Raw genomic sequence first — 222042 nt, forward strand, 5'->3', positions numbered from 1 at the left:
CGGGAAGTTCTTCCGGAATGTCAGCGCGATAGGCAGAAACCAGCGATCAGGCGATCGGTCTTTGCCGATCGGTTGATCGGGGCACTGCTTTGACTGTTGCGTGCGAATGGGGCTCATGAGGCCACCCGCTCGGGACGCGAAAGGCCCTCCGGCCAAACCGCACCCTCGGGCCAGTTGTCGGAGAACCAGCCCATGACCTGGTCATACTTCCGCGCCGTGAAGGTCTTCGAGCCATCCTGCAGATGATCGAAGAAGCGCCAATCCCCGGCCGCCCTACGGCCGAGCGTCGGAAGAGCGAGCGGCCTAGAAAGCCTAAAGGCACTCGCAACGGCGACCAGGTTTCGAATCAGCTGCTGCTCCATGGCTCGACGGTTAGTCGGGAATTTCCGATTCGTCCAATTGAAATGTCGGGATCATCCGATTGGAATTCAGCAGATCGGCGTCGGATAATTCCGCGCATGGAAAATGATGAGCTACGTCAACGAATTAAGAGCAGGCTCGCAGAGCTGCGGCTGGGCCCGATTGAGGCTGCCCAGGCCGTCCCTGGCCTGGAGCGCAATTACCTCAGCGACTATCTAGCTGGACGAAAGAAGTCTTTTTCATCCGCGAAGCAACCCCTTGTCGCGCGCGCGCTCAAATGGTCAATCGAAGACTTGCTCGATGCGCGACCACGCGTCTCAAACGCACCCGCCCCCAAAATTGCGATGGTGCCCCTTCTTGACAATGTGACTGCCGGTCGGCTTTCTAGCCCGGCATCGCAGGTACCTGTTGATCGTGTGCCACTATTGGCATTTGCTGATCTCGGCCGCGGTGAGTTTTTCGCATTGAGGGTTGAGGGCGATTCCATGGATCGCTTTTCTCCAGAGGGGTCGATCATCGTCATAAACAAATCGGACCGCACTCTCCTCAACGGGAAATGCTATGTATTCGCCGTTGGTGGCCAGACAACCTACAAGATGTGGCAGGGTGGAGACACCCCGTTCCTGGCGCCGCATTCGACCAATCCCATTAACAAGCCAATCTTTTTCAAGCGAAAGCGTGATCTCGAAGTAATCGGCCGGGTGAAACGGACCATCCTCGACCTTTAAGCCAGCCTAACAGACGGTCGGATATTCCCGATTTTGTTGTTGACCGTCGGGTTTTTCCGACCATATTGTTTCCCGTGAAACACCTTCGGGAGACAGCTGTGTCGCGCCGCATTTTGCCCGCTACCGACCTAACCGCCTCTGATTTCGCCGCGCAGCTGCGGCTCCATGGCTTCTGTCGATTGCCGGCCGAGGGGCACTTCGCAGACGTTCGCGCCAAAGGCTGCCCTCGCACAGCGCCCGTGATGCGCGGGAAGCGGATCAACCGCCAAGGCACTTTGGACGCCCTGCTCGCGGCCCGTAAGGCCCGCCAGGACGCCGCAGCGGCTCAGGAGGCCGCTCAAGCCGAACGCGAGCGCGTGGCCGGCCTCATCGCCCCCCAGGCCATGCCTGGAGCTAGGGCCGGACTTGAGGGGCCGGCAGCGATAGCCCAGCTCGCGGACGACTTCATCACCATCACTACCCGCAACGAAGGCGCGGCTTTGCCGGACCTCGTGCGGATGGGATGGCGCAAGTCGCAGATCTTCGAGCATGCCGACGCGGCACGAACACTGGCCTATTCCAAGCAGAACGGAGTGGCCGCATGAGCGAATTGGGGCGGCCGCCACAACCTGTTCTGTCAAGTCAGAACGTCGGGCAAAGTCTTTCCAAAAATGGGCAGAACGTTTCCAGGAATCGAGAACGAAGCGCGATCAAGAGCGAGGCAGCTGGACTACGCCAGCCGCTTCCTGCCCATCTGTACGCACATCTAAGCCTGCTCAAACTCAGCCCCTTTGAGCAGGCGACGCGCGGCGGCTGGCGGTTCGGCACGCGGCGGATACGCGATAGCGTTGTCACCCGCTTGATCGCCAGCGGCCGCGCGGAAATCGTAGGGGGACGGCTGCAGCTGAAGCAGAAGCCGCCCTTATGACAGAAAAGCGTTGCCTCACGAAGCAGGAAGCCGCCGAATATTGCGGCTGCAACACCCTCGCCGCTTTCGACCGTTGGCGAGCTAAGGGCATCGTTCCGGGCCCTATCCCAGGTACCAACCGCTGGGATCGGAAAGCTCTTGATCGTTCGCTGGACTGTTCTTCCGGTCTTGTGACAGACTTGGAGGCCGAGCTTACCCCTTATCAGCGCTGGAAGGCCCAGCATGCGCGGAAGACCGAGGCTGCCTAACAAGCCCCTCAAGCTGAAGGGCGTTCATCGGGTCAAGAAGCGCCAGGCGGACGGCTCTATCAAGGTCTATCTCTACCATCGCGCGACCGGCCTCCCACTCGACGAAACGAGGCTTGCCGAGACCTACGCTGATGCCGAAAGGAAAATGCGCACGAAGGGCGAAGGCACCTTCATGCAGCTCATTCGGCACTTCGATCAATCTGCTTATTTCGACGGGCTCAGCGAGGAAAGCCGCAAGCAGTACGTATGGAAATTGAAGCGGCTAGAGGTGCGCTGGGGCACCTGCCCGATCGCTGCTTTCAACGATGCTGACGACGCGCTTGAGTTTCGGAAGGATGCCCTCGCCTGGCACAACGAGCTCGGCAAGGCTTCGCCGCGATCGGCTGACAACCTGGTCGCGGCGCTCGCTCGTGTGCTTTCATTCGCGAAAGAAAAGGCTGTCATCAAGTTCAACCCGCTCGACACCTTCGCGCGGCTCTACAAGAGCCACCGATCGGAGCTCACCTGGCCGGAAGAATTGCAGCAGCAGTTCATGCGGACCGCGCGGCCGGCGATGGTGACCGCGATGGTGCTGGTTCGAAATACTGCGATGCGCGCGAGTGACGTCCGCAAGTTTGCTTGGAATCGGTACGACGGAGAGCGCGTGGAGATCCGGTCAACTAAGACCGGCAAGCTGCTCTGGATCCCGGCAACACGCGAGCTCAAGGCCCACTTGGATGCACTCAAAGAGGCGAAGGTCGGCGCCTTGGTGATGTTGACGCAAACCGGCAAGGCCTACAGCAAGCGGTACTTCAATGAGCACTGGCGCGAGGACTGTGACAAGGTCGACACGCTCAATGCCGAGCCGATTGCCGCAGATCCAGACCTCGTCAAAACCGCCGATCTCAACTTTCACGACAACCGCGGCACAGCCGCGACGCTGCTTGCCGAGGCTGGCGCGACGGCGCCGGAGATCGCGGAGGCGCTGTGCTGGAGTGTCGACAAGGCGCAGAAGGTGATCGACCTGTACCTTGCCCGACGCGGTGTGCTGGCCGCGAATGCGATTAAAAAGCTTGAGAATTACAGGGACAAAGTGACAAAGGTGCCTTTAGGTCGCCGCTAAACCTGAGACAACTTGCCGGATACCTCCTGTCCTTTATCCCGCTTATTCAAAATTATCTGAATGCACAAGACCATGCAGGCCAGCTGCACCCCTCGGAGAAACTGCGTCCGTGGGTTGGTGCTGCTGCGAAACATCGAGAGCCGTATTTGCGGCTGCTCTGGCGTTGTGATTGCGTCGAATACCTTGTTCATCTCTCGATACGTGCGGCTACTGACTAACTTCGAACAATCTGCACTCTGAGATTTGAATGAGATGGGATGCATGCTGTGCGCAAAATTATTTCTGATGCGTCGAATCAGGTGCATCCTTTTGTGGTGTCCGACTGAATAAAGTCCGAGCAAAAGTCCCATGTCTATGCGCGACGAAAACGTCGCCAGAGGGCCATAACCGCTGAAAACCTTCTTCTCTACTGGATCATGTCGATCCAGCTTCGATTGGATGGCTTCGAGAAGATGTTCTTCAAGAACCGAGGTCGCCACAATTGCCGCCCCCCGGTCCCGTTGCTTGGGTATTTCGATTAACGCGTGCCGGTACTTCATGGGGTCGGAAACAAACCAGGACATAGCCACTACCCAGTCGCCCGCGATTGACTTTCCATCGCCTTGCGCGCGGGCTTTGTGCGAGTCACACAGTATAGGGGGCGGTTAACCGGCTGGTTGATCGCCCCATCTAAGTAAGCCCCTATGAAGCTGGAGCGCTGGGGTGAGGCTGCCCGGAAGACTGGTCAGAGGGGCCGGGAGTTGTCCTCTCCACTATATTCAGAAGCCCACATTCTTCCTTCTCATCTCCGCATTTTAAGACGACGGTCAACTTCGCCGGTTGCGGAAATTCCAGTGGCTCATTCATTTCAACTCGGCCAATCAAAGTGCCGTATGGCAAGCCCCTGTTTCTCGCCCGCTCGACGGTTCTGCGGACGAGTTCCATGGGAGCTGGCTCACGCTTAACTGCTTCAATATCAGCATTTTCACTTTCAACATCGATCATGACGGCTCTATCGCAATCGAAATCGGCTTGAATCCTAATACGGAAGTGAATTGTAATCCTGCGCACGACCCAGGGAAACCTCGGGACCTGAACGGTGTCCGGCAATATCCCGATTAGCGTTTCCCTTCCGCCGTTCTCGCGACGGACATCTTCGCAGAAGAAAGCGAACGCCCTTAGTCCACGCATCAGGCTGCTTCAAGATCGAATTCAGATGCAGGATCGGCCAATAATCCCTCTTCATTTAGGGAATAATCAATCTTGGCCTCAATGTTCTGACCTTCCGAACGTATGCGCTCCGGGAATTCAATAACCGCGATCCGCCCCATGCTCGAAGCTAACTCGGCGACGCGGCCAAGCGTGATATCCTTCTGCCCGCGCAACTCTCTGTTGATTACAGAGCGATGCACGCCAATTTCGCGCGCGATGTCGGTTTGAGTTAGACCTCTTTTTTGCGACTCTTCCGATAGAGCCGACAAGAGCTTGCGCCGAACGTTATTAACGAACCGGCCCGCCGCGCGCTTGCTTGGACTGAGAGTAATTTGAAACGACGGCATTGGGGTCTTCTCCGGGGATAAATTTCGGCTCGTTCAGATCTAGTCGGTCTCGGAAATTAGCCGTCTCTCCGGCCAATCCGTAATACAGGTTATGTTCTTTGACGTAGTCAGCATGTTCGGCGCGCCAACCAATGAAGCAGTCTTTGGCGTGGAACCAGCCAAAGATGCGAAGATCAGGCGTTTTGAGAACCCAAATTCCATCTTTGACATGCGCAATTGGATGCAGGTGCTCTGGCAGGTTAAGCCTTTCGCCGGAACAATATACCTCAACGAAGGCGTCCAGTTGCTGAACGCAATCGATCTCGGATTCCCACCTCGCCTCAAGGGTGGGCAGTGCGTCCACGATCCAGGTGCAAAGGCGCGGGGATAGGTAAATGCATCGCCACTCCTGTTCCTGCGGCTCCAGCTGCGGGTCAAGCTTGAAAAGAAGCTGCGCATGATCCAACTCTAAGACTGTTGCCATTTAAGTCAACAACTCTAATCCGCAATGGTTAGCACCGAGTCGAAATGTCACATTATTGCTACTTGAGATGAGGGAACAACCCCTGAAAGGGCAACGTGCCCACTAAGGCCCAATCCGGGTGACACGCGCGCGAATCCCCCGGCGCTTACTCACGATGCACCTGAATAGAGGAACGCCCACAGAACGGAAATGTAAACCAAATGTAAACGGGCGGTCCGATGTAAACCGGCCGCCCGAGATTGGCTTTGAAATTATTGCTGAATTTGGTCGGAGCGAGAGGATTTGAACCTCCGACCCCTAGTCTCCCAGACTAGTGCGCTAACCGGGCTGCGCCACGCTCCGAACGTCGTTCCATTAGCTAGGATCGGCGCGATGCGCAAGACGAGGCCGCACCATTATGGTGTCCCCGTCCAAAGCCCCGGAACCGCCCGCAAAGCTCGCGAAAAGCGCCCTACCCGTCGTTCAGCGCCTGATCCAGCATTTCCCGGCAGGCAACGAGGTCGGCGAGCGCCCGCCCGAGCCGCTCCCGGTCCAGCGCGCTGGGGCCGGCGGGCGCGGAGGTGCCGCCCTTGCGGAAGGTGGTGAGGATGTCCTCGTCGTCGACCTCGGTGAAGCGGAAGTCGATGCCTTCCGCCTCGTCGCCCTGGTAATCGTCATCGTCGGCATCGGTGATGCCCTTGATGGGCGCCTCGTCGTCGGGCTCCATCAGGCTCGCGCCGATAGCGTCCTCGATGGCACCGAACGAGACCGCGGCCGCGCCGTCAGCGAGGCCCTGCACCGATTTGACGCCGTGCTCCTTCAGGATCCGCTGCACCCCGCGGATGGTGTAGCCCTCCCCGTAGAGGAGACGGCGGATGCCCTTGAGCAGGTCGACGTCGTCGGGACGGTAATAGCGGCGGCCGCCGCTGCGCTTCATCGGCTTGATCTGGGAGAATCGGGTCTCCCAGAACCGCAGCACGTGCTGCGGAATGTCGAGTTCCTGCGCTACTTCGCTGATGGTTCGGAACGCATCCGGCGCCTTGTCCAAATGCCAAATCCTTTGCGGAAGGCGTTATGCCTCTTGTGGAGCCTTGCTGGCGTCACCGTTGGTGCGATGCTGGGCGTTGATCCGCTGCTTCAGGATCGCCGACGGCTTGAACACCATGACCCGGCGCGGCGAGATCGGCACCTCGGTGCCGGTCTTCGGGTTACGGCCGATGCGCTGACCCTTCTTGCGGACCATGAAGGAGCCGAACGAGGACAATTTCACCGTCTCGCCCTTTTCGAGGCAGTCGGTGATCTCCTTCAGCACGAGTTCCACGAACGCAGAGGATTCCGTGCGCGACAAGCCCACCTTCTGGTAGACGGCTTCGCAGAGATCGACACGCGTTACGGTTTTACTTTGATCGGTCATCGCCCTGCCCCACATCACGGCGAACAATTGTTGTCTGAAATTAGGAGCTTACGATACTGCGGTCAACAGCGCTCATCAATGCAGACGCATCGATAATCAGCGCTGATTCGCAAAATTTTATCGACTGTGGCTCTACCAGCGCACGAGCGCGGAGCCCCAGGTGAAGCCGCCGCCCATGGCTTCCAGCAGGACCAAGTCGCCGCGCTTGATGCGGCCGTCCTTGCGCGCCACCGAGAGCGCCAGCGGGATCGAGGCCGCCGAGGTGTTGCCATGACGGTCCACCGTCAGCACCACCTTCTCCGCCGCGATGTGGAGCTTGTGCGCGGAAGCATCGATGATTCGCTTGTTGGCCTGGTGCGGCACGAACCAGTCGATGCTGTCGGCATTGAGCCCGGTCGCCGCGAAGGCATCGACGATGACGTCGGTGATCATGCCGACCGCGTGCTTGAAGACCTCGCGGCCCTCCATGCGCAGATGGCCGACGGTCTGGGTCGAGGACGGCCCGCCGTCGACGAACAGCTTTGCCTTGTGGCGGCCGTCGGAGCGCAGATGCGTGGTGACGATGCCGCGGTCGGTCGCAGCCTTGCCCGGCTGTTCCTGCGCCTCCAGCACGACCGCGCCGGCGCCGTCGCCGAACAGCACGCAGGTGCCGCGGTCGTTCCAGTCGAGGATGCGCGAGAAGGTCTCGGCGCCGATCACCAGCGCGCGCTTGTAGGCGCCGGTGCGCAGGAAATTGTCGGCGGTGGCGAGCGCGAACACGAAGCCCGAGCACACCGCCTGAAGGTCGAAGGCCGCGCCGTGGTTGATGCCGAGCGCGTTCTGCACGGCGACCGCGGTCGCGGGAAAGGTGTTGTCGGGCGTCGAGGTTGCCAGCACGATCAGCTCGATCGACTGCGCGTCCACGCCGGCATCGGTGAGCGCAGCCTGCGCCGCCTTGATCGCCAGATGCGAGGTGAACTCGCCTTCGGCGGCAATGTGCCGCTCGCGAATGCCGGTGCGCTGCACGATCCACTCGTCGGACGTGTCGATGCGCGCCGCCAATTGGGCGTTGGTCACCACCTGCTCCGGCAGATAAGAGCCGCAGCCGAGCACGACCGAACGAATTTGAGTCACGAAACATCCTCCGGCGCGGGCTGCACGGAATTGAGTGCACCACCCTCGCGGTTGAGCATCTGATTGATCTTGTTCAGGAGATCGTAGTGAGCCATCTCATAGCCAACATCGATCGCATAGGCAAAGCCTTCGGCGCTGGTTCCGCCGTGGCTCTTGACCACCAGTCCCTTCAGGCCCAGGAACACGCCGCCATTGGACTTGTTCGGGTCCATCTTGGCGCGCAGGGCCTGGAACGCGCTACGCGCGAAGAGATAGCCGAGCTTGGACAGCCAGCTCCGCTGCATCTCGTCACGGAGTAAATCCGCCATCTGACGCGCGGTTCCCTCGGCGGCCTTGAGCGCGATGTTGCCGCTGAACCCTTCGGTGACGATGACGTCGGCCAGCCCCTTGCCGATGCCGTCGCCCTCGACGAAGCCGATATAGTCGAGCTCGGGCAGGTTCCTCGCGCGCAGGATCTCGCTGGCCTCGCGGATTTCCTCGTGCCCCTTGATCTCCTCGGCCCCGATATTGAGCAGGCCGACCGTGGGGCGCTTCTTGTCGAACAGCACGCTTGCCATCGCGGCACCCATGAGCGCGAGCGACACCAGATGGTGCGCGTCACCGCCGATGGTGGCGCCGAGGTCGAGCACGACGGATTCGCCGCGCTTGTTCGGCCATATCCCCGTGATCGCCGGACGGTCGATGCCCGGCAGCGTGCGCAGGTGGAAACGCGACATCGCCATCAGCGCACCGGTATTGCCGGCGGAGACCGCAACATCCGCCTCGCCCTGCTTCACGGCGTCGATGGCCAGCCACATCGAGGAGGTCTTGCGGCCGCGCCGCAGCGCCTGGCTCGGCTTGTCCGAGCCGCTGACGGCGACGTCGGTATGGATGATCTTCGAGGCGGCCTTGAGGGCGGGATGCTTGTCGAGCTCGGGCTCGATCCTGGCGCGGTCCCCGACCAGCAGAAACTCGATCTCGCGATGCCTTTGAAGCGAGATGGCGGCGCCTGGAATGACCACGGCAGCGCCGACATCGCCCCCCATGGCGTCAAGCGCGATACGAACCTTGCTTGGCATAAAAGTCCTGGAAACCTGGTCTGGTGCGGTCTTGAGTGAGCGGGGCCGCAAAATGGGTTCGCCATGGACATGGCGACCGGCCAGGCGCCACGCTGCACCCCGACCGGGGCGCGACAATAGCGTTTTGTTATCCCGAAACAACCTCTTGCCCCCAGCCTTTTGCATGCGGGGCGATCCGGGGGCGGACCTGAAAATTCAAATGAAATAGATTGAAATCAAATAGATAAGAACGAATCCCAAACCACATCGGCAGGCACCTCGCCCCGCCCGGCAAGGCGTTCTTACGGGGATTGCCGGGCTATTTGCCTTTCTTCTTGTCCTGCTTCTTGCCCTGAAGCACCTTCAGCGCCGCAAACGGATGGTCCTCCGGATCGAGGGCGGTGACTTCGGCCTCGAACACGGCCCCCTCCTTACGGGGATAGGGATCGATCGCCAGGAACAGCGCATCGGTCGCGAGACGGCCGAGGTCGATGATGCCACCAACGATCGCCTCGGGCGGATCGACGACCTCCGGCGGCTCCGCCTCGTCCTGCCCCTCCTCGATCAGGTCGGCCAGCCGACGCGCCTCGGCCTCCGGCGCGAACATCAGGTCCACCTCCTCCTCGATCTCGTTCTCGATCGGATCGAGCGTGACGACGCAGATCTGACCAATCCGGGCGCGGACGCGGCCCGTGACCTGGATCCGGCCGCCGCTTTTCGGCACGACGTCAAGGTCGGCGTGGGCAGAGAGCACCTCCCGCACGCCCGCGAGCTCGGCCATGGCCTGCCGCTCGGCCGCCGAGGCCTCGAGCTTGCGATGCAGGCCGGTGTCGGGAATCTGCGCGACGATGACTGGGGATCGCCAGGGATCGGGCCTGGATTCGGCGTTCGGTCGGCTCATGGCGTGATGTCCTGCGTGAGCGCTGGGGGAAACCTGAAGGACGCAGCCAGCAGCGCAGCCTCGTCGGTCCGGCCGAGATCGGCCTCGGTGGCCCGGGCGTAGGCCGCAAGCTGCCGCGCCTGGTCCAGGCCGGTCCCATTCAAGATATTCTTGCAGATGGCCTCTGCCAGAGCTTCGCCGCCGCCTTCAATGGCTTGGTCATAGGCCTGATCATAGGCTTGGACGCGGCCGTAAAAGGCCTCGCCAAAGGCCCGCATCCGCTTCGGCACGGTCTGGTCGCCGATCCCCATCTCGCGCAGATTGTCGTCCATGTCCTCGCAAAAGCGGTCGAACAGCGCCTGCGACAGCTCCGTGGCGCCCTGAACCGTGCGCAGGCGGCGCAGCAGCAGCCAGAGATGGAGCAGCAACAGGTCGAAACGCCCGTTAACCGTATCGGGGACGCCCAAGTGGCGGTAAAACATGGGTTCTCGCGCCTGCGTCACGATCATGCCATAGATGGCTTCAATGGTGCCGCGCGGGGCTTGCCGGGGTTTCCTGAAGTGATTGAACGGCCAAACCATTGTGGGTTCCGCAAGCGGGCATGCGCGTGTTGCAATTGCAGCCTCCGCCCGGTACTTCAGCGCCTCGCGCGACGCAAGGGGACGGAATCAGTTCCGCTATGACGATAACGATTAGGACCAGCCAGCGCGCAGGCAAGCAGCGCGGCCTTTCTGCACGCTGGCGCGGCCTGCGCATGCTCGCGGCCGTGGCCCTGGTCGGCGGCGCCCTTGCGGGCTGCACCGGCGAGCAATTCCAGAAGGGTTACATCCTGCCGCCCGGCGCGCTCGAGCAGATTCCGATCGGCGCGAGCCAGGACCAGGTGCTGATCGTGATGGGCACGCCCTCCACGGTCGCGACCCTCGACGGTGAGGTGTTTTACTACATCTCGCAGCGCTCGGAACGCGTCGTCGCCTTCATGAACCAGAAGGTGGTCGATCAGCGCGTCATCGCCGTCTATTTCGACAAGAACCGGCGCGTGCGCAGGCTTGCGAATTACGGCCTCCAGGACGGCAAGATCTTCGACTTCATCAGCCGGACGACGCCGACGTCGGGCCAGGAGATGAGCTACCTCACGCCGATCTTCAAGCTGCTCAGCTTTAACTGAGCCTTCAGCCTGCGGCGTCGTGCCGTCTCGTACGGCTTGCCGTTGCGCATCGGGTTCCCTACGCTCCCCTGCAAAACAAGACGCAGGGAGTGGATTCGTGTCCAATAAATTGTTGTCCCGCCGCCGCGTGCTCACGGGCGTTGCCGGTCTCTCGGCCGCAGCGATCCTGCCGCGATCGAGCCTGGCGGACTGGAAGCCCACCGAGAACGTCCGCCTTGTCGTGCCGGCTGCGGCCGGCGGCTCGACCGATGTGATGGGCCGGCTGCTGGCCGCGCATCTGCAAACCGCCTGGGGCCAGTCGGCCGTCGTGGAAAACCGCTCCGGTGGCGGCGGCACCATCGGCACCGCCGAAGTGGTCCGCTCAAAACCCGATGGCCATACCATCCTGATCGGCAATCCCGGTCCGAATGCGATCGCCTACAGCATCTTCAAGAACCTCACCTACAAGCCGGACCAGCTTCAGCCGGTTACCAACATGATCCGGATCCCGAACATCGTCTCGGCGCATCCGAAGACCGGCATCAAATCGGTCGCCGAGCTGATCGCGTATCTGAAGGCCAATCCGGACAAGCTCAGCTACGCCTCCTCCGGCGTCGGCCAGAGCCCGCATCTCACCGGCGCCTGGTTCCTCCAGCTGACCGGGCTGAAGATGACGCACATCCCGTTCCGCGGTGCAGGTCCTGCGCTCCAGGCCGCGCTCGCCGGCGACATCCAGATCCTGTTCGACAATCTCTATCCGAGCCTGCCGCAGGTGCAGAACGGCACGCTCAACGGTCTCTGCGTCACCACGCCCGAGCGCAGCGAGCTTGCGCCGAACCTGCCGACCATGCGCGAGAGCGCGCCGGAGCTGGCGGGTTTCGACGTCTCGTCCTGGTTCTCGGTGTTCCTGCCGAAGGGGGTCTCACCCGAAGTGCTCAACGCGCTCAATCTCCAGGTCAAGGCGATGCTGGAGCGCGACGACATCAAGAAACAGATCACCGCCATGGGCGCCCGCGCCGACTACGGCACCCCGCAGCAGTTCGCCGCCTTCGTGGATGCCGAGACGAAGAAGTTCGCCGGCATCATCCAGAAGGAAGGGCTCCAGATGGACGTGCAGTAGCTCGCCCGGTCGTGGCGCGCCGAACGGCTTGACCGCACGTATCGACCGAACATGCGTACAACGTCGCTCCCAATCGCCCCGACGGGGGCCTGCTTGCTTATTGTCCCGATCAGCCAGCTCGCCGGCACGGCTGCGTAGCCGACGGCCAAAGTTCGCATCGGCAGGCCCAAATGTCTCTTGACTTAGAGTGCGCTCGAACTCGTAGTTTCCGCGCGTCGTGATGAGAAACAGGCATGAAGATCGGCGAACTCGCGAAGCGTTCCGGACTGACTGCCCATACGATCCGCTACTACGAGCGGATCGGACTGTTGCCTTACGCCGACCGAGATCGATCCAGCCGACGTGACTACGATGCCTCGATCCTGGTGTGGATCGAGTTTCTCGGCCGACTGAAGACGACTGGCATGCCGATCCGGGACATGCTGCTTTACGCGGAACTCCGGGACCGAGGCAGCGGCACCGAAGCCGAGCGGCGCGCGCTGCTGGAGCGGCACCGTGAAAGCGTGCGTGCCCACGTCGACGAACTGAATGCCTGTCTTCTCGTCCTCGACACCAAGATCGGCGGTTATGCCGAAACGGAACAGAGGATGAAAGATTATGATGCAACACTTCCCGAACGCCGGCGAAAGCCGGTTGGAGCGCGGTCGCCGCGCACTCGCTGAGATCGACGGAGAGGCCGGCCATAAGGTCGTGGCGGCGCTGGGTGACATCGCCCCAGACTTCGCCACCTACATACTCGAATTTCCATTTGGTGACATCTAGTCACGGCCCGGGCTCGACCTCCGTTCGCGCGAAATCGCAACGATCGCAGCGCTCACGGCCATGGGGAACGCCACACCTCAGCTCAAGGTGCATATCGAGGCAGGTCTGAATGTCGGGCTCGGCCGAGAGGAGATTATCGAGATCCTCATGCAGATGGCCGTCTATGCCGGCTTCCCGGCTGCCCTCAACGGCCTGTTCGCAGCGAAGGAGGTATTTGCGCAAAGAGCCGAGGACGGATCGGCGCCGAAAGCCTGAAGCTCGACCGTCGAATCCTGTTTTGTCGTGCAGCCGGACTGCGCTGCCCTGACAAGAAGCCCCGCGGCTCGCGCCGCGGGGTTTTGTTTTGTCTTGTCTCGTCTGCGCCGCTCAGTGCGCCAGGATCGCCAGCAGCAACAGCGCCACGATGTTGGTGATCTTGATCATCGGGTTGACCGCGGGGCCGGCCGTGTCCTTGTAGGGATCGCCGACTGTGTCGCCGGTCACGGCAGACTTGTGGGCATCAGAGCCCTTGCCGCCGAAATGACCGTCCTCGATGTACTTCTTGGCGTTGTCCCAGGCACCGCCGCCCGAGGTCATCGAGATCGCGACGAACAGGCCCGTCACGATCACGCCGAGCAGCATGGCGCCGACCGCGGAGAACGCCGCCGACTTGCCAGCCACGCCGCCGCCCGCGATGGCGTAGATCAGGAAGTAGACCACGATCGGCGACAGCACCGGGAGCAGCGAGGGGATGATCATCTCCTTGATCGCCGCACGGGTCAGCAGGTCGACCGCCTTGCCGTAATCAGGCTTGTCGGTGCCCTGCATGATGCCCGGCTTCTCGCGGAACTGCCGGCGCACCTCCTCGACGATCGCGCCGGCCGCACGGCCGACCGCCGTCATGCCCATCGCGCCGAACAGATACGGCAGCAGGCCGCCGAACAGCAGGCCGACAACCACGTAGGGATTGTTGAGCGAGAAGTCCGGATTGACGCCGGCGAAGTAGGGATGGTGCGCGCTGTCCGCAACGAAGAACTTGAGGTCCTGGTTGTAGGCTGCGAACAGCACGAGGGCGCCGAGACCGGCGGAGCCGATCGCGTAGCCCTTCGTCACCGCCTTGGTGGTGTTGCCGACCGCGTCGAGCGCGTCGGTCGATTTGCGCACCTCCTTCGGCAGGCCCGCCATTTCGGCGATGCCACCGGCGTTGTCGGTCACCGGGCCGAAGGCGTCGAGCGCAACGACCATGCCGGCCAGCGCCAGCATGGTGGCCGTCGCGATCGCGATGCCGAACAGGCCGGCGAGGCTGTAGGTGACCAGGATGCCGGCGATGATGACGATCGCGGGCAGCGCGGTCGCTTCCATCGAGACGGCAAGACCCTGGATCACGTTGGTGCCGTGACCGGTGACCGAGGCCTGAGCGATCGACTTCACCGGACGATAGTCGGTGCCGGTGTAGTATTCGGTGATCCAGATGATCAGCGCGGTGACGACGAGGCCAACCACGCCGCATTCGAACAGCGCCATGCCGGTGTAGTCGACGCCGGCGAGCTTGCCGAAGCCGATCAGATAGTAGATCACGCCGGCGATGCCGATCAGCGACAGGATGCCGGTTGCGATCAGGCCCTTGTAGAGCGCGCCCATGATCGACTGGCTCGGCCCGAGCTTCACGAAGAAGGTGCCGATGATCGAGGTGATGATGCAGACGCCGCCGATCGCGAGTGGCAGCGTCATCATGTCGGAGAGGATCGGCGTCTTGGCGAAGAAGATCGCCGCCAGCACCATGGTGGCGACCGCGGTCACGGCATAGGTCTCGAACAGGTCGGCGGCCATGCCGGCGCAATCGCCCACGTTGTCACCGACGTTGTCGGCGATGGTCGCGGGGTTGCGCGGATCGTCCTCTGGAATACCGGCCTCGACCTTGCCGACGAGGTCGCCGCCGACGTCCGCACCCTTGGTGAAGATGCCGCCGCCGAGACGGGCGAAGATCGAGATCAGCGAAGCGCCGAAGCCGAGCGCCACCAGGGCGTCGACCACAAGGCGGCTGTCGGGCGCGAGCTTCAGCGAATGAACCAGGAAGCCGAAATAGAGCGTCACGCCGAGCAGCGCGAGACCCGCCACCAGCATGCCGGTGATGGCGCCCGCCTTGAAGGCGAGCTCGAGGCCGCCGGCCAGCGACGTCGTCGCCGCCTGCGCGGTGCGCACATTGGCGCGGACCGAGACGTTCATGCCGATGAAGCCGGCCGCCCCCGACAGGACGGCGCCGATCAAGAAGCCGATGGCGACGTAGATACCAAGGAAATAGACCAGCAGCACGAAGATGACGATGCCGACGATACCGATCGTGGTGTACTGGCGCCGCAGATACGCCTGTGCGCCTTCAGCGACCGCGCCTGCAATTTCCTGCATGCGCGGTGACCCCGCATCTGCACTCAACACCGAAGACGTCGCCCAAATCGCGTAGACGACGGAAAGCACTCCGCAGAGCACTATCAACCATAATGCTGTCATGTGATTTTTGCCTCAGATCCTTGATGTACGTACCCCCGGCGCCTTTTGTTTTTCCGTCATGCGGTGGGCGCCCTTATGTTGAACAGGGCCGCCCCTCGCGCGAAGGTGTGGCCCTGGTCGGCCACAAGCTTGCCAAAATCAAATTGAGGGTGCAACGCCGGATAAGGCCGAAAAGCCGATCTCGGCAGGTATTTAGGCCAATCAGTCGCGCTCGGCCGCCGGTTTGGAGCAATTCCTAGAAGTGGCTGTAGGACAGCCGCTCCAAAACCAGTTCCCGGCCCTGCCCGTCCAGGAAGCGCGGCCGCTCCTGCCCCGCGACGATCGTGCCGATCGCCGTGACGGCAAGACCCGCCGTCCGCCCGGCGGCAATCAGCGCGTCGCTTTGCGCCGGCGGCACCGTGCACAGCACCTCGTAATCGTCGCCCCCGGCAAGCAGCGTCTCAACACAAACGGCGTTGCGCACGATCAAACCGGCCGCCGCAGCCGAGAGCGGTACATTCGGCACCTCGACGATGGCCGAGACGCCGGACGCGGCACAGAGTTTCGTCAGGTCACCGGCGAGCCCGTCGGAGACGTCCATCGCGGCCGACGCATGATCGCGCACCGCCTGCGCCAGCAAATTGCGCGGCTGCGGGATACGATAGCGTGACACCAGAGCTTCCCTTGCAGCGGGATCGGAGGCGAGCGCCGCTGCGGCCGGCCCGCCGGTGAGCATGTCGAGGCCGAGCGCGGCATCGCCAATCGTCCCCGTCACCATGATCAGGTCGCCCGGCCGCGCGCCGGTACGGCCGACCATTTGCCCCTTCGGCACGCGGCCGAAGGCGGTGATCGAGATCATCTGCGGCCCCGGCGTCGAGACCGTGTCGCCGCCGAGCAACGGGCATGCGAACGTCTTGGCGTCCTCGCCGAGCGCATCGGCGAACGGCCGGAGCCAGGAATCTTCCTTGCTGTGCAGCGCCAGCGTCAGCACGAAGCCGACCGGCACAGCTCCCTTGGCGGCGAGGTCGGACAGGTTCACCCGCAGCGCTTTTCGCGCGATCGTGTCAGGCGGGTCTGTGGCAAGATAATGCACGCCCTCGACGACGGCGTCGGTGGTGACGACGATGTCGTCGCCGGACGAGGACAGCACCGCGGCATCATCGACCAGCCCGAACGCGCCGGGATCGGTCGCGAGCGGCTTGAAATAGCGCGCGATGAGGGAGTCTTCGGCGGAGAGATTTTGCGGGTTTGCCATCGCGTCAGCCAAACACACCGCTGTCATCGCCCGGCCAGTGCGCAATTGCGCACTAGGACCGGGCGATCCAGTATTCCAGAGACAGTCGTGTCAAATCGATAGGCCGCGGCGTACTGGATGCCCCGCCTTCGCGGGGCATGACAGCGGAGTATGGGGCAGCCGTATCGCATCACTTCACCGCCCTCGCGGATAACTATCCCCGCCCGAACTCGTCGCCGCGAAACTGGCGGCCGATCTGGTCGAGCACGGCGTTGACCATGCCGGTTTCCTCGCGGTCGACGAAGGCGTTGGCGACGTCGACATATTCGGACACAACGACGCGCGCCGGCACGTCCTTGCGGTGCTCCAATTCATAGGCCCCGGCCCGCAGCACCGCGCGCAGGATCGCCTCGATCCGCTTCAGGGGCCAGCCCTTCGACAGCGCCTCGTCGATCAGGGGATCGAGCTTCTTCTGGTCGCGCACGACGCCCGAGACGACGTCGCGAAAGAACGCGGCTTCCGCCGGCAGGTAGGTGTCGCCCTCGACCTCGTTGCCGAGCCAATGGCTCTCGAACTCCGCAAAGATGTCGTTGATGCCGGCACCGGCGATGTCCATCTGGTAGAGCGCCTGTACCGCCGCGAGCCGCGCCGCACCGCGCCGGTTCGCCTTCTTTTCCGGAGTGCCTGCCGCCGGCTTTTTGCTGTTATCGACCATGATCAAGCCCGCGCCAGGCGGCGCTTGATGCGCAGCATCGCAAGCGCGGCGCGCGCGGCATCGCCGCCCTTGTTGAGCTCGCTGGCGCGCGCCCGCGCCCAGGCCTGGTCTTCGGTGTTGACGGTGAGGATGCCGTTGCCGAGCGGCAGCTTTCGCGCAACCGCAAGGTCCATCAGCGCACGCGAGGATTCCTGCGAGACGATCTCGAAATGGATGGTGTCGCCGCGGATGACGCAGCCGAGCGCGATCACCGCGTCATAGGGCTTGCCGTTCGCCGCGGCCGCGTCGATCGCGATGGCGACCGCCGCTGGGATTTCCAGCGCACCGGGAACCGTAATCACGTCATGCGTGAGACCCGCCGCCTTCAGCTCTGCCACCGCCCCATCGAGCAGCGCGTCCTGGAGATCATCGTAGAACCGTGCCTCGACAATCAGCGCCCGCGCGCCGGAAATGTCGGTCTGGTCCTTCAGGGGTGCGCGCCGCGCGTCTGCCATCGTTAAATCCGTTCTACTGGGGTCGGCGCGTATGTAGTCGCCGCACGCGGATAAGCCAAGTTTTAAACCGTCATTTCCGTCAGCCGCGCCGCATAGCGGGCCATCAGATCGACCTCGATATTAACCTCGGCGCCCGCCTTCCAGCCGCCGATCGTCGTGACCGTCAACGTGTGCGGGATGATCAGCACCGAAAAGGTCACGTCCTTCACCGTATTGACCGTCAGCGAGACGCCGTCGAGCGTGATCGAGCCCTTGGTGGCGATGAAGCGCGCCAGCTCCCGCGTGGTCGAGAGCTCGAACCGCGCCATATCAGGCAGGTCCTCGCGGCTGACGATAGTGGCAATGCCATCGGCATGACCGGCGACGATATGGCCGCCGAGCTCGTCGCCGATCTTCAGCGCACGCTCGAGGTTGAGCTTCGTACCCTGCTTCCAGTGTTTTGCCGTCGTCAGCGCCAGCGTCTCCGCCGCCGCATCGACGTCATACCAAGTCTTTCCGCCGGCAACGCCGGACGCAACCACAGTCAGGCACACGCCGTTGCTGGCGATCGAGGCGCCGTCGGCGATGGTGGTCTGATCGTAGCTGCAGGCGATACGCAGGCGATGCAGCTGGCCCTGCGCCACTGGCGTAAATCCGACGATCTCGCCGATATCGGTGACAATACCAGTGAACATTACGTGCGCTCGTAGATGGTGAGAGTATCCTTGAGAGTATCCTTGCCGAATGTCTCGCTAGCATGAACCTTGTAGGCCTGCGACTGCGTGATTTTCGACAGGGGCAATGCATCGAGCGCATCGACGCCGTCAGAGCCCACCTCTTCCGCGCCGCGGAACAGCCAGATCTCGTCGACGAGGTCCGCGGCGACGAACGAGGACGCAACGCGGCTGCCGCCCTCGACCATCAGCCGTGAGATGCCCTTCTCGGCCAGCGCCTGCAGCACGGCGGGCAGATCGAGCCCGGATGCGCTGCCCGGCGGCACACGCATGATCTGCGCCCCGGCAGCGCCAAGGCGGGTGGCGGCGGCAGCTTCCGCAAGCTCGGACGCGATCACCCAGACGGGCGTCTCGCGCGCGGAGCGCACCAACTGGCTCGAGGCCGGAATGCGCAAACTCTTGTCGAGCACGACGCGCACGGGAGAACGGGCTTCCATGCCCGGCAGGCGGCAATTGAGCTGCGGATCGTCTGCCAGCACCGTGCCGATGCCGACCAGGATCGCGTCGCACTGCGCGCGCAGGAGATGCACGCGATTGCGCACGGCCTCGCCGGTGATCGCAAGCGGCTTGCCGCCGGCAGCGCCGATCTTGCCGTCGGGCGAAACCGCGAGCTTGAGGATCACACGCGGGCGCTTGTCCCGGATACGGCGAAAATGCCCGGCGTGGTCGAAGGCGGCTTCTGCCGCGCACAGGCCGACATCCACCGTGATGCCGGCGGCGCGCAAGCGCGCATGGCCCTGGCCGGCGACCTCAGGATTGGGATCCTCGATCGCCGCCACCACGCGGGTGATGCCGGCGGCGATCACCGCATCGGCGCAAGGCGGCGACCTGCCGAAATGCGAGCACGGCTCCAGCGTGACGTAGAGCGTGGCGCCGCGCGCAGCCTCACCGGCCCGCCGCAGCGCCTCAGGCTCGCCATGCGGCCGACCTCCGGGCTGCGTCCAGCCGCGGCCGACAATGACACCGTCCTTGACGATGACGGCGCCGACGGCGGGATTGGGCCAGGTACGCCCCTGCCCGCGCTTACCCAACGCCAGCGCCAACTGCATGAAGCGGCGATCGGCATCCTTGGTCTCGCGGATCCTCGCGGCGAACTGATCTTCCAGGATGCGGAAGATCATTTGCGGATCGCGGCGAGCCGCGCTTCCTCCTCACCGGAGAGCTCGCCGAGCACGTCGGCGAAATCCTTCGCCTCGCGGAAATTGCGATAGACGGAAGCAAAGCGCACATAGGCGACGTCGTCGAGCGTGCGCAGATGCTCCATCACGGTCTCGCCGATCACCTCCGAGGAGATCTCGGCCTCACCGCCGGTCTCGAGCTCGCGCACGATGGTGGAGACCATCTTCTCCACCCGCTCCGGCTCGACCTGCCGCTTGCGCAACGAGATCGACACCGAGCGCATCAGCTTGTCGCGGTCGAACGGCACGCGGCGGCCGTTGCGCTTGATCACCGTGAGCTCGCGCAGCTGCACGCGCTCGAAGGTGGTGAAGCGGAAATTGCAGGCGACGCACACGCGCCGCCTGCGGATCACGGAAGAATCTTCGGTCGGACGCGAGTCCTTTACCTGCGTATCGAGACTGTTGCAGTTCGGGCAGCGCATCCGTGTACCCTAAGCCTTACTGATAGATCGGGAACCGATCGGTGAGCGCCTTGACCCGTTCCTTGATCGCGGCCTCGACCAGCGGCGCCTTGCCGTCGGAGGACTGCGCGATCGCGTTCAGGACCTCGGCGATCATGCCGCCGACCTGCTGGAATTCGGCGACGCCGAAGCCGCGGGTCGTCGCCGCCGGCGTGCCGAGACGAATACCGGAGGTGACAAACGGCGACTCGGGGTCGAAGGGAATGCCGTTCTTGTTGCAGGTGATGGCGGCGCGAACCAGCGCCTTCTCCGAGGCGTTGCCCTTCAGGCCCTTCGGCCGGAGGTCGACCAGCATCAGATGGTTATCGGTGCCGCCGGAGACAATGTCGAAGCCATGGCCCTTCATCGCCTCGGCCAGCGCCCTGGCGTTCTCGACGACGTTCTTCGCATAGACCTTGAAATCCGGACGCAGCGCCTCGCCGAAGGCGACCGCCTTCGCCGCGATCACGTGCATCAGGGGGCCGCCCTGCAGGCCCGGGAAGATCGCAGAATTGAACTTCTTGGTCAGCGCCTCGTCATTCCACAGCATCAGGCCGCCGCGCGGACCGCGCAGCGATTTGTGCGTCGTGGTCGTGGTGATATGGGCATACGGCACCGGCGAAGCGTGCACGCCGCCGGCGACCAAGCCGGCAAAGTGCGCCATGTCGACCAGCAGGTACGCGCCGACGCTGTCCGCGATCTCGCGGAAGCGCTTGAAGTCCCAGGCCCGCGAATAGGCCGAGCCGCCGGCGACGATCAGCTTCGGCTTGACCTCCTCGGCCTGCTTGGCGACGGCGTCCATGTCGATGATCTGGTCCTCGCGGCGCACGGTGTAGTGCGCGGCCTTGAACCACTTGCCGCTCATGTTGACGGGCGAGCCGTGGGTGAGATGGCCGCCTGCCGCCAGATCGAGGCCCATGAAGGTGTCGCCGGGCTGGAGCAACGCCAGGAACACCGCCTGGTTCATCTGGCTACCGGAGTTCGGCTGCACGTTGGCGAAATTGGCGCCGAACAGCTTCTTGGCGCGATCGATCGCGAGGTTCTCGGCGACGTCGACCCACTCACAACCGCCATAGTAGCGCGCGCCCGGATAACCCTCTGCGTATTTGTTGGTCATCACCGAACCCTGCGCTTCCAGAACGGCCCGGCTGACGATGTTCTCGGAGGCGATCAGCTCAACCTCGTGGCGCTGCCGGCCGAGCTCGCCCTTGATGGCGGCGGCGATTTCCGGGTCGGCCTGCTCGAGCGAGGCGGTGAAAAACGAATCGGGCGCGGAGGCGGTTTGGGCTGAGGTCATCTTGCGAATATCTCCACCGCCGCAGGCCTTTTAGGGGCTACGGGCGGTCTGGTGTGGCGATCGGAAGCGGCGAGCGCGATCTACCACATCGCCCGCCCCCGGCCAAGTAGTTGCGGGTCGGGCCAGATATTTATGCAAGATATGGTGGGGATCGAAGGTTTTCGACTGGGCGATTCTATCGAACCACCCCGTCTGCCAACATCCGGAATGGGGCCGCTTTGAGTCTTAAACTTCGCGCCGGGCCCGCCGCCCGAGGGCTGCGCCCCTCACAGCCCGGTATACCCCGCCTTCACCGGGTCCACGCTGCCGTCGAGCTGGCGCAGATAGGTCAGGCCGCATACCGTCAACCTGTGAGGGTCCTTCTCGCCGGCTTCCATCAACGTATTGAGGTAGTTCGTGACCTTGGCACGCGCCTCCTCGCTCGCTGCCGCGGTGCGGTTGGCGAGCAGGTCATAGGTCTGCATGATGCGGTCGATGGCGGCTTCCATGGCACCCTCTGGTTCTCTTGAATTTCGGGACTCTTGATCAGGCAACCGCTTTGGCCTCGGACTGCGCCTCGAACCTGGCGATGGCCTTGTTGGCCAGCCTGATCTTGTTGAATTCGCCTTGCTGGAGCAGTTTGATGACGATCTCGAGCAGGCGCTCGTCGGTGACGAGGGTGTCGGGGATCGCACCGGAGCGGCGAAGATAGTTCGCGGCGATGGCATAGGCCTCGCTCACGAGTTCCACGTTCATCGCGCCCAAGCCACGCTCCACCAGCATCGTCAGCCTCCGATCCGAAGGGGATAAGCGCCGAACCGGGAACTCGTTCCCTGCGGTGAGCGGTTTTTTTCGCAACCGCGAAATGACAAAACGCACCGGTCCGGAGGGAATCCGGGCCGATGCGCTTGGGGAAGGCACGTTCGGAAAGGCTTGCCGGTCTTGTTGCGGGCCGGCTTGGCCTTGATCCGTCCAAAAACTCAGAGGCGATACAGGATCTGGTCGGTCCAGAACCGCTCGAGGCGGTGCAGCGACTTGTTGAGCGTGGAGAACTCCTCGCCCGAAATGCCACCGACCTGCTCCACCGTCTTGACGTGCTTCTGGTAGAGCGAGTCGACGATGCGGCGGACTTCCTGGCCCTGCGGCGTCAGGCGGATGCGCACCGAGCGGCGGTCAACGCGCGAGCGCTGATGATCGAGAAAACCGAGCTCGACGAGCTTCTTCAGATTGTAGGAGACGTTGGAGCCGAGATAGTAACCGCGCGTGCGCAGCTCGCCCGCAGTCAGCTCCTTGTCGCCGATGTTGTAGAGCAGAAGCGCCTGCACCGAATTGATGTCCGCGCGGCCGCGGCGATCGAACTCGTCCTTGATGACGTCGAGGAGCCGGCGATGCAGCCGCTCCACCAGAGTCAAAGCTTCCAGATAGAGCGACTGCACCGAACCCTGCTGGCCGGAGACGCGCTCTGCGGTATCTGCCGCAGTTGCGACGGCTTTCATCATGACACTTCCCCTGTTGTCGTTTTTATCGACACTTATTCGACGAAACTTGTGCTCCGTCTGATAGGTGCAACTTAAGGGGAGGCGTTTGAAGATCGGCTTAAATAAGAGAATAAAGAGATCATGAATTTAAGACAGTGAATTGCGGATTAAGCCTGTGCCACAAGGGCTTTTCGCAACACTCTGTTGACCCTCGCAAGGTCCTGTTCACCCTCCGTCCGCACCGGTTGTCGCATTCCAGAACAGCCCCGCCCCGTTTCGAAACGCACGCGTAAGAGCTGTGGCGGAACGCGCTGGTCAACGAAAACTTACCGCAAATTTTAGGCAACTAACGGTCAACCAAGCGCGCACAACTCCGCAAACTCCGCTCTCCGTGTCCCGGACAAGCGAAGCGCAGATCCGGGACCCAGAAGGCGGCAAATGAGGTCGTGGAGGGATGGGCCCCGGTTCTGCAGCGCATCACTGCGTGCTGCGCAGCGTCCGGGGCACGAGAGCGTGAGCGTCAAGATCGCCTGCGCTACGGCGGCCGTTCCCGCGCGGCCATCCAGGCGAGCGCGAGATAGGCGGCGAGCATGAAGGCTTCGACACCGACCACGACCAGGCTGCCGCCGTAGATGCCGGGGAACATCAGCTCGATCACCGCCATCGACACCACGGTGGTCAGCCAGACCACCGCGCCCCAGGGCGTTGCCAGCCAGAGCCCGACCGCGGCGACGAGCTCGATCACGGCGAAGTAGACGGTCGCGGCCTGCCAGGCCATCGACTGGTTCTCGAACGCCTCGTCCTCGCCGCCGACGAAGCCCGTGACCTGCGCCCAGTGATAGAGACCCTTCAGGATCGAGAGCAGCGCCATCACCCGCAGGAACAGCACGAGCCGCCGTGTCCAGACATTGTCGTCGGACTCCTGGCGCTCCGACGAGATCGCCGCCACCGACATGGCATTGTCTCTGGCATTGTCTCGGACGGCGTCCCTGGCACTGGCGCCGTCGCGGGCCGCATCGCGGGTGGAGATCTCGGACATGGCCCCCTTCTGGCTGCTTCGCCCGGCAAAATCAATCGGCCGCCCAAGTGACTTCAACTTTGCCTTGCGGCAGGTCAAGCCGCGGTGACGGGAACCATGCGAGCTGGTATAAGAATAATCCCAGCCGGAGGAAGAGTGATGGCGATCAAATACGGACGTCCGATCGAATTGCGCGAGGTTTCGCGCGGGACCGGCACGGCCGTGCCCCATGCCCTCGATCTGACCGTCCGCCCGCGCCGCAACCGCAAGGCCGAATGGGCCCGGCGGATGGTGCGCGAGAACGTCCTCACCACCGACGATTTGATCTGGCCGCTGTTTTTGATCGACGGCCACAACAAGCGCGAGCAGGTCGCCTCGATGCCGGGCGTCGAGCGCCTCAGCGTCGACCAGGCCGTGCGCGAGGCCGAGCGCGCGATGAAGCTGACCATCCCCTGCCTCGCGCTGTTTCCCTACACCGACCCGTCCCTGCGCGACGAGGAAGGCTCGGAAGCGACCAACCCGGACAATCTGGTCTGCCAGGCGGTGCGCGCGATCAAGCAGGAATTTCCGGAGATCGGCATCCTCTGCGACGTCGCGCTCGATCCCTTCACCAGCCACGGCCATGACGGCCTGATTTCCGACGGCAAGATCCTGAATGATGAAACAGTCGCCGTGCTGGTGCGCCAGGCCCTGGTGCAGGCCGAAGCCGGTTGCGACATCATCGCGCCCTCGGACATGATGGACGGCCGCGTCGCCGCGATCCGCGAGGGGCTGGATCGCTCCGGCCTGCTCGACGTGCAGATCATGGCCTATGCGGCCAAATACGCCTCCGCCTTCTACGGCCCGTTCCGCGACGCCATCGGCTCGGCCAAGACGCTCACCGGCGACAAGCGCACCTACCAGATGGACAGCGCCAACACCGACGAAGCGCTGCGCGAGGTCGAGCTCGACATCGCCGAGGGCGCCGACATGGTGATGGTGAAGCCGGGCATGCCCTATCTCGACGTGGTCCGCCGCGTGAAGGACACGTTCGCGATGCCGACCTTCGCCTACCAGGTCTCCGGCGAATACGCGATGATCGCTGCGGCCGCGAACAACGGCTGGCTTGACGGCGAACGCGCGATGATGGAGAGCCTGCTCGCCTTCAAGCGCGCCGGCGCCGATGGCGTGCTGAGCTATTTTGCGCCGAAGGTCGCGGAGAGGCTGCGCACCCAAGGATAAGGTGCCGTAGGGTGGGCAAAGCGGAGCGTGCCCACCAATTTTGAATGATGGTGTGATGGTTGGTGGCACGGCGCTTCGCGCCTTTGCCCACCCTACGAAGCCCGCACCCGCGCTTGCCCCCGAATCGCCGGAATATTTCGGCTTGTTAATGCCAGCGCGCCCTTGGCACACGGACGGCCTGTTCCCATGTCCTGTCACGGGAGTTTTCCCTTGGGAGGACGGTCATGTCTTATTCGGATTCGGGCAACGCCTGGCGCAATGACGGCGGAGCGCAGCCGCACGCCTATGACCCCGATCTGCATCCGGAGCTGTTCCGCGGCGTCGCGACGCGGCGGGCGTTCGCCTTCCTGATCGACCTGGTCATCATCTCGGTGCCGGTGATCCTCGGCTATGTCTTCATTTTCGTGTTCGGCGTGGTTACGCTCGGCGTCGGCTTTCTGCTGTTCGGGATCGCCTGGCCGGCCTCCGTGGTATGGGCCATCGTCTATTGCGGCGCCTGCATCGGCGGCTCGTCGTCGGCCACGATCGGCATGCGCCTGATGGATCTGGAGCTGCGCACCTGGTACGGCGCGCCCGGCTACTTCGTGCTCGGTGCCACCCATGCCGTGCTGTTCTGGGTGACGGTCTCGTTCCTGACGCCCTTTGTGGTGCTGGTCGGCCCGTTCAACGGCCGCCGGCGCCTGCTGCACGATTTCGTGCTGGGGACGGTCGTGATCAACAATTCCGTCCGCGCGCCCGTGCCGCAGGCCGCAAGGACCTACTAACCAGGATCGACTAGACTGGCTGCTGATCTGACCTGCCGAGCAGACCAATTGACCGGGGGCCTTCGTAGCGCGATGCTCATATTCAGTTTGGAGGCCCACGACGTCCCTTGACCCAGCACTCGCGCGACACCCCCCAGTTTTACCTCACGGCGCCCTCCCCGTGCCCGTACCTGCCGGGCCGGCATGAGCGCAAGGTGTTTACGCACCTCGTAGGCGAGCGCGCCGGCGACCTCAACGACCTCCTGACCCATGGCGGATTCCGCCGCAGCCAGTCGATCGCCTACCGGCCGGCCTGCGACCAGTGCCGCGCCTGCGTCTCGGTCCGGGTCGTCGCCAACGAGTTCCGCCCCTCCCGCAACTTCCGCAAGGTGATGGCGCGCAACGCCGACATCATCGGCGAGCAGCGCAGCGCGGTGCCGACCTCCGAGCAATATTCGGTGTTCCGCGCCTATCTCGACGCCCGCCATCGCCATGGCGGCATGGCCGACATGACCGTGCTCGACTACGCCATGATGGTCGAGGACAGCCACGTCGAGACCCGCATCATCGAGTATCGCAAGCGCGGCCCCGACAGCGGCATCACCGGCCGCGGCGAGGAGTTGATCGCGGTGGCGCTGACCGACGTGCTCAGCGACGGCCTGTCGATGGTCTATTCGTTCTTCGAGCCGAGCCAGGTCAGCCGCTCGATGGGCACCTTCATGATCCTCGACCACATCGCCCGCGCACGGCGCCAGGGCCTGCCTTACGTCTATCTCGGCTACTGGATCGATGGCTCCAAGAAGATGGACTACAAGGCCCGCTTCCTGCCGCAGCAGCGCCTCGCGCCCTCCGGCTGGCTGCGCATCGACGCACAAGGCGACACGGCGTCCGAGCCGCAGGATTAGTTCTCTGTCATGCCCCGGCTTGACCGGGGCATCCAGGGCGCCGCGGCTTCCCCATTCATCACAACTGTCTCTGGAATACTGGGTCGCCCGGTCGAGCGGGCGACGACCGCGGTGTGTAATCACCCGAACAGCGTATCCGCCAGCAGCTTCACGTTCAAAACCACGATGATGCCCGCGACGATCCACGCGATCGCGGCGACGTAGGGCGGGATCGCGAATTTGCCCATCTTGCGGCGGTCGGAGACGAAGCGGACCAGCGGGATGACCGCGAACGGAAGCTGCATCGACAGCACGACCTGGCTGAACACCAGGAGATCGGCGGTGCCGCGCTCGCCATAGATCGCGGTCACGACGATCACCGGGATGATCGCGATGCCGCGCGTGAGCAGGCGGCGCGCCCAGCTCGGCAGGCGCAGGTCGAGAAAGCCTTCCATCACGATCTGGCCGGCGAGTGTCGCCGTCACCGTCGAGTTGAGACCAGAGGCGAGCAGCGCCACCGCGAACAGCGTCGAGGCGATGCCGAGGCCCAGCAAGGGCGAGAGCAGCTCGAAGGCCTGGCCAATCTCGGCGACATCGGAATGGCCGCTCTTGTGGAACGTTGCGGCGGCGACGACGAGGATCGCGGCGTTGATGAACAGCGCCAGCATCAGGGCGATGGTCGAGTCCGTCGTCGCCCATTTGATCGCCTCGCGCCGGCCCTCATCGTTGCGCTGATAGGCGCGCGTCTGCACGATCGACGAATGCAGATAGAGATTATGCGGCATCACGGTCGCACCGATGATGCCGATCGCGATGTAGAGCATCTCCGGATTGGTGAAGATCTCGGTCTTCGGCATGAAGCCGTGCAGGACCTCCGCCACCGGCGGGGCTGCAGCCGCGATCTGGACCACGAAGCAGACCGCGATCACCGCCAGCAGCGCGATGACGAAGGCTTCGAGGAAACGGAAGCCGCGGTTCATCAGGATCAGCAGCAGGAAGGCATCGAGCGCGGCAATCAGCGCGCCGCCGATCAGGGGAATGCCGAACAGCAGCTTGAGCGCGATCGCGGTGCCGATCACCTCGGCGAGATCGCAGGCGATGATGGCAGCTTCGCAGGCGAGCCAGAGCAGGAAGTTCACCGCCGGCGAATAGGTCGCGCGGCAGGCCTGCGCGAGGTCGCGGTCCGTGACGATGCCGAGCCGTGCCGCCATCGACTGGAGCAGGATCGCCATCAAGTTCGAGAGCAGGATGACCGAGAGCAGCGTGTAGCCGAACTTGGACCCGCCGGCGAGGTCGGTCGCCCAATTGCCGGGGTCCATGTAGCCGACGGAGACCAGATAGCCCGGGCCGACAAAGGCGAGCAGCCTCCGCCACCAGACCCCCGCGGCGGGGACGGCAACGGTGGAATTCACCTCGGCAAGGCTCTTGGTGACGGGCGCATCAGCGCGCCAGCCGGCGGCATCGGGGGTCAAATCAGGCGATCGGGCATCCATGAGATTGAGAATACCGAAGTTGAGGCTTATTGCAACTCATTTGCAACTGCATCTAGCCACATGGGTTCCCGGACGGCTCTTATTCATTGCCCTGTCGGGAAGCGGGTGGGTTTGGCTGTCCCCGGACGCGGATACTGGCGCCAACCAGACTTTGCAGGAAATGAGCCATGTCAAATTCCCCGCGCCTCCCCGACACCTTCAACCGCCTCGCCTGGTCCAACCTCGCGGCGCAGTCGGCCGAGCAGATCGCGCTCGCCGCAGCCCCCATCGTCGCAGTGCTGACGCTGGGCGTGGCGGAAGGCCAGACCGGCCTGCTCCAGACTGCCCTCACCTTGCCCTTCATCCTGTTCGCGATTCCGGCCGGCCTGCTCGCCGACCGCATCTCGCGCCGCGCGCTGATGGCGAGCGCCGAGGCGCTGCGGACCGTTGCTCTCGCAGCCATCGTGCTCCTGCTCGCGCTCGGCGCGCTCAATCTGCCGCTGCTGGCGCTGCTCGGCTTTGCCGCCGTGTGCGGCACCGTCGTCTATAGCGTGGCTGCGCCGGCGCTGGTGCCTTCGCTGGTGAGCGCGGAGCTGCTGCCGGCAGCCAATGCCCGCATCGAGCTCGCGCGCACCATCGCCTTCGCAAGCGGCCCCGCGCTTGGCGGCGCGCTGGTGGGATGGTGGGGTGCGAGCCCGGCCTTCGGCTTTGCCGCCGCGCTCTCGGCCGTCGCGGTCGTGCTGCTCTCCGGCATCTACGAGCCTTCGCGTGCGCCCTCGCCGCGCCGGCATCCGTTCCAGGACATCCGCGAGGGCGCAGCCTTCGTGTTTCACCATCCGCTGCTGCGGCCGGTGTTCATCACCCAGTTCATCTTCAACACCGGATGGTTTTTGCAAATCGCTGTGTTCGTGCCCTACGCCGTGCGCCATCTCGGCCTGACGGCCGTCGGCGTCGGCACCGTGCTGACGATGTACGGCGTCGGCATGGTGATCGGCGCGCTGTTCGCCACGCGGGTGATGCAGCGCATCGCCTTCGGCACGGTGGTCGGCCTCGGCCCGGTCACCGGCTTCGTCGCCGCTGTCGTGATGGCGCTGACGGTGCTGGTCCCCTCGCCCTGGCTCGCGGGCTTGAGCTTCTTCCTGCTCGGCGTCGGGCCGATCCTGTGGGTGATCTCCACCACGACCTTGCGCCAGTCGGTGACGCCGCCGCGCCTCCTGGGGCGCGTCTCCGCCATCAACATCGTGAGCTACGGCGCCCGCCCGGTCGGTTCGGCGCTGGGGGCGATCGTCGGCGGCTTCTGGAGCGCGGAAGCGTGCCTGTATCTCGCCGCTGCGGTGTTCGGCGTGCAGGCCCTGGTGATCTGGTTGTCACCGGCGGTGGCGCTGGACCGGCAGCCGGCGATGGTGGAGGATGGCGTGGCGGCGCGGTGTTAGCCACACCGTCATTGCAAACTCAATTCGCCAGATACCGCTCGTAGCTGCCCGTCACCGGCTCGCTGGCATCGACCTCGGGATCGAGCGTGTAGAGGTCCTGTGCGCGGCCGATGCCGCGCAGCGCGTAGCGGCCGGTCGAGACGAGGTAGCGGCGGCCGGCGGCGTCGAGGCCCTTGTAGAATTCCGCCGACGCCAGCAGCTCGCGGTCGACCGAGCGGCTCATCGAGGCGATCCGGCTGACCTCGTTGACGGTCGGGCCGACCACCGTGAAGTCGAGTCGGTCCTGGCTGCCGATATTGCCGTAAAAGACCTCGCCGACATGCAGACCGATATAGGCCGATGTGGTGGGACGGCCATCGGCCTCCCGCCGCACATTCAGCGCCGTAACGTTCTTGCGGAACAAATGCTCGGCACGCAGCGCGGCGCGGCGCGCATCGGCCATGTCCTCTCCGGTGAACATCGCGAGCACGCCGTCGCCGATCAGCTTCAGCACGTCGCCGCCGGCCTCGTGGATCGCGTCGATCACGGCCTGCGCATAATCGTTGAGGAACGGGATGATCTCGTCGGGCCCGATGCTCTCGCTGATCCCGGTCGAGCCGCGCAGATCCGAATACCACAGCACGGCGTTGATGCGCTCGGTGACGCCGCGCGAGATGCGCCCGCGCAGCACCTGCTCGGAGGCATCGCGGCCGAGATAGACCCGGCCGAGCGTGCGCGCGATGTCGACCTGCTGCGCCGATTTGATCGCGAGCCCCAGCACCGGCACGAGATCGCGCAGCGCCTCCAGCCCGTCTTCGCCAAAGCCTTCATCGCGCCGCGTGGTCCAGCAGGAATATAGGCAGTCCATCAGGCCGAGCGCGCCGTTCTCGCCGAAGCGATGCACGAAGGCGAGGTAGTGCCTGTGCCCCTTCTCGGCGAGCTCGCCGATCTGCGAGAAATCCATCGACGGCGCGTCGGCGAGATCGATCACCATCTCGTCGTGGCCGTGCTCGAGCATGTGGAAGAAGGTCGAGCGGCGCCAGCTCTTGGCGGCATCGCCCTCGGCGGTCGAGCCGTATTCGAACGCGTCGCTCTCGTTGCTGGGCCGGTCGCTCCAACGAAAGCCGCGGCCCTCATAGATCGGATGCAGCGTGTCGATCACGACGAGGCCGCGCGAGAGTTCCAGCCCTTCGGCGCGGCAGCGCTCGCAGAACCCGCGGAGCAGTTCGTTTTCGGGCAGGCCCGTGAGCCCCTGGCCGGTCAGCCAGTTCATCAGCGCAAGGCGCGAGGTCAATTGCATGCGCCATTATGGCGTGCATTCGTGACGAACGAAAGGCCGCGCGCGGACGCTGCGGCGGAGACGTCCGCCTACGGCAGGTCGCATATGCCGCAGGCGCTGTTGACGCGCTCTCGCCCCAAGCTGCAAATGCAGGAAATGACGCAGCCGACCAGAACCACAGGGATATGAGTCAGCGCCAGCTTCCGATCATCCTGGCGCTCGGCACCACTCAGACCCTGGCCTGGGCGTCCAGCTACTATCTGCCGGCGCTGCTCGCCGATCCCATGGCGCACGACCTCGGCATCTCCTCCAACTGGATCTTCGGCGCCTTCTCGGCCTCGCTGGTGATCTCGGCGATGCTCGGCCCGCGCATCGGGCGGCAGATCGATCTGGTCGGCGGCCGGCAGGTGCTGTCGGCGTCGAACCTGACGATGGCCGCCGGCCTCGTCCTGCTCGGCTTCTCCCACTCCGTCCCGGTGATGGCGGTTGCCTGGCTCGTCCTCGGCATCGGCATGGCGATGGGGCTCTATGACGCCGCCTTCGCCGCACTGGGCCGCATCTACGGCACCGAGGCGCGCAGGCCCATCACCGGCATCACGCTGATGGCGGGCTTTGCCTCGACCATCGGCTGGCCGCTCACGGCCTGGGGCCTGTCGCATATCGGCTGGCGAGAGACCTGCTTTGCCTGGGCGGCCGCCAATCTCCTGATCGGCCTGCCCCTCAACTTCTTCATGTTGCCAGCGATCAAGGGCGCGAAGCAGGCCGCGGCGACAGCCGAAAAGCCGCATGTGCCGCTCGACCGCACGATGGTGCTGCTCGCCTTTGTCTTCGCGGCGGTCTGGACCGTCACCGGCGCCATGGCGGTGCATTTTCCGCGCCTGCTGGAGACAATGGGCGCGACGCATGTCGAGGCGATCGCGGCCGGCGCGCTGATCGGGCCGGCGCAGGTGGCCGCGCGCATGGTCGAAGCGGGCTTTCTGAGTCGCTTCCATCCTCTGTGGTCGACGCGCCTTGCCTGCGTCACCCATCCGCTCGGCGCCGCCGTCGTCGCCGTCTTCGGTGCTCCCGCCGCAAGCGCATTCGCGCTGCTCTACGGTTCGGGCAACGGCATTTTGACGATCGCGCGCGGCACGCTGCCGTTGTCGATCTTCGGCCCGAAGGACTTTGGCTATCGCCTTGGCATCATCGGTGCACCGGCGCGGATGGCGCAGGCGGTGGCGCCCTTGACCTTCGGCCTGCTGATCGACGTCATGGGCGCCAAGGTGTTGATCGTCTCGTCCGCGCTCAGCCTTGCGGCGCTGGCCGCGCTGTTCCTGATCCGCGCCGGGCGGCGGCCGGATTGACCGTGCCGGAGCTTTCGCGCACAAGCGGGCCATGACCAACGACAACAGCCCGCCCCGCACGTTCAAAGGCCTCTTGCGTTGGGCGACCACGCCGCCGCAGGCCTGGGGTGTCTATCTCCTCGCCATCATCCTGGTCTGGCTGGTCTCGTTCTACGCCGGCACACTGAAGTCGAAGAAGACGCCCGAAGGCGGCGCACCGACGGTCACCGCGCCGCGCAGCTAACCCTTCTGCGCCTCGCTGGTCGCGATCCAGATGCCGGCGAACACGGCAATCAGCCCGACCAGAAGATTTGGCGTGATCGGCTCGCCGATCAGCAGCGCCGCCAGCAACGTCGCCGCGACCGGATTGACCGTCATCGTATTGGCGACGCGGGTCGGCGTCGCGCGCGCCAGCGCCATGACCCAGAGGATGAAGGCGAGCGCGCCGCCACCAACGCCTAAATAGACGCCCGCAACCCACTGTCCCGCCGTGAAGTGATCGAGCGCCGCAAAGCTGCCCTTCACCAGACCCGCCAGCACCAGCACGACGGCACCTGCGCCCATGCCGACCGTGAGAAAGCCGAGCGCACTGGAGCGCTGCATCAGCGGGCGCGACAGCACGTTGTAAAATGCCATGCAGAACACGGCACCGGTCATGATCAACTCGCCGCGCCAGGCGCCCGGCGGGCTCTGCGCGAGCCCTGCGGCCAGCGCCGCCGCCACGCCGAGCACTGCGATGCCGACGCCGGCGATCTTGCGTGCGGTCAGTCGCTCGACGCCAAGGATCGCGCCGACCACCATCGTGTGGAGCGGCAACGTCGCCAGCGCAAGGCTGGCGCGAGCGGCGGTCGTATAGGACACCGCGATGTTGTAGAGGATGAAGAACAGGCCGAAGAAGCAGACGCCGAGCAGCACAACGGCCGGCCAGTCGGACCGCTGCGGCCAGCGCACGCCGAGCATCAGCGCGCACGGCAGCAGGCAGAGAAACCCGATCCCCCAGCGCAGGATCGCGAGCAAAATCGGATCGGCGCCGCCGACGAGATAGCGGGTGATCGCCGCAGCGGTGCCGCCGAGGCTGCTCGACACCAGCGCGATCGCGACCCCGGCCCACTCCCCCACGATCGTCTCCTGTTGCGGAGCCTTTCGCGGGCCCTAGCACGCGGCTGCTGCCACCATCATGGCAGCAGCATCGACGCGACGCCCTAGTCGTAAAACTCCGGCGCCATCTTCTGGCCGTCGCGCTGGGCCTTGTCGTGATTGATCCAGAGCTGCGCCTTCTCCTTGCCGAGCGTGTCGGCGATCTTCTGCATCGAGGCCGCGCTCATTTCCTTGTTGGCGTTCATGCTGGGGACACGGCGATTGTCCCAATTGTCCTTGAAGTGCACGGCGTCGCCGGACAGCACCACCGCGCCGGTCTTCGGCAGCTTCACCAGCAGCGACTGGTGCCCCGGCGTATGGCCGGGCGTCGACAGGATGGTCACGCTGCCGTCGCCGAACACGTCCTTGTCGCCCGTGAGCAGCTCGACCGGGTGCGAGGGCTTGAAGCGCGGCTCGTTGTTGGCGCCGGGCCAGTCATATTCGGCCTTCTGCACGTAAAGCATGGCCTGCGGGAACAGCTCGACATTGCCGGTGTGATCGGGGTGCGTGTGCGACACCGCCATCGCCGTGACGTCGTCGGGCTTGAGGCCGAGCTGCTCGAGCTGGCCGGCAAGCGTCTTCGGCCGCCGCCAGGTCACGGCCTTGGGGTCGGCCGGCGCAAGGCCATTCGGCATCGCGGCAACGGAATCGGCGATGCCGGTGTCCCACAGGAACCAGCCCTTGCTGTGCTTGATGAGATAGCAGCTGTCGACGAAGTCCATCGTCTTGCCTTCGTTCAGGCCGGGGGTCCAGCGCGAGATGTCGCCGGCGGTGCCCTCCCCGCAATTGAGGACGTAGAGTTTTTCGACGCCTGATTTTTCGGACTGCGCAACGGCCACCGGACCGGACAGAGCGAGCGTGACGATGGCGAGCGCGAGCTTGATCCTCGGCATTGGTTCCTCCTTGGCAGCGCGTTGCGCGGGCTGCGACCGAGGATCAACCCCGGCCGCGCCGCTGAATTCCACGTCCGTCGATCACGTCAATGCGGGCAGGTCTCGACCTCGACCGTGACGTGGCTCAGCCCCTTCAGCCCCGCAAGCCGCCGCTTGTAGGCGGCCGGCTGCTGGGGCGTATCGGAGACCACCGAGAGCAGTACGGCGCAATGGCCGGGGCCAACCTGCCACAGATGCAGATCGGTGACGCGGTCGTCGTCGACCTCCATGCGCGCGCGGATCACCCGCTCGAGCTTCTCGTCGGCGCGCACATCGAGCAGCACCGCGCCTGACGTCTTGACCAGGCCGAACGCCCAGCTCGCGATCACGGCGCTGCCGATCAGGCCGACCGCCGGATCGGCCCAGACCCAGCCCGAATTCATCGCCACCAGCAGTGCGCCGATCGCCAGCACGGAGGTTGCAGCATCGGCCATCACATGCACATAGGCCGCGCGAAGGTTGTTGTCGTGATGATGGTGGTGATGATGATCGTGGTCGTGGTCATGATCGTCGTGCGCATGGCTGTGGCCGTGATCGTGCCCGTGAAGATGGTGATCGTGGCTGTCGCGCAGCAGCCACGCGCTGGCGAGGTTGACGCAGAGGCCAAGGGCTGCGACCGCAATCGCCTCGCCATAGACGATCGGCACCGGCGTGATCAGCCGCAGCACGCTCTCATAGGCGATCTCGACCGCGATCAGGCCCAGAATGATCGCGCTGGAGAAAGCGGCGAGATCGCCGAACTTGCCGGTGCCGAAGGTGAAATGCGCATTCCCGAGGTGCCGGCGCGCAAAACGGTAGGCGAAGGCGGCAATGCCGAGCGCCGCCGCATGCGTGCCCATGTGCCAGCCGTCGGCCAGCAGCGCCATCGAGCCGAACAGCGAACCGGCGACGATTTCGCCGACCATCATGACCAGCGTCAGGACGACCACGAACCAGGTGCGCCGCTCGTTCTCGTCGTGCTTGTCGCCGAGGAAGGCGTGATCGTGGGTCCACTGGTCAAGGGAGTGGGAATGCATCGAATTTCTCCGGAATCTCACGTCGGTCAGCAATATAGACCGGGCGGCGAAAACTTTCTAAGCCCCAATCGCCCGACGGATTGACAGTTCCGCCTGGTTTCGCTGTAATCAGCGCCATGGGGATTTGAGCGATCTCCCCACGAGGCGACATGCCCAAGTATCGCGTCCCGTTCGGTTATTGCGAGGACGCAATCATGTCTACTTTCACGACGATATCCAATGACAAGCTGGCACGGCTGATCGGCACGGCGAACGGCCCTGCCCTGATCGATGTGCGCACCGAGGAGGATTTTGCCGCCGACCGGCGGTTGATCCCCGGCTCGATCAAGCTCAGCCACGACAACGTGACGGACTGGGGCGGCGATTTCGCCGGCCGCCGGGCCGTCGTCTTGTGCTTCCGCGGCGAGAAGCTCGCGCAGGGCACGGCGGCCTGGCTCCGCCAGCTCGGCGTCGAGGCCGAGACGCTGGAGGGCGGCTTCGAGGGCTGGAAGGCGGCCAAGCTGCCGCTGGTCGACGCCCGCAAGCTGCCGCCGCGCGACGCCAAGGGACGCACCGTCTGGGTCACGCGGGCGCGGCCGAAGGTCGACCGCATCGCCTGCCCCTGGCTGATCCGCCGCTTCGTCGATCCCAACGCGGTGTTCCTGTATGTGGCGCCATCCGAGGTGGTCGCGGTCGGCGAGCGGTTCAATGCCGCACCGTTCGACATCGAGAACGTGTTCTGGAGCCACCGCGGCGAGCTCTGCACCTTCGACGTGATGATCGAGGAGTTCGGCATTGCCACGCCGCCGCTGCTCCGGCTCGCGACGCTGGTGCGCGGCGCCGACACCGCGCGGCCCGACCTCGCGCCGGAGGCCCCCGGCCTGCTCGCAGCGTCGCTCGGGCTGTCGCGCATGTATGACGACGACCTCGCGCAGCTCGAGGCCGGCATGACGCTCTACGACGCCTTCTACCGCTGGTGCCGCGACGCCACCGGCGAAACCCACAACTGGCCGACCAACAAGGTGAAGGCGTAATGGACACCCGGAATGTTCAAGCAGGAGCTGATGCCGGTCACGGCATCAGCTTCGGCGAAGCCTTTCGCGTCTGGCTCCGCGTCGCCTGCTTGAGCTTTGGCGGGCCCGCGGGCCAGATCGCGGTGATGCACCGCATCCTGGTCGAGGAGAAGAGGTGGATCTCCGAAGGCCGTTTCCTGCATGCGCTGAACTATTGCATGCTGCTGCCGGGGCCGGAGGCGCAGCAGCTCGCGACCTATGTGGGCTGGCTGATGCATCGCACCGCCGGCGGGCTGATGGCGGGCGGGCTGTTCGTCCTGCCCGGCATCATCGCCATCATGGGCCTGAGCTACATCTACGCGGCTTTCGGCAATGTCAGCTTCGTCGAGGCGCTGTTCTTCGGCCTCAAGGCCGCCGTGCTCGCCATCGTGGTCGAGGCCGTGGTCCGCGTCGGCAAGCGCGCGCTGAAGAATCGCATCATGATCGCGCTCGCCGCCATCGCCTTCGTCGCGATCTTCTTCTTCGCGGTTCCCTTCCCAATCATCATCATCGCCGCCGGCATCATCGGTTATGCTGGCGCGCGCAGCGGCCGTCCGGAATTCGCGCCAGCCGGCCACGGCGATGGCGGCAGCACCGCCGCGATCGACAGCATGCTGGGCGAAGCCGTGCCCGAGCATGTCCGCCCGAACACCGCCCGCGCGATCCGCGTCGGCGCGCTGTGGCTCGCGCTCTGGCTGGTGCCCGTGAGCGCGCTGCTCCTGATCCTCGGCCAGGCCAGCGTGTTCAGCCAGATCGCGCTGTTCTTCTCGAAGATGGCGCTGGTCACCTTCGGCGGCGCCTATGCCGTGCTGGCTTATGTCGCCCAGCAGGCGGTCGAGCATTATCACTGGCTGAAGCCGCACGAGATGCTCGACGGCCTCGGCATGGCCGAGACCACCCCGGGCCCGCTGATCATGGTGCTGCAGTTCGTGGGCTTCATGGCTGCCTACCGCGACCCGAGCGGCCTGTCGCCCATGCTGGCGGCCACGCTGGGCGGACTGCTCGCGACCTGGGTCACCTTCACGCCATGCTTCCTCTGGATCTTCGTCGGCGCCCCCTATATCGAGCGCCTGCGCGGCAACACGGGCCTCGCCGGCGCGCTCAGCGCGATCACTGCCGCCGTCGTCGGCGTGATCCTCAACCTCTCGATCTGGTTCGCGCTGCACACGCTGTTCCGCGAGACCGTGCCGGTGCATGCGTTTCCGCTGAACTTCGACATGCCGGTGCTGACCAGCGTCGATATCCCCGCGCTGCTGCTGTCGATCGCCGCCGCCACCGCGATCTTCCGCTTCAAGCTGGGGATGCTGACAGTGCTGGCGGGAAGCTGCGCGGCGGGCGTGGCGCTGCGGATGGCGGGAGTGATTTAGGGCGTGCACTCACGGTTCGTCGCATTCCGTTTGCCATCGGGATGGCGACGTTGATGCCGACGGCCGCTGCATGGCGACCTTGGCCTGGAGCGGAAGCGGTAGATAGGTCCTTTAGATGGTGAGAACTTGCCTTGGGGCCATGAGGCTGCCGGGGCCACGACGTCGATTTGAAGTGCGTAGGATTGGTTGAGCCCTTGCGAAACCCATCTGCCCTGTTAGCGGAGCTGCGGGCTTGATATTTATGACGGGAGGATCGGCATGGCATGCCGCGGGGTATTTTTTGCAATCACCCCGGGGCAGGCGAATGCGCTGCTCGCTGCAGATGACGACGACAGCATCATGGCGCTTATCGAGGCTATCGAGGAAACGTGGGACGAGGACAATCTGGCCGAATGCGACAAGGCTTGGGATGCGATGCATCGCTGCCTCACAGATGGTCGGCTAGAATATGGGAAGGGCGCCGATCCGCTCAATCATTGCATTCTCGGGCCGCGACAACTCCATCAGGGCGAGGCCTACATCGTTTCGCTGACATCAGACGAAAAGGTCCGGGAGGTGGCTGCCGCGCTTAAGGACGTCACTGAGGAGTGGTTTCGGCAGCAGTACCGTACGATTGTTCCAAAGGACTATGCGCCCGAGTATGGCGAACAAGACCTGGCTTATACCTGGGATTGGTTCAAGGGCGTGCGGGAGCTCTACGCGAAGGCTGCGGATCGCGGCCGTGCGGTTGTTTTCACCGTGGATCAGTAAAAGGAAGATCCAGCGAATTTTCCATCGATCGATTTCGCGCGCCTCTACTCCGAGACGGCGTGATTGAGAAGAGAGGCCGCGGCGTACTGGATGCCCCGGTCGAGCCGGGGCATGACACCGTCCTTGTCGCGCTATCGCATCATCATCCGCGCGATCGCTTCCCCGATCACCACCGTCGTGAAATGCGTGTTGGCGCGGCAATCGGACGGCATGATCGAGGCGTCGGCGACGCGCAAGCCGGAGATACCCTTCACGGTGCCATCGGGATTGACCACGCCATCGGCGTCATTGACGCCACTCATGCGGCAGCTCCCGGCGGCATGCTGGATGTCGCCGGTCTCACGCCGCAGCACCGCGTCGAGCTCGTGATCCGGCAATGCTGCCGCCTTCGGCAACGTCAGGTCGGTGTCGGCAAGCCTGATCCAATCGGCAATGCCTGAAAGCGCCGGCTGGGAGGTGATTACGGCGAGCCACTTCACCGCATCCATCATGCGCAGCATGTCGCGGGGATCGGCCAGCATGTTCTCCTCGACGACGGGATCGATCGCGGGATCGGCCGAGGCCAATTTGAGCGTTCCACGCGAATACGCGTTGAACAGCCCGGCACCGATGGCCCCGGGCGCGCCGATGCCGCGGTGATTGAAGGCGATCAGAATCATGTCGCGCTTGCCGCCGTCGGCGAGGCCGGACGAATAGGTCACGCAGCAATTGGTGTGACGGGTGTCGGGATCGGTCGGCCGCAGATCTTCGTGAAGCTGGATCGTGGCGCGAAACAGCGGATGGTCGAAGAAGTGGCGCCCCACAGGTAGATCGCGCTGGACCGCGATCCCCATCGCCTTCAACTCATCCGCAGGTCCAATGCCCGAGCGCAGCAGGATCGCCGGGCTGTGGATGGCGCCGGCGCACAGCACGATCTGACGCGCGCTGATCTCGTGGGTGCCCTGCCCTTCGATGTGAACACGAAGGCCGGTCGCCCTTCCGTCGCTGATCAGCACGCGATCGACCAGCGCACGCCCGCGAATTTCCAGATTGGCGCGGCCGCGCGCGGGCTCCAGATAGCCCTCATTGGTGGTGATGCGGCGGCTGTCGCGGCTGTTGATGGGATAGCAGGCGACGCCCTCGCCGTCCGCGCCGTTGACGTCGGCACACCAGGGATAGCCGCTCGCCAGCGCGGCATCGCGCAAGCCCCGATCGATCGGGCCCCATTTCTCCGGCGGTGCGCGATAGACCGGCAACGGCCCGCCGCGGCCGTGGCCGTCAGCGTCGCCGAATTCCAGATCGTCCTCGATTATCGAGAACAGCGGCATCACCTCCCTGGCCGACCAGCCGGTGCAGCCGGTGGCGGCCCACTCGTCGAAGGCATCCGCAACGCCGCGGATCGCGATCTGGCCGTTCATCATCGACGATCCGCCGAGCCCCTTGCCGCGCCAGTAAAAGCGCGGCTCCTGCCCCGCCACCCGGCGCGTCAGAAGATCAGGCCATTGCCATTTCTCCTGATACTCGCGCTTGTGGATGATCGGGATCGGGTTCGGCGTCCTCACTTCCCAGGGCGCCTCATCGGCGCGCCAGTCGAGACCGGCTTCGAGCAGCAGCACGCGGCGTGCGGGATCCTCGGAGAGCCTTGCGGCCACAGCGGCGCCGGCGGAGCCGCCGCCGACAACAATGACATCGTACATCGCGTTATTTCTCGACCTTCAAGAAACCCGGGATGTCGGATGATATCAGTAGGAAGTCATTTGGACAGTGGCGCTTTCGCCGCGCGTCATGACGAGGGGGACATAGGTGCGCGCTCAATCGCGCTGTCATCGCCCGGCTCGACCGGGCGATCCAGTACTCCGAGACAGCTGTGGTTGAATCGATAGGTCGCGGCGTACTGGATGCCCCGCCCCCGTGCGCAATTGCGCACTAGGCGGGGCATGACACCAATGTTGCGGCAGTCGCGCCCCTACCCGATCACCCGGCCGAACTTGTTCGACTTCGGGAAACCCTTCGGCGGCAGGCGGCCGGCGTCGGCGCGGGTGCCTTGCCACTCCGCGAGCTCCTTCATGGTCGCGGAGAATTCGCGGCCCGCGGAGTCCCGCCAGGTCAGGCCCGCCTTGGCCTCGAACACGGCAATGTCCGAGAGGCCGCCGTCCTTGTACTTCTGGAGGCGGACGCCGCGGCCGCGGGCCATCTCCGGCACCTGGTCGAGCGGGAAGACCAGCATCTTGCGGTTCTCGCCGATGACTGCGACGGTGTCGCCTGTAACCTCGGTGATCGCGCGCGCCTCGTTGGGCATGTCGACGTTGAGGACCTGCTTGCCCTTCTTGGTGGTGCCGACGCAATCGTCCTCGTTGACGACAAAGCCCTGGCCCTCGTGGCTCGCGACCAGGAATTTGCGTCCGCCCTTGTTGACGAACAGCGCGACGGGCGCGGCCTCCTGCTCGAGATCGATGAACAGGCGGATCGGCTCGCCGTGGCCGCGGCCGCCCGGCAGTTTTGCGACATCGAGCGAGTAGAATTTGCCGTTGGTGGCAAACAGCAGCAGCTTCGACGTCGTTTCCGCGAAGAACGCAAAACCGAGCTTGTCGTCCTGCTTGAAGGCGAGGCCCGAGAGATCCTCGACATGGCCCTTCATGGTGCGGATCCAGCCCTTGTCGGAGACCACGACCGTCACCGGCTCGCGCTCGACGAGAGCTTCCTCCATCGCGGCGAGATCGTGCTCGGGCGCGTCGGCAAAGGTGGTGCGGCGCTTGCCGAGCGGCGTCTTCGGTCCGAACATGTCGCGGACCTTGCCGACCTGCTCGCCGACCTTCTTCCACTGCTCGGGCTCCGAGGCGAGCACCGCGTTGATGCCCTTGAGCTCGGCACGGAGGTTCTTGTCCTCGGTGCGGATCTCCATTTCCTCGAGCTTGCGCAAGCTCCGGAGACGCATGTTGAGGATGGCTTCAGCCTGCACCTCGGTGAGCTTGAACTCCTTCATCAACGCCGGCTTCGGCTCGTCCTCGTTGCGAATGATCCTGATCACCTCGTCGATGTTCAGATAGGCGATCAGGAAGCCGCCGAGGACTTCCAGCCGGTGCTCGATCTGCGCCTTGCGGTAGTTGCTCCGGCGGATCAGGACGTCGCGCAGATGGTCGAGCCATTCGCGCAGGCACTCCGCCAGCCCCACCACCTTGGGGATGCGGCCCTTGATCAGCACGTTGAGGTTCAGCGGAATCTTGTTCTCGAGCTCGGTCAGCCGGAACAGCGATTCCATCATCAGCGCGGGATCGACGTTCTTCGATTTCGGCTCGATCACGATGCGGACGTCTTCGGCCGACTCGTCCCTGATGTCGCCGACCAGCGGCAGCTTCTTCTGGTCCAGCAGCTCGGCGACCTTCTCGATCAGACGCGACTTCTGCACCAGGAAGGGGATCTCGGTGACGACCACGACCCAGGCGCCTCGCGCGCCCTCCTCCTGCTCCCACCTGGCGCGGACGCGGAATGAGCCGCGACCGGTGGTGTAGGCTTCGGCGATCGCCTGCTTGGAATCGACGCAGATGCCCCCGGTCGGGAAATCCGGACCCTTCACCCACTTCAGCAGCGCCCTGGATTTGGCGTCGGGCTTCTCGATCAGATGCAGCGCGGCGTCGCAGAGCTCGGCGGCGTTGTGCGGCGGGATCGAGGTCGCCATGCCGACCGCGATGCCCTGCGCACCGTTGGCGAGCAGGTTCGGAAAGCCGCCGGGCAGCACGACCGGCTCCTTCGACTGGCCGTCGTAGTTCGGACGGAATTCGACCCCGTCCTCGTCGATGCCCTCCAGCAGAAGCCGCGCGACGTCGGTCATGCGCGCTTCGGTGTAGCGGTAGGCGGCGGGGTTATCGCCGTCGATATTGCCGAAATTGCCCTGGCCGTCGACCAGCGGATAGCGCGAGGAGAAATCCTGCGCGAGGCGGACCATGGCGTCGTAGATGGCCTGGTCGCCGTGCGGATGGAACGAGCCCATCACGTCGCCGACGATCTTGGCGGATTTCTTGAAGGCCGTGCCGGGATCGAGCCGGAGCAGGCGCATGCCGTACAGGATGCGCCGGTGCACCGGCTTCAGGCCGTCGCGCGCGTCGGGCAGCGCGCGGTGCATGATGGTGGAGAGCGCATAGGCAAGATAGCGCTCTTCCAGCGCCTCACGCAGCGGCACATCGTGAATTTCGGCCGGTTCTTCCGGCGGAACGATTCGTTTTCCCATGCCGCCCGGTTAAACCGTGGAAGCGAATCGGGCAAGGATGGATTGGTTCCCTGTGGGCGGCCTACTGGCCTGCCCAACCGGCCGTCACGGTCTGCGGGGTCTTGGTCTGTGCGGTGACCGGCGCAGTGGTCAGGCAACGCCGGGCCGCCTCGATCTCGGCCTCCGTCGCACCCTTTGACCTCGCCCATGTCTCTGCGGCCGCAGCAGAATATTTCGCCACATAGTATCGGACGACGGTGCACGATGCCCGGCGAAACACGCCCGGCTGCGGCTCACCGGCCATGGCATCAGGCGCGAACGCGAGCAGCGCCGCGGATAAGGCGAATCCCCTGATCAACATTTAGGCTGTCCCCGTTGTGGAACCAGCAGGGCCAATTCGCCCAATCCCGATTTCGTTCCGGGGAACTCCATGTCCCTGGGCAAGGCAGAGGCGCGATCAGCTCATGGCGCGGGAATCGCGGCGCGCGCCTGCTGCCGCGTCAGCGCGTTGATGAAGCCGGCGCGCGCGTCGGAATGGCCCTGCCCGCGCGGCTCCAGCACGTGTCGCAGCAGGAACAGGCCGGTCAGCCGAAAGCCGTCCTGGAGATCCTGCTCGGTGACCTCGCGCGCGGCTTCGCCGTGGCGCAGGAACGGCGGCAGCCGCAACAGGCGATCGCACCACGGCTCGCCCGCGCCGCGCGAGACCGCGCCGCCGGATTTCGGCGAGACATAGATCAGCTCCGTGGTCTCCCCGGTCACCGCGCAGTTTTCCAGCGCGAGCCCAAATCCGAGCTCGGCAAGCATCGCCAGCTCGAAATGGATGACGTGCACGGCGGCGCTGCCGATGTCGTCGAAATCATCGAGCGAATGCTCGAGCCGCGCAAAAATGTCCCCGTGCGGATCGCGCTCGGGAAGCAGCCGCGCGATCGAGGCCAGATGGGTGACGCCGTAGACGCCATGGGAGGATCCCAGCAGGGTCGCCGCGCGCAGCTTCAAGCCCTCGATGGCATAGGTACCGAGGTGCTCGTCGAGCCGCGCCCGCCACACCGCGCTGACGCTGTTGCCGGGTTGCAGCAGCGGCCGCATCCGCGAACCGGCGCCACCGCGCACGAGGCCGAGATGCCGGCCATGCGCACGCGTCAAGAGCTCGACGATGGCGCTGCTCTCGCCATGCCGCCGCACGCCCAGCACGATGCCTTCGTCGGTCCATTCCATCTGCTAGATATAGCGCTATATGTCCCGACGCAGAAGATCAGACACGCCGGGGATCACGATGGACATCATTGCCGGTTTTATCGTCTCAGTTCTCGAACTGGTGGTCTGGCTGCTCTGGTGGGTCGTCTTCGACGCCTTGCCGACCATTTTCTATTTCACGGCGCTGGCTTTGCTGTTCGCCGTCACCTTCGGCAAGGTCACCGTCGAAGTCCCCAAAGGCATGACCGGGATCGGCTGGACCGGCTTCCTGCAGATCACGCGTTGCGGCGAAGGCCGGGTGATCCTGTCCCCGGCGCTCGGCGTCATCGTCGGGTTTGTCGTTTGGACCATCATCGTGAGCGGGGTGATCATTGCTCACGCCTATCAGACGTAGGGCGGATTAGCCGAAGGCGTAATCCGCCGCATTGTCCACCGCGCAAGACCTCACGCGTTGAACCAGCCCTGGGCATCGCCGCTGAAGGAGAAATACAGGCCCAGCGTCGTCAGCACGCAGGAGACGATCTCGATGGCGCTGTCGAGCTCCATGCCCTTCTCGCCGATGATCTGGCCGAGCGAAATCACCGACAGCACGAGGGCTGCCGCCAGCACCCAGCGCGGCCAGTTCTTGCGCCAGTGCGCGGCCAGCCAGACGAAATAGACCAGCAGCAGGATCATGCCGCCGGCGAGCAAGGTCGCCGTCATGATCATTTGCTCGGTCATCTCGGCAGTGGGCGTGCGGTCCTGCACCGCGACCGACAGGGCATCCAGCATCAGTGACGCATAGAGCAGCGCTTCGAAGCGCCGGACGTTGCTGGGTACGCTCATCGGTGACCGATCTTTTCTTGCTTATTCTTTGGGAAATTCCAGGCCCATCTCGCGGTAGCGATCGGGATCGTCGCCCCAGTTCTCGCGTACCTTGACGAACAGGAACAGGTGCACCGGCACGCCCAGGATCTCGGCGAGCTCCTTGCGCGAGTCCGCGCCGATCGACTTGATGGTGGCGCCGCCCGCGCCGAGCACGATCTTGCGCTGGCTCTCGCGCTCCACGAAGATCGTCTGCTCGATGCGCACCGACTTGTCCTTGCGCTCCTCCCACTTGTCGGTCTCGACCGTGGATTGGTAGGGCAATTCCTGGTGCAACTTGCGATAGATCTTCTCGCGCGTGATCTCGGCCGCAAGCTGCCGCATCGGCGCGTCCGACATCTGGTCCTCGGGATAGAGGAACGGCCCCGGCGGCACGATCTCGGCCAGCGTATGCCTGAGGTCGTCGACGCCGTCGCCCGAGATCGCCGCGATCATGAAGGTCTTCGCGAACGGCATGCGCTCGTTGGCGGCCTGCGCCAGCGCCAGCAGCTTCTCGCGCTGAACCAGATCGACCTTGTTGATCACCAGGATCTTCTCGTGTTTCACGCTGGCGACCTTGGTGAGGATCGCCTCGGCCTCCTCGTCGATCCCGGCCTTGGCATCGAGCAGCACGCAGACGAGATCGGCGTCATGTGCCCCGCTCCAGGCGGTCGACACCATCGCGCGGTCGAGCCGGCGCTTGGGCAGGAAGATGCCGGGCGTGTCGACCAGAATCACTTGCGCGTTGTTCTCGATGACGATGCCGCGGATCAGCGCGCGCGTGGTCTGCACCTTGCGCGAGACGATGGTGACCTTGGCGCCGACCAGCGCGTTGACCAGCGTGGATTTTCCGACATTCGGCGCGCCGATCAGCGCAACGAAGCCGCAGCGCGTCGCGGCGGGCGCCTCGCCGCTTGTTTCAGCCGTCATTGCCGCCGCCAACGCCTTCACGTTCGATCATCACCGAGGCCGCCACCTTTTCTGCTGCGCGCTTGCTGCCGCCGATGCCTTCGGCCGGCGCCAGTCCCGGCAGGTCCACCGCGACGCGGAACTGCGGATCGTGATGCGGGCCGGTGCGCTCGACCTCGCGGTAGACAGGCGTCGGCAGCCCCTTCCCCTGCGCCCATTCCTGCAGCACGGTCTTGGGATCGCGCAAGGGACGCCGCGGCTTGTGCATGCGTTCGGTCCAGTTGCGCTTGACGAAGTCGGATGCCGCCGCATGGCCGCCGTCGAGGAAGATGGCGCCGATCACGGCCTCGCAGATGTCGCCGAGCACGCTCTTGCGCAGGCGGGCGTCGGCGCTGGGCCCGACCGAGCCGAGCTTGATGTCGTCGAGCAGACCGAGCGACTTGGCGACGTCGGCGCAGCTCTCCTTGCGCACCAGTTCTGCAAGACGCTTGGACAGCTCGCCCTCGTCGGCATTCGGGAAGGCGTGATAGAGCATGTCGGAGACGACGAGCCCGAGCACGTGGTCGCCGAGGAATTCCAGCCGCTGATAGCTGTCGCCGCGCTTGCGCCCGGATTTCAGCGCCGAGACATGCGTGATCGCTTGGATCAGCTGGTTCGGATCCGCAAAGCTGTAACCAATGCGCGCCTCGAGTGCCGCATTCGCATCCGTGGCTTTGGCCTTGCGTACCCGCTTCTTCTTCGCAGGCGTCTTCGGTGCAGCTTCGCCCTCAGGGACGGCTTGCGCCTCGATCGGTTGGGTCGCGATGTCCTTGGCTTCGTCTTTCATCGGACGATATTGAAGAACCGGTTCCAGCGCACCGCCCACGGCCAGCGCCAGAACATCCAGGCATGCTCGCCTTCGGCGATGGAGAAGAAGATCATCTGGGCGCGGCCGATCAAATTCTCCTGCGGAACGTAGCCGACCTGGCCGAGGAAGCGGCTGTCGGTGGAGTTGTCGCGGTTGTCGCCCATCATGAAGAAGTGGCCGGGCGGCACATTGTAGACGTTGGTGTTGTCCATGTAGCCGTTGTCGGCGCAGTCGAGCGTCTCGTAGGAGACGCCGTTCGGCAGCGTCTCCTTCCAGCGCTTCACCCGCGAGATGCCGCCGCCTTCGGAGCCGCACGGATCCTCGCCGACGAACTCGCTCATGCGCTGCCGCTCGACCGGGGTGTCGTTGATGTAGAGCAGCCCGTCCCTCATCTGGACGCGGTCGCCGGGAAGGCCGATCACGCGCTTGATGTAGTCGGTGGAGTCGTCCTTCGGCAGGCGAAACACGACGATGTCGCCGCGGTTCGGATCCGAGCCCCAGATCCTTCCGGAGAACAGGTTCGGCGAGAACGGAATCGAGTAGTGGCTATAGCCGTAGGAATATTTCGAGACGAACAGATAGTCGCCGACCAGCAGCGTCGCCTTCATCGAACCGGACGGGATGTTGAAGGGCTGGAACAGGAACGTGCGGATCACCAGCGCGATCAGGAGAGCGTGGATCACGACCCGGATCGTTTCGCCGACGCCGCTTTCAGTTTTCGTTCCCGAAGTCACGCTCATTGCTCTCTCAATTCCGGCCGGCGGTCACAGAGCGCCCTCCTCCCGCGAACAGCCCATCGTTCGCGGCCCAAGGAGATTGTCCTGATTCTGATAGTGAGGGCCAATTCCGGCGTAAAGCCGAATTCGCCCAGCCTGATTTGCGTCGGCGGACTTTTAGACGGTTGTCGGGGTCCACGCAATCAAGGATCGCGTCAAAACTTCATAAGATGTTGATTTTAAATACGAATTATAAAACGAGCAGTTGTGCTTCAAGGCTTGGCCAGCGGCACGGCGGAAATGATGACGAAGGCCTGTGCCAGCGGCCAGTCGTCGGTGATCGACAGGTCGATCCTGGCCTCGAACCCCTCCGGCGTCAGGGCCTGGAGCCGGGCGAGCGCCCCGCCCGTCAACTGCATGGTCGGGCGCCCCCCGGGCAGGTTGACCACGCCCATGTCACGCCACCAGACACCGAGCCGGATCCCGGTGCCAAGCGCCTTGGAGCAGGCTTCCTTGGCGGCGAAGCGCTTGGCGTAGGTCGCGACCACCATCCTCTCGTTCTTGGCGCGCCGCTCCGCCTTGGCGCGCTCGGCCGCGGTGAAAATGCGGTCGAGGAAGCGCTCGCCATGGCGCTCGATCACCTTGGCCACCCGGGTGATGTCGATCAGGTCGGAGCCGATGCCGATGATCATGCCCGGCCCCGGCCGCGGTCCATCGCCGCGCGCATGCTCCGCACCGTCTCGGCGAGGCCGACGAACAGCGCCTCGCCGATCATGTAGTAGCCGATATTGAGCTCCATGATGTCAGGCAGCGCCGCGATCGTCTCCGCCCTCGCATAATCGAGCCCGTGCCCGGCATGGACTTCGAGCCCGGCGGCCTTCGCCAGCTTCACCCCAGCAACGATCCGCTGCCATTCGGCCTCGGCCTTGTCGGTGTGACCATCGACGACGGCGTCGCACCAGGCGCCGGTGTGGATCTCGATCACGGGCGCCCGCAGCCGCGCCGCCATCTCGATCTGGGCGGGATCGGCCGCGATGAACAGCGAAACCCGGATGCCGGCATCGTTCAGCCGCGCGATGTAGGGCGCGAGCGCATTGTGCTGGCCGACCACGTCGAGGCCGCCTTCGGTCGTCACCTCCTGCCGGCGCTCCGGCACCAGGCACACCGCATGCGGCTTGGTGGCGAGCGAGATCCGCATCATGTCGTCGGTCGCCGCCATCTCGAAATTGAGCGGCTTGGAGATCTCGGCCTTCAGCCGCGCCATGTCCTCGTCGCGGATGTGGCGGCGATCCTCGCGCAAGTGCGCGGTGATGCCGTCGGCGCCGGCCTCGATCGCCAGCAGCGCGGCGCGCACCGGATCGGGATGGCGGCCGCCGCGCGCGTTACGGACGGTTGCGACATGGTCGATATTGACGCCGAGGCGGAGCGGAGAAGCGGGCATTTCAGGACTCACGAAATCAGGGAGACAGACGCATGCGAGCGGCGTCTATCCATTAACACGTTCGACGCGGGCGACGACCGCCTTTGCCCGCAGCTGGGCCAGGATCGCGCTCAGGTGCTTCAGATCGTAGACTTCGAGGTCGATCGTCGTCTCGGTGAAATCAGGCGAACGGCGCTGCATGCTGATGTTGTCGATGTTGCCGTCGTGCTCGGCGATCACGGTCGCGATCTGCGCCAGCGCGCCCGGCTCGTTGACGTTCTCGACCCTGATACGCGCCGGGAAGCGCTGCGGCGCGGAGTCCTCGATGTCCCAGCGCACGTCGAGCCAGCGCTCCGGCTCCTCCTCGAAATCCTTCAGGGCCGGCGCCTGGATCGGATAGATCGTGATGCCCTCGCCCGGCGTGACGATGCCGACGATGCGGTCGCCGGGCACGGCGCCGCCGTTCGGCGCGAACTTCACCGGCAGGTCGGAATTGATGCCGCGGATCGGGATCGCGACCGGGCTGCGCGGCTCCGACGATTTCTCCTTGAGCTTGGCGGCAAGCCCCTTCTTGACGCCGTAGCGCGCGATGCGCTCTTCCTTGTAGTCGGGATACATCGCGCGCGCGACGTGGGAGGCCTTGATCTCGCCGCGTCCCACGGCCGCCATGACGTCCTCGATCGAGGTGCGCGCGAGCCGCGGCAGCGCGCCCTTGAGCTTGTCGTCGGCGTATTCGATCTTGGCGCGCTCGAACAGGCGCTCGACGATACGCCGGCCGAGGCCGACATATTGATCGCGCACGGCGGTGCGGGTGGCGCGGCGGATCGCGGCGCGCGCCTTGCCGGTGACCGCGAGCGTTTCCCAGGCGGACGGCGGCGCCGATTGCGCTTCCGAGGTCAGCACCTCGACCTCGTCGCCGTTCTGGAGCTCCGAGGACAGTGGCGCGAACTGGCCGTTGATCTTGCAGCCGACGGCGCTGTTGCCGACGTCGGTATGCACCGCATAGGCGAAGTCGATCACGTTGGCATGGCGCGGCAGCGCGATCAGCTTGCCCTTCGGGGTGAAGCAGAACACCTGGTCGTGGAACAGCTCGAGCTTGGTGTGCTCGAGGAATTCCTCGGGATTGGCGCTCTCCGAGAGGATGCCGATGGTGTGGCGCAGCCAGGCGAACGCATTGGACTCGCGCTTGAGGAATTCGGTCGGCGAGCCCACGCCTTCCTTGTAGAACACATGCGCGGCGATGCCGCGCTCGGCGATCTGGTCCATCGCCTCGGTACGGATCTGCAGCTCGACGCGCTGGTTGCCCGGGCCGATCACGGTGGTGTGGATCGAGCGGTAGTCGTTCTGCTTCGGCGTCGAGATGTAGTCCTTGAAGCGCCCGGGCACGACCGGCCAGGCGGTGTGGACGATGCCGAGCGCGCGATAGCAGGACTCGATGTCGTTGACGACGACGCGGAAGCCGAAGATGTCGGACAATTGCTCGAAGCCGACCGACTTGCGCTCCATCTTGGTCCAGATCGAGAATGGCTTCTTGCGGCGGCCGTAGACCCGCGCCCCGAGGCCGCGGTGGCGCAGGTTGTTGGAGAGCTGCGCCTCGATCTCGCCGATCAGGTTGCGGTTGCGCTCGGCGAGCGCATCGAGCCGCTGCATCACCACCGAATAGGCTTCGGGATCGAGGGTGCGGAAGGACAGGTCTTCCAGCTCCTCGCGCATCTCCTGCATGCCCATGCGCCCCGCCAGCGGCGCATAGATGTCGAGCGTCTCCTCGGCGATGCGCCGTCGCGACTCGGTCGGCACGAAGTCCAGCGTGCGCATGTTGTGGAGGCGGTCGGCGAGCTTCACCAGAAGCACGCGGACATCGTCGGCAATCGCCAGCAACAATTTGCGCAGGTTCTCGGCCTGCTTGGCCTCGCGCGACACCAGCTCGAGCCGCTTCAGCTTGGTGAGGCCCTCGACCAGCGCGCCGATCTCGGGCCCGAAGATCTGGTCGATCTCGCCGCGCGTCGCCTCGGTGTCCTCGATCGTGTCGTGCAGCAGCGCCGCCACGATGGTGGCGTCGTCGAGCTTCAGGTCGGTGAGAATCGCTGCCACTTCGAGCGGATGCGAGAAATACGGATCGCCCGAGGCACGGGTCTGCGAGCCGTGCGCCTTCATGGCGTACACATAGGCGCGGTTCAGCAGGTCTTCGTTGGTGTTGGCATTGTAGGACCTGACGCGCTCGACGAGGTCATATTGACGCATCATGCGCGCGCGGGGCTTGGCCGGGCGGGCCACCGGCGCAGTCGGAGCCGCGGCAACCGATTCGGTTGCTGCCAGCATCTGCGTTGGTCTCCGGCGCCGATACACCATGCCATCCTGCCTTCAAACGGACCTTGAGGCGGCCCGTTGCATACACCTTAGCTCCGATCGCGCGCGCGTCCGATCAATTCAGTGACAGCACGCAGCGCGAACGGCAACACTATGGTAACCACGAAAACACCAACAAAAGCAAAGGCCCGAACGCAGGTTCGGGCCTTTGATAAGATCACAAGAAGTCGACGACTGCGATGGGACGATTTACTCGTCCTCCTCGGGCTGCTCTTCCGGCGGCGCGAGGCCTTCGAGGCCCTTCAGAAGCTCCTCTTCGGTCATGCGCTCAACGGCAACTTCGGTATCGTCCGCATCGACGCTGGCGCCGGCGGAACCGATCAGCGGCACCGTATCGGGCTCGGGCTCGTCGACCTCGACGAACTTCTGGAGCGAGTGCACCAGCTCTTCGCGGAGGTCCTCCGGAGAGATGGTCTCGTCCGCAATTTCACGCAAAGACACAACAGGGTTCTTGTCGTTATCGCGGTCAACCGTTAGTTGTGAACCGGACGAAATCATGCGGGCACGGTGGGCGGCCAGCAGGACCAGGTCAAACCGGTTGTCGACCTTGTCGATACAATCTTCTACGGTGACGCGAGCCATGGACTGTCGCTCCGTTGTGGGTGGGACGAAATATGTGGATGATCGGGGCTAGTTATAGGGGAAGGGGCGGTTTCGCAAGGCCAATTTGTGATTTGGCCTCGCCAAACGGCTCTGCTACCCCCACATTGGGGCTAGGATGGGTGGTTTCTCGGGCTGCCATTGAGGGCGGCACCGGATGTATGCAGATCGGCCATAACTATACCTTGATTGCCCCGACTTCTCCGGATTTGCGGTTTCGACGGGTTTCGGCGTCACCTTAGGACTGCGCGGCTTGCTGCCGCCGCGCCAACAATAAACGATCAATCACGAACTCTACGCGAGCAAACTGAATGTCACCTTCTCCGACCAACAAGATCGCGCTCTTCATCGATGGGGCCAATCTCTACGCGACAGCGAAAACTCTGGGCTTCGACATCGATTACAAGCGCCTGCTGAAGGAGTTTCAGAGCCGCGGGACGCTGCTCAGGGCGTTCTACTACACTGCCATCATCGAGGATCAGGAATACTCCTCGATCCGCCCGCTGATCGACTGGCTGGACTACAACGGCTACACCGTCGTCACCAAGGCGACCAAGGAATTCATCGACGCCTCCGGCCGCCGCAAGGTCAAGGGCAACATGGACATCGAGCTTGCGGTGGATGCCATGGAGCTCGCCGAGCACGTCGACCAGATGGTGCTGTTCTCGGGTGACGGCGATTTCCGCTCCCTGGTCGAGGCCGTCCAGCGTCGCGGCGTGCGGGTCACGGTGATCTCCACCATCGCGAGCCAGCCGCCGATGATCGCCGACGAGCTGCGCCGCCAGGCCGACGTCTTCACCGACCTCGTCGAGCTGCAATCCAAGCTTGGCCGCGACCCGTCCGAACGCCCGGCTCCGCGTGACCGCAGCGAGCGCGAGCCGCGCCATCATGCCCCGCAATTCCTCCAGCGCGCGACGACGATGGCGCCGAGGGGCGATGACGACCTCGAGGAGTGAGGCGGTAAGGTCAGGCCGCCCGCCCCTCACCCTCGTCCCCAACCGTGACTGTCCGCTCTGTCCGCGCCTGGTCGCCTTTCGCGAGGCGAACCGCGCGCGCGAGCCGCTATGGCACAATGCGCCGGTCGCGCCCTTCGGCGACATCAAGGCGCGGCTTTTGATCGTCGGCCTTGCGCCGGGGATGCAAGGCGCCAACCGCACCGGCCGTCCCTTCACCGGCGACTATGCCGGCGACCTGCTCTACGCCACGCTGCTTGAATACGGCTTCGCCAGGGGCACCTATCAGGCGCGGCCCGACGACGGGTTGAGGCTGGTCGACTGCCGGATCGCCAACGCCGTGCATTGCGTACCGCCGCAGAACAAGCCGCTGCCGGTCGAGATCAACACCTGCCGCCAGTTTCTCGCCGCGAACCTTGCGACCATGCCGAACCTGCGCGCGATCGTCGCGCTCGGACGCATTGCGCACGACACCGTGCTCAAGCCGCTGAATCTGAAGGCTTCTCAGGCCCCGTTCGGCCACGGCGCGGTGCATCAAGCCGGCGCGTTCAAGCTCTACGACAGCTATCACTGCTCGCGCTACAACACGAACACCGGCGTGCTGACGCCGGATATGTTCAGGTCCGTATTCGCGAAGGTGAAGGCGGGCCTCGACTAGGCCTTGGTGGAATTCTCGGCGGGATTGGCCTTCAGCCAGTCCAGGACGTCGCCGGCGTTCCGGTCGGGCGGAAACACCGGATAGAACACGTGCGTGATCCTGGCGTCGTCGATGATCAGCGCAAGGCGCTTGATCAGCGTTAGACCTGCGACCTCCATGGTCGGCAGATCGAGGGCGCGCGTCAGCGCCAGCTTTTCGTCCGACAGCACTGGAAACGGCAGATGCAGTCGTGAGGCCATCTCGGTCTGATATTCGTTGCTTTGGGTCGAAAGGCCATACACCTGCGCGGCGCCGGCAGCCTTCAGCTCGGCGAACAGATCACGAAACGCGCAAGTCTGCGGCGTACAGCCGCGCGCCCCCGGAATCATGTCCCAATCGTCGACCAGCGAAATCTTGCCGGGCTCACCGGTCCGCGGATAGGCGAACACCACGGTCCGCCCCGAAAGCGCCGACAGCGCCACCGAGGTGTCGTCGGTGGCGAGCAGGCTGATCGGAGGCAAGGTCTTGCCCTTCAGGTGCGCGGCACCGCCGTCGTCGGCGGGTGCGGGAATCTGGCTCCAATCGACCTCGAGCAGGTTTCTCTGGTTCATCCCGTCCTCTTGCCGCTATCCCCTCGCCCGCATCAGCCGGCCCTTCTCTCGGCTCCAGTCGCGCTTCTTCTCGGTCTCGCGCTTGTCGTGCAGCTTCTTGCCTTTCGCAACCGCGAGCTGCAATTTGGCGCGGCCCCGCTCGTTGAAATAGAGCTTGAGCGGGATCAGCGTCATGCCCTCGCGGTCGACCGCGCCCATCAGCTTGTTGATCTGCCGGCGATGCAGCAGCAGCTTGCGCGGCCGCTTGGGCTCGTGATTGAAGCGGTTGCCCTGGAGATATTCGGGAATGGTGGCGTTGATCAGCCAGATCTCGCCGTCCTTGGAATCGGCGTAGGATTCCGCGATCGTGCTCTTGCCGTTGCGGATCGACTTCACCTCGGTGCCGGTCAGCGCAATGCCCGCCTCGACCGTGTCCTCGATGGCGTAGTTGAAGCGGGCCTTGCGATTTTCCGCCATGACCTTGATCGGACGTTCGTTCTTGTCGGCCATGGAGGTCAAACCTGATCGAGATGCGCGCGTAAGCTAACAGTTCGGATGAAGCGCGCGCGTCACTTCTTGAGGAGATCGCGGATCTCGGTCAGCAGCTCGACCTCCGCGGACGGTTTTGGCGGAGCCGCAGGCGCCGCCTCGTCCTTGCGCTTCAACTTGTTCATGGCACGGATCACCAGGAACAACACGAAGGCAATGATGATGAAGTTGATCGTCAGCGTCAGGAAGCTACCGTAAGCAAGTACGGCGCCTTGCTTTTTCGCGTCAGCTAAGTTGGTGGCGGTCACCGACTTCGACAAGGGGACGAAGTAGTTCGAGAAGTCGAGGCCGCCGGTGGCGGCGCCGATGATCGGCATGATGATGTCGCCGACCAGCGACGTGACGATGGCGCCGAAGGCCGCGCCGATGATGACGCCGACCGCGAGGTCGACGACATTGCCCTTCATGGCGAACTCGCGGAACTCCCTGAGCATTCGCGTGCCTCTTTCCTCGACGCTCATGAAAGGTCTCCGGGAGGCGAGCGCCTCAGTTGATCAAGCCGGCATGAACCATGGCGCTGCGCACGGCAACGCGCGTCGGCTCCGAGACCGGGACCATGGGCAGCCGCAGCGTCTCGTCCAGCTTGCCGAGCAGCGACATCGCGTACTTGATCGGCGCCGGATTGCTCTCGATGAAGAGATTGTTGTGCAGCGGCATCAGCTTGTCGTGCAGCCTCAAGGCGGTGGCGTGGTCGCCCTTCGCCCAGGCCGCCTGGAACTCCGAGCACAGGCGCGGCGCGACGTTCGAGGTCACCGAGATGCAGCCGTGGCCGCCATGCGCCATATAGCCGAGGATGGTCGCGTCCTCGCCGGAGAGCTGGTTGAAGTCCTCGCCCATCGCCGCGCGCTGCTGCGAGACGCGGACCATGCTGGCGGTGGCGTCCTTGACGCCGGCGATGTTCTTCAGCTCCCACAGCCGCTTCATGGTGTCGACCGACATGTCGATCACCGAGCGCGGCGGGATGTTGTAGATGATGATCGGAATCCCGATCGCGTCGTTGATCGCCTTGAAGTGCTGGTACATGCCTTCCTGGGTCGGCTTGTTGTAGTAGGGTGTCACCACCAGCACCGCATCCGCGCCCGCCTTCTCGGCATGCTGGGAGAGCTCGACCGCCTCCTTGGTCGAATTGGAGCCGGCGCCGGCAACGACAGGCACGCGGCCCTTGGCTTCAGCGATGCACCATTCGACGACCTTCTTGTGCTCGTCATGGCTGAGCGTCGGGCTCTCGCCGGTGGTGCCGACCGGGACCAGGCCGTTGGTGCCCTCGGAGATCTGCCAGTTGACCAGCGAGCGGAACGCCGCCTCGTCCAGCGCGCCGTTCTTGAACGGCGTGACCAAGGCGGTGAACGACCCCCGGAATTTTGTCTTGGCTGCCATGGACTTCCTCCGTACGCGGCGATCTCTCGAGCAAGCCCCCTTCATACCGGGTCTGTCCCGGCGGTAAAAGGGCCGCTTCCGTGTGACACACCGTTTAGGCCGCGATTTTGCCGCGGTGGTGGTGCAAACCCGGCGACGGTAAGCGGCTGTTGGTATTTTGTCCGCATATTCAATCAAATACAGCCAGATCTTGTACAGATAGGTCTTGAGCCAATTGACTGATTCGGGGCGACGTAACGCCGTGACCTCCTTTCCGCGCGCCGCATGGCGATCCCTTGGTCTGGTCGTGTGCCTGACGGCAGGGCTGTCGGTGGGCTGCGCCGCCCTCGCCAAGTCCAATGAGACGGCTGCGGACCCCGCCAAAGACGCTGCGAAGAACACGGCGAAGCCAGCCGCCAAGGATGCGGCCAAGGGGCCAGCCAAAGGGTCGGCCAAGGAAACAGCCAAGGATACAGTCAAGGGAACCGGCAAGGACGCAGCGAAGGGCGCGAGCAAGGGTGCGACGAGTGCCCCGGCCAAGGATGCAGCGAAGAAGCCTGGCAAAGATGCCGGTAAGGATGCTGGCAAGAACGCCGGCAAGGATCCCACTAAGGACAAGCCAGCGGCGGCAGCGCCGGCGCCGAAATCGCATCCAGCCGCCAGCGGTTCGTCTCCGAAAACCGCACCTGCGCCGGCCGCGACGGCCACCATCAAACCAGCGGCCCCGGCCGCCGCCAAGCCGGTCGCAGCCCCCGTGCTGGCGCCTGCGACCCGCCAGCATGCGACGCCGCGCAAGCCGGTCACGCCGGCCGCGGTCGCTGCGACCTCCTCGACGCCGCAAGCCGACAAGGACACGCTGGAGACCGTCATCGAGCTCGTGCGCAAGCGCAAATCGGGCGATGCCAGCAACTACGCCGCCTCCATCTCCGACCCCGTCGCGCGAAAGCTCGCCGAATGGATCATCCTGCGCAGCGAAGACAATGGCGCCACCGTCGAGCGCTACCGCGCCTTCCTGTCCGCCAATCCGAGCTGGCCGTCGCAAACCTTCCTGCGCCGGCGCCTCGAGGCCGCGATGTGGGACGACAGGCGCGACGATTCCGTCGCGTGGTCGTGGTTCGAGAATGAATCCCCCGTGTCCGCCAAGGGCCGCTTCACGCTCGCCAAGGCGATGCTGGCGCGCGGCGACCGCGCCAATGCAGAACGCCTGGTGCGCGAGGCCTGGCGCAGCGATCCGATGTCGGAGGACACCGAGAACAACGCGCTCGACCAGTTCGGCGCCCTGCTGACGCCGGGCGACCAGAAGGCGCGGATGGACACGCTGCTCTACGGCAGCGAGAACGAAGCGGCGCTACGCGCTGCAAAGCGCCTCGGCGCCGGCTATGTCGCGCTCGCCAAGGCCCGCATCGCCGCCGTCAAGAAAGCGCCGAACGCGCATGCGCTGCTCGACGCCGTGCCGCGCGAGCTGCACAACGATCCCGGCTTCATCTTCAGCAAGATCCAGCTGCTGCGCCGCGAGGAGAAGTTCACTGAGGCCGCCCAGCTCATGCTGTCGGCGCCGAAGGATCCGGGCCGGCTCTACAATCTCGACGAATGGTGGATCGAGCGGCGTCTCCTGGCGCGCAAGATGATCGACACCGAGGAATTCCGCAGCGCCTATCTGATCGCGCGCGATGCGGCCCTGCCCTCGCGCGACATCTACAAGACCGAGCAGGAATTCACCGCCGGCTGGATCGCGCTGCGCTTCCTCAACGATCCGGCAGCGGCCACCCAGCATTTTGCCCGCATCGGCGTCGGCAGCGTCAATCCGACCACGCTGGCGCGCGCCGGCTATTGGCAAGGCCGTGCCGCGGAAGCCGCCGGCCGCCAGCAGGAGGCGCGCAACGCCTATGCCCGCGCAGCCGAACAATCCACGAGCTATTACGGCCAGCTCGCACGCGCGAAGCTCGGCCTGCCGCAGATCGAGCTCAACAGCCAGCCGCGCGGCCGCGGCGCCGAGCGGCTGGAGATCGTGCGCGCCGCGCACCTGCTCTACGAGCTCGACGAGCGCGAGATGGCCGTGCCCATGCTCGCCGACATGGGCGAGAACGGCGATCCCGAGGCGCTTGCCGGCCTCGGCGAACTCAGCCAGCGTTACAGCGACGCGCGCGGCATGCTGCTGCTCGGCAAGGCCGCGCTCAACCGCGGCCTGCCGTTCGACTACTACGCCTACCCCGTCAACGGCATACCACAGTTCACGCCGATCGGCCCCGAGGTCGAGCGCAGCATCGTCTATGCGATCGCGCGGCAGGAGAGCGCGTTCAATCCCTCCGTGGTCTCGCCGGCGCAGGCCTACGGGCTGATGCAGGTGACGCCGGACGCCGCACGCTATGTCTGCAAGCGGCACGGCGCGACTTACGATCTGGGGCGGCTGAAGAACGATTCGGTCTACAACGCCACGCTCGGCTCAGCCGAGCTCGGCGGACTGCTGGAGGATTATCGCGGCTCCTACATCATGACGTTTGCCGCCTACAATGCCGGCCGCGGCAGCGTGAAGAAGTGGGTCGACCGCTACGGCGACCCGCGCGACCCCAAGGTCGACGCGGTCGACTGGGTCGAGCTGATTCCGTTCTCCGAGACGCGCAACTACGTGCAGCGGATCATGGAAAACCTTCAGGTCTATCGCGCCCGCTTCGGCGGCGGCTCGCGGTTGCAGATCGAGGCCGATTTGCGCCGCGGCGCCGGCAGCGTGGAATAGGCGTGCGTGTCGATGAAGCCGATCCTGCCCTGGGCCGTGGCCGCGGGATTCGGCAAAATCCCATTACCCTGCCGACCGCATGGCGATAGGATTGGAACGAGCATTGCCACTCACCGGTTGGTGGGCTCTACAAATCCGGAGACGTGTCATGTTGCGCGCAGTTGGTGCATTCGTGGTTGCAGCCGTGATCTTGTCCAGTCTTCCAAGCGGTGGCTCGCCCGCCTACGGCAAGACTCGCCATCACTCCCAGCCGCAGCCAACCGGCATTCAGGATCGTTACTGCCTGCAGGGAATGCGTTGGGGGTACCCTGGCAACTGCCAGTTTTCCACTTACAGCCAGTGCATGGCGACCGCGTCGGGGACCATCGATGCCTGTGGCCTGAACCCAACCTATGCCTTCCAGGAGTGGAAGGGTCCAAGATAGTCGTCTGAGATGGTAGTTTGATCGCGATCGTCGAGAGGGCGTAGCTCCCACGCAGGCGCGAGACCCCGCCCTTCACAGGATTCGATCCTCACCACCCCCTGTCGGGGGCGGGTCGGCGGTGAAGTGGGCGGGCTGAAGTCGGCTCGGACCAATATGGGTTCGTGAGGCACGTCGCCGACAGTCCCATCGCAGAAGTCTTGCAATCCTCCCATGACCGGTAGCTACAGGAAATCCTGCTGCTGCCGCCCCACTCCCATTTCTGAAGGCACACCGGATAGTTGGGGTCCAAGGGTTCGGCGGCCGCCGGCGCGAATACCGGAGCAACCAAGACGACCATCGATATCGCACCGAGCACGCTCAGCATCCGCCCGCGGATCGTCGAAAAGTTCATGGCCTGAAGCTCCCTTGCCGCGCTCTCGAACGATCCACCACTTAGGTGCTCTGTACACGGCCCGCAAATAAAAACCCCGGCAGTTTCCTGCCGGGGTTCGCTTCTCGATCAGATGATCGAGATCAGAAGTTGCGCTGAGCGCGGAGGAGCAACTGGAGGTTGCCCTGATCCTTCAGCTCGTAGGTGGCCGCCGGCTTCGCAACGGCGGCGTTCGCCGTGGCAGCACCCGCGATCGTGCCCGAGTACTTCTGGTCGAGCCAGACGTAGCTCAGGTCGGCCGTGAAGGCGAGGTTCTTGACCGGGGTCCAGACCACGTTGCCGCCGAGAACCGCGAGGTTGAAGTCGGGGTTACAGGTGGCAGTCGCGGCGCCGTAGGCGGCGACGAAGTTCGCGCAGATCAGAGCCTTGCCCGTGTCGCCGTAGCGAAGCGAAGCGTAGGCACCATAGATCGACGAAGCCCAGTTCGGGGACCAGTTGTGGGTGTAACCACCACGGAAGCCCCAGGTCTTGACCGTGTCGATACCGGTGCCGGTGCCGAAGACACCGTCAGCCATACCGGCGAAGCCGAGGCTCTGGTACGCGATGTTGCTGCCGCCGTAGATGTAGATGTTCTGCGGGAACAAGCTCTGGAAGTTGTAGCGGGTCGCACCGTCGGTGTAGACGGCCTGCAAGTTGATCGAGTCACCCGCACCAGTCGGGATGTTCTTGATCGACAAGGCACCCTGCACCGCAAAGCCCCACTTGTCGTCGGGATGGCCGCTCGGTTCCGTCGTGCCGTAGTAGGCCGAGTGGAGTTCGTGCGCGGCAACCGACACCTGGGCGAGACCCCAAGCCTGGTCGACGCGAACCTGACCGACGATGTCGGGCGTACGCGTGCCACCCCAATCGTTCGTGCCGTAGATGCCCTGGATGAGGGCAGCGCCAGCAGCCGAAGCCGAAGTGAAGCCGCTGAGACCACCAGCAGTGATGCTGGCGTTATAGAGGTTCGTCTGGCCACCTGCAGCCGTCGTCATGTCCTGCAACGCCACCGAAGCGGTGATGCCCTGGCCGAAATCAGCTGTGTAGGCAACCTGGTTCACACCGGTCACGTTGTTGCTGCCGCCCGGAAGGAAGTCGGGACCGCCAGCCGGATAGCTCTGCCACGGCGTGTCGAAGATCGAGACCGTGCGGCCGAAGGTGAAACCAGCGAACTGGATGAACGCATGGTAGAGGCCGAGCGAAGCGGAACCGGTCGAGAACGCCGACGGGTTGCTGGCAGTGGTCGCCTGGCTATCCCAGGAGAAGATCATATCGGCGTAGGTACGCACCACGCCATACTCGGTCGCCGTCCGCGTATCGACGTTGAAGTCCATACGAGCGCGGCTCTGGTAGTAGTTGTCCAGACGGTTGTTACCACCGCCGGGAGCGCCCTGGCCAATGCCGTAGTCGCTGTTCGTGTTCCCCAGCATGTCAGCACGGACGTAGCCGCCGAGCTTGATGCAGGTGTCAGTGCCCGGCATGTAGTAGAAACCGGCACCGTACAGGGAGCAGATCTTCACGTATTCGACCGCCTTGGCCTTCACGGGAAGATCGGCTGCCTGAGCTCCGCCAACGGCGATCAGACCCGCCGCCGTACCGAGCAAAAGGCTCTTAAAGTTCATGTTAAACCTCCAAGTTTGCTCTCTAGGGAAGGTTCCGGATCCGCTGGGTGATGACACCCTAAGGTTGGTTCCCTTGTCCCTTGTAACCACCGCTTAGTCGCTTCGCGCCTTCGGACACACCCGCTGAAACGCGAGGGACTTAAGCGAACCACCTAGAACGGGACGACCTCGGGATGCCCCCCTCCGTCGCTCGATCACAATTACTGAACGTCTTTGCACACACAACAAAAGAACGCTTCGGATCGGGCCTCCAACACGTGTTTTCCGATGGGTGTTGCACAAATAACACGCAGATGTGATCAAACCACTCGTGTAACCGACTGATAAATATAGAGAAATTTCTTCGGTTCCAATCGCCTTGAAAAATCCCCGGTTTGGGCACCGGCCTCCGTAGCGCAGCTGCGCCGCTGTCTCACTCGAATCGAGCGCGCGAATCCCCGCCGAATCTGTGCGCAAAACCGGATCGTCGCATGGAGTACGGCTGGGACCGTCGAGGACGCGGCATCGGCTGCTCGCGGCCCCGATCGAATCCGGATCAACCGATCGGCCGGCGTTCCACGCGTCAGACGGATCGTACCGAGGACATCTCGATGTGGTCGGGCGGCAGTCCGGCACGATACCGCCGAACCATGGCCTCAAACGCTTGTTCCAGGTTTCGGGCAAGCAGAGGCGTATCGAAGAGCGGCATCGTATGACGACGCTTTTCCAGAGTTTCCCTGATGCCGTGGAGCTTCTCACGATTGAGAGCCAGTTCAATCGCGCGTTCTTCATATTCATCGCGAGAATGCGTGATGAGTTCGGCCAATCCGAGAGCATGCAGCAGGCTGGCTGCGACCCGGCCCGCATAGGCTTCTCCTGTCAGCGTCAGCACGGGCAGGCCAGCCCAGAGAGAGTCGCCTGCGGTGGTGTGAGCATTGTACGGCAGAGCGTCCAGGAACAGGTCTGCCAGGCCGTGACGCGCCAGGTGATCCGCCGTCGAGGCAATGCGCGCCGCAAAGACCAGGCGCTGCGGATCGATGCCGCTCGCCTCGGCCGCTCTCCGCAAATTGGATTTTGCGACATCCGGGAGATCGGAAAGCCAGACGACAGAGCCGTCGACATCCCTCAGGATGCGCATCCAGCTCCCAAACGTCGCAGGATTGAGTTTGTAGGCGTTGTTGAAGCCGCAGAAGACGACGCCGTCGGCGGGCAATCCCTGCGCCCGCCTGTCGAGCCCGGCATGCGAGATCGCGCGTCCCTCGGCATCGTGAGGCATGAAGCAATGCGGCAGCCAGACGACCTTCTCCGAAAAGTGCTTGCGGTCCTCGGCAGGAATGACCCGCTCATCGGCGATCACATAATCCAGCAATCCTCCGCCGACGGTGCCGGCAAAGCCGAGATAACCTGCGAGAACTGGAGCCGGCCGCCGCGCGAGAAGAGCGAGCCGTGCTCCGAGCGTATGCCCCATCAGGTCCACGAGGATGTCGATCTTGGCCGCCTCGATGCAGCCCATGATTTCATCATCGCTCCGCCCGAAGAGATCGGTAAAATGGTCGAAGCTCCTCTCCAATCGGGCGCGCAGATCGCTGTGGTCGGTCGGGCCGATCGAGAAACCATGCGTTTCAAATCGGGTGCGATCGTGGGCCTCGAAAAGCCCTGCGGCCAGATAGCTGACTGGATGAGTGCGAAAATCCCCCGACAAGTAGCCGATGCGGATCTTGTCGGCCTGAACGGGGGCAGCCTCGACGGTCTTGCGCGCGGCAAGACCAAGCATCCTTTCGATCCAGAAATCGGCGCTTCGTCGCTGGTCCTCGGCCGAGGCCGCAATCGAGAGCAGCGCAAACGGCTGACAGCCCCCCTCGCCCGCACGAATGGATGCGATCAAGCGCGTTCTTTCAGCCTCTATCTCCGTCCAGTCGCAGCAATTCAGCTTCGAATAGAGCCTTGCGCCTTCCACCCCGGGCAGGCCGCGATTGAGCGAGAACGCCCTGTCGAAGGCCGCGAACGCGTCGTCGTGGCGACGAAGGTCGGCGAAGATGTTCCCTCGCCCGAACCAGGCCTCCGCCAGGTCGGACCTGATGGACAGCGCCTTGTCGTAGCCGTCGAGCGCCTCCCCGTAGTTCTTAACGTCGGCGAAAACGTTGCCGCGGCCCAGCCAGGCTTCCGCCAGGTCCGGCGCGATGGAGACCGCCTTGTCGTAGGCGGCGAGTGCATCGTCGTGACGCCGCAAATCCAGAAGGACATTGCCGCGGCCGAGCCAGGCCTCGGCCGAATTCGCTTTGCCCGAGAGCACCACGTCGTAGAGCGCGAGGGCATCGTCGTGAAGCTTGAGGGCCGTGAAGACGTTGCCGCGGCCAATCAGGGCCTGGGTCGAATCCGGCTTGATCGAGAGTGCTTTTCCGTAGGCCGTGAGCGCTTCGTCATAGCGCTTGATATCCGCGTTGACGTTGCCCCGGCCAAGCCAGGCGGCCGCCGATTCAGGGGCGATGCCGAGTGCGCGGTCGTAGGACGCGGCGGCATCCGCGTAGCGCCTGAGCTCGTACAGGACATTGCCCCTGCCGATCCAGCCCTCCGCCAGATCGCCCCTGATGGAAAGTGCCCTGTCAAAGGCGGCAAGAGCCTCGTCGCGGTGCCCGCGCCGAGCCAGCGCCGTGCCGCGGCCGAGCCAGGCTTCCGCCAGTTCGGGCCTGACGGAGAGCGCCCGGTCATAGGCGGCCAACGCCTCGGCATGGCGCCCGAGTTCGAGCAGCGACTTGCCCTTGTTCGCATGAGCGTCGGCGTAGTTCGGATCGAGAGCAATCGATCTGTCGAAGTCGGATATAGCCGCTTCGTATTGACCGAGATCGTTACAGGCCGCGCCGCGGTTGTTCCAGCTCTCGCGCACATTTGGATTGAGCCGCAAGGCCGAGGTGAATTGCTCGTGCGCGAGTGCGGGCTTGCCAAGCTGCTTGGCGATCAGCCCGTAATTGTAGAAGGAAACATCCGATCCTTGATTGAGCTTGACCGCGCGCGCGATGAATGGCTCGGCCTCGGCGAACCGGTTCGTGTTCATGAGAACGATTGTCAGCAGGTTGAGCGCAGGCACATGCGACGGCTCGGACTTGATGACCCGCCTGAAGCCCTCCTCGGCCTTCTTGAGATCGCGCGCATTGAGGGCCGAGAGCGCCTCATTGAAGATCGCTGCAATGTTCTTCATCGACGGGAACACACCTCTTGCACGGCGTCCCACTACGTCCACGGACCGACGTCGCGCTCAGCCCCCAAACCATGCCCATATTCGCCAAGTATTCGCCGTGTCGAGCGAAAGACCGGTGAAGTACCTCACGCTGGCTCGGTTGAACATACGCCGCGCGCCATGTTTCTCAGGCAAGGCGCAGAGGACAAGGCGCAGAGGATATGGTCCATTAGGCTGGGAGGACGTCAGCAGAGCCGGATTTGACGGTTCCGGGAGTTCCTTACGGCGATTCGCCGAGCTGCAAACCAGCGGCCGCGGACCATGTAGGATGGTAAGGCCGGGGGCGCTCCGCCTTCAGCCCATCCCGGCCGCCGAGCGCGCGCCCAATCCGCAAAAAATGGAAGACATTTCAATTGGATACATCTGGCGGAGACGGAGGGATTCGAACCCTCGATAGGCCTTTACAAGCCTATAACGGTTTAGCAAACCGCCGCCTTCAGCCACTCGGCCACGTCTCCAATGCGCCGGGTATGCCCGACACGGCGGCGGGCTGCAAGCGGCAGAATTGGGACGAGCGGGTTTCTTTGCACATGAAAGCTCTGGCAGTGATGGAATAGGACGGGCGGGACCGGCTGACGTCCCGGCCGGCTGGCCGTCGTCACGCCCGCACAGCGGCCAGCCCTCGCGTCGGTTGGCCCGCATCGAGTTCGTCATGCGCGAAATCTCGGCCCAGGCGCGATGGTTTCGTGCCGCGACGCGCGAGCGGCGCGGCCGTTGTTCTCTCCGGCAAAGGCGGCTAGTGTTTTTGCGCCAATCCGCCGAAGCACAGCCCCGTCACCGGGGTCCAGAAATCCAATCACATGTCGCAGCAAAGCCGCAACAAGGGAGCTTCGGCCCCCTCCTCACTTCATCCGTCGATTATTCTGGACAAGGCAATTGCGGCGCACCGTGCGGGCAATGTGTCGGATGCGGAGCGGGCCTACACGGCGATCCTGAAGGGAAGCAGAACGCACCCCGTCGCGCTCCACATGCTTGGGCTGTTGCACGCACAGCGCGGCAATTTCGCGGATGCCGAGCCATTGCTCAAGAAGGCTGTCCGCGTCGATCCCGGTAATCCCGACGTCCTCTTCAACTATGCCAACGTGCTGCGTGCCTTGGACAAGACAGACGATGCGCTCGGCTGGCTTGCGAAAGCGATTGCCCTGGCGCCGAACTTCGCCGGCGCGCATCTCAATCGCGGAGCGATCCTGATGGCACGGAAGGAGCTTCACGATGCCATCGTGGAATTTGACCGCGCCATTGCGATGGCGCCGTCGAGCGCAGCGTTCGCAAACCGAGGTAGTGCGTTTCACCAGCTCGGTCGGCTCGACGAAGCGCATGACAGCTACCAAAGGGCCGTCGAGCTCGGACCGTCGGATCCACAGAACCATTTCCTCTTGTCTGAAGTCCTTACCCAGATGGGTCGGCACGACGAAGCGATCGGGGCGCTCGAAAGAACGGTCGCGCTGGACAAGGCTTTCCCGTTCGCATTGAGCAAGCTCGTTGGTTCCAGGCGGCACCGTGCCGACTGGCGCAGTTTCGAAGTTGAACAGGCCGCTCTGGACGAGGCCGTCGAATCCGGCGTGGCGGTCGACCCTCTTACCTACTTTCATGCCTCGTCGTCTCCCGCACATCAATTGACCTGTGCAAAGACATTTGTCGCCAAGGTCGCTTCGGAACGAGCTGCCGCGATCCCCGGAGCGCCGTCACCGGTTTCCCGGCTGCGGGTCGCGTATCTGTCCGCCGATTATCGCAATCACGCCACCGCGCATTTGATGGCCGGAGTTTTCGAGGAGCACGACCGCGAGCGCTTCGAGCTCAGCGCCATCTCCTACGGACCGGATGACCGCAGCGACATGCGCGATCGCCTGAAGGCGGCATTCGAACGCTTTGAAGATGTCAGCGAGCTTGCCGACGAGGACGTGGTCAAGCTGATACGCCGGCTCGACATTGATGTTCTTGTCGATCTGGGAGGCTTCACCACCGGTGCGCGGCCGAATATCCTTGCGTGCCGGGCGGCGCCCCTCCAGGTCAGCTATCTCGGCTTTCCCGGCACGATGGGCGCGTCATATATCGACTACGTCATTGCCGACAGGATCGTCATCCCCGAAGCCGAGCAGAAGTATTACGCCGAGAAGGTGATTTATCTTCCCGGCAGCTATCAGGCGACCGACGCGAGGCGACCGCTCCTGCGAAATGGTCCGGCCCGGAGCGAGGTCGGACTGCCGGAAGACGCATTCGTCTACTGCGCGTTCAACAGAGCGTCCAAGATCACGCCCGTGCTGTTCGATGTCTGGATGAGGCTGCTGACCAAGACAGCAGGCAGCGTCCTCTGGCTGCTCGACGGGGATCCCATCGCCAGGGAGAACCTGAGGCGTGAAGCCGTTGCGCGCGGCGTCGCTGCCGAGAGGATCGTGTTCGCCCCACAGGTCCCTGCTTACGAACATTTGGCGCGCCACCAGCACGCCGATCTCTTCCTCGACACGTTGCCCTACAACGCCCATACCACGGCCAGCGATGCCCTCTGGGCCGGCTTGCCGGTCCTGACCTGCCTCGGCACCGCCTTTGCGGGACGTGTTGCAGCCAGTCTCCTGAATGCCGTCGGCCTTCCCGAGCTGGTGACGCGGTCGCTGGACGAATATGAGGCTTTGGCGCTTCGCATCGCGCACGATTCTGAACTTCGAGCCGCCCTCAAGAGCAAGCTGGCGACGCATCGGACCTCCTGGCCTCTCTTCGATACCGTCGGCATGACGCGACACATCGAAAGGGCCTTCAATGAAATGTGGCGCCGGCATTGCGCCGGCGAAGCGCCGGCCTCGTTTGCCGTCCAAATCTCATCGTGAGGGCGCCTTGGCGCAATCGCGCCAATCGGCCAGTTCGGTTCCCTGCGGCGGGGTAGGTCAGTGGGTGGAAACCCACGCCCTCGCCTCGCGCTGCGCGGCCGAGATCTCGGCATCCGACATCTGTCCGGCGATTTCCTGGCGCAGCGTCACGGCGTCCTTGCGGCCCTTCAGGGCGGCGAGGTTGAACCATTTGTGCGCGGCGACGAGATCGACCAGGCCGGAGCGGCCGCTCGCCCAATAGATCCCGCGCTCGAACAGCACGTCCGACAGCGCGCTCGTATCGATCGGCGTGGCCGTCTCGAGATCAAAAGTACCCTGAAACATAACGCATCCCCTTTTTTCTTATGCCGCCTCGTTCCCCCGAGCGCGGCTCCCGTCCAACTCCGATGTGCATGACCCTTCCCGGGATCGTGCACTGTTCAACTCTCCCCATGCCGTTTGCCGGCTTGTTGGAGGCGATGATGGCGGGCAAATTTGAATGGCAGTTTAAGTATCGCGATGAAGCAGACGTAAACGCGGGCGCACGGCAGTCGCGCGCTGAATTCAAGAAGTCCCTGATTTGCCGGCACTTCTGCGATTCGTCAGATTTGGTTTACCCTGGGATTTTGGGACATCGATAACCATCGCGCGCGGTCGGATGCGCGCTGCGCGGCCACCTCGCCCTGTCATTCCCCGCCACCGGCTCTCGCCTTCGGCGAGCCCGATGACGGGCTCCGGCGGGGAATCCAGGACGCCGCGGCTCACCGATCAACGACTGGCGACCCGGAGTACTGGGCACCGGGTCAAGGCCGGGCGATCACGCCCGGAATAGGGAAGCCGCGCGCAAACGCCGGGGCAAGCGCACCGCAGCCCTCGCCTGCCCCAAGGCAGAGCGACGACGTCAGCGCGGCGACGTCGCGGTCAGATCAGCAATGTGGGGAAAGGGATGCCGGCAATACCCCGGCCTCAAGAGAACGAGGGCGTCGGCGAACACGTCAGGACCAGATCTCACATTGGCCCGAAGGCCGCTTGTGAAATTGCGGAGCTCCTTGCGGAGAACCGCACCGAACGAAGAAAACTTGTTTCTTCTGCCGGACCGGGCTTTAGCGAGCGAACCCGCGAAGAGAACGATCCGACCGTTGACCTGATGTCTCGCCGACACCCTCTATCGTCGATCAGAACCTTTTGGAGGCGCTGATGACGTGCCGGCTCTCTAGGAGCCGGCAACTTCAGAAGCGAAGTTACTTCTTCTTGGCGACCTTGCGGGTCTTCTTCGCAGTCTTCTTCACTGCGCTCTTCGCCTTCTTCGCCTTCTTTGCCTTCTTAGCTTTCTTGGCCATGTTGCCCTCCGATGTGTGAGATGGCTTAATCGCTGCGTGCACTCGGGTATCGATATGCACTCATCCCGAATACACCAACACGACGAAAAAAACAGCGTCTCGCTTAAAGAAGTGTTGACGGCGCAACGCGCCTGCGCTTGGCGAACGCGATGCAAGTGCTCCGCACGAGGCGTTGGTGCGATCCCGCAGAGCTGGCGCATCGTGCATGTCCGCGAGAGATGCGATTGCAGAAAAACACTATGCAGAAAGTATTTTCCCGCACTCACGCATTGCGCATGATCGGCACGACGACGCGTGTCGCGACGGGCGCGACGACCTCGCGAAGGCGCTTCGCGGACTCTGAGTCGCGAGTTTTGGCAACGAAAATATTTTCATGCTTAACGGCGCAAACGCTCGTCGGAGCGTGTGCAAGCCGCCGTTTTGCGCGAATCGCGTCACGGCGATTCGGTGGCGCTGCGCGCCTCTGAGCGGATGAAGTTGGCCGTTGATGATGCGCGCGCGCGTCGCATCGCGAACCCATGGCGAGGTGACGACGCGTATCCGTCACCTCGTTCGAACGCGTGAGGCTAGACGCCGAGCTTCGACTTGAGCAGGTCGTTGACGCTCTGCGGGTTGGCCTTGCCGCCGGACGCCTTCATCACCTGGCCGACGAACCAGCCGAGCGACTGCGGCTTGTCTTTGACCTGCGCCGCCTTGTCGGGATTGGCCGCGATGATGTCGTCGACCACCTTCTCGATCGCCGAAAGGTCTGTGACCTGCTTCATGCCGCGGCTTTCGACCAGCGCGCGGGGATCGCCGCCCTCCTGCCAGACGATCTCGAACAGATCCTTGGCGATCTTGCCCGAGATCGTGCCCTCACCGATCAGGTCGATGATCGCAGCTAACTGCTCGGCGTTGACCGGAGAGCCCGTAATATCCCGGCCTTCCTTGTTGAGACGGCCGAACAGCTCGTTGATCACCCAGTTCGCCGCCATCTTGCCGTCGCGCGCGCGGTTGCCGAGCTTGCCGAGCACCGTCTCGTAGAACACCGCGCTCTCGCGCTCGGCCACGAGCACGCTCGCGTCATAAGCCGAGAGGCCGAAATCGGCGACGAAGCGCGTCTTCTTCTGGTCCGGCAGCTCGGGCAGCTTCGCCTTCAGCTCGTCGACGAACGCCTGGCTGAATTCCAGCGGCAGCAGGTCGGGATCGGGGAAGTAGCGATAGTCATGCGCCTCCTCCTTGGACCGCATCGAGCGCGTCTCGCCCTTGTTGGGGTCGTAGAGCCGCGTCTCCTGGTCGATCCGACCGCCATCTTCGAGGATCTCGATCTGGCGGCGTGCCTCGTACTCGATCGCGTGGCCGATGAAGGTGATCGAGTTCATGTTCTTGATCTCGCAGCGGGTGCCGAGCGGCGCGCCCGGCTTGCGCACGGAGACGTTGACATCGGCGCGCAAGGATCCCTTCTCCATGTCGCCGTCGCAGGTGCCGAGATAGCGCAGGATCGAGCGCAGCTTGGTCACATAGGCCTTGGCCTGCTCGGCATCGCGGATGTCGGGCTTGGAGACGATCTCCATCAGCGCGACGCCGCAGCGGTTGAGATCGATCAAGGACTGCGACGGCAACTTGTCGTGCAGCATTTTTGCCGGGTCCTGCTCCAGATGCAGCCGCTCGATGCCGATAGTAGCGGTCCTGCCGCCCTCGAGCTCGACGATCACCTCGCCCTCGCCGACGACGGGCGATTTGTATTGGCTGATCTGGTAGCCCTGCGGCAGGTCCGGATAGAAGTAGTTCTTCCGGTCGAACACCGAACGCAGATTGATCTTTGCGTTGAGACCGAGCCCGGTCCTGACAGCCTGCCTGACGCACTCCTCGTTGATGACGGGCAGCATGCCCGGCATCGCGGCGTCGACCAGCGACACCTGGGTGTTCGGCTCGCCGCCGAACGCGGTCGAGGCGCCCGAGAACAGCTTTGAGTTCGAGGTCACCTGGGCATGGATCTCCATGCCGATGACCACCTCCCAATCGCCGGTTGAGCCCTTGAGAAGCTTGTGGGGTGTCGCGTCAGCAGTCATGGCGGAAGTGTCGTTCCGAGCTGGAGAAAAAGAGGCCGTTGCCACGGGTGAGGCCCGGCAGGCGACAGATAAGCCGATGCTGGTGGCGATGCAACCTGCGCAACCGCGGCACGATTTGGCGTGAACCCACACGCCATCCGTGCCAGACTCCGCAGTCGGCAGACGGGGGGAAGGCAATGGCGCAATTGTCGCTTCGCATGGCGGACGGGACACATATCATCGTGCCGCCGTCGCTCGACGCAATCACGACCTATGTCATTCTCGAGCAGGAGAAGTGGTTCGAAAAGGAGCCGGCATTTCTTTCGCGCTGGCTGAAGCCGGGGATGACCGCGCTCGACATCGGAGCCAATCTGGGTGTCTACAGCCTCCCGATGGCGCGGATGGTCGGCCCAGAAGGCCAGGTCTTCGCCTATGAGCCCGCGAGCGAGCCGCGCCGCCTGCTCGCGCTCAGCAAGGCGAAGAACGGGGCCGCCAACCTCAATCTCGTCGATGCAGCCCTCTCCGACGGCGTCCGCGAGGGCCGATTGGTGCTCGGCGCATCGAGCGAACTCAATTCGCTCGATGGCGACGGCCCCAGCGAGACCATTCGGATCACATCGCTGGATCATGAACTGAGATCGAGACATTGGGGCTCGATCGACTTCGTCAAGATCGATGCCGAAGGCGAGGAAGAGCGCATTCTGGCCGGCGCGACCGCCTTCTTCTTCGAGCATTCGCCCCTTGTCATGTTCGAGGTGAAGGCCGGCCTCAAGCAGAACGACAGCTTGCCGGCCGCCTTCGCGCAGCTGGGGTTCGGCATTTACCGCCTGCTCGACGGCGATCCGCTGCTGGTTCCGGTGCAGACGGGCGAGCCGCTCGACGGTTACGAGCTGAACCTCTTCGCCGCCAAACCCGACCGCGCCGCTGCGCTGGCCCAGGACGGCCTGCTGATCGAAACCAATCCGCAATGGGAGCTCGACGATACCGCGCGCAGCAAGGCACTGGCCCTGTTCGAGGCACAAGCTTTTGCTGGGATCTTCGCGGCCTTGTCGGGCGGGGCTGTCGCGGAGGATCCGATCTATCGCGATGCGCTCGCATGCTACGCCCTATGGCGCTCGCAGGATCTCGCCTGGCCCGTCCGCTACGCCGCGCTGAAGCACGCCTATGGCACACTCGAACCGTTGTGTCGGAAACAGGATTCACTGCCCCGGCTTTCGACCCTCGCGCGCATCGCGTCGGACCTGGGATACCGCAGCGTAGCCGTCAACGTGCTCCAACTCGTGGCCGATGTCCTCAAGGGTGGAAAGGGCCGGATCGCGGAGCCATTCTGGCCGGCGCGTCCACGGTTCGACAAAATTGCCCCCGGTACCGATCCTGTCGGTTGGTTCGTCGCCGCCGCGCTCGAGCAGCTCGAGCTGATAGCGTCCTACTCCTCCTGTTTCGCGGCCTCCCGCATCGATCTCGACTGGCTGGCAAAGCACCCACTCGCTTGCATCGAAATCGAACGCCGGCGCGTCCTTCAGCGCGCCCGCGCCGGGCAAAAAGTCGAGGTGCCCTCGCGGCTGCTGTCGGCCGCACCCGACAATGCCAACGCCGAGACCTGGCGCTCCGGCGCCGTGCCGAACACCATCGTGCGATGAGCCTGTCCGATCGCGGGGGGCGCCGCTCAGATCAGCGCCTTTACGATCCGCTCCCACTCCGCTTCCAATGAATCCTTTGCCGCCGGCTGGCCGGCCTGACGGTACCAGTAGCCGGCATTGCCGAGATCGCCTTCGACCCGGTGCAAATAAGCGTGCACCCAGGCGGCCTCGCGGCTGCTCTCGTCCTGGACGATCTTGTGGGCCTGATCCCAGTCGCCCTTGGCGGCCCACCAGAGACCTCCAAGCGGCGCGTTCAGCTCCGGCGCGGGCGCCGCGCCGTCGAGGCTTGCGATGAAGGCCGCGACATTCACCACCACCTCGCGGGCGTGAAGCGGCCGGCGGCCTGCTCGATCACCTCACCGAGCGAGAACAGCGTCTCTTCGTCGAAGGGACGGCCGATCAGCTGCAGGCCGAGCGGCAGGCCCTGCGCGTCCTTGCCGGCGGGCACGGCGATGCCGGGCAGGCCCGCCATGTTCACGGTCACCGTGAAGATGTCGTTGAGGTACATCTCGACGGGGTCCGCACCGCCCTTCTCGCCGATGCCGAAGGCGGCCGACGGCGTCGCCGGCGTCAGGATCGCGTTGACGCCCTTGGCGAAGCAATCCTCGAAATCCTTCTTGATCAGCGTGCGCACCTTCTGGGCGCGCAGATAGTAAGCGTCGTAATAGCCGGCCGAGAGCACATAGGTGCCGATCATGACGCGGCGGCGCACCTCGGCGCCAAAGCCTTCGGCGCGGGTGTTCTCGTACAGCTCGTTGATGTTCCGACCCTGCTCGCGCAGGCCGTAGCGCACGCCGTCATAGCGCGCGAGGTTGGAGGACGCCTCCGCCGGCGCAACGATGTAATAGGCCGGCAGCGCGTACTTCGTATGCGGCAGCGACACCTCGACGAGCTCGGCGCCGGCCGCCTTCAGCCAGGCCGCGCCCTCGCTCCACAGCTTCTCGATCTCGGCCGGCATGCCGTCGAGACGGTATTCCTTGGGAATGCCGATCCTGAGGCCCTTCACGGACTTGCCGATCGCGGCCTCGTAATCCGGCACGGGCATGTCGACCGAGGTCGTGTCCTTCGGATCGTGACCGGCCATCGAGCGCAGCAGCATCGCGCTGTCGCGCACGCTGCGCGCGATCGGACCGGCCTGGTCGAGCGAGGACGCAAAGGCGACGATGCCCCAGCGCGAGCAGCGGCCATAGGTCGGCTTGATGCCGACGGTCGCGGTGAACGCCGCCGGCTGGCGGATCGAGCCGCCGGTGTCGGTCGCGGTCGCGCCCATGCACAGCAGCGCCGCCACGGCCGAGGCCGAGCCGCCCGACGAGCCGCCCGGCACCAGCGTGGTGTTGGAGCCTTCGCGCCGCCAAGGGTTGCCGACGGGACCGAAGCACGAGGTCTCGTTCGCCGAGCCCATTGCGAACTCGTCATTGTTGAGCTTGCCCAGCATCACCGCGCCGTCGCGCCAGAGCTGCGAGGTCACGGTCGACTCATAGGTCGGCACGAAATTGCCGAGGATCTTCGAGCACGCCGTGGTGCGTACGCCCTTGGTCGCGAACAGGTCCTTGATGCCGAGCGGAATGCCCGCGAGCGGGCCGGCGTCGCCCCTGGCGATCTTCTCGTCCACGGCCTTCGCCATGTCGCGCGCGCGATCCGGCGTCTCCATCACGAAGGCGTTGAGCACGCGCGCTTTCTCGATCGCGGAAAGATGCGCGTCGGTCAGCTCGAGTGACGTGAAAGTCTTGTCGGCGAGACCCTTGCGGGCCTCGGCGAGCGTCAGCGATGTCAAATCGGTCATTTATTGATCGGGCTGCAGAAGAATGGAGACAGGGTCTTGTCGTTGGCCGGGTCGTCTTTTTTGGCGGCAGCTTTCGCGGCAGCCTCGATCTCGTCGAGCACGGCATTGACGGCGACGTTGGGGTCGGCGGCCTTGCCCTGCCGCTCCATCCTGTCGAGATAGTTCATGTAGGCCTGATAGGCCTTCTCATCGTCGCAAAGCATGCACATCGGGCGGCGTCCTAAGAATTACTCGACCACCTTGGGCACAAGAAAGAAGTGACCTTCGGTCGCAGGCGCATTGGCAACGATATCGTCGGCGATCTCGCCGTCATCGACCACGTCCTGCCGCTTCTTCATCTGCATTGGCGTGACCGAAGTCATGGGCTCCACGCCCTCGACATTGACCTCCGAGAGCTGCTCGACAAAGGCGAGCATGGCATTGAGCTCGCCCTGTAGATGCGGAACCTCGCCCTCGGAAACCGCAATGCGCGCCAGATGCGCGATGCGGCGGACGGTAGCGGCGTCGACGGACATTATATATGGCCTCTCACGGCAAAACCCATGTGCCGTATAGCAGAGGCCGCTTTTGCGCCGCAACCGGCGCTTCCCACCTATCCGGCGAGCGTTTTCATGCGGGCCAGCGCCGATTTGGCGAGATCCCGGGTCAATTCGGCCGCCGGCACCTCGCGGCCGAGGGCAACGGCCTGGCCGGCCCAGAGATTCGTGAAATCGACCCTGCCCTGCTTTTCGGCAGCCGCCTTCAACGGCCCCAGCGCGGTCGCGGCATGGGGAAACGGCGGCGCGTCGGGCGAGATCGGGCCGGCCTCGCGCATCAGGCGGTTCTGGACCCCGCGCGCGGGCCGCCCGGTCATCACGTTGGTGATGACGGTGGAATCGTCACCCGCTTCGGCGAGCGCCTTGCGGCCGCCGGGCGTGACCTTGGATTCGGGGCAACGCAGATAGGCGCTGCCGATCTGCACGCCGGAGGCGCCGAGCGCGAAGGCTGCGGCGATGCCGCGCCCGTCGGCGATGCCGCCGGCCGCGATGACGGGCACCTTCACGGCATCGGCGACCTGCGGCACCAGCGCGAACGTGCCGGGCTGCTCGGAGATCTTGTCGGTCAGGAACATGCCGCGATGACCGCCGGCTTCGGCGCCTTGCGCGATCACGGCATCGACGCCGCGCTGTTCCAGCCAGACCGCTTCCTTCACGGTGGTGGCCGACGAGATCACGAGGCAACCGGCCGCCTTGACGCGCTTGAGCAGCCCCTGCTCCGGCAGACCGAAATGGAAGCTGACGACCTCCGGCTTCAACTTCTCGACGACCTCGCAGAACGCGGCATCGAACGGCGCACGGTTCGCCGCATTGATCGGCGCCGTGGGATCAAGACCATGCTCGGTGTAATAACCCGCGAGCCGCTGCTTCCAGCGCGCCTCGGCCTCGGTCGTGAGCTCGACCGGCGTGTGGCAGAAGAAGTTCATGTTGACCGGCGCCTTCACGCGCTGGCGGATAATGTTGACCTGCTCCCGCGCCTTCTCCGGCGACAGCATCGCACTCGGCAGCGAGCCGAGCCCGCCGCCTTGCGCAACCGCAATCACCAACTCCGCATCCATCACGCCGGCCATGGGCGCCAGCACGACCGGGAATTCAGTCTTGAAGAGGTCGATCAGTCGACGGTCAGGCCACATGGTTGTTCTCTCTCGTTGGTTCGTTCTTACCCTCCCCTTGAGGGGGAGGGTCGATCGCGCGAAGCGCGAGCGGGGTGGGGTGACGGTCTCTCCATTGAGACGCTGCCCGCGGGGAGAGATCACCCCACCCGCTTCGCATTTCGCTTCGCTACATGCGTAGCGACCCTCCCCCTCTAGGGGAGGGTTAAGAATTCTGCCCAGCAACTATCGAGTTACGCCGCCCCGCCAGCAACTGCTCCGCCTCAATCGCAATCCGCTCCACGATCTCGGCCGCCGGGGAAATATCATGGATCAGGCCGACCGCCTCGCCGGCAAAGACGGCCGCGACCTCGAAATTACCCGCGGCTTTCGCCGCAGCGTACTCCGCAGCCATCTCGCCTGCGCGCTGCATCAGCTCGATCTCTCGGCCGGTCCAGCTCTTGATGTGATCGTTGACCAGCGTGCGCGCGGTGAACGGCGCCGGCCAGAACAGGTTCCGCGACCAGTCGGCGATCACGCCCCGCACCGTGTCGTTGCTGTTTGCCGCGCGAATGCGCAGCTTCGCCTCTTCGGCGCCGTTGGCCTCCACGCTCGCATAGAAGCGTGTGCCGATCAGCACGCCGGATGCGCCCAGCATCATCATCGCGGCGAGACCCCGGCCATCGGCGATGCCGCCGGCCGCGACGACAGGCGCGCGCCCTGCCGCGAGATCGACGATGGCAGGCACGATATCGACGGTGGTGCGCGATGCGCCGTGACCGCCCGCCTCCGTCCCCTGCGCGATCAGGATCTCCGCACCGGCATCGAGCGCCTGCTTCGCCATGTCCTCGCTCTGCACCTGGCAGATCAAGCGTGCGCCACTCGCCTTGATGCGCGGCGCGAACGGCGCAGGGTCGCCGAACGAGAGCATGACGGCCTGCGGACGAGCGTCGAGCGCGATGTCGAGAAGCTCGGGCTGTTTTGCCAGGCTCCAGGTAATGAAGCCGATCCCGAACGGGGCAAAGCCCCTCAGCTCCCTGGTCTCAGTTTCCAGCCGGGCCCGGTCGCCGTAGCCACCGCCGAGGATGCCGAATCCGCCGGCATTGCTGACGGCGCGGGTCAGCCGGCTGCCGGCGATCGTGTCCATGGGCGCCGACAGGATCGGATGCCTGATCCCGAGAAGCTCCGTCAGCGGCGTCGTGATCGGCATCGGTCCTCACACTCTGGACAGGAACATTAAGCGCGAATAGCATTCTCCAAAATTGAATTCTTGCGAACGCTGCCATCTCAAAATCGAAACGATCATGGAACTCAGCGATATCAAGACCTTCGCCGCAGTGGCCCGCGCCGGCGGCATCACCCGTGCGGCGGAAGAGCTCAACACGGTGCAGTCGAACGTCACGCAGCGGATCAAGGCGCTGGAAGCGGTGATCGGCACGCCGCTGTTCGAGCGCCACAGCCGCGGCATGACACTCACGGCCGCCGGCAAGCGTCTGCTGCCCTACGCAGACAGGATGACGGCATTGTTGCACGAGGCTGTGCTTGCGGCGCGCGACGATGGCGAGCCGAAGGGGCCGCTCGCGATCGGCTCGATGGAGACGACGGCCGCGGTGCGATTGCCGCCGCTGCTCGCCGATTTCCACCGCCGCTTCCCCGCCGTGCGGCTCAGCCTGCGCACCGCGCCGACCGCCGACCTCGTTGCTAGCGTGCTCGAAGGCGCGCTCGATGGCGCCTTCGTCGCGGGGCCCATCGCGCATGCCGACCTCACTGCGACGAGCGCCTTCCGCGAAGAGCTGGTGCTGGTCAGCGCGCGGCGCTGGACCTCGCTGGCCGAGCTGCGCGCCGGCACGCCGGAGTCGGGCCCGACCGCGCTGGTGTTCCGCACCGGCTGCACCTACCGCCAGCGTCTCGAACAGATCTTTGTCGAGTTCGGCTGGCCCTCGGCGGCGCGCTTCGAGCTCGGCACGCTTGACGGCATGATCGGCTGCGTCGCCGCCGGCATGGGCGTGACGCTGCTGCCGCGCGCAGTCGTCGAACGCAGTGCGATGAATGGCAGCGTATCGATCCACGCGCTGGGTCCATCACACGCCCGCGTCGAGACGCTCTTCATTCAGCGCCGCGCCGGGCATCACTACAGCGCGCTCACCGGCTTCATCTCCTGCCTGAAGAACGACGACGAAATCATCGCAGCGTGAGGCGACGCAGCGTTCCACGGCACGAAATTCGTCACAAATCCATCGTGTTTGAATCAAGCTGCGCTGCGTTCAGCCGTCGCAGCGCAGCACTCGAAAAGCTTTGAAGCGCGCGCTCCTTCTACGTTAGGATGAGCGACTGGCCAGCGCGAAACCATAACGAAGCCAAACATCGGCAAAACATCGGGAGGACTATCGATGCGCAATACGCTCGTGTTGTGCTGTGTCGCCGCGTTGTCGGCGACGATCCAAACAGCAAGCGCTCAGGACTGGACCAAATCGAAATGGGGGCCGAACGACGAGATCGGTGCCGCCAATTACATGACGCCCGAGCTGGTGCTGAAGGCGGCCTCGCTGGTGAAGACCGGCAAGACCTATGCTCTCGGCATTCCCGTCACGCCGCAGACGCCGGCCTATCCGCCGCGCGCGTTCAAGCTCACGATTGTGCAGCCCGGACAGGCCGGCAGCCCGGGTCTTGGTCCCAACAAGGCGACCTATAACGACGACATCCTCGACACCTGGGTCGGCATCGGCAGCCAGCTCGACGGTCTCGGCCATCTCGGCGTCGAGCACGTCTATTATAACGGCAACAAGCTCGCCGACTTCGCCGATCCCAACGGGCTGAAGAAGCTCGGCATCGAGAAGGTGCCGCCGATGGTGACGCGCGGCGTGCTGCTGGACATGGCCGCCTATTACAAAACCGACGTGGTGAAGGAAGGCACAGCCTTCAACGTCAAGGAGATCGAGGACGTCGCCAAGGCGCAGGGCGTCGAGATCCGCCAGGGCGACGTCGTCATCTTCCATACTGGCTGGCTCAGCCTGATCGGCAAGGATGACAAGCGCTATTCGGCCGGCGAGCCCGGTCTCGGCGTCGAAGGCGCGAAGTACTTGACCAGCAAGGGCGTCGTCGCCATCGGCGCCGACACCTGGGCGCTCGAGGTGCTGCCGTTCGAGTCCAAGAACGTGTTCGAGGTGCATCAGATCCTGCTCGCGATGAACGGGACCTACATCCTCGAGAACATGGACACCGCCGCGCTCGCGCGGGACAAGGGCTACGAATTCCTGTTCGTGCTGGGACAGCCGCGCTGGACCGGCGGCGTGCAGGCCATGATCAACCCGATCGCGATCCGCTGATCCCGGATCTTCCGGGCGAGCGTTTGCCTGCAATATCGCAGGCGCCCTCGCCCGGACTTTTCTATCGCGGCCTGAGATGCCAGCGCCGCAACGCAACGACGGCCCAGATCGCCTCGACGAGGCCGAACGGCCAGGCGCCTTGCAGGAAGCCGTAGCCCGAGCCGAGCGCACAGGACATCGCGAACAGCAGCACGAACCAATGGCTGCGATCTTCCAGGGCATAGCAGACTAGCATCGCGGAGACGGCGAACAGGCCGAATAATGTCAACGCATCCATGTTCCGGGTTCACTCCGCGGCACGGCGCGTGATATGCGCTAAATCCATGCCGGCTCTTATCCTGCCTCTCGTCGATGCTGCAACCCACTGGCCCGAACGCGGCGGGTTGGTCGGGCTCGACCTCGGCACCAAGACCATCGGCGTTGCCGTGTCTAATCCGGACCGGCGGCTCGCGACAGGCGTCGAGACCATCCAGCGCAAGGCGTTCAAGCAGGACGCCGCCCGGCTGCTCACGATTGCGGCCGAGCGCAAGGCGGTCGGCTTCGTGCTCGGCCTGCCCATCAACATGGACGGCAGCGAGGGCCCGCGCGCGCAATCGACCCGTGCCTTTGCGCGAAACCTTGCCAATCTCACCGCGCTCCCGATCGGCCTCTGGGACGAGCGCCTGTCGACCGCGGCGGTCGAGCGCGAGCTGATCGGCATGGATGTCAGCCGCGCCAAGCGCGCCGAGGTGATCGACGAGCACGCTGCGATCTTCATCCTGCAAGGCGCGCTCGACCGCCTTGCCAATCTTCGCGCCAGCCCGGGGGCCGGCTGATCCATGACTGTGGTGATCGCGGCGCTGCTGCCGGTCTTCCTGCTCATCGTGCTCGGCGTGGTGCTCCGGCACAGCCTGATGCGGCTCGACACGCAATGGCACGGGCTCGAGCGGCTGACCTATTTCGTGCTGTTCCCGATGCTGCTGATCCAGACACTGGTGAAGGCGGACCTCACAAAAGTGCCGGTCGCCGGCGTCGGCGGCGCGCTGCTGCTGTCGGCGCTCGCGATGTCGCTGCTCTGCCTCGCGCTGCGCCCGGCGCTGGCGCGGTTCGACATCGACGGCCCCGCCTTCACCTCGATCTTCCAGGGCGCGACGCGCTGGCAGACCTATGTGGCGCTCTCCGTCTCCGCCAACCTGTATGGCGATGTCGGGCTGGCGCTGGCCTCCGTGGCCATGGTCGCGATCATTCCCCTGGTCAACGTGTTCAGCGTCGCCGTGCTCGCGCATTATGCGTCGCCCGAGAAGCAATCGGGACGTGCCATCGTCATGACGGTGATCCGCAATCCGCTGATCTGGGCTTGCGTGATCGGGCTCGCCGTCAACCTGCTGCATCTGCCGCTGCCGAAAATCTGGCATGAGGTGGCGGACGCGCTGAGCCGCTCCTCGCTCGCGATCGGCCTGCTCGTCACCGGCGCCGGCCTCCAGCTCAAGGGCTTGCTCCGCCCGAGCGTGCCGGCGACCATCGGCGTGGCGTTCAAGCTGGTGCTGATGCCCGTGATAGCCCTGATGCTCGCCGCCGGGTTCGGGCTCTCGGGCGACAGCCTCGCCATCGTCGCAATCTGCGCGGCGGTGCCGACCTCGCCCAGCGCCTATGTGCTGGCGCGGCAAATGGGCGGCGATGCGCCGCTGCTGGCGCAGATCATCACGCTGCAGACGATCTTGGCGGCCATCACGATGCCGATCGCGATCGCGCTGGTGGCCTAGCTCCCCAGCCACATCGTCAGCACCACCGCGGTCAGATTGTTCAGCGCGTGCAGCACGATCGTGAGCCAGAGCGAGTTGGCGCGGTAGCGCATGTAGCCGAACCACACGCCGATGGTGAAGACCTCGGCGAGGAAATACAAATCGTACTGGAGATGCACGACCGTCCAGACCAGCGACGACAGAAGGATCGCACCGGGCACGCGCAGAAAACTCGACGACCAGCCGCGATAGAGGAAGCCGCGCGCGAGCACCTCCTCGGACATCGGCGCCGCCACGCTGAACGCGAACAGCAGCATCACGGCGCCGCCCTTGTCGCGACCGGATTTCAACAGGTCGGTCATGAAGCCCGGCGTCGCCTCGCGGCCGAGACTCCGCGACATCGTCTCCCAGGCGACCACGACCAGGATAAGCCCGACCGCGCCGAGCAGAAGTTGCTTCCAGGACGGCCAGTACAGCGCGAGATAGTCGACGAAGGAGGCCTTCTTGATGCGGATGGCGAGCCACACCGCGGCCAGCGTCGCCGGCAGGCCCATTGTGACCGACAGTGCGAGCGATGCCGGCTCGCGACCGACGTGCTGCATCGATGCGAGGTCGACAGGGTCGCCACCGACCCAGACCAGATAAACGATGGCACCGATCTGTCCGACGAACATTGCCGCGAAAATGACGACGCCCCACACCGCTGTGCCCCAGAACTTCCAGACGCGCGGCGGCGCAGGGCTCACGGTCAGCGGCGGATGGTCGGGATTGAGGGAGTCCATCAGGAGGCTTTCGTTAGGTTCGGCAAACCATCGGGCCTTCAGGGCCGCGGCAGGATCGGGAAATCATAGGCCGCCCCGCCCGCCCCCGGCAGGGAAAAGTGCCACCACTCCTTCGAATAGTTCACAAAGCCTTGCCTCGCCATGGCAGCGACCAGCCGCCTGCGCCAGGCGCGCTGCTCCGGCGTGATCGATGGTGCAGCGGTGTGTCCCTTCGTGTCCGTGCAGTCATAGCCCGTGCCCATGTCGACGCTGCCTTCCGGCAATCGCGCCTCGACCGGCGCCGTGCAATCGGCATACGATTTCGCGGGATCGATCCTGGCGGAATGATCGGCCTTGAGATCGACCAAAGTGAGATCGAGCGCAGCACCGGTCGAGTGCTGCGAACGGCTCGCGATGTAGCCGAGACGGAACAACTCGGTCTTCGGGATCTTCGGATTGTAGCGCCGCTCCGCGGCGGTCTCGCGGCCGTTCTGCGACCATCTCACCATGTCGAGCGAGGCCCGCGCCGGCCGGTAGCAGTCGAACATCTTGAGCGAGAGATTTTGCGCCGCCAGCTCCTGCTGCACGGCCTTCAGCCGCAGCCCCACCTCCCGCTTCACCACGCATTCGCTGGCGCCGTACCCGGCGAGCGGACGGCCGACGAAATTGTTCGATGTGGCGTAGCGAATGTCCTGGATGATGGTCGGATCGATGTCGCGCAGATAGACGAAGCCGCCGGGGAGCGATTGGGCGTGGGCTGCGCTGATGAGCATTGCAGCGAAGAGTGTCGTCAGCATTGTTTTCACGTGATGTCTCCCCGTCGTCATGGCCGGGCTTGTCCCGGCCATCCACGCCCTTTTTGCGTCAAATGCGATAGAAGATCGTGGATGCCCGGGACATAGGCTAGCGGAAGCGACGCCGTCCTTCAGACGGCTATGCCCGGGCATGACGGAGACCTTGGAGACAGGTCGCGCCACGACAGCAAGTCCGACAGATCAGGGGATAACTCCCCGCCCCGGCATTGGCCCTTGCCCCCCCAGCCATCCGCGCCTATAGCTCTCGCTTTAATGACATCGAAATCGACCTTTGTCCTCGGTCACCGGCATTTGCTGGGCATCGAGGGCCTTTCCGCGGCCGACATCAGCGGCCTGCTCGACCTGTCCGAAGAATATGTCGAGCTCAACCGCCAGGTTGACAAGAAGCGCACCGTCCTGCGGGGACGGACGCAGGTGAACCTCTTCTTCGAGGCCTCCACCCGGACCCAATCCTCGTTCGAGCTCGCGGGCAAGCGGCTCGGCGCGGACGTCATGAACATGTCGGTGGCGTCCTCGTCCATCAAGAAGGGCGAGACGCTGATCGACACCGCGATGACGCTCAACGCCATGCACCCGGACATCCTGGTGATGCGCCATCACGCCTCCGGCGCGGTGGAACTGCTGGCCCGCAAGGTCGACGGTTCCGTGATCAATGCCGGCGACGGCGCGCACGAGCATCCGACCCAGGCGCTGCTCGACGCGCTGACCATCCGCCGCAACAAGGGGCGGATCGAGGGACTCGTGGTGGCGATCTGCGGCGATGTGCTGCATTCGCGCGTCGCCCGCTCCAACATCATCCTGCTCAACACGATGGGCGCCCGTGTCCGCGTCGTCGGCCCCTCCACGCTGCTGCCGCCCGGCATCGAGCGGATGGGCGTCGAGGTCGCGCGCGACATGCGCGAGGGCCTCAACGGCGCCGACATCGTCATGATGCTGCGGCTCCAGCGCGAGCGCATGAACGGCTCCTTCGTGCCCTCGACCTCCGAATATTTCCACTATTTCGGGCTCGACCAGAAGAAGCTTGCCTACGCCAAGCCGGACGCGCTCGTGATGCATCCCGGTCCCATGAACCGCGGCGTCGAGATCGACTCGATCGTGGCCGACGGCGCGCAGTCCCTGATCCGCGAACAGGTGGAGATGGGCGTGGCCGTACGCATGGCCGTGCTGGAAGCGCTCGCCCGCAACCTGCCGAACGCGTGATGCCGATGTTGACAGACCGCCGACCGATCCTGCTCGCCAATGCCCGCGTCGTCGATCCCTCTAGGGATTTCGACGGTATCGGCGACGTCCTCATCGCCGACGGCACCATCCGCGAGACCCGCCGCGGCATTGGGGCTGCCGGCGTCCCCGAAGGCACCGACATCATCAACTGCTCCGGCAAGGTCGTCGCGCCCGGCCTGGTCGACATGCGCGCCTTCGTCGGCGAGCCCGGCTTCAGCCATCGCGAGACCTTTGCCTCGGCGAGCCAGGCGGCTGCGACCGGCGGCATCACCACCATCATCTGCCAGCCCGATACGTCGCCCGTCATCGACAATTCGGCGACCGTCGACTTCGTGATGCGCCGCGCCCGCGACACCGCGATCGTCAACATCCAGCCGATGGCCGCGCTCACCAAGGGCATGCGCGGCGAGGAGATGACCGAGTTCGGGCTGCTCAAGGCCGCCGGCGCGGTTGCCTTCAGCGACAGCGACAGGAGCGTGACCAATGCGCAGGTGATGCGCCGCGCCCTGACCTACGCCCGCGACTTCGATGCGCTGATCGTGCATTTCACCGAGGATCCCGATCTGGTCGGCGAAGGCGTCATGAACGAGGGCGAGTTCGCCTCGCGGCTCGGCCTGATGGGCATCCCGAAAGCCGCCGAGGCCGTGATGCTCGAACGCGACATGCGTCTCGTCGCCCTGACCGGCGGCCGCTATCACGCGGCCTCGCTGTCCTGCATCGAGTCGCTCGACATTATGAAGCGTGCCCGCGATGCCGGCCTCGCCGTCAGCGCCTCGGTCTCGATCAACCACCTTGCGCTGAACGAGAACGACATCGGCCCCTACCGCTCCTTCCTGAAACTGTCGCCGCCGCTGCGCACCGAGGACGACCGCCGCGCGCTGGTGGAGGCGGTGGCCTCCGGCCTCGTCGACGTCATCATGTCCGATCACAATCCGCAGGACGTCGAGGTCAAGCGCCTGCCGTTCGCGGAGGCCGCCCCCGGCGCCGTCGGGCTCGAGACCATGCTGCCGGCGGGCCTGCGCCTCGTGCACAATGGCGAGATGGAACTGAAGACCCTGATCCGGGCGATGTCGACCCGGCCGGCCGAGCTGCTCGGCTTGCCTGGCGGAACCCTGCGCGCGGGTGCACCTGCCGACGTCATCGTGATCGATCCCGATGTGCCCTGGGTGGTCGATCCCGCCGATCTCAAATCGCCCTGCAAGAACACGCCGTTCGACGAGGCCCGCTTTACAGGCCGCGTGGTGCGCACCATTGTCGGCGGACGGACGGTTTACGAGCATGTCTGACGTGCGGGATCATGCGTGGCGTCTCGGTTCGGGATGGAGATGCGGCCACAGGATTTGCAGACACAGGACTTGCAGACATGGGCTTTGAAGCATTTTTGCCGGTGGCCCTCGTCATCGGCTACCTCCTCGGCTCGATTCCATTCGGGCTGATCCTGACGAGGCTCGCCGGCACGCAGGATATCCGCTCGATCGGCTCCGGCAGCATCGGCGCCACCAACGTGCTGCGCACGGGACGCAAGAGCCTTGCCGCAGGCACCCTGTTGTTCGACGCCCTCAAGGGCACCGTGGCCGTGGTGATCGCGGGTTATATCGCCGGGCCAAACGCCGCCATGGTGGCCGGGCTCGGCGCCTTCCTCGGCCATCTCTTCCCGGTCTGGCTCAAGTTCAAGGGCGGCAAGGGTGTCGCCGTCTATATCGGCATCCTGCTCGGCCTGTTTTGGCCGGGCGCGGTGGTGTTCTGCCTGCTCTGGCTGGCGACCGCCTTCACCACCCGCTACTCCTCGCTGTCGGCGCTGGTGGCAGCGTTCATCACGCCGATGTTCCTGTGGTGGTTCGGGCACCTCGCGCTCGCCTCACTGTTCGCGATGCTGACGCTGCTGCTGTTCTACGCGCATCGCGAGAACATCAAGCGATTGCAAGCCGGCAAGGAAAGCCGGATCGGCGAAAAGGCTTAAGTAGCGTTTTCGAGCGAAGTGGATACCGGTTCGCGTCAAGAAAACGCGTCAAAACAAAATCTGAACTCCTAAAAAGTACGGATATCGCCGTACCGCTTCCGCATTATATGCCAAATCCTGTTCGCAACTTGCAGCCGACTCAGCGCTAGAGTGGCGAACGGGTTCCATGCCTGTCATCCTGACGGAGCAAATGGCGTTACGCGGTTGCTCAGAATGAGCGAGAAGATTGTCGGCACGCATGTCGAAGGCGGCTCGCAGGGCACTGCGGCAAGCCGGCTGCTGTCGACGACCAACATCTGGTCCGATGCGCCCTCGCCGCTTCCCGCGCCGGAGCCTGTCCCCGTTGCGCCGCCCGCTCACGTCGCTTCGGCCCCGATCGAGGTCGTAACGACGGCCAGGCCAGTTGTGCAGTCACGCCCCAAGCAATGGCCGCCGCGAAAACTCTCGCTGGCGCTTCAGGGCGGCGGCACCTTTGCGGCCTTCACCTGGGGCGTGCTGGAACGGCTGCTGGAAGAGCCTGATATCAGGATCGACACCATCAGCGGCGCCAGCGCCGGTGCGATCAATGCCCTCCTGCTCGCCTCCGGCCTCGCCGAGGGCGGCCGCGAAGCGGCCCGCGCCCGCCTCAACCGGTTCTGGCTCCGCCTGATGCACGAGGCCTCGTTCCGCTCGCTGATGCTGCTCGGCGGCTTCTCGCCGGCGGGAAGCTCGGTCGCGTTCGGTCCGACGCTGCGCTCCGGCCAGTTCGATCCGTTCGATCTCGATCCGCTGCGGCAGGCGCTGTCGCGCGACATCAACTTCGCCGCCTTGCACGATGCGGTCTGCCCGAAGCTCCTGATCGCGGCGACGCGCATTCGCGACGGCCAGCAGCAGATCTTCCGCAACGATGCCATCACCGCCGACGTCGCGCTGGCCTCGACCTGTCCGCCGCTGGTCCACTGCGCCGTCGAGATCGAGGGCGAGGCCTATTGGGACGGCGGCTTCGGCGGCAATCCGCCGCTGATCAAGCTGGCGGAGGAATCCACGACCTCCGACGTGCTGCTCGTCCAGGTCACGCCCGCGCGCGACAGCTATGTGCCGATCACGCTCGCCGCGATCGACCGAAGGCTCGACCAGATCGCGGCCAATGCCACGCTCAATGCCGAGATCGCGGCGATCGAATGGGCGACTGCACATGGCGCGCCGTCGCTGCGGCTTTCCAGGATCGCGGCAGAAGACTCCGTCGACGGTCTGGCGCAGCGCTCGTCCACCGACCTTGGTCGCGGCTTCCTGCGCTCGCTGCACCGGAACGGCCGCGAGGCCGCCGGGCGCTGGCTCGGACAAGGCGCTGCTGGCACCGAGGCCGAACGCCCCATGCTCGCTTCCGAGCCTGCGCTAGCCTGATTTCGCCAGCGCGTTCTCCAGGAACCACGCCGCCGCCAACGCCATCGGATCGTTGCCGAAGCGCGCGATCACCTGCACGCCGATCGGCAAGCCGCCGACCTTCAGCACCGGCACGTTGACGCAAGGATTGCCCATCAGCGTCCATAGCCGGTTGTAGCGGGGGTCACCGGTGGAGGCGAGCTCCTTGGCCGGCGGCGTGCCCGGCGCCGAATAGGTCAGGAGCACATCGAAGCTCTCGAACAATTCGCTCATCTCGCGGCGGCCGCGCCGGGCGATCCGGCGCGCCTCGTCATAATCCTTCGGCGTCAGGCCGACCGTCGCGTCGAGGCTGGCGCGCAGCAGCGGCGCGATCTCGTCGTGTCGCTCGTCAAACTCCCAGGCGAGCGCGCGATGCGCCTCGAAATCCTGGATGATCGGGTGGATGCGCCAGGCCTCCTGCACCGACGCGGGAAGATCGATCGTCTTCACGCTGGCGCCGGCCTTCTCGGCTGCCTTGATCGCGGCTTGCAGCCCCTCCTCGGCCGCCGGCTCGACGGCGCCGGCAAACTCCTGCCTGACCACGGCGATGCGCGGCGACTTCGCGGGCGCGATGCCGGAGAATTCGCTGCGCCCTGTCATTCCTAAAAGTCCGCGCGCGAGATCCTCGGCGCGCGATCCGAACAGGCCGACGGTGTCGAGCGCCCACGAATAGCATTTGACGCCGACCGTTGGCAGCATTCGGAACGACGGCTTGATCGCAGCAGTCCCGCAATAGGCCGCCGGCCGGATCACCGAGCCGCCGGTCTGGGTGCCCAGCGCCAGCGGGATCATACCGGCGCCGACGGCAGCCGCCGAGCCCGAGGACGAGCCGCCCGGCGTATGGCCGAGATTGTGCGGATTGAGCGTCGCCGTCGGATCGCGCGAGGCGAACGCCGTGGTCGTGGTCTTGCCGATGATGGTCGCGCCTGCGCGCTTCAGCATCATCACCACGGGCGCATCGCTGCGCGGCTGCCAGCCGCGATAGATCTCCGAGCCCATCTCGGTCGGCATGTTGGCGGTGTCGATGATGTCCTTGATGCCGACCGCGATGCCGCGCAGCGGGCCGGAGGCTTGCGCTCTTGCGGATTTGTCATGACGGACGAAGGCGCGAACGTCCTTCTCTTTGGCCTCGATCGCCGCGTGCGACTGGGCGATGGCGTCATCGGGCGAAAGCTCGCCCGCTTCGATGCGGCGCTGGAGGTCGGCGAGTGAGATCATGGCAATACCCTTCTTATTGGCATCGCTTTTAGCATCGCGATGAGACCGCGCAAGCGCACGACCCTGTTGCGCAACGCCCTCAGGTTGTTCCATGCTGCTCCCACAAGGAGACGCCGTGGACGCCATCAATCCCAGCGTGGAGCTGACCGAGGCCGAGCGGATCGACCGCCTCCGGCTGATCCGGTCCGACAATGTCGGGCCGCGCACCTTCCGCTCGCTGGTCGATCATTTCGGCAGCCCGCGGGCGGCACTGGAGCGGCTGCCGGATCTCGCCCGCCGGGGCGGTGCGCAGCGGTCGGGCCGCATCTGCAGTGCGGATGAGGCCAAGGCCGAGCTCGCCGCGAGCCGCAAGTTCGGCATCATCTGGCGCGCGCCCGGCGAGGACGGCTATCCGGCGCGGCTGGCGATGATCGACGATGCGCCGCCGCTGCTCGCTGTCCGCGGCGACACCAAAACCCTGATGCGGCCGACGATCGCGATCGTCGGCTCGCGCAACGCCTCCGGTGCCGGGCTGAAATTTGCCGGTCAGCTCGCGCGCGAGCTTGGCGATGCCGGCTTCATCGTCATCTCCGGGCTCGCCCGCGGCGTCGATCAGGCCGCGCATCGTGCCAGCGTCGCAAGCGGCACGGTCGCCGTGCTCGCCGGCGGACACGATTGCATCTATCCGCCCGAGCACGGCGATCTGCTCACCGCGATCCTCGACCACGCGGGCGCTGCGATCTCGGAGATGCCGCTCGGCCACGAGCCGCGCGCCCGCGACTTTCCCCGCCGCAACCGGCTGATCTCGGGCGCCGCGCTCGGCGTGGTCGTGGTGGAGGCGGCGCACCGCTCTGGCTCGCTGATCACCGCGCGCATGGCCGCCGAACAGGGCCGCGAGGTCTTTGCAGTGCCCGGCTCACCGCTCGATCCGCGCGCTGCCGGCACCAACGACCTGATCAAGCAGGGCGCGACGCTCGTCACCGAAGCTGCCGACATCGTCAACGCGGTTCAGCCGATCATGGAGCGGCCGCTGATGCATCCGGCGGGCGAGCCCGACAGCGAGCCGTTCGAGAGCGATCCGCAAGGCCACGACCGCGACCAGATCACCGGCCTGCTCGGCCCCGCCCCCATCTCAATCGACGATCTCGTGCGCATGTCCGGCGCCTCGCCTGCGATCGTGCGCACCGTGTTGCTGGAGCTGGAGTTGGCCGGCCGGCTCGAACGCCACGGCGGCGGATTGGTATCCTTACTCTAGCTGCTATTGCGCTCGTCGAAGCGCGTCCGCGCCGACGCGATCTGTTCCTGATGCATGATCGCCCACTCGCCGAGCGCCTTCACCGGCTGCTGGAGACCGCGGCCGAGATCGGTCAGCTCATAGTCCACACGCGGCGGAATGGTGGGAAAGATGGTGCGCGTGACGAGGCCGTCGCGCTCCAGCCCGCGCAGCGTCAGGGTCAGCATCCGCTGCGAGATGCCGTTGATCATGCGCTTCAGCTCGTTGAAGCGCTTTGGCCCGTCACTCAGCTTCATGATCACGAACACACTCCATTTGTCCCCGACCCGGGCGAGGATCGAGGCGACGCCGCGGCAATCGGCATGGTCAGGGTGCGGCGCCTGCAAGGCAGGCAATTCGCTGTGTGTCGGTTCCAAAGATGTGCCCATGGCTCAAAAAAGTGCGTTCTTGCGGGGATTTCTATAGTCACTCATGTAGCTCTGGTTACAAACATATACCAGGGTGATCCCAAATGAAACTCCTCCATATCGACTCCAGCGTGCTCGGCCCCCACTCCGTCTCCAGGCAGGTTTCCGCCGCCATCGTCGACCGGCTGCGGCAGGCAACGCCGTCGCTCGACGTGACCTATCGCGACCTGACCCAGACCCCGCTTGCCCATCTCTCCGGATCGCATCTGGCGGCCGCACAGGGCGCGCCCGCCCCGGCGGAGCTCGGACCTGACCTTGCCGCGAGCGCGGCCGCGCTGGACGAGTTCCTGGCCGCCGACGTCGTCGTGATCGGCGCCCCCATGTACAATTTCACCATTCCGAGCCAGCTCAAGGCGTGGATCGACCGCATCCTGGTGGCGGGAAAGACATTTAAATACGGCGCGGCCGGCCCTGAAGGGCTTGCCGGCGGCAAGCGTGTGATCGTGGCGATCTCACGCGGGGGCTATTACGGCGCGGAGACGCCATACGCAGCCGGCGAACATCTCGAAAGCTATTTGCGTTGGGTGTTCGGCTTCATGGGCATCACTGGCCTCGAATTCATCCCAGCCGACGGCATCCAGGTCGGACCGGATCACCGCGAGAAAGCGCTGGCCGGCGCGCTTCAGGCGGCAACCGACCTGCGGGCGGCGTAAGGCTCACTGCGACGACAGCCGCTGCCGGACTCCGGCGGCGGCTGATCGATCGAGCGCGTTAAAACCAGGCGCCCTGCATTCCCAGAATGACGGCAATGAGCGAAACAAACAGGCCGATGCCGGCGAAAATGGCCACCCCGATGAATTCGGAGATGTCCGAGCGTTTGGCGGGAATGGCGGAACGTTCGACGTAAATACGCGGTGCTGAAATCGACGAAAAAATGCGAGCTGCTTTTGGCATCACGGGCTCCCTGAAAAATGAGTCTTATGACCCCCTGCCCGTAAAAATGTCTGTGCAGCAGATGCGAAGGTTCAACGCCTCACGGAAGGTTCAGAGAAATACAGCTCGCGAGGTGTAGGAACCGGCCGGCGCAACCGCTTGCCGCGGCGCCGACCGATTCAATTTTCGACAGAGTTGATCAGCCGCGATAGATCGGCGCGCCGCTCGGCGAGGCCACCGCGCCGCCGTCGACGAAGATCTCCTGTCCCTGCACATGCGCGGAATCATCCGAGGCAAGAAACAATACCGTCTTCGCAATGTGATCGGGTTCACCGATGCGGCCGAGCGGCGTCGACAACGCGATGCGCGTCTCGAACGCCTTCTCGGCTTCCGGCGTTGCGACCGCCGCGCCCCAGATCGGGGTACGGATCGCACCGGGCGCGACCACGTTGACGCGGATACCGCGCGGCGACAGCTCAGATGCCATGATCCGCGCCATCGCGCGCACGCCGGCCTTCGCGGCACCGTAAGCCGAGTAACCGGGAATGCCGAGCACGGAGATCACCGAGCCGTTGAGGATGATCGAGGAATTGTCGTTGAGATAGGGCAGCGCGGACTGAACGGTGAAGAACACGCCCGTGAGGTTGGTGCTGATGACCTTCTCGAAAACATCCAGCGTTGCCGAGCCGAGCGGCGTGCCGCCGGGAATGCCGGCATTGGCGAACACGATGTCGAACTTGCCGAATTTTTCAGCGCCCTGCTTGATCGCGGCTTCCGTCGCGGCGATGTCGGTGGCATCGGCGGCGAGCGCGAGTGCATTCGGGCCGAGCTCCTTGCCGGCCGCCGCCAGCGTCTCCTTGTTGCGCCCGGTGATCACCACCTTCGCGCCCTCGGCCACGAACAATTTTGCCGTCGCCAGGCCAATGCCGCTGTTGCCGCCCGTAATCAGGGCCGTCTTGCCTTGAAGTCTCATGCTCGCCTCCAGTGGTTGCATAATGAAACTAAGTTGCCATCTAGGGCATACGGTTTTATGATGCAACCACACAAGCGCGTGATGGATGTCAAAACGCACGACGTGACGGGACGAAGGACGATGGTGAAACGAACGAGCTTTGAGGGCGATGCCTGCCCGATCGCGCGCGCGCTGGAGGCGATCGGCGATTGGTGGTCGCTGCTGATCATCCGCGAGGCGCTGTTCGGCCTGCGCCGCTTCGGCGAGTTTCAGAGCAAGCTCGGCATGGCCAAGAACATTTTATCCGTGCGCCTGCGTGCTCTGGTCGATCACGGCATTCTGACAACCGCTCCCGCCTCCGACGGCAGCGCTTACCAGGAATATGTGCTGACGCCGAAAGGCCGCGGCACCTTCCCGATCCTGGTGGCGCTCCGGCAATGGAGCGAGGCGTTCGACGATCACCCCGAAGAGATCGCGACCATTCTGGTCGATCGCGAGAAAGGTCGTCCCGTAAAGAAGCTCGAAATGCACGCCGAGGACGGCCGCCTGCTCACCCCCGCGGACACCACGCTGAAGCCGCGACCGGCACCGCGACGGCGGTCGGCTTGAACGCGACGCGCTGCCACCCCGTCGTCGTTGCAAGGAGCCCTTGCGACGAAGCAATGACGGTGTGGTGGGACTTGTGCAAAATCTCGACGACGTCAAAGATGGCCAGGCATCCGAAAGTGGCGCCACCATGCCCCTGCTCGCCGTCGTCTACTTCTCCATCTCCGGCACCACCGAGAAGCTGGCGCATGCGTTGGCGCGCGGCGCGGCTGGGATGACAGAGATCGTACTTTGTCGGATCATGGGCGACGATATCGTGTCGGGCCGTTTCCAGAATGAGGGCTTGCTGGAGACGCTGGACGGCGCCGACGCCGTCGCGTTTGGCAGCCCGACCTACATGGGCGGACCAGCGGCCCAGTTCAAAGCTTTTGCGGACGCTTCGAGCGACAGATGGAGCAAGCAAGCCTGGGCCAACAAGATCGCAGCCGGGTTCACCACGGGTGCCTGTGCAAGCGGCGATCAACTGCACACATTGAGCTATTTTTCCATTCTGGCCGCGCAGCACGGCATGCTCTGGTGCGGGCTGGATATTCCGGGCGGGGAGGATCCGAGCGGCCGGAATCGTTTAGGCAGCCAGCTTGGCCTGGCGACACACTTGGTCGACGCCTCGTTACCGCAGAGCGACCTCAGCACGGCCGAATATCTCGGCCAGCGATTGGCCAAAATGGCGAGCCGTAACGGCTAACCGCACCGTCACCCCTGAGGCGCCGGAGCGAAGCGGGTGCCTCGACGAGCGACGGCAAAGCCGGCGCATCGGTCGATAGGACCATGCATCTCAGGTAAACACGAAGGTCTCGAGAACGATGCGTTCGACGGGATCGTAGTAAAGCAGGATGCTGTCTGCACCGGAGGCGCGGTAGTGCCAGCCGGGCACATCCGCAATGAACCGATAGGATCGTCCATCGCGCGTCATCGGGGCTGCATCCCCGTCGACGTAGGTGAACGCGGACCCCTCGACATCTTCCCAAATCAAGTTGCCGACCTCTGGGATGCCGCCGAGTTGCGACAGCGCTGCTACCGGCGTTGGTTCTTGCCCGCCGTCGACCCGACACACCTGGCCCGACCTGGCAAAAGCGGCCTTGCTCGCCGAAAAACTCGAATGCTGCTCATCGTAATGGTCCCGGAGATATCCCTTGACCCCTTCCCCACCGGCCGCCTCGGCTTCAAAGAACCGAAAATCGCCCAGCAGCTCGTAGCGATCGTCTGTGCCGACGCGGAAGGCGATCCAGTTCGGTTGCAGGTAAGGGCCCCAATACGCCTTGCTGCGGTCGCCGATGCATCCATCATACGGCTCGATCGGGCTGACAAGATGGACCCACCCCGAGAGGCCGGGATCGATCGCTGGGAGCTGGATGGACACGAGCGGATGGAGAACGCGTTGATATCTGGCGACCGGTTCCACGAAAACCGCGTCCGACTTAGGAAACGCCTTCAGAAATGGCTGGGGCAGGAAGATGTCTTGCACGAAGCCCTCCTCGCTTTTGGTCCCGGGGACCATGGCGCGACGCTCGCGAGAGCAAATGGCTGGCCCTCAGCGATATTCTCCAGTTGCACCATAAAGACGTTGTGACAGTGGCGGCATTCGCTGCGCTCGCAACGATAGGAGTTAGAGCAGCGCCCACGGAACTCCCCGTCACCCCCGCGAAACGGCGAAGCCGTTGTCGCTGGAGGTGCTCGCCTCTTCGGCGAGCCTCGGAGGGCGACGGAACTGATCTCAGGATGACGGGGCTGATAAAGGCGCAAGCCTCACGACAGCTTGCGCCTGCTCCGCAGCCTCAAATGCTCGTCGGCCTCAAGCTTGGTCATGCCCAACAGGTAGTGCAACACATCGAGCTTGTGGCGCTCGGCGAGCTTGCGCAACGCCCCAACCTGCTCGGCGATGAAGGCGACGGCCTCATCGACCCCGCCCTCCCCGGGTTCCTCGTTGCGCGAACTCCCTCGCGCACCTGATGCGGCGCGCGCTTGTTTCTTTCCCGGCCTCGTCACCAGACCCCACCCGAATCCATGCCCGAGGGAACTTTACGCCGACACCGGCCACAACTCAAAGGTGGTATTTCGCAACTTTCGCGATATGAAACTTTTCCCATCCGGGGGGCTTTCAACAGCCCCCGATTTGACAGCGGGGGCCTCACCACCCATGTTCGGGTCGAAAGGGCCGACCCGAATCTCATCGAATTCGGCCCGGATTTTCCCCGTAAGTTACTGGAACTACATGAATATCGTCATTGTGGAGTCGCCGGCGAAAGCCAAGACGATCAACAAGTATTTGGGCTCGTCCTACGAGGTTCTGGCCTCGTTCGGCCATGTCCGCGACCTGCCGGCGAAGAACGGCTCCGTCGATCCCGACGCCAATTTCAAGATGATCTGGGAGGTCGACCCCAAGGCGGCCAGCCGGCTCAACGATATCGCCAAGTCGCTGAAGGGCGCCGACCGCCTGATTCTGGCGACCGACCCTGATCGCGAGGGCGAGGCCATCTCCTGGCACGTGCTGGAGGTGATGAAGGAGAAGCGCGCGCTGAAGGATCAGAAGATCGAGCGCGTGGTGTTCAACGCCATCACCAAGCAGGCGGTCACGGACGCGATGAAGCATCCGCGCCAGATCGATGGTGCGCTGGTCGACGCCTATATGGCGCGCCGCGCGCTCGACTATCTGGTCGGCTTCACCCTCTCCCCCGTGCTGTGGCGCAAGCTGCCGGGCGCCCGCTCGGCCGGCCGCGTGCAGTCGGTGGCGCTGCGCCTCGTCTGCGACCGCGAGCTGGAGATCGAGAAGTTCGTTGCGCGCGAATACTGGTCGCTGATCGCGACCCTGCTGACGCCACGCGGTGACGCCTTCGAGGCGCGTCTGGTCGGCGCCGACGGCAAGAAGATCCAGCGCCTCGACATCGGCAGCGGCGCGGAAGCCGAGGACTTCAAGAAGGCGCTGGAGCTTGCGACCTACGCGGTCACCGCGGTCGACGCAAAGCCCGCCCGGCGCAATCCGCAGGCGCCCTTCACCACCTCGACGCTGCAGCAGGAAGCCAGCCGCAAATACGGCTTTGCCCCCGCGCACACCATGCGGATCGCCCAGCGCCTCTATGAAGGCATCGACATCGGCGGCGAGACCACCGGACTCATTACTTATATGCGGACCGACGGCGTGCAGATCGCCCCCGAGGCGATCACCCAGGCGCGCAAGGTGATCGGCGAGGATTACGGCAACGCCTACGTGCCGGACGCCCCGCGCCAGTACCAGGCCAAGGCCAAGAACGCCCAGGAAGCGCACGAAGCGATCCGCCCGACCGACCTCTCCCGCCGCCCCGACAGCATGAGCCGCAAGCTCGATGCCGACCAGGCCCGACTCTATGAGCTGATCTGGAAGCGCACCATTGCCAGCCAGATGGAATCGGCCGAGCTGGAGCGCACCACCGTCGACATCGTGGCGAAGGCCGGCGGCCGCACGCTGGAGCTGCGCGCGACCGGCCAGGTCGTCAAGTTCGACGGCTTCCTCGCACTTTATCAGGAAGGCCGCGACGACGAGGAGGACGAGGACTCCCGCCGCCTGCCCGCGATGAGCCCGAACGACGCCTTGAAGCGGCAGTCGCTCGCCGTCACCCAGCACTTCACCGAGCCGCCGCCGCGCTTCTCGGAGGCTTCGCTGGTCAAGCGCATGGAAGAGCTCGGCATCGGCCGTCCCTCGACCTATGCCTCGATCCTCCAGGTCCTGAAGGACCGCGGCTACGTCAAGCTGGAGAAGAAGCGCCTGCACGGCGAGGACAAGGGCCGCGTCGTGGTCGCGTTCCTCGAAAGCTTCTTTGCCCGCTACGTCGAATACGATTTCACCGCGAGCCTCGAAGAGCAGCTCGACCGCATCTCCAACAACGAGATCTCCTGGCAGCAGGTTCTGAAGGACTTCTGGACCGGCTTTATCGGCGCCGTCGACGACATCAAGGATCTGCGCGTCGCGCAAGTCCTCGACGTGCTCGACGACATGCTGGGCCAGCACATCTATCCGCCGCGCACCGATGGCGGCGACATCAGGCAGTGCCCGAGCTGCGGCAACGGCCGGCTGAACCTGAAGGCCGGCAAGTTCGGCGCCTTCGTCGGCTGCTCGAACTATCCGGAGTGCCGCTACACCCGTCAGCTCGCCGCCGACAGCGAGCAGACAGCCGACCGTTCGCTCGGTCAGGATCCCGACACTGGTCGCGATGTCTGGGTCAAGGCCGGCCGCTTCGGCCCCTACATCCAGCTCGGCGAGCAAAAGGATTATGAGGAAGGCGAGAAGCCGAAGCGCGCAGGCATTCCGAAGGGCACCTCGCCCGGCGATGTCGAGCTTGAGCTTGCGCTGAAGTTGCTGTCGCTGCCGCGCGAAATTGGCAAGCATCCGGAAACCGGCCAGCCGATCACGGCCGGCCTCGGCCGCTTCGGGCCGTTCGTGAAGCACGAGAAGACCTATGCCAGCCTGGAGGCCGGCGACGAGGTCTTCGACATCGGCCTCAATCGCGCGGTCACGCTGATCGCGGAAAAGGTCGCCAAGGGTCCGAGCCGCCGTTTTGGTGCCGATCCCGGCAAGGCGATCGGCGATCATCCGAGCCTCGGCACCGTCACCGTGAAGAGCGGCCGTTACGGCGCCTATGTCACCGCGGGCGGCGTCAACGCGACGATCCCGGCCGAGTTCGAAAAGGACACCGTGACGCTGGCGCAGGCGATCGCGCTGATCGACGAGCGCGCGGCCAAGGGCGGCGGCAAGAAGCCGAAGAAGGCGGCGAAGCCGGCCAAGGCCAAGAAGACTGCGGAGAAGGCTGCCGACGGCGAGGACGCCGCCCCCAAGAAGAAACCGGCCGCGAAGAAGGCGGCCAAAACCAAATCCGAATCCACCAGCAAGGCGCGCGCAGCCGTGTCGTCGTCCGCCAAGACGTCGCCAACCAAGCCATCTGGCGCCAAAGCTCCGGCCAAGAAGAGCGCCGGCACCAATTAGAGGTTAAGTGAAACGCAAGAATGACCATGGCTTTCCCGACAGGGCAGCCATCGTCGCCTTCATCAAGGCAAATCAAGGCAACGTCGGCACCCGCGAAATTGCGCGCGAGTTCGGCCTGAAGAACGCCGATCGCATCGAGCTCAAGCGCATGCTGCGCGAGCTTGCCGACGACGGCACCATCAAGAAAAAACGCCACAAGGTGTCCGAACCGGACACGCTCCCGCCGACGCTGGTCGCCGACATTACCGGCCGCGACCAGGACGGCGAATTGATCGCCTCCCCCACCGAATGGGACGAGGTCGAAAGCGGCGAGCCGCCAAAGATCCGCATCCAGATGCCGCGCCGGCCAAAGCCGGGCACCGTTGCCGGCGTCCGCGACCGCGTGCTGCTGCGCGTCGAGCGCACGGACGAGACCGAGGGACCTGCCTATCGCGGCCACATCATCAAGGTCTTCGACAAGACCAAGACCCGCATCCTCGGCGTATTCCGCGCGCTGCCCGAAGGCGGCGGACGGCTCGTCCCCGTCGACAAGAAGGCCGCCGACCGCGAGCTGAACATCGCCGCGGCCGATACGCACGGCGCGCAGGACGGCGACCTCGTCAGCGTCGACATCGTCCGCACCCGCAGCTTTGGGCTGGCGTCAGGCCGCGTCAAGGAGAAGCTCGGCTCGGTCAAGTCAGAGAAGGCGATCAGCCTGATCGCGATCTACGCGCACGACATCCCACTGCAATTCCGTCCCGCGGCCGAGCGCGAAGCCGAAGCGGCGGAGCCGGCCAACCTGAAAGGACGCGAGGATTGGCGCGACGTGCCGCTCGTCACGATCGATCCGCCCGATGCGAAAGATCACGACGACGCGGTGCATGCGCAGCCCGACGACGATCCCAACAACAAGGGAGGCTTCATCGTCAACGTCGCCATCGCGGATGTGAGCTTCTACGTGCGGTCGGGCAGCGCGCTCGACCGCGACGCGCTCGATCGCGGCAACTCGGTCTATTTCCCCGACCGCGTCGTGCCGATGCTGCCCGAGCGCATCTCCAACAATCTCTGCTCGCTGGTGCCGGGCGAGCCCCGCGGCGCGCTCGCGGTGCGGATGGTGCTCGGCCCCGACGGCCGCAAGCGCTCGCACAGTTTTCACCGCATCCTGATGCGCTCGGCGGCGAAGCTCAGCTACGCGCAGGCGCAGGCCGCGATCGACGGACGGTCTGACGACACCACCGGCCCGCTGCTCGATCCGATCCTGAAGCCGCTCTACGCGGCTTACGCCTGCGCCAAGCGCGCCCGCGACGAGCGCGATCCGCTCAATCTCGATCTGCCCGAGCGCAAGATCTTGCTCAAGAGCGACGGCACGGTCGACCGCGTCGTCGTCCCTGAAAGGCTCGACGCGCACAAGCTGATCGAGGAGTTCATGATCCTCGCCAACGTCGCTGCGGCCGAGATGCTGGAGAAGAAATCGCTCCCGCTGATCTACCGCGTGCATGACGAGCCGACGCTGGAAAAGGTCCACGCGCTCGCGGAATTCCTGGAGACGCTCGACGTTCCCTTCGCCAAATCAGGCGCGCTCCGCCCGACGACGTTCAACCGCGTGCTGGCCCAGCTCGAAGGCCACGACTACTATCCGCTGGTCAGCGAGGTGGTGCTGCGTGCGCAGGCGCAGGCCGAATATTCCTCGGAGAATTATGGTCATTTCGGCCTGAATTTGCGCCGCTATGCGCATTTCACCTCGCCGATCCGCCGCTATGCCGACCTCGTCGTGCACCGCGCGCTGGTCCGCGCGCTTGGCCTCGGCGAAGGCGCCCTGCCCGACAGCGAGACGCCGGAAACCCTCAGCGAGGTCGCAGCCCATATCTCGGTCACCGAACGGCGCGCGATGAAAGCCGAGCGCGAGACCGTCGACCGGCTGATCGCCCATCACCTCGCCGACCGCATCGGCGCGAGCTTTCAGGGCCGCGTCTCCGGCGTCACGCGCGCCGGGCTCTTTGTCAAACTCGCCGAAACTGGCGCCGACGGCCTGATCCCGATCCGATCCCTCGGCACGGAATATTTCAACTATGACGAGGGCCGCCACGCCCTCATCGGCACACGCAGCCGCACCATGTATCAGCTCGGCGACGTGGTTGACGTTCGTCTAGTCGAGGCAGCACCTGTCGCAGGTGCGCTACGCTTCGAGTTGCTGTCGTCGTCCAGCGAGACCGCACCGCGCGACAGCAGACGCCCCGGCCAGCAACGCCGCCCCTCCTTCAAAGCGCATCCTGGACGCAGTCCGGCGAAAAAACACAAGCCCGCGAAGCCAAAGTCCGGCAAAGCGAAGAAGGCCAAAGGTAAGAACAAGGGCAAAGGCAAGGGGAATAAGGGCAAGGCATGGTGAGCATGAGCACGGCCCCAAAGATCTGGACGCGCGAGACCGGCCTGGTCGAGAAGCGCGACGTCTGGACGGCGATGAAACGCGGCTTTCGCAGCCGCTGCCCGCGCTGCGGCGAGGGAAAACTGTTCCGCGCCTTCCTGAAGACCGCGGACAATTGCTCGGTCTGCGGCCTCGACTTCACGCCGCACCGCGCCGATGATCTGCCCGCCTACCTCGTCATCGTCATCGTCGGCCACATCGTGGTGCCCGCGGTCCTCTGGATCGAGACCAATTACACCACGCCGGTCTGGATCAGCTTTGCGGCCTACCTTCCTTTCACCTTCGTCGCTTCGCTCGCGCTCTTGCAGCCGGTCAAGGGAGCCGTGGTCGGCATGCAATGGGCTCTGCGCATGCACGGCTTTGACGACAACCCTACGGATGGTATTCCGCCGGTCTAGGCCAAATAAGCAAAAGTCAGTTGGGTGAGGACATGACGGATACGTCGCAAGGAGCCGAAAAGGCAAAAATCCACGAGGGCAAGGAAGCCGACCACCATCCCTATTTCCGCCCGAAGGATGCCGCGACGCTGATCCTGGTCGATCGCGGCGGCAGTATTCCAAAAGTCCTGGTCGGCAAGCGCCACGACAAGGTGGTGTTCATGCCGGGAAAATTCGTCTTCCCCGGCGGCCGCGTCGACAAGAACGACTATCGGGTGCCGTGCGCGGCGCCGATCACCGCAGAGCTGGAAGCCAACCTCGCCAAGGGCAGCCCGAAGACCCCGGCTTCGCGCGCGAAGTCTTTGGCCATCGCCGCGATCCGCGAGGCCTGCGAGGAGACCGGTCTCTGTCTCGGCCGCAGGTCCGAGGGAAAAGCAAAACTCGAAGGCGCCTGGAAGCCGTTCGCGGATGCGGGCCTCCTCCCCGATCCCTCCAGCCTGTTCCTGATTGCGCGCGCGATCACCCCGCCCGGCCGCGTCAAGCGGTTCGACACGCGCTTCTTCACCGCGGATGCCTCCACGATCACCCACCGCGTCGATGGCGTGATCCATGCGGACGCTGAACTCGTCGAGCTGGTCTGGGTCGAGCTCGGCTCAAAACCGCTCGCCGACCTGCATCCGATGACGCGCAACGTGCTCAACGAGCTCGACACCCGCCTTGCCACCGGACCGCTCCGCCACGATGCGCCGGTGCCGTTCTTCCATTTCTATGGCGGCAAGATGCAGAAGGATATTTTGGCCTAGGACGCGGACTCATTCAGGCGCAGCCACATCAACCCATCCGCGACGCGACCGATCATACGTCCGGCGGCCGTGGATAGCATTGTTGCCTGATCAGTCATTCACGCCGATATCCGTAAAAAGGAACCCCGCCGGCGTCTTGGTAAAGACGAAGATGTGCTGGCCGCAGAAGACGGAGTAATAATCATTGTTCTCTTGATCGCGATCGTAGAAGGCCTTGCCGCGCTGGATACACGCGCGATTTTTCGCCGTGAAAAAAGTCCCATAGGTCTTAGCGCGAAATTGCGCGGCGTCGCGAATTGCGCTGTCGTTCATGAACGGCAATCGTGTCATGCCGGCGACGGCGGCGGAATCGTTTGTCTTCAGCGCCGTGCGAAACTTCTCAATGAAGCCATCGAATTCCTTCTGCAAGGCAGAAGAAGCGACGGCGTTCTTCGGCGTCTGGGCGACGGCTGGAGCAAGGTTCACGAGAGCGGTTGCAAGCATAACTCTCAGCAAAAATCGCACAGGCGGCTCCTTCCATCGAACAATCAAGGTCTTCCGACCGATCCAAATCCATGGCGTACGTCAGGGATTTTCTGGCTCGCCGGGTTTATGGGTAGACGACCTAATCGGCGTCCGGCTCGGTGCCGACATAGTCGCGCGCCGGCAGCTTGAGGACACAGCCGATCTCGCCTGCGAACCTGTCCGCCTCCTCACGCTTCGTAAAACTCATCAGCGTGATCGGCTCGGTGCCCCTGTTGCCGCAGAGATTGACGTCATAGGCCGTCAGCTCCGAATCATTGTCCTCGGTGATGCTGATGAAGTGATAGTCGGCGAGATCGCGGTGCTTGCGGATATTCAGCGGGCCGAACTGCCTGGTGATGACGATCTGGCGAAGCGTCTCGTTGAGCACGACAAAAGTGCGGTAGGTCAGCAGGATCAGGCCGGGGATGCCGACCAGCAGCCCGATCCCGGTGAACACCAGCACCGGCACGAGGTCATCGGCGAGCCGGCCGAAGCCCGAAAAATCCTGGCGCAGGCCGAGCGCGACAATCCACAAGAGATAACCGCTCGCCGCCAGCAGCGGCAACGACAGCAGCCGGCCGACCCAGGGCATGGGCCGGTCGATGCGGACCATGCCGCCATCCACTGTCATTGCGCCTGCCATTAAAAGTCTCCTTACGAGGTCATGGCTTGGTCGGGGCGAGGGGTAGATAGGTTCGAAGAGACGCCCCGGCGCCGTTCGCCCATTTTTACGGCGGAAGGTGCGACCAGATGTGCTAGGTGAAGGAAAGGGCGCTGAAGGATTGGAGGATCGGATGACGCGGTTTGTAAGGCCTCTGCTCGCTTCCGTGGCGTTGTGCGGCCTGCTCTCGCCGACTGCTCATGCGGAGCTCGACGTCGCCAGACTGAAGCAAACGATCGAGACCTCCTTCGAGAGCGAATATCCGAAGCTCGACGCGCTCTACAAGGACATCCACGCCCATCCCGAGATTGCCTTCCAGGAAGAGAAGACCGCGGCGAAACTCGCCGCCGAGATGCGTGCGATTGGCTTTGAGGTCACCGAGCACGTCGGCAAGACCGGCCTTGTTGCCATCTACAGGAACGGCGACGGTCCCACCATCATGGTTCGCACCGAGCTCGATGCGCTGCCGATGGAGGAGAAGACCGGCCTTGTTGCCATCTACAGGAACGGCGACGGTCCCACCATCATGGTTCGCACCGAGCTCGATGCGCTGCCGATGGAGGAGAAGACCGGCCTGCCCTATGCCAGCCGCGACAAGCAGATCTGGCAGGGCCGCGAAACGTTCGTTGCTCATAGCTGCGGCCATGACATCCACATGGCGAGCTGGGTCGGCACGGCGAAGGCCCTGGTCGGCATCAAGGACCAGTGGCACGGGACGTTGATGTTCATCGCGCAGCCCGCCGAGGAAGAGGTCGCGGGCGCAAGGGCGATGATCAACGATGGCCTGTTCACCCGCTTTCCCAAGCCCGATGCGGGATTTGCCCTGCACGACAGCAGTGGGGCCTACGGCTCCGTGACCTATCGGGTCGGGGTCGGATCGTCGAATGTCGACGGTCTCTTCATCAGATTTGTTGGCCGCGGCGGCCATGGCGCGATACCGCAGGCGACCATCGATCCCGTGATGATGGCATCCCGCTTCGTCGTCGACGTGCAGAGCGTGATCAGCCGCGAGAAGGACCCGACCGAATTCGGCCTTGTCACCATCGGCGCGATCCACGCCGGCACCGCCGGCAACATCATTCCCGACGAGGCCAGGGTGATCGGCACGATCCGCAGCTTCAAGCCGCAGGTGCGCGCCAGGATGCTGGCCGGGATCGAGCGGACGGCGAAGGCGGTGGCAGCGATGGCGGATGCGCCGGCGCCCGAAATCCATCTCGACGAGGGGACCAAGGCGGTGGTGAACGATGCCGCTGTCGTCGGCCAGGCCGAGCGGGTGCTGAAAGCGGCCTTCGGCGACAAGTTCAACGTCAGCCCCGCAAACACGACCAGCGAGGACTATTCGGAATATGTCAACGCCGGCGTGCCTTCGATGTTCTTCAACATCGGCGTCTATGAGCCCGACCGCGTCGCCGCCGCACGTAACGGCAGCGGCCCGCCGCTTCCCGGCAACCACTCGCCGCAATTCGCCCCGGTGCCGAAACCGACCATCCAGACCGGTGTCACCGCGATGACGCTCGCCGTGCTGAGCGCCTTCGATCAGAGGGCGCGGGGACAGTAGCCCCTCTCGCGTCAGTGTCTGTGGCTTGATGGCTTCCAGGCTCATCGCCACGCGGCGCGCCGGAATGACGCAATTGTGCTGAGGTGCCGGCAAAAAACAAAAGATTCTTCCCGCCTCCCCCAATGGCGGAGTTCCGACTCGTCCCTATGTCTTCTCGAACGACACCGAGAACGGACAGCGGGCGATGGCACAACGGCAACTCAAGCTTGGCGCATTCATGCGCCCGATCAGCATTCACACCGGCGCCTGGCGCTATCCCGGGGCCTGGCCGGACGCCAATTTCAACTTCAGTCACATCAAGACGCTGATCCGAAAGCTCGAGGCCGGCAAGTTCGACGCCTTCTTCATGGCCGATCACCTCGCCGTCTTGAACATGCCGGTCAATGCGCTCAAGCGCAGCCACACGGTGACGTCGTTCGAGCCGTTCACGCTGCTGTCGGCGCTCTCGGCCGTCACCGAACGGATCGGCCTGATCGCGACCGGTTCGACCACTTTCGACGAGCCCTATCACGTCGCGCGCCGCTTCGCCTCGCTCGACCATCTCAGCGGCGGACGGGCGGGGTGGAACATCGTCACCACCTCGAATCCGGACGCGGCGCTGAACTTCGGCCTCGACGATCACATGGAGCACGCCGAGCGCTACAAGCGCGCCCGCGAGTTCTACGACGTCGTCACGGGCTTGTGGGATTCCTTCGCCGACGACGCCTTCGTGCGCGACGTCGAGAGCGGGCTGTTCTTCGATCCTTCGAAAATGCACACGCTCGACCACAACGGCAAATATCTGAAGGTGCGCGGGCCCCTCAACATCGCCCGCCCGGTGCAGGGCTGGCCGGTAATCGTGCAGGCCGGCGCCTCCGAGGACGGCAGGCAGCTCGCGGCCGAGACCGCCGAGGCCGTGTTCACCGGCGGCGGCAGCCTCGCCGACGCGCAAAAGCTCTACGCCGACATCAAGGGCCGCATGGAGAAGGTCGGCCGCGACCCCGAGCACCTCAAGATCCTTCCCGGTGCTTTCGTCGTGGTTGGCGACAGCGTCGACGAGGCCAAGGAGAAGCGCGCTTTGCTCGACAGCCGCGTGCATTACGACAGCGCCATTGCGTCGCTCTCGGTCATCCTCGGCACCGATGCCTCCGGCTTCGATCCCGACGGGCCCCTGCCCGACATCCCCGAGACCAACGCCAGCAAGAGCGGCCGCCAGCGCATGGTCGATCTCGCCGCGCGCGAAAAACTCAACGTGCGCCAGCTCGCCCAGCGCGTCGGCGGCTATGGCGGGCTGTCCTTCGTCGGGACGGCGAAAACCATCGCCGACCAGATGGAGGAATGGCTGGTCGGACGCGGCTCCGACGGCTTCAACATCATGTTCCCGTTCCTGCCCGCTGGCCTGGACGATTTCGTCGACAAGGTCGTCCCGGAGCTGCAGCGGCGCGGGATTTTCCGCAAAGAGTATGAAGGGGCCACTTTGAGGGAGAATCTCGGCCTGCCGCGGCCGAAAAACCGGTTCTTTGCGGGATAATGGGGCCGATCCGAGCGCTTTTTCGGCCCTGAAACCTTGACATCAGGCGGTTTCTGGCTAGGTTGCCGGCCAACGCGGGCCGTTTGGCCGGCTCCAGATTCCCCAATATTCTGAGGTTCAGAACATGGCCAAAGCGGTCACCATCAAGGTTAAGCTCGTGTCCTCGGCCGACACCGGCTTCTACTACGTCGCCAAGAAGAATTCGCGCACCATGACCGACAAGCTGGTCAAGAAGAAGTACGATCCGGTCGCGCGCAAGCACGTCGAATTCCGCGAAGCCAAGATCAAGTAAGATCGCGGCATACGCTGGAGAGTTTTGCGGGGCCCTTTCGGGCCCCGTTTCATTTTCTGCCCTCTCGTGTCCCGGACGCGCTGCAGTGCCCTTGCGCTGCGTCCGGGGCACGAGAGCTGCGCGCTAAATGACCCCATCCTGTGATCTGCCCATTTGGACGGCGACTGAGCAAGTGTGACCAACATCAAAGAGCCCGGTGAAAGGATTCAATATCTCCAGCGGGATCGTTGCATGAATTTGGTCCATTCCCGTGAAGAGCCATTTGCCGCTGCTGGATCCGCTGCGCTTCGCCGCCGCTCTCGGAGTCGCCATTTTTCACCAGATGTTCTGGTCATGGGCCTGGGCTTCGATTGGCGTCCCGGGTTTCGAGCGCACCGTCGCCGCCGATGTTCTCTTCCCGTCCGCCGCGCCCTTCACATGGTTCGGCTGGGTCGGCGTCGAGATCTTCTTTGTCATCTCCGGTTTCGTCATCGCGAATTCCGCGAGCACGACCTCGCCGGGCGAGTTTCTTCTCGGCCGCGCACTCCGACTTTATCCGGCGGTCTGGGTTTGCGCCACCGCGACCTTCCTCGTTCTGCTGCTCTTCGGGAGTGGACCGGCGTCCGAATTGATCCTGCCCTACATCCACGCCATGCTGATGGTTCCCAAGGGAGTCACAGGTCAGTGGCTCGACGAGGTCTATTGGACGCTGGCCGCCGAGACGGCGTTTTATGGTCTCGTATTCTGCGCGATGCTCACGAAGAAGATCACGCTCCGGCACCTGGCCTTCGGTCTCACCATCTACAGCGCAATGTTCAACGCTATCGCGCTGCTGGTCGCATCCTGCACGACGCCATCCGACCTGCCCTATCTCGTCATTCTGATGTTTCGGGTGCCGTGCGCAGCGTTCCTGTTGAGCCATGGCTGCTTCTTCGCGCTGGGGATCTGGCTGTTCATTTCTGCAAACAGACAATTGACCGCGCTCGAGCAGGCCGCAATTGCCGTCACGTGTCTGTCGGGTGCCGCTGAAATCTATTTCTTCGCCTCTTTCTTTTTGACGTCGATACCCGCCATCGCGGATCAATCAGCCCTTGTGCCGGTCATGGTCTGGGCCGCCGCGGTGCTGCTCATTGCCCGTGCCGCGAACAGGAACAGACGCTCTGCGGGCACCGCCGCTGCCGAAGCTCCGGCTTATTTGCGAACGCTCGGATTGATCACCTATCCGCTCTACCTCACTCACAACGTCGTCGGCTCCGCGATCATTCGTGCCCTGGTCGAGGCGGGCCTCGATGCCACCTCGGCCGTATGGCTCGCGCTTGGCATGCTGGTCCTGGCCTGCTGGTTCATCTGCGCGAAGATCGAGCCCGCCGTCAGGGTCGCGCTGATGCAAGCCCTCGCGCATTTCGGCAAGCTGCCGGCGAGACGGCCGCTGTCGCGCCGCCCTGCGCTGGCGCGGGGGCTGCGCCTTCCGCGGCCGGTCGCTGTCAAGCTGACCGTCGCGGCGTCTTAGCTCTCGAAAGCTTGCCCAAGAAGCGCACGCCCACGACGACTCGCGCGTCGCGCACGTTCACTGCCGGCCGGCTCCCTATCTGACAGCGAACGGCGCCTGATAGGGCCGACCAAAAGGCACGCCGTTGATGACGGTCTGGATCGGCTTGAGATAGGCCTTCCCGTCCCTCTTGTTGTTGCGGGTGTCGACGAAGCTGACCGGCCCCTCCACCAGCTCCATGATGGCGACGTCGCCGGGCGCACCGACTTGCAGCGTGCCGATCTTGGGCGCGCGATCGATGATTTTCGCCGGCGCTGTGGTGGCCATCGCGACCACCTGCTCCAGCGTGAAGCCCAGCGTCATGAACTTGCTCATCACGTTGGGCAGGAACGGAATGCCTGGCGAATTGCCGGAGAAGACGTGGATGTCGGACGAGATCGTGTCCGGCGTGCAGCCGCCGGGGATCGCCACCTCCGCCACGGTGAAATCGAAGCTGCCGCCGCCGTGACCGACGTCGAACATGACGCCACGTTGCTTGGCCGCCAGCGCCGCAGGCAGCAGCTTGCCTTCCTGGACGATATTGGTGAAGACGTTGGACATGTTCGGGGCGCCTGAATAGGCATGCGTCAGCACGTCTCCCGGACGGAGCAAGTCGAGAATCTGCGACATCAGCTCCTTGGATTCGACGCCGCCGATATGCACCATCATTTTGGCCGGCCAGCCGCACATCTCGCAAGCCTGGATGCCGCGCTTCAGCGGCTCGAGTCCATGCTTATAGATCACGTTCTCCGACATCCGCACTTTGACGCCGAGCAGGAAATCGGCGTTCTCGGCAAGCGCCATCGCGCAGGCTTCGGTCTGTGCGACGTCGATATTGTACAGTTCGGCGGCCGGGAACGCCGACAGGCCGTTATTGGCGATATGGACGAAGGCGTACATCCGCGCCCGCGTCTGGGCCACGATGAACCGGCGCAGCGCCGCCAGATTGTTGACCCCGGCATCGCCTGCCGAGACGACGGTGGTCGTGGCCTGGAATTGGACGAGCTCGTCGGCGGGAATACCGATGGCCGAGCCGTAAGGGTAGACGTGACAATGCAGATCGATCAGTCCGGGCATCACGAGCTTGCCTGACGCGTCGATGCTTTTCAGCGCGCGCTCGGGGGGAATCGTCTCTTGCACCGTTTCGATGATGCCCCAGCGGATGCCGATATCGCGTCGGGCGCGCAGCGACTGGCTGGGGTCGAGCACCTCGCCGCCGCGGATCACCAGATCGTATTTATCGTTCGGCCCCATCGCAGCCCGCACCGGCGCGGCGAGGCCGACGGCTGCAGCGGATGTCGAAAGTGCCAGGAAATCGCGGCGTGACAACGCGGACATGATGGTCCCCCCCTGTGCTTTTTTATGAGCGGCTTCGACGAGCAGCTCCGCTTCCGGCGTCAACGCAGGAATTCAGAATGAATCGATTGGAGCTGGAGTCACGTCGCCCTGAGAGACCGATCCTATGTCTGCATGCGCGCGCTGGCGAGGCGGGAAATTTGCCAGAACGCGTGAACCTTCCCGGATAAGCGACGACTAAGCGCCCGCTTCCGCAGGTTCGCCTGGGTCGTTCGCGTCGAAAGCCTGCTACCGTCCGGTAACGGGGGACTAACTGTTCGCTCCCTTCAGGGGATTCGAACCGTTGGTCGGCAATGTGGAAGTCTCCCAAGAGCGTTTTGGGTTCACAATCGCATGCAATCACTTCGCGAGCACCAGAAGCGAATATCCACCCAAAAGCCGGACGGTAAGATCCTGGTGCACAGAGAAGGCTGCCTTTCGAGGCAATTTCAAGCAACGGTCGAGGACCGACAGGTTGGGCAGCTCGATACCGCATGGCGTATAAAAGTAATCGACGATCTCGTAGCCGCTGTCTCGCAGCGTCGCAAGGGCGGTATCTTTCATGAAGTAATGGAGATGTCCGACGCGATTGCGGCCATTCACGATCGGCCACTTCAGAAGAGTCCAAAGTACGGACATGTCGAGAGGAATGTGGAAAACCTTGTAGGTTGCTCTCGGCTTCAACTTTCTTAGGAAGCTGAAATAGTCTTCCACGTGTTCGAATACGTCGATCGCTAGGACGACATCGAAATGTTCGGCGTCTTCGGCCAGAAGATCGGTTAGAGAGAACTGGACGTTGGATGCGCGCTTGGATGCGCATAACGCGAATGCATCGGGTGAAATCTCATAACCCTTGAATCTCGTTGTTGGCGACATCTCGCGCGCCATGGACGTCAATATACCTCCCGCGCCGCATCCAATTTCACAGATTGTCGAAGGTTTGAGCCTGTTTGCCTCGAGCAATCTGACGATCTGCCGCGCCTTCCAAGGGGAGTCCTCTTCGTGCCAGCTAGGGTTATTAGCTAGGTAAGAGCCATCCCTATAGATTACTTCGCTCATGCAGCATGTTTCCGGTCAAATGGTTCGATGAAATTCCGATTGATAGAAAGGCGAAAGGTTGCAGCCACGCCAGCTCATTGGTCAAGTGCAACTAAATAATAGGGTTGACGTCTCGCGATTGCTCCGCTGAAGCCGTTGAACGGCCGTCGCCCAAATCCACCGAGCAAGTTGATGACCGGCCGCGCAACGTCCCCAGCGCCCGGGCTCCCAGGGCACCGAAGAGCGACCTATTGCGTTCCGATAAGACCAACCGGTCCGATTTTGCAGCGCCAACATCGAATAAAGGTAATCCGATAGTCAGCGACGCCAGCCAAGACCGCGCTCCTTCGGAGGCAGTCCGCTGCCTTCAAGGAAGTGCAACGTGGGAGTCTCAAAATCAGCTAAGGGTCCAAAAGCGGACTTGCCCGACACAACATCCGTTCACCAATATTATGACTTCGCTTTAAGTAGCCAACCAAAGACAGTCGTAAGTCGTGATCAACATTGATATCCTTGGTGAATGGCGAATTCGAGAATGCTCGGTATTCTCCGAGTTGTGAGTCTACTTTGCGTATGCATCGTGGGTGCTGCTCTCGTTGTAGCCCCGTTCGAGCTTGCCGCCTATCCCGCGCTGAAAGCCGTAGGATGCAGCTGGACTACCGCACAGCAAAGCTTCACCTGCCCAGATGATCGGGTCGGTCATGTCATTTCGACCGTACTCAACTTGCCAATGCGGTTCTCTGAAGCGAGAGAGTTTGCGTTTGTGATCAATGCGCCGGCTGGTCGAGGATTCGCGGTTTACCTATTTGGCGCGATCTTCGTTCTCGCACTGATTTATCCTTTGCTGGCACTTTTTGCACGGAAAGGCAGTCGGCAGAGCAGCTAACGTCTGCTTCGGGCCAAATTCAGACACGCACTCTCATTCAGAGCCCGAACTGTACGAGGTGGCCAGGGAGGTGAAATGGCTCCATTTCTGAATTTGATAGCCTTCTTTGCGACCAGCCCCCTCGATTGTGATCTGAGCAGTTCAAACGGCAGTCAGCTTGAGGTCGCACGCTGTCGTTCACAACGAAGCAGCGCGTCGTTCGCCACGAACTCCCAAGCGGACGTTCATGAGCCGCCTCTCCTCTTACGCCGCCTTCAACACCGGCGCTGGCGGCTGCGACGGCCTGATCAGCGCGAACGCCACTTGCACGATGCCGCCAGCCAAGCCCAACGCCACGCCGATGCGCCAGGCCGTCCTGCAGGAACCAGACGCGTCGTAACCCGCACGTCGATCTCGTCAGAACTGATTAACCAACAAACCTTTACGGCGGTATCGATCTTTGAGCTTCGATTATAGGTTGTACAACGGCAGATAAAGAGCCGGCGATCATTGGCGCAAGTGTTCGACAATCTCACGCAGGAGATCCGGCCCGGCAACGATCTGCACGAAAACGACAGACTTTGAGGCGCGCATGATCTCGCACTGGATAGCCGTGATTGCGTTGTTCCTGATCGTCGCCGGCGGAATGGCGCTGGCATGGCCGCGTCGGAAAAAGGCGTCCGGCCTTGGGGCAGATATTGATGGCCCAGGCCCTTCGATAGATGCCGGAAGCGACCATCATTCCGGCGGCGATGGACTTTCGGCAGGTGACTAGCTCAGCGCGGGCGCGAACTGTCCAAGCGGACGTTCTTTCCCTCCCCGCCCTACGCCGCCTTCAGCACCGGCGCCGGCGGCTGCGACGGCCTGATCAGCGCGAACGCCACTTGCACGATGCCGCCGGCAAGTCCGAGCGCCACGCCGATGCGCCAGGCCATGGTGTAGGAGCCGAGCGCGTCATAGAGCACCCCGCCTCCATAGGCGCCGAGGAAGCTGCCGATCTGGTGGCTCATGAAGGCGAGGCCCTGGATCATCGCCTGCCAGCGCAGGCCGAACATCTCGGCGACCGCGCCCGCGACCAGCGGGCCGACGCCCATCCAGAGGAAGCCCATGATGGCGCCGAACAGCAGCGTCGAGAACGGCGTCGCCGGCAGCATGAAGTACCAGGCGAGTGCGAGCGAGCGCAGGATGTAGATGGCGCCCAGCAGCGCCAGCTTGTTCCAGCGCTGGCCGGCCCAGCCGAAGAACAGCGAGCCCAGCACGTTGAAGCCGCCGATCATGCCGAGCGTCTGCGCGCTCAGCATCGGATCGAGGCCGCAGATCGCAAGATAGGACGGCAGATGCGTGGTCAGGAACACGAGCTGCATGCCGCAGACGAGATAGGCGCAGGTCATCACCACGAAGGACGCGTTGCCGAACGCGGTCCTCGCCGCGATCGCGGCGGTGGCATCGCCGATGTCGTCGGCGGCGGGCTTGGGCAGCGGGATTCTGTCGACGCGGCCCGCATACCAGGCCGCGGGGATCATCAGCACCGACATGATGACGAAGCCGGCCAAGCCGACGCGCCAGCCAAAACCCTCGTTGAGCATCTGCCCGATCGGCGCCGACAGCAGCGCGCCGAGCGAGCCTGCGCCGGAGACGATGCCGAGCACGGTGGAGCGCACGGTTTCGGGCACCGCGCGCGCCGCCACCGACATCGCGATCGCCGCCGCCGTGCAGGCCAGCGAGGTCCCGATCAGCACGCCGGCGCCGATCATGATGCTGACGAGCCCGTTCGCCGTCGCCATCAGCACAAGGCCCGCGATGTACATCAGCGAGCCCACGATCATGATGGGCCGGAAGCCGTAGCGCACCGTCATCGCGCCCGCGAGCGGCTGGAGAAAGCCCCAGGCGAGGTTCTGCACGGCAAGGGCCAGCGTGAAATCCGAGATCGAGATGTGGATGTCGTGGGTCAGCGGCTGCATGAAGATGCCGAGGCTCTGCCGCAGCCCCATGCTCAGCGTCAGCATGATCGAGGCGCCGATCAGGATGGGCAATGTCGGACGCAGGACCTGCAACAGGGGCATTTTTTGTCTCCCTCGGGGGCGCGGCGCAACAGCCGTCGTCTGCGATTGCCATTGATTTTAGTTACACAGACCTGTGTACTTAGGCTATGAATGGGCGGTGCTGTCAAGCGAACAGGATGCACGCTACCGCATGGCTCCCCCGCCCGCCCCACAGACGATGAAAGAGCGGATCCTTCAGACCGCCGACAAGCTGTTCTATCTGCAAGGCATTCGCGCCATCGGCGTCGACACCATCGCGGCCGAGATCGGCATCTCCAAGCGCACGCTCTACAACCACTTCCCGTCCAAGGACGCGCTGATCGCGGCCTATCTGGAGCGCCGCTTCGTCCATGCACGCCCCTCCGACAGGCCGCCGGCCGAGCAGATTCTCGCCACCTTCGATTCGCTCGAGCGGCGGTTTGCGGCAAAAGATTTTCGCGGCTGCCCGTTCGTGAATGCGGTCGCCGAGCTTGGCCCGACTGACCGTGCCGTGAAGAAGATCGCAATCGCCTTCAAGGAAAGCCGCCGCATCTGGTTTCGCGACCGGCTGAGCGAACTCGGCGTTGCGGAGGCGGATGCGCTCGCGACGCAGCTCGTGCTGCTGGTCGACGGCTCCATCGCCCAGGATCTCGTCCGCGACGATCCCGCGATGGCGCGGGCCGCGAAGGAGGCTGCGATCGTGCTGCTGCGGAATGCGGGGGTGGATGTGGGGGATGGCGCGCCGAAGCCGGTGAAGGGCCGCAAACGCGCGCCGCAATAACCGGGGCCGCCGTACCACGTTGTTCGCGGGCGCTGTCGAATTTCGCTACGGCGCAGCCTTTGCGGAGGTCTCTGCGCTGTGACTGCGGAGCAACAGATCGGCCAGACGTTTCGCTCCAGCGCATCAAAATTTGGCTACGACGCATTCGGCAGCCCGCGCCTGGAATTTCTTGTCCTCAAACCGCAGTTCCCGCGTTAAACAGACAAGGTCATTTCGTTGTGCATGCGGCCCCGCAATCGAGAGGGCCGAACGAGCGAGGTCAGGATGAACCGAATTAGTTTCACCTCGGACCAGCTTCCTGCGCACCTCGGCGACGCGGCGCGGTTCGCGCACTGGCATGAGCAATTCGAGGCGCTCACTTGCTGCGTCGACTATTCGCGCTTCGAGGACTGCGCCTTTCGCGCTCGATTTCAATTTGCGCAATTTTCCGATCTGCGCGTTGCGTTGTTCGACGGAACGCTGAAACGGTTTTCCCGCTCCGCAAGCGCCATTGCACGCGGCCCTGATGATGATTTTTGTCTGTTGCTCAATCGCGGGACGGCCCCGCTACAACTGTCACAGTTTGGCCGGGAGGCGACGGCCGGAGCCGGTGGCGCGTTCGTCGGGACCAACGGCGCGGCCGCCGAGATGATGGTCGCGGCACCAGGCGAATGGGCGACGGTGACGATCGCCCGCGACCGTCTGCTGCAGCTCGTTCCCCGTGCCGACGACCTGATGGCAAGGCCGCTCGATCCCGGCCAACCGGCACTGCGTCATCTCAAGCGCTATTTGGAGAGCGTGCTCGATCCAGACGAGATCGGGACCGATCCGGATCTGGACCGGCACATCGGCACCACCGTGCTGGATATTGTCGCGCTGGCGTTGGGCGCCGGCCGCGATGCCGCCGAAATTGCCACCCTGCGGGGCCTGCGCGCGGCGCGGCTGCACGAGATTCTTGCCGAGATCCGCGCGAGTTTCACGAATCCGGCATTCTCGCCGCGTTGCCTTGCGCAAAAGATCGGACTGTCGCCCCGCTACATTCAGGCTCTCCTGCATGAGACCGGAACGAGCTTCACCGAGCGCGTGCTGGAATTGCGGCTCCAAAAGGCAAGAACGGCGCTCATGTCGCGCCACCACGGCCGGCTCAAGGTGAGCGAGATCGCCTACGCCTGCGGTTTCAACGACATCTCATATTTCAACCAGGCCTTTCGGCGCCGCTTTGGCGCCTCACCAAGCCAGTTCCGCGGATCAGCATGATGTCGTGGCGGCGGCTCGGCGCGGCGTCCGGTGATGCAAATTGTGGGATGATCGCAAGATCCGCCTGTTTTGCCCGACGAGTCAAACGCCTGTCCGCGCAAGCCGTTTTGCCACCCGCGTAAGCCATTGATTTAGCTGGCGTCGGCTACTGTGCATGGGGTTGTTTTCGCAGTTTTGTGCGAACGGCCTCACGCCGCCTGCGACACCACGCGATTGCGGCCGTCGTGCTTGGCACGATACAGCGCCGTGTCGGCGCGCTTGAGCACGTCGGCGACCGCCTCGCCCTTCTGCTCGAGCGTGGTCAGGCCGATCGAGATCGTGACCTCGATGCGCTTGCTTCCCTTGTGAACGGCAAACGGCTCGCCCGCGATCGAGCGGCGCAGGCGCTCGGCGACCATGCCGGCGACGTGCAGATCGGTCTCCGGCATCACGATGACGAACTCCTCGCCGCCGTAGCGGCAGGCAAGGTCGATGCCGCGGATCGACTTGCGCACGCGCACGGCGAACTCGCGCAAGACGTCGTCGCCGGCGTCGTGGCCGTAATTGTCGTTGATCGACTTGAAGTAGTCGATGTCCAAAATCATCAGCGCGAGCGGCTTGCCGCGGGTCGAGGCCTGCTCGGCCAGCGTCGCCAGATGACTCTCCATGTAGCGGCGATTGTGCAGGCCGGTGAGCGCATCGGTGATCGCCATCTCGATCGAGTTCTGCACGTTGTCGCGCAGATGATCGGTGTAGCGGCGGCGGCGGATCTGGGTGCGGGCGCGTGCCAGCAGCTCGGTCTTGTCGATGGGGCGCAGCAGATAGTCGTTGACGCCGATCTCGAGCCCACGAAGAAGCCGGGTCGAATTCTCGGGGTCCGCGATCGCCAGGATCGGCACATGGCGCGTGCGCTCCAGCGAGCGCGCCTGGCTGCAGAGCCGCAGGCCGTCGAAATTGTTGAGGTCGAGCGAGACGATCAGCAAATCGTAATTGCCCTCGGCAGCGTGGAACAGCGCTTCCGTCGGGTTCGGCTCGACGTCGATGGTGTGCTCGGCGGCGAGGATCGTCGCGAGCCGCTCATAGGAGGACTGGCGGTCGTCGACCAGCAGGATGCGGCCGCCCTTGCCGGTGTCGGCGACAGCGCTGCGCTCGGGCGCCTGCATGCCGATCTCGAGCGAGGTGATGGCGCGCATGCGCAGCTCATCGGTCATCATCTTCAGCCGCGTCAGCGAGCGCACCCGCGCGATCAGCACGACGTCGGAGACGGGCTTTGTGAGGAAATCGTCGGCGCCGGCTTCCAGCCCGCGGTTGCGGTCGGAGGGGCTGTCGAGCGCGGTGACCATCACGACGGGAATGTGGTGCGTGGCCGGGTCGGTCTTGAGGCGGCGGCAGACCTCGAAGCCGTCCATGTCGGGCATCATCACGTCGAGCAGGATGATGTCGCATTCGGCGCGGGCGCAGATCGCCAGCGCCTCGGTGCCGTTCGAGGCGGTCATCACGTCGAAATATTCGGCGGACAGGCGGGCTTCGAGCAGCTTGACGTTGGCAGGAACGTCATCGACGACCAGGATACGCGCGGACACTGTGAACTCACTTCCTATCCGATAAAACGCCGGACCGTCTCGATGAATTTGCCGACCGAGATCGGCTTGGACAAATAGGCTTCGCAGCCGCCCTCGCGGATGCGCTCTTCGTCGCCCTTCATCGCGAACGCCGTGACTGCGACGACGGGAATGGCGCGCAGCTCCGGATCGTCCTTGATCCAGCGCGTCACCTCGAGGCCGGAGACCTGCGGCAATTGGATATCCATCAGCACGAGGTCGGGCCGCATCTTGCGAACGAGGTCGAGCGCCTCATATCCGTTGCTGGTGCCCGAGGTCTGGTAGCCGTGCGCCTCCAACAGGTCGCGGAAGAGCTTCATGTTGAGCTCGTTGTCTTCCACGATCAGGACGGTCTTAGCCATCCCGCCCTCCTGATGGTCCGATGGACCGATGCATGTGACGCCTCAGGCGCCGCTCGGCGGCGCTTCGAAAACTGGATTCAAACTAGCCTCAGATTCGCTTGAGTTTCGTTAAACCCGAGGGCCGACTTTCTGCGATGTGGTTTCCAGTTGCTTGTCCAGGGTCGCAAATCTCTGGGTCACAAGACTCAAGCCGAAGACTCGGGCATGATGACTCCAAAGTAGACACCGAAAGTTAACGGAAAGGCAAACCGGCCGCGTGAAAAAGCCTGTTCACAACCCCCGCGAAGTCGCTGAAATCGTTGCGATTCAGGCACTGTCCTTCGTCGCGAGCGAGCCGGAGCGGCTGGGCCTGTTCCTGGCCGAGACAGGCGTCGGCCCCGAGACCCTGCGCAACGCCGCCTCGGACCCGAATTTCCTCCTCAGCGTGCTCGATTTCGTGATGCGCGATGACGCGACCGTGAAGGCCTTTGCCGCGACCGCCGAGCTGCACCCGACCAACGTTGCTGCGGCGCGGCAGGTCCTGGGCGACGCGCTCGGCGACCCCAATTGGGAGCGCGACGTGCCGTGACCACCCCCGACCCGGCCGGGCCCCGCTGCTTCTGCCGGGATTGTTCGGCCGACCTGGATGTTGACGTGCAGAAGCCGGGCGTGCGGCGCTGTTCCGCGTGCGGTTCCCCCCGCCTCATCCGCCACCGCGCGCTTGCGGGCCTGACCATCGCCCATATCGACTGCGACGCCTTCTATGCGACGGTCGAGAAGCGCGACAATCCTGACATCGCCGACAAGCCGGTCATCATCGGCGGGGGCAAGCGCGGCGTCGTGTCGGCCGCCTGCTACATCGCGCGCACCTATGGCGTCCGCTCGGCGATGCCGATGTTCAAGGCGCTGGAAGCCTGCCCGCATGCGATGGTGATTCCGCCCGACATGGCGAAGTACGTCCGGGTCGGCCGCGAGGTACGGCAAGCCATGCAGGCGCTGACGCCGCTGGTCGAGCCGCTCTCGATCGACGAGGCCTTCCTCGATCTCTCCGGCACCGAGCGCGTCCACGGCATGATCCCGGCCAAGGTACTGGCGCGCTTTGCCCGCGAGGTCGAGCGCGACATCGGCATCTCCGTCTCGGTCGGCCTGTCCTGCAACAAGTTCCTGGCCAAGATCGCCTCCGACCTCGACAAGCCGCGCGGCTTTGCCGCGCTCGACCAGGAGGAAGCACGCACGATGCTGGCCGAGAAGCCGGTCGGCTTCATTTTCGGCGTCGGGCCGGCCACACAGGAGCGCCTCGTGCAGCGCGGCTTCCGCATCATCGCCGACCTGCAAAAGGCCGACGAGATCGAGATGATGCGGCAGTTTCCGAGCGACGGCCGCAGGCTGTGGCGGCTCGCCCGCGGCATCGACGATCGCCGCGTCGAGCCTGATCGGGGCGCCAAGACGATTTCCAGCGAAACCACCTTCGAGACCGACATCCGCGATTTCGCGACGCTGGAGAAGATACTCTGGCGGCTGTGCGAGAAGACGTCGTCGCGCCTCAAGAGCAGCGAGCTCGCCGGCTGCACCGTCACACTGAAGCTGAAGACCGCCGATTTCCGCCAGCGCACCCGCTCGCAATCGATCGCCGCCCCGACGCAGCTCGCCGCAAAAATCTTCTCGATCTGCCGCGAGATGCTGGCGAAAGAGATCGACGGCACCGCCTTCCGCCTGATGGGCGCCGGCGTCAGCGCGCTGCGTGAAGGCTCGCCCGCCGACGACACCGACATGCTCGACCGCCGCGCGGCGCATGCCGAACGCGCGGTGGACAGCCTGCGCAAGAAGTTCGGCAATGCCGCGGTGATCCGCGGCATTGCGTATGAGGGACCGGAGAAGGCGCAGGAGTGATGGCCGCCGAACGCGACCTCGACGCGTTGCTGAGAGACATGAAGCCGGAGCTGCAGGCCGGCATCTTCGTGTTTTGCACGATGCCGCCAAACGCCCCCATTCCCGCAGCACTCAATCCGCTGCTTGCGTTTCGCGAGCAGGAAGGCACGACGCTGGTGATGCTGCGCGAAGAAGCCGAAGCGGCGGGACTGCGCTACGCATTCCCCTCGCGCCTGATCACCCTGACGGCTCACTCCGCACTCGATGCGGTGGGTTTTCTTGCGGCCGTCACCACGCATCTGGCTGAATGCGGCATCAGCGTGAACGCCGTTTCAGCCTTCCACCACGACCATCTCTTCGTACCCTCCGACCGGGTCGAAGATGCGATGGCCGCTCTCCAGGATATGGCAGAGACCAGCTTGGACTAATCCGTCGCTCCCGCAGCGCGCGAGCACATTGGAAGCAGCTTGTCGCGCGTCAGGGGTGCGAGCTTCACGGATCCAGGGGCATTCGGGTCCAGCCAGAGAATTTCTTCGATCTCCGCGCCGGGACGGACAGAACGCGCGACGGCGACACGAAAGATGTCCGCATCGACCAGCCGGCCCGGCTCGTGCGCAGCAGGCGCGGTGTATCGTCCGACATAGCTCATCTCGTCCGGATCGACCTCGATCCCAAGCTCTTCGGACAATTCCCGCCTCAGCGCGGCCTGCGGATGCTCGCCGGGCTCGATCTTGCCGCCCGGCTGCATAAAGCTCTCGGTGGCCCGTTTCCTGACGAGCAGAACGCGTCCATCGCTCCTGCTCATCAGCGCTGCCGCAATCCGAATTGAATCCTGCGACGTCATTCCCACCCCTCAATCCGCAACCGCGATCGCCTCAATCTCGATCAGCCACTCCGGCGCGGCGAGCGCGGAAACGCCGACGAGCGTCGAGGCCGGCGGCTCCATGCCTTCGAAGAAGGCCGAGCGGGCCTTGCCGATGATCGGGCGCAGCTCCGGCTTGTAGCCGACCACGAAGGTCGTGATCTTCACGATGTTGGCGTAGGTGGCGCCGGCCGCCTTCAGCGCATGGCCGAGATTCTGCATCACCTGCGTCGTCTGCGCGGCGAGATCACCCTCGCCGACGATCCGCCCCTCCTCGTCGGTCGAGACCTGCCCCGAGATGTAGATGGTGCGCGCGCCCGTGGCGGTGACGACATGCGAATAAGCGGGATTGTGATGCAGGCCGCTGGGGCGGAGATGGTCGAGCTTGGTCATGGGCTGGCTCCCGGAGTTTGTGATTGGGGGCAGCGTAGCGGGAGAGCGCGCTAAGAGCTAGATGCGACGAGCACCCCTCATGCTCCGTCATCTTGAGGTGCTCGCGCAGCGAGCCTCGAAGGATGCGCGGCCGAGGTGCTGCGGCCGGGCCGTCGCCCTACGGCGACTCAGGGTGACGGTGAGAGATTAGTCGCCCTCAATTACAGGGCTTGCTGTCCTTGACGTCGAATTTGCCCATCGCGCCCGAGATCACAAAATCGTTGTAATCGAGCACGAGCTGGCGCGAGACGCCGTTCTCGTAGAGCTCGAAGGCCATCGCGTAGACCGGCGTCTGCTCGCCTTCCTTCTGCTGGGCGTCGCGGTCGAAATAGCTGACGGTGACGGGCCAGCGCTTGAGCGATTTCATGTGCTCGTCAGAGGTCGTCGGGTCGGACGCGGTGGTGCGCTCGGCGGAGACCGGCTGGCCGATCACGGTCAGCGTGTTGTAGACCTTCTGGCCGTCGTCGGAGCCGTCATAGACCGAGAGCTCCAGCAACGACTTGCCGTCCCTGGCGGCCGCGATGATGCGCTGGATCTGCTCGGTCGGAAACACGATCTTGCCGTCGAGCGTAAAACTCTTCGGCGCCGGCAGCTTCAGCTTGACGTTGATGTGGTCGCCGTCGCGTTCGGCCGAACCATCGACCCGGCCGGCGTCGGCCTCGTTCATCCGCGTCTCGATCTTGAAGCGGTAGCTTTTGCCCGCAGCATCTTCCCAGGAATTGGAGCGGAGGTCGCTCAGCGTGACCTTGCCCTCGCCGCTGTCGAGCTCCGAGACCTGGCGGAATTCGGAGGTGTAACCCTCGCACGAGCTTCCGGTGAAATTGTAGAGGATGCGGCCCCGCGCGTTGTTGACCGAGTTGGAGCGCGATTTGACGAGGCTCAGATCATAGAGCGCCTGATGCGCGAGGAACGGGCCGCTGGCGGCCTCTGCCCTTGCGCCCGGACCGAAAGCAGCCGCTGCGAGCGCCATCACACCGAGCGAAGTCCGGAAAAGGTGCACCATGTCTCATCCTTGGGAGCGCACTTTGGAAGCGCAGATTCGACAGTTTAGTGACCGTTCCATTGCGTCGCAACTGAGGCCGTTTCACGTAAATTTGCGGCCTCCGCGTTGAACCTGCTGCTCTGCCACAAGAAAATGCAGCCCTCGCCGGTTGCTTGCATGTGGCGGCACGATGGGCGAAACAGGGCCCGCCCGGGTCCCCAACGGAAACACCCCGGGCGGATGATTTTTTGGACAACGAGGTCGAACATGGCGGGCACGGTCGAGCAGAAACTGGCGGAACAGGGCATCAAGCTGCACGAGGCCCCCACTCCGGTGGCCAATTACGTGCCGTTCGTGCGCACCGGTAATCTGCTGTTCGTCTCCGGCCAGGTCTGCTTCGACCCCGCGGGCAAGCTGATCGCCAAGGGCAAGCTCGGCGCCGGCGTCTCGATCGAGGACGGCGCGGCCGCCGCGCGTGGCTGCGCCGTGAACCTGCTGGCCCAGGTCAAGGCGGCGCTCGGCGACCTCGACAAGGTCGTGCGCGTGGTGCGCCTCGGCGGCTTCATCAACTCGGCGCCCGACTTCCTGGACGGGCCGAAGGTGCTCAACGGCGCCTCCGATCTGATGGTTGCCGCCTTCGGCGACAAGGGCCGCCATGCCCGCACCACGGTCGGCGTCGCCTCGCTGCCCGCAGATGCCGCGGTCGAGGTCGACGGCGTGTTCGAGGTCGCCTGACGCGCATGCGCGCTCCAGATTGGCTGACAGCCCGGCCGGTCGCCCATCGCGGCCTGCATGACATTTCCCGTGGTATCGTCGAGAACATGCCGGGCGCGGTGCAGGCTGCGATCGCAGGCAATTTCGCAATCGAGGTCGACATCCAGCTCTCCGCCGACGGCGAGGCGATGGTGCATCACGACCACGCGCTCGGCCGCCTCACCGAGGCCACCGGCGAGGTGGTCTCGAAGACCGCAGCCGAGCTGAAAGCGGTCACGTTCAAGGACACGGCCGAGCGGATGATGTCGCTGTCCGACCTCTGCACCATGGTCGCCGGCCGCGTCCCGCTGGTGATCGAAGTGAAGAGCCATTTTGGCGACGACCGCAAGCTGGTGAAGCGGATGGCCGAGGTGCTGGCGTCCTATGACGGCCCCGCCGTCGGCATGTCCTTCGATCCCGACCAGGTGCTGGCGCTACGCGAGCTGCTGCCAAACCGCCCGCGCGGCATCGTCGCGCAGCGGACCTATGAGGACGAATACTGGGCCAAGCTCACCCAGGAGCAGCGCGACAGCATGCTGTATCTGCGCCACGGCTTTCAGACCCAGCCGCACTTCGTCGCCTTCAAGGTCGACCACCTCCCGGCCCCCGCCCCCTGGATCGCCCGCAACGTCTTCGGCTGCGCCCTGCTCGGCTGGACGGTGCGCACGCCCGAGCAGCGAACGCGGGTCGGGCAATATGCTGACCAGATGATTTTCGAGGGGTTCGTGCCGTAGGGCTTGATGGTTCCCCGCCTCTTGAAGTCGCTGCTGCAATGCACGATCTTGGGCACGATGGCATCATCTGAAATCACGCTCGAGGCGGTCCCCTCCATTGGCGAGGTGTCCGCCGAGGATTGGGACGCCTGCGCCAATCCCGGCAACGCCTTTAACGACAAGGCTTGCAGCGGGCATGGCGCGGGAACCTCATCCGCCCTCCAAGGCGATTCCCTCGGTCTCTTAAAACCCGCTTATAACCCGTTCGTTTCCCATGCATTTCTCTCCGCCGTTGAGAAATCGGGTTCGGCAACGATCCGCACGGGCTGGGGGCCGCGGCATCTCGTGGCGAAGCTCGACGGCCGCGTCGCCGGCGTCGTGCCCTGCTATCTGAAATCGCACTCCCAGGGCGAATACGTCTTCGACCGCGGCTGGGCGGATGCCTATGAGCGCGCCGGCGGACGGTACTATCCGAAGCTGCAGGTCTCGGTTCCCTTCACGCCGGCGACGGGGCCGCGGCTGTTGGTCCGCGACGGCGTCGACCGCGAGCGCATCACGGACGCCCTGGCGAGCGGACTGGTGGCGCTGTGCGGCGTCAGCAAGGCTTCATCGGTCCACGTCACCTTCGCGCGCGAGGCGGAATGGAAGCTGCTTGCCCAGCACGGCTTCCTCCAGCGCACCGACCAGCAGTTCCACTGGCGCAACGAGGGCTTTGCCAGCTTCGACGATTTCCTGGCCACGCTGAATTCGCGCCACCGCAAGTCGATCAAGCGCGAGCGGCGCGACGCGCTCGCCAATGGCATCACCATCCACTGGCTCACGGGCAAAGACCTCACCGAGGATGCCTGGGACGCGTTCTTCATGTTCTACATGGAGACCGGCTCACGCAAATGGGGCCGGCCCTATCTGACGCGAGAATTCTTCTCGCTGATCGGCGAGACCATGAGCGAGGATGTGCTGCTGGTGATGGCCCGCCGCAATGACCGCTGGATCGCAGGCGCAATCAACTTCATCGGCTCTGACACGCTGTTCGGCCGCAACTGGGGCGCAGTCGAGCATCACCCGTTCCTGCATTTCGAGGTCTGCTACTATCAGGCGATCGATTTCGCCATCAAGCGCGGCCTCACCCATGTCGAGGCCGGTGCGCAGGGCGAGCACAAGATCGCGCGCGGCTACCTGCCGCGCACAACGCACTCCGCCCACTTCATCGCCGACCCCGGCCTGCGCCGTGGCATCGACGATTACCTCAAGCGCGAGCGCGCCTATGTCGCGGAGGCCGGACGCGAGCTCGCCGAGCTCGGCCCGTTCCGCAAAGGCATCGACGAGGCGCCTTGACGGTTTACCGTCGCTTGGTGAGAGTAAGCGCGAAATTCTAAGCGCAAAGTCCTTGCAAGTTCTTGGGAGCTGCCGCCATGACCGTCTACGACACCAACAACATCTTCGCAAAGATCCTGCGCGGCGAGTTTTCCTGCCACAAGGTCTATGAAGATGAACACGTCTTCGCCTTCCTCGACATCATGCCGCGCGTGCCCGGGCACACGCTGGTGATCCCGAAGGCCCCTGCCCGCAACATTCTCGACATCAAACCCGACGACTATGCCCATGTCGCCCGCGGCGCGCACAAGATCGCGGCGGCCGCGATGAAGGCGTTCGAGGCCGACGGCATCACCGTGCAGCAGTTCAACGAGCCCGCCGGCGGACAAGTGGTGTTTCATCTCCACATGCACGTGATGCCGCGCCACGACGGCGTCGCCATGCTGCCACCCGCCAGCCGCAAGGAAGATGTCAAGGTGCTCGAAGAGAACGCGGCCAAGCTGATCGCGGCGCTGAAGGCGGGCTAGATCTCTCGTCTCGTCATTGCGAGCCACTTGTCCGCCGAAGCTCAGAGCGTGAAGGCGGAAGCGAAGCAATCCATACTGCATCCGCACTGGAAGTCTGGATTGCTTCCTCGCAAGAGCTCCTCGCAATGACGGAGTGGGAGCGGAGCGCTCCTCACTCGGTCTGGAAATCCCCTGCTTGCGGCGCGGCCAGCGGGGTGAACTCGCAGCGGTCGGGCTTGATGTCGATCAGCGGCGTGTGGTCGATACAATCGAGGCCGCGCACCAGAATCGCATTGCCCTCGATGCCGACCAGCTTGACGATCGAGGTGCCGATCGGATTGGGCCGGACCGGCGAGCGCAGCGAAAACGTGCCGCGGGTTTTCTCGTTGTTCTTCGGGCTTTGCAGGATGATGTCGCGGCGCGACTTGTCGAGCCAGTAGAGCACTTCGAGATTGCTGTAGAAATCGACACCCTTGATGGCCGGGACGAACGGCTCGAATATCTCGAGCCGGCATATCGGGCCGTCTTGACGGCCCTGCCGCGGGGTCTCCAGCCGCGACGACCAGGGGGTGCGGATGCGGCCGATGAAAACGAGGCCTGCGTCCTCTGCGGGCGGCAGCTCGATGGCGACCTCGCCCTCGCGGAGCTCCTGTTCGCGAACCATATTTCCTGTTCCTTGCTGTTCGCGAGCCTTTTAGCCCAACCACCACGTGCCGGCCAGCATGAAGACCTCACCGATCACCACGCCCGCAAAAATCGAGCGGCGGGTCAGCAGGAAGACGACGAGGCCGGCGCCGACCGCGCCGTAGCGCAAGACATCGGGCACGCTTGCCAACGCCCCCGGCGGCTCGACCACGATCTGGGCGATGACGCCGGCCAGGATCGCGGTGGCGACCGCCCGCACCCAGACCAACAGCTCCGAGCCCTCGTCGATACCGCCGCCGAACCACAGGCCCAGCATGCGCCATATCTGGTTCGGAACGACGCCGGCGACGAACAGCACCGCCAGCGCGTGCCAGTCGCCGATCGCTTGTGCAAAGCTCATGCGCGCACCTCCCGCCACCAATGCACGCCATAGGCGATCGTACCCGCCAGGACGCCGCTGACGAGGATGTCGAGGCCCGAGTTCATCTTCGCCGCCAGCGGGTAGAGCAAAATCCCGAGCACGAGCGCGATGACATCGGCGACCTCGCGGCTGTTGCGCGCGGTCGAGAACAGGAACGATAGCGGGGTCAACAGCAGGATCGCGGCTCCAAGCGTCTGCGTAAGATTAGCGGCGAGGAAATAGCCCACCGTGTTGGCGGTGAGGCACACCGAGACGAGGCCAACGCCGAGGCCGTGGACGAAGGCGATGCGACGCTCGCGCGGCACCTGCGGCAGGAAACGATGGCATTCGACCCAGAGCGTCACCGCGGTGAGATGCGCGGCAAAAACCAGCTCGCGCCGCCTGGTCGTCGGCGTACGCATCAACGGCAGCACAGACACCACCATCGGAAACAGGCGGATGGCGCTGACGGTCACCGCGATCGCCGACTGGATGACGGTGGCACCTGAGCCGAGCGTCGTGATCAGGATGATCTGCGCCGGCCCTGCCCAGACGAACAGTGTCGAGCAAAGCGCCCAGAGCAGGCTGAAATGGGTGTCGTGGGCGAGCGCGCCGATGCCGAGATAGGTCACGAACAACACGATGGTGAGGATCGTCTGCGTGATCGAGCGCAGCCCCCACGCAAAGGCGCGCCAGGGACTTTGCCATTCAGGTGAATCGAGCGGAGGAAGCGCCACGGGAGTCTTGGCCGGTGAGGAATCGTGCCTGCATAACGGGCAATGCCACGCCTGACGTCAAGGAAGCGCGCGGCGGGGCTGGCATGCGCGGGGGGACACAAGCTCCTACCCCCTCACACCCCGGTTCTTCAGCACGAAGCAGGCACCACCGGCCTTGCGGATGCGATTGCAGAGATCATCGGCTTCGCTGCGCGTGTCGGCGCCGATGCGCACCTGGTAGAACGCATGCGTGCCACGGCTGCGCAGTACCGAGCTCAGCAGGCTCGGATCGCGCTCGCCGATCACGGTGCTCAGCCGCGTGACCGCGCGCGAATACATCGCCAGCGCCCGGTTGCGGTCGAAGCCGGCGGCGAGCTGCACGCCCCAAATCTTTGCAGCCGCAAGCTCCACATGCTGCTCGAGCTCGGCGACGAAGGCATTTGGCGCGCGCTTCAGAAGCGCCATCAGATCGCGGCAGCTCGTCGGCGGCGCGCTCGGCGGCCCCTTGCCGGTCGCTCCGGTCTTGGCCCATGCGTCGACGCTCGTGCCGGTGATCGCGAGAACGTAGTTGCGGGTCTGCTCCGGCATGCCCCCGGTGCCGGCAAGCCATTCCTGCACCCGGCGCGGCCCGGCATTGTAGGCCGCGGCAGCCAAGCCGAGATTGCCGAACTGGTTGCGCAGCTCGTTCAGAAACTCCGCCGACTTCGGCAGCGCCTGGACCGGGTTGAAGGGATTGAGCAGCCCGCGCTCGCTCGCGGTGCCCGGCATGAACTGCGCGATCCCCTGCGCGTGCTCGCCGCTGCGCGTCATGGGTCCCACCGCGTCAGCCTGGAAGCGGCTCTCCTGCCAGATCACGCGGGCGAAGAATTCGAGCGGCAGATTGGCATCGCGCGCGGCCGCCTCCACGATCAGGCAGATCGATTCCCGCGTGTCGCTCTCGCGCCCCGGCTCGGGGGATGGCGACGGCTTTGCGGGCGCTTCGGGGCCGAGCTGCGTGGGAGGAACCGGTGCATCCTCGGCCAGCGCCGACGTGCAGACGACCGCTGCCGCGAGCAACTGCCAGATCAGCTTCTGAGCCCCACCAAACCGCATTTTGCTCCAAGCCCTTGAACTCGGACCTTAAGGCAACTAGCAACGGCCGAAATAATCAACGCGGAGCCCGGCCAGAATGCGGACAATCTATTTTGATCTCGACGGCACACTCACCGATCCAAAGCCCGGGATCACCGGTTCGATCCAGTATGCCCTGAAAAAACTCGGCCAGCCGGTCCCGAGCCAGGACGAGCTGACCTGGTGCATCGGACCGCCGCTGCATGCCAGCCTGAAGAGGCTCGTGGGAACCGACGAACTCGCCGACCAGGCGCTGCTGCTCTACCGCGAGCGGTTTTCCGAGGTCGGCCTGTTCGAGAACACGGCCTATCAGGGCATCCACGACACGCTGGCCGCGTTGGCCGCGACCGGCGCGCGCATGTTCGTCGCGACCAGCAAGCCCGCGATCTATGCCACCCGCATCGTCGATCATTTCGGCCTGAAGCCGTATTTCGAGCGCGTGTTCGGCTCCGAGCTCGACGGCACGCGCGTCGACAAGCGCGACCTGCTGCGTTACGCGCTCGATGAAGCCAAGGTCGATCCTGCCAGCGCGATCATGATCGGCGACCGCAGCCATGACGTGGTCGGCGCCCGCACCAATGGCATGACCGCGATCGGCGTGCTCTACGGCTATGGCAGCGAGGCCGAGCTGAGGGATGCCGGCGCGCATCACATCTGCGTCGCGCATCCCGAGCTGCTCGGCCATTGCGTGGTGTAGAGCATGATCCGGAAAAGTGTGCAGCGGTTTTCCGACAAGATCATGCTCAAGTAACAAGCATCAGCCGCTGACTGTCTCGACCGCGGCCAGCATGCCGGTTTTGGGATGGCAGTTCAGGTATTCGAAGAACTGCTCGTCCGCGGCGGCCACCGTGACCTCGTGATAGAGCCGCAGCTTGGCTGACGGCCCGAGCGTCGAGAGATACTTCATCGCCGCGCCGAAGATCTTGACATGGGTCGGATGCGATTCCGCCCAGCGTTCCAGCGCGGCGAGACTCTTCCACCAGCTCTGGCCGTACGACTTTTCGCTGACGCTGCCGTCGGCCTGGAGCACCTGCATGTATCGGTTGGCGTAGCAGCCGATTGCAAGGCCGTCGTCGCGCAGAAACTCCATGCCCTCGCGCAGCACCGGCTCGACGTCGTCGAGATACAGCTTTCGTTCCGACGCCTCGGTATCGCTCCAGTCCTGACCGGAGCGGATCAGGCAGAGATTGTCGTGCGCCTTCACCCGCAGTCGTGCGCCGTCGCGGATCAGCTCGGGATTGCCGCCCGGCGACATCGGATCGGTCTGCGACAGCGGAATGCGATCGCGCATGCCGCCCCAATAAGCGTGCTCCTGCACCTCGCCGCTGATGCCGTCGGCGATTGCGGCGACGCCCTCCGGCCGGTCGGGCGAGGAAAACAGCGTCTCGTGCCGCGCGACGGCGGGACGCAGCACCTCGATGAAGGTGCCGATGCCTTCGCGCTGCCGCCCGGTCCACACCTCGCGCACCGATGCAAACCAGGCATCGAAGCGAGCGATGTCGTTCCAATAGGCCACCGAGACGATGTTCTCATAGCCGGCCTGGTCGACATATCGCGCGCGATCCCAATGCGAGGGCCCGCCTTCCCCAGCAAATCGCCCCGCGATTTCGGCGAGCGCTTCCGTCGCCGCCGCCGGCGCCGCGCCGCGATACTGCACGCCGAAATAGGCCATCACGATACGGCCCACCGCCGGCTTGTAGCGCGCCACGAAGGACGGATACGGCGGCTGGTAATCATCAGGCACGCGTTTGTGGCGCGTGCGCGCCGTTTCGAGATGAAGAGGAATTGCGGATTCCATGATCAGGCCCTCCCCTTGCTGTCAGCGATCAGCTTGCTGCGGCGTTGATATCCGTGGGCTCGACGGTATCGACCGGCAGTGCGAACTGCTCGACGCGCTGGTATCGCTTCTTGTTGAGCAGGAGCCGCGTCACATCGGGCCGCGAATAGTGCCCGGCTGGATCGGCCGCGTTCTTGGCAACGCCGATGGCGCCGAGATCGATCTCGGCGATCAGGAGGCCCTCCTGATCCGGCGCGAGCCTGTCGCCGATCTGACTGCCGTCGGGGCCGTAGATCGCGGCAAAACCGCCGCCGACATGCAGCAGCGCGTTCTTGTCGGGCCGGTCGCAGAGCTCGTCGATCATCGCCTGCGAGACCGTCGCGCACGGCGCGAGCACGAAGCAGGAGCCCTCCACCGCGTAGACGCGCGAGGCGGCGTTGTTGACCTCGGCGCCGAGCGCCGGCGCGAAGGGATCGTAGAGCGAGAAGCTCGGCCAGGCCGCGACATGCACCTGCTCGTTCTGGGCGTACATGGCGTATTTCGACAGCGGCTGGAGATGCTCCCAGCAGCACAGCGCACCGATACGGCCGATGTCGGCCGTCGCATGCACGGCGAGATCGCTGCCGTCGCCCTCGCCATAGACCGTGCGCTCGGCATGGGTCGGCCGCAGCTTGCGCCGCTTTGCGATGGTCTCGCCATCGGGCCCGATCAGCCATTGCGCCAGATACAGGCTGCCACCGTCGCGCTCGGACAGGCCGAGCACGGCGGTCAGCCTGGCCTTGCGTACGGCGTCGCGCAGGCGCTCGGCCTGCGGGCTGTCATAGGACAGTGAATTGTCGAAATAGCGCTGCACGAAGCCGCGGCCGATCGCCCAGGCCGGCGAGTCCATCCAGATGTGCCAGGGGTAACCGGGGATGAAGGCTTCCGGAAAGGCGATCAACCTGGCGCCCTTCTCGGCCGCTTCTCGGATCAGCGCGATCGACTTGTCGATCGAGGCGTCGAGGTCGAGCCAGGCGGGCGCCGCCTGCACCACCGCGACCTTGTATTTCGGATGTTCGATGCCCATTCCCGCCTCCATTGCCGGTTGATCGGAAGCCACGTCCGATGCAGTCTATTTGGCCAAGCCGGGCGGCCGGGCGCTCGACCACGGCGGAACAAAAACTCGACTGGGAAGGATCGCCGAACGGGTACGGAACTTGCCTGCGGTCAGGCTGGCTCTGTGCCAGATGCGGCTTTGCGGGATGCGACAGGGAGGCTTGCTGATGACAATCCAGTTCACGACGGACGGCAGCCCCGGCTACCGGCGGCTGGCGCTCTGGCAGGACATCGTCTGCGACGTCTTCGTCGGGCTCGACTGCAAGTCCGACCTCGGCAGCGCCTTTCGCGGATCGGTCACGCAGGCCCCGCTCGGCAAGGCGGTGTGCTCCGAGGTCTGCTCGGACCGCCAGCACGTGTTCCGCACGCCGTCCCGCATCGCGCGTTCGGATCAGGATTTTGTCCTGGTCGCGCTCGGCCATCGCGGCGATGGCGGGGTAGTGCAGGACGGCCGCGAGACCGTGGTCCATCCCGGCGAGTTCGCGCTCTACGACACGACGCGTCCCTATGAGCTGAAGTTCAACGACGCCTTCACACAAACCATCTTCAAGGTGCCGCGCCAGATGTTGCAGCGCCGGCTCGGCGCGACCGAGACGCTCACCGCGATGGCATTCGGCACTGACGTGCCGCTCGAACGGCTCGCCTACGATTTCATCTTCCGCCTTTGCCAGAGCGCGGACCGGCTTGCTCCGGACCATGCCGCCGCGTTGTCGGAGCAGGCCGTCGACCTGCTCGCGATGGCGCTGAGCGAACGGCTGGGCACGACGTCGTTGCCATCCTCGACCCATCGCTCCGCCCTGCTCTACCGGTTGAAGGCACACATTCGGACGCACCTCGCCGATCCCGACCTCTCGCTATCAGAGACCGCAGCTGCGCTCGGCATCTCGCCGCGCTATGTCAACGATCTCCTTGCCGACGACGACACCTCGTTCCAGCGCCACGTGCTGGCTGAGCGCCTCGCCCAATGCCGGCGAGACCTCGCCTCGCCCGTGCTCGCCCATCGCCATGTCAGCGAGATCGCCTTCGCCTGGGGTTTTAACGATCTCTCGCATTTCGGCCGCGTCTTCCGCGAGCATTTCGGGATGTCGCCGCGCGACTTCAGGCAGAGCCAGTTGCGGCACTGATCCAATCGACTGCCACCTCGAGCCTTCGCTTCCGGCGAAGGTGATGCTCGTCAATTCCAGATTGCCTGGTCCGGCCGCACGCATCAGGCTGGCGCGCATGAGGACTCACGCCACGATAAGCGGATCGGAGCTGCTGCTGGGTGTGATCGCGATCCGGCTCGCGGTGCTGGTCGTGGTAGGCTGGAGCCTGACGCTGCTGCCGCGGCCGTCACGTGAGAGCGAGGCCGCCTGCTTTCCCTCTCCTGCAACCAGGATCGACGCGCCGCCTGCGCTGCAGATGGCCGGTTCGCGCAGCGGCGATCCCGCGTTCGACGACATGCTTCGACACGACTAGGCCTCCCCGAGCAAGGCCGGTATGTACCTGCGTGATAGGATCAGGCGCGCGGTTACGTTATCGTGCGGCAACGGTGCCGCGCGCATCAACCAGCGGCCAGCCAAGGAGCAGATCGATGGAATACCGACGCTTGGGCCGCTCAGGCCTCATGGTGCCCGCTTTGAGTCTTGGGACCGGCACCTTCGGCGGCGTCGGCCGCCTCGCCGCGTGGGGCACGACGGACGCGACCGAAGCACGGCGCCTCCTGGATATCTGCCTCGAGGCCGGCGTGTCGATGTTCGACACGGCGGACGTCTATTCGCTCGGCGAATCCGAGCGCGTGCTCGGCGAAGCCATCAAGGGCCGCCGCGACAAGGTCTTGATCTCGACCAAGGCAACCTTCCGCTTCGGCGACGGCCCCAACGACATCGGCTCGTCGCGGCAGCATCTGCTCGCAGCCATCGATGCCTCGCTGAGCCGGCTCGGCACCGACTACGTCGATCTGTTCCAGCTCCATGGCTTCGACGCCTTCACACCGCCTGAAGAGGTGCTGTCGACCCTCGACGTGCTCGTGCGCGCCGGCAAGATCCGCTATGTCGGCGTCTCGAATTTCTCCGGCTGGCACCTGATGAAGTCGCTTGGCGTTGCCGACAAGCACGGCTTCCCGCGCTATGTCGCCAACCAGACCTACTATTCGCTGATCGGGCGCGACTACGAATGGGAGCTGATGCCGCTCGGCGTCGACCAGGGACTCGGCGCGGTGGTCTGGTCGCCGCTCGGATGGGGACGCCTCACCGGCAAGATCCGCCGCGGCCAGCCGAAGCCCGAGGTGAGCCGCCTGCCCAAGACCGCCGATTTCGGCCCGCCGGTGCCGGACGAGCACGTCTATCGTGTCGTTGATGCGATCGACGAGGTCGCGAAGGAAACCGGCAAGAGCGTCTCGCAGATCGCGCTGAACTGGCTGCTCCAGCGTCCGACGGTCTCGACGCTGATCATCGGCGCGCGCAACGAGACGCAGCTGCGCGAAAATCTCGGCTCGGTCGGCTGGTCGCTGACCAAGGACCAGATCGCAAAGCTCGACGCCGCAAGCACGGTGACGCTGCCCTATCCCTACTGGCACCAGCGCACCACCTTCACCGACCGCAATCCGCCGGCGGTGTAGGCAGCTTCGGAAACACGAAAACGCCGGCAGGCAGCGAAAGGCTGTCCTGCCCATGCTCTCGGCGCCCGGCAAGCCGCCCCGGGCGCGGGAACTGTCCGGCTCCTGCCGGGTTGCGGTGCATCTCGCCATTTCCTAATCCGGAGATGAAACACGGCTCGAATCAAGCGCGCCTCCATGATGTCGTCCGCCCCCATCGAGCATGCCGACGGCCTGCCGCAGCCGCAGCGCAACCAGGCGGTCCTGACCATTGCGCTCGGCATCACCATGGCCGTCGTCGACAGCGCCATCGCCAATGTGGCACTGCCGACGATCGCGGCGGACCTCGACGCGAGCCCGGCCTTCTCGATCTGGATCGTCAACGGCTATCAGCTCGCGATCACGATCTCGCTCTTGCCGCTCGCTTCGCTCGGCGAGATCGTCGGCTATCGCCGCGTCTATCTGGCCGGGCTGGTGCTGTTCACGCTCGCATCCGCCTTCTGCGCGCTGGCGCATACGCTGCCGCTGCTGACGATCGCGCGCATCATCCAGGGCTTTGGCGCGGCCGGCATCATGAGCGTCAACGCGGCGCTGGTGCGCTTCACCTATCCGCGCAGCCAGCTCGGTCGCGGCATCGGGATCAACGCGCTCGTCGTCGCCTTCTCGGCCGCGGTCGGGCCGACGCTCGCCGCGGGCATCCTCGCGGTCGGAAGCTGGCCCTTTCTGTTCGCCATCAATGTCCCGCTCGGTGCAGTGACGCTGGTGCTCGGCCTGCGCAGCCTGCCGCACACAAAACCCGCCAGCCGTTCCTTCGACTGGCAGAGCGCGGGGCTGTCCGCGATCACCTTCGGGGTCGGCATCGCGGCCGTCGACAGCGTCGGTCACGGCGAGGCCGCGATCACCTGCCTCGTGCAGTTCGCCATCGCCATCGTCGCCGGTGCGCTGCTGATCTGGCGCGAAACCCACATGACCTCGCCGCTCCTGCCGGTCGACCTGTTGCGCATCCCGGTGTTCGCGCTCTCGATCGCGACCTCGATCGCCTCGTTCTGCGCGCAGATGCTGGCCTTCGTCGCGATCCCCTTCTACCTCCAGAGCCGCTTCGGCTATTCGGCGGTGCATATGGGCCTGTTGATCACGCCATGGCCGATCGCGGTGGCGTTCGCGGCCCCGCTCGCCGGCCGCCTGGTCGAGCATTATCCGGCCGGCTTGCTGGGCGGCATCGGGCTGACGCTGTTTGCCTGCGGCCTCGCTGCGCTCGCCTTCCTGCCCGCCAGCCCGACGCCGTTCGACGTGATCTGGCGCATGGCGCTGGCCGGTGCCGGCTTCGGCCTGTTCCAGACCCCCAACAACCGCACCATGATCGCAGCCGCCCCGCGCGAGCGCGCCGGCGGCGCCAGCGGCATGCTGGGAACGGCGCGGCTGCTCGGCCAGACCACCGGCGCGGCGCTAGTGGCGCTCCTGCTCGGCCGCTATCCAATCGAAGGAACCCGGTTGGCGCTTCTGACCGGTGTTGGATTTGCCCTCTGCGGTGCCGTGCTGAGCATGCTGCGGCTGTCGCCCGCCGGCGCGCGCGGCGCCGAGCATGTCCGCGTGCAGGACGACCAGCGTTTGCGCGGCGAATAGCGGGAGCGGCGTCAGGTTACCGCTGCTCCCGTGCTCAACCCGTGCGAGGCTTAACGATCTGGACCAATGACGTATTGCCCTCCCGCTCTGGTTGCGCTTCACTGGCGCGGGGAATAAGGGGCATTTATGCGTTCATTTGGAATTGTGGCGCTCAGCGTCATGCTGGGCGGCTGCGCGTCTGTCACGCGCGGCACAACCGAAAACATCAGCATCTCATCGACACCATCAGGCGTGGAAGCCGTCGTCAGCGGATTGGAGGTTCCGACCACCTGCACGACGCCGTGCTCCGTGGTCGTCAAGCGGAACGCCGACATCTCGATCACCTTCCAGAAAGAAGGCTATGAGCCGCAGATCGTGCCGCTTAGCCGGGACATACCGACCTCCGGAGCCGCCGGCTTTGCCGGCAATCTTCTGCTGGGCGGTGTCGTCGGCATGGGCGTCGATGCCGCGACCGGGGCGGCAACCGATCACAAGCCGAATCCGGTCATCGTGACCATGCAGCCATCCGTCCCCCACGCAGCACCGCGCGCTGCGAAGAAGCCGCGGCCGCCGGCGGCGCCAGCGCCCGACACTGGGACTTAGAACACCGCACTGAGGCGCAAACGAAAAGGCCGGCTTCTCAGCCGGCCTTTTCAATTCATTGCGCGCAGATCAAGCTTTGACCAGCGGCCCCTTGGTCGGCCCCTTCGAGCCTCCCGGACCGCCCGGCTTGGACTTGCCCGGCGGACGCTTGCGGGTGCCGGGCAGCTTCTCCTGCTTCGGCGTGACCGGACCGTCGAGGTACTCGAAGCCGATCTTCTCCTTGGTCTCGTCGGCCTCGTCCTTGACCAGAACGACGCGGACATGGCCGCCGCCCTTGAGCTTGCCGAACAGCACCTCGTCCGCCAGCGGCTTCTTGATGTGCTCCTGGATCACGCGGGCCATGGGACGTGCGCCCATCTGCTCGTCGTAGCCATGCTGGACCAGCCAGGTCTTGGCGGGCTCGGACAGCTCGATGGTGACGTCGCGGTCGCCGAGCTGCGCCTCGAGCTGAAGCACGAACTTCTCGACCACCGTGCCGATCACCTCGACGCTGAGATGGCCGAACGAGACGATGGCATCGAGACGGTTGCGGAATTCCGGTGCGAACTGCCGGTTGATCGCCTCGTGATCGTCGCCTTCCCGCTTCGAGCGGGTGAAGCCGAACGCCTGCTTGGCGAGATCGGAAGCACCCGCGTTCGTGGTCATGATCAGGATCACGTTGCGGAAGTTGACCTGCTTGCCGTTGTGGTCGGTCAGCCGGCCGTGGTCCATGATCTGGAGCAGCACGTTGTAGAGGTCGGGATGCGCCTTCTCGATTTCGTCGAGCAGCACCACGCAATGCGGATGCTGATCGACGCCGTCGGTGAGCAGGCCGCCCTGGTCGAAGCCGACATAGCCGGGAGGCGCGCCGATCAGGCGCGACACGGTGTGCCGCTCCATGTATTCGGACATGTCGAAGCGCAACAACTCGACGCCGAGCGACGCCGCGAGCTGCTTGGCCACCTCCGTCTTGCCGACGCCCGTGGGACCAGAGAACAAATAGCAGCCGATCGGCTTCTCCGGCTCGCGCAGGCCGGCACGGGCCAGCTTGATCGAGGCGGCGAGCGACTCGATCGCCTTGTCCTGGCCGAACACGGTGCGCTTCAGGGTCTGCTCGAGATGCTTGAGCACCTCGGCATCGTCTTTCGACACGCTCTTCGGCGGTATCCGCGCCATCGAGGCGATCGTGGTCTCGATCTCCTTGATGCCGATGGTCTTCTTGCGCTTGTTCTCGGCGACCAGCATCTGCGCCGCACCGGATTCGTCGATCACGTCGATCGCCTTGTCCGGCAGCTTGCGATCATGGATGTAGCGCGAGGAGAGCTGCACGGCAGCCTCGATCGCCTCATTGGTGTACTTCAGCCGGTGGTAGTCCTCGAAATACGGCTTGAGGCCCTTGAGGATCGCGATGGCATCTTCGACCGTCGGCTCGTTGATGTCGATCTTCTGGAAGCGCCGCACCAGCGCGCGGTCCTTCTCGAAGTGCTGGCGGTATTCCTTGTAGGTCGTCGAGCCCATGCAGCGGATCGTGCCCGAGGCGAGCGCCGGCTTGAGCAGGTTCGAGGCATCCATCGCACCGCCCGAGGTTGCGCCCGCACCGATCACGGTGTGGATCTCGTCGATGAACAGGATGGCGTTGGGATGCGCTTCGAGCTCCTTCAGCACCTGCTTGAGGCGCTCTTCGAAGTCGCCGCGATAGCGCGTGCCGGCGAGCAGCGTGCCCATGTCGAGCGAGAACACGGTGGCAGCCGCCAGAACCTCCGGCACTTCGCTGTCGACGATGCGCTTGGCGAGGCCTTCTGCGATCGCGGTCTTGCCGACGCCGGCCTCGCCCACGAACAGCGGGTTGTTCTTCTGCCGACGGCACAGCACCTGGATCGCTCGGTTGATCTCGGAATTGCGTCCGATCACCGGATCGATCTTGCCGTCGCGCGCCTTCTTGTTGAGGTTGACGCAATAGGTCTCGAGCGCCTCGCCCTTCTTCTTGGCGTCCTCGCTGCCCTTGGCCTCGGTCTCCTCGTCGACGCCGCGAACGGGGCGCGCCTCGGAGACGCCCGGCCGCTTGGCGATGCCATGGCTGATGTAGTTGACGGCGTCGTAGCGCGTCATGTCCTGCTCTTGCAGGAAATAGGCGGCATGGCTCTCGCGCTCGGCGAAGATGGCGATCAGCACGTTGGCGCCGGTCACCTCTTCGCGGCCGGACGACTGCACATGGATCACCGCGCGCTGGATCACGCGCTGGAAACCGGCGGTCGGCTTGGCGTCATCGGCGCCGTCCGTCACCAGATTCTCGAATTCGGTCTCAAGATAATTGACGAGGCTCGTACGGAGCTTGTCGAGGTCGACGCTACAGGCGCGCATGACGGCGGCTGCATCGGAGTCGTCGATCAGGGAGAGCAAGAGATGCTCGAGCGTCGCGTATTGGTGATGACGCTCGTTTGCGATCGCCAGCGCACGATGCAGGGATTGTTCAAGGCTTTGGGAAAAAGTCGGCATTCGCGTCCTCTATGGCCCCCACCATCATGATCGCCATCGCCCGGTCAGGCAACAACAACCTTTGTCACATATAGTTATACAAGATCACGGCGAAAGACCGGTTCCGCGACTCGATGGGCAATACACGCCCACCGCGTTCTCGATGCAAAACCCGTTCCGGTTTGGGCAAAACTACCCATTTGGGCAGGATTGACGCCGGCGCTGATTTTCGCCGGATCACGCGGCAGCATGCGCTGGAGTCACACACCGCGTGGACAGAACCAATCTAAAAACTCAGGCTTCGAACGCGCGGTTACTTCTTTTCCATCACGCATTGCAGCGGATGCTGGTGCTTGCGGGCGAAATCCATCACCTGCGTCACCTTGGTCTCGGCGATCTCGTAGGTGAACACGCCGCACTCGCCGATGCCGTGATGATGGACGTGCAGCATGATCTTGGTCGCGGCCTCGACGTCCTTCTGGAAGAACTTCTCAAGCACATGGACGACGAATTCCATCGGCGTGTAGTCGTCGTTCAGGATCAGCACACGATACAGGTTCGGCCGCTTGGTCTTCGGTTTGACCTTGGTGATGACAGACGTATTCGGCCCCGTCGGTCCGCCCGAACGGTTCTCGTCATTGCCCATACGAGGAGCGCGGACAGCGGCTGGCGCGAAGAGGTCTGGTCTGGAAGTCAGGTGCGGCATGGCTCAGGCGTTCAAATTCCCCACGGAAGCGAATGACGGCCGGCCGCGCAGCCCCGCCCTTCGGAGCCTCGCACGGGCGCGCCGCCTTGTTGGATCGCCGCTTCCAACCGGTCCGGTCCGGATCGATTATGGAGAATATGGGCCTGCCCCCGGCTCGCCGCAAGCGTCAACGGTTTGGCCGACACGGCCGAGGCAATCCCGATTCCCGGTCCGGGCGATCTTGACCAAGGTTAATCAATCCAGACCGATTTGACAAAAATTTCCGCTGTACCGTTTAGAACGTCTTGACCAGGAACCCGCCGTCGCGGCGGCTGCGGCAGTTTCGCGCGGACACCTCCGGTTTTCTACGGTCCAATTATCTGCCGTTCAATCGCGTGGCGCCAAATCGGGCAAAATCGCCGATCCCGGGAATCGCCATGTTTCGCATGCCCGCCGTCGGCAGCCCTATCGGTCGACAGCTCGCCCGCTTCGCCGGTGCCGCGGTCGACGATAGCCGCGCAGCCCAGGCCTGCTCTTCGATGCGTCACTGACGACGGCAAGATGCCCGCGATGCAGACGGCCGCCAAGAACCTCGTAGATCAACTCAGCGCGCTCGCCAGGAACGATGGCGACGTCTACATCTCGATCGTCCCCTTCTGCCGCGAATGACGCGTGCAGCGACCAAAGCTATGCCAAGCAATCGACTTGCGTGAATGCCGGCAACCTGGACGTCCGGGAATCACAACACCTGGAACGGCTGCCTCTCCGACGATCTCAACACGCAGAACCGCTGGTACAGCAACGCCTCGCAGATCGACTCACGGCAGAAGAAGAAGCTGTGCGACAACGCCAAGAGCCAGACCGTGTCGGTGTTCAAGGACATCGGAACATCACTGGCGAAGCAGCGCGTGGCGCGCTGAAGCGGATCTTGATCGCGACAAACGAAGAGGCCCGAAACGAAAAAGGCCCGGCTGAACCAGCCGGGCCTTTTCATTCCAGGACGTCCAGAAGACGTTAGTTGGCGGCCGGGGTGAACTTCGACACGATGGTCTCGACCGGCTTGAACGCCTGCTTGGCGAGGTCGCTGTAGAGGCCGGCGATCTTCTGCGATTCCGCAACGAAGGTCTCGTAGGCGGAACGGGCGAAATCGGTCTGCGCTTCCATGGCCTTGTCCAGCGACTTCACGCCGGAAAGCTTCTCGACGAAGGACTTGGTGTCTTCAAACGACTTCTTAGTGTAGTCGCCATACGCGCTGGCGATCGCCTGGAGGCCGTGCTGCACCGAGGTCGCGGAAGCAACGCACTGCTCGAACTGCTCTTTGCCGTAGCTCTGAAAGTCTTCAACCTTGAACATGTCGGAATCCTTTTCCCTGGCTCTCGTCGGGAAGCCCCGGCTCCCTGACTCTGCCCACAATTAGTGCAACGCACAAAAAAGTCAAGAATCTTGTGCGACGCACAAAACTTAATGCAAATCGCGGAGATTCCCGGGGTTTCCCGCAAGGGTTCCTTAAGCTTTTGGAAACCGCGGACCCCTACTTTGATTCCCTGGACGTGTTCATCTTCCGCGAGCGGTCAAAAGCCGTTTGAGAACATCACCTTAGCCAGAACAGCGGCTCAGGCCCAACGTCCCCCGTGGCGAACACCAGCGGAGGGACAGCCAGAGCAGGTAATGATCCCGGGTCCAGTGGGCACAATTTCGCCTCACGAGCCGGTGATCAAGTCAGAAACGGGGACGGGGTTTCATGCTTCGTAAAAACTTGTCTTCCTCGCGCTTGGCGCGGGTTGGCGTTTTCGGGCTTCTTACGGTCACCACCGCGGTCATCTTCACCACCGATGCAGCCGAGGCACGGCGTCACCGGCGCCATTACGCGCACCACCGGGTGCAGCGCGACGTGTCCGAGAGTTCCAGCCCGAAATTCGCATCGATCATCATCGACGGCAATTCCGGCTCCGTACTCCAGGCAACGAGCCCCGACGGGATCCGCCACCCCGCCTCGCTGACCAAGATCATGACGCTCTATCTGCTGTTTGAGCGCCTCGAGTCCGGCAAGATGAAGCTCGACACCGAGATGCCGGTATCGCAGCACGCTGCCGATCAGGATCCGACCAAGCTGAACCTGCGTGCCGGCCAGACCATCCGTGTCGAGGATGCGATCAAGGGTCTCGTCACCCGTTCGGCCAACGATGCGGCCGTGGTGATCGCGGAAGCGATCGCCGGCGATGAGGACGACTTCGCTCAGATGATGACGCGCAAGGCGCGCTCGCTCGGCATGTCCAGGACGGTCTATCGCAACGCCAACGGCCTTCCCAACGACGAGCAGGTCACGACCGCCCGCGACCAGGCCACGCTCGGCCGCGCCATCCAGGAGCGCTTCCCGCGCTACTATCGCTATTTCGCGACCTCCACGTTCAACTGGCGCGGACAGTCGATCCGCAACCACAATCACCTGCTCGGCAGCGTCGAGGGCGTGGACGGCATCAAGACCGGCTACACCCGCGCCTCCGGCTTCAACCTCGTGACCTCGATGCGTCGTGGCAACCGCCACCTGATTGGCGTGGTGCTGGGCGGCCGCAGCGGCGGCTCGCGCGACGCCATCATGCGCAACCTGCTCGCGGAGAACCTCGATAAGGGTGCGACCACCCACACTGTCGCTGCGGTTACCGAGCGCAACGGCGCTGACGCCGCCACCGAGGTCGCCGATGCGTCGGATACCCCGGCCCGCTCCGCTCCGCAGGCCGCTGCCGCCCCTGAAGCCGCCCCGTCGCGTCTCGCCGCGCGCCTGTCGACGCTTGCGGCTGCGACGGCCGCGGTACCGCCGGCTCCGGCCAAGCCTGAAGCCAGCAAGCCCGAGGTTCGCCCAACTGAATCCAAGATCGAGCCCGCGCCACTCACCAATGGCGTGATCTCAAGCCAGCCGCTCTCCATCATCCCCGGCTCATCGGAACCGATGAAGCCGGTCCGGGTGAAGACGGTTCAGGTCAAGGCCGGCACGGTGAAGGTCGCCTCCGCCGCCCCGGCGCAGGTCGCACCGCAGGTCACGAGCACGATTGCGTCCCGCTCCGACATGGCAGAGACCTCCGGCGCCGTCGTCGCCCGCGCCGACCTGATCAACAAACCTGAGATCGTCAGCCAGCCGGAAACGCCGAAGGCCGAGATCGCCCGCACCGAGATGCCCCGCCAGCCCGCGGGCTTCGGCACCGGCAACGGCATCCTCGGCGTGCTGCCGGCAGCACCCGCCGCGGCCCCCGCCCCGGCTGCTGCGAAGCTCGCGTCCGCCGATCCGGCGCCGCAGCCGATCCAGATGAGCGCCACCACCAGACCGGTCGTCACCCACAGCGGCTGGATCGTCCAGGTCGGCGCACTCGAGAGCGAGAACGAAGCCCAGCAGCGCATCGATGCCGCGCGCAGCTCGGCCCGCGGCCTGCTCAGCAAGGCCGACCCGTTCACCGAGGTCGTCGCCAAGGACAATCGCAAGCTCTACCGCGCCCGTTTCGCCGGCCTCGAGCGCGACCAGGCCGAAGCCGTCTGCCGCACCCTGAAGCGCGCCGACATCTCCTGCATCACCGTCCGCAACTGATCTTTGCCAATCCCCTAATCAAAATGCCCGCGCCTTGCGCGGGCATTTTTGTTTTGGGGATGCGGTGCACGCAAAGTCAGTTCCGCGACAACCTCTCGTCAACGATTTACGGTTAAATTTTTACTCAAGGGATCGACCACGCCGACAATGGCGGGCATCGAGGCGACGGCAAACAGAGCAAGCGGAGCTCACGCGGTACTGGCGTTTGTAGCGTAGTGCTGGAGTTAGCCGTTATGCGTGCGAAGCAGAGTATCCTTGGCCTCGTTCACACGGGCAGCGAGATACGTCGAGCCCCCCTGGTCGGGATGGAGTTTCTTCATCAGGGACTTGTGAGCCCTGCTGATGTCGTCGCGCCCCGCACCCGGCTGCAGGCCAAGGATCTGATAGGCCTCCTCCGTCGTCATTTTGCCGCTCGCCGCCGTGCGGCGCTGCCGCCCTGCCGCGTCGCCCTGCGCGTTCTGACGCCAGGCGGGAAACCGGCGGTCCAGATAGCTTTCAAGTAAGGCCACGCTCTCGGCGTCGAACGCCGGGGCCATCGCCAGCAGGCCCGCGAGATCGAACTCGTCGAGGTCGCGACCGGCATGGGGCCCGGCGACGATCTGGCCCGCGAGCTGGCCGGAATCGTGATCGAGCCGCATGTCCAGAAATTGCGAGCGCACGCGCGAGGCCTGGCCGGTCGGGCGCGTCGCGCCGCCGCCGAACAGCCCGCCGATGTTGCCGAAGCCGGCGTTTGCCAAGGGCGTCCAGCCCAGCAGCCCTGCGCCGAATATTCCGAGCGGGATCGCGACCACCAGCTCGCCCCGCAAGCCTGTAAACGCTGCGACCGCCAACGCCAACACGCCGCCACCGAACTTGACGGCCCGGGCCAGCACCGCCGGATTGGCGGAGCGGAACATCTGGAGCAGCAGATAAAGCGTGATAATTGCGACGGCGCCGGCGATCAGGGTCATGGCCGGAATATAGTCGCCCTCTTGTCAAAAAGCATGGTGTCCCTGTCCCGCCGGGGATCGCGCCAGCGCTACTTCATCTGGCTGATCAGCTTTGCCGCGCCGCTCGCGCTTCCAGCCAATTTCTGCAGTGCCTCGCGGCCGCCGACGGCATAGGCCGCGGCAGCGCGCAGCAGCTCGCGGAGCTGCGCCGCCGCACCGGGATCGAACCGGCACCAGGCCCCGCCGGTCAGGCGCGCGATCTCGCGAAAGGCCCGCTCGGCCACGGCGTCGTCGCCTTCCTGAAACACGAAGACGGGTACCTTGAGCATGCCGAGTTCGCCCGCCTTGGCGCAGAGCTCGTCGACCCTCTCCTCCATGGCATCGCCGACGAACACCACGGCACGCACGCCCGAAGCGACAGCCTCGCGCCGCACGTCGCTCAGCACCTTGCCGATCTGGGTGTCGCCGCCGCGACAGTCGATCTTGCTCATCAGCGTCGCGAGCCTGGCGCTGTCCGAGATCCAGCTCGTGGCGCGGCACTCGTTGAGGCCGCGATAGTAGACCAGCCGGATGTCGAGGCTGCCAATGGCTGCCGCCTCGCGGAACATGTCCGCCTGGAGCGCGCAGGCCATGTCCCAGGTCGGCTGCCGGCTCATCGTCGCGTCGAGCGCGAAGATCAGCCGCCCCTTCGCACCGGGCGCATGCGGTGAGAGCGCACGCGCCCTGGCGACGAACGCGGCGATGTCCTCGGACGTCGACGTCCCGGCTTGCGGCACCGAGCCCTCTCGCTGCGCCGAGACGGCATCACGGCCGCGCGGTTTGATGGGTTCGCCCGGCATCCCTGCTTGCACCTTGCCTGAGCGGCTAATGTGGATAGCGCATGTTGCCGGGTCAATGTGCAAAGCCTCCGCGGGCGGAGCCCGCGGAGGCTTTGAAATCGGTGCCGTCTATGTCGGGGACGTCAGCTGTCTTGGACGTCAGCTGTCTTGGACGTCAGCTGTCTTGGACCTCAGCTCTTGGCGGGCGCCATCAAAGCGACTGGGCCGGGTTCGAGAATCTTGGGCGGGGACGACTGCGTATCGACCGGGCCGACGTTGCTGTCAGTCGCACTCAGGAACTTGTCGAGCATGCCCTGGATGGAGTTCTTGGCCGCATCCGGACCGGTGTCGCGCATGTCGTTGTGCTGGAATTCGGTCTTCACGACTTCGATGCCGGCCTTCTCGCATTCCTCGTCGGTCGGGATCACGCCCGCATCGGTCTTGAACTGCGGATCCTGGGAGCGGAACGACAGGATCTTGAACTTGCCGGCGGTGACGAAGGGCACGCGCAGATTGTCGAGCGTGACGACCTTCTTGACCTCGTCCGGATATTGCTTGGCAAAATACATCGTGATGTCGCCGCCCATGGAGTGGCCGACCATCGTCACCCGCTCATAATCGGCGTTGGGCTGAACCTTCTTCATCTCCTGCATGGCGAGATGGATGTTGGCGACGCCGCGCAGGATCTGCGGCAGCCGGCCGACATAGAGCTCGCCGGGCTTGGTCACCATCGGAGGATCGGTCGGCAGATCATGCTGCGGGCTCACGACCATGTAGCCGCGCGCCGCGAAGATGTTGGCGAGGAAGCCATATTCGGTGTTCTTGACGGTGTTGCCGTGATTGATCACGGCAACCGGCAGCGTGATCATGCCGGCGTTGGCCTGCATTTCCTTGTCGCGGCGCACCGCGATATCGACAGGCACGGGACGATTGTCGCGCGAGGCGTCGTAGAAAGTGACGGTCTCGTGCTTGATCGCCCACTTGCTCGCCGTGAAATAGGCGATACCGCAGAGGGCACTGACCGAAACCAGAACGGCAATTCCACGCTTCATTTTCGTCCTCAGCCTCAGGCTCTTGCGGCCTGAATCCCTGTTGAAAATCGTGTTGTTCCGGGGCTCTTCGGCCCCTGGTCGCCTATTCCCTAATATATGTCACAGCCGCGTGACAGGAAGGCCAAATATTGTGAACTGGCAGCCCTTTCATTGTGCGTCGCACACGTTTCTTGGGCACCCCGTTCTCGTCCGGCTACGTGAGGTGCAGGTCACCATCCGACGCAACCGGTCTCGATTGGGTTCAATTTTGCAGTAAACGCAGGATGAAAACGGCCGAGCGCGGGCTCGGTTCCAGCGGGAACCGGCGACTTCAATCGACTGGAAGTAGCAGCATACCGCCGCCTCAGGCGCCGAGGATGTCGTGGACCTCGAGCGGCTTGTCGACCTGGCTGAACCACTCGGCGCGATTTGCCGCACGGCGGCGGCCGCGCTCGTCGAGCGGCAGCTTGAGCTGGCGGAGCAGGCTCGTCACCTCTTCCCGGGCGGTGAGATGGCCGAGATTGGGCCGCATGCCGAGCGTGGCCTCGTCGATCTCGTCCAGCGCAGTCAGGCCGCGCGGGAAGAATTCGCGATAGACGACGCGCTCGGCGAAACCGTCGACGTAGCGGAAGCCGAGTCGCAACGACAGATCCTTCAGGCCCTCGGCGACGAGCTGCTTGTTGCGGGAGCCGAGCATCGACAGGCGGTTGCGCACCACGATCCAGTCGGTGGACGAGCCGTCGAGTTGGCGGCGCTTGCGCCTGACATCCCGCACCATCTCGGCATAGTGGCTCTCCCCCGTCACCGCGTAATTGGCGGGATCGACCGTGCCGAGCACGTCGAAATCGAGGAAGCTGTCGTTGATCGGCGTGACCAGCGTGTCGGCCATCGAGTGCGCGAGCCGCATCAGATAGCTGTCGGTGCCGGGCGTATCGATGACGATGAAGTCGAAGCTGCGCTCGACCGCCGAGACCGCCTCCATGAATTGCTGGAACTCGGAATTCTCGTTCTCGGCGATCTGCATGGTCTCGCCGAGCTTGATGCAGCGATGCACCGGCAGTTCGAGGTCGAGCTTGGTGCGGCGGGCCCAGGCGGAGCGGTTGTTGATGTAATGGGTGAAGCTCTGCTGGCGGCAGTCGAGGTCGATGGTGGCGACGCGCTGGCCGGCCTTCAGCAGCGCGACCGCGATGTGCAGGGCGGTGGTGGACTTGCCGGAGCCGCCCTTCTCGTTGCCGAGCACGACCACATGCGCCGAGCCGGATTGGCCTTGGCTAGCCTGCACGAGCATAGTGATCCTCAAAACCCCTGACGAATATCTTCGAGTTGGCCGCGCCTGCGGTCAAGTGAAATGCGTGACATGAAATGCAATTCGCACTGCGCCGTTCGTCATCATCAATCGCGGCATCGACGCGCGTCTGTGATCCAGCCCACACTGTTGCGACGACGTGCACGGCCCGACGCGGGATGCTGTGCCGCATCCGGATGCATGGCGTCCACGATCGCCGCTTGTTAAGGTTAGCCGCCGGGCGCCGGGACGCGCCCGCCTCCCATCGCCAACCGTCGAGTTCTGATGTCACCGAGCCCCTTGATCGCCCGCACGGTCCCCGCCTTGCGGCGCGCCGTCGACAATCTTCGCAAACGAAAGGCCACGGTCGCGCTGGTCCCGACCATGGGGGCACTCCATGACGGGCATGTGTCGCTGGTGCGCCTCGCCAGGCGACGCGCCAGCCGCGTCGTGGTGTCGATCTTCGTCAACCCGACTCAGTTCGCCCCGACCGAGGATTTTGGCGCCTATCCGCGCACCTGGAAGTCCGACATCGCCAAGCTCGCGGCCGAAGACGTCGACATCGTCTGGCACCCCGGCGTCGAGGCCATGTATCCGGAGGACTTTGCGACTCGCATCGTGCCGGAGGGCCCGGCGCTCGCAGACCTCGAGGACCGCTTCCGTCCGCACTTCTTCGGCGGCGTCGCCACCGTCGTCGGCAAGCTGTTCACGCAGTGCCGGCCGGATTTTGCGATCTTCGGCGAGAAGGACTTTCAGCAGCTGCGGGTGGTCTCGCAGATGGCGCGCGACCTCGATCTCGGCGTCAAGGTGATCGGCTCCCGCACGGTGCGCGAGCGCGACGGGCTCGCGATGTCCTCGCGCAACGTCTACCTCTCGCCGGAGGAGCGGCAGACCGCGACCGTCCTCTACCGCGCCATGAAGGACAGTGCCGGCCGCATCCGGGCCGGCGAAGCGATCAAGCCGGCGATGGCGCGCGGCGCCGGGATGATCAAGGCGACCGGTTTTGCGCTCGACTATTTCGAGGCCCGCCATGCCGAGACGCTGGCACCGGTCACCTCGCGCAAGGACGGGCCGTTGCGGATCCTGGTCGCGGCCAAGCTCGGCACGACCCGGCTGATCGACAATATCGCGGTTTAGAGCAATCCGAGATCGCGCAGCTCGCGCCGCATCGGCTCCGGCATGGCCGCGATCGAGCCGGCGGCGGACTTGCCGAGATCGGGCGGGACGGAATCGTCGGTGAGATAGCGCCAGCCCTGGAACGGACGCATCGGCCGCGGCGACACCGAGATCACCTTCGGCTGCATCACGATCCGGCAGCGGCCGATGCCGTCCTTGTCGCGGAACGGCTCGATGCCGATGATCTTTTCGCGCGCGGCGATCTCGCCCTTGATGACCCAATAGAGCGATCCACCCGACAGGATCTCGGCGTCGCGTTTGGGCACCATGCGGGTGATGTGGATGTGATGTTGCGGCAGACCCTTCTTCTTGGCGGTCTGCATCCGTTCGGCGATCCACCCCTTCAATTCCTTGACGGAGTCGCAGCCGACGGCGAGTTTGATCAGATGTAGCGGCATGCCCAAGCATTAGCCGGGCAGCCGCGCATTTGGAATGCCGAACTACTCGTTATCCGCAGCCGCAGGAGCCGGCGCCGAGGCCGGCGGTGCGAGCGGAACTGGCGCTGTGGCCGGCGCACGCTTCGCGGCCGGCTGTTTCTTTGCGGCCGCGGCCGGCGCCGCGGGAGCAGCGGCCTGCGCGGAGGTCGCAGCGGGAGCACGCGGAGCCGGCGCTGCGCCTGCGGCGGGCGAGGCCTGGCGCGTTGCGGCCGTGGGCGGCTCCGGATTCATGATGCTCACCGGCGGCGTCGACGAGGCGCTCGGGAACTCCGCATTGGTCGGCTTGCCCGTCGGCATCGAGGGCGGCAGCCCGGCGAGCGCCGCTGTGGCCGGCATCGCCGGTGCGGTGCCCGGCGCATTCCAGGTCGGCGCATAGCGCGCGACCAGCGTGTCGTAGAGATGCGAATCCATGTTGGCGGCGACCTGCTGCTGATCGGTCAGCGAGCGGAAGGCGGCGCAATCGAACTGCGTGCAGCCGTCGCGCGCGACCAGCACCTGCGCGACGAGACCGTAGCGATCATGCTCCAGCGATCTGCGCAGCACCTTCATGTCGAGCGTCAGGCTCTTCTCGGCGGTCGCGGCATCGCCGAGCGCGGTCAGGCGGTCGATCCTGGCGGCGGTATAGGCGACGGCCGCAGCCACCGCATCAGGCGCGCCGAACAGCGCCTTCTCGCAGCCAGTCGCCACGGCATTGCCGGCGAGATCGTCGAGACAGGACAGCGCCGGCAGGCTGGCGACGACCGCCGCCTGAGCGCGCGCCTCGGCCGGGGCGGCCTGCTCGACCGGTCCATAGACACGCACGGTCGCAGCCCCCGCGATGGCAATGGCCAGCAGCGTGATGACAGCCAGTGCGCCGTTGGCAACCGATCTCTCGGCGCGCAGCAGCGTGAGCAGGAGGATCAGTCCGAAGAAGCCGGCCGCCGCCAGCGTCATCCACATCGGGAAGGCCGGCGAGCGCCAGATTTGGTCGAGCGAAGAGGCCCAGGCCCAATTCATGCGCGACGTCCCCTCACGCGAGCTGAGAGCGAATGGTCAGAGCGAGCACCGCGAACCGGCGACTGCCCCCGGGCCCACCTTGTGAAGGTGAAGGGGGCCTTTTGACGGCGGCAGGACACATTTCCTCGGGAGGCGCCGATGCGGCGCGGTCAGCCTTCAGGACAGCGCGAGCTGGCTTTCCTTGGCGACGCGTTCGAAGGCTTCGGTGGAGCTCTTGATGCGGTATTGGCAGTCGTCGCCATCCGTCGGCAGCAGGCGGATGACCTCGTATGAGCCACTCGCAGCCGGGCGCGCGACGTTGCTGGCCGTGAACAATACGCGCGTTCCAATCGGGAATTTGTGCTTCAACACCCTCTCCATCACTCAAACAGCGCCTGCCTCGCCCATGGTCCCACTACGACGGCCGGCCGGAAACCCACGCGCTCTATAGCACGCGGCCCGCCGTTTTGGCCAGTGCTATGCCAGCATGGCAAATGCGCAAATTTTGAAGTCTTTTCAGAACGATAGGGAGGAAACCGGTGGGCCGATGGTACCGCCGCGGGCCGCGCATATGGGCAGCGTGTCGCAGCCTGGTGTCGCAGGTCGCGCGCCCCGATTCCCCTGGCCGTTCCGCCGCCCGGCCGGACCAGTGATCAGACGTCCTCGAACCTGTCGATGACGAGCGTCTCGGCGAGCCCGTCGCGGGTCCATTCCTGGAACGCCGGCAGCGCCATCATCGTATCCATGTAGGCCTTGGTCTCCGGCGTGACGTCGATTGCGTAGGTGCGGAAGCGGTGCACGACTGGGGCATACATCGCGTCCGCCGCGCCGAAGCGGCCGAACAGGAACGGCCCCTTGGCGCCATAGCGCGCGCGACATTCGCGCCAGATCTCCTGAATGCGTGCGATGTTCGCCTTGGCATCCGCCGACAGCGTCACGGGGCGCACGGGGCGGTGCAGGTTCATGCCGCATTCGTTGCGCAGGGCCATGAAGCCGGAATGCATCTCGGCGCATACCGAACGGGCATGGGCGCGGTCCGCGACGTCGTCGGGCCACAGCTTCACTTCCGGATAGCGCTCGGCGATGTATTCGATGATGCTGAGCGAATCCCACACCGTGGTGTCGCCGTCGACCAGCACCGGCACCTTGCCGGCGCGGCTGAAGGACAGGATATGTTCCTTGTCGGCGGGGTTGTCGGTGTAGAGCGGGATCACGGTCTCCACGAACGGGATGTCGTTGGCGCGCAGCGCAAGCCAGGGCCGCATCGACCATGACGAGTAGTTCTTGTTGCCGATCGCGAGCTTGAGCGCTGCCATGTCACTGGTCCTTCCTTCAGTCCTTCAGGATGCGGCTGCTTTTAGCGCCATCGCCTGCCGCCAATCAATCGTTGCCGCACCCCTGCATGCGTGGCAATCGTTGCGACTTGCAAGGAGAGGGGCATGAGCAGGCATTGGGTCGACATCACGGCGGTCGGCTTCTTCATCATCGAATGGCTGGTCTACGCCCTGACGCTGGAGCACTCGGCCTATGGCCGCGACAGCCTGTCGGCGCGCATGAACCGCTATCGCGAGGTCTGGGTCCGCCGCCTGCTCGACCGCGACGCGCGCATGGTCGACATGCAGATCATGGCCTCGCTCCAGAACGGCACCGCCTTCTTCGCCTCCACCAGCCTGATCGCGCTTGGCGGCGCGCTGGCGCTGCTGCACGCCACCAACGACGCGATCGCGATCCTGGGCAAGCTGCCGATCGACCTCAGCACTTCGCCGGCGCTGTGGGAGCTCAAATGCGTCGGCCTGGTGCTGATCTGCGTCTATGCCTTCTTCAAGTTCGCCTGGTCCTATCGCCTGTTCAACTATGTCGCGATCCTGTTCGGCGGCATGCCGCCGGCTGACCGGCGCGACACGCCCGAAGCCGAAGCCCATGTCATCCGCACCTCGCGCCTGTTCGAATCCGCCGGCCGCCATTTCAATCGTGGCCAGCGCGCATTCTTCTTCGCGCTCGGCTATCTCGGCTGGTTCGTCAGCCCCTGGGTGCTGTTCGTGACCACGGCCGCGGTGGTGGTCGTGACATGGCGGCGGCAGTTTGCGTCGAGTGCATGGGCGGCGATGGCACCGGAGGTGGTGGCCGCGGATGGCGAGGATGCGTTGAAGCGCGGTCATTGATGTTAGCTCTCGCCACATCGTCATTGCGAGCGCAGCGAAGCAATCCAGAATCCCTCCGCGGAAAGACTCTGGATTGCTTCGCTGCGCTCGCAATGACGGAGCGAGGGGCAGCGTCGTCACCCTCCAATGCATATTCCAACTTGCAGACACACCTTCGCCTCCTCGCGGCGCAATTCGCCCGAGCTTTGCTTGATCTCTCCACCCTCTTATCCAAGAGGGCGCAGGGAAGGCCGGGTGCCGGCTGGCACCCGCGGTCCGCTGCGCGAAAAGCACACGCAGGAAGAACCGCACAGCAGCATACAGGTGTAGCCAATCACTCGGCCTTCCCTGCGCGATGGTTGGACGGCTTATGCCGTGCTCTCCCGGGAGCCGAACTTTCCCTCTGGCCTCCCTCGCCCCGCGAATTGGATGATGCAGTCTGCCCGGTTGGGCTCGCTCGCACCTTCGCGAAGACTTGACCGTAGCAACGACGGCCAGGACCACACGGTTTTGCCGTACGCGCATTCGCCATTTCGCCGCAGGGTTCGACGGCATCGTGCACGTAGCCATCGAAATACGGACGAGACGAACTTGACAGCGCCGCTCATCCGCACGCGGTTTCGGGCTCACAGGGACTACCCGCCCTGCCCGCACCATCTCGTGCCGACGCTGCCGCGTCCACCGCAACCCGGCTCGCGCATCGTGACGACAACATGATCGCCCCTCAAGGATGAGCCGGGATGGCCGACACATACGACAAATCCGAATTTCGGTAAAGCGGAATATTTTTACGAAAGTGGATTGACAGCATCCGGGGTGTTTTGCCCGTCGGTAACCACACGCACCTTATTCGACAATGGCTATTACGCGCTCTATCGCGAGCCTGTTGGTGGAGACGACAGGCGCCAAGTGAAATAGGAGAGTGCTCAATAGACCGCGGCGCGGCGTGAAGCCCGTGCGGCCGAGACAGGAGCTCGCGGCCCGGCGAGGGCACGACGCTCGCGCCGCCATTGCCCAGGCGACATTCCCGTCGTCGCCTTGAAGGCCCGGCTGAGCGCGACGTCTGTGCCATAGCCGGTTTGCTCGGCTGCCGCCGCGATCGAGTGGCCGGCTGCGAGCAAAAGCTTGGCCCGGTAGATGCGCCACGTGGCGATATAGGTCAGCGGCGGCACGCCGACGACTGATTTGAACAGCGCCGCGAACGACGAGCGCGACATCGCGGCCTGGCGGGCAAGCTGCTCCAGCGTCCATGGGCGGGCAAGATCGGCATGGATCAGGCTTAAGGTTCGGGCAAGCTGGCGATGGGTCAGGCCCGCGAGCCAGCCATCGGACACGTTACCCTCGGACGAGGCCCAAGTCCGGATCGCCTGAATGAAGAGCACGTCGAGCAGGCGGCCGACAACGTAAGAACCGCCCAGCGACCCCTGTGCTTCCTCCGCTCCAATCTGTTCGAGGATCGAGACCATCTGCCCTGCGTCGCGGTCGGGCATCGTGACATGGACGACGTCGGGCAGCAGCGCCGACAACGGCTCGCCCGCGGAATGATCGAAGGTGAACAGCGTCGAGAAGAACTCGCACGGCTCGCCGTCGCCGCCGAAGGCGACCAGTTCCCCCGTCACGTGATCGGCCACCTGCCAACAGGGGATCGCGGCGCGATCGGGCGTGTCGCCCAATATGCCCTGAACCCCCTGCTTGAGGATGAGGCAGTGTCCAGCCTGGACGACGACGGGCGGGTGCCCGACCTGGGTGAACCAGCCCTTCCCCTTTGCCACGACCACCAGCCGCGCCTGTCCCCCGCTGTCGAACGAAATCGCCCAAGGTACATGCCCGCGCAGGCGGACGAAGAGCGAGCTCTCAAGCTGCATCGCGCTCAGGACGGAATCGAAGGGGTGCATGGGAACTTTGGACGATGGGTTAGGAAACCTACACTCCAGGTAATGGATCATCCGGTCAAGTCCGACCTACATGCCTTCCAGAACCGGAGGTGACTTTCATGAAGATCTATCGTCTGCAGAAGATCGGCTCGATCGACGGCCTGGAATTGTGCGAGGAGCCCAAGCCGCAGCCCGGTCAGGGCGAAGTCCTGGTCAACATCAAAGCGATCTCACTCAATTTTCGCGACCTCACGATCGTCAATGGCTGGTCGCCGTTTCCCCTCGAGGAAGGCCGCGTGCAGGTGTCCGACGCCGCCGGGGTGGTCGAGGCGGTCGGCTCGGGGGTCACCCGCTTCGCGGTCGGCGACCGGGTGGCGAACAACTTCATGCCGGGCTGGTATGCGGGGCCCTTCCGTGAGTTCGCGCCGCAATACGGCAGCCAGATTGATGGCTGGATGGCCGAGTATCGCATTGTCGATCAGCACGAACTGGTCGCCATTCCCGCTTCGATCAGCTTCGCCGACGCCGCGACTCTGCCGTGCGCCGCGGTCACTGGTTGGAACGCGGTCGCCGGCGTTGGTCCGCAGCACCGCGTGCTGACGCAGGGGACCGGGGGTGTGTCGCTGTTCGCGCTTCAGTTCGCCAAGGCGCGCGGCGCCGAGGTCATCGCGACGACCTCGTCGAACGAGAAGGCGGAGCGGCTGCGTGCCTTGGGCGCCGATCATGTCATCAACTATGCCGATAATCCCAACTGGGGCGAGCAGGCCAAAGCGCTCACCGGCGGGCGCGGCGTCGACCGCGTGGTCGAGGTGGGCGGACCCGGCACCTTCGCCCAGTCGCTGAAAGCGGTCGCGCTGAGCGGCCAGGTGTCGATGGTCGGCGTGCTCGCACAGGGTGAGATGCCCGGCTACCTCGACATGTTTCTCACCTTCGCTCGGTTCCAGACGATCGCGACTGGTAACCGCCAGGACCTCGAGGACGTGATTGCGGCCGTCGCGCAGAATGGCACCCGTCCAGTGATCGACAGCCGCTTCACGTTCGCCGACGGCAAGGCTGCGTTCGAGCACTTCGGCAAGCGCAATGTGTTCGGCAAGGTCGTCATCACCAACGGCGCGTGATCGGTACGAAGCAGTCGCTTCCGGCCGACTGCACCAACACTCTGAGAGCAAGCAACCCTACGGAGCTTCTTACCCATGAGCGCCTATGCCATCTTCATTCGCGAACGTACCCGCAATCCGGGTGAACTGCGGACCTATGCAGACATGGTCTCCCCCCTTCTCAACATCACGGAAGCGACCGTTCTCTCCGCCTACGGCCCTCAGGACGTTCTTGAAGGCCCTTCTCCCGAGGGCGTGGTGATCGTCAGATTCCCGACTATCGAAGCCGGGCGCGCATTCTATGATAGCGCCGAATACCGCGCCGCGGTCCAACACCGCTTTCTGGGCGCAGACTATCGATCCATCCTCGTTCAGGGGATCGACGACTAACCTGTTCGGCAAGGTCGTCATCACGATGGATGCGTGAGTGGAAGAGAGCGGGTCGTTCTTGAACTCGCCCCGATCAGGATCCGCCGAAATCCCGCGGCGAGAACGGCAGGTCCAGCACTTTCCATTCCTCGTATTTGTCGGCCGGCAGCATCTTGTAGGGCTGACAGGCCTGGAGCGCGTCCAACGCGGATTTCACGAGGGCCACGCCCTTCGCGGATGGCGGAGCTTCGATCAGGATCGGCTCGCGCGCCAGCGTGCCGTCGGTGGCGAACACCGTGCGCAGCTTGATGTTGACATTGTCGGTCGGCGCGAGCCCAGCCGGCAACTTGGCACAGCTCTTCAGGTGGCGGCGAAGCTCGGCGACGACTTCGGGCGGCAGCTTGGCGGCCATCGAATCCTTGGCGTCGCCGCCGTCGTCCTTGGGTGCGCCTTTCGGCAACTCCACCGGCAATTCAGGCGGCAGGCCCAGCATGACGCCGTACTTGACGGTGACGTCGGGCTCGGGCGCCCGATAGGCCGGCGGTGGTGCGGCCTCCTGCTGCGGCATCGCTTGTGGCGACGGCTGCATCGGTGGCGGCATCGCCTGAAGCGACGGTTGGGGCTGAGGTTGTGGCGGCTGTTGCGATGGCGGCGGTTGCTGAGGCTGCGGCTGCACATTCGCCTCGTGCTGCGTCGGGGCCTGTGAGGGCGACGGCTGCTTCTGTTCCGGTTCGGACGCCTTCTGCTTGGCGGCCGGCTTCGGCGCCGTTTCCGCCTTGTCCTTGTCGGTGGAATCCAGCTTCGGCAGTTTCAAGTCGGGCTTGGGTGCAGGCGGCTTCTCCTTCGCCTTTTCCTCCGCCTTCTCTTGGCCCTTCTCTTGGCCCTTCTCCTCCGCCTTGGCCTCCTCCTGCTTCACCTGCTCCGGCGTGACGATGTCGACCGCCACCGTCTCGGGCGCTGCGGCGTGGAATGGATGGACTTCGCTGATCACGATGATCAGCGCCACCAGCATCAGGTGCGCGATGGCCGACGCTGCAATGTCCGTCCGTATGATCTTCCGCAGTTCCATCGCCCGGTCTTGGGTTGCCGCCCTGCTGTTAGCATACCGCGCTCTCCCCTCAATCCCATTTCGGCGCGAAGCCGAAATCGGTCAGGCGCCCCTTGGGGCTGGCCAGTGCGGCGATTTGGACCATCTCGTCATCCGAGAGCTCGAAATCGAAGATATCGATGTTTTCCGACAGGCGTTCGACGCGCGAGGTGCGCGGGATCGCAGACACATTCTGTTGCACCAGCCAGCGCAGGCAGATCTGTGCCGGAGTCTTGCGATGCGCGCGGCCGATTGTCGCCAGCGTCTGGTCGGACTTGATGCGGCCCTTGGCGATCGGGCTGTAGGCGACCAGCGCGAGACCGTGCTGATCGCAGGCCGCCCTCACCTTCGCCTGGTCGAGATAAGGATGATATTCGACCTGGTTGCAGACGAGAGGCTCCGGCGACAGCGCCACCGCCTGCTCGACCAGCGCCACCGTGAAGTTGGAGACGCCGATGTGGCGGGTCAGGCCCATGCGCTTGGCATGCGACAGCGCACCCAGCGTCTCCTCCAGCGGCACGTGCGAATTGGGCCAGTGCAGCAGCAGGAGATCGACGGAGGGAAGCCGCATGCGCGCCAGGCTCTCCTTGACCGAGCGCTCGAGGTCGTGGGGCGCGAAATGGTTGGTCCAGACCTTCGTGGTGAGGAAGATGTCGTCGCGGCGCACGCCGGAGGCGCGCAAGCCGTCGCCGACCTCGCGCTCATTGTCGTAGACCTGCGCGGTGTCGATGTGGCGATAGCCGAGCCGCAGCGCCTGCTCGACCACGCGCGCGGCCAGCCGCCCGCTCAGCTCCCAGGTCCCGAGCCCGATCGCCGGTATCTTTGCGCCATTGGCCTCGACGAACAGCATGAGGAATCCTCTCTGTTGCGGCAGCCCCGGATGTCATTATGGACCTCGCCCGCCAGCGTGCCAACGGACGTCGCCGGCTGCCGGACCGGTTCTTCAGGGCAATGCTAACGGGAGGTTCGTATCAGGCCGTGACTCAGGCCTTGACGTCAGGCTTTGGCGAGCGCCTGGAACACCGTGTCGGGCGCATGCGCGATCACGGCGAGCAGTGCGCGCGCCGGTCCCCGCGGGGCACGCTTGCCCTGTTCCCAATTGCGGATGGTCTCGACGGGAACGCCGAGCTTGGCCGCGAACTGCATCTGGGTGAGGCAAGCCCGGCGGCGCAGGTCGCGCACCGCGAGCGAGCTGGTATCGGCCGGCGCGGCATGGGCCGCCGGCTGAACCGGAAATTCCTGCCCGTCCCGCAACTCGACGACCCGTCCGTCCGCCTTCAGCCGCAACCGCATGTCCATTCCCCCAAGCGGGGCGATGATGCGGCAGGTCGCTTAAGTTCGGATTAAAGATGTCGGCGCCCGGAGCCCGCCACCTCCCCCGTCATTGCGAGGAGCTCTTGCGGCGAAGTAATCCAGACTGCCGCCGCGGAGAAATTCTGGATTGCTTCGCTGCGCTCGCAATGACGTGGAGAGAGCACCGCCTCCCAAACGGGCCCTACCTCAACCCGAACCACAGCGTTGCAATCCCGAGGAAGGAGAAGAAGCCGACCACGTCTGTCACCGTGGTGACGAACGTGCCTGACGCCACCGCCGGATCGGCCCTGACGCGTTCGAGCGCCATCGGGATCAGGATGCCGCCGAGCGCGCCGGCGAAGAGGTTCACGATGATGGCGAGCCCGATGACGAGGCCGAGGCCGGGGATCTTGAACCATGCCACTGCCGCGATGCCCGTGATCACGGCGAAGGCGAGGCCGTTGACGAGGCCGACCAGGCCTTCGCGCATCACAACGCGCCAGGCATTGGACGAGCCGAGCTCGCGCGTCGCGAGCGCTCGCACCGCGACCGTCATGGTCTGGGTCGCGGCATTGCCGCCCTGGCTCGCCACGATCGGCGCGAGCACGGCGAGCGCCACCATCTTCTCGAGCTGGCCCTCGAACAGGCCGAGCACGGACGACGCGAGAAAGGCGGTGGCGAGATTGACCAGCAGCCAGTTGAACCGCGCCCGCGCGATGGTGAACACGGTGTCGGAGAGCTCTTCGTCGCTGGTGACGCCGCCGAGCGCCTTGAGGTCCTCGTCCGCCTCCTCCTCGATGACGTCGACGACGTCGTCGACGGTGATGACGCCGACCAGGCGATCCTGGGTATCGAGCACCGGGGCTGCGACGAGATTGTACTTGCCGAACATGCGCGCCACCTCTTCCTGGTCCTCCAGGACGGAGACGCGGCGGCGATCCTCGTCGGTCAGCTCGGCCAGCGCCACCGGGCGGCGGGCGCGCAGCAGGACGTCGAGCGAGACCGCGCCCTGCCAGTGCTGATCCTTGTCGACGACGTAGATCTCGTAGAAGCGGTCGGGCAGATCCGGCGTCTCGCGCATGTAGTCGATCGCCTGCCCGACGGTGAAATCCTGCGGCACCGCGATGAACTCGGTCTGCATCCGGCGGCCGGCGGAGTTTTCCGGATAAAGCAGGCTGCGCTCGAGCGCGACGCGCTCCTTGAGCGGCAGCTTCTCGAGGATCTCCTCCTGCTCTTCCTGATCGAGCGTCTCGAGCAGCTCGACCGCGTCGTCGGATTCGAGCTCGCGGACGCCTTCGGCGACCGTCTCCGGCAGCAGCTCCTCGAGGATCTCCTCGCGGACGGTCTCGTCGACCTCGTTCAGTGCGGAGAAGTCGAAGTCGCGGCCCGTGAGCTCGACCAGGCGGACGCGGTCGTCGGGCTCGAGCGCGCCAATCAGATCGCCGAGATCGGCCTCGTGCAGCTCGGCGACGCAGGCGCGCAGCGCGGCGCTGTCGCCGGCCTCGATCGCACGGGCAATTTCCTCGACGAATTCGTGCCTGATATCGCCGTCCTCGTTGCGCATCGGCACGTGGTCGAGTACCGAATCCTCGGATGGGGCAACGTCCATATGTTCATCCATGGCGCGCCTCGCCGTTTGACAGGTTGGAACGAGTGGTCTGAGCTGATGGTTCAGGCAATACCCACAAGGCAACTCTGAGCGCAATGACAAAGATGCTTCGATGGAGATGGATGTCGCTGGGCGCGGTTCTTGCGCCCCTCATCGGCATCGCCTCGGCCGTGGCTGCCGAGTGTCCGCGCAAGGATGCGCTCGGCACCTCGCGGGTCCTGAGCGTCGACGCCAGGACCACGCCGCGCGTCGGCCTGAAGAGCTTTCCGCAGACGCTGTCGCTTGCCGATCACGAGGTCGTGCTGACCTTCGACGACGGCCCGAACCCGCCGACGACGTCGAAGGTGCTGGCGGCGCTGGCGCAGGAATGCGTGCGCGCGACCTTCTTCCTGATCGGCCTGCACGCCTCGCAGCATCCCGACATGGTCAAGCGCATCGCGCGCGAGGGTCACACCATCGGCCACCACACCTGGTCGCACCCGTTCATGGCGCGGATCCCGTTCGACAAGGCGAAGGACGAGATCGACCGCGGCATTGCGGCCAACGAGATGGCGCTGAAGGGCACCTCGACGACGACGCCCTCGACGCCGTTCTTCCGCTTCCCCTATTTCGAATCCACGCAAGCGCAGCTCGACCTGCTCCAGGCGCGCGGCATGGTCGTGTTCGGGGCCGACCTGTGGGCCAGCGACTGGAACGAGATGACGCCGGAGCAGGAATTGAAGCTCGTCACCGAGCGCCTGGCCGCGAGCGGCAAGGGCATCGTCCTCTTCCACGATCCCAAGGCGCGCACCGCCGCGATCATGCCGGCCTTCCTGCGGTATCTGAGGGAGAACGGTTTTCGCATCGTGCACATCGTACCGGCGGTCCCGTCACAGAAGAATGCCGATGCGCATTGATGCCGGAATGTCACGGCGGCGCAAAATGGGGTGATTTGAGCCCTATTAACACTCTGTTCATGCTACGCCATGCAATGATAGCTGGCGCCGCCTGAACCGTTTTTGGCGCGTCTCCGACCTACTATGGCGGCAATCGCGTAAGAGGGCAGACCGGGTTCATGATCGGAAGTGGCGTTGTATTTCGGACGCGATCGTGGATCGTCCTCGGCCTGGCAATGCTGACCGTCGGTGCGCCGGCGGCGCTTGCGGCGGACTGCCCAGGCCATCCTGACGCGCTCGGGACCTCCCGCACCCTCGTGGTCGATCCGCGCGAGCATCCGCTGATCGGCACCATGCAGTACCGCGAGACGTTGCCGCTGAAAGACCATGAAGTCGTCCTGACCTTCGACGACGGTCCGCTGCCGAAATATTCCAACCAGATCCTCAAGATGCTCGACGACGAGTGCATCAAGGCGACCTTCTTCATCATCGGCAGCCAGGCCAAGGCGAACCCGGACGGCGTGCGCAAGCTGGTGGCGGCGGGCCACACCGTCGGCACGCACAGCATGAACCATCCGCTGACGTTCGACCGGATGCCGATCGAGAAGGCCGAAGCCGAGATCAACGGCGGCATCGCGTGGACCTCGGCTGCGATGACCGATCCGTCCAAACAGCTCGCGCCGTTCTTCCGCATTCCCGGCCTGATGCGCGCCGAGGGCGTCGAGAACCATCTGATCTCGCGCGGCATCCAGGTCTGGAGCGCCGATTTCCCGGCCGACGACTGGCGCCATGTGCCGTCCGACCGCGTCTACCAGCTCGCGATGCAGCGGCTGGAGGCCAAGGGCAAGGGCATTCTGCTGCTGCACGACATCCAGGCCCGCACCGTGGCGGCCTTGCCCAAGATCATCCGCGACCTCAAGGCACGCGGCTATCGCATCGTGCATGTGGTGCCGGCGACCGCGGACCGGCCGGCAACGCCGACCACGCAGGTCGAATGGCTGCTGCATCCCCCGACGGAAACGACGCCGATCGCGCGCTGGCCGCGCGTGCCGGGCTTCGTGTTCACAGAGACCCGGACGCTGCCGGCGCCCTCGCTGGCCGACCTCAACGCGCAGACCGAACATCGGCCGCTGCTGCCGCGCAAGACCATGGCGCTGGCGAATGTCGCGGCCACCCTGCCCGTGCCGGGCCGCGATCTCTTCGCGATCCCCGAGGGCTCGGTCGAGGTGCTGCAGTCGACGACCTTGTCGCGGCGCGCCGCGACGCGGCTGGCAATGGCGGCTTCGACGCCTCGTGCGGACAAGGGCAAGGCAGCCAGGTCGCACGGACATCGGACCGCGCATGCGGCATCGGCCGCACCCAAGGCCGCATCCAAGCATGCTGCGCAGGCCCCTGCCCCCAAGAGCCCGGCGCCGCGTCCGACCCGCGTCGCCAGCCTGAAGAAGCGCGCCTGAGCCTTTGTTACTGCCGCATGATGGCGGCGACGCAGAGCAGCACGATCAGCGCCAGGAAGAACAGATCCATGTAGGATTTGAGCTCGCCGTCGCGGCGCAGCCGCGCCACGTCGGTCACGACCTGCCTGCGCGCATTCGTTCCGCCCGAGCCGTCATTGATCGGCGCCTGAAGGCGCCTGGTCTCGGCTTCCAGCTTCTCGATCTTCTGGAAGAAGTAGAACGCCCGCAGCGTCGAGGCCGCGCGCATGCCGGCATAGACCAGCACCAGGAACGCGATGATCGCCCGGTTCTGGTATTTTTCCATGAAGTTCAGGCTGAAATAGACCATCGCCATGAAGGCGAAGTTGGTCACGAAGCGGTAGACGAAGCTTAGAAAGACCATGCTGGCTCCAGCCGTGAGCGGTACGACCCCGTCTACGCCGACTTTGTTTCAACAAGGATACGATTGCCGGCCGCCTTTTAGCCACGCGCGGTCATAATGCAAGCGAGAGTACGGCGTTTGCCGGCGGCGCGATGGAGATTCGGCGGAAGCTGCGGTACACTGGCACAGCCACCGCATGTGGGGTCTGCCGATGCCGAGGAAGGGAATCACGGGCCACGACGACTGGGTTCTGACCGAGGCCCTGGCGACTGCGCTCGTCGCGCTGGAGCAGCTCGAGCCAAAACACCAGCCGAGCGCGCATATGGACGACATCCGCAAGATGCTGGCCAACGGCAAGGAGCCGTCGGCGGTGAGCCTGCACCTCGCCCAGGCCAAATGCCGCCTGTTTCCGGAGTCGGACCCGCTGGAGATCTACCGGGAATACGGCATCGGCGAGGAATATGGCTGAAGGAAAGCAAACTTTCTGCGATTCCAACGAGATAATTGAGGACGCGAGGCAATGGGATGGCCGCTTCCGAAGCGTCGGCGCGCAAACCGGGATTGCGCCGTAGCGGATTATCGCGACACGGGCGCCGGAGCGGCATCGACGAAGCCAATGACTGACCGGAAGCGGCCGTCTTCGGCCATGAGGGCAAAGTCGGTGCCCTTGATGTAGAGCGGTGCGTCCGCCGTACCGCCCGCGGTCCAGGAGAAGCGCAGGTAATCGTGGTGAGCTTCAATTCCGCTGGCGAGACTGAGCCGGTAGCCTGGAAACTGCCCCTGGGCCTTGGCGATCATGCCGTCGATGGATCCATGTCCATGTCCCTCCCGGACGCGATCGACATAGGTGCCGTCTTCAGTCCACGTCGCGGCTATGAGATCATGACGTCGCCTGGCATCCTGCTCGTTCCACGCCGTCAGATATCGCACGACCACGTCGTTGACGTTGCCAGCTCCGCTCCTCCCGCCCTCTGCGCGCTCGGCTGCAAGCGCATCGGGCGCAAAACGCGCGCCGAGCGCGGCGAACGTCGTTGCAATCAGAACATTCCGCCTGTTCATTCGATCCTCCCTGTCGCCATTCGCCGGCGAACTTGATCTCGGCAGGAGGATGCGCGCGCGGCCGGAGCTGGTCGATGACCCCAGAGATCAAAATCGTGCCTCCAAAATCGTGCCTCGGAGATGGCTCCTCGGTTGATCAACCGGCCCTGGACGTGAGTGGATCACCGCCGGCCGACGACTTGGCCTCATCGACCATGTCCCTCACGACGGCAATCGTGGCCTCATCGGCCGGAAACAACATTTCGAGCGCAAGCTCCGACAGTGTGATGTCGGCGGCCGCAGCGAAGACGGTCGTGGTGTTCAGGAACGAGACCCTGCCGAGTCTGGTCCGGATTCGCAGAGGCGTGACGTACCGCTGTGGGCCATCGCTTGACGCGAGTGCAACGGCCCCCCTGGGGGCCGGATAGGACAACACCTCGGTGAGCAGGGCCTGAATGACCGGATCCGCCCTCACCTCGATCTGCTGCTTCAGCACCGTGACGGTGTGGGCGCGCCACTCGACGAAATTCTCGACACGCGGCCCCATGCCGTCCGGGTGCAAGATGAGGCGCACGGCGTTGACCGGACTGCGAAGCAGCTCCGGCGAACATCCCTCGTATAGCTGCGGCAGCGCCGCGTTCGACAGAACGACATTCCAGTGTCGGTCCAGAACGTAGGCCGGGTAAGGCAGATGGACCCGAAGGATCTGTTCCATCGCGGACCTGGCGGATGCCATCTCACCGAGAGGCCGCTCGGGGAATGTGGGGGCAAACCCTGCGGCAAGCAGGAGCGCATTTTGGTCGCGCAGCGACACATTCAACTGCTCCCCCAGGCGCAGGACCATGTCCCTGCTCGGACGAGCGCGGCCGGTCTCGAGGTAGGACAGGTGCCGCGTCGAGCTGTTTGCAGCCAGCGCGAGCGCCGTCTGCGACATGCCCCGGCTGGCACGCCACCTCCGTAGCAAGACACCAAATTCAACTGCGCGAACGGCCATGTGCCCACCTTATGAAGTGCCACACCCGCCAGACCATAACCTCCGAGGTCAAATTCGGACCGCGGGTCCGTGTCTTTTTTACCTGCGACGTCATCGACCGGCCGCGGTCGCGTGAGGCACCTTCGGCGCGCCTCAACGAGGGCGCGAGCCGCGAGGCTGCGCCGGAACCGTTAGTTCAAGGAGATGACCATGGAAAGCCCAGGCAGTCTGGCCGAGCGCTACGTCGCCGTCTGGAACGAGACCGATTCGGAGCGGCGCAAGAGCCAAATCGCGGACCTATGGATTCCCGGAGGCCGGCATTATGTCGGCGAGCGCAAGGTCGAAGGTTACGACGCGCTCGACGGACGCGTGCGTGAATCGCATGAGAAGAACGTCAGGGACAATGCCAACCGGTTTCGAGCCGCCGGTGATGCGCGCCGGGTGCACGACATCGTGGTCTTCCACTGGGAAATGTTGCCGGCCGGCGGAGAGATCGTTCTGGCGCGCGGGCTCGAATTTCTCGTCGTTGATGGCAGCGGAAAGATCGTCGCGGACTACCAGTTCTTTCCGGCCTGAGGCCGACGGATCGTCATGCGGGCGGCGATCCTCCGCCCGGCAAGTTCCGCCAAGCCAACACCGAGGCAAATCACTGTGCCTGTCACCTATGTGATCAAATTTGACGTCGTGCCCGAGCAACGCGCGAATTTTCTGCAACTGCTCGGGACGGTCCTCGACACCATGAGAGACGAGCCCACCTTTCACCGGGCGGTGCTGCATCGCGATCCCGCGTCCGATTATCGCTTCATGCTCTACGAGACGTGGGAGAGCCATGAAGAGGTCTTGAACGTTCAGATCAAGCGGCCATATCGAGACGCCTGGCACGATGCGCTTCCCGGATTGCTCGCGTCCGATCGCGAAATCGAGATCTGGGAGCCCCTGCGGAGCGACCATCCCTGAAGTTTTCCGAGCGCCGCCGGCGTGGATGTTCGGCTGAAATCATGCATGATCCCGCCGATTCCGGCGTGCACCCGATCGTGGAATCGGCTTGCGGCGCTGCCCCACGAAGCGTAATTTACAACTCTAAGCAGCTCATTCGAAAGCATCTTACGGGTTCGGCCAGGCGGGAGAGAGCAATGGCGGATGTCCCATGGCACCTTTCCGGTGACTATTTCGAGAATTGCAGTTGCAGCATCGTGTGTCCCTGCCTGGTGTCGGCGGCGCCGCCATTGACCGCGCGACCGACCGAGGGCTTCTGCAACGTACCGCTGATCTTCCACATCGAGAGCGGCCGCTATGGCGATGTCGCGCTCGATGGGCTGAATGTGCTCGTCATCCTCCACGCCCCCGGGGTCATGGCGGACGGAGACTGGTCGGTCGCCGCCTATATCGATCAGCGCGCCGATGATGAGCAGACCGAGGCCCTGGCTACAATCTTCACCGGCGGTGCCGGCGGTCCAATGGCCGCGTTCGCGCCGCTGATCAGCAAGAACCTGGGAGTACGCAAGGTCCCGATTACGTTCCGGATCGACGGCAAGACGCGGTCTGCGGAAATCCCCGGCATCCTGCACATGTCCGTCGATCCCCTGCCGACCATGCATCCGAGCGGCGAAATGTGGGCGAACATCGGCCATCCGGTCAGCCCCGACGCCATGGTGATGGCCGTCGGCGCCGCCGGCAATACCTTCAGCGATCATGGCATGCGCTGGGATAATTCCGGCAGGAACGGCCTCTATGCGCCGATCCGCTGGTCCAACCAGGCGTGACGTAAACTCCAGATACCGGCCCTGTGTCAGGGCCGGCAATTTCGATCGCAAATGACGGACAGCCCCCTGGAAACCGTGCTGCGGCGCGATCGCTGGATCGTCGGCGGCACGATCGGCCTCATTGTCGCGCTGGCATGGAGCTATGTGCTCTGGCTCGCTGACGACATGGACATGGGCGGCATGGACATGACCGAGTTCCGCATGATCCCGGCCGGGATTGGAATCATGCGGCCGGCCACCGAGCCGTGGCGAGCGATCGAGTTCGCCTATGTGTTTCTGATGTGGGCGGTGATGATGGTCGGAATGATGGCCCCCTCGGCCGCGCCGATGATCCTGATGTACGCCCGCGTCGGCCGACAGGGCAAAGCGCAAGGCAAGCCGTTCGCCGCGACCGGCTGGTTTGCCGCCGGTTATCTCCTCGCCTGGTGCGGCTTTTCGCTGGCAGCCACCTTTCTGCAATGGGCGATCGAGCGGGCCGCGCTGCTGGATTCCCGGATGGCGATCGCGAGCAACCTGCTCGGCGCCATCGTGCTGATCGCGGCGGGTGTCTATCAATGGACACCGCTCAAGGACGTCTGTCTCGCCCAATGCCAGTCGCCGTTTCTGTTCCTGATGCGCCACGGCGGCTTTCGCGGCGACCTGCGCGGCTGCCTGCTGCTGGGCTTTCGGCACGGAGCTTATTGCGTCGGCTGCTGCTGGGTCTTGATGGCGCTGCTGTTCGTGGGCGGCGTGATGAACGTGCTCTGGATTGCGCTTTTGGCGCTGCTCGTCCTTTTGGAGAAACTCACGCCGGTCGGACGCTGGATCGCGCGCGCTGCCGGCCTCGCATGCGTGGCCGCGGGCGCCTGGCTGCTGCTGTCCTTGCCGCATTGATCAGCGACCTGCGGGAATGCCGCGCCAGGTGCGCTGCCGTTGGCGATCACATGAAGCCTGGGTTGCGGGGCAAATACTGGACCCAATTGCCGAACTCTCGCGACGACATCAGCAACATGGGAAATCTGATCCGCATGCCGTGCTCCATCGCGGTGTTGAGAGCCGCCTCGCTTGCGCCGGGCAGGAATGCCGATACCCGTAACGAGCCAGACTCGATCGCCAGATGCAGCGCCGTCCTGAACGCCGGAGCCACGGCGTTCGGCTCCATGACCGCGAGCGGTCCGATGTGGCCGCCGGCGTCCACGTAAGCGTAGCCCATCCAATTGCTTCCATCGTAGAGATTGACCCCTCTCGTCGCGCGGTCCTTGATGAGATAGCGGTGATGCTTTTCGCGCGAGACGCCAAGGACCCGCTCATCCGCTTCTGCGAGGCGACGCAGCGTCGAAGCCTCATCATCAAGCGGCTTGAACTGAAACCGCGGGCCCTGCAAGCGCGCGATCAAACGCTCTCGCGGTGCATCGACACTGTAGATGGGAAATCGTGGCAGGAGTCCATGGCGGATGTAGAGCCCCTGCGACACCGTGTTGAAGCTGAAAGTGATGAGCCCCCTGTTGGAGGCACCAGACTTGTCGGCGTGCTCCAGAGTCCGCTTGATGAGCTCGTTGCCGATGCTGCGTCCCTGCTGATCGGGCGACACGAACAGCTGCGCCAGAAACCACATGTCGCCGCAGACCCAGCTCCAGGCGAAGCCGAGGATCCGCTCGCCCTCCGCCACCCAGAGACCCGCGGGGTCGTCCTGCAAGGAAAACAACTGAAACCGGGGAGGAGAACAAGCCGCCATCGGCCCGAAGCCATGCCGCTCCGTGAGATCGTTGATGCTGGAGACGACGAGAGCATCGGCGACCTCCAGATCCTGGGCGCGCGCCGGCCGGTAAACCACAGACATTGGATAGCTCCGCTGGTGATGAGGCGACGATCAAAATCTCGCGGTTCCGGGATCGAGTCCCAGCGTCAGCCGGCCGGCGACGATGTAATTGTTCGGGCTCATCGCGATATGCTTCGCTGCGGCATGCACGTCGCGGACCGCACGCTCGAGGGCGCAGCTCTCGAAGATGGCGGCAGCGCCCGCACTCGCGGCCAGCTCATCGGCAACGGACATCGCAGTCTCCGCCGCATGCGCATTGGCGATCCGAATGTCGGCCCGTGCTTCCACCAATCGTTGGCCGCCCGTCTCGGCGGCAGCCATCAATTCGGTCATGGCGCCGATCAGGAAGGTCCTGGCGGCGCGAAGCGTCGCTCTTGCGCGGCCCACCGTCGCCTGCACGGTTTCGCGGTCGCGCAGCAGGGCCCGCGTGCCGAGACGGCTCTTCCGGCAGGCGAGCTCCGCGAAGGAGGCAATGGCGCCGGACGCGATGCCGAGCGGCACCCCGCAGATGCTCCACGCGAACACCGATACTGGCGGCAAGCGATAGAGCAGTCCGGGCTGGGTCGGTTGCGGTCCAAGAAACGGATGGACGTGCGCGGCCGGCACGAAGACGTCCCGCGCCTCGAAATCACAACTGCCAGTGCCGCGCAGCCCGGACACATGCCAGTTGTCGAGGATGGTCACCTCGGCCCGGCCGAGATAGCAGCAGAGAAGCGGTGAAACCGGATCCTCGGGCCTGACGCTCGCCAGGCCCATGAACCGCGCCGCGTGATGCGCGCCGCTGCCGAACGGCCAGCGCCCTGAGAGGCGATAGCCGCCAGCGACGGCGGTCGCTGTGCCGACCGCCCCGGTTGCGCCGGCGACGAAGGCGCGCGGGTCGGCAAACCACTCGCGTGCGACGGCCTCGCCGAGGTAGCCGCCGATCCGGCTCATGCCGCCGCCGTTGCCGACGAGCCAGCCGACGGAGCCGTCGAGCGCCGAGGCGGCTTCGACGACGCGCATGAAATCGAGGGGTGACAGCTCAGGTCCACCAAGCGCGCCCGGTAGCCACAGCCGGAACAGGCCGGCATCGGCGAGCGCTGCGAAGACCTCGTCGGGCAGGCGCCGCGCGCCGTCGAACTGGCTGCGCTGAGCCGCGATCAACGGATCCAGCGCCTGGACGGCCTCCAGCAGGCGGCGAACCGGCTCCGGAGCGCCGGCGATCAGGTCCGGACCAGGCCGGGACATCAGTTCGCCCGCCTCCACCACATCCCAGTGATTACGCATCGGGCGCCTCCTTCAAAATTTGTCCAGCACGGCCCAGCATGGTCCTCGCCTTTCCAGCGGGCCTAAATCCGTTCCGAAAAGTTCATGAAAAATGTAGTCTCCAGACATGACCATCCACGAATTCGGTCCCTACCGCCTCGATGCGAAGGCCGAGATACTGTTTCGAGGATCCGAACCGGTCGCGCTCGGACGGCGCGCGGTGATGCTCCTTCGGCTGCTCGTCGAGCGGGCCGGAACGCCGGTTTCCAGGGACGCCTTGATGCAGGCGGCGTGGCCGGACCTCGCCATCGAAGAGAGCAATTTGACGGTGCAGATCGCCGCCCTGCGGCGGATATTCGCCGAGATCGACGGGGCCGCGGCCTGGATCGAGACGCTGCCCCGCCGCGGCTACCGTTATGTCGGACCGCCGGTCGCCACCGCGTTCGGAGCCGACCTGCCCGCGTCATCGGCACCTGCCGTGTCCGACAGGCCGTCGCTTGCGGTGCTTCCGTTCTCCAACCTGAGCGGTGATCCCGGGCAGGAATATTTTTCAGATGGGATCACAGGGGACATCATCGCCGAACTGTCGCGATTCAGGTCGCTGCTCGTCGTCGCCCGCCATTCCAGCTTCGCCTACAAGGGCAAGACGCCCGAGATCAAACGGGTCGGCCGCGAGCTCGGCGTCAGCTACGTGGCCGAGGGAAGCGTGCGCAAGATCGGCGGCCGGGTAAGGGCGATCGTCCAGCTTCTCGACTCCGCGAGCGGCTACAATCTCTGGACCGAGCGCTACTACCGCGAACTCGAAGACATCTTCGCGCTGCAGGACGAGATCGTGAGGGCAATCGTCGCGGCTCTTCCCGGCCGGCTGGAGGATGCCGGCCGCGAGATCGCCCGGCGCAAGCCGACCCCGAGCGTCACCGCCTACGATCTGGTTCTGCTGGGGAACGAGCGGTGGCGCCAGTTGACCGTGAGGGGTATGGCGGAAGCGAGGCAGCATTTTCGGAACGCCGTCGCGCTCGACCCGCAATATGCCCGCGCCCATGCCAACATCGCCTGGACCATGGTCTGCGATGTGTTTCTCGAATCGCCCGCCCCTGCGACTTTGGACGAGGCGCGTCGCGAGATCGAGGCCGCACTCGATATCGACGACGGCGACGCCTGGTCTCACGGCGTCTTCGCTCAGTTGCTGTTCCTGCGGAACGACGACGCCAAGGCCGAAATCCATTTCAGCCGCGCGCTCGCGCTCAATCCCAACGACGCCGATGTCATCGCCGTGTTCGCCAACATTCTGGTCTACTGGGGACGTTGGCGTGAGGCGCTCACATGGATCGGAGCGGCCAAACGGCTCAATCCCTTTCCACCCAATCTGTACCATTGGTATCACGCGCTTGCCCTTTATTCGGGGCGCGAATACGAGCTGGCGATCAAGGCGCTGATGGAGGCGCGATCGCTCGACCGGTGGTCACACGCCCTCCTCGCGGCCTGCTATGCGCAGATGGGCCGGCGCGGCGAGGCGCAATCCGAAGCAGACGCATTCGTCAGCGAGCGGCGTCGTGAGATGATTGCGAATGGCCAAGCCGTACCCGCGAAGACTCTCGACCTCGCTCGGACCCGCGCCGACAGATATCGCGATCCCGCCGATCGCGACCACTTCCTCGACGGATTGCGCAAGGCGGGTCTCACCAGTTGACGGCGCGCAGCCGTTCTCTTTTGACGGAACCCGGAGCAACAATGCGGGAGTGGAAGGACCGCGAAAACATTTTTCCGCATTAACGACTTATGTCATTGGGCGCGCTCGGAGGGCGGAGATGATATTTGCAATTTCAGTACGTTGTCCAGATGGATGGAAACGTTAGAGACCTGAAGCATCGCCGCATCCCGTTGCACCAATCGCCATTGACGCGGCGTCCCCGGCTTGTCATGTAGGTCGCCCGCACATCCTAGGGTGGTCGATGCAAGTCGTTCGTTCCGTTCGCCTCTGGATGAAGGAGGGCCGTTCAGACAAACTCTATGAAGTCGATCTGATCGATCTCGAACGCGCTGACGTCGACGCACGCTATCTCGTCAATTTCAGATATGGCCGTCGCGGCACGTCGTTACGGGATGGAACCAAGACTCCGTCGCCGGTCACCCGCCCGAACGCCGAGAAGCTGTTCGATAGTGTCGTGGTATCCAAGATCAACGACGGTTATCGCCGCATCGACGGCGACGCACCAGCGCTGAAGGTTCTCGACACCGGCGGCGCTGCCAGCGGGCGCGATGCGGAGTTGCTCAAGAAGCTCGCGATCGGTGCGCGCGGTGCATGGCCCGACAAGGAACGCGACCGCCTGTTCTGGCGCCTCGGCGTGATCCGGCTGACCCCCGCCTACCCCCAGCTCGCCGCCATTGCCGAGAAGACCGGCGCGGCGAACATCAGTTACAGCCTCGTCTATGCGCTGGCGCGCTGTGGCGGTGCGGACGCCGTCGATCTGCTGCGCAGCTGCGCCGAGACCAATGTCAGCGTCGTGACACGCGATTACGCGGCCTATGCCCTCGCCAGCGACTTGATGGGCGCGCGGCGGCTGCCGCCACGCCTGTCGTTGCCGCGAACGACGGATGCTGCGGCGACACGCGACATCGAGACGGCGCTGACGAACGGCAACGGCGCGGGGCTGTTGCAGGCCCTGCTGGCGGCCAGCTCGGCACAGCCGGGCTTCGCCAATCAGTTCCTCATTGCTCTTGCCCACCATGCGCTCGCCGACAGCGTCGCGCGCAAGGCGTTGCTCGCGGCCGTGTACGCGATGAGTCCGCGCCCGCCCTACGTGCAGGTGCTGCGGCGCCTGTTCAAATATGCCGATCTCACCGATGACGGCCCGCTGTTCGCCGCAACTGCGCGGCAGTTCGAGCTGGCGACGCCGATGTATCGGCGTGCCCGCGTCTATAACGACCGCGTCTGGGTGCCCGGTGCGCGCCAGGCGCTGAAGCTCAGCGAGGAACAGCGGAGCGGAGCTCCACGCATCGCGCTGTCCGACCAGACCCTGCTCTACTTCAAGCGGCGCGCCTGGCGAATGCTGCGCAAGCGCGCCGAGCTCGGCCAGGACGCCTTCACGGCGATGGCGAGCGACCTCCTCCTCGCTTTCACGGACGCCGACGGCGTCAAGCCGGCGACATGGGACAAGCATGTCCGCATCGACGGCCGCTTTCATCCCGTCCCCCATGCGACCGAGGCACTGGGTCGCGCGTGGAGCATCAGCCACCTGCTGTATGCCGGGGCCCAGACCAGCCGATTCAATGACAAGGGGCTCACCCATCGCCATGTCGGCCCGCGGGCGGCGGCACAGCGCGAGGAGGCGTTCCCCGCGCTGTGGGATGCCCAGCCACAACGGCTGCTGCGCGTCGCGGCACTGGCGCGCAATCATGCGGCGGCGCGGTTCGCGGCGGAAGCACTGCGGCAGGGCCCGCCGCGCCCTGACACGATGGATGCGGCCGCGGTCGGCGGCCTGCTGGCCTCCCCCTATCCGGAAGTCACCGCGCTCGCGACCGACATGGCGCGGCGCCTGATCGATGCTGGCAAGGCCGATGCGACGCTGATCGCCGCGCTGCTCGATGCGACCGCACAGGACATGCGCGACCTGGCCATCCGCGCCATCGACGACCGCGCCGACTGGCCGTGGGCCGACCCCAGCCTTGCACGCGCCGCGCTGACGAGCCCGCACGACCACGTGCAAGGCCGGACGCGCGGCTGGCTGCGCGACCGCGCGCCCTCGCCCGACCAGCGCGCCGGCGTGGCGGAAGCGTTCGCAGCCTGGCTCGCGCAGCTGCCGTCAGAACTGGACGACATGCTCCGCGCCGGCCTCACCGCCGCCCTCGCGCTGCTGCCGCTGCTATGGCCCGATCGCGACTGCCCGCTGCAACCGGAGATCATCGAAAGCCTGACCGGCCATTCCAGTCCCGACGTCCAGGCGGCCAGCGTCCAGCTCATCGCCGTGACCCCGACGCGGCCTGACGATCTGCCGGCAGAATTTTGGCAGGCGATCCTGCAGGCTGATGCGCCGGAAATCCGCATTGCCTCGATGATCCTGCTGGCACGGCTCGATGACGCCGCGCTCGCGCAACACCTCGACGGCATCACGCTGGCGGCGACCGGCGCCCATGCCGGGCTGCGAGCGGCCGCGCGGCCATTGGTCGCGCGCCTCGCGGCGACCGACGAGGCTTTTGCCATCCGGTTGCGCGACATGCTGATGGCCGGCTTCTTCCGCACCGAGCCGTTCGAAGGCCATGCCGCCGACATGGTCACGCTGTTCGCCGATGCCTTGCCGCAGGCAGCGGCGGCCGTCGACGACGGCACGCTGTGGCGCCTGCTGCAGGCGCGCGCGGCCGGCGCCCGCATGCTGGGCGCAAAGCTGCTGGAGAGCCGCGACCCGCAGCGCTTCTCGGTCCGCCAGCTTGCCCGCCTCGGCAACCATTCGTTCGCCGCCGTCCGCCGCTTCGCGCTTCATGCGTTTGCGGCCGACGAAGCCCGTTTCCGCGCCGACCCGCAGAACGCCGTCCTGCTGGTCGAGAGCGAATGGGGCGATGTGCGAACCACCGCGGTGAACCGCCTCACTGCATGGCCCAGCGGCGCGCTGCCGGCGGCGGCGCTGGCGGTGATGGCGGACTCGACCGAGCCTGCGGTGCAGGACGGCGCCCGCCTGCTGCTGCGGCGCAGCCTCGCCGACGGCGATGTCGCCGAAGTGCTGGAGCGCGTTCTGGAGCATCCTTCCGGCAGCTTCCATCTCTTCGTCACCGAGCTGATAACCGGCGAATCGCTGGCGGATGCGGCGATCTTCGCCAAGTTCCTCACCCAGGCCCGCATCATCCTGATGCAGATCAACCGCGGGCGCATCGCCAAGGACAGGATTTTCACGGCATTGCGCAACGAGGCGCTGGCGCACCGGGACCGCGCCGCGGCGATCGCTCAATTGCTGCACGACTTCACGCTCAGCGTGACCCTTCGCGACAAAGCGCCGGCACTGATGATCCTGCGCGACATCGCCCATGCCTGGCCCGATATCACTCTGCCCGTCACCGTGGCTCGCGCCGGCCGCACGCCATCGGGCGGTGGGTCGCAAAGCAGCGGAAGCGCCGCATGAATTTCGCATATCGATTTCTCGGCAGCACCAGCGCCTCGTCCGACGCCGCATCGTCGTCGTTCGCCTTCGCGCCGGATACATTGCGCCAGCCGACCTTCTTCACCGGCAGGGTCGCGCGCCATCTCGCGTTCCGCGAAGCGATCTCGGCACTGCATCACGTCGTCGTGTCGGACCTGCGCTTCAAGCCGCGCGACCGTACCGCCTACTTCGAGTGGCTGAAGCAGAACGAGGCCAACTTCCTCGCCGAGGCGACGGCGCAGTCTGCAGCGCTCAAGCCGCGCATCGCGGAATTGCAGGACCGCATCCGCGGCCTCAACCGCGAGCGCGATCGACTCATGACGCCGTTCTGGGCGGCACGGCAGGCCTATTTCAACTACCTCTACAAGCAGAACCGCGACGCCTGGATCGTGCTCGATCCCGTCATCACCGTGCATCCGGACGAGATTTTCTTCGAGTGCTTCAGCCTCGACGAATCGAGCTACGGGCGGCTGTCTTGCGATCACGACGTGTTCGAGAACCTCGGCGAGATGGCGTTCGGCACCACCAACATCGACTACAGCCACGCGCTCTACGACGAATTCCAGAAGATCCGCTCCTATCGCGACACCACGCTGACCATCGACCCGTCCGGATTCGAGGTGCAGACCGGCGACGACTTCGACTTCCGCGAGGAGAAGATCGAGCTGCCGGACAGCTGGGTGCGCGGCTTCCTGCAGGTGTCGAGCGCCATGACCCTGCCGGCGCACGTGTTCGACCTGCATCCCGTGGATATGGCCAACATTCTCACCCGCCTCGCGCAGAAGAAGGAAAAGGCCGGCCCGCGCTCGCTGCGCTTCGTGCTGAGGCCGGATGCGCCCGTGGAAGTGGTCATCGAGCCCTGGCACGAGAGGCTCACCTTCCGCCGCTCGATCTATCGCGGCAAGGAGCCCGCCGAAATCCGCATTTGGGGCCGGCGGCGGCTTGCGATCCTCGGGCGGGCGCTGCCGCTGGCGCGGTCGGTACGGGTACATCTGACCGGGAGTGGTCTGCCATCGTTCTTCATGGTCGATTTCGGCGGTCTGCGCTTCACGCTCGGCTTATCCGGCTGGACCGCGAACGATTGGTCGTCCTCCGGGCAGTTCGACCTGCTCGCACCGCGCCACAGGGTCGACAGCGACACCGCCCAACGCGTTTTCGCAGCGCTCGGCACGTCCCACGCGGCGACCGCTGCTCAGTTGGCGCAGCAGACCGGCGTCGACCAGACGCTCGTGCATGCTGCGCTCACGGCCTACACCCAGGCCGGACGCGTCATGTTCGACCTCGACAAGTCGCTCTACCGCCTGCGCGAACTGACGCGCGAGCCGCTGTCGCCTGCGCAACTGCGCTTCGCGAGCCCACAGGAGGAGAAGGCCGACCGCCTGATCAACGCCAACCTCGTGACGATCGGCAGCATTGATCGCAACCAGGGCGCTCGCGCCGTCAGCGGCAGCGTGCTCGACAACGCGCGCACCGAGCAGGTGAGCCTCGTCATCGACGACGACGACCGTCTCGTTGAAGCACGCTGCAGCTGCCATTTCTACGGCCACAACAAGATGGCACGCGGCCCTTGCGAGCACATGCTGGCGCTGCGGCGGATCTTCCACGCGCAAGTCGAGGGCGTCGCCCAGGATGGACACGCCACATGAGCGACATGGAAGCTGCCGTCCGCAGACCCGGCTTGCACCGGAGACGACAATTCGCGTATCACCGTAATCGGAAGGGCGCAGGCTGGTCAGGACCTTGCAACCCGGGCGGCGTATCGCCGTCCTTGCACCATGACTATGCATGCGTCACTGGCCCGATCTTCACTGGGCCGGGGCAGTCCACCCGTACGCAATCGCAGATTGGGTTCTTTGAACCCAATTGCGTACGGGTGGACGCCCCGGCGTCGAGTGGATCGATCCAGTTCTTAGATGAGACGAAGGCTATCCGGCCTGCGCCCTTTCCGATTTCCCTCCGCGTGGCCGGCGCCACGATCCTGACCGGAGGGTTGGCCGCGTGACCGAGACCGTTTCTCCCGGCACGCTGACGCGCCAGGAACTCTACGATCGTATCCGCCAGTCGTCGAAGGACGAGGTCATCCTCGAAGAGATGATCCGCCTCGGTTTTTGGCCCGACGGCGAAGATGAGCCGGCGCCTGCCGCGGACACGATCCGCGCTCGCGCAGAGGCGATGCGTGAACTTACCGAACTGCAGCGTCAGAACGCCACACTTGGCGACCCCGTGCGCGCGCTCAAGGAAATGCACAAGCGCCGCAAGGCCGAAGCGATGGCGCGGCGGCAGGAGACCAAGCGTCGCAACGCCGAGGCGCGACAAGCGCGGGCGTTTGCCTGGCACGAGCGACGCAAGCACGATGTGCTCTATCTCGGCGAGGACGTCTCGCGCGGTCTTCACACGCGCACGACCACCACGCCCTTGCACGACGGCTTGCCCGCACTGGCCGACGCCAAGGCGCTGGCTGACGCGATGGGCGTACCGCTGGGCGAGCTGCGCTTCCTCGCCTTCAACAGAAAGGTGTCGTCGGTCAATCATTACCAGCGCTTCACGATCCCCAAGAAGAGCGGCGGCGAGCGGTTGATCTCGGCGCCGATGCCGCGCCTCAAGCGCGCGCAGTACTGGGTTCTGGACAACATCCTCGCGCGGGTGCCGCTGCATGATGCCGCGCACGGCTTTGCGCCTGAGCGTTCCATCCTGACCAACGCGCGCAATCATGTCGGCCGCGACGTGGTGATCAATCTCGACCTCAAGGATTTCTTCCCGACCCTGACCTATGCCCGCGTCAAGGGTCTGTTCGAGGCGCTGGGCTATGCTGAAGCGGTCGCGATCCCGCTCGCGCTGTTGTGCACCGAGCCTGTTGTCGATGAAGTGACGCTCGACGGCGAGCGTCACTTCATCGCCGATGGCCCGCGGCTGCTGCCGCAGGGCGCGCCGACCAGCCCGGCGATCACCAACCTGATCTGCCGCAGGCTCGACCGACGCCTCATGGGGCTCGCACGCACGCTCGGTTTCATCTACAGCCGCTACGCCGACGATCTGACCTTCTCCGGCTCGGGCGAAGCGGTGAAAAAGATCGGCACCCTGCTCAAGGCCGTGCACGGCATTGTCGAGGCCGAAGGGTTCAAGGTCCATCCGGACAAGACGCGCGTCATGCGCAGATCGGCGCGCCAGGAGGTCACCGGCCTCACCGTCAACGAGGCCGTGGCCGTGCCGCGTGACCTGCTGCGCCGTTACCGCGCGGTGCTGCAGCAGGTCGAGCGCCACGGGCCAGTGGGCAAGCACTTCGGCCCCGGCAAGGACGTGATCCGGTCGCTGCTCGGCTTCGGCCATTTCGCCATCATGGTCGATCCGGAGAGTGGCACGCCCTTGCTGCAGCGCGCGCAGCGCCTCGCCGAACGGTACGCGCCCGCCCGCTCCGCGCGGCGCGCGACGCGTGCCGCATTCCGCAAGGCCGCGGGCGCCGGCCAGACGCCGCCGGGCCGGCAATGGAATCCCGCGGAGCGGCCACCGCCACCGCCGGACCCGATGTTGGTTGCGCTGGCGCGGCAGGACGAAAAGAAGCGAGCCGCACAGGCGCGCACCGCAGCACCCGGCCCGTCACGCCCGCCCAACGTACCGCCATCGCCGTGGGGCGCGCCGCGCGGTGCCGGCGCGCAGGCGGTTCCCCCGGCGGGACCGGCGACGGCCCCCAAGAAGAGACAGCCTTGGTACGTCACGGCGCTGGTGATCCTGCTGGCGTTGGCGCTCGCGCTCGCGGTCGTGCCTGGCGGCACCATGGTCGCCGCCGCGATTCTGTATCTCTACTTCAGGCGATGGTGGAAGCGTTGAGCGACCGCCCCGTCTCGTGGCGCTCGCCTGCTGCCCTTAAAAACGCGACCGCGCCATGTTGAGGCGAGACACAGCGCGGGCGCCGAGATCGCGCGAACGACGAGCCCATATGCGATGGGCCAGAGTGGAATAGTGTTTTTGAGACGAAGGGGCGGAAAACCCTGAGATTTCAACGCCAAGCGTTGATATGGTGCGCTCGGAGGGACTCGAACCCCCACGGTGTTACCCACTGCCACCTCAAGGCAGCGCGTCTACCAGTTCCGCCACGAGCGCTAGGAGATACCGGCCTGAGGTCGTTCGGCTGGCCGGATCAGCGGCCGCCGATCTAACAAATCCATCAGGGGGATACAAGCCTGCAAAGGCCCCGAATTCCACAGCTTGGCAGGAAAGTTCGCAACCCCTGCCCGGATCGGCCCTACCGCGTGCCCAGGCCGCTATCGCGTGCCCTGCGTGCGCGGCAGCATCTGCTTGACCTCGACCGCGATGCGGTTGCGGTCGACCAGCACGACGCCGGAGGCGACCGGCAGATTGTTGGCGAGAACCTTGACCTCGTCGGCCTCGGTTGCGTCCAGCTCGATGATGGCGCCGCGGGAAAGACGTAATACTTGATGGATCGGCATCGTGGTCGTCCCGAGGACGACCATGAGATCCACGGTGACTTTATCGAGAGTGGGCACTGTCAGGACCGCCGCAACTTGAAGCTCAGGACTTGGGACTGAACCAGAGGACTTGGTATTTGCTCCCGAGATGATCACCACGTTATGGTTAGCCAATGGTTAATTCGCCTCAAAACCCGCGCCAAGAGCTCGATTTGACGTCGTTTTCCGCCGCAGGCGGCGCGCCCGTCGAATGGCGAATCTCGGACGCGCCCGTGCCCTATCCGGAGGCGGTTGCCGCCATGGAGGCGCGCGTCGCAGCGATCGCCGCGGGCGAGGCGCCGGAGCTGGTCTGGCTGCTCGAGCACCCCCCGCTCTACACCTCGGGCACCTCGGGCAAGGAAAGCGACCTGCTCGATCCCCGATTCCCGACTTTTGCCACCGGCCGTGGCGGACAGCTCACCTATCACGGGCCCGGCCAGCGGGTGGCCTATGTCATGCTCGACCTCAAGCGGCGCCGGCCGGACGTGCGGGCCTATGTCGCCAGCCTGGAGGAACTGATTCTGCGCACGCTCGCCGCCTTCAACGTCCGCGGCGAGCGGCGCGAGGACCGCGTCGGCGTCTGGGTCAGACGGCCCGACAAGGGGCCCGAGCACGAGGACAAGATCGCGGCGATCGGCGTGCGGTTGAAGCGCTGGGTGTCGTTCCACGGCATCGCCATCAATGTCGAGCCGGAGCTGTCGCATTTTGCCGGCATCGTGCCCTGCGGCGTCGCTGATCCCCGCTACGGCGTCACCTCGCTGGTCGATCTCGGCCAGCTCGTGACGATGGCCGATGTCGATGTCGCACTCCGGCAGGCGTTCGAAGAATTGTTCGGGCCGACTCGTGCGTTGGTGCCGGAAGCAGCCGCCTAGAATTTTTCTGTTCGAGCCCGACCGCGCCCGTTCTCCGCTCGTCGGGGAATCGGCTATGCTTGAGCCCGGTGCCGCCCACGCCTCCCCCCTCCGCCGGGAAAGTACAGATCATACCGGGCGACTACACCATCGGACCGACTGTTCGAGCGCCAGGCATAAGGAGGGATTGCGCTTTCTGCTCGCAATGGGAGGTTCTCTCTATGAAGTTGTCTGCACCGATCTATCATCTGAAGCGAAAAGCAAAACGCCTGTCGCGCGAGGACGGCATTCCGCTGCACGACGCACTTGACCGCATCGCCGCGACGGAAGGGTTTTCCGCCTGGAGCCTGCTCGCGGCGAAAGCCGCTGCAATGACGCCGGCGGGCAAGCTGTTCCCGCACTTCCAGCCCGGCGATCTCGTGCTGGTCGGGGCGCGCCCCGGTCAAGGCAAGACACTGATGAGCCTCGAACTGGCCGTGGAGGCGATGCGCGCGGGCCATCACGCCGCATTCTTCTCGCTCGAATATACCGAGAAGGACGTCGTCGACCGCTTTCGGGCGATCGGCGCGGACCCCGCGCAATTCCGCGAATTGTTCGAGGTCGATTGCTCCGATGCCATCAGCGCCGATTACGTCGTCAAGCAGATGGCCGTGGCGCCCCGCGGCACGGTCGTGGTGATCGACTTTCTGCAACTGCTCGACCAGCGGCGGGAAAATCCTGACCTGACCGTTCAGGTGCGCGCGCTGAAATCCTTCGCGCGAGACAAGGGACTGATCGTCGTCTTCATCTCGCAGATCGACCGGTCCTATGATCCCTCGACCAAGCCCTGCCCTGACCTCAGCGATGTCCGCCTGCCGAACCCGCTGGACCTGAATCTGTTCGACAAGACGTGCTTCCTGAACAAGGACGAAGTTCAGTTCCGCGCGGCGAGCTGACGATCGGGCCGCGGGTGGGATCGCTCACCCGCGGCCTGCTGTCTCACGCCGCCAGCGACACTTCGAGCTTGCCGGCGATGTAGCGCCGCTCCTGGGTCAGGCCGCCGAAGCCATAGGCATCGGCCTTGACCTCGTCGACATGCAGATAGGTCTCTGGATGCAGCGGCCCCAGGATATCGGCCATGCGCTTGAACATCGCGGCGAGATAGGCCGCCTTCTCGTCCTTGGTGTTGGTGCCCTCGCTGACATGGATGTCGATCCAGTAGCTGGCGAGCTTCTGCTCGGCGAGGGATTGGCCGCCGGCGAACCAGTCGGCGGCGTCGACCGACTTCACGATGATGGCGGTGACCTCAGGGTCCTTGTGCAGGATTTTTGCGGTGAGCTCGGACACGGCGCCCGCGATGTCGGCCTTCAACGAGGGCGACTGGCGGGACGAGGTGTAGGACACGGTGATCAGGGGCATGGTCGTTCTCCTCAAGGTGCCGCGCAGGTCTTGCGCGGCGTTGATGAGAAACTAGACCTCCTCTCGTCATTTTGGTACCTTATCTCGATTGATACTAGTGATAAGATTTCATAATGACAGCCACGCTCGACATCGCCACCGTCCAGGCCTTCCTGCTGGTCGCCGACCTCCAGAGTTTTACGCGCGCTGCCGAAGCGCTCGGCACGACGCAGGCGGCGGTCAGCCTGAAGCTGCAGCGGCTGGAGACGCTGCTTGGAAAGCGCCTGGTCGAGCGCTCGCCGCGCGCGGTCCGGCTCACGGCCGATGGCGCAAGTTTTCTCGACCGTGCCCGCGCGCTGATCGCGGCACATGACCGCGCGCTGTCGGGCGAAGCGCCGGCCGCACAATCACTCTCGCTCGGCATCTCCGATCACGCGACGGGTCCCGAACTGGTGCCGCTGCTCGAACGCCTGCACGCGATGTCTGCAAATCTCACCCTCGCCGTCACCATCGGCTTCTCGCGCGAGATGCAGGATGCCTATGACGCAGGCCAGCTCGATGCCGTGATCGTCCGCCAGGAAGGCAGCCGCCGCGGCGGCGAAAAACTCACCGAGGACGAGTTCGGCTGGTTCGCGTCAAGACGCTTCGCCTTGCCAAAGGGCGAGCCGCTGCCGCTCGCAACGCTCGCCCCGCCCTGCGGCGTCCGCGCCATCGCCGTGCGCGCACTCGACAAGGCCGGCATCGCCTGGCGCGAGCGCTTCGTCGGAGGCGGCGTCACGGCGGTGGTCGCCGCCGCGCTGGCCGGGCTCGCCATCGCGCCGCTGGCGCGGCGGATCGCGCCTCCCGGGTTGATGGACATCGGACCTGCGCACAAGCTGCCGAAACTCGGCAGTTCGAAGGTGATGCTGCATTCGAAGGTCAGCGATCCCGCCAAGCTGGCAGCACTGCGCGCGGTGGCGGCTACGTTTCGAAGTGTAGCTGCCACTTGATGCCTCACAAGATCGCCTCGAACGCGCTGCGCAGCGTCTCGTGCCGGAACACAAAACCGCGGCTCAGCGCCTTGTTCGGCAGCACGCGCTGGCCGCCCAGCAAGAGCTCATCGGCGAAACCGCCGCCGATCCGGCGCAGCAGGCCGCCGGGAATGCGGAACAATGCAGGCCGGCGCAGGCGGCGGCCGAGCTCCTCGGTGAACTTTGCATTGGTGACCGGGATCGGCGCGGTGGCGTTGACGGGGCCGGTGAGATCGGGCGTCGCCATCACATAGGCGATCAGCCGGATCAGATCGTCGCGCTCGATCCAGGACATCCACTGCCGCCCGGTGCCGAGCGGACCGCCGAGCCCGAACTCGAACGGCGTCAGCAGGCGCGTGATGAAGCCTCCTTCCGTGCCGAGCACGAGACCGATACGCAAATTGACCACGCGGACGCCAAGCTCCTCTGCGGGCCGCGCCGCCTGCTCCCAGGCTGCACACAGTTCGTGGCTAAAGCAGGCATGCGACTTCGCGGATTCCGTCAGCACCTGGTCGGCCCACAGGCCGTACCAGCCGATGGCGGAGCCGCTGACGAGTACCTCGGGCTTGTGCTCGAGCCGCGCGATCAGTTTTACGACCTCGCCGGTCATGTCGATGCGCGAGCTGATGATCTTCGCACGCTTCGCCTCGGTCCACAGACCGTTGCCGATCGGCTCGCCGGCGAGATTGACGATAGCGTCGATTGGCGTGTCGGCGGCGAGCTGATCCAGACTCGTGATCAACGTCACCGGCGGCGGCAGCATCTCCGTCTTGGCGGGGTTGCGGATCAGCGCAATGACGTGATGCCCTGCGCCGCTGAGGCTTGCCGCAAGGCGGCTGCCGATGAAGCCGGTGGCACCCGTGATCAGCACGGTCTTGCGGCCGGGCAGCTTTTCGACGAGCCCGTGCGCCGGCACACTTCGCATGCGACCGAGCCGGCGCATCGCGGCAAAATCCCTGACACCGCAGAGCGCCGCGCCGACCGCGCACGCGGTCGCGGCGATGCTGAGCAGACCCTGGTACACGACCGTCACGCCGAAGGGCTGCATCGCCCAATCGATCAGCACCGGCAGCAGCAGCACCAGGATGGCGCCGTAATTGATCGCCAGCAGCGTGTGGTTGATGCGCTCACTCGGCGGCAGCTTCCGGCTCAAATCCTCCTCGACGAAATCCATCAGCGTGATGACGATCTCGGCGACCAGCACCGCGACGATCAGGAGCGCCAGCACGCCGTAGACCTCCAGCCAGCCGAGCAGCAGGAACAGCAGCGCATAGAGCATGTTGCGGATGCCGTGCAGCTTCAGCTCGAAGCGCTGCGACGGGCGCCAGGCCAGACGCTCGGTGAATTCGTGGTGATAGAAAGTGTCGAACACACCCATCACGATCTGGATAGCGATGAGCGTCCACAGCAGCGGCGTCATGACACGGCCTCCCTGAACAAGGCGGACTGGTGAATCAGCGCGCCGTAACGCGGGTGAGTGACGTCGAGGGTGAAGCGGAAGGCGCCCTCGCCGAGATCGCTATGCGTCACCGTGAGGTCGCCCGGCGTCAGCCATTGCGGCAGCGGGATCCACAGGCGCCCGAGCTGCAGGCCATAACCGGCGCTGCGAAAGGTTAGCGTCTCGCCCTCGACCGCGATGCGGAGCGCCATCGAGACGCCGAAGCCGACATACTCTTCGAGTCCGGTCGGGCCGGCGAAGCGCTTTGCGGAATGGATCACCTGCGGAAAGCCGCGCTTGCGTGCGCAGATGCGAGTCCAGGTCTGGCCGCCGCCCCCAGCGTCTTCGGTCACCGTGACGATCATGGGCACACCCGTGTCGCGTCCCGTCGGCAGCGGGCCGCCGATCAGGCGCGCGGCTTGCGCGAACCACCAGCCGATGTCGCTGAATGAGACCTCATCGACGATTCCGACATAGACGACGCTGTCGCCGTCCGCGACGCGCTTGGAGAAGCGCCGCCAAGTCGCCAGCGGCAGCCGGCCCCAATCCTCGTCCGACAGCAGCGTGCGGAAGCGGCGGTCGTCGAGAAGCTTGATGTGAGCGGAGGTTGGTGCGTTGGAGCCTGATAATCTCGCCGACGTCATCGCACCCTCCTCAAGTTTATTTGGCCTTGCCCAGCGGCAGCAGGTTGGCGATCTTCTCGCCAAGCCGCATCAAGGCGACCAGCCGCGGCCGCGGCACCTTGAGCATCTGCATGAACCAGTGGTCGGCGAGCTCGGTGAAGGCGAGCATCTCCTTCAGCCGCTTGCTCGCGACCGGATTGATGGTGGGATCGTCGGCGGCGTCGGACACGCAGGCCCGCAGCGCCGTGATCGCGGGATCGAGCTCCCGCTCCTTGCGCCGCGCCGCGATGCGGGCTGCGACCTCCCAGATGTCGGTCTCGGCCTCATAGTGATCACGGCGGTCGCCGAGGATCGGCACCCGCCGGATCAGGTTCCAGGCGAGCAGCTCCTTGAGCGAGTTGGAGACATTCGAGCGCGCCATGCCGAGCGTGTCGGCGATGTCCTCGGCCGTCATCGGCGCCTCGGCCAGATAGAGCAGCCCGTGGATCTGGCTGACCGAGCGATTGACGCCCCACTGATCCCCCATATCGCCCCAATGCAGGATGAAGCGCTCGACGGCGGCCGGGAGTTTCTTCTTTCCGGTTATTTCTGTCATGACAGAAATATCTGACGGATACGATTGCCTGTCAAGAGCAGCCGGTCGCGCTTGCGTCCTGCATACCGTCCGGCGTAATTGCCTAAAAACGTCCCAACGAATGGGGAACCAAACGCCCCCTGCAGCGTTTGTCCCCGTCGAGGTGGGGTCCAGGAATGCCGAAAAAGTCCAGTCAACAGAGAGACTTGTTCGAAAGCGAGCGCAGTTTTCGGCTGTTGGTGGAAGGAGTCGCGGACTACGCGCTCTACATGCTCGATCCGACCGGAATCATCACCAGCTGGAATATCGGCGGCGAACGGATCAAGGGATACGCGCCCCAGGAGATCCTCGGCCAGCATTTTTCCCGCTTCTATACCGAGCCCGACCGCGCCAACGGCAAGCCCGCGCGCGCCCTAGGCATCGCCCGGGACCAGGGCCGCTACGAGGAAGAAGGCTGGCGCGTTCGCAAGGACGGCACCTTCTTCTGGGCGAGCGTCATCATCGATCCGATCTACGAGGACGGCACCCTCGTCGGCTTCGCCAAGATCACCCGCGACATCACCGAGCGGCGCAACGCGCAGCTCAAGCTCGAAGCAATGCAGACGCAGCTCGCGGAGTCGCAGAAGTTCGATGCGCTCGGCCAGCTCACCGGCGGCGTCGCCCACGACTTCAACAACCTCCTGATGATCATCAGCGGCAGCCTTCACACCTTGAAGAGGGGCGAGGTCGACGAGGCCAGGCTTCAGCGCGCGATAACCGCGATCGAGACCGCAACCAAGCGCGGCGCGGCGCTGACCAGCCAGCTCCTGACCTTCGCGCGGCGGCAGAGTGTCAACCCCCAGGCGATCCGCTTCGACGACCGCATCGAGGCGATCCGCGAAGTGCTTCACGCCGGCGTCGGCAGCGCCGTGCGCCTCGCCTTCGACATCGACCGCGAGGTCTGGCCGATCAAGGCTGACATCTCCGAGCTGGAGACGGCGCTGCTCAATCTCGTCATCAACGCCCGCGATGCCATGCCCGACGGCGGCACGGTCACGATCGGCGCACACAACGTCGTGCTGGACGACCCGCTCCACCGCGGCGAGTTCGTCGCCGTCACCGTCGCCGATACCGGGCTTGGCATCCCCTCCGACGTCGTCGACAAGATCTTCGAGCCGTTCTTCACGACGAAGCCTGTCGGAAAAGGCACCGGCCTCGGCCTGTCGCAGGTGCACGGCTTCGCGCATCAGGCGGGCGGCACGGTCAAGGTCGCAAGCGAGCTCGGCAAGGGCACGACCTTCACCATCCTGCTGCCGCGCGAAACCGCGACCGTGCCGGCGGGCGCGCCCGAAGCGGCGCCGGTTCTCGGCAACGGCACGGTGCTGCTGGTCGAGGACAATCCGGACGTCGCCCTCGTCAGCATCGGCTTGCTGGAGCAGCTCGGCTACCAGGTGTGCCGGGTTGCCGATGCCGAAGCCGCCCTGCGCGAGATCGAGAAGAACGGCGTCGACTTCGTGTTCTCCGACATCGTCATGCCCGGCAAGATGGACGGGCTGGGCCTCGCCCACCGCCTCCGCCAGATCCGCCCCGGCCTGCCGATCCTGCTCGCCACCGGCTACAGCGAGGTCGCCGCCGGCGTGCGCGGCGATTTCCCGATCCTGCGCAAGCCCTACGAGATCCATGAATTGAGCGAGGCCATCTCGAAGCTGCCGAGGTGATAGCTGTTCTTCGCCTCTCCTCGCGTGCGGGAGAGAGAGTCGCACGTCCCTACACCGTCGGCAGCACCGAAAACGCTTCCCCGGCCCTGCGCAGATTCAGCTCATCCGCACTGGCGGTCTCGCTGGTGACGCTATCCACGCGCGAGGACGGCGGGCCGTGGCGGCACAGCGCCACCAGGTCGGCGACATGCGTGGGCGGCCCCGCGAACAGCGCTTCCACGCTGCCGTCGCGGCGGTTGCGGACCCAGCCTTCGAGACCGCACGCGGCCGCCTGGGATTCGACCCAGGCGCGATAGCCGACGCCCTGCACGCGGCCGCGGATCATGACCTGGAGGATCGCCCGGCTCATGTCTTGAGCCCGAGAAGATCGGCGCTGCGCGCCCTGACGTCGGCCTCGCGCATGACGCGGCTGGTCAACTCCGACGACGGCAATCCCTTGAGCGCTTTCGGCGCGGTGCCCTCACGCAACGCCTTCTGGGTCTCATAGACGGCCTGCGTCGCCGCGGCGATCGGCGCGTGGCCCTGAAGCGCGATGCGCACGCGCTGCCTGGCGAGATAATCGATCGCGTTCAATTCGTCCGGCGCGCCGCCGAGCACGATCGGCAGATGCGTGGCAGCGACAATCGCCTGAAGCTCCGCCCGCGACTTGATGCCGGTGAAGAACAGCGCATCGACGCCGGTCGCCTCATAGGCCCGTGCACGCCGGATCGCATCCTCGATCGAGGTGATCGAGGCAGCTCCCGTGCGGCCCATGATGACGAGCGAGGGATCGCCGCGGCCGTCGAGCGCCGCCTTCATCTTGCCGACGCCCTCCTCCAGCGAGATGAGCTGCGCCTTCGCTTCGCCGAAGGCCGCCGGCAGCAGCGTGTCCTCGATGGTGAGGCCGGCAGCGCCCGCCGTCTCCAGCTCCTGCACCGTGCGGCGCACATTGAGCGCATTGCCGTAGCCGTGATCGGCATCGACGAGCACCGGGAGCGCCGCCGCGCGCGACATCCGCCGCATCTGCTCGGCAAGCTCGGTGAGCGTGATCAGCGTGACATCGGGGTCGCCGAGCACGGCGAGCAAGGCGACCGAGCCGCCGAACATGCCGAGCGGAAAACCGAGGTCCTCGGCGATGCGGATCGAGATCGCGTCGTAGACCGAGCCAGGATGGACGCAAGTCTCGCCCGACAGGATGAAGCGCAGTTTCTCGCGGCGGGAACGAAAGGCCATGGTGCCTCACTCTCAATTCCGCACCCTGAGGAGCGCGCTCTTGCGCGCGGCTCCTCAGGGGGAGGTTTAGTGTTGCGCTCTGCGCGCCTACGCAAACTCCAGAATCAGCGCATCCACCGCCAGCGTCGCGCCGGCGCTGGCGTGGACCTTCTTCACCGTGCCGTCCTGCTCGGCGCGGAGCACGTTCTGCATCTTCATGGCTTCGACCACCGCGAGCGTCTCGCCGGCCTTGACCTCCTGCCCTTCGGTCACCGCGATCGAGACGATGAGGCCGGGCATCGGACAGAGCAGCTTCTTGCCGGTGTCGGAGGCCGTCGTCACCGGCATCAGCCGGGCCGAGGCCGCCTCCGCTTCGGTCCAGACATAGACCGGCACCTCGACGCCCTGATGCGCCAGACGGATGCCGTTGGCGATCGGGCGCGCCTGCACAGCGACGAAATGGCCGTCGATGGTGCCCTGCCAGACCGGATCGCCCGGCTTCCACGGCGACTGCAACAGATGCGCGTTGCCGGCCTTGCCGTCGGCATCGACGAAGCGGATCGCGATGGCCTCGCCCTCACGCGCAACCTCGAGCAAAATCTCCTGGCGCTCGAGCCAGACCGCACGGCGGCGCTCGCGCTGCACGATGCGGCCGCCCATCTGGCCCGAGATCTGGCGCTTGCGCTCACCGAGCACGTGATCGATGGCGGCGCCGACCGCGGCGATGCGCCGCGCGACCTCGCCTTCCGGCACGCGCACTGTAAAGCCCTTGGGGAATTCCTCGGCGATGAAGCCGGTCGAGAGCCGGCCCTCGCGCCAGCGCGGATGATGCATCAGCGCCGACAGGAACGGGATGTTGTGCCTGATACCGTCGACATAGAACGAGTCGAGCGCGGTGGCCTGCGCCTCGATCGCGGCCGCGCGCGACGGCGCGTGCGTGACGAGCTTCGCAATCATCGGATCGTAATGGATCGAGATCTCGCCGCCCTCCTGCACGCCGGTGTCGTTGCGCACGGTGATGCCGTCCTGGCTCACTTCCGCCGGCGGACGGTATTTCACGAGGCGCCCGATCGAGGGCAGGAAGTTGCGGAACGGGTCTTCGGCGTAGAGGCGCGACTCCACGGCCCACCCCGTGAGCGTGACGTCCTTCTGGCTGATCGCGAGCTTCTCGCCGGCGGCGACGCGCAGCATCTGCTCGACGAGATCGACGCCGGTGACGAGCTCGGTGACGGGATGCTCGACCTGGAGGCGCGTGTTCATCTCCAGGAAATAGAAGCTCTTGTCCTGGCCTGCGACGAACTCGACGGTGCCGGCGGAATCGTAGTTCACGGCTTTCGCCAGCGCGACGGCCTGCTCGCCCATCTTGCGGCGGGTGGCTTCGTCGAGCAGCGGCGACGGCGCCTCCTCGATGACCTTCTGGTTGCGGCGCTGGATCGAGCATTCGCGCTCGCCGAGATAGATCACGTTGCCGTGCTTGTCGCCCAGCACCTGGATCTCGATGTGGCGGGGATCAACGATGAACTTTTCGACGAAGACGCGGTCGTCGCCGAACGAGGCCTTCGCCTCGGCCTTGGCGAGATTGAAGCCTTCGGCGACCTCGGCCGTCGAATGCGCGATGCGCATGCCCTTGCCGCCGCCACCGGCGGAGGCCTTGATCATCACGGGATAGCCGATCTCGTCGGCGATCTTGACCGCGTGCTTGTCGTCCTCGATGACGCCGAGATAGCCCGGCACGGTCGAGACCTTGGCCTTCGCGGCGGCCTTCTTGGATTCGATCTTGTCGCCCATCGCGGCGATCGCGCCCGGGTTCGGGCCGATGAAGACGATGCCGGCCGCCTCCAGCGCGCGCGGAAACGCTTCGCGTTCGGAGAGGAAACCGTAGCCGGGATGCACGGCCTCGGCGCCGGTCTTGCGGCAGGCCTCGACGATCTTCTCGATCACCAGATAGCTCTCGGCCGCGGCGGGCGGGCCGATCAGCACGGCCTCGTCGGCCATCTCGACATGGAGGGCATCGCGGTCGGCCTCGGAATAGACCGCAACCGTCTGAATTCCCATCTTGCGGGCAGTCTTGATGACCCGGCAGGCGATTTCGCCGCGATTGGCGATCAGAATGCGTTTGAACATGCTTTTCTTGAGTCTCGACCTTGGGCGGGACCCTTCCCCGGCCGTTGGGGCCTATGGGACGGGCCGTGTGGCTCCCGTGGTACATCAAAATGGGCCGGAGGCAACGGTCTAAATCCCTCCCCTCTGGCGTACCAGCACAAGACCGAAATCGCCCCCGAGCCCCCTGTGCCGCCCTACGGCTTCCTCGCCTTGGCGACGTCCCGCACGAGGCCATGAACAAAGCCCAGCTTTGCGACCACTGCGGGCGACAGGATGAACGGATAGAGGTCGCGCAGCCCCATGGCACGGTTGACACTGTTCATGGCGAAGGTGAAGGGCAGCCATGCGTCGACGAGCCTGTGGACGTCCTGTGCCTCGTAGGGATTGAACCGGATCCGGGTCGACAACTCTCCATCACGGTCGACCTTGGGTCGCACCTCCATGCCGAACTCGGCGGCCATCTCCAGGGTGTCGACGATGTGGAGATAATGCGCCCAGGTCTCGGCGAAGTCCTCCCAGGGATGCATGGTCGCGTAGGCCGAGACGTAGTTCTGCTGCCAGTCCGCCGGTGCGCCTTCGGCATAATGGCGCTGCAGGGCTTGGCCGTAATCCACCGTATCGTCGCCGAACACCGCGCGGCATTCGTCGAGCTTGCCGCCGCCCTGCACCAGCACATCCCAGAAGTAGTGGCCGACCTCGTGGCGAAAATGTCCGAGCAGCGTGCGGTAGGGCTCGCCCATCTCGAGCCTGCGCCGCTCGCGTTCGATGTCGTCCGTCTCGGTCAGCGCGATCGTGATCAGGCCGTTGTCGTGGCCGGTCAGGATCTTCTGCCCGCTGTTCGGATCGTCGGCGAGGAAATTGAAGATCAGCCCGTGCTCGGGATTGTCCTGTCGGGTCTGGAGCGGCAGCTTCCAGCGGATCAGGGAATAGAACAGCCGGTGTTTCGCCACCTCCAGTTCGCGCCAGCCGGCGAGCTGAACCGGATCGGAGAGGTCAGGCACGATGCCGTTGTGGCGGCAGGCACGGCAATAGCCGGTGCTGTCGCCCGCATCCGTCAGCCAGTTGCAGGCATCGTACTCGGCATTGCGGCACAGCATCCGCCCCCTGCCCTTGTCGGCGAGCGTCGCCCAGCCCTCACCGTCGGGCTCGATCGCCGACATCGTCTCCTTCTCCGGCAGGAAGGCGACGCGGTGGCCGCAGCGTTCGCAGGCGCGGTTCTCGAAATAGAGGACGTTGCCGCAGGCCTGGCAGACAAAGAGCTTCAAGATTTAACCTCTTCGGAAAGGGAGCGTTACGAACGCAAATCTGGTGCCTCGCGAAGACGCGGGCGCCGTCTCATCGTTCCAATGCCAGGAACAAATTGCCAGACCCTGCGTTTCGATCATACCCGCCGCAGCCCGTCCGCCAGCGCCTTATTCCTGCATATTCCCTTCTAAGCGATGGCCATCACGCTCCGTCTGTGTGAAGATCGGTCCGGCATGTGCGCACCCGCATGACAACGGCCGACGCCTTGAACGATCCCTTGCCCGAGACCATCGCCGCCGAAAGGCTGCGCCAGCATCTGGAGGAGATCGCGCGCGAGCGCGACAACGCCTATCGCTCGCTGCAGGAGCGCGAGGCGGAACTGGCGCGTATCCAGCGTATCGCCAGGATCGGCGGCCTCGAGATCGATCTCCGCAAGGGCTTCAAGAACCGCCGCTCGCCCGAATATCTGCTGGTGCACGGCCTGCCTCCCGAAGCAACCGCCGAAACCTACGAGGACTGGGCCGCCAGGATCCACCCGGAGGATCGCGAGCGGACGGTGAAGCACCTCTTCGATACACTGAAGAGCGAAAGCTGCGACTATTCCGACGAATACCGCATCATACGGTGGAACGACCGCGAAACCCGCTGGATCCGCGTGGTCGGCCAGATCGAGCGCGGGCCGGATGGCCGTGCGCTCCGGCTCGTGGGCGCCGACTTCGACATCACCGACCAGATGCTGGCGCGCGAGACCTTGCGCGAGAGCGAGGAGCGCTTTCGGCTGATCGCCGACAGCGCGCCGGTGCCGATCTGGGTGACGAAGCTCGACCGCACGCGCTCCTTCGCCAACCAGGCTTATGTCGACTTCGTCGGCCTGCCCTACGACCAGGCCATCGCCTTCGACTGGCGCAAGGTGCTGCATCCGGACGACCTGCCGCATGTGCTCCAGCAATCGGTCCAGGGCGAAGCCTCGCTGAAACCGTTCGTGCTGGAGGCGCGCTACAAGGACGCAAGCGGCAAATGGCGCTGGCTGCGCTCGGAATCGCAGCCGCGCTGGGATCCGACCGGCAAGCATATCGGCTTCATCGGCGTCGCTCACGACATCACCGCCGCCAAGCAGGCCGAGATCGAGCTGCGGCGGCTCAACGAGACGCTGGAAGAGCGCATCGTCGAGCGCACCGCCGAGCTCGAATCCAACGAGGCGCGGCTGCGCGCGATCCTGGAGACCAGCAATCAGTATCAGGGTCTCGTCAATCTCGACGGCGAATTGCTCTATGCCAACAACACCGCGCTCGACGGCATCAAGGCGCGCTCCGCGGACGTGATCGGCAAGCCGCTGTGGGAGACGCCGTGGTTCACCGGCACGAAAGGCATGAGCGCCACCGTGCGCGAGGCCTTCAATACCGTGCTCCGGGGCGAACCTGTGCGGATGGAGATGCGGCTGCGCCTGCCGATCGGCGAGCGCGATTTCGACTTCGGAATGCGTCCCGTGCTCGACCGCCAGGGCAACATCACCGGCGCCGTGCCCGAGGCCGTCGACATCACCGAGCGCCGCCGCGGCGAGGAAGCCCTGCGGCAGTCGCAGAAGATGGAAGCGATCGGCCAGCTCACCGGCGGCGTGGCGCACGACTTCAACAATCTCCTCACGATCATCCGTTCGGCCACCGACTTCCTGCGCCGGCGCGAGCTGCCGGAGGAGCGCCGCCGCCGCTATGTCGACGCCATCTCCGACACCGTCGAGCGCGCTTCCAAGCTGACTGCGCAGCTTCTGGCCTTTGCGCGCCGGCAGCCGTTGAAACCGCAGATCTTCAACGTCGGCAGCCAGGTCGAGGGCGTGGCGCAACTGGTCCGGCCGCTGGTCGGCGGGCGCATCGAGATCGCCGTCGAGATCGACGATGCCGATTGCTTTACCGTGGCCGACATCGCGCAGTTCGAGACCGCGCTGATCAACCTCGCCATCAATGCCCGCGACGCCATGGACGGCGAAGGCCGTCTCACCATCGCCGTGCGCAAGGTCGCTGGGATTCCGAGCCTGCGCGCGCAGTCGGCGCGGGGCGGCGACTATGTCGCGATCTCCGTCGCGGACACCGGCAGCGGCATCGCGCAAGAGAACATCGACGCCATCTTCGAGCCGTTCTTCACCACCAAGGAAGTCGGCAAGGGCACCGGCCTCGGGCTCAGCCAGGCCTTCGGCTTTGCAAAGCAGTCCGAAGGCGACATCGCGGTGGCGAGCGCGCAAGGCGAAGGCGCGACCTTCACCATCTACCTGCCGCAGGCGCAGAGCCCTGCCGCGGAAAAGGAAGCCGCCGCGCTGACCAGCGAGGCCGCGACCACCGGACGCGGCTACCGCGTGCTCGTGGTCGAGGACAACGACGATGTCGGCCAGTTCTCGACCGAGCTGCTGGAAGATCTCGGCTATGTCGTCCGCCGCGTCGCCAACGCGACCGCGGCGCTGGCCATCCTCGGCGAGAACGAATTCTCCGTCGACCTCGTCTTCTCCGACGTCATCATGCCCGGCATGAACGGCGTCGAGCTCGCGGGCGTCATCCGCGAGCGCTATCCGGGCCTGCCCGTCGTGCTCACCTCCGGCTACAGCAACGTGCTTGCGGAAAACGCCCATCGCGGCTTCGAGCTGATCCAGAAGCCGTATTCGGTGGAATCGCTGTCGCGCATCCTGCGCAAGGCGATCACGGAGAGACTGTCGGTGGCGCGGTGAATGCCGATCGACAAGTCGCAATCACGGCCCGGAGCATCGGCGCGTGATCTGCTTCCTCGCCTTGCTCGAGACGCGGCATAGCGCGGATGGCGAGCCGCGCCCGCGGGGGAAGACAGCGGCGTCCGCATCGGCTATCGCTGCCGAATGAACCGTTGCCCTTCGAGGACTGAACGTGCCGTCTGACGCCATCTGGGCCTGGAGCATCGTCGTCGCCGCGACCGCAGGCGTCATCATCCGCCCCTTATCCCTGCCCGAGGCGGTCTGGGCCGTGATCGGCGCCGCGGCACTCGTGCTGCTCGGTTTCCTGCCGTGGCAGGATGCACTTGTCGGCATCGAGAAAGGCCTCGACGTCTATCTCTTCCTGATCGGCATGATGCTGATCGCCGAGCTCGCCCGGCTCGAGGGCCTGTTCGACTATCTGGCCGCGTTCGCGGTCGAACATGCACGGGGCTCGCCGCAGCGGCTGTTCCTGCTGATCTACATCGTCGGCACGCTCGTCACCGTGCTGCTCTCCAACGACGCCACCGCGATCGTGCTGACGCCCGCCGTCTATGCCGCCACCCGCGCGGCCGGCGCCAAGCCGCTGCCTTATCTCTTCGTCTGCGCCTTCATAGCGAACGCCGCGAGCTTCGTGCTGCCGATCTCCAACCCGGCCAATCTCGTCGTGTTCGGCAAGCACATGCCGCATCTCGGGACATGGCTGCGCCAGTTCGCCTTGCCGTCGCTCGCCTCGATCGTTCTCACCTATGTCGCACTGCGCCTTGCCCTGCATCGCGAGCTGAAGAACGAGACCATCGAGACAAGCGTCCCTCACCCGAAGCTCGGTCGTGGCGGCCGACTGACCGCGTACGGCATCGGTGCGATCGGCATCGTGCTGATCTGGGCCTCTGCGCTCGATCTGCAATTGGGCTTGCCGACCTTCGTCTGCGGGACCGCGACGGCCGCGGCGGTGCTGTTGATCAATCGTCAATCGCCGCTGCCTGTGCTGCGCGGCATCTCCTGGAGCGTGCTGCCGCTGGTCGGCGGGCTGTTCGTGATGGTGGAGACGCTGGTCAAGACCGGCGTGATCGGGCAGCTCAGCGCGCTGCTGCACGAGGCCGTGGCGCAATCCGTGACGAAGGCCGCCTGGAGCGTCGGCATCGCCACCGCGATCGCCGACAACATCGCCAACAATCTGCCGGTCGGCCTCGTCGCCGGCTCGGTCGCCGCCAGCGATCACCTGCCCGCACCCGTGGTCAGCGCGATCCTGATCGGCGTCGATCTCGGGCCCAACCTGTCGGTCACGGGCTCGCTCGCCACCATCCTGTGGCTGGTCGCGCTGCGGCGGGAGAAGATCGAGGTCGGCGCCTGGCCGTTCCTCAAGCTCGGCCTGCTGGTGACGCCGCCGGCCTTGATTGCGGCGTTGGCGGCGGCAATCTGGTAGCGGTGGCAAGACCGCCTTCGAAATCAAGTGCAGTTATTTGCGGTGCATCAATGCCACCGGTGACGCCGCGGCTAGAATTCCATTGTCGCGCGGCTCAGACGCTTATGGCGCGGCAAGGAAGGTTCATCATGCAGATCCAATCGAAAGCATTGCCGCAGAGCTTCTCCCTGCGTCGCGCGATCCAGGGCTTCACCGCACCAGGCGAAGGCGAGGCATCGCACCCGCTGCTGCTCGTCTCGGCTGTCGTGCTGCTGACCCTGTTCGCGATCGTGGAGATCGACCTGCACAGCGCCCAGCTTCAGGCGATCGGCCTGCTCGGCCATGGCGTCGGGATCGATCCCGTCTTCCTGAGCCCGTAGTCGCTCGTGCCGCACAACGCCCGATCGCGGCCATGACGGCCGCGACCGGGTCGCGCATCGTCAGTCGTTCTCGTAGCCGTAGACCTCCGGCAGGATGAAGATTGCGGCGAGCAATCCGATCAGCGGGAAGACCGCGACCATCAGCGTGGCATTGGCCTGGCCGATCGCCGCGAACACCGTCGGGAACAGGAAGATCGCCAGGAACGACGGCAGCTTCACGAACATGTAGGCGAAGCCGCTGGCCGTGCCGCGATATTTGGGCTTGGCGACCATGGTCGGGATCGTCATGCAGTTCGACGCGTCCCAATAATGGCCCCACAGCATGGCGGCGGCTGCGAACGGCAGCAGGATCTTGTTGTCGGTGTAGAGCGCGAACGCGGCGACCAGCAGCGCGGCCAGCACGATCGAGAACCCTGCAATCGAGATGCCGCGGTGGCCGATCTTCGGCGTCAGGAGCGGGCCGACCCAGCCCGACACGGCGGCGAAGGAGAACAGCGCCATCGTCACCAGATTGATGCCGAGCACGCTCGACACGCCGACCATGACAAAGAGCACCGGCAGATAGAACGCGAAGGTCGAGAATTCGCTGGCTTGCACGAAGCAGGCGATCCAGCCGTAGAGCGTCGCACGCCAGCGGATCGGATCCTTCCTGAGATCGGCGAGGAATGCGCGGGTCGAGACCTTCGGCACTTCGACGTCCTGGTCCGGCAGCATGTCGAGATTGTCGTTGAACATCTCGCGCGCGACCTGCTTGGCCTCGCGGTAGCGGCCCTTCTGCACCAACCAGACCGCCGTCTCCGGCACGTCGTGACGCATGATGAGGATGATCAGCGCCGGCAACGCACCGAGGCCGAGCGTCACCCGCCACAGCGTCTCGTGGTGAATGTCGAGCAAGAGGAAGATCACGATCACGCCGATCGTGAGCACCTCGCCGACCGCGAACATGAACTGCCAGCGGTTGCCCATGACCTCGCGCTCACCCTTGGCCATGGATTCCATGATGTAGGTGTAGCCGGTGGAGATGTCGGAGCCGAGCGGAATGCCGAGCAGAAAGCGGATCACGATGAGCCAGGTGATATTGGGCACGAAGGCCTGCGCCAGCGCCAGCACGATGAACAGCACCATCGTGGCCAGGAACATGACGCGGCGGCCGATCTTGTCCGAGAGCCAGCCGCCGAGCAGCGCGCCAATGAGCGCGCCGCCCTGGGTGCCTGCTGCGGCAAGGCCCAGCATCAGCGGATCAGGATTGAATTGCTCCTTGATGAAGATCAGCACGAAAGCGATGGAATAGAGGTCCCAGGCCTCGACCAGGATCGAGGCCATCATCAGCCAGCCGACCTTGTTGCCTTTTGGACTGTAGTTCGTGATGAGGTAGCGGACCGCGGCTTCGCTCGCGGTCGGTTGTGGCATCGCCATCGTCGACATGTCTGGTCCTCTCTTCAAAAACTCTTTAGAGCGCGATGAGATCAGGATGGATCGTCATCGCGCTTTAGCTTTTTGTTTGAGCATGATCTCTCGGGAAAACCGCCGTACACTTTTCCGGATCACGCTTCACGCGCCGAGCAGCGGCTCGATGCTGCAATCGAGCAGGCGCGGGTCGATCCCCGCCTCCATGCCCGTGAACATCTCGCCCATGTAGTCGATCAGGGCATCACTCGCCTTCACGGCGTCCTCGACGTGGCGGCCGGCCACCGCAGCGAGGATCGCGAGATGATGATCGATCGTGCCCGACAGATCGGCCTGCCCTGGCATGAAGCGGTGGTGGATGTAGCCGATACGGCGATACAGCGTGTGCAGCGGCCGCAACGTGTGCACCAGGAACGGCTCGCCGGCGGCCTCCAGCACCAGTGCATCGATGCGGCGATCGATGCTGTTGAACTCGTCGAGGGTCAGGCTGGCGCGGCGCTCGCGCAGGAGGCGCTCGATGTGCAGCGCCTGATTGCGGTGCGAGAGGCTGGCGCGATCGGCCGCGAGGCGGATCACGAAGCGCTCCATGTCGCGCCGCAAGGCCAGCAGCATGCGTTCGCGCGCCAGATCGATCGGCGCGATGTGCAGGCCGTGGCGCGGACGGATGATGATCAGCGTGTCGGCGGAGAGACGATTGACGGCGTGATGCACGGGCGTGCGCCCGAACCCTGTGATGTGCTGCAATTCCAGCATCGTCATGAATTGTCCGGGCTTCAGCTCGCAATGAACGAGAAGCTCTTCGATCTTCTGGTAGGCCAGCTCGAAGAAATTGAGACGGTTGCGCCGGGAGGGCCTGCCCTCGCCGTCGTCCTCGTTTCTCACCACCTCGAGCGCGCGCTTGCGCCGTGCCATGTCGTCCTCCTGTCAGCCCGCGCTCTCGTTGAAAGGTGGCGCCTTATCTGTGACACCCTTAAAACATGTTGTGATATATTACAAGCAGGCGTAAGACTTGCGCACGCCCGCACCATGCTGCGGTGCGGAATAACAACGAGACGGCGCTAGCTGCGCCTGTGATGGGAGGAGTATTGCCGTGAAGATCACGTCGATCGAAACGCTGCGCACCGAGGAATTCTCCAACGTCATCTGGGTGCGCGTCCACACCGACACGGGCGTGATCGGTCTCGGTGAAACCTTCTATGGCGCGGGCGCGGTCGAAGCGCAGATCCACGACACCTTTGCCGGCCGCCTGCTCGGCCGCAATCCGCTCCACATCGAAGCCATTCATCGCGACATGCTGAACCTGCCGATGGCGCAGTCCTCCACCGGCGTCGAATATCGCGCGGCCTCCGCGATCGACATCGCACTGTGGGACCTGTTCGGAAAGGTCTGCAATCAGCCGGTGCACCAGATGCTGGGCGGCCTCTGCCGCGACAAGCAGCGCATCTACAACACCTGCGCCGGCACCCAATATGTCCGCTCGACCAATATCAGCCCGGTCGCGAACTGGAATCTCGGGGCGTCCAGGGGCCCCTATGAAGACCTTGATGGCTTCATGAATCACGCCGATGCACTGGCCGAGAGCCTGCTGGAAAGCGGCATCTCCGCGATGAAGATCTGGCCGTTCGATCCGGCGGCGCAGGAGAACAAGGGCCTTTACATCACCGCCGCCCAGATGAAGCAGGCGATCGAGCCGTTCGAGAAGATCCGCAAGGCGGTCGGCGACAAGATGGAGATCATGGTCGAGCTCCATTCGCTGTGGAATCTGCCGACCGCCAAGCAGATCGCGCGCGCGCTCGAGCCTTACAAGCCGACCTGGTACGAAGATCCGATTCGGATGAACTCGCCGCAGGCGCTGGCCGAATATGCGCGCTCGACCGACGTCTGGGTCTGCGCCAGCGAGACGCTGGGCTCGCGCTTCCCCTACAAGGACATGCTCGACCGCGACGCCATGCATGTGGTGATGGCGGATCTGTGCTGGACCGGCGGCCTCACCGAGGGCCGCAAGATCGCGGCGATGGCCGAGACTTATCACCGGCCTTTTGCTCCTCATGATTGCATCGGCCCGATCGGCTTCATCGCCGCCATCCACATGTCGTTCAGCCAGCCCAACACGCTGATCCAGGAATCGGTGCGCGCCTTCTACAAGGGCTGGTACAACGAGCTCGTCACCACGATGCCCACGATCAAGGATGGTTACGTCTATCCGATGGAAGGACCCGGCCTCGGCGTCGACCTTCTCCCCGCCGTATTTGAGCGCTCCGATCTGACCGTGCGCCGCTCCAACGTTTGAGGATTTCTTGAGATGAGCACCGCCCTCTTCAACCTTTCCGGCCGCACCGCGCTCGTGACCGGCTCCTCCCGCGGCCTCGGCCGCGCCATTGCCGAGGGCATGGCTAGGGCCGGCGCCAAGCTGATCATCAACGGCGTCGATCCCAAGCGAGTCGAGCAGGCCGTCGCCGAGTTTCGCGCCGCAGGCCACCAGGCCGAGGGTGCCGCCTTCAACGTCACCGACGAGCCCGCAATCGTCGCGGCGTTCAACGACTTCGACAAAAAGGGCATTGCGGTCGACATCGTCGTCAACAATGCCGGCATCCAGCATCGCAAGCCGCTGGTGGAATTCACCACCGACGAGTGGCGCAAGGTGATCGAGACCAACCTCACCAGCGCCTTCGTGATCGGCCGCGAGGCGGCCAAGCGCATGATACCGCGCAAGCACGGCAAGATCATCAATATCGGCTCGCTCGGCAGCGAGCTCGCGCGCCCCACCATTGCGCCCTACACCGCAGCCAAGGGCGGCATCAAGAACCTGACCCGCTCGATGGCGGTGGAATGGGCCCAGCACGGCATCCAGGCCAACGCGATCGGCCCCGGCTACATGCTGACCGACATGAACGAGGCGCTGGTCAACAACACCGACTTCAACAATTGGCTGATGGGCCGCATCCCCTCGAAGCGCTGGGGCAAGCCGGACGAGCTGGTGGGCGCCGCGATCTTCCTCGCGTCCGACGCCTCCACCTATGTCAACGGCCAGATCATCTATGTCGATGGCGGCATGATCGCCGCGATGTAATCGCGAAACAGGGAACGAGACCATGCGCGCCGTCGTCATTCACGCCCCGAAGGACCTTCGGATCGACAGCTATCCTGATGCAGAACCCGGCCCGGGCGAGGTCCGCGTCAAGATCGCGAACGGCGGCATCTGCGGCTCCGACCTGCACTACTACCATCACGGCGGCTTCGGCGTCGTCCGTATCCAGCAGCCGATGGCGCTGGGCCACGAGATCGCCGGCGTGGTCGCTTCCGTCGGCGACGGCGTCACCGGCGTGAAGCCGGGCACGCGCGTTGCGGTCAATCCGAGCAAGCCGTGCGGCCAGTGCCTGCACTGCCAGGAGGGCATGCGCAACCAATGCCTCGACATGCGCTTCCTCGGCAGCGCGATGCGCTTTCCCCATGTGCAGGGCGGCTTTCGCGAGTTCATCACGGTCGATGCCACGCAGGCCGTGCCGATCGCGGACAAGCTGTCATTGGCGGAAGCCGCGGTCGCCGAGCCGCTCGCGGTGTGCCTGCATGCCGGCAAGCAGGCCGGCCCCCTGCTCGGCAAGCGCGTCATGATCACCGGTTGCGGCCCGATCGGCGCGCTGATGATTCTGGTCGCACGCTTCGGCGGCGCGTCCGAGATCGTGGTGACCGATGTGGCTGACGCACCGTTGGCAGTCGCGAAGAAGCTCGGCGCCACGCACGCCATCAATGTCGCAACCAACGCCACCGCGCTCGATCCCTGGCGCGCCGGCAAGGGTGTGTTCGACACGCTGTTCGAAGCTTCCGGAAATCAGGCCGCGCTACGCGCCGCGCTCGACGTGCTCAGGCCCGGCGCGACGCTGGTGCAGCTCGGCCTTGGCGGCGAGATGACGCTGCCGATCAATTCCATCGTCGCCAAGGAATTGCAGCTCCGCGGCACCTTCCGCTTCGACCCCGAGTTCGAGCTCGCGGTGCGGCTGATGGGCGAAGGCCTGATCGACGTGAAACTGCTGATCACGGCGACGATGCCGTTCGAGAACGCGGTCGCCGCCTTCGAGCTCGCCAGCGACCGCGCGCAGTCGATGAAGGTGCAGTTGACGTTCTAGGGGCGTCGATGGCCTATTGGCTCTCGATCAGACGGTCGCTGACCAGCCGCACGGCGCCCCGTTTCCACGAATAGTCCGCGCCCAGGCGCAGGCCGCTGTCGCCGCGTGCCAGCACGGCGCCGGTCCTGGCATCGCGCACCTGAAAGCCGAGCGTGTATTCGGTGCGGCTGACCCGCCGCACCACGCCGATCAGCGACTGGTCCGCGCCGAGCTTTTGCGCGATCGCCGCCTCGCAGCCGCCGCAGTCCCGCAACGCATGCGCCTTCGCTGCCTCGCCGCCGACATCGACGATGCGATAGCGGCCGGATTGACCGAGCGACTCGCGCACGCTGGCTGTGACTTCGGCGAGGTATGACGCATCTGACGTCGCTGATGCACCCGCTGCGGCAGCGGTCGTATCCTCGAGCTCGAAATCGAACACCGCCAGCGCGACCGGCGCCGGTGTGCCGAGGGCGGCCATGACTTCGCGGGACACGAAGATCTCGGCGCGCTCCCATGATTCATCATTGTCGCCGCGGAAGGTGTAGAGCTTGTCCATCACGAGCTTTTTGGCGCCGACGTCGATCACGGCGACCTTGGCCCATTGCACCAGCGTGCTGGTCTTCTGAATGCCGCCGATGACCTTGAATGCCGCGCCGTCCTGGGCGGACGGCACCAGCCGGTAGCGCCCGCCTTCGCCGATGTCCCGCCTGAGCGCGGCCATGAACGCCTGAAGCCGCCGCTCATGGGCGGCGGTCTGGTTAGCCGGTTCTGCCGACGTGTCGGCATAGCTGAAATCGTCCATGGCAACGCCGATGCCGGCCTCGGCACCGGCCGGCGAATAGGCCGCCGGGAGGACGAGGAGGAGGACGGCAGAGAGGATCGACCTGATACGGCGCATGCGGGCCTCGTGTGATGGAGCGGCGGCGCAATCTGGACGGCGGCTTCGCGCCGTGCAGCCGTCCCCGTCCCGGCGAGTGCCGGGAAAATTTCACGACGTTGCACCGCACTATGCGCGGCGCTTTCCGCAGCCTGCGTTCTGCCGTTTAATGCGGGAGGGACAATTCCGTTCGCACCAGGTGCAAGCCGATGTGGAACCGCCCGAGGTTCGATCTCAAGGTCCGTCTGACGTTGCGCGTGGCCGCGATATCGGCCGCCTGCTTCGCCGCGATCTCCGCCTATTTCCTCATCACGGCCGACCGCGCGGCCCATGCGCGCATCGACGATATCGCCGCCATCGTGGCCAAGACGCTGGAGCTGCAACAGGGCAAGGTCCAGTGGGTGGCCAGCCCCCGCTCGGACTTTCCCAACCTCGATCCCGTGTCGGCCTATGTGATGACGCCCGGCCTGTGTCTGGCGTTCCGCGGCCCCGGCGGCGACATGCTCCAGCGATTCTGCAGCGGCGCGCCGACCCCGGCGAGCCCGCCACCGCAACTCTTCGCGGCCTTCTACCGCAGCCTGTTCGACCCCGGCCGCGAGGCGGCACGGCCTGTGATCGTGCGCGGCGCGAAGCTTGGCGAGACCGTGGTCTCGGTCGATCCGGCCGTGCAGACGGCCGAGGCCTGGCACGAGGCCGGCCGCCTGATGCTCGCGCTTGCGATCGCACTGCCGCTGCTGTGCGTCCTGGTCTACGCCGCGCTCGCCCGCGCGCTGCGCCCCACCCGCATGATCGGCAGCGGCCTCGAGCGGATCGCCGCGGGCGACCTCACCACGCGGCTGCCGCCGTTCGATCTCGCCGAGCTGTCCGCGATCCGCGACGTCTTCAACCATCTCGCCGAAAGCCTCGATATCGCGCTGGCCGAACGCGCCGAGTTGACGCGGAAGCTGATCGCGCTTCAGGACGAGGAGCGCCGCCATCTCGCGCGCGAGCTGCATGACGAGTTCGGTCAGTCGCTCGCCGCGATCCGCGCGCTCGCCTCCTCTGCCCGCCAGACTGCCGCGCAGGACTGCCCTGACCTGCTCGGCGAATGCGACGGCATCGCGCGGACCGCGACCGGCATGATGGAGACGTTGCGCGGCGCGCTGTTCCGGTTGCGCCCGCCTGACGTGGAGGAGCTCGGGCTCGTTGCCAGCCTCGAAGGCCTCGTCGCGGGCTGGAACGGGCGCAGCCGCGGCCAGACGCGCTTTACGATCCGCTTCGACGGCACGTTCGAGAGCCTGCCGGCCGCGACCAGTGCCAGCCTCTACCGCATCGTGCAGGAGGCACTCACCAACGCCGCCAAACATGCCGGCGCCACCAGGGTGAGCCTGGAGCTCGCGATGCACACTGAGGAGATCGCACTTGCGATCGACGATGACGGGCGGTCGAACGATCCCGCCGCCAAATCGGGCATGGGCCTGCTCGGCATGCGCGAGCGCGTCGCGGCCTTGCGCGGCCAGTTGAGCTTCGAGGCTGCGCCGAACGGCGGCTCCGCGCTGCGCGTGGTGATTCCGCTTGCAGCCGCCGACCGGCAGCCCCTGGATCGCGCGGCATGAGCGCGGCCGACGCGACCATTTTGTTGGTCGACGACCATTCCGTCGTCCGCGAGGGCTATCGCTCCGTGCTCCAGAAGCAGCCGGGATTGCGCGTCATCGCCGAAGCCGCCGACGGCGCCGAAGCCTACCGTCTCTACAAATCCGAGGCACCCGACCTCGTCATCATGGACCTGAGCATGCCCGGCATCGGCGGCATCGAGGCGGTCAGGCGGATCAGGCAGTGGGACAAGGCGGCACGGATCCTCGTCTTCACCATGCACGAGAATGCCGGCTTCGCCGTACAGGCGATCCGCGCCGGAGCAAGAGGCTACGTCACCAAGACCAGCCCGCCGGAGACGCTGGTGCGCGCGGTGATGGACGTGCTCGCCGGCAAGATCGCCATCAGCCCCGACATCGACCACGAGCTCGCACTCAGCCGGCTCGCCGGGGAAAGCTCGGCCGCCGACGTGCTCACGCCGCGCGAGTTCGAGGTGATGCGGCTGCTGCTCGCCGAGAACACGACGGAGGAGATTGCCGAGACGCTGCATGTCAGCCCGAAGACGGTGGCGAACCTGCACTCGCTGATCAAGGACAAGCTCGGCGTCGGCTCCGACATCGAGCTGGTCCGCCTGGCGCTGCGCCAGGGACTGCTGACGCAGCCCGATCTGGGCGAGGCCTGATCCGCTCAGGCCAGATACTGCGTGAGATAGCCTTCCATGGCGTAGAGCGCGCAGAGCGCGAGGCTCGACCACACTGCGGCGCTGAAATACAGGAACATCCAGGTCAGCTCGCCCTTCCAGTGCGCGATGTCGTGGGTCACGACCCAGCGCGTCGAGACGTCATGCAGGCCTTCGAGGAAGCCCAGGAACCTGCCGCCTTCTACATGCCCTGCCCGCCAGCGGCTGAGATACATCGGCACGTCGACGGTGACGAGGAAGGCGAGGAAACAGGCGATGCCGACGATGCCTGACATCAGCGCCCAGCGCACCACGCCCTGGAATTCCGGCATCAACCGGCAAAGCGCGATGCCGGCGAGGAAGAAGGTCACCGCCCACAGCGAATTCTCGATCGCGTTGTAGAGGAAGTTCGTGGTGACGACCGCGTACCAGGAGAAGCACTCCGCGATGATGATGATCGGCACGATCACGAGCGCGATGTTCACCGCCGTCTCCGCACCCGTCATGCCCCCGAGTTGATGCAGGATGATCGCCCATTGCGCGACGAAGCAGAGTTCAGCCACGGTCGCGACCGTGCGGCCGACGAAGATGCTCGACAGCCAGGTGTCGAACAGGCAGATGCGCTGCACGTCGGCGCGCGGCAGCACCGAGCGGAAGGCGCAGCCGAACACGTAACCCGCGCAAAGCAGGAACATCAGGCCGATATCCGTACCGCCGCCGATGCTGCCCGCCACCGTCGGGTAGAACTCGCGGTACAGCATGAACCAGACGAGGATGTTGGCCGCGCTGACAAGCGTCAGGGACCCCCACCACCACGCCAGGGGATTTGACCGTGCCTGCCACTGCAACATGAATCGCTCCGCCGTAATCGATATGACATTAACTCGTAATAATCTTGTCACAACAAGCCAAGGAATCACGACAAAAATCTGTGTGGCGATGCCTGTCCGCACCTCTTTTGTCCTCAGCTTGAGGCACGCTTCGCGTCCGCATAGTGGACGATCGGTCGTACTTTATGAATCTATTGGACAACAGGCCTCTCCGGGTTCATTAAACCCGCATGGCTCGAACCGTGTCCAAACCAAGCCGCGCCCCCTCGTCCGCCGCCGTCGTGCTGGCTTCGAACGCCGATGACGCCGCGTTTGCGACGACGCTGGCAAAAGGTCTCGTGGTGCTCGAAGCATTCAAGGCCGGAGCGACGCTGCTCGGCAACATGGAGCTGTCGACGCTGACGGGGATTCCGCGGCCGACGGTGGCGCGGCTGACGCACACGCTGGCCGAGCTCGGCTACCTCCACTACGATGCCGATCGCGCCAAATATCGCGTCGGCGCACGTTCCTTGCGGATGGCGCATCCGCTGCTCGCCGACATGCAGTTCCGGCAGGTCGCACGCCCCATGATGCAGGAGCTGGCGCAGAGCCTGCGCGGCACGGTCTCGATCGGCCTGCTCGACGGCACATCGATGATCTATGTCGAGACCGCACGCTCCGGCGATGTCGGCCCCCACGTCCCCGACATCGGCATGCCCATTCCCGTGGTGATGACGGCCATGGGCCGCGCCGCGGCGGCGACCTTGCCGCAGACCGACGCTGCGCGCCTCGAACAGCGTATCGAGGGCGAAGACGCCGAACTGTGGTCGGCCTTTCGCGACAACTACCGTGCCGGGCTCGCCCAATGCACCAGCCGCGGCTTCTGCACCTGCTGGGGCGAGTACATGGCCTCGATCCACGCCGTCGCAGCGCCGCTGTTTCACGCGAGCGAGGCGAAGCGATCGTTCTCGATCAATTGCGGCATCCCCGCGTTCCGGCTCCAGCCCGGCCAGCTGGAAAGCGAGATCGGCCCGCGCATCGCCGCTCTCGCCGACAGCATCCGCGCCATCGTCAGGCAGGCGGAGCCGACGACGACACCACGCAAAATCAAGAAAATCACGAGCCCCGGGAAATGACATGGCTGGCCCCCTCGAAGGATTGAAGGTCCTCGACATCGCGACGATCATCGCCGCTCCGTTTGCCGCAACGCTGCTGGCCGACTACGGCGCGGACGTGCTCAAGATCGAAATGCCCGGGCATGGCGACGGCGTGCGGTCGTTTCCGCCGTTCAAGGACGGCAAGCCGCTGTGGTGGAAAGCCGCCAATCGCAACAAGAAGTTCGCCACCCTCGATCTGCGGACGCCGGATGGGCTCGCGCTGTTCAAGCAGCTGCTTCCGCGTTTCGACGTGCTGATCGAGAATTTCCGGCCGGGAACGCTCGATCGCTGGGGCCTGTCGAAGGAGGTGCTGTGGTCGATCCAGCCGCGCCTCGTCATCCTGCGCGCCACCGCCTTCGGACAGAACGGGCCCTACAGCGAGCGCCCCGGCTTTGCCCGGATCTTCGAGGCCATGGGTGGGCTGACCTACATCACCGGCGAGAGCGAGGGCGAGCCGACCCATCCCGGATACCCGATCGGAGATTCGATCGGCGGCCTGTTCGGTGCCGTCGGCGTGCTCGCGGCCTTGTGGAAACGGGCACGCGATCCCGATGCACCCGGCGAGGAAATCGATCTCTCGCTCACGGAGGCCACCTTCCGTCTGCTCGACGTTCTCGCCATCGAGCACGACCAGCTCGGCACCGTTCGCGGCCGCATCGGCAACGCCAACGGCTATTCGGCTCCGGCTGCGGTATTCCGCACCAGCGACGATCACTGGGTGACGCTCGCAGGCTCGACCAACGCGCTCTATGCGGCCAATTGCCGGGCCATTGGGCGGCCCGATCTCATCGACGATCCCCGCTTCGCCACCAACGACCGGCGCGTCAAGCACGCCGCAGAGCTCAACAGCATCTTCTCTGCCTGGTGCGCCGAGCACCGTCTTGACGATGTCCTCGCGAAATTCAATGCGGCGCAGGGGACGCTGGCGCCGATCTATTCGATCGACCAGATCGCCGACGATCCACAAGTGAAAGCGCGCGAGGCCATCACCCGCGTCGCCGACCGGGATTTTGGGACCGTCGCCATGACCAATGTCGTCCCGCGCTTCGCCATCGATCCCGCCCAAATGCGCCATGCCGCCGGTGACATCGGTCAGGACAATGCCGAGGTTTATCGGGACTGGCTCGGCCTCTCGGAGCAAGAGATCGAACAGCTCACTGCACGGAAGGTGATCTGAAGCCGAAGCAAGACAAAGCCAACAACAAAGAAACAACAACAAAGAAACAACAACAAAAGGGAGGAAGAGACAGTGGCTTCATTCAAGGTCACACGCCGAACCCTGCTGGCGGCACTCGCAGGCGGCCTGGCCGTCGGCTCTATCCCGCCGGCACGGGCAGAGGACGCATGGCCTTCGCACCTGGTGCGGCTGATCTCGCCCTACGGGCCCGGCGGATCCAACGACATCTCCCTGCGCCTGCTGGCCGAAGAGTTCGGCCGCAGCTTCCATCAGCAGTTCATCGTCGAGAACAAGCCCGGCGCCGGCACGCGCATCGCCAACGATATGGTCGCCCATGCGCCCGGCGACGGCTACACCATTCTCTACGTCGCGGCTCCCTACGCCACCGCCGAGGCGCTGTTCGGTAAGCTGACTTATGACCGCAAGGAGCTGCAGCCTGTCGCGATGGCTGTGATCGCGCCGCTTTTTCTCATCATCAGCGCCGAGGCGCCGTTCAAGACGCTCCCCGAGTTGATCGCCTACGGCAAATCCAAACCGGACGGACTGACCTTCGCCTCGCCAGGCGCCGGCTCGCAGCCGCACCTTGCCGGAGAGCTCCTGTTTCGCGATGCCGGCGTCAAGGGCCTGAACATTCCGTTCCGGGGTGATGCCGCCTCCTACACCGAACTGCTCGCCGGCCGCGTCGATGCCACGCTGACGGCGCTGCCGACTGCCTTGCCCTACATCCAGAGCGGCAAGTTCATCGTGCTCGGCGTCGCCTCGCCCGAGCGCAGCGCGCTCTATCCGCAGGCGCCCACCCTGCGCGAGCAGGGTTTTCCCAACGTCGCCGCCGCCGGCTGGTACGGCTTCATGGCGCCGTCGACGACGTCGCGCACGATCGTCGACAAGCTCCAGGCCGAAGTTCTGCGCGCCCTCGCCGTGCCCGCGATCAAGGACAAGCTGACCGCCCAGGGTCTCGAAGTTCGCGCCGGCACCGCCGCCGAGTTCGGCCAGTTCATCGACAGCGAGACGCAGAAATGGACCAAGCTGATCCGCGAGGCCGGTCTCAAGGGCGAATGACTGCCCCGATCTGCGCCGCCGAAAGACGGATGTTCGCTTGCATGTCCTTCGAGACCAGCCGTCACCCACTGGGGTGACGCGGGAACAGGAGCGTCCCGTTAGCGTTCGGGCGAACCGGGCGTGACGAGCGCGGCCGGCAGACCGCAAATGTGAAGCACGACACAGCGATGCTCGAACGAAGATGCTATGGGGTGGCACTGGAATTGCAAAGCCGCGGCAGGTGACGTCAGCAGCGCCGCGAAACGGGGCCGGTCCACCCATGCTAGAGCCGAGCTACACGGATCTCGTCGTCGCGATCTATCAGGCGGCGGTTCGGCCGGAACTCTGGGCCAGCGCGCTCGAGCTGGTCGCCGACCATCTTGGTGTCGACAGCGGCATGGTGCTTCACCTTTCGGCCTCGGGCGACGGCAACTTCATCGTTCACCATCGCCTGCGCGACGACCTCAACCAGCTCTTCCTCCAATACCATACCGAGAATCCCTACTCATTCGCGTTTGCTCGGGCGCCGGTCGGCAAGACGCTCATGACCGGGGAGCTCGTCGAAAAGGCGGTGCTCCATCGCAGCGCGTTCCATGCCGACATTCTCGCGCCGCAGGACATCGAGGAGATCATCGCGGTGCGCCACGCCGATCTGTCCCGCGACGGTGTCGGCGGCATCCTGTTCAATGTCTCGAAGGCGCGGGCCGACGTCGCCGGGCATGCCGCAGCACGGCTCGACGAGCTCGTCCCTCACCTTTCCCGCGCCATCGATCTGACGCTCCTGACCAGCCGGGCGAATGCCGGCAACTGCCACCTCGAGCAATTGCTCGCGAATATGCCGGGCGCTGTCATTCTGCTGGATGGCCACGGCGGCATTCTCCAGATGACGCCGGCTGCGGAGACCCTGCTCGGCGAACGCGACGGGCTGTGTACCGGCGGGAGCAGCCCTGTCGCCCTTCGCGCGCAGGCGCGCGACGACGCCTCGCGCCTTGCAGCCTGCGTCAAGCAGGCGCTCGCATCGGCACGCGGAGAGCAGCCAACCCTCGATGACACGCTTCAGGTCAGTCGCCCTTCCGGCCGGCGCGCGCTGCTGGTGCGGGTCACGCCGCTTCCTCCGCCGGCCTTCCTGCCCTGGAGCAGGGTCGATGGCGGGGCACGAGCGATGGTCCAGGTCGTCGATCCGCAGGCGCCGGTCGACGCGCAGGCCGAACGATTGCGCCGGCTGGTCGGGCTGACCGCGGCCGAGACGCGCGTCGCCGCGCTGCTCGCCAGCGGCCTCGGTCTCACCGAGGCGGCAGGAGTGCTCGGCGTGTCGCTGAACACGGTGAAGACGCACGCCCGCCAGGTTTTCGCCAAGGCCGAGGTGCGTTCCGCTGCGGCCCTGGCGCGGCTCGTGGCGTCGATTCCGGCCGGGCCGCCGCGGCCCGCCGGAACGTCGTAGATGCGTCGGGAACTCCGTCAGACCACCATCACCCCTTCCTCCCCGCGACATAAGCCGCGAGCTTGTCCAACGTCTGGTAGCCGTATTCGACGGCACCGAATCCGATCATGCCGTCGCGCTGCTCGGTGCTCGAGGCCAGTTGCCGCATCATCAGCACGGTCTTGCCGTTGCTCTGCTCGGCAAAGGTGACGGTGAAGCGGAACATGCCGGGATCCTCGTCCTGATCGGTGCCGTGATCCATCTCCATCAGGGACGGCCGCTCGATGCGGCGGAAGCGCATGCGGTTCGGATAGACGGTGCCGTCGGGGCCGATCATGTTGAAGCGCCAGACGCCGCCGACGCGCACGTCGATCTCGAAGGTCTCGACCTTGAAGCCCTTCGGCCCGAACCATTGAGGCAGATGCTTTGGATCGGACCATGCCTCGAACACCAGCTCGCGCGGCGCGTCGATCACGCGCGACATCACGATCTCGCGGTCGAGCGACCATTGCGACAGGGCGGGATTGGCAGAGTTCGTCATCGTCAGGAACCTTTCTTCTTGGTTGTACGGGACGGCCGTCTGGCGGCCGCCCGCTCCTTCTCTTTCTTCAGCTTCATCACGTAGGCCTCAAAGCGGTCGAGCCGCGCCTCCCAGATCGCACGCTGCTGCTGGAACCAGTCTTCGGCGCCGACGAGCGCATCCGGACTGAGGCGGCAGGTGCGCACGCGACCGGATTTTTCGGATTGAACGAGCCCGCTCGTCTCCAGCACCTTGATGTGTTTCATGAAGCTCGGCAGCGCCATCTCGAAGGGATCGGCGAGCTCGCCGACCGACGCCTCGCCGGCGCACAGCCGAATCACGATCGCCCGCCGCGTGGGATCGGCAAGGGCCGCGAAAACCTGGTCGAGCCGGGATAATTGGTTAGCCATGAAGCTAACTATAGCGCCGCCATCGACCGGCGTCAATGATTGTTAGCTCATGAGCTAAGTATTTTTCGGAGCGCCTCGACGCGCGGAACCCACCACGCGCAATCGTGAATTGGGACGCGCGCTCCTCCTCGTTAAAAGAGATCGGGGGCACATCGCATCATGTGTCAGAGCCGTGCCGTCTGTTGTCACCTCATCACACCTCACCCGGCGGGCGTTCGCTGCGCTCGTTCCCCTCGCGCTTGCCTGGCCGCGCCGCGCAGCCGCGGATTCCGACATGATCGCCCAGATGCGCGACATCGTCGCGGCCGAGCTGACGCCGACCGTAACACCCGACCAGCCGGGCGGCCTTGCCGCCGCGCTCTATGCCGGCCGCCATGTCGAGTTCTTCAGTTACGGCTTTGCCGACGACGCCACGCGAAGGCCGGTCACACCGGACACGCTGTTCAATCTCGGTTCCCTGCGCAAGCCTTTCGAAGCGACGCTGGTGGCGCTCGGCGCGCTCCGCGGCGAGCTGCGGCTCGATGATGCCTTGCCGAAATACCTGCCTGAGCTCACCGGCGACTATGTCCGCAAGGTCACCGTCGGTCAGCTCGCCACGCACACGTCCGGCATGCTGCTGCCGACCGACCATCCACCCTGGCCGAACGATACGTTCTCCCGGGCGCAGTTCATCGACATGCTCAACGCCTGGACACCGCAGGCCGGCGAAGCGCCGGGCAAGCAGCGCATCTACAGCCATGCCTGTTACGTGCTGCTCCAGCTCGTGCTCGAGCGCTGCTACCGCACTCCGGTCGCGACGCTGTTCGAGCAGCGCATCCTTGCTCCGCTCGGCATGAATGCGACCTCTCTGCCGGAGCGCGGGGAGGACAACCGCGCCGCCATGGATGCGGCGTGGATGCAGCGCGTGGTCCAGGGCTATTCGGATCAGGGCACGGCGATCGGCCCGCCCGGCAACCAGCAGAGCTATTTCGACTTTCCCGGTACCGGCCAGATGTTCTCGTCGCCGCGGGATCTCGCGACCTTCGTTGCGGCCTGCGTCGACGGCCGCTCGGTCGATCCGCATCTGCGCGAGGCGCTGCGGATGACGCAGCGTGAAGTCTTCCGCTTCGACGAGAAATTCGGACAGGGCATGGCCTGGGAGAGCGTGCGTCTGCCAGGCGTCACCGTCATCGACAAGCCGGGCGGCCTCAACAACGCCTCCGGCTATATCGGCCTCCTGCCGGCGCGGCGGATCGGCATCGTGCTGCTCGCCAATCGCGGCGAATATCCGCATGAGATCGCCCGCTACAAGATCCTGCCCGCGCTGGCACATCTGCTGGCATCGCACGCAGGCTGACCGTCGAAATGAAAAAGCCCCGGCCGCGCCGGGGCTTTCCGTAAGTCGCAGAACGTGATGCTCCTCAGTCGACCATTAGTATCGGGCGACGACAGGTCCGCCGAACTTGTAGTTCACGCCGACGCGCACGATGTTCGACTTGAGATCGACCGAGTGGGTGAAGGTCTGGGCTGGCTCCGCGGCACCCGCGACGAGATTGTTGCTCGTCACGCTAACGCGTCCGAGATCGACGTAGAGATATTCGGCCTTCACGGACCAGCCGTTGCCGACTGCGTATTCGCCGCCCACGCCTGCGGTCCATCCAACGCGAGTGTCGCGGATCGATCCCGACTCAGTCGCGGGTGAGAAGGTGTCGGTGAAGGCGAAGTTGCCCTTCACCTCGGCGATGGCCGCGCCGCCGGTGGCATAGAGCAGCCAGCTTGGCGTCGCGAGGAAGCCGACGCGGCCACGGATGGTGGCGAGCCAGTCGGCCGAGACCGACGAATTGATGGTGAAGGTGTCCGGTGCGCAGCAGGGATACACGGCCGTGTTCGTCGCGCTACCCTTGAAGCCGAAATAGTTGATGTCGCCCTCGAGACCAAGCACGGCCTGATTGACCTGCCAGTTGTAGCCGGCGGTGAAGCCGCCGGTCACGCTGGAGCTGTTGATGCGCTGGGCGCCGACGGACCCGATGGCGGTCACGCTCGAATCCGCGAAATAAGCAGCCACCGGAAACAGGGTGGTCGTGGCCGGGTTCGCGGTTCCCCATTGTCCGCCGACATTGGCGCCGACATAGAAGCCGGTCCAGTTATAGGCCGGTGCCATCACCGGCGCCTTGGTGTATTGCGCCGCAAGGTCGGCGGCCTGCACCGATGCGGTGCCCAACGCGATCGAAGCGACCGCCAGCAAAAACTTCTTCATTCCAATCTCCTTGCCCCACGCGATTGATCTCGCGTTGCCGAGTGCGCGCGGTGGAGGCATCCGGCGCAGTTCTGGCATAGGGCCCGCGCCGCTATCCGTCTTGGGCTGCGGCGAAGTCCATGGGGACTGTGACGCAGCGTGCGCCTCAGGTCGTGCGAACGGATGGCGAGTGTGACCGAACAGCCACGCGTCATCCCTGGTCAGCGGCGTGCAACGCACGCCGGTGTCGCGTCACGACAAGGTCGCGACATCGCGATTCGACGGCGCGCCTCACACCGAGCGCGTCAGCCCGCCGTCGACGCGAATGTTCTGGCCGGTGATGTAGGCCGCACCGTCCGAGGCGAGGAACGCGACCGTCGCGGCGATCTCCTCGACCTTGCCGTAGCGCTTCATCGGCACGCTGTCGCGGCGCGCGTCCAGCTGCGGCAGGCTGTCGATCCAGCCCGGCAGCACGTTGTTCATGCGGATGTTGTCGGCCGCATGGGTGTCTGTGAAGATCTTGGTGAAGGCGGCGAGGCCGGCGCGGAACACCGCGGAGGTCGGGAACATCGCGCTCGGCTCGAACGCCCAGGCGGTCGAGATGTTGATGATGGCGCCGGCCTTCTGCGCCTGCATCAGAGGCGTCACCAGCCGGGTCGGGCGGATCACGTTGAGCAGATACGTATCGAGGCCGGTGTGCCACTGCTCGTCGGTGATCTCGGTGATGGGCGCGCGCGGGCCGTGGCCGGCACTGTTGACCAGCACGTCGATCCGTCCCCACTTCGCCATTGCACCGTCGACGAGGCGCTTCAGATCGTCATTCGACGTGTTTGAACCGGTGATCCCGAGCCCACCGAGCTCGGCCGCCAGCGCCTCGCCCTTGCCGGAGGACGACAGGATCGCGACGCGAAAGCCGTCGGCCGCGAGCCGCCGCGCAGCCCCTGCCCCCATGCCGCTGCCGCCGGCGGTGACGAGTGCGACCTTCTCTGCTGCCATGACTGATGATCCCTGTGTTGAGGCGAGCCGCGGGCCCGGCCTATCATGAGGCCTTCTACCGCCGGAGCCGCCGGCAGGTCCACCGTTCGAAGGCATCCATGATGAGCGATTTGCAGATCCGCAATCTGAACGCTTCGGAGATCGCTGTCGCCGTCGATTGGGCCGCGGCCGAGGGTTGGAATCCGGGCCTCTCCGACGCCGCCTGCTTCGCGATCCCCGACGCGAAAGGCTTCTTCGTCGGCGAGATCGACGGCGAGCCGGTCGCGATCGTCTCCTGCGTCAACTACGATGATCGCTTCGCCTTCCTCGGCTTCTACATCGTGCGATCGGGCTATCGCGGTGCGGGTCACGGCCTGCGGATCTGGAACGCCGCGATCGCGCATGCGGGCGCCCGCGTCATCGGGCTCGACGGCGTCGTGGCCCAGCAGGACAATTACAGGAAGTCGGGCTTCCGGCTTGCCTACGCCAACATCCGCTACGGCGGCATCGTCGCGGCGCCGCAGACGCCACCCACCGACGTCGTCGCACTCAACAAGATTCCGTTCGCGCTCATTGAAGCCGACGATGCCACGGTCTTCCCCGCCCCGCGCAACGCCTTCCTGCGCGCCTGGATCAACATGCCGGGCCATATCGGCCGCGCGCTGCTGCGCGACGGCAAGCTTGCCGCATGGGGCGTGATCCGGCCGTGTCGGACGGGCTGGAAGATCGGCCCGCTCGTCGCTGACGACCGCATGGCGGCGGACGCGATCGTGCAGGCCCTGCTGGCAAGCGCCGGCGGCGGCGAAATCTTCCTCGACGTCCCCGCCGTCAACCACGACGCGCTCGCACTCGCGGAGCAGCTCGGTCTCAAGCCGGTGTTCGAGACCGCGCGGATGTACACGGGACCGATCGCGCCGCTGCGGATCGACCGCGTCTTCGGCGTGACCAGTTTTGAGCTGGGTTAGCTGCGCGGACGACGCCGCTCAATAGCAGCGCATGATGTTGACGGTGTGCTCCGCACCGCCGCGGCCGGGCACGGTCACCTGCTCCGTCGGGCAGCTCGGCACATAGGGCCGGTCGGACGGCACGACGTTCGGCGGGAAGCGATGCGTCCAGTCCCAGGGAACGTCATAAGTGTAGGTGTAGCGGATGTCGGTGGAGACCGGCTGTCCGGCATCGGCGAAAGGCTGGCCGTAGCCTGCGTTGTCGTACGAGAACCCGCCGCCGCCCGGCCAATAGACCCAGGGCGCGTGGCGGCCGCGGAACCGGGCGCCGGGCGCCATCGGCGGATGCGCCACCGCCCCGGACGGTGCGGCGGCCACCCCATGCGCGGCACTGCCGCCGGGCCGTGCAAAACTGTCGCTGGAAGCAAGGAGCAGCGCGGCTGCGCTGAGCGAGGCCAGCAAGGCCCCATATGATCTGGACATCATGATACGCACCAACTCGTTTGGCTTCGGCGGCTCCCCATCACACGCTAGGCCGGGCCGTCACCCACCCGCAAACGTATAATTAATTGTTGGTTAAGGCACGGGATTAACCGGGAACAGGGTGCGGCAGAACGCCCGGGATTCCCGGATGATTTCAGGCACTTCGTTCCAAGAACTTCGAAGCAACGCCGCTTCATAACCTGTTGATCAGACTTGATCGCGCAAGGCGAATACGTCCGGAACGCTCCCCCATCGCGGTCGTTGGCCCCGACAAGAAGCAAGGAGCATCTTCAATGCAGAACACGTCAAAACTCCTCTGCCTGATCACGGCATCACTCGTTGCGGGCACCACGGCCGCGTCGGCGCAGGGCTACGATTGGAACGGATCGCGCGCAGGCTGGGACCGTACGGCACCGAGTTACGAGCCGGTTCAGCCGCGCGCGTACTATCCGGATGCCGCCGGGCCGTATGGCGCGCTCAACGGCACCAACCATCCGACGCCGAGCTCGACGCAGGGCGATGTCGGTCCGGAGGGAAACAATAACGGCACACTGACCGGCGTCTATCGCGACTGGTAAGGCCCGCTCACGTCGAGGCCCATCGTCCCCCGGGGACGATGGGCCTTCGTGCGTCAGCGGCCCTGCTGCTTGCGCAGCCAGTCGAGCATGTCCTGCGGATTCCCGCTGCCCTGAGTCACGATGGCGGTGTTGCCGCCGCTGCGGCGATAGACGGTGGTGCGCCCGGGCTCCTTGTCGATCCTGACCTCGGCCTGCGCGGGATCGCCGCTTTGCGTGATCGCCACCGTTCCGTTCTCGTCCTGGACCACCGTGGTGTGGCCGTCGCCGGCCCCGGCCGGCGCCATCGCGACGGCGCCCATGAGTCCTATTCCGGATGCGAGCAGAAGCAATCTCATGTCACACCTCCATCACCGGCTGAACTGGAAGATCGCCAGCCAATTGAAACGCCCGAACTGCCTCACCGCTCCCGTGTTCATGTCGCCGATCTGGAGCAGGAGCGCGTTGGTGGAATTGCCGATCTGGGTGATGTCGGCGGTGTTGCTCAGGCCGGACTGACCGATGGCGGCATTGGTGGTACCGCCCACCTGGATCACGTTAGCATAGTTGCGCGTGCCGTTCTGGATGATGGTCGCATCCACCGTGCCGGTCCCGCCGATCTGGATCACCCGCGCGATATTGATGCGGCTGTTCTCCTCGATCGTGACAGGCTGAACGTTGTCGCCGAACTGCACGACCGTTTCGATGCTCACGTTGCGGTTCGTCACGCTGCGCTGGACGGATCCGGCGCACGCCTGCGTCGCGGTGCCGACGACGGCAAGCAATGCCGCCAGGGCCAGCGCGTGCTTCAAGGCGCGTCTCAAGACTTGTCCGCCGCATCGCATCGCGTTTCCCCTGGTTCTCGACACCGACGAATCCGCGCAACCGTTACGGGCCGGTCTGGACGATCGTCGACGCGTTGACCGTGCCGAACTGCGCCACGGCACCCGTATTCATGGTGCCGAGCTGGGAGATCTGGCTGGTCGCCGATTGGCCGGCCTGGCCGACAAAGGCGAAATTGTTCATCCCGGCCTGCCCGATCGACGCGGAATTCGTTCCGCCGAATTGAAGGACGCCCGTGGCATTGTTGGTGCCGTTCTGGGTCACGGTCGCGCTGGTGCTGCCGCCGATCATGAACACGCCCGCCATGTTGAGCTGACTGTTCTGGTTCAGCACGACCGGCGGTCCGCCGACCGAGACGATGGTCTTGATGTCGGCGGTCTGGGCTCCGGCAGATCCGGCGCCGGCCGAGCACAGCGCGAACATCGCGGCGCACGCACTTCCCAAAAGATGTTTCATGACGGCCTCACCACTTCACGCCTGCTCACGGAGTCTGCTGGAGAATCGTCGAGCCGTTCAGGATTCCGAGCTGGCCAACGCCCGCCGCATTGTTGGCACCGATCTGGCCGATCAGACTCGAATTGGAGCCGCCGACCTGGCCGGCCAGCGCCGTGTTCGACGCCGTCGCGGTGGTGCCGCCCTGCCCGATCACCGAATTGTTGACCGTGAGGAGCGAGCCGGTCTGCAACGTGGTCGCGGTATTGGTCGCGCCGAATTGCAACGTGGTGGCGTCGTTGCTGGTGCCGCCGCTCTGCGAGATGAAGGAGTTGTTGGTGGTGCCGAACTGCAGCACGCTGGCCGAGTTTCCGGCCTGCGCATCGACGGCCGTCAGCGCGCCGAGCGCCACGATCGTCGCAACGAGGTAGGTGATCCGCATGTCATTTCCTCCGCGAAAGTAAGCGAGCGACCGCCGACTGGCTCGATTGCGGTGCTGTTCGAAGATGGTCCGGACGCGCCGCACTGCGACGCGTCCGGCCAACAGGCTGGCTCAGTGCGCGGTCTGCGAGACCGTGCTCGTGTTGACGCCGAAACCGCTCAGCTGACCGACGGCGGCCGAGTTGTTCTGGAGCGCGGCGGGCCCGAACGAATTCTGGGTGATCCCGCTGCCGTTGTTGCCGAAGGCCACCTGGCCCGTGGTCGCCGAGTTCTGCACGCCGATCTGGTTCACGGAGCTGGCGTTGTTGAGCGAGGGGGAGCTGGTGCCCTGCATGGTGGACGCACCGTTCAGGATGCCGACCTGGGTCGTCGACGACGTATCGTTGGTGAGGCCCTGCTGCGAAACGCTCGAGGAGTTCACGACGCCGACCTGCACGGTCGTCGAAGTGTTGGCGGCCTGCGCGGCGGAAGACAGAGCGAGCACGGCAACCGAAGCAAAAAACAATTTACGCATGGAGTATCCCTTTCTGGCAAAGTTGTCTGACTGGATTCTGATGCCGTCTTGGAAGAGCCGACATCGTAGGGATGACTCTGAACCGATCGTGCTTGGTGCGATAGACTGCAGTTCATGCTAGTCGATACGGACTAGACGTCGCGCGATAATCTCGCTCCCGGCAGATCTAGTTCTACGCGGAGCGCTCGGCCTGGAGTCCCATGCTGTCGATCAATCGCGCCACCTCGATCGGCGAACGCAGCTCCAGCTTTCGCATCATCCGCGCGCGATGGACCTTCACCGTCACCTCGCTGACGCCGAGCTTTGCCGCGATCTGCTTGGCGACGAGCCCTTCGGCCATCAGCAGCATGATCTCGCGCTCCCGCACCGTCAGCGTCTCGATGCGCTGCCGCGCCTCGCGCACGCCGTCCTCGCGCTCAAGGCGCCTGCGATCACGCTCGATCCCGTGCCTGATCGCATCGAGGATCTCCTGCTCGCGGAACGGTTTTGGCAGAAACTCGATCGCGCCGCGCTTCATGGCCTCGACCGAGACACGTACGTCCGAGTGGCCGCTGATGAAGACGATCGGTATCGGCACGCCCGTTTCCGCCAGCCTGCGCTGAAGCTCGAGCCCGGTCGGCGAGGTGCCGGGAAAGCGGATGTCGAGCACCAAGCAGGACGGACCGTTCGCGAGCGTCTCCGCGAGGAATTCGTCGGTCGAAGCAAACAATCTCACTTGATGCCCCGTCTCCTCGCAGAGGCTTCCAATCGCGTTTCGTATCTGGATTTCGTCATCAACGACATAAACTGTGGCTTGATTTGAACTCATTCCAAAAGGCTCCCGGCCTTGGCGCTCGATGATCCAGCAACGAGCCAACCATTGTTCTTGCAAGCGATAACAAGGTGCTTGGAAGCATGCGCAATGACCGAGAGACTCTCATCGGTCCGCAGATATCACGTCTTAGAGCCAACAACCCGTGGAGACGAGTGAAGGCGTTCACATATCGGACTTCGTGATTGAAAGAACGCGGCGCCGCCACAGGCAGCGTCATGGCGAGGTGCCATCCGGAGAATGCAGCAGTCCGGCGCTGCCGCTGTGATATCGTCCGCTGCGTCATGGCGTCGCGACCCATACGCCAATCGAACGCCAACCGTCTGCAAACCTGACGGGACGTTCAGTCGGCTATCGAGTTTTGATACCGCGCGCGTTGTTTGGAATACGCCTGGTATGCACTCTGCGCAAATCACGAAAAGTAGCACCGCGGGGACTTTACGACTAGATCACGAACCGCGCCCGTCCGTCGCCCCCGGCAACGGCGACATAAAGCCAATATCTCGAGATTGTTTCGACGAAATACAACCATAGCGCGATACACGATCTTTCCGCCAGCAAAGTCATTTTCAAGAGGCGGGCTTTTGATATGCGATTTGGACCTGTCATTGCCTTGTTCGGAACTGCGTGTGGCCTCGCCGCGATCTACGGTGCGGGGCCGGATCTCATCACCAGAGCTGCCGGACACGCCGCAGACGGCGCGGCTCGGGCCTATCAGTCGACGAGGACGTTCCTCGCGCCTTCCGGACTGGACGCGCCGACCTTCGGATCGGATGCGCCCGTGTTCCGCTACGCCGCGATTCAACGCGGCAGCATCGAGCAGACCGTCACGGTCACCGGCGCCCTGCAACCGGTCAAGACGATCGAGGTGGGGTCCCAATTGTCCGGGCAGCTCGCCCGCGTCTATGTCGATTTCAATGACACCGTCACCAAGGATCAGCCGCTCGCTTTGATCGATCCGCGCAGCTTCGCCGCCAAGGTCGACGAAGCAAGGGCCTCGCTCGCGGTCGCCAGCTCCCTGGTCGACATCGCGCGCGCCAAGCTCGATCGCGCCAGGATCGATCTCCAGAACGCCCGGGGCAGCCGCGACGTGCTTGCGGCCAAGCTCGAGAGCGCCCAGGCAGTCAAGAGCTCGGCGCAGAAGACCTTGCAGCGGAAGCTGGCGCTCCAGTCGCAAAACGTGGTGGCGACCTCGACGGTCGACGACGCCCAGACGGAATTTACCGCGCGCCTCGCCCAGGAGCGCGAGGCCGAGATCATGATGTCCCTCAACGCCTACTCCGTGGATGGCGCGCAGGCCGACGTCCGCCGGATCGAGGCTGAGCTGCAACAGGCGAGAATGGCGGTCCCGGAGAAGGCGGCCGTGCTCGCTGCGGCCCAGGCCGATCTCGACCGCACCGTGATCCGGTCGCCGATCGACGGCGTCATCGTCGGCAGGTTCGTCAATGAGGGCCAGACGCTTGCAGTCGGGCTTGAATCGCGCACCACTTTCGTGGTTGCGCGCCGCCTCGAGGACATGGAGATCCACGCCCAGGTCGACGAGGCCGATATCGGGCGCATCGCCCCCGGCCAGCGCGCCCATTTCACGGTGGATGCCTATCCCGACCGCCGCTTCGAGGCGGTGGTGCGACAGGTCCGCAAGGCGCCGCAGAACCAGCAGCACGTCGTCACCTACACCGTCGTGCTGGCGACCTCCAATCTCGACGGCGCGCTGCTGCCCGGCATGACCGCCCTGGTGAAGATCGTGATCGAGCGGCAGGACGACGTGCTGAAAGTGCCGCTTGCCGCGCTGCGCTTCCAGCCCTCCGGCACGCGGTCGGATGCCGCGGCGCGCAGCGGCGTGTGGGTGCGCACCGCAAGCGGCGCGCTCCAGCGCGTTGCCGTGACGGTCGGCGCGGCCGGCACCGAGCAGGTCGCGCTCAGGAGCGGAGACCTCGTCGAGGGCAGCCAGGTCGCGGTCGGTCAGGCCATCCGTCCGGCGGGCATGGAGTTCCTCGGCATCAGGTTCGGATCATGACCGCGTCCCCGCCCCTCATCAGCCTCCAGTCGGTCTCGAGGACCTATCGCACCGACGGTGTAGCGGTGACTGCGGTGCGCAATGTCAGCTTCGCCATCACGCAGGGCGAGATCGTCGCGGTGATGGGACCGTCAGGCTCGGGCAAGTCGACGCTGATGAACATGATCGGGCTGCTCGACCTTCCGAGCGAGGGCGCGGTCTATCTCGAAGGGGCCAATGTCGCCGCGCTCTCGGAAGATCGCCGGTCCTCGTTGCGCGCCCGCAGCATCGGCTTCGTGTTCCAGTCCTACAATTTGCTCGCCCGCCACAATGCGATCGAGAACGTCGCGCTGCCATTGGTCTATTGCGGCGTCAGTCGCAAGGAACGGCTGGCGCGCGCCAAGCAGAGCCTTGAGGCCGTCGGCATGCTGCACCGGGCTCATCACTTTCCGCGGCAGCTCTCGGGCGGCGAGCAGCAGCGCGTCGCGATCGCACGCGCGCTGATCGCCTCCCCGCTGATCGTGCTCGCCGACGAGCCGACCGGCGCGCTCGACAGCCGCACCGGAACCGAGATCCTGGCCCTGTTCGCCGCGCTCAACAGGACCGGCCAGACCATCGTGATGATCACGCATGATCCGGCCATCGCGACCCAGTGCCGGCGCACCATCCGCCTGCACGACGGCGAGCTCGTCGGCGACGAGGCGCAGGACCAGATCCTGCCGAAACGGAGCACGGCGTCATGACGATGCTCCAGGGCTTTCAGATCGCGCTGCACGCCTTGCGCCTCAATCCGCTACGCAGCTTCCTCACCATGCTCGGTATCGTGATCGGCGTCGCCTCCATCGTAACGGTGTTTGCGATCGGATCCGGCGCGCAGCTTCGCCTCCAGGAGCAGATCCGCTCGATCGGTGCCAACGTGCTGATGATCACGCCCGGCGCGGTCTATCAGGGCGGCGTGCGTCTCAAGGACGGCAGCAAGCTGACGATGACCGAGAGCGACGTGCAGGCCATCCTCGAGCAGATTCCGGAGGTCCAGGCCGCGGCCGGCTCGATCGCCGGAACGGCGCAGGTCATCCACGAAAGCAAGAACTGGAACACGACCATCAACGGCACGACGACCGGACACTTCATGGTGCGCGACTGGCAGCTTGCGACCGGGCGCTATTTCTCCGGCACCGAGGAGGCCGGCGCCGGCAAGGTGGTGATCCTCGGAAGCACGGTCGCACGCGAGCTGTTCGCGCCCGGCGTCGACCCGATCGGCGCGCAGATCAGGATCATGAAGGTGCCGCTCGAAGTGGTCGGCGTACTCGATCGCAAGGGACCGGCGCAGGACGACGTCGCCTTCGTGCCGCTCACCACGGCCAAGCTGCGTTTCCTCGGCAGCGCGAGCAACATCAACCGGGATTCGGTCGCCTACATCATCGCCAAGGTAGCCGCGGACGGACAGATGCCGGGGGCGCGATCGGAAATCGAAAGCCTGCTGCGGCAGCGCCACCGTATTCCCGCCGGCCAGGAGGACGACTTCAAGGTCCAGGATCCGGCCGCTGCGATGGAGGCCCAGCAGGGCGCCATTCGCACCGTCGCGCTGCTGCTCGTCGCCATCGCCTCGGTGTCGCTGCTCGTCGGCGGCATCAGCATCATGAACGTCATGATCGTCTCGGTCACCGAACGCACCCGGGAGATCGGCATCCGCCGCGCGCTCGGCGGACGGATGCGGGACATCCGCCTTCAGTTCCTCTGCGAAGCGCTCGTGCTCTGCCTGCTCGGCGGCGCCATCGGCGTTGCCGGCGGCATCACGCTGTCGATGACGGTCGCCCGCATGGCGGGATGGATCACCTCGATCGACGGCCAGGCGATCGGCCTTGCGCTCGCCTTCTCGATCGCGACCGGCCTCATCTTTGGTTTTTATCCCGCCCACAAGGCGTCCAAGCTCAGCCCGATCGAGGCGCTCAAGACGGAATGAGAACATGCTGGGATGTTCAAATCGACCAAAAGCCAGGGAGGAACCAGTCATGAGCCCGGATTCGAAGGATTCGATTACACCGACACCGCGCGAGCGTGAGTTGATGACGCTGATTGCGCGAGGCATGCAGAACAAGAACATCGCCTACGAGCTCAAGATCTCGGAGAACACGGTGCGGGCGCATATCGGCAACATCATGCGCAAATATCGCCTCCAGAACCGGACACAGATCGCGATCATCTTCGCCCTGCACGCGGCGCCGCCAGCGCTCCGCCGCGATCTGGCCGATGGCGACGGTTATTCGACGACGGTCGGGCCGGTCCGCGCTCGGAACACGCGGGTGCCGACCGCGCCGGATTGACCGTCCCGCCACAATCCCTTGCGCCGCGTCGGGCGAAACACCCAAGTCCGGGGTCAACGGACCAGCATCAAAATATTTCTCTTTATTCGAATTCGGAATTTTGTTAGAAATTTTACACTTCGGCCCAAGAAAGAGGGGCGTATCGCGATCGTCACGAACGCGGGCCGGACGGCGGTGGACGTCAGTCACATCGGCGCGAAGGATTTCGTAGGGCAGGCAACTGTGAGCGAAAGGTCTCGCGCACACGACCGGTGTGATCGGCGTACGGCCAAATCGTGTCGTCCTGGCGCCCGGGGTCTGTGCGCCAAGTCTTGCGGTGATGTGGCGGCCCGACCGGGCACGCGCATCAGCCATCCGATAAGGCGACGGGGGCAATAGTGCATCGCTCCCCGGGGAGAGCACGACATACGCCGTTCCAACCACTGCGCAGGGAAGGCCGGGATGTCCTGGCTACACCTGTATGCCGCTGTGCAGATTTCTCACGACAACCTCGCACAGTGGACCTCGGGTGCCAGCGGGCTCCCGGTCTTCCCTGCGCCCTCTTTCATCGATGAGGGTGAGCGACGAAGCCAAAGCTCGGGCGAAACGCGCCGCGAGGATAATTAGCTATGCCTGTCGATAAGCAGAGGTCTCGTGCCCCGGCTCTGCAGAGCGCCGTCGCCACACACCGTCATTGCGCGTGCTCCCCACCCTTCTTTACACGCCTCTCCGCCCTTGTAACAAAACCGTCATACAGCAAAACTAAACGATAGCCGGGGGCCGCGGTCGCGGCCGAGCCGCCTCACCGTCAGGAGATTTTGATGCGCCGTTCACTGGTGTTGCTGTCAGCGGGACTGACCGTGCTGTCCACCGGATTTGCTTCCGCCCAGAACAATACGCCCCGTAACCTGATCCTCTTCATTCCGGACGGGCTGCGCGCACTCAAGGTGACGCCGGAAACCGCGCCGGCCATGGCCGAGGTTCGCGACAAGGGCGTCAACTTCAAGAACCCGCATTCGCTCTTCCCGACCTTCACCATGGCCAACGGCTCGGCGATGTCGACCGGCCATTATCTCGGCGACACCGGTGTGTTCTCCAACACGATCTGGACCAACTACACCTCCGTCCCCGCCGGCGACACCGTCGTCCCCTTCATCGAGAACGATGCCGTGCTCGGCGACATCGACGAGCATTTCAAGGACTATCTCAACGAAGACACCATCCTGAAGCTGGCCCGCGACAAGGGGCTGAGCACCGCGGCGATCGGCAAGGTCGGCCCCACCTACCAGTTCGACCACACCGACAAGCTCGAAAAGCCCGGCCCGCATTCGGTCGTGTTCGACGATTCCACCGGCGGCAAGAACGCCGTAGCATTGTCGGACGAGGTGAAGGACGCACTGACCAAGGCCGGCCTGCCCCTCGCCACGCCGCCGCGCGGCGACAACTCCAAGGCGGGCGATGCCAAGACACCCGGCACCGTTGTCGCCAACGTCGCGCAGCAGGCCTATTTCGCCGACGTCGCCACCAAGGTGGTGCTGCCGATGTTCAAGGCCCGCAACAAGCCATTCGTGCTGGTGTTCTGGTCGCGCGACCCTGACGGCACCCAGCATAACCAGGGCGACAGCCTCAACCAGATCAAGCCGGGCATCAACGGCCCGAGCACGATGGCGAGCATCAAGAACGCCGACAACAACCTCGCCCAGCTCCGCAAGGCCTTGGACGAGCTCGGCCTCTCCGCCAGCACCAACATCATGGTCCAGGCCGACCACGGCTTCTCGACCATCTCCAAGGAAAGCAAGACCAGCCCCTCGGCCAAGGTCAGCTATGACGACACGCCGAAGGACTTCCTGCCGATGGGCTTCCTGGCGCTCGATCTCGCCAAGACGCTCGACCTGCCGCTGTTCGACCCCAACGACAAGAATGCAAAGATCGAGGGCAACAAGCATCCCAAGGCCGGCAACGGCGTGCTCGGCAAGGATCCTGAGAAGCCCGACCTCGTCGTCGCCACCAACGGCGGCTCCGACCTGATCTATCTGCCGAGCAAGGACAAGAAGCTGGCGGCCAGGACCGTCAAGGCGCTGCTCGAGCAGGACTACGTCTCCGGCCTGTTCGTCGATGACTCGCTCGGCCGCTTCCCCGGTACGCTGCCGCTGTCGAGCATCAATCTGCGCGGCAAGTCGGCGACGCCGACGCCGACGATCGTCGTCAACTTCCGTTCCTATGCCAGCGATTGCGGCGAGGCGCCGACCAATTGCTCGGTGCAGGTCGCCGACACCGTGCTGCGCCAGGGCCAGGGCATGCATGGCAGCTTCAGCCGCGGCGACACCATGAACTTCATGGCCGCGATCGGTCCCGACTTCAAAGCCGGCTATGTCAGCGAGATCCCGGTCAGCAATGCCGACGTCG

The 222042-nt window shown here is 64.8% G+C and carries 226 protein-coding genes, 3 tRNA genes and 2 pseudogenes (2 of these 231 running past the window's edge); 101 read left to right on the top strand and 130 right to left on the bottom strand.

Annotation, left to right across the window (positions count from 1 at the left end):
* On the bottom strand, window positions 1–117 hold the start of the coding sequence (locus I3J27_RS21595) for a hypothetical protein (protein WP_270160450.1). It extends 276 nt beyond the left edge of the window; 117 of the gene's 393 nt are visible here — the first part of the coding sequence; the start codon lies at window positions 115–117; its stop codon lies beyond the left edge, outside the window.
* 125 nt (window positions 118–242) lie between these two features.
* Between I3J27_RS21595 and I3J27_RS21600 the strand changes: the two genes are divergently transcribed.
* The 4 genes from I3J27_RS21600 to I3J27_RS21615 all read left to right on the top strand — a co-directional run bounded on the left by I3J27_RS21600 (window position 243) and on the right by I3J27_RS21615 (window position 3345).
* On the top strand, window positions 243–1088 hold the full coding sequence (locus tag I3J27_RS21600; protein WP_270160451.1) for a S24 family peptidase: 846 nt from the start codon (window positions 243–245) through the stop codon (window positions 1086–1088).
* Window positions 1089–1186: 98 nt separating this feature from the next.
* Window positions 1187–1672 (top strand): phospholipase, encoded by a 486-nt coding sequence (locus tag I3J27_RS21605; RefSeq protein WP_270160452.1) that lies wholly within the window; start codon window positions 1187–1189, stop codon window positions 1670–1672.
* The gene (locus tag I3J27_RS21610) at window positions 1669–1995 is read left to right on the top strand and encodes a hypothetical protein (protein ID WP_270160453.1); all 327 of its coding nucleotides are present in this window, start codon (window positions 1669–1671) and stop codon (window positions 1993–1995) included. The genes I3J27_RS21605 and I3J27_RS21610 overlap by 4 nt, the downstream gene beginning before the upstream one ends.
* A gap of 222 nt (window positions 1996–2217) precedes the next feature.
* Window positions 2218–3345, top strand: coding sequence for a tyrosine-type recombinase/integrase (locus tag I3J27_RS21615; RefSeq protein ID WP_270160454.1), 1128 nt, complete (start codon window positions 2218–2220; stop codon window positions 3343–3345).
* On the opposite strand, the gene I3J27_RS21620 is transcribed toward I3J27_RS21615, so the two are convergent.
* The 11 genes from I3J27_RS21620 to I3J27_RS21665 all read right to left on the bottom strand — a co-directional run bounded on the left by I3J27_RS21620 (window position 3342) and on the right by I3J27_RS21665 (window position 10350).
* Complete coding sequence (locus I3J27_RS21620; RefSeq protein ID WP_270160455.1) at window positions 3342–3908, bottom strand: hypothetical protein; 567 nt, start codon at window positions 3906–3908, stop codon at window positions 3342–3344. The two genes, I3J27_RS21615 and I3J27_RS21620, sit on opposite strands and share 4 nt — an antisense overlap.
* Before the next feature lie 118 nt (window positions 3909–4026).
* Window positions 4027–4515: a DUF6941 family protein gene (locus I3J27_RS39325; protein ID WP_441465370.1), complete on the bottom strand. Its 489-nt coding sequence runs from the start codon at window positions 4513–4515 to the stop codon at window positions 4027–4029.
* Entirely contained in the window at window positions 4515–4805 is a 291-nt protein-coding gene (locus I3J27_RS21625; protein ID WP_270160456.1) for a helix-turn-helix domain-containing protein, read from the bottom strand. Before I3J27_RS21625 ends, I3J27_RS39325 begins: the two co-directional genes overlap by 1 nt.
* 19 nt (window positions 4806–4824) lie before the next feature.
* A complete protein-coding gene (locus I3J27_RS21630) occupies window positions 4825–5346 on the bottom strand; it encodes a hypothetical protein (RefSeq protein ID WP_270160457.1) in 522 nt (173 codons plus the stop codon).
* A gap of 264 nt (window positions 5347–5610) precedes the next feature.
* A tRNA-Pro gene (locus I3J27_RS21635) sits at window positions 5611–5688 on the bottom strand.
* A 109-nt stretch (window positions 5689–5797) separates the two neighbouring features.
* Complete coding sequence (locus I3J27_RS21640; RefSeq protein ID WP_270160458.1) at window positions 5798–6373, bottom strand: MerR family transcriptional regulator; 576 nt, start codon at window positions 6371–6373, stop codon at window positions 5798–5800.
* A 24-nt stretch (window positions 6374–6397) separates the two neighbouring features.
* Window positions 6398–6739: an integration host factor subunit alpha gene (locus tag I3J27_RS21645; RefSeq protein ID WP_270160459.1), complete on the bottom strand. Its 342-nt coding sequence runs from the start codon at window positions 6737–6739 to the stop codon at window positions 6398–6400.
* Window positions 6740–6871: 132 nt separating this feature from the next.
* On the bottom strand, window positions 6872–7852 hold the full coding sequence (locus tag I3J27_RS21650; protein WP_270160460.1) for a beta-ketoacyl-ACP synthase III: 981 nt from the start codon (window positions 7850–7852) through the stop codon (window positions 6872–6874).
* Window positions 7849–8910: a phosphate acyltransferase PlsX gene (plsX, locus tag I3J27_RS21655; RefSeq protein ID WP_270160461.1), complete on the bottom strand. Its 1062-nt coding sequence runs from the start codon at window positions 8908–8910 to the stop codon at window positions 7849–7851. The genes I3J27_RS21650 and plsX overlap by 4 nt, the downstream gene beginning before the upstream one ends.
* A 298-nt stretch (window positions 8911–9208) precedes the next feature.
* On the bottom strand, window positions 9209–9790 hold the full coding sequence (locus I3J27_RS21660) for a YceD family protein (RefSeq protein ID WP_270160462.1): 582 nt from the start codon (window positions 9788–9790) through the stop codon (window positions 9209–9211).
* Complete coding sequence (locus I3J27_RS21665) at window positions 9787–10350, bottom strand: ubiquinol-cytochrome C chaperone family protein (RefSeq protein WP_270160463.1); 564 nt, start codon at window positions 10348–10350, stop codon at window positions 9787–9789. The genes I3J27_RS21660 and I3J27_RS21665 overlap by 4 nt, the downstream gene beginning before the upstream one ends.
* 98 nt (window positions 10351–10448) lie before the next feature.
* Here I3J27_RS21665 and I3J27_RS21670 point away from each other — a divergent pair, with 98 nt between their 5' ends.
* The 4 genes and pseudogenes from I3J27_RS21670 (at window position 10449) to I3J27_RS21685 (ending at window position 13050) form a co-directional block, all read left to right on the top strand.
* Complete coding sequence (locus I3J27_RS21670; protein WP_270160464.1) at window positions 10449–10934, top strand: outer membrane protein assembly factor BamE; 486 nt, start codon at window positions 10449–10451, stop codon at window positions 10932–10934.
* 97 nt (window positions 10935–11031) lie between these two features.
* Window positions 11032–12033: a Bug family tripartite tricarboxylate transporter substrate binding protein gene (locus I3J27_RS21675; RefSeq protein WP_270160465.1), complete on the top strand. Its 1002-nt coding sequence runs from the start codon at window positions 11032–11034 to the stop codon at window positions 12031–12033.
* 233 nt (window positions 12034–12266) lie between these two features.
* On the top strand, window positions 12267–12695 hold the full coding sequence (locus I3J27_RS21680) for a MerR family transcriptional regulator (RefSeq protein ID WP_212432257.1): 429 nt from the start codon (window positions 12267–12269) through the stop codon (window positions 12693–12695).
* Window positions 12634–13050, top strand: a pseudogene (locus I3J27_RS21685) (carboxymuconolactone decarboxylase family protein). The gene I3J27_RS21680 and the pseudogene I3J27_RS21685 overlap by 62 nt, the downstream one beginning before the upstream one ends.
* Before the next feature lie 111 nt (window positions 13051–13161).
* Here the strand turns inward: I3J27_RS21685 and I3J27_RS21690 are convergent.
* From I3J27_RS21690 to I3J27_RS21745, 12 genes are all read right to left on the bottom strand, one after another.
* Window positions 13162–15282, bottom strand: coding sequence for a sodium-translocating pyrophosphatase (locus tag I3J27_RS21690; RefSeq protein ID WP_270160466.1), 2121 nt, complete (start codon window positions 15280–15282; stop codon window positions 13162–13164).
* A gap of 235 nt (window positions 15283–15517) precedes the next feature.
* Entirely contained in the window at window positions 15518–16516 is a 999-nt protein-coding gene (thiL, locus tag I3J27_RS21695) for a thiamine-phosphate kinase (protein ID WP_270160467.1), read from the bottom strand.
* A gap of 193 nt (window positions 16517–16709) precedes the next feature.
* Window positions 16710–17210 carry a transcription antitermination factor NusB gene (gene nusB, locus I3J27_RS21700; RefSeq protein WP_270160468.1) on the bottom strand — a complete coding sequence of 167 codons (501 nt, stop codon included), beginning with the start codon at window positions 17208–17210 and terminating at the stop codon, window positions 16710–16712.
* A 2-nt stretch (window positions 17211–17212) separates the two neighbouring features.
* Window positions 17213–17704, bottom strand: coding sequence for a 6,7-dimethyl-8-ribityllumazine synthase (ribH, locus tag I3J27_RS21705; RefSeq protein WP_270160469.1), 492 nt, complete (start codon window positions 17702–17704; stop codon window positions 17213–17215).
* Between the two features lie 62 nt (window positions 17705–17766).
* Window positions 17767–18378: a riboflavin synthase gene (locus tag I3J27_RS21710; protein WP_270160470.1), complete on the bottom strand. Its 612-nt coding sequence runs from the start codon at window positions 18376–18378 to the stop codon at window positions 17767–17769.
* Window positions 18378–19538, bottom strand: coding sequence for a bifunctional diaminohydroxyphosphoribosylaminopyrimidine deaminase/5-amino-6-(5-phosphoribosylamino)uracil reductase RibD (gene ribD / locus I3J27_RS21715; RefSeq protein WP_270160471.1), 1161 nt, complete (start codon window positions 19536–19538; stop codon window positions 18378–18380). The genes I3J27_RS21710 and ribD overlap by 1 nt, the downstream gene beginning before the upstream one ends.
* Complete coding sequence (gene nrdR / locus I3J27_RS21720; RefSeq protein WP_007603426.1) at window positions 19535–20017, bottom strand: transcriptional regulator NrdR; 483 nt, start codon at window positions 20015–20017, stop codon at window positions 19535–19537. The genes ribD and nrdR overlap by 4 nt, the downstream gene beginning before the upstream one ends.
* Window positions 20018–20033: 16 nt before the next feature.
* Complete coding sequence (gene glyA, locus I3J27_RS21725; protein ID WP_270160472.1) at window positions 20034–21332, bottom strand: serine hydroxymethyltransferase; 1299 nt, start codon at window positions 21330–21332, stop codon at window positions 20034–20036.
* A 266-nt stretch (window positions 21333–21598) separates the two neighbouring features.
* Window positions 21599–21820, bottom strand: a complete 222-nt coding sequence (locus I3J27_RS21730; protein ID WP_014494771.1) for a hypothetical protein — start codon at window positions 21818–21820, stop codon at window positions 21599–21601.
* Between the two features lie 37 nt (window positions 21821–21857).
* On the bottom strand, window positions 21858–22094 hold the full coding sequence (locus I3J27_RS21735) for a hypothetical protein (RefSeq protein WP_270160473.1): 237 nt from the start codon (window positions 22092–22094) through the stop codon (window positions 21858–21860).
* A gap of 197 nt (window positions 22095–22291) precedes the next feature.
* On the bottom strand, window positions 22292–22810 hold the full coding sequence (ldtR, locus tag I3J27_RS21740) for a transcriptional regulator LdtR (RefSeq protein WP_011087797.1): 519 nt from the start codon (window positions 22808–22810) through the stop codon (window positions 22292–22294).
* Window positions 22811–23324: 514 nt separating this feature from the next.
* The gene (locus tag I3J27_RS21745) at window positions 23325–23828 is read right to left on the bottom strand and encodes a DUF6163 family protein (protein WP_270160474.1); all 504 of its coding nucleotides are present in this window, start codon (window positions 23826–23828) and stop codon (window positions 23325–23327) included.
* A 138-nt stretch (window positions 23829–23966) separates the two neighbouring features.
* On the opposite strand from I3J27_RS21745, the gene hemB reads away from it, so the two are divergent.
* The 3 genes from hemB (at window position 23967) to I3J27_RS21760 (ending at window position 26676) form a co-directional block, all read left to right on the top strand.
* The gene (hemB, locus tag I3J27_RS21750; protein ID WP_270160475.1) at window positions 23967–25028 is read left to right on the top strand and encodes a porphobilinogen synthase; all 1062 of its coding nucleotides are present in this window, start codon (window positions 23967–23969) and stop codon (window positions 25026–25028) included.
* 224 nt (window positions 25029–25252) lie between these two features.
* Window positions 25253–25792 (top strand): RDD family protein, encoded by a 540-nt coding sequence (locus I3J27_RS21755; protein ID WP_270160476.1) that lies wholly within the window; start codon window positions 25253–25255, stop codon window positions 25790–25792.
* A 107-nt stretch (window positions 25793–25899) separates the two neighbouring features.
* Complete coding sequence (locus tag I3J27_RS21760) at window positions 25900–26676, top strand: arginyltransferase (protein ID WP_270160477.1); 777 nt, start codon at window positions 25900–25902, stop codon at window positions 26674–26676.
* A 119-nt stretch (window positions 26677–26795) separates the two neighbouring features.
* Here the strand turns inward: I3J27_RS21760 and I3J27_RS21765 are convergent, their stop codons facing one another.
* On the bottom strand, window positions 26796–28148 hold the full coding sequence (locus I3J27_RS21765; protein ID WP_270160478.1) for an Nramp family divalent metal transporter: 1353 nt from the start codon (window positions 28146–28148) through the stop codon (window positions 26796–26798).
* 167 nt (window positions 28149–28315) lie between these two features.
* On the opposite strand from I3J27_RS21765, the gene I3J27_RS21770 reads away from it, so the two are divergent.
* Window positions 28316–29560 carry an MFS transporter gene (locus tag I3J27_RS21770; RefSeq protein ID WP_270160479.1) on the top strand — a complete coding sequence of 415 codons (1245 nt, stop codon included), beginning with the start codon at window positions 28316–28318 and terminating at the stop codon, window positions 29558–29560.
* A gap of 19 nt (window positions 29561–29579) precedes the next feature.
* On the opposite strand, the gene I3J27_RS21775 is transcribed toward I3J27_RS21770, so the two are convergent.
* Complete coding sequence (locus I3J27_RS21775) at window positions 29580–30839, bottom strand: adenylate/guanylate cyclase domain-containing protein (RefSeq protein WP_270160480.1); 1260 nt, start codon at window positions 30837–30839, stop codon at window positions 29580–29582.
* 164 nt (window positions 30840–31003) lie between these two features.
* On the opposite strand from I3J27_RS21775, the gene I3J27_RS21780 reads away from it, so the two are divergent.
* Together I3J27_RS21780 and I3J27_RS21785 are read left to right on the top strand one after the other, a co-directional pair.
* Complete coding sequence (locus I3J27_RS21780) at window positions 31004–32161, top strand: MFS transporter (protein WP_270160481.1); 1158 nt, start codon at window positions 31004–31006, stop codon at window positions 32159–32161.
* Window positions 32162–32192: 31 nt separating this feature from the next.
* Window positions 32193–32384 carry a hypothetical protein gene (locus I3J27_RS21785; protein ID WP_270160482.1) on the top strand — a complete coding sequence of 64 codons (192 nt, stop codon included), beginning with the start codon at window positions 32193–32195 and terminating at the stop codon, window positions 32382–32384.
* On the opposite strand, the gene I3J27_RS21790 is transcribed toward I3J27_RS21785, so the two are convergent.
* From I3J27_RS21790 to dmeF, 3 genes are all read right to left on the bottom strand, one after another.
* Window positions 32381–33259 carry a DMT family transporter gene (locus I3J27_RS21790; protein ID WP_270160483.1) on the bottom strand — a complete coding sequence of 293 codons (879 nt, stop codon included), beginning with the start codon at window positions 33257–33259 and terminating at the stop codon, window positions 32381–32383. The genes I3J27_RS21785 and I3J27_RS21790 overlap by 4 nt on opposite strands.
* An 83-nt stretch (window positions 33260–33342) precedes the next feature.
* Window positions 33343–34170, bottom strand: a complete 828-nt coding sequence (locus I3J27_RS21795) for an N-acyl homoserine lactonase family protein (protein ID WP_270160484.1) — start codon at window positions 34168–34170, stop codon at window positions 33343–33345.
* 86 nt (window positions 34171–34256) lie between these two features.
* Complete coding sequence (gene dmeF / locus I3J27_RS21800) at window positions 34257–35225, bottom strand: CDF family Co(II)/Ni(II) efflux transporter DmeF (protein WP_270160485.1); 969 nt, start codon at window positions 35223–35225, stop codon at window positions 34257–34259.
* A 194-nt stretch (window positions 35226–35419) separates the two neighbouring features.
* Here dmeF and I3J27_RS21805 point away from each other — a divergent pair, with 194 nt between their 5' ends.
* The 3 genes from I3J27_RS21805 (at window position 35420) to I3J27_RS21815 (ending at window position 38373) form a co-directional block, all read left to right on the top strand.
* A complete protein-coding gene (locus I3J27_RS21805; RefSeq protein WP_270160486.1) occupies window positions 35420–36238 on the top strand; it encodes a chromate resistance protein ChrB domain-containing protein in 819 nt (272 codons plus the stop codon).
* Window positions 36238–37623, top strand: a complete 1386-nt coding sequence (gene chrA, locus I3J27_RS21810; RefSeq protein ID WP_270160487.1) for a chromate efflux transporter — start codon at window positions 36238–36240, stop codon at window positions 37621–37623. Before I3J27_RS21805 ends, chrA begins: the two co-directional genes overlap by 1 nt.
* A 258-nt stretch (window positions 37624–37881) precedes the next feature.
* Complete coding sequence (locus I3J27_RS21815; protein WP_270160488.1) at window positions 37882–38373, top strand: DUF1877 family protein; 492 nt, start codon at window positions 37882–37884, stop codon at window positions 38371–38373.
* A 131-nt stretch (window positions 38374–38504) separates the two neighbouring features.
* Here the strand turns inward: I3J27_RS21815 and I3J27_RS21820 are convergent, their stop codons facing one another.
* The 4 genes from I3J27_RS21820 to recO form a co-directional block, all read right to left on the bottom strand.
* Window positions 38505–40049, bottom strand: a complete 1545-nt coding sequence (locus tag I3J27_RS21820; protein WP_270160489.1) for a GMC family oxidoreductase — start codon at window positions 40047–40049, stop codon at window positions 38505–38507.
* A gap of 269 nt (window positions 40050–40318) precedes the next feature.
* The gene (gene parC, locus I3J27_RS21825) at window positions 40319–42577 is read right to left on the bottom strand and encodes a DNA topoisomerase IV subunit A (RefSeq protein ID WP_270160490.1); all 2259 of its coding nucleotides are present in this window, start codon (window positions 42575–42577) and stop codon (window positions 40319–40321) included.
* Window positions 42578–42638: 61 nt separating this feature from the next.
* Window positions 42639–42917 carry a hypothetical protein gene (locus I3J27_RS21830; protein WP_270160491.1) on the bottom strand — a complete coding sequence of 93 codons (279 nt, stop codon included), beginning with the start codon at window positions 42915–42917 and terminating at the stop codon, window positions 42639–42641.
* Between the two features lie 101 nt (window positions 42918–43018).
* Window positions 43019–43771: a DNA repair protein RecO gene (gene recO, locus I3J27_RS21835; RefSeq protein ID WP_270160492.1), complete on the bottom strand. Its 753-nt coding sequence runs from the start codon at window positions 43769–43771 to the stop codon at window positions 43019–43021.
* A 58-nt stretch (window positions 43772–43829) separates the two neighbouring features.
* Here recO and I3J27_RS21840 point away from each other — a divergent pair, with 58 nt between their 5' ends.
* Window positions 43830–44144, top strand: coding sequence for a hypothetical protein (locus I3J27_RS21840; protein WP_270160493.1), 315 nt, complete (start codon window positions 43830–43832; stop codon window positions 44142–44144).
* A gap of 50 nt (window positions 44145–44194) precedes the next feature.
* On the opposite strand, the gene I3J27_RS21845 is transcribed toward I3J27_RS21840, so the two are convergent.
* The 8 genes from I3J27_RS21845 to rpoZ all read right to left on the bottom strand — a co-directional run bounded on the left by I3J27_RS21845 (window position 44195) and on the right by rpoZ (window position 51434).
* Complete coding sequence (locus I3J27_RS21845; protein ID WP_270160494.1) at window positions 44195–44575, bottom strand: hypothetical protein; 381 nt, start codon at window positions 44573–44575, stop codon at window positions 44195–44197.
* Between the two features lie 21 nt (window positions 44576–44596).
* A complete protein-coding gene (era, locus tag I3J27_RS21850; protein ID WP_270160495.1) occupies window positions 44597–45523 on the bottom strand; it encodes a GTPase Era in 927 nt (308 codons plus the stop codon).
* Complete coding sequence (rnc, locus tag I3J27_RS21855; protein ID WP_270160496.1) at window positions 45513–46328, bottom strand: ribonuclease III; 816 nt, start codon at window positions 46326–46328, stop codon at window positions 45513–45515. Before rnc ends, era begins: the two co-directional genes overlap by 11 nt.
* Window positions 46325–47089, bottom strand: coding sequence for a signal peptidase I (lepB, locus tag I3J27_RS21860; protein WP_270160497.1), 765 nt, complete (start codon window positions 47087–47089; stop codon window positions 46325–46327). Before lepB ends, rnc begins: the two co-directional genes overlap by 4 nt.
* A gap of 248 nt (window positions 47090–47337) precedes the next feature.
* A complete protein-coding gene (acpS, locus tag I3J27_RS21865) occupies window positions 47338–47757 on the bottom strand; it encodes a holo-ACP synthase (protein ID WP_270160498.1) in 420 nt (139 codons plus the stop codon).
* The gene (locus tag I3J27_RS21870) at window positions 47754–48506 is read right to left on the bottom strand and encodes a pyridoxine 5'-phosphate synthase (RefSeq protein WP_270160499.1); all 753 of its coding nucleotides are present in this window, start codon (window positions 48504–48506) and stop codon (window positions 47754–47756) included. The genes acpS and I3J27_RS21870 overlap by 4 nt, the downstream gene beginning before the upstream one ends.
* A 45-nt stretch (window positions 48507–48551) precedes the next feature.
* Window positions 48552–50834 carry a RelA/SpoT family protein gene (locus tag I3J27_RS21875; RefSeq protein ID WP_270160500.1) on the bottom strand — a complete coding sequence of 761 codons (2283 nt, stop codon included), beginning with the start codon at window positions 50832–50834 and terminating at the stop codon, window positions 48552–48554.
* A gap of 207 nt (window positions 50835–51041) precedes the next feature.
* Entirely contained in the window at window positions 51042–51434 is a 393-nt protein-coding gene (gene rpoZ, locus I3J27_RS21880) for a DNA-directed RNA polymerase subunit omega (protein WP_014494742.1), read from the bottom strand.
* 329 nt (window positions 51435–51763) lie between these two features.
* Here rpoZ and I3J27_RS21885 point away from each other — a divergent pair, with 329 nt between their 5' ends.
* Window positions 51764–52408 carry a LabA-like NYN domain-containing protein gene (locus I3J27_RS21885; protein WP_270160501.1) on the top strand — a complete coding sequence of 215 codons (645 nt, stop codon included), beginning with the start codon at window positions 51764–51766 and terminating at the stop codon, window positions 52406–52408.
* Entirely contained in the window at window positions 52389–53063 is a 675-nt protein-coding gene (locus tag I3J27_RS21890; protein WP_270160502.1) for a uracil-DNA glycosylase, read from the top strand. Before I3J27_RS21885 ends, I3J27_RS21890 begins: the two co-directional genes overlap by 20 nt.
* Here I3J27_RS21890 and I3J27_RS21895 read toward each other — a convergent pair.
* From I3J27_RS21895 to dapA, 4 genes are read right to left on the bottom strand one after another with little or no spacing between them, the layout of a single operon-like run.
* Window positions 53060–53653: a peroxiredoxin gene (locus I3J27_RS21895; RefSeq protein WP_270160503.1), complete on the bottom strand. Its 594-nt coding sequence runs from the start codon at window positions 53651–53653 to the stop codon at window positions 53060–53062. The genes I3J27_RS21890 and I3J27_RS21895 overlap by 4 nt on opposite strands.
* Window positions 53654–53668: 15 nt before the next feature.
* Window positions 53669–54142 carry an SsrA-binding protein SmpB gene (smpB, locus tag I3J27_RS21900; RefSeq protein WP_148773839.1) on the bottom strand — a complete coding sequence of 158 codons (474 nt, stop codon included), beginning with the start codon at window positions 54140–54142 and terminating at the stop codon, window positions 53669–53671.
* A 59-nt stretch (window positions 54143–54201) separates the two neighbouring features.
* Window positions 54202–54615: a large conductance mechanosensitive channel protein MscL gene (gene mscL, locus I3J27_RS21905; RefSeq protein WP_270160504.1), complete on the bottom strand. Its 414-nt coding sequence runs from the start codon at window positions 54613–54615 to the stop codon at window positions 54202–54204.
* A gap of 52 nt (window positions 54616–54667) precedes the next feature.
* Window positions 54668–55558 (bottom strand): 4-hydroxy-tetrahydrodipicolinate synthase, encoded by an 891-nt coding sequence (gene dapA / locus I3J27_RS21910; protein ID WP_270160505.1) that lies wholly within the window; start codon window positions 55556–55558, stop codon window positions 54668–54670.
* Window positions 55559–55799: 241 nt separating this feature from the next.
* Between dapA and I3J27_RS21915 the strand changes: the two genes are divergently transcribed.
* Both I3J27_RS21915 and I3J27_RS21920 read left to right on the top strand, forming a co-directional pair.
* Complete coding sequence (locus I3J27_RS21915; RefSeq protein ID WP_270160506.1) at window positions 55800–58271, top strand: lytic transglycosylase domain-containing protein; 2472 nt, start codon at window positions 55800–55802, stop codon at window positions 58269–58271.
* Window positions 58272–58419: 148 nt separating this feature from the next.
* On the top strand, window positions 58420–58695 hold the full coding sequence (locus I3J27_RS21920) for a DUF3551 domain-containing protein (RefSeq protein ID WP_270160507.1): 276 nt from the start codon (window positions 58420–58422) through the stop codon (window positions 58693–58695).
* 88 nt (window positions 58696–58783) lie between these two features.
* Here I3J27_RS21920 and I3J27_RS21925 read toward each other — a convergent pair whose 3' ends face one another.
* The 4 genes from I3J27_RS21925 to I3J27_RS21940 form a co-directional block, all read right to left on the bottom strand.
* On the bottom strand, window positions 58784–59086 hold the full coding sequence (locus I3J27_RS21925; protein WP_306416988.1) for a DUF3551 domain-containing protein: 303 nt from the start codon (window positions 59084–59086) through the stop codon (window positions 58784–58786).
* A 122-nt stretch (window positions 59087–59208) separates the two neighbouring features.
* Entirely contained in the window at window positions 59209–60726 is a 1518-nt protein-coding gene (locus tag I3J27_RS21930; RefSeq protein WP_270160508.1) for a porin, read from the bottom strand.
* A gap of 562 nt (window positions 60727–61288) precedes the next feature.
* Window positions 61289–63901 (bottom strand): O-linked N-acetylglucosamine transferase family protein, encoded by a 2613-nt coding sequence (locus I3J27_RS21935; RefSeq protein WP_270160509.1) that lies wholly within the window; start codon window positions 63899–63901, stop codon window positions 61289–61291.
* 403 nt (window positions 63902–64304) lie between these two features.
* A tRNA-Ser gene (locus I3J27_RS21940) sits at window positions 64305–64398 on the bottom strand.
* Between the two features lie 342 nt (window positions 64399–64740).
* Here I3J27_RS21940 and I3J27_RS21945 point away from each other — a divergent pair.
* The gene (locus tag I3J27_RS21945) at window positions 64741–66762 is read left to right on the top strand and encodes an O-linked N-acetylglucosamine transferase, SPINDLY family protein (protein ID WP_270160510.1); all 2022 of its coding nucleotides are present in this window, start codon (window positions 64741–64743) and stop codon (window positions 66760–66762) included.
* Between the two features lie 57 nt (window positions 66763–66819).
* Here the strand turns inward: I3J27_RS21945 and I3J27_RS21950 are convergent, their stop codons facing one another.
* Entirely contained in the window at window positions 66820–67086 is a 267-nt protein-coding gene (locus I3J27_RS21950; protein WP_270160511.1) for a hypothetical protein, read from the bottom strand.
* Window positions 67087–68647: 1561 nt separating this feature from the next.
* Entirely contained in the window at window positions 68648–70132 is a 1485-nt protein-coding gene (gene gatB / locus I3J27_RS21955) for an Asp-tRNA(Asn)/Glu-tRNA(Gln) amidotransferase subunit GatB (RefSeq protein WP_270160512.1), read from the bottom strand.
* A 221-nt stretch (window positions 70133–70353) separates the two neighbouring features.
* On the opposite strand from gatB, the gene I3J27_RS21960 reads away from it, so the two are divergent.
* Entirely contained in the window at window positions 70354–71751 is a 1398-nt protein-coding gene (locus tag I3J27_RS21960) for an FkbM family methyltransferase (protein ID WP_270160513.1), read from the top strand.
* Between the two features lie 26 nt (window positions 71752–71777).
* On the opposite strand, the gene I3J27_RS21965 is transcribed toward I3J27_RS21960, so the two are convergent.
* The 6 genes from I3J27_RS21965 to I3J27_RS21990 form a co-directional block, all read right to left on the bottom strand.
* Window positions 71778–72068 carry a hypothetical protein gene (locus I3J27_RS21965; protein WP_270160514.1) on the bottom strand — a complete coding sequence of 97 codons (291 nt, stop codon included), beginning with the start codon at window positions 72066–72068 and terminating at the stop codon, window positions 71778–71780.
* Entirely contained in the window at window positions 72059–73534 is a 1476-nt protein-coding gene (gene gatA / locus I3J27_RS21970) for an Asp-tRNA(Asn)/Glu-tRNA(Gln) amidotransferase subunit GatA (protein ID WP_270160515.1), read from the bottom strand. The genes I3J27_RS21965 and gatA overlap by 10 nt, the downstream gene beginning before the upstream one ends.
* Window positions 73531–73743 carry a hypothetical protein gene (locus I3J27_RS21975; RefSeq protein ID WP_270160516.1) on the bottom strand — a complete coding sequence of 71 codons (213 nt, stop codon included), beginning with the start codon at window positions 73741–73743 and terminating at the stop codon, window positions 73531–73533. Before I3J27_RS21975 ends, gatA begins: the two co-directional genes overlap by 4 nt.
* 18 nt (window positions 73744–73761) lie before the next feature.
* Complete coding sequence (gatC, locus tag I3J27_RS21980; protein WP_028143922.1) at window positions 73762–74049, bottom strand: Asp-tRNA(Asn)/Glu-tRNA(Gln) amidotransferase subunit GatC; 288 nt, start codon at window positions 74047–74049, stop codon at window positions 73762–73764.
* A gap of 77 nt (window positions 74050–74126) precedes the next feature.
* The gene (locus I3J27_RS21985) at window positions 74127–75203 is read right to left on the bottom strand and encodes an NAD(P)H-dependent flavin oxidoreductase (RefSeq protein WP_270160517.1); all 1077 of its coding nucleotides are present in this window, start codon (window positions 75201–75203) and stop codon (window positions 74127–74129) included.
* Between the two features lie 184 nt (window positions 75204–75387).
* Window positions 75388–76371 carry an NAD(P)H-dependent flavin oxidoreductase gene (locus I3J27_RS21990; protein WP_270160518.1) on the bottom strand — a complete coding sequence of 328 codons (984 nt, stop codon included), beginning with the start codon at window positions 76369–76371 and terminating at the stop codon, window positions 75388–75390.
* A 94-nt stretch (window positions 76372–76465) separates the two neighbouring features.
* Here I3J27_RS21990 and I3J27_RS21995 point away from each other — a divergent pair, with 94 nt between their 5' ends.
* Window positions 76466–77356 carry a LysR family transcriptional regulator gene (locus tag I3J27_RS21995; protein ID WP_270160519.1) on the top strand — a complete coding sequence of 297 codons (891 nt, stop codon included), beginning with the start codon at window positions 76466–76468 and terminating at the stop codon, window positions 77354–77356.
* Window positions 77357–77551: 195 nt separating this feature from the next.
* Window positions 77552–78487 (top strand): cyclase family protein, encoded by a 936-nt coding sequence (locus I3J27_RS22000; RefSeq protein ID WP_270160520.1) that lies wholly within the window; start codon window positions 77552–77554, stop codon window positions 78485–78487.
* Between the two features lie 61 nt (window positions 78488–78548).
* Here the strand turns inward: I3J27_RS22000 and I3J27_RS22005 are convergent, their stop codons facing one another.
* Entirely contained in the window at window positions 78549–78764 is a 216-nt protein-coding gene (locus I3J27_RS22005; protein WP_270160521.1) for a hypothetical protein, read from the bottom strand.
* A gap of 46 nt (window positions 78765–78810) precedes the next feature.
* Here I3J27_RS22005 and ruvX point away from each other — a divergent pair, with 46 nt between their 5' ends.
* A complete protein-coding gene (ruvX, locus tag I3J27_RS22010) occupies window positions 78811–79302 on the top strand; it encodes a Holliday junction resolvase RuvX (RefSeq protein ID WP_270160522.1) in 492 nt (163 codons plus the stop codon).
* A gap of 3 nt (window positions 79303–79305) precedes the next feature.
* On the top strand, window positions 79306–80229 hold the full coding sequence (locus I3J27_RS22015; RefSeq protein ID WP_270160523.1) for an AEC family transporter: 924 nt from the start codon (window positions 79306–79308) through the stop codon (window positions 80227–80229).
* Here I3J27_RS22015 and I3J27_RS22020 read toward each other — a convergent pair.
* Complete coding sequence (locus I3J27_RS22020) at window positions 80226–80990, bottom strand: CPBP family intramembrane glutamic endopeptidase (RefSeq protein ID WP_270160524.1); 765 nt, start codon at window positions 80988–80990, stop codon at window positions 80226–80228. The genes I3J27_RS22015 and I3J27_RS22020 overlap by 4 nt on opposite strands.
* A 38-nt stretch (window positions 80991–81028) precedes the next feature.
* Window positions 81029–81766: a M15 family metallopeptidase gene (locus tag I3J27_RS22025; protein ID WP_270160525.1), complete on the bottom strand. Its 738-nt coding sequence runs from the start codon at window positions 81764–81766 to the stop codon at window positions 81029–81031.
* Window positions 81767–82036: 270 nt separating this feature from the next.
* On the opposite strand from I3J27_RS22025, the gene I3J27_RS22030 reads away from it, so the two are divergent.
* The 4 genes from I3J27_RS22030 to I3J27_RS22045 all read left to right on the top strand — a co-directional run bounded on the left by I3J27_RS22030 (window position 82037) and on the right by I3J27_RS22045 (window position 86348).
* A complete protein-coding gene (locus tag I3J27_RS22030; protein ID WP_270160526.1) occupies window positions 82037–82984 on the top strand; it encodes an aspartate carbamoyltransferase catalytic subunit in 948 nt (315 codons plus the stop codon).
* Between the two features lie 5 nt (window positions 82985–82989).
* Complete coding sequence (locus I3J27_RS22035) at window positions 82990–84291, top strand: dihydroorotase (protein ID WP_270172860.1); 1302 nt, start codon at window positions 82990–82992, stop codon at window positions 84289–84291.
* 77 nt (window positions 84292–84368) lie between these two features.
* The gene (plsY, locus tag I3J27_RS22040) at window positions 84369–84965 is read left to right on the top strand and encodes a glycerol-3-phosphate 1-O-acyltransferase PlsY (protein WP_270160527.1); all 597 of its coding nucleotides are present in this window, start codon (window positions 84369–84371) and stop codon (window positions 84963–84965) included.
* 213 nt (window positions 84966–85178) lie between these two features.
* Window positions 85179–86348: a patatin-like phospholipase family protein gene (locus I3J27_RS22045; protein ID WP_270160528.1), complete on the top strand. Its 1170-nt coding sequence runs from the start codon at window positions 85179–85181 to the stop codon at window positions 86346–86348.
* Here the strand turns inward: I3J27_RS22045 and I3J27_RS22050 are convergent.
* A complete protein-coding gene (locus I3J27_RS22050) occupies window positions 86340–87584 on the bottom strand; it encodes an amidase (protein ID WP_270160529.1) in 1245 nt (414 codons plus the stop codon). The two genes, I3J27_RS22045 and I3J27_RS22050, sit on opposite strands and share 9 nt — an antisense overlap.
* A gap of 91 nt (window positions 87585–87675) precedes the next feature.
* Between I3J27_RS22050 and dprA the strand changes: the two genes are divergently transcribed.
* The gene (gene dprA, locus I3J27_RS22055; RefSeq protein ID WP_270160530.1) at window positions 87676–88818 is read left to right on the top strand and encodes a DNA-processing protein DprA; all 1143 of its coding nucleotides are present in this window, start codon (window positions 87676–87678) and stop codon (window positions 88816–88818) included.
* On the opposite strand, the gene I3J27_RS22060 is transcribed toward dprA, so the two are convergent.
* A complete protein-coding gene (locus tag I3J27_RS22060) occupies window positions 88815–89225 on the bottom strand; it encodes a winged helix-turn-helix transcriptional regulator (protein ID WP_270160531.1) in 411 nt (136 codons plus the stop codon). The genes dprA and I3J27_RS22060 overlap by 4 nt on opposite strands.
* Window positions 89226–89308: 83 nt before the next feature.
* Between I3J27_RS22060 and I3J27_RS22065 the strand changes: the two genes are divergently transcribed.
* Entirely contained in the window at window positions 89309–89917 is a 609-nt protein-coding gene (locus I3J27_RS22065) for an FMN-dependent NADH-azoreductase (protein ID WP_270160532.1), read from the top strand.
* A gap of 58 nt (window positions 89918–89975) precedes the next feature.
* Here I3J27_RS22065 and I3J27_RS22070 read toward each other — a convergent pair whose 3' ends face one another.
* Both I3J27_RS22070 and I3J27_RS22075 read right to left on the bottom strand, forming a co-directional pair.
* Complete coding sequence (locus I3J27_RS22070; protein ID WP_270160533.1) at window positions 89976–90158, bottom strand: hypothetical protein; 183 nt, start codon at window positions 90156–90158, stop codon at window positions 89976–89978.
* 178 nt (window positions 90159–90336) lie between these two features.
* Window positions 90337–91110, bottom strand: coding sequence for an SDR family oxidoreductase (locus tag I3J27_RS22075; protein ID WP_270160534.1), 774 nt, complete (start codon window positions 91108–91110; stop codon window positions 90337–90339).
* A 120-nt stretch (window positions 91111–91230) separates the two neighbouring features.
* Here I3J27_RS22075 and I3J27_RS22080 point away from each other — a divergent pair, with 120 nt between their 5' ends.
* Entirely contained in the window at window positions 91231–91698 is a 468-nt protein-coding gene (locus I3J27_RS22080; protein ID WP_270160535.1) for a winged helix-turn-helix transcriptional regulator, read from the top strand.
* Window positions 91699–91771: 73 nt separating this feature from the next.
* Complete coding sequence (locus tag I3J27_RS22085; protein ID WP_270160536.1) at window positions 91772–92380, top strand: flavodoxin family protein; 609 nt, start codon at window positions 91772–91774, stop codon at window positions 92378–92380.
* 90 nt (window positions 92381–92470) lie between these two features.
* On the opposite strand, the gene I3J27_RS22090 is transcribed toward I3J27_RS22085, so the two are convergent.
* Window positions 92471–93160: a hypothetical protein gene (locus I3J27_RS22090; RefSeq protein ID WP_270160537.1), complete on the bottom strand. Its 690-nt coding sequence runs from the start codon at window positions 93158–93160 to the stop codon at window positions 92471–92473.
* Window positions 93161–93441: 281 nt separating this feature from the next.
* On the bottom strand, window positions 93442–93681 hold the full coding sequence (locus I3J27_RS22095; protein WP_270160538.1) for a hypothetical protein: 240 nt from the start codon (window positions 93679–93681) through the stop codon (window positions 93442–93444).
* Window positions 93682–93907: 226 nt separating this feature from the next.
* Between I3J27_RS22095 and topA the strand changes: the two genes are divergently transcribed.
* From topA to I3J27_RS22115, 4 genes are read left to right on the top strand one after another with little or no spacing between them, the layout of a single operon-like run.
* Complete coding sequence (topA, locus tag I3J27_RS22100) at window positions 93908–96649, top strand: type I DNA topoisomerase (protein WP_270160539.1); 2742 nt, start codon at window positions 93908–93910, stop codon at window positions 96647–96649.
* A gap of 7 nt (window positions 96650–96656) precedes the next feature.
* The gene (rnr, locus tag I3J27_RS22105; RefSeq protein WP_270160540.1) at window positions 96657–99014 is read left to right on the top strand and encodes a ribonuclease R; all 2358 of its coding nucleotides are present in this window, start codon (window positions 96657–96659) and stop codon (window positions 99012–99014) included.
* A complete protein-coding gene (locus tag I3J27_RS22110) occupies window positions 99008–99448 on the top strand; it encodes a DUF983 domain-containing protein (RefSeq protein ID WP_270160541.1) in 441 nt (146 codons plus the stop codon). The genes rnr and I3J27_RS22110 overlap by 7 nt, the downstream gene beginning before the upstream one ends.
* A 32-nt stretch (window positions 99449–99480) precedes the next feature.
* The gene (locus I3J27_RS22115; protein WP_270160542.1) at window positions 99481–100230 is read left to right on the top strand and encodes an NUDIX hydrolase; all 750 of its coding nucleotides are present in this window, start codon (window positions 99481–99483) and stop codon (window positions 100228–100230) included.
* 90 nt (window positions 100231–100320) lie between these two features.
* On the opposite strand, the gene I3J27_RS22120 is transcribed toward I3J27_RS22115, so the two are convergent.
* Together I3J27_RS22120 and I3J27_RS22125 are read right to left on the bottom strand one after the other, a co-directional pair.
* Entirely contained in the window at window positions 100321–100734 is a 414-nt protein-coding gene (locus I3J27_RS22120) for a hypothetical protein (protein ID WP_270160543.1), read from the bottom strand.
* Window positions 100735–100834: 100 nt separating this feature from the next.
* Window positions 100835–101377 (bottom strand): hypothetical protein, encoded by a 543-nt coding sequence (locus I3J27_RS22125; RefSeq protein ID WP_270160544.1) that lies wholly within the window; start codon window positions 101375–101377, stop codon window positions 100835–100837.
* A gap of 151 nt (window positions 101378–101528) precedes the next feature.
* On the opposite strand from I3J27_RS22125, the gene I3J27_RS22130 reads away from it, so the two are divergent.
* The 4 genes from I3J27_RS22130 (at window position 101529) to I3J27_RS22145 (ending at window position 106244) form a co-directional block, all read left to right on the top strand.
* Entirely contained in the window at window positions 101529–102953 is a 1425-nt protein-coding gene (locus I3J27_RS22130) for an amidohydrolase (RefSeq protein WP_270160545.1), read from the top strand.
* Window positions 102954–103137: 184 nt separating this feature from the next.
* On the top strand, window positions 103138–104463 hold the full coding sequence (locus I3J27_RS22135) for an LLM class flavin-dependent oxidoreductase (protein WP_270160546.1): 1326 nt from the start codon (window positions 103138–103140) through the stop codon (window positions 104461–104463).
* Window positions 104464–104587: 124 nt separating this feature from the next.
* Window positions 104588–104755 (top strand): 50S ribosomal protein L33, encoded by a 168-nt coding sequence (gene rpmG / locus I3J27_RS22140; protein WP_007603295.1) that lies wholly within the window; start codon window positions 104588–104590, stop codon window positions 104753–104755.
* Window positions 104756–105005: 250 nt separating this feature from the next.
* A complete protein-coding gene (locus I3J27_RS22145; RefSeq protein ID WP_270160547.1) occupies window positions 105006–106244 on the top strand; it encodes an acyltransferase family protein in 1239 nt (412 codons plus the stop codon).
* A gap of 75 nt (window positions 106245–106319) precedes the next feature.
* Here I3J27_RS22145 and I3J27_RS22150 read toward each other — a convergent pair whose 3' ends face one another.
* The 4 genes and pseudogenes from I3J27_RS22150 to I3J27_RS39200 form a co-directional block, all read right to left on the bottom strand.
* Complete coding sequence (locus tag I3J27_RS22150) at window positions 106320–107600, bottom strand: amidohydrolase family protein (RefSeq protein ID WP_270160548.1); 1281 nt, start codon at window positions 107598–107600, stop codon at window positions 106320–106322.
* A gap of 357 nt (window positions 107601–107957) precedes the next feature.
* Complete coding sequence (locus tag I3J27_RS22155) at window positions 107958–108656, bottom strand: class I SAM-dependent methyltransferase (RefSeq protein ID WP_270160549.1); 699 nt, start codon at window positions 108654–108656, stop codon at window positions 107958–107960.
* 541 nt (window positions 108657–109197) lie between these two features.
* The gene (locus I3J27_RS22160) at window positions 109198–109338 is read right to left on the bottom strand and encodes a hypothetical protein (protein WP_270160550.1); all 141 of its coding nucleotides are present in this window, start codon (window positions 109336–109338) and stop codon (window positions 109198–109200) included.
* A 426-nt stretch (window positions 109339–109764) separates the two neighbouring features.
* Window positions 109765–109899 (bottom strand): annotated as a pseudogene (locus I3J27_RS39200) (MFS transporter); the annotation flags it as partial.
* A 193-nt stretch (window positions 109900–110092) separates the two neighbouring features.
* On the opposite strand from I3J27_RS39200, the gene I3J27_RS22170 reads away from it, so the two are divergent.
* Window positions 110093–110275, top strand: coding sequence for a hypothetical protein (locus I3J27_RS22170; RefSeq protein WP_270160552.1), 183 nt, complete (start codon window positions 110093–110095; stop codon window positions 110273–110275).
* A 49-nt stretch (window positions 110276–110324) separates the two neighbouring features.
* Here the strand turns inward: I3J27_RS22170 and I3J27_RS22175 are convergent, their stop codons facing one another.
* Window positions 110325–111563, bottom strand: coding sequence for an MFS transporter (locus tag I3J27_RS22175; protein ID WP_270160553.1), 1239 nt, complete (start codon window positions 111561–111563; stop codon window positions 110325–110327).
* 130 nt (window positions 111564–111693) lie between these two features.
* On the opposite strand from I3J27_RS22175, the gene I3J27_RS22180 reads away from it, so the two are divergent.
* The gene (locus I3J27_RS22180; protein ID WP_270160554.1) at window positions 111694–112302 is read left to right on the top strand and encodes a TetR/AcrR family transcriptional regulator; all 609 of its coding nucleotides are present in this window, start codon (window positions 111694–111696) and stop codon (window positions 112300–112302) included.
* A gap of 222 nt (window positions 112303–112524) precedes the next feature.
* The gene (locus I3J27_RS22185) at window positions 112525–113538 is read left to right on the top strand and encodes an AraC family transcriptional regulator (RefSeq protein ID WP_270160555.1); all 1014 of its coding nucleotides are present in this window, start codon (window positions 112525–112527) and stop codon (window positions 113536–113538) included.
* A 188-nt stretch (window positions 113539–113726) separates the two neighbouring features.
* Here I3J27_RS22185 and I3J27_RS22190 read toward each other — a convergent pair whose 3' ends face one another.
* Together I3J27_RS22190 and I3J27_RS22195 are read right to left on the bottom strand one after the other, a co-directional pair.
* Window positions 113727–115100 (bottom strand): PleD family two-component system response regulator, encoded by a 1374-nt coding sequence (locus I3J27_RS22190; protein ID WP_270160556.1) that lies wholly within the window; start codon window positions 115098–115100, stop codon window positions 113727–113729.
* 14 nt (window positions 115101–115114) lie between these two features.
* Entirely contained in the window at window positions 115115–115480 is a 366-nt protein-coding gene (locus I3J27_RS22195) for a response regulator (protein WP_008566616.1), read from the bottom strand.
* A gap of 256 nt (window positions 115481–115736) precedes the next feature.
* On the opposite strand from I3J27_RS22195, the gene I3J27_RS22200 reads away from it, so the two are divergent.
* The 3 genes from I3J27_RS22200 to I3J27_RS22210 are packed head-to-tail and all read left to right on the top strand — an operon-like array spanning window position 115737 to window position 117756.
* A complete protein-coding gene (locus I3J27_RS22200) occupies window positions 115737–116048 on the top strand; it encodes a DUF3572 domain-containing protein (protein ID WP_270160557.1) in 312 nt (103 codons plus the stop codon).
* Entirely contained in the window at window positions 116045–117349 is a 1305-nt protein-coding gene (locus tag I3J27_RS22205; protein ID WP_270160558.1) for a DNA polymerase IV, read from the top strand. Before I3J27_RS22200 ends, I3J27_RS22205 begins: the two co-directional genes overlap by 4 nt.
* Complete coding sequence (locus I3J27_RS22210; protein WP_270160559.1) at window positions 117349–117756, top strand: ACT domain-containing protein; 408 nt, start codon at window positions 117349–117351, stop codon at window positions 117754–117756. The genes I3J27_RS22205 and I3J27_RS22210 overlap by 1 nt, the downstream gene beginning before the upstream one ends.
* Here the strand turns inward: I3J27_RS22210 and I3J27_RS22215 are convergent.
* The 3 genes from I3J27_RS22215 to I3J27_RS22225 form a co-directional block, all read right to left on the bottom strand.
* Window positions 117753–118133 carry an NUDIX hydrolase gene (locus I3J27_RS22215; protein WP_370691850.1) on the bottom strand — a complete coding sequence of 127 codons (381 nt, stop codon included), beginning with the start codon at window positions 118131–118133 and terminating at the stop codon, window positions 117753–117755. The two genes, I3J27_RS22210 and I3J27_RS22215, sit on opposite strands and share 4 nt — an antisense overlap.
* A gap of 48 nt (window positions 118134–118181) precedes the next feature.
* Window positions 118182–118583 carry a RidA family protein gene (locus I3J27_RS22220; RefSeq protein WP_270160561.1) on the bottom strand — a complete coding sequence of 134 codons (402 nt, stop codon included), beginning with the start codon at window positions 118581–118583 and terminating at the stop codon, window positions 118182–118184.
* Window positions 118584–118779: 196 nt separating this feature from the next.
* Entirely contained in the window at window positions 118780–119625 is an 846-nt protein-coding gene (locus I3J27_RS22225) for a cell envelope integrity EipB family protein (protein WP_270160562.1), read from the bottom strand.
* 246 nt (window positions 119626–119871) lie between these two features.
* Between I3J27_RS22225 and I3J27_RS22230 the strand changes: the two genes are divergently transcribed.
* The 4 genes from I3J27_RS22230 (at window position 119872) to I3J27_RS22245 (ending at window position 122911) form a co-directional block, all read left to right on the top strand.
* On the top strand, window positions 119872–120339 hold the full coding sequence (locus I3J27_RS22230) for a RidA family protein (RefSeq protein WP_018321130.1): 468 nt from the start codon (window positions 119872–119874) through the stop codon (window positions 120337–120339).
* A 5-nt stretch (window positions 120340–120344) separates the two neighbouring features.
* Window positions 120345–121091: a glycerophosphodiester phosphodiesterase gene (locus tag I3J27_RS22235; protein ID WP_270160563.1), complete on the top strand. Its 747-nt coding sequence runs from the start codon at window positions 120345–120347 to the stop codon at window positions 121089–121091.
* A 57-nt stretch (window positions 121092–121148) separates the two neighbouring features.
* A complete protein-coding gene (locus tag I3J27_RS22240; RefSeq protein ID WP_270160564.1) occupies window positions 121149–122405 on the top strand; it encodes a GNAT family N-acetyltransferase in 1257 nt (418 codons plus the stop codon).
* Between the two features lie 77 nt (window positions 122406–122482).
* The gene (locus tag I3J27_RS22245) at window positions 122483–122911 is read left to right on the top strand and encodes an HIT domain-containing protein (RefSeq protein WP_270160565.1); all 429 of its coding nucleotides are present in this window, start codon (window positions 122483–122485) and stop codon (window positions 122909–122911) included.
* Between the two features lie 151 nt (window positions 122912–123062).
* Here I3J27_RS22245 and tsaA read toward each other — a convergent pair whose 3' ends face one another.
* The 4 genes from tsaA to I3J27_RS22265 form a co-directional block, all read right to left on the bottom strand.
* The gene (gene tsaA, locus I3J27_RS22250; protein WP_270160566.1) at window positions 123063–123554 is read right to left on the bottom strand and encodes a tRNA (N6-threonylcarbamoyladenosine(37)-N6)-methyltransferase TrmO; all 492 of its coding nucleotides are present in this window, start codon (window positions 123552–123554) and stop codon (window positions 123063–123065) included.
* Between the two features lie 30 nt (window positions 123555–123584).
* Window positions 123585–123935 (bottom strand): AzlD domain-containing protein, encoded by a 351-nt coding sequence (locus I3J27_RS22255; RefSeq protein WP_270160567.1) that lies wholly within the window; start codon window positions 123933–123935, stop codon window positions 123585–123587.
* Window positions 123932–124672, bottom strand: coding sequence for an AzlC family ABC transporter permease (locus I3J27_RS22260; RefSeq protein ID WP_270160568.1), 741 nt, complete (start codon window positions 124670–124672; stop codon window positions 123932–123934). The genes I3J27_RS22255 and I3J27_RS22260 overlap by 4 nt, the downstream gene beginning before the upstream one ends.
* Before the next feature lie 105 nt (window positions 124673–124777).
* A complete protein-coding gene (locus tag I3J27_RS22265) occupies window positions 124778–125743 on the bottom strand; it encodes a lytic transglycosylase domain-containing protein (protein ID WP_270160569.1) in 966 nt (321 codons plus the stop codon).
* Window positions 125744–125819: 76 nt separating this feature from the next.
* On the opposite strand from I3J27_RS22265, the gene I3J27_RS22270 reads away from it, so the two are divergent.
* The gene (locus I3J27_RS22270) at window positions 125820–126458 is read left to right on the top strand and encodes an HAD family hydrolase (RefSeq protein ID WP_270160570.1); all 639 of its coding nucleotides are present in this window, start codon (window positions 125820–125822) and stop codon (window positions 126456–126458) included.
* A gap of 60 nt (window positions 126459–126518) precedes the next feature.
* On the opposite strand, the gene I3J27_RS22275 is transcribed toward I3J27_RS22270, so the two are convergent.
* Together I3J27_RS22275 and I3J27_RS22280 are read right to left on the bottom strand one after the other, a co-directional pair.
* Window positions 126519–127559, bottom strand: a complete 1041-nt coding sequence (locus I3J27_RS22275; RefSeq protein ID WP_270160571.1) for a phenylacetaldoxime dehydratase family protein — start codon at window positions 127557–127559, stop codon at window positions 126519–126521.
* Window positions 127560–127587: 28 nt separating this feature from the next.
* On the bottom strand, window positions 127588–128604 hold the full coding sequence (locus I3J27_RS22280) for a carbon-nitrogen hydrolase family protein (RefSeq protein ID WP_270160572.1): 1017 nt from the start codon (window positions 128602–128604) through the stop codon (window positions 127588–127590).
* 196 nt (window positions 128605–128800) lie between these two features.
* Here I3J27_RS22280 and I3J27_RS22285 point away from each other — a divergent pair, with 196 nt between their 5' ends.
* The 5 genes from I3J27_RS22285 to I3J27_RS22305 all read left to right on the top strand — a co-directional run bounded on the left by I3J27_RS22285 (window position 128801) and on the right by I3J27_RS22305 (window position 133413).
* Window positions 128801–129757 (top strand): AraC-like ligand-binding domain-containing protein, encoded by a 957-nt coding sequence (locus I3J27_RS22285; RefSeq protein WP_270160573.1) that lies wholly within the window; start codon window positions 128801–128803, stop codon window positions 129755–129757.
* Window positions 129758–129854: 97 nt separating this feature from the next.
* A complete protein-coding gene (locus I3J27_RS22290; protein WP_270160574.1) occupies window positions 129855–130091 on the top strand; it encodes a hypothetical protein in 237 nt (78 codons plus the stop codon).
* Between the two features lie 115 nt (window positions 130092–130206).
* Window positions 130207–131232, top strand: a complete 1026-nt coding sequence (locus tag I3J27_RS22295) for an aldo/keto reductase (RefSeq protein ID WP_270160575.1) — start codon at window positions 130207–130209, stop codon at window positions 131230–131232.
* A gap of 177 nt (window positions 131233–131409) precedes the next feature.
* Window positions 131410–132831, top strand: coding sequence for an MFS transporter (locus tag I3J27_RS22300; RefSeq protein WP_270172861.1), 1422 nt, complete (start codon window positions 131410–131412; stop codon window positions 132829–132831).
* 126 nt (window positions 132832–132957) lie between these two features.
* On the top strand, window positions 132958–133413 hold the full coding sequence (locus tag I3J27_RS22305; protein WP_270160576.1) for a PEGA domain-containing protein: 456 nt from the start codon (window positions 132958–132960) through the stop codon (window positions 133411–133413).
* A 69-nt stretch (window positions 133414–133482) separates the two neighbouring features.
* Here the strand turns inward: I3J27_RS22305 and clpA are convergent, their stop codons facing one another.
* Together clpA and clpS are read right to left on the bottom strand one after the other, a co-directional pair.
* A complete protein-coding gene (clpA, locus tag I3J27_RS22310; RefSeq protein ID WP_270160577.1) occupies window positions 133483–135888 on the bottom strand; it encodes an ATP-dependent Clp protease ATP-binding subunit ClpA in 2406 nt (801 codons plus the stop codon).
* A gap of 292 nt (window positions 135889–136180) precedes the next feature.
* Window positions 136181–136513, bottom strand: a complete 333-nt coding sequence (clpS, locus tag I3J27_RS22315; protein WP_270160578.1) for an ATP-dependent Clp protease adapter ClpS — start codon at window positions 136511–136513, stop codon at window positions 136181–136183.
* 752 nt (window positions 136514–137265) lie between these two features.
* Between clpS and I3J27_RS22320 the strand changes: the two genes are divergently transcribed.
* A complete protein-coding gene (locus I3J27_RS22320) occupies window positions 137266–137472 on the top strand; it encodes a hypothetical protein (protein ID WP_270160579.1) in 207 nt (68 codons plus the stop codon).
* A 94-nt stretch (window positions 137473–137566) separates the two neighbouring features.
* Here I3J27_RS22320 and I3J27_RS22325 read toward each other — a convergent pair whose 3' ends face one another.
* Window positions 137567–137905 (bottom strand): phasin family protein, encoded by a 339-nt coding sequence (locus I3J27_RS22325; RefSeq protein ID WP_011087913.1) that lies wholly within the window; start codon window positions 137903–137905, stop codon window positions 137567–137569.
* A 388-nt stretch (window positions 137906–138293) separates the two neighbouring features.
* Between I3J27_RS22325 and I3J27_RS22330 the strand changes: the two genes are divergently transcribed.
* A complete protein-coding gene (locus tag I3J27_RS22330) occupies window positions 138294–140129 on the top strand; it encodes a D-alanyl-D-alanine carboxypeptidase (RefSeq protein WP_270160580.1) in 1836 nt (611 codons plus the stop codon).
* A gap of 224 nt (window positions 140130–140353) precedes the next feature.
* On the opposite strand, the gene I3J27_RS22335 is transcribed toward I3J27_RS22330, so the two are convergent.
* The 4 genes from I3J27_RS22335 to I3J27_RS22350 form a co-directional block, all read right to left on the bottom strand.
* On the bottom strand, window positions 140354–141079 hold the full coding sequence (locus tag I3J27_RS22335) for a DnaJ domain-containing protein (RefSeq protein ID WP_270160581.1): 726 nt from the start codon (window positions 141077–141079) through the stop codon (window positions 140354–140356).
* A 68-nt stretch (window positions 141080–141147) separates the two neighbouring features.
* Window positions 141148–141897, bottom strand: a complete 750-nt coding sequence (locus I3J27_RS22340) for a vWA domain-containing protein (RefSeq protein WP_270160582.1) — start codon at window positions 141895–141897, stop codon at window positions 141148–141150.
* A 170-nt stretch (window positions 141898–142067) separates the two neighbouring features.
* Complete coding sequence (locus I3J27_RS22345; protein ID WP_270160583.1) at window positions 142068–142928, bottom strand: alpha/beta fold hydrolase; 861 nt, start codon at window positions 142926–142928, stop codon at window positions 142068–142070.
* A 343-nt stretch (window positions 142929–143271) separates the two neighbouring features.
* On the bottom strand, window positions 143272–144195 hold the full coding sequence (locus tag I3J27_RS22350) for a division plane positioning ATPase MipZ (protein ID WP_270160584.1): 924 nt from the start codon (window positions 144193–144195) through the stop codon (window positions 143272–143274).
* Between the two features lie 282 nt (window positions 144196–144477).
* Here I3J27_RS22350 and panC point away from each other — a divergent pair, with 282 nt between their 5' ends.
* Window positions 144478–145329 carry a pantoate--beta-alanine ligase gene (gene panC / locus I3J27_RS22355; protein WP_270160585.1) on the top strand — a complete coding sequence of 284 codons (852 nt, stop codon included), beginning with the start codon at window positions 144478–144480 and terminating at the stop codon, window positions 145327–145329.
* Here the strand turns inward: panC and I3J27_RS22360 are convergent.
* From I3J27_RS22360 to I3J27_RS22375, 4 genes are all read right to left on the bottom strand, one after another.
* Window positions 145326–145766, bottom strand: a complete 441-nt coding sequence (locus I3J27_RS22360; RefSeq protein WP_270160586.1) for a DUF1489 family protein — start codon at window positions 145764–145766, stop codon at window positions 145326–145328. The genes panC and I3J27_RS22360 overlap by 4 nt on opposite strands.
* 42 nt (window positions 145767–145808) lie before the next feature.
* Window positions 145809–146801: a hypothetical protein gene (locus I3J27_RS22365; protein ID WP_270160587.1), complete on the bottom strand. Its 993-nt coding sequence runs from the start codon at window positions 146799–146801 to the stop codon at window positions 145809–145811.
* Window positions 146802–146957: 156 nt separating this feature from the next.
* Window positions 146958–147161: a hypothetical protein gene (locus I3J27_RS22370; RefSeq protein ID WP_018321158.1), complete on the bottom strand. Its 204-nt coding sequence runs from the start codon at window positions 147159–147161 to the stop codon at window positions 146958–146960.
* Between the two features lie 272 nt (window positions 147162–147433).
* Window positions 147434–148096, bottom strand: coding sequence for a glutathione S-transferase family protein (locus I3J27_RS22375; protein WP_270160588.1), 663 nt, complete (start codon window positions 148094–148096; stop codon window positions 147434–147436).
* Between the two features lie 123 nt (window positions 148097–148219).
* Here I3J27_RS22375 and I3J27_RS22380 point away from each other — a divergent pair, with 123 nt between their 5' ends.
* Window positions 148220–148942 (top strand): DUF599 domain-containing protein, encoded by a 723-nt coding sequence (locus I3J27_RS22380; protein WP_270160589.1) that lies wholly within the window; start codon window positions 148220–148222, stop codon window positions 148940–148942.
* A gap of 905 nt (window positions 148943–149847) precedes the next feature.
* Here the strand turns inward: I3J27_RS22380 and I3J27_RS22385 are convergent.
* On the bottom strand, window positions 149848–150867 hold the full coding sequence (locus tag I3J27_RS22385) for an AraC family transcriptional regulator (protein WP_270160590.1): 1020 nt from the start codon (window positions 150865–150867) through the stop codon (window positions 149848–149850).
* Between the two features lie 47 nt (window positions 150868–150914).
* On the opposite strand from I3J27_RS22385, the gene I3J27_RS22390 reads away from it, so the two are divergent.
* Both I3J27_RS22390 and I3J27_RS22395 read left to right on the top strand, forming a co-directional pair.
* A complete protein-coding gene (locus I3J27_RS22390) occupies window positions 150915–151913 on the top strand; it encodes a zinc-dependent alcohol dehydrogenase family protein (protein WP_270160591.1) in 999 nt (332 codons plus the stop codon).
* A 75-nt stretch (window positions 151914–151988) separates the two neighbouring features.
* The gene (locus tag I3J27_RS22395) at window positions 151989–152282 is read left to right on the top strand and encodes a DUF1330 domain-containing protein (protein WP_270160592.1); all 294 of its coding nucleotides are present in this window, start codon (window positions 151989–151991) and stop codon (window positions 152280–152282) included.
* A 73-nt stretch (window positions 152283–152355) separates the two neighbouring features.
* Here the strand turns inward: I3J27_RS22395 and tolA are convergent, their stop codons facing one another.
* The 4 genes from tolA to mgtE all read right to left on the bottom strand — a co-directional run bounded on the left by tolA (window position 152356) and on the right by mgtE (window position 156262).
* The gene (tolA, locus tag I3J27_RS22400; RefSeq protein ID WP_270160593.1) at window positions 152356–153330 is read right to left on the bottom strand and encodes a cell envelope integrity protein TolA; all 975 of its coding nucleotides are present in this window, start codon (window positions 153328–153330) and stop codon (window positions 152356–152358) included.
* Between the two features lie 49 nt (window positions 153331–153379).
* On the bottom strand, window positions 153380–154198 hold the full coding sequence (locus I3J27_RS22405) for an aldo/keto reductase (RefSeq protein WP_270160594.1): 819 nt from the start codon (window positions 154196–154198) through the stop codon (window positions 153380–153382).
* A gap of 146 nt (window positions 154199–154344) precedes the next feature.
* Complete coding sequence (locus tag I3J27_RS22410; RefSeq protein WP_270160595.1) at window positions 154345–154647, bottom strand: helix-turn-helix domain-containing protein; 303 nt, start codon at window positions 154645–154647, stop codon at window positions 154345–154347.
* A gap of 196 nt (window positions 154648–154843) precedes the next feature.
* Window positions 154844–156262 carry a magnesium transporter gene (gene mgtE / locus I3J27_RS22415; RefSeq protein WP_270160596.1) on the bottom strand — a complete coding sequence of 473 codons (1419 nt, stop codon included), beginning with the start codon at window positions 156260–156262 and terminating at the stop codon, window positions 154844–154846.
* Window positions 156263–156372: 110 nt separating this feature from the next.
* Between mgtE and I3J27_RS22420 the strand changes: the two genes are divergently transcribed.
* Entirely contained in the window at window positions 156373–157146 is a 774-nt protein-coding gene (locus I3J27_RS22420; protein ID WP_270160597.1) for a polysaccharide deacetylase family protein, read from the top strand.
* A gap of 158 nt (window positions 157147–157304) precedes the next feature.
* Window positions 157305–158579: a polysaccharide deacetylase family protein gene (locus I3J27_RS22425; protein ID WP_270160598.1), complete on the top strand. Its 1275-nt coding sequence runs from the start codon at window positions 157305–157307 to the stop codon at window positions 158577–158579.
* Between the two features lie 7 nt (window positions 158580–158586).
* On the opposite strand, the gene I3J27_RS22430 is transcribed toward I3J27_RS22425, so the two are convergent.
* Complete coding sequence (locus tag I3J27_RS22430) at window positions 158587–158961, bottom strand: hypothetical protein (RefSeq protein WP_270160599.1); 375 nt, start codon at window positions 158959–158961, stop codon at window positions 158587–158589.
* A gap of 190 nt (window positions 158962–159151) precedes the next feature.
* Here I3J27_RS22430 and I3J27_RS22435 point away from each other — a divergent pair, with 190 nt between their 5' ends.
* On the top strand, window positions 159152–159409 hold the full coding sequence (locus I3J27_RS22435; RefSeq protein WP_270160600.1) for a hypothetical protein: 258 nt from the start codon (window positions 159152–159154) through the stop codon (window positions 159407–159409).
* A gap of 107 nt (window positions 159410–159516) precedes the next feature.
* Here the strand turns inward: I3J27_RS22435 and I3J27_RS22440 are convergent, their stop codons facing one another.
* Window positions 159517–159999, bottom strand: a complete 483-nt coding sequence (locus I3J27_RS22440) for a nuclear transport factor 2 family protein (RefSeq protein ID WP_270160601.1) — start codon at window positions 159997–159999, stop codon at window positions 159517–159519.
* A gap of 136 nt (window positions 160000–160135) precedes the next feature.
* Complete coding sequence (locus I3J27_RS22445; protein WP_270160602.1) at window positions 160136–160912, bottom strand: helix-turn-helix transcriptional regulator; 777 nt, start codon at window positions 160910–160912, stop codon at window positions 160136–160138.
* A 249-nt stretch (window positions 160913–161161) separates the two neighbouring features.
* On the opposite strand from I3J27_RS22445, the gene I3J27_RS22450 reads away from it, so the two are divergent.
* The 4 genes from I3J27_RS22450 (at window position 161162) to I3J27_RS22465 (ending at window position 163587) form a co-directional block, all read left to right on the top strand.
* Entirely contained in the window at window positions 161162–161527 is a 366-nt protein-coding gene (locus tag I3J27_RS22450) for a hypothetical protein (protein ID WP_270160603.1), read from the top strand.
* Window positions 161528–161542: 15 nt separating this feature from the next.
* Entirely contained in the window at window positions 161543–161908 is a 366-nt protein-coding gene (locus I3J27_RS22455; protein ID WP_370691852.1) for a putative quinol monooxygenase, read from the top strand.
* A gap of 176 nt (window positions 161909–162084) precedes the next feature.
* The gene (locus tag I3J27_RS22460) at window positions 162085–162714 is read left to right on the top strand and encodes a DUF1326 domain-containing protein (RefSeq protein ID WP_270172863.1); all 630 of its coding nucleotides are present in this window, start codon (window positions 162085–162087) and stop codon (window positions 162712–162714) included.
* A gap of 51 nt (window positions 162715–162765) precedes the next feature.
* Window positions 162766–163587, top strand: coding sequence for a DUF2182 domain-containing protein (locus I3J27_RS22465; protein WP_270160604.1), 822 nt, complete (start codon window positions 162766–162768; stop codon window positions 163585–163587).
* A 46-nt stretch (window positions 163588–163633) separates the two neighbouring features.
* Here the strand turns inward: I3J27_RS22465 and I3J27_RS22470 are convergent, their stop codons facing one another.
* Window positions 163634–164533, bottom strand: a complete 900-nt coding sequence (locus I3J27_RS22470; protein ID WP_270160605.1) for a GNAT family N-acetyltransferase — start codon at window positions 164531–164533, stop codon at window positions 163634–163636.
* A 30-nt stretch (window positions 164534–164563) separates the two neighbouring features.
* On the bottom strand, window positions 164564–165778 hold the full coding sequence (locus I3J27_RS22475) for an acyl-CoA dehydrogenase family protein (RefSeq protein WP_270160606.1): 1215 nt from the start codon (window positions 165776–165778) through the stop codon (window positions 164564–164566).
* A 106-nt stretch (window positions 165779–165884) separates the two neighbouring features.
* Between I3J27_RS22475 and I3J27_RS22480 the strand changes: the two genes are divergently transcribed.
* The 4 genes from I3J27_RS22480 to I3J27_RS22495 all read left to right on the top strand — a co-directional run bounded on the left by I3J27_RS22480 (window position 165885) and on the right by I3J27_RS22495 (window position 174711).
* Window positions 165885–167447: a winged helix-turn-helix domain-containing tetratricopeptide repeat protein gene (locus tag I3J27_RS22480; protein WP_270160607.1), complete on the top strand. Its 1563-nt coding sequence runs from the start codon at window positions 165885–165887 to the stop codon at window positions 167445–167447.
* A gap of 262 nt (window positions 167448–167709) precedes the next feature.
* Window positions 167710–170868 (top strand): hypothetical protein, encoded by a 3159-nt coding sequence (locus tag I3J27_RS22485; RefSeq protein WP_270160608.1) that lies wholly within the window; start codon window positions 167710–167712, stop codon window positions 170866–170868.
* Window positions 170865–172532 carry an SWIM zinc finger family protein gene (locus tag I3J27_RS22490; RefSeq protein ID WP_270160609.1) on the top strand — a complete coding sequence of 556 codons (1668 nt, stop codon included), beginning with the start codon at window positions 170865–170867 and terminating at the stop codon, window positions 172530–172532. Before I3J27_RS22485 ends, I3J27_RS22490 begins: the two co-directional genes overlap by 4 nt.
* A 445-nt stretch (window positions 172533–172977) precedes the next feature.
* Window positions 172978–174711, top strand: a complete 1734-nt coding sequence (locus I3J27_RS22495; RefSeq protein WP_270160610.1) for a reverse transcriptase family protein — start codon at window positions 172978–172980, stop codon at window positions 174709–174711.
* Window positions 174712–174899: 188 nt separating this feature from the next.
* Here I3J27_RS22495 and I3J27_RS22500 read toward each other — a convergent pair.
* Window positions 174900–174984 (bottom strand) — tRNA-Leu (locus I3J27_RS22500).
* Window positions 174985–175145: 161 nt separating this feature from the next.
* On the bottom strand, window positions 175146–175388 hold the full coding sequence (locus I3J27_RS22505; RefSeq protein WP_008141759.1) for a FliM/FliN family flagellar motor switch protein: 243 nt from the start codon (window positions 175386–175388) through the stop codon (window positions 175146–175148).
* A 95-nt stretch (window positions 175389–175483) separates the two neighbouring features.
* Between I3J27_RS22505 and lipB the strand changes: the two genes are divergently transcribed.
* Both lipB and I3J27_RS22515 read left to right on the top strand, forming a co-directional pair.
* Entirely contained in the window at window positions 175484–176221 is a 738-nt protein-coding gene (gene lipB, locus I3J27_RS22510; RefSeq protein ID WP_270160611.1) for a lipoyl(octanoyl) transferase LipB, read from the top strand.
* A 200-nt stretch (window positions 176222–176421) separates the two neighbouring features.
* Window positions 176422–177135 carry a DNA helicase gene (locus I3J27_RS22515; protein WP_270160612.1) on the top strand — a complete coding sequence of 238 codons (714 nt, stop codon included), beginning with the start codon at window positions 176422–176424 and terminating at the stop codon, window positions 177133–177135.
* Between the two features lie 43 nt (window positions 177136–177178).
* Here I3J27_RS22515 and I3J27_RS22520 read toward each other — a convergent pair whose 3' ends face one another.
* Window positions 177179–177598: a tautomerase family protein gene (locus tag I3J27_RS22520; protein ID WP_270160613.1), complete on the bottom strand. Its 420-nt coding sequence runs from the start codon at window positions 177596–177598 to the stop codon at window positions 177179–177181.
* 113 nt (window positions 177599–177711) lie between these two features.
* Here I3J27_RS22520 and I3J27_RS22525 point away from each other — a divergent pair, with 113 nt between their 5' ends.
* A complete protein-coding gene (locus I3J27_RS22525; protein WP_270160614.1) occupies window positions 177712–178566 on the top strand; it encodes a LysR family transcriptional regulator in 855 nt (284 codons plus the stop codon).
* A gap of 4 nt (window positions 178567–178570) precedes the next feature.
* Here the strand turns inward: I3J27_RS22525 and I3J27_RS22530 are convergent, their stop codons facing one another.
* From I3J27_RS22530 to I3J27_RS22540, 3 genes are read right to left on the bottom strand one after another with little or no spacing between them, the layout of a single operon-like run.
* On the bottom strand, window positions 178571–180007 hold the full coding sequence (locus tag I3J27_RS22530) for a TIGR01777 family oxidoreductase (protein WP_270160615.1): 1437 nt from the start codon (window positions 180005–180007) through the stop codon (window positions 178571–178573).
* A complete protein-coding gene (locus I3J27_RS22535; RefSeq protein ID WP_270160616.1) occupies window positions 180004–180669 on the bottom strand; it encodes a DUF4166 domain-containing protein in 666 nt (221 codons plus the stop codon). Before I3J27_RS22535 ends, I3J27_RS22530 begins: the two co-directional genes overlap by 4 nt.
* 16 nt (window positions 180670–180685) lie before the next feature.
* Window positions 180686–181243 carry a GbsR/MarR family transcriptional regulator gene (locus tag I3J27_RS22540; RefSeq protein WP_270160617.1) on the bottom strand — a complete coding sequence of 186 codons (558 nt, stop codon included), beginning with the start codon at window positions 181241–181243 and terminating at the stop codon, window positions 180686–180688.
* A 155-nt stretch (window positions 181244–181398) separates the two neighbouring features.
* Between I3J27_RS22540 and I3J27_RS22545 the strand changes: the two genes are divergently transcribed.
* Window positions 181399–182919, top strand: coding sequence for a PAS domain-containing hybrid sensor histidine kinase/response regulator family protein (locus tag I3J27_RS22545; protein ID WP_270160618.1), 1521 nt, complete (start codon window positions 181399–181401; stop codon window positions 182917–182919).
* A 49-nt stretch (window positions 182920–182968) separates the two neighbouring features.
* Here the strand turns inward: I3J27_RS22545 and I3J27_RS22550 are convergent, their stop codons facing one another.
* From I3J27_RS22550 to I3J27_RS22565, 4 genes are all read right to left on the bottom strand, one after another.
* A complete protein-coding gene (locus I3J27_RS22550) occupies window positions 182969–183268 on the bottom strand; it encodes an acylphosphatase (RefSeq protein WP_270160619.1) in 300 nt (99 codons plus the stop codon).
* On the bottom strand, window positions 183265–184131 hold the full coding sequence (locus I3J27_RS22555) for an isocitrate lyase/PEP mutase family protein (protein ID WP_270160620.1): 867 nt from the start codon (window positions 184129–184131) through the stop codon (window positions 183265–183267). The genes I3J27_RS22550 and I3J27_RS22555 overlap by 4 nt, the downstream gene beginning before the upstream one ends.
* 87 nt (window positions 184132–184218) lie before the next feature.
* Entirely contained in the window at window positions 184219–186234 is a 2016-nt protein-coding gene (locus I3J27_RS22560; protein WP_270160621.1) for an acetyl-CoA carboxylase biotin carboxylase subunit, read from the bottom strand.
* A 173-nt stretch (window positions 186235–186407) separates the two neighbouring features.
* Complete coding sequence (locus I3J27_RS22565; RefSeq protein WP_270160622.1) at window positions 186408–187478, bottom strand: zinc-binding metallopeptidase family protein; 1071 nt, start codon at window positions 187476–187478, stop codon at window positions 186408–186410.
* 215 nt (window positions 187479–187693) lie between these two features.
* Here I3J27_RS22565 and I3J27_RS22570 point away from each other — a divergent pair, with 215 nt between their 5' ends.
* From I3J27_RS22570 to I3J27_RS22580, 3 genes are all read left to right on the top strand, one after another.
* Complete coding sequence (locus I3J27_RS22570; RefSeq protein ID WP_270160623.1) at window positions 187694–190171, top strand: PAS domain S-box protein; 2478 nt, start codon at window positions 187694–187696, stop codon at window positions 190169–190171.
* 172 nt (window positions 190172–190343) lie between these two features.
* Window positions 190344–191594, top strand: coding sequence for an arsenic transporter (locus I3J27_RS22575; protein ID WP_270160624.1), 1251 nt, complete (start codon window positions 190344–190346; stop codon window positions 191592–191594).
* 128 nt (window positions 191595–191722) lie between these two features.
* Window positions 191723–191953, top strand: coding sequence for a hypothetical protein (locus tag I3J27_RS22580; protein ID WP_270160625.1), 231 nt, complete (start codon window positions 191723–191725; stop codon window positions 191951–191953).
* 60 nt (window positions 191954–192013) lie between these two features.
* Here I3J27_RS22580 and I3J27_RS22585 read toward each other — a convergent pair whose 3' ends face one another.
* The gene (locus I3J27_RS22585) at window positions 192014–193378 is read right to left on the bottom strand and encodes an MFS transporter (protein WP_270160626.1); all 1365 of its coding nucleotides are present in this window, start codon (window positions 193376–193378) and stop codon (window positions 192014–192016) included.
* A gap of 126 nt (window positions 193379–193504) precedes the next feature.
* Window positions 193505–194272 (bottom strand): GntR family transcriptional regulator, encoded by a 768-nt coding sequence (locus I3J27_RS22590; RefSeq protein WP_270160627.1) that lies wholly within the window; start codon window positions 194270–194272, stop codon window positions 193505–193507.
* A 178-nt stretch (window positions 194273–194450) separates the two neighbouring features.
* On the opposite strand from I3J27_RS22590, the gene I3J27_RS22595 reads away from it, so the two are divergent.
* Genes I3J27_RS22595 through I3J27_RS22605 form a run of 3 tightly spaced genes read left to right on the top strand, consistent with a single transcriptional unit; the run spans window position 194451 to window position 197484 of the window.
* Window positions 194451–195650, top strand: coding sequence for a mandelate racemase/muconate lactonizing enzyme family protein (locus I3J27_RS22595; RefSeq protein WP_270160628.1), 1200 nt, complete (start codon window positions 194451–194453; stop codon window positions 195648–195650).
* A 12-nt stretch (window positions 195651–195662) separates the two neighbouring features.
* Entirely contained in the window at window positions 195663–196430 is a 768-nt protein-coding gene (locus tag I3J27_RS22600; RefSeq protein WP_270160629.1) for an SDR family oxidoreductase, read from the top strand.
* A gap of 22 nt (window positions 196431–196452) precedes the next feature.
* Window positions 196453–197484 carry an L-idonate 5-dehydrogenase gene (locus I3J27_RS22605; protein WP_270160630.1) on the top strand — a complete coding sequence of 344 codons (1032 nt, stop codon included), beginning with the start codon at window positions 196453–196455 and terminating at the stop codon, window positions 197482–197484.
* A gap of 13 nt (window positions 197485–197497) precedes the next feature.
* Here I3J27_RS22605 and I3J27_RS22610 read toward each other — a convergent pair whose 3' ends face one another.
* Window positions 197498–198364: a DUF3280 domain-containing protein gene (locus I3J27_RS22610; RefSeq protein ID WP_270160631.1), complete on the bottom strand. Its 867-nt coding sequence runs from the start codon at window positions 198362–198364 to the stop codon at window positions 197498–197500.
* A 188-nt stretch (window positions 198365–198552) separates the two neighbouring features.
* Here I3J27_RS22610 and I3J27_RS22615 point away from each other — a divergent pair, with 188 nt between their 5' ends.
* The gene (locus I3J27_RS22615) at window positions 198553–199938 is read left to right on the top strand and encodes a sensor histidine kinase (protein ID WP_270160632.1); all 1386 of its coding nucleotides are present in this window, start codon (window positions 198553–198555) and stop codon (window positions 199936–199938) included.
* Window positions 199935–200597: a response regulator gene (locus I3J27_RS22620; RefSeq protein WP_270160633.1), complete on the top strand. Its 663-nt coding sequence runs from the start codon at window positions 199935–199937 to the stop codon at window positions 200595–200597. Before I3J27_RS22615 ends, I3J27_RS22620 begins: the two co-directional genes overlap by 4 nt.
* 5 nt (window positions 200598–200602) lie before the next feature.
* On the opposite strand, the gene I3J27_RS22625 is transcribed toward I3J27_RS22620, so the two are convergent.
* Window positions 200603–201445 (bottom strand): hypothetical protein, encoded by an 843-nt coding sequence (locus I3J27_RS22625; protein ID WP_270160634.1) that lies wholly within the window; start codon window positions 201443–201445, stop codon window positions 200603–200605.
* A gap of 209 nt (window positions 201446–201654) precedes the next feature.
* Between I3J27_RS22625 and I3J27_RS22630 the strand changes: the two genes are divergently transcribed.
* The 4 genes from I3J27_RS22630 (at window position 201655) to I3J27_RS22645 (ending at window position 206216) form a co-directional block, all read left to right on the top strand.
* On the top strand, window positions 201655–202539 hold the full coding sequence (locus I3J27_RS22630; RefSeq protein WP_270160635.1) for an IclR family transcriptional regulator: 885 nt from the start codon (window positions 201655–201657) through the stop codon (window positions 202537–202539).
* A 1-nt stretch (window position 202540) separates the two neighbouring features.
* Entirely contained in the window at window positions 202541–203737 is a 1197-nt protein-coding gene (locus I3J27_RS22635; protein WP_270160636.1) for a CaiB/BaiF CoA transferase family protein, read from the top strand.
* 72 nt (window positions 203738–203809) lie between these two features.
* Window positions 203810–204796: a Bug family tripartite tricarboxylate transporter substrate binding protein gene (locus tag I3J27_RS22640; RefSeq protein WP_270160637.1), complete on the top strand. Its 987-nt coding sequence runs from the start codon at window positions 203810–203812 to the stop codon at window positions 204794–204796.
* 259 nt (window positions 204797–205055) lie between these two features.
* A complete protein-coding gene (locus tag I3J27_RS22645) occupies window positions 205056–206216 on the top strand; it encodes a helix-turn-helix transcriptional regulator (protein WP_270160638.1) in 1161 nt (386 codons plus the stop codon).
* 28 nt (window positions 206217–206244) lie between these two features.
* Here the strand turns inward: I3J27_RS22645 and I3J27_RS22650 are convergent, their stop codons facing one another.
* Complete coding sequence (locus I3J27_RS22650; RefSeq protein WP_270160639.1) at window positions 206245–206736, bottom strand: SRPBCC family protein; 492 nt, start codon at window positions 206734–206736, stop codon at window positions 206245–206247.
* A gap of 2 nt (window positions 206737–206738) precedes the next feature.
* On the bottom strand, window positions 206739–207125 hold the full coding sequence (locus tag I3J27_RS22655; RefSeq protein ID WP_270172864.1) for an ArsR/SmtB family transcription factor: 387 nt from the start codon (window positions 207123–207125) through the stop codon (window positions 206739–206741).
* Between the two features lie 274 nt (window positions 207126–207399).
* On the opposite strand from I3J27_RS22655, the gene I3J27_RS22660 reads away from it, so the two are divergent.
* Complete coding sequence (locus tag I3J27_RS22660) at window positions 207400–208461, top strand: serine hydrolase (protein ID WP_270160640.1); 1062 nt, start codon at window positions 207400–207402, stop codon at window positions 208459–208461.
* Window positions 208462–208536: 75 nt separating this feature from the next.
* Here the strand turns inward: I3J27_RS22660 and I3J27_RS22665 are convergent, their stop codons facing one another.
* A complete protein-coding gene (locus I3J27_RS22665; protein ID WP_270160641.1) occupies window positions 208537–209361 on the bottom strand; it encodes an outer membrane protein in 825 nt (274 codons plus the stop codon).
* 270 nt (window positions 209362–209631) lie between these two features.
* Window positions 209632–210336 (bottom strand): SDR family oxidoreductase, encoded by a 705-nt coding sequence (locus I3J27_RS22670; RefSeq protein WP_270160642.1) that lies wholly within the window; start codon window positions 210334–210336, stop codon window positions 209632–209634.
* Window positions 210337–210437: 101 nt separating this feature from the next.
* Here I3J27_RS22670 and I3J27_RS22675 point away from each other — a divergent pair, with 101 nt between their 5' ends.
* Window positions 210438–211280 carry a GNAT family N-acetyltransferase gene (locus I3J27_RS22675; protein ID WP_270172865.1) on the top strand — a complete coding sequence of 281 codons (843 nt, stop codon included), beginning with the start codon at window positions 210438–210440 and terminating at the stop codon, window positions 211278–211280.
* Between the two features lie 18 nt (window positions 211281–211298).
* On the opposite strand, the gene I3J27_RS22680 is transcribed toward I3J27_RS22675, so the two are convergent.
* The gene (locus I3J27_RS22680) at window positions 211299–211745 is read right to left on the bottom strand and encodes a hypothetical protein (protein ID WP_270160643.1); all 447 of its coding nucleotides are present in this window, start codon (window positions 211743–211745) and stop codon (window positions 211299–211301) included.
* Window positions 211746–212035: 290 nt separating this feature from the next.
* Here I3J27_RS22680 and I3J27_RS22685 point away from each other — a divergent pair, with 290 nt between their 5' ends.
* A complete protein-coding gene (locus tag I3J27_RS22685; RefSeq protein ID WP_270160644.1) occupies window positions 212036–212320 on the top strand; it encodes a hypothetical protein in 285 nt (94 codons plus the stop codon).
* Between the two features lie 53 nt (window positions 212321–212373).
* Here I3J27_RS22685 and I3J27_RS22690 read toward each other — a convergent pair whose 3' ends face one another.
* From I3J27_RS22690 to I3J27_RS22715, 6 genes are all read right to left on the bottom strand, one after another.
* Complete coding sequence (locus I3J27_RS22690) at window positions 212374–212655, bottom strand: hypothetical protein (protein ID WP_270160645.1); 282 nt, start codon at window positions 212653–212655, stop codon at window positions 212374–212376.
* Window positions 212656–212667: 12 nt separating this feature from the next.
* Window positions 212668–213108, bottom strand: coding sequence for a curlin (locus I3J27_RS22695; protein ID WP_270160646.1), 441 nt, complete (start codon window positions 213106–213108; stop codon window positions 212668–212670).
* Between the two features lie 76 nt (window positions 213109–213184).
* Entirely contained in the window at window positions 213185–213595 is a 411-nt protein-coding gene (locus I3J27_RS22700) for a curlin (RefSeq protein WP_270160647.1), read from the bottom strand.
* Between the two features lie 25 nt (window positions 213596–213620).
* Window positions 213621–214013 (bottom strand): curlin, encoded by a 393-nt coding sequence (locus tag I3J27_RS22705; protein ID WP_270160648.1) that lies wholly within the window; start codon window positions 214011–214013, stop codon window positions 213621–213623.
* Window positions 214014–214124: 111 nt separating this feature from the next.
* Entirely contained in the window at window positions 214125–214526 is a 402-nt protein-coding gene (locus I3J27_RS22710; protein ID WP_270160649.1) for a curlin subunit CsgB, read from the bottom strand.
* Window positions 214527–214698: 172 nt separating this feature from the next.
* Window positions 214699–215334 (bottom strand): response regulator transcription factor, encoded by a 636-nt coding sequence (locus tag I3J27_RS22715; protein ID WP_270160650.1) that lies wholly within the window; start codon window positions 215332–215334, stop codon window positions 214699–214701.
* 592 nt (window positions 215335–215926) lie between these two features.
* Between I3J27_RS22715 and I3J27_RS22720 the strand changes: the two genes are divergently transcribed.
* The 5 genes from I3J27_RS22720 to I3J27_RS22740 form a co-directional block, all read left to right on the top strand.
* Entirely contained in the window at window positions 215927–217354 is a 1428-nt protein-coding gene (locus tag I3J27_RS22720) for an efflux RND transporter periplasmic adaptor subunit (RefSeq protein ID WP_270160651.1), read from the top strand.
* Window positions 217351–218076: an ABC transporter ATP-binding protein gene (locus I3J27_RS22725; protein ID WP_270160652.1), complete on the top strand. Its 726-nt coding sequence runs from the start codon at window positions 217351–217353 to the stop codon at window positions 218074–218076. The genes I3J27_RS22720 and I3J27_RS22725 overlap by 4 nt, the downstream gene beginning before the upstream one ends.
* The gene (locus I3J27_RS22730) at window positions 218073–219296 is read left to right on the top strand and encodes an ABC transporter permease (protein ID WP_270160653.1); all 1224 of its coding nucleotides are present in this window, start codon (window positions 218073–218075) and stop codon (window positions 219294–219296) included. Before I3J27_RS22725 ends, I3J27_RS22730 begins: the two co-directional genes overlap by 4 nt.
* Window positions 219297–219345: 49 nt before the next feature.
* Window positions 219346–219657, top strand: coding sequence for a response regulator transcription factor (locus tag I3J27_RS22735; RefSeq protein WP_270160654.1), 312 nt, complete (start codon window positions 219346–219348; stop codon window positions 219655–219657).
* A gap of 800 nt (window positions 219658–220457) precedes the next feature.
* On the top strand, window positions 220458–222042 hold the 5' portion of the coding sequence (locus tag I3J27_RS22740; protein ID WP_270160655.1) for an alkaline phosphatase family protein. Its footprint extends 266 nt past the window's final position; 1585 of the gene's 1851 nt are visible here — the first part of the coding sequence; it begins with the start codon at window positions 220458–220460; its stop codon lies beyond the right edge, outside the window.

The sequence above is a fragment of the Bradyrhizobium xenonodulans genome, assembly GCF_027594865.1.
Classification (GTDB): domain Bacteria; phylum Pseudomonadota; class Alphaproteobacteria; order Rhizobiales; family Xanthobacteraceae; genus Bradyrhizobium; species Bradyrhizobium xenonodulans.

Excerpts from the sequence above, each read along its gene's own strand:
- I3J27_RS21680 (WP_212432257.1), top strand. The coding sequence starts at position 12,267 with ATGAAGATCGGCGAACTCGCGAAGCGTTCCGGACTGACTGCCCATACG.
- panC (WP_270160585.1), top strand. The coding sequence starts at position 144,478 with ATGTCACCGAGCCCCTTGATCGCCCGCACGGTCCCCGCCTTGCGGCGC.
- I3J27_RS21670 (WP_270160464.1), top strand. The coding sequence starts at position 10,449 with ATGACGATAACGATTAGGACCAGCCAGCGCGCAGGCAAGCAGCGCGGC.
- I3J27_RS22530 (WP_270160615.1), bottom strand. The coding sequence starts at position 180,007 with ATGACGCCGCTGCTGTGGACGCTCATCGCTATCCAGATCGTGATGGGT.
- I3J27_RS22440 (WP_270160601.1), bottom strand. The coding sequence starts at position 159,999 with ATGAACAGGCGGAATGTTCTGATTGCAACGACGTTCGCCGCGCTCGGC.
- tsaA (WP_270160566.1), bottom strand. The coding sequence starts at position 123,554 with ATGGTTCGCGAACAGGAGCTCCGCGAGGGCGAGGTCGCCATCGAGCTG.
- I3J27_RS22620 (WP_270160633.1), top strand. The coding sequence starts at position 199,935 with ATGAGCGCGGCCGACGCGACCATTTTGTTGGTCGACGACCATTCCGTC.
- I3J27_RS22215 (WP_370691850.1), bottom strand. The coding sequence starts at position 118,133 with ATGAGCAGGAGCGATGGACGCGTTCTGCTCGTCAGGAAACGGGCCACC.
- I3J27_RS22195 (WP_008566616.1), bottom strand. The coding sequence starts at position 115,480 with ATGGCTAAGACCGTCCTGATCGTGGAAGACAACGAGCTCAACATGAAG.
- I3J27_RS21890 (WP_270160502.1), top strand. The coding sequence starts at position 52,389 with ATGACGACCTCGAGGAGTGAGGCGGTAAGGTCAGGCCGCCCGCCCCTC.
- acpS (WP_270160498.1), bottom strand. The coding sequence starts at position 47,757 with ATGATCATCGGCATCGGCTCCGACCTGATCGACATCACCCGGGTGGCC.
- I3J27_RS21775 (WP_270160480.1), bottom strand. The coding sequence starts at position 30,839 with ATGCAATTGACCTCGCGCCTTGCGCTGATGAACTGGCTGACCGGCCAG.
- I3J27_RS22000 (WP_270160520.1), top strand. The coding sequence starts at position 77,552 with ATGCGCAATACGCTCGTGTTGTGCTGTGTCGCCGCGTTGTCGGCGACG.
- I3J27_RS22460 (WP_270172863.1), top strand. The coding sequence starts at position 162,085 with ATGGCGGATGTCCCATGGCACCTTTCCGGTGACTATTTCGAGAATTGC.
- I3J27_RS22365 (WP_270160587.1), bottom strand. The coding sequence starts at position 146,801 with ATGAATTGGGCCTGGGCCTCTTCGCTCGACCAAATCTGGCGCTCGCCG.
- I3J27_RS22515 (WP_270160612.1), top strand. The coding sequence starts at position 176,422 with ATGAAGTTGTCTGCACCGATCTATCATCTGAAGCGAAAAGCAAAACGC.
- I3J27_RS22585 (WP_270160626.1), bottom strand. The coding sequence starts at position 193,378 with ATGTCGACGATGGCGATGCCACAACCGACCGCGAGCGAAGCCGCGGTC.
- I3J27_RS22115 (WP_270160542.1), top strand. The coding sequence starts at position 99,481 with ATGACGGATACGTCGCAAGGAGCCGAAAAGGCAAAAATCCACGAGGGC.
- I3J27_RS22070 (WP_270160533.1), bottom strand. The coding sequence starts at position 90,158 with ATGCCAAAAGCAGCTCGCATTTTTTCGTCGATTTCAGCACCGCGTATT.
- I3J27_RS22180 (WP_270160554.1), top strand. The coding sequence starts at position 111,694 with ATGGCTCCCCCGCCCGCCCCACAGACGATGAAAGAGCGGATCCTTCAG.
- I3J27_RS21600 (WP_270160451.1), top strand. The coding sequence starts at position 243 with ATGATCGAAGAAGCGCCAATCCCCGGCCGCCCTACGGCCGAGCGTCGG.
- recO (WP_270160492.1), bottom strand. The coding sequence starts at position 43,771 with ATGGAATGGACCGACGAAGGCATCGTGCTGGGCGTGCGGCGGCATGGC.
- I3J27_RS22680 (WP_270160643.1), bottom strand. The coding sequence starts at position 211,745 with ATGATGTCCAGATCATATGGGGCCTTGCTGGCCTCGCTCAGCGCAGCC.
- clpA (WP_270160577.1), bottom strand. The coding sequence starts at position 135,888 with ATGCCGACTTTTTCCCAAAGCCTTGAACAATCCCTGCATCGTGCGCTG.
- plsX (WP_270160461.1), bottom strand. The coding sequence starts at position 8,910 with ATGCCAAGCAAGGTTCGTATCGCGCTTGACGCCATGGGGGGCGATGTC.
- I3J27_RS21730 (WP_014494771.1), bottom strand. The coding sequence starts at position 21,820 with ATGGAAGCCGCCATCGACCGCATCATGCAGACCTATGACCTGCTCGCC.
- I3J27_RS21975 (WP_270160516.1), bottom strand. The coding sequence starts at position 73,743 with ATGTGCATGCTTTGCGACGATGAGAAGGCCTATCAGGCCTACATGAAC.
- lipB (WP_270160611.1), top strand. The coding sequence starts at position 175,484 with ATGGTTAATTCGCCTCAAAACCCGCGCCAAGAGCTCGATTTGACGTCG.
- smpB (WP_148773839.1), bottom strand. The coding sequence starts at position 54,142 with ATGGCCGACAAGAACGAACGTCCGATCAAGGTCATGGCGGAAAATCGC.
- ruvX (WP_270160522.1), top strand. The coding sequence starts at position 78,811 with ATGCCGGCTCTTATCCTGCCTCTCGTCGATGCTGCAACCCACTGGCCC.
- I3J27_RS22645 (WP_270160638.1), top strand. The coding sequence starts at position 205,056 with ATGCTAGAGCCGAGCTACACGGATCTCGTCGTCGCGATCTATCAGGCG.
- I3J27_RS22465 (WP_270160604.1), top strand. The coding sequence starts at position 162,766 with ATGACGGACAGCCCCCTGGAAACCGTGCTGCGGCGCGATCGCTGGATC.
- I3J27_RS21660 (WP_270160462.1), bottom strand. The coding sequence starts at position 9,790 with ATGAGCCGACCGAACGCCGAATCCAGGCCCGATCCCTGGCGATCCCCA.
- I3J27_RS22725 (WP_270160652.1), top strand. The coding sequence starts at position 217,351 with ATGACCGCGTCCCCGCCCCTCATCAGCCTCCAGTCGGTCTCGAGGACC.
- I3J27_RS22155 (WP_270160549.1), bottom strand. The coding sequence starts at position 108,656 with ATGAGCGAAGTAATCTATAGGGATGGCTCTTACCTAGCTAATAACCCT.
- I3J27_RS22375 (WP_270160588.1), bottom strand. The coding sequence starts at position 148,096 with ATGGCAGCGCTCAAGCTCGCGATCGGCAACAAGAACTACTCGTCATGG.
- I3J27_RS21755 (WP_270160476.1), top strand. The coding sequence starts at position 25,253 with ATGTCTTATTCGGATTCGGGCAACGCCTGGCGCAATGACGGCGGAGCG.
- dmeF (WP_270160485.1), bottom strand. The coding sequence starts at position 35,225 with ATGCATTCCCACTCCCTTGACCAGTGGACCCACGATCACGCCTTCCTC.
- I3J27_RS22345 (WP_270160583.1), bottom strand. The coding sequence starts at position 142,928 with ATGAAGCGTGGAATTGCCGTTCTGGTTTCGGTCAGTGCCCTCTGCGGT.
- I3J27_RS22435 (WP_270160600.1), top strand. The coding sequence starts at position 159,152 with ATGCCGAGGAAGGGAATCACGGGCCACGACGACTGGGTTCTGACCGAG.
- I3J27_RS22665 (WP_270160641.1), bottom strand. The coding sequence starts at position 209,361 with ATGAAGAAGTTTTTGCTGGCGGTCGCTTCGATCGCGTTGGGCACCGCA.
- I3J27_RS22390 (WP_270160591.1), top strand. The coding sequence starts at position 150,915 with ATGAAGATCTATCGTCTGCAGAAGATCGGCTCGATCGACGGCCTGGAA.
- I3J27_RS21710 (WP_270160470.1), bottom strand. The coding sequence starts at position 18,378 with ATGTTCACTGGTATTGTCACCGATATCGGCGAGATCGTCGGATTTACG.
- mscL (WP_270160504.1), bottom strand. The coding sequence starts at position 54,615 with ATGCTCAGGGAGTTCCGCGAGTTCGCCATGAAGGGCAATGTCGTCGAC.
- rnc (WP_270160496.1), bottom strand. The coding sequence starts at position 46,328 with ATGAAAGACGAAGCCAAGGACATCGCGACCCAACCGATCGAGGCGCAA.
- I3J27_RS22340 (WP_270160582.1), bottom strand. The coding sequence starts at position 141,897 with ATGCCGGGCGAACCCATCAAACCGCGCGGCCGTGATGCCGTCTCGGCG.
- I3J27_RS21845 (WP_270160494.1), bottom strand. The coding sequence starts at position 44,575 with ATGAGCGTACCCAGCAACGTCCGGCGCTTCGAAGCGCTGCTCTATGCG.
- I3J27_RS22015 (WP_270160523.1), top strand. The coding sequence starts at position 79,306 with ATGACTGTGGTGATCGCGGCGCTGCTGCCGGTCTTCCTGCTCATCGTG.
- gatA (WP_270160515.1), bottom strand. The coding sequence starts at position 73,534 with ATGACCGATTTGACATCGCTGACGCTCGCCGAGGCCCGCAAGGGTCTC.
- I3J27_RS21630 (WP_270160457.1), bottom strand. The coding sequence starts at position 5,346 with ATGGCAACAGTCTTAGAGTTGGATCATGCGCAGCTTCTTTTCAAGCTT.
- I3J27_RS22265 (WP_270160569.1), bottom strand. The coding sequence starts at position 125,743 with ATGCGGTTTGGTGGGGCTCAGAAGCTGATCTGGCAGTTGCTCGCGGCA.
- I3J27_RS22550 (WP_270160619.1), bottom strand. The coding sequence starts at position 183,268 with ATGAGCCGGGCGATCCTCCAGGTCATGATCCGCGGCCGCGTGCAGGGC.
- I3J27_RS22470 (WP_270160605.1), bottom strand. The coding sequence starts at position 164,533 with ATGTCTGTGGTTTACCGGCCGGCGCGCGCCCAGGATCTGGAGGTCGCC.
- thiL (WP_270160467.1), bottom strand. The coding sequence starts at position 16,516 with ATGGCAAACCCGCAAAATCTCTCCGCCGAAGACTCCCTCATCGCGCGC.
- I3J27_RS22710 (WP_270160649.1), bottom strand. The coding sequence starts at position 214,526 with ATGCGTAAATTGTTTTTTGCTTCGGTTGCCGTGCTCGCTCTGTCTTCC.
- I3J27_RS21925 (WP_306416988.1), bottom strand. The coding sequence starts at position 59,086 with ATGAACTTTTCGACGATCCGCGGGCGGATGCTGAGCGTGCTCGGTGCG.
- I3J27_RS22600 (WP_270160629.1), top strand. The coding sequence starts at position 195,663 with ATGAGCACCGCCCTCTTCAACCTTTCCGGCCGCACCGCGCTCGTGACC.
- I3J27_RS22540 (WP_270160617.1), bottom strand. The coding sequence starts at position 181,243 with ATGACAGAAATAACCGGAAAGAAGAAACTCCCGGCCGCCGTCGAGCGC.
- I3J27_RS22030 (WP_270160526.1), top strand. The coding sequence starts at position 82,037 with ATGACATCGAAATCGACCTTTGTCCTCGGTCACCGGCATTTGCTGGGC.
- I3J27_RS21830 (WP_270160491.1), bottom strand. The coding sequence starts at position 42,917 with ATGTTGATCAGGGGATTCGCCTTATCCGCGGCGCTGCTCGCGTTCGCG.
- I3J27_RS22160 (WP_270160550.1), bottom strand. The coding sequence starts at position 109,338 with ATGACCGACCCGATCATCTGGGCAGGTGAAGCTTTGCTGTGCGGTAGT.
- I3J27_RS22420 (WP_270160597.1), top strand. The coding sequence starts at position 156,373 with ATGTCGCTGGGCGCGGTTCTTGCGCCCCTCATCGGCATCGCCTCGGCC.
- lepB (WP_270160497.1), bottom strand. The coding sequence starts at position 47,089 with ATGAGCGTGACTTCGGGAACGAAAACTGAAAGCGGCGTCGGCGAAACG.
- I3J27_RS21735 (WP_270160473.1), bottom strand. The coding sequence starts at position 22,094 with ATGCTGGTGGAGCGTGGCTTGGGCGCGATGAACGTGGAACTCGTGAGC.
- topA (WP_270160539.1), top strand. The coding sequence starts at position 93,908 with ATGAATATCGTCATTGTGGAGTCGCCGGCGAAAGCCAAGACGATCAAC.
- tolA (WP_270160593.1), bottom strand. The coding sequence starts at position 153,330 with ATGGAACTGCGGAAGATCATACGGACGGACATTGCAGCGTCGGCCATC.
- I3J27_RS22655 (WP_270172864.1), bottom strand. The coding sequence starts at position 207,125 with ATGGCTAACCAATTATCCCGGCTCGACCAGGTTTTCGCGGCCCTTGCC.
- I3J27_RS21765 (WP_270160478.1), bottom strand. The coding sequence starts at position 28,148 with ATGGATGCCCGATCGCCTGATTTGACCCCCGATGCCGCCGGCTGGCGC.
- I3J27_RS22705 (WP_270160648.1), bottom strand. The coding sequence starts at position 214,013 with ATGCGGATCACCTACCTCGTTGCGACGATCGTGGCGCTCGGCGCGCTG.
- I3J27_RS22690 (WP_270160645.1), bottom strand. The coding sequence starts at position 212,655 with ATGAGATTGCTTCTGCTCGCATCCGGAATAGGACTCATGGGCGCCGTC.
- I3J27_RS22065 (WP_270160532.1), top strand. The coding sequence starts at position 89,309 with ATGAAACTCCTCCATATCGACTCCAGCGTGCTCGGCCCCCACTCCGTC.
- nrdR (WP_007603426.1), bottom strand. The coding sequence starts at position 20,017 with ATGCGCTGCCCGAACTGCAACAGTCTCGATACGCAGGTAAAGGACTCG.
- I3J27_RS22495 (WP_270160610.1), top strand. The coding sequence starts at position 172,978 with ATGATCCGCCTCGGTTTTTGGCCCGACGGCGAAGATGAGCCGGCGCCT.
- I3J27_RS22720 (WP_270160651.1), top strand. The coding sequence starts at position 215,927 with ATGCGATTTGGACCTGTCATTGCCTTGTTCGGAACTGCGTGTGGCCTC.
- I3J27_RS22300 (WP_270172861.1), top strand. The coding sequence starts at position 131,410 with ATGTCGTCCGCCCCCATCGAGCATGCCGACGGCCTGCCGCAGCCGCAG.
- I3J27_RS22700 (WP_270160647.1), bottom strand. The coding sequence starts at position 213,595 with ATGAAACATCTTTTGGGAAGTGCGTGCGCCGCGATGTTCGCGCTGTGC.
- I3J27_RS22410 (WP_270160595.1), bottom strand. The coding sequence starts at position 154,647 with ATGGACATGCGGTTGCGGCTGAAGGCGGACGGACGGGTCGTCGAGTTG.
- I3J27_RS22240 (WP_270160564.1), top strand. The coding sequence starts at position 121,149 with ATGGCATCATCTGAAATCACGCTCGAGGCGGTCCCCTCCATTGGCGAG.
- I3J27_RS21815 (WP_270160488.1), top strand. The coding sequence starts at position 37,882 with ATGGCATGCCGCGGGGTATTTTTTGCAATCACCCCGGGGCAGGCGAAT.
- I3J27_RS22625 (WP_270160634.1), bottom strand. The coding sequence starts at position 201,445 with ATGTTGCAGTGGCAGGCACGGTCAAATCCCCTGGCGTGGTGGTGGGGG.
- I3J27_RS22075 (WP_270160534.1), bottom strand. The coding sequence starts at position 91,110 with ATGAGACTTCAAGGCAAGACGGCCCTGATTACGGGCGGCAACAGCGGC.
- I3J27_RS22060 (WP_270160531.1), bottom strand. The coding sequence starts at position 89,225 with ATGGGCACATCTTTGGAACCGACACACAGCGAATTGCCTGCCTTGCAG.
- I3J27_RS22255 (WP_270160567.1), bottom strand. The coding sequence starts at position 123,935 with ATGAGCTTTGCACAAGCGATCGGCGACTGGCACGCGCTGGCGGTGCTG.
- nusB (WP_270160468.1), bottom strand. The coding sequence starts at position 17,210 with ATGGTCGATAACAGCAAAAAGCCGGCGGCAGGCACTCCGGAAAAGAAG.
- I3J27_RS22135 (WP_270160546.1), top strand. The coding sequence starts at position 103,138 with ATGGCACAACGGCAACTCAAGCTTGGCGCATTCATGCGCCCGATCAGC.
- I3J27_RS22660 (WP_270160640.1), top strand. The coding sequence starts at position 207,400 with ATGATCGCCCAGATGCGCGACATCGTCGCGGCCGAGCTGACGCCGACC.
- I3J27_RS22525 (WP_270160614.1), top strand. The coding sequence starts at position 177,712 with ATGACAGCCACGCTCGACATCGCCACCGTCCAGGCCTTCCTGCTGGTC.
- I3J27_RS22480 (WP_270160607.1), top strand. The coding sequence starts at position 165,885 with ATGACCATCCACGAATTCGGTCCCTACCGCCTCGATGCGAAGGCCGAG.
- I3J27_RS22230 (WP_018321130.1), top strand. The coding sequence starts at position 119,872 with ATGGCGGGCACGGTCGAGCAGAAACTGGCGGAACAGGGCATCAAGCTG.
- I3J27_RS22370 (WP_018321158.1), bottom strand. The coding sequence starts at position 147,161 with ATGGAGAGGGTGTTGAAGCACAAATTCCCGATTGGAACGCGCGTATTG.
- I3J27_RS21745 (WP_270160474.1), bottom strand. The coding sequence starts at position 23,828 with ATGTCCGAGATCTCCACCCGCGATGCGGCCCGCGACGGCGCCAGTGCC.
- ldtR (WP_011087797.1), bottom strand. The coding sequence starts at position 22,810 with ATGATGAAAGCCGTCGCAACTGCGGCAGATACCGCAGAGCGCGTCTCC.
- I3J27_RS22005 (WP_270160521.1), bottom strand. The coding sequence starts at position 78,764 with ATGGATGCGTTGACATTATTCGGCCTGTTCGCCGTCTCCGCGATGCTA.
- I3J27_RS22450 (WP_270160603.1), top strand. The coding sequence starts at position 161,162 with ATGGAAAGCCCAGGCAGTCTGGCCGAGCGCTACGTCGCCGTCTGGAAC.
- I3J27_RS22320 (WP_270160579.1), top strand. The coding sequence starts at position 137,266 with ATGCCGGCAACCTGGACGTCCGGGAATCACAACACCTGGAACGGCTGC.
- I3J27_RS22225 (WP_270160562.1), bottom strand. The coding sequence starts at position 119,625 with ATGGTGCACCTTTTCCGGACTTCGCTCGGTGTGATGGCGCTCGCAGCG.
- I3J27_RS22735 (WP_270160654.1), top strand. The coding sequence starts at position 219,346 with ATGAGCCCGGATTCGAAGGATTCGATTACACCGACACCGCGCGAGCGT.
- plsY (WP_270160527.1), top strand. The coding sequence starts at position 84,369 with ATGGGCTTTGAAGCATTTTTGCCGGTGGCCCTCGTCATCGGCTACCTC.
- I3J27_RS39325 (WP_441465370.1), bottom strand. The coding sequence starts at position 4,515 with ATGCGTGGACTAAGGGCGTTCGCTTTCTTCTGCGAAGATGTCCGTCGC.
- hemB (WP_270160475.1), top strand. The coding sequence starts at position 23,967 with ATGGCGATCAAATACGGACGTCCGATCGAATTGCGCGAGGTTTCGCGC.
- I3J27_RS21895 (WP_270160503.1), bottom strand. The coding sequence starts at position 53,653 with ATGAACCAGAGAAACCTGCTCGAGGTCGATTGGAGCCAGATTCCCGCA.
- I3J27_RS22035 (WP_270172860.1), top strand. The coding sequence starts at position 82,990 with ATGTTGACAGACCGCCGACCGATCCTGCTCGCCAATGCCCGCGTCGTC.
- I3J27_RS22110 (WP_270160541.1), top strand. The coding sequence starts at position 99,008 with ATGGTGAGCATGAGCACGGCCCCAAAGATCTGGACGCGCGAGACCGGC.
- era (WP_270160495.1), bottom strand. The coding sequence starts at position 45,523 with ATGACGGCTGAAACAAGCGGCGAGGCGCCCGCCGCGACGCGCTGCGGC.
- I3J27_RS22280 (WP_270160572.1), bottom strand. The coding sequence starts at position 128,604 with ATGGGCATCGAACATCCGAAATACAAGGTCGCGGTGGTGCAGGCGGCG.
- I3J27_RS21820 (WP_270160489.1), bottom strand. The coding sequence starts at position 40,049 with ATGTACGATGTCATTGTTGTCGGCGGCGGCTCCGCCGGCGCCGCTGTG.
- I3J27_RS22125 (WP_270160544.1), bottom strand. The coding sequence starts at position 101,377 with ATGGCAGGCGCAATGACAGTGGATGGCGGCATGGTCCGCATCGACCGG.
- I3J27_RS21875 (WP_270160500.1), bottom strand. The coding sequence starts at position 50,834 with ATGGTGTATCGGCGCCGGAGACCAACGCAGATGCTGGCAGCAACCGAA.
- I3J27_RS22675 (WP_270172865.1), top strand. The coding sequence starts at position 210,438 with ATGAGCGATTTGCAGATCCGCAATCTGAACGCTTCGGAGATCGCTGTC.
- I3J27_RS22630 (WP_270160635.1), top strand. The coding sequence starts at position 201,655 with ATGGCTCGAACCGTGTCCAAACCAAGCCGCGCCCCCTCGTCCGCCGCC.
- I3J27_RS21610 (WP_270160453.1), top strand. The coding sequence starts at position 1,669 with ATGAGCGAATTGGGGCGGCCGCCACAACCTGTTCTGTCAAGTCAGAAC.
- I3J27_RS21870 (WP_270160499.1), bottom strand. The coding sequence starts at position 48,506 with ATGCCCGCTTCTCCGCTCCGCCTCGGCGTCAATATCGACCATGTCGCA.
- I3J27_RS21945 (WP_270160510.1), top strand. The coding sequence starts at position 64,741 with ATGTCGCAGCAAAGCCGCAACAAGGGAGCTTCGGCCCCCTCCTCACTT.
- I3J27_RS22235 (WP_270160563.1), top strand. The coding sequence starts at position 120,345 with ATGCGCGCTCCAGATTGGCTGACAGCCCGGCCGGTCGCCCATCGCGGC.
- I3J27_RS22380 (WP_270160589.1), top strand. The coding sequence starts at position 148,220 with ATGAGCAGGCATTGGGTCGACATCACGGCGGTCGGCTTCTTCATCATC.
- I3J27_RS22545 (WP_270160618.1), top strand. The coding sequence starts at position 181,399 with ATGCCGAAAAAGTCCAGTCAACAGAGAGACTTGTTCGAAAGCGAGCGC.
- I3J27_RS22485 (WP_270160608.1), top strand. The coding sequence starts at position 167,710 with ATGCAAGTCGTTCGTTCCGTTCGCCTCTGGATGAAGGAGGGCCGTTCA.
- gatC (WP_028143922.1), bottom strand. The coding sequence starts at position 74,049 with ATGTCCGTCGACGCCGCTACCGTCCGCCGCATCGCGCATCTGGCGCGC.
- I3J27_RS21645 (WP_270160459.1), bottom strand. The coding sequence starts at position 6,739 with ATGACCGATCAAAGTAAAACCGTAACGCGTGTCGATCTCTGCGAAGCC.
- I3J27_RS21950 (WP_270160511.1), bottom strand. The coding sequence starts at position 67,086 with ATGTTTCAGGGTACTTTTGATCTCGAGACGGCCACGCCGATCGATACG.
- I3J27_RS21620 (WP_270160455.1), bottom strand. The coding sequence starts at position 3,908 with ATGTCCTGGTTTGTTTCCGACCCCATGAAGTACCGGCACGCGTTAATC.
- I3J27_RS22185 (WP_270160555.1), top strand. The coding sequence starts at position 112,525 with ATGCGGCCCCGCAATCGAGAGGGCCGAACGAGCGAGGTCAGGATGAAC.
- I3J27_RS22670 (WP_270160642.1), bottom strand. The coding sequence starts at position 210,336 with ATGGCAGCAGAGAAGGTCGCACTCGTCACCGCCGGCGGCAGCGGCATG.
- I3J27_RS22130 (WP_270160545.1), top strand. The coding sequence starts at position 101,529 with ATGACGCGGTTTGTAAGGCCTCTGCTCGCTTCCGTGGCGTTGTGCGGC.
- I3J27_RS22175 (WP_270160553.1), bottom strand. The coding sequence starts at position 111,563 with ATGCCCCTGTTGCAGGTCCTGCGTCCGACATTGCCCATCCTGATCGGC.
- I3J27_RS21785 (WP_270160482.1), top strand. The coding sequence starts at position 32,193 with ATGACCAACGACAACAGCCCGCCCCGCACGTTCAAAGGCCTCTTGCGT.
- I3J27_RS22045 (WP_270160528.1), top strand. The coding sequence starts at position 85,179 with ATGAGCGAGAAGATTGTCGGCACGCATGTCGAAGGCGGCTCGCAGGGC.
- clpS (WP_270160578.1), bottom strand. The coding sequence starts at position 136,513 with ATGGGCAATGACGAGAACCGTTCGGGCGGACCGACGGGGCCGAATACG.
- I3J27_RS21780 (WP_270160481.1), top strand. The coding sequence starts at position 31,004 with ATGAGTCAGCGCCAGCTTCCGATCATCCTGGCGCTCGGCACCACTCAG.
- I3J27_RS21795 (WP_270160484.1), bottom strand. The coding sequence starts at position 34,170 with ATGCCGAGGATCAAGCTCGCGCTCGCCATCGTCACGCTCGCTCTGTCC.
- I3J27_RS22610 (WP_270160631.1), bottom strand. The coding sequence starts at position 198,364 with ATGCGCCGTATCAGGTCGATCCTCTCTGCCGTCCTCCTCCTCGTCCTC.
- I3J27_RS22275 (WP_270160571.1), bottom strand. The coding sequence starts at position 127,559 with ATGGAATCCGCAATTCCTCTTCATCTCGAAACGGCGCGCACGCGCCAC.
- I3J27_RS22455 (WP_370691852.1), top strand. The coding sequence starts at position 161,543 with ATGCGGGCGGCGATCCTCCGCCCGGCAAGTTCCGCCAAGCCAACACCG.
- I3J27_RS22590 (WP_270160627.1), bottom strand. The coding sequence starts at position 194,272 with ATGGCACGGCGCAAGCGCGCGCTCGAGGTGGTGAGAAACGAGGACGAC.
- I3J27_RS22425 (WP_270160598.1), top strand. The coding sequence starts at position 157,305 with ATGATCGGAAGTGGCGTTGTATTTCGGACGCGATCGTGGATCGTCCTC.
- parC (WP_270160490.1), bottom strand. The coding sequence starts at position 42,577 with ATGGGAAAACGAATCGTTCCGCCGGAAGAACCGGCCGAAATTCACGAT.
- I3J27_RS22270 (WP_270160570.1), top strand. The coding sequence starts at position 125,820 with ATGCGGACAATCTATTTTGATCTCGACGGCACACTCACCGATCCAAAG.
- I3J27_RS21805 (WP_270160486.1), top strand. The coding sequence starts at position 35,420 with ATGTCTACTTTCACGACGATATCCAATGACAAGCTGGCACGGCTGATC.
- I3J27_RS21985 (WP_270160517.1), bottom strand. The coding sequence starts at position 75,203 with ATGTGGCCTGACCGTCGACTGATCGACCTCTTCAAGACTGAATTCCCG.
- I3J27_RS22405 (WP_270160594.1), bottom strand. The coding sequence starts at position 154,198 with ATGCTGTTCGTCGAGGCCAATGGCGCAAAGATACCGGCGATCGGGCTC.
- I3J27_RS22715 (WP_270160650.1), bottom strand. The coding sequence starts at position 215,334 with ATGAGTTCAAATCAAGCCACAGTTTATGTCGTTGATGACGAAATCCAG.
- I3J27_RS22050 (WP_270160529.1), bottom strand. The coding sequence starts at position 87,584 with ATGATCTCACTCGCCGACCTCCAGCGCCGCATCGAAGCGGGCGAGCTT.
- rpmG (WP_007603295.1), top strand. The coding sequence starts at position 104,588 with ATGGCCAAAGCGGTCACCATCAAGGTTAAGCTCGTGTCCTCGGCCGAC.
- I3J27_RS22020 (WP_270160524.1), bottom strand. The coding sequence starts at position 80,990 with ATGGACTCCCTCAATCCCGACCATCCGCCGCTGACCGTGAGCCCTGCG.
- gatB (WP_270160512.1), bottom strand. The coding sequence starts at position 70,132 with ATGACTGCTGACGCGACACCCCACAAGCTTCTCAAGGGCTCAACCGGC.
- I3J27_RS22580 (WP_270160625.1), top strand. The coding sequence starts at position 191,723 with ATGCAGATCCAATCGAAAGCATTGCCGCAGAGCTTCTCCCTGCGTCGC.
- glyA (WP_270160472.1), bottom strand. The coding sequence starts at position 21,332 with ATGACCTCAGCCCAAACCGCCTCCGCGCCCGATTCGTTTTTCACCGCC.
- I3J27_RS22615 (WP_270160632.1), top strand. The coding sequence starts at position 198,553 with ATGTGGAACCGCCCGAGGTTCGATCTCAAGGTCCGTCTGACGTTGCGC.
- I3J27_RS22290 (WP_270160574.1), top strand. The coding sequence starts at position 129,855 with ATGAGGACTCACGCCACGATAAGCGGATCGGAGCTGCTGCTGGGTGTG.
- I3J27_RS22080 (WP_270160535.1), top strand. The coding sequence starts at position 91,231 with ATGGTGAAACGAACGAGCTTTGAGGGCGATGCCTGCCCGATCGCGCGC.
- I3J27_RS22330 (WP_270160580.1), top strand. The coding sequence starts at position 138,294 with ATGCTTCGTAAAAACTTGTCTTCCTCGCGCTTGGCGCGGGTTGGCGTT.
- I3J27_RS22335 (WP_270160581.1), bottom strand. The coding sequence starts at position 141,079 with ATGACCCTGATCGCCGGCGCCGTCGCAATTATCACGCTTTATCTGCTG.
- I3J27_RS22220 (WP_270160561.1), bottom strand. The coding sequence starts at position 118,583 with ATGACCAAGCTCGACCATCTCCGCCCCAGCGGCCTGCATCACAATCCC.
- I3J27_RS22285 (WP_270160573.1), top strand. The coding sequence starts at position 128,801 with ATGACAATCCAGTTCACGACGGACGGCAGCCCCGGCTACCGGCGGCTG.
- I3J27_RS22650 (WP_270160639.1), bottom strand. The coding sequence starts at position 206,736 with ATGACGAACTCTGCCAATCCCGCCCTGTCGCAATGGTCGCTCGACCGC.
- I3J27_RS22025 (WP_270160525.1), bottom strand. The coding sequence starts at position 81,766 with ATGCTGACGACACTCTTCGCTGCAATGCTCATCAGCGCAGCCCACGCC.
- ribH (WP_270160469.1), bottom strand. The coding sequence starts at position 17,704 with ATGGCAGACGCGCGGCGCGCACCCCTGAAGGACCAGACCGACATTTCC.
- I3J27_RS21930 (WP_270160508.1), bottom strand. The coding sequence starts at position 60,726 with ATGAACTTTAAGAGCCTTTTGCTCGGTACGGCGGCGGGTCTGATCGCC.
- I3J27_RS21920 (WP_270160507.1), top strand. The coding sequence starts at position 58,420 with ATGTTGCGCGCAGTTGGTGCATTCGTGGTTGCAGCCGTGATCTTGTCC.
- dprA (WP_270160530.1), top strand. The coding sequence starts at position 87,676 with ATGCTGCTCCCACAAGGAGACGCCGTGGACGCCATCAATCCCAGCGTG.
- I3J27_RS22360 (WP_270160586.1), bottom strand. The coding sequence starts at position 145,766 with ATGCCGCTACATCTGATCAAACTCGCCGTCGGCTGCGACTCCGTCAAG.
- I3J27_RS21995 (WP_270160519.1), top strand. The coding sequence starts at position 76,466 with ATGGAACTCAGCGATATCAAGACCTTCGCCGCAGTGGCCCGCGCCGGC.
- I3J27_RS22685 (WP_270160644.1), top strand. The coding sequence starts at position 212,036 with ATGCAGAACACGTCAAAACTCCTCTGCCTGATCACGGCATCACTCGTT.
- I3J27_RS22210 (WP_270160559.1), top strand. The coding sequence starts at position 117,349 with ATGGCCGCCGAACGCGACCTCGACGCGTTGCTGAGAGACATGAAGCCG.
- chrA (WP_270160487.1), top strand. The coding sequence starts at position 36,238 with ATGGACACCCGGAATGTTCAAGCAGGAGCTGATGCCGGTCACGGCATC.
- I3J27_RS22555 (WP_270160620.1), bottom strand. The coding sequence starts at position 184,131 with ATGGCCTTTCGTTCCCGCCGCGAGAAACTGCGCTTCATCCTGTCGGGC.
- I3J27_RS22605 (WP_270160630.1), top strand. The coding sequence starts at position 196,453 with ATGCGCGCCGTCGTCATTCACGCCCCGAAGGACCTTCGGATCGACAGC.
- I3J27_RS22305 (WP_270160576.1), top strand. The coding sequence starts at position 132,958 with ATGCGTTCATTTGGAATTGTGGCGCTCAGCGTCATGCTGGGCGGCTGC.
- I3J27_RS22170 (WP_270160552.1), top strand. The coding sequence starts at position 110,093 with ATGATCTCGCACTGGATAGCCGTGATTGCGTTGTTCCTGATCGTCGCC.
- rpoZ (WP_014494742.1), bottom strand. The coding sequence starts at position 51,434 with ATGGCTCGCGTCACCGTAGAAGATTGTATCGACAAGGTCGACAACCGG.
- I3J27_RS22295 (WP_270160575.1), top strand. The coding sequence starts at position 130,207 with ATGGAATACCGACGCTTGGGCCGCTCAGGCCTCATGGTGCCCGCTTTG.
- I3J27_RS22245 (WP_270160565.1), top strand. The coding sequence starts at position 122,483 with ATGACCGTCTACGACACCAACAACATCTTCGCAAAGATCCTGCGCGGC.
- I3J27_RS22150 (WP_270160548.1), bottom strand. The coding sequence starts at position 107,600 with ATGTCCGCGTTGTCACGCCGCGATTTCCTGGCACTTTCGACATCCGCT.
- I3J27_RS21665 (WP_270160463.1), bottom strand. The coding sequence starts at position 10,350 with ATGGTTTGGCCGTTCAATCACTTCAGGAAACCCCGGCAAGCCCCGCGC.
- ribD (WP_270160471.1), bottom strand. The coding sequence starts at position 19,538 with ATGATCTTCCGCATCCTGGAAGATCAGTTCGCCGCGAGGATCCGCGAG.
- I3J27_RS22430 (WP_270160599.1), bottom strand. The coding sequence starts at position 158,961 with ATGGTCTTTCTAAGCTTCGTCTACCGCTTCGTGACCAACTTCGCCTTC.
- I3J27_RS21690 (WP_270160466.1), bottom strand. The coding sequence starts at position 15,282 with ATGACAGCATTATGGTTGATAGTGCTCTGCGGAGTGCTTTCCGTCGTC.
- I3J27_RS22520 (WP_270160613.1), bottom strand. The coding sequence starts at position 177,598 with ATGCCCCTGATCACCGTGTCCTACACCTCGTCCCGCCAGTCGCCCTCG.
- I3J27_RS22445 (WP_270160602.1), bottom strand. The coding sequence starts at position 160,912 with ATGTCGCAGACGGCGCTCGCGCTGGCTGCAAACAGCTCGACGCGGCAC.
- I3J27_RS22475 (WP_270160606.1), bottom strand. The coding sequence starts at position 165,778 with ATGCGTAATCACTGGGATGTGGTGGAGGCGGGCGAACTGATGTCCCGG.
- I3J27_RS22350 (WP_270160584.1), bottom strand. The coding sequence starts at position 144,195 with ATGCTCGTGCAGGCTAGCCAAGGCCAATCCGGCTCGGCGCATGTGGTC.
- I3J27_RS21885 (WP_270160501.1), top strand. The coding sequence starts at position 51,764 with ATGTCACCTTCTCCGACCAACAAGATCGCGCTCTTCATCGATGGGGCC.
- mgtE (WP_270160596.1), bottom strand. The coding sequence starts at position 156,262 with ATGGATGAACATATGGACGTTGCCCCATCCGAGGATTCGGTACTCGAC.
- I3J27_RS21615 (WP_270160454.1), top strand. The coding sequence starts at position 2,218 with ATGCGCGGAAGACCGAGGCTGCCTAACAAGCCCCTCAAGCTGAAGGGC.
- I3J27_RS21990 (WP_270160518.1), bottom strand. The coding sequence starts at position 76,371 with ATGCCGATCACGACGCCGCTGACGGAGCTTCTCGGGATCAGGCATCCG.
- I3J27_RS22560 (WP_270160621.1), bottom strand. The coding sequence starts at position 186,234 with ATGTTCAAACGCATTCTGATCGCCAATCGCGGCGAAATCGCCTGCCGG.
- dapA (WP_270160505.1), bottom strand. The coding sequence starts at position 55,558 with ATGGCAGCCAAGACAAAATTCCGGGGGTCGTTCACCGCCTTGGTCACG.
- I3J27_RS22395 (WP_270160592.1), top strand. The coding sequence starts at position 151,989 with ATGAGCGCCTATGCCATCTTCATTCGCGAACGTACCCGCAATCCGGGT.
- I3J27_RS21935 (WP_270160509.1), bottom strand. The coding sequence starts at position 63,901 with ATGAAGAACATTGCAGCGATCTTCAATGAGGCGCTCTCGGCCCTCAAT.
- I3J27_RS22635 (WP_270160636.1), top strand. The coding sequence starts at position 202,541 with ATGGCTGGCCCCCTCGAAGGATTGAAGGTCCTCGACATCGCGACGATC.
- I3J27_RS22325 (WP_011087913.1), bottom strand. The coding sequence starts at position 137,905 with ATGTTCAAGGTTGAAGACTTTCAGAGCTACGGCAAAGAGCAGTTCGAG.
- I3J27_RS22490 (WP_270160609.1), top strand. The coding sequence starts at position 170,865 with ATGAATTTCGCATATCGATTTCTCGGCAGCACCAGCGCCTCGTCCGAC.
- I3J27_RS22385 (WP_270160590.1), bottom strand. The coding sequence starts at position 150,867 with ATGATCCATTACCTGGAGTGTAGGTTTCCTAACCCATCGTCCAAAGTT.
- I3J27_RS21840 (WP_270160493.1), top strand. The coding sequence starts at position 43,830 with ATGGACATCATTGCCGGTTTTATCGTCTCAGTTCTCGAACTGGTGGTC.
- I3J27_RS22535 (WP_270160616.1), bottom strand. The coding sequence starts at position 180,669 with ATGACGTCGGCGAGATTATCAGGCTCCAACGCACCAACCTCCGCTCAC.
- I3J27_RS22730 (WP_270160653.1), top strand. The coding sequence starts at position 218,073 with ATGACGATGCTCCAGGGCTTTCAGATCGCGCTGCACGCCTTGCGCCTC.
- I3J27_RS21770 (WP_270160479.1), top strand. The coding sequence starts at position 28,316 with ATGTCAAATTCCCCGCGCCTCCCCGACACCTTCAACCGCCTCGCCTGG.